226 protein-coding genes, 2 tRNA genes, 9 pseudogenes and 1 riboswitch (2 of these 238 running past the window's edge) are annotated in these 230,686 nt (G+C 48.5%); of the genes and pseudogenes, 36 read left to right on the top strand and 201 right to left on the bottom strand.

From position 1 onward, the window contains the following. The 13 genes from H9Q79_RS18050 to H9Q79_RS17990 form a co-directional block, all read right to left on the bottom strand. Positions 1–176 carry the beginning of a SpoIIIAG-related protein gene (locus H9Q79_RS18050; RefSeq protein WP_249328888.1) on the bottom strand. The gene continues 397 nt to the left of window position 1, outside the view, so only the first 176 of its 573 coding nucleotides appear in the window; the start codon lies at positions 174–176; its stop codon lies off the left edge, out of view. Positions 177–180: 4 nt separating this feature from the next. Next, positions 181–732: a stage III sporulation protein AF gene (locus H9Q79_RS18045; protein ID WP_118645809.1), complete on the bottom strand. Its 552-nt coding sequence runs from the start codon at positions 730–732 to the stop codon at positions 181–183. 53 nt (positions 733–785) lie between these two features. Beyond that, positions 786–1,967: a stage III sporulation protein AE gene (locus tag H9Q79_RS18040; protein ID WP_249328887.1), complete on the bottom strand. Its 1,182-nt coding sequence runs from the start codon at positions 1,965–1,967 to the stop codon at positions 786–788. After that, positions 1,964–2,350, bottom strand: a complete 387-nt coding sequence (locus H9Q79_RS18035) for a SpoIIIAC/SpoIIIAD family protein (protein ID WP_249328886.1) — start codon at positions 2,348–2,350, stop codon at positions 1,964–1,966. The genes H9Q79_RS18040 and H9Q79_RS18035 overlap by 4 nt, the downstream gene beginning before the upstream one ends. A gap of 11 nt (positions 2,351–2,361) precedes the next feature. Further along, positions 2,362–2,556, bottom strand: a complete 195-nt coding sequence (gene spoIIIAC, locus H9Q79_RS18030) for a stage III sporulation protein AC (RefSeq protein ID WP_118645815.1) — start codon at positions 2,554–2,556, stop codon at positions 2,362–2,364. A gap of 36 nt (positions 2,557–2,592) precedes the next feature. Beyond that, complete coding sequence (locus tag H9Q79_RS18025) at positions 2,593–3,111, bottom strand: stage III sporulation protein AB (protein ID WP_147371459.1); 519 nt, start codon at positions 3,109–3,111, stop codon at positions 2,593–2,595. Next, the gene (spoIIIAA, locus tag H9Q79_RS18020) at positions 3,081–4,067 is read right to left on the bottom strand and encodes a stage III sporulation protein AA (RefSeq protein ID WP_118645819.1); all 987 of its coding nucleotides are present in this window, start codon (positions 4,065–4,067) and stop codon (positions 3,081–3,083) included. Before spoIIIAA ends, H9Q79_RS18025 begins: the two co-directional genes overlap by 31 nt. Positions 4,068–4,111: 44 nt before the next feature. Beyond that, positions 4,112–4,375 (bottom strand): barstar family protein, encoded by a 264-nt coding sequence (locus H9Q79_RS18015; RefSeq protein ID WP_118645821.1) that lies wholly within the window; start codon positions 4,373–4,375, stop codon positions 4,112–4,114. A gap of 3 nt (positions 4,376–4,378) precedes the next feature. Continuing rightward, positions 4,379–4,918 carry a ribonuclease domain-containing protein gene (locus H9Q79_RS18010; protein WP_249328885.1) on the bottom strand — a complete coding sequence of 180 codons (540 nt, stop codon included), beginning with the start codon at positions 4,916–4,918 and terminating at the stop codon, positions 4,379–4,381. 47 nt (positions 4,919–4,965) lie between these two features. Further along, the gene (locus tag H9Q79_RS18005) at positions 4,966–5,817 is read right to left on the bottom strand and encodes an HNH endonuclease (protein ID WP_118645823.1); all 852 of its coding nucleotides are present in this window, start codon (positions 5,815–5,817) and stop codon (positions 4,966–4,968) included. A gap of 33 nt (positions 5,818–5,850) precedes the next feature. Then, the gene (locus tag H9Q79_RS18000; RefSeq protein WP_330597014.1) at positions 5,851–6,360 is read right to left on the bottom strand and encodes a uracil-DNA glycosylase; all 510 of its coding nucleotides are present in this window, start codon (positions 6,358–6,360) and stop codon (positions 5,851–5,853) included. Positions 6,361–6,436: 76 nt separating this feature from the next. After that, on the bottom strand, positions 6,437–7,483 hold the full coding sequence (locus H9Q79_RS17995) for an alcohol dehydrogenase (protein ID WP_249328883.1): 1,047 nt from the start codon (positions 7,481–7,483) through the stop codon (positions 6,437–6,439). A gap of 221 nt (positions 7,484–7,704) precedes the next feature. Then, positions 7,705–8,337: a YbjQ family protein gene (locus H9Q79_RS17990; RefSeq protein WP_118645829.1), complete on the bottom strand. Its 633-nt coding sequence runs from the start codon at positions 8,335–8,337 to the stop codon at positions 7,705–7,707. A 215-nt stretch (positions 8,338–8,552) separates the two neighbouring features. Then, a riboswitch (glycine riboswitch) is annotated at positions 8,553–8,645 on the top strand. Between the two features lie 106 nt (positions 8,646–8,751). On the opposite strand from H9Q79_RS17990, the gene H9Q79_RS17985 reads away from it, so the two are divergent. Further along, positions 8,752–10,149, top strand: a complete 1,398-nt coding sequence (locus H9Q79_RS17985; RefSeq protein WP_249328882.1) for an alanine/glycine:cation symporter family protein — start codon at positions 8,752–8,754, stop codon at positions 10,147–10,149. Between the two features lie 54 nt (positions 10,150–10,203). On the opposite strand, the gene H9Q79_RS17980 is transcribed toward H9Q79_RS17985, so the two are convergent. From H9Q79_RS17980 to H9Q79_RS17960, 5 genes and pseudogenes are all read right to left on the bottom strand, one after another. Beyond that, the gene (locus H9Q79_RS17980; RefSeq protein WP_118645831.1) at positions 10,204–10,686 is read right to left on the bottom strand and encodes a deoxycytidylate deaminase; all 483 of its coding nucleotides are present in this window, start codon (positions 10,684–10,686) and stop codon (positions 10,204–10,206) included. Between the two features lie 88 nt (positions 10,687–10,774). Then, a pseudogene (locus tag H9Q79_RS18605) lies at positions 10,775–11,113 on the bottom strand (N-acetyltransferase family protein); the annotation flags it as partial. Positions 11,114–11,269: 156 nt separating this feature from the next. Beyond that, positions 11,270–11,677: pseudogene (locus H9Q79_RS18600) on the bottom strand (DUF3795 domain-containing protein); the annotation flags it as partial. Next, positions 11,674–12,072, bottom strand: coding sequence for a CatA-like O-acetyltransferase (locus tag H9Q79_RS18595; protein ID WP_249329744.1), 399 nt, complete (start codon positions 12,070–12,072; stop codon positions 11,674–11,676). The pseudogene H9Q79_RS18600 and the gene H9Q79_RS18595, both read right to left, overlap by 4 nt. Positions 12,073–12,767: 695 nt before the next feature. Further along, entirely contained in the window at positions 12,768–13,415 is a 648-nt protein-coding gene (locus H9Q79_RS17960) for a Crp/Fnr family transcriptional regulator (protein ID WP_016439651.1), read from the bottom strand. Between the two features lie 91 nt (positions 13,416–13,506). Here H9Q79_RS17960 and H9Q79_RS17955 point away from each other — a divergent pair, with 91 nt between their 5' ends. From H9Q79_RS17955 to hcp, 4 genes are all read left to right on the top strand, one after another. After that, a complete protein-coding gene (locus H9Q79_RS17955; protein ID WP_004842261.1) occupies positions 13,507–14,217 on the top strand; it encodes an ATP-binding protein in 711 nt (236 codons plus the stop codon). Positions 14,218–14,230: 13 nt separating this feature from the next. Then, the gene (locus H9Q79_RS17950) at positions 14,231–14,563 is read left to right on the top strand and encodes a cupin domain-containing protein (protein ID WP_118645837.1); all 333 of its coding nucleotides are present in this window, start codon (positions 14,231–14,233) and stop codon (positions 14,561–14,563) included. A gap of 110 nt (positions 14,564–14,673) precedes the next feature. Next, positions 14,674–14,787, top strand: a complete 114-nt coding sequence (locus H9Q79_RS18715; RefSeq protein WP_004842264.1) for a 4Fe-4S domain-containing protein — start codon at positions 14,674–14,676, stop codon at positions 14,785–14,787. Positions 14,788–14,866: 79 nt separating this feature from the next. Then, entirely contained in the window at positions 14,867–16,507 is a 1,641-nt protein-coding gene (gene hcp / locus H9Q79_RS17940) for a hydroxylamine reductase (RefSeq protein ID WP_004842266.1), read from the top strand. A 153-nt stretch (positions 16,508–16,660) separates the two neighbouring features. Here the strand turns inward: hcp and H9Q79_RS17935 are convergent, their stop codons facing one another. The 8 genes from H9Q79_RS17935 to H9Q79_RS17900 all read right to left on the bottom strand — a co-directional run bounded on the left by H9Q79_RS17935 (position 16,661) and on the right by H9Q79_RS17900 (position 22,079). Continuing rightward, positions 16,661–17,038, bottom strand: a complete 378-nt coding sequence (locus H9Q79_RS17935; protein WP_118645841.1) for a TnpV protein — start codon at positions 17,036–17,038, stop codon at positions 16,661–16,663. A 17-nt stretch (positions 17,039–17,055) separates the two neighbouring features. Then, positions 17,056–18,486, bottom strand: coding sequence for a MobA/MobL family protein (locus H9Q79_RS17930; protein WP_118645843.1), 1,431 nt, complete (start codon positions 18,484–18,486; stop codon positions 17,056–17,058). Between the two features lie 208 nt (positions 18,487–18,694). After that, on the bottom strand, positions 18,695–18,934 hold the full coding sequence (locus H9Q79_RS17925) for a hypothetical protein (protein WP_118645845.1): 240 nt from the start codon (positions 18,932–18,934) through the stop codon (positions 18,695–18,697). Positions 18,935–19,011: 77 nt separating this feature from the next. Continuing rightward, positions 19,012–19,245 (bottom strand): hypothetical protein, encoded by a 234-nt coding sequence (locus H9Q79_RS17920; RefSeq protein ID WP_024739116.1) that lies wholly within the window; start codon positions 19,243–19,245, stop codon positions 19,012–19,014. Positions 19,246–19,342: 97 nt separating this feature from the next. Beyond that, positions 19,343–20,485 carry a helicase RepA family protein gene (locus H9Q79_RS17915; protein WP_118644594.1) on the bottom strand — a complete coding sequence of 381 codons (1,143 nt, stop codon included), beginning with the start codon at positions 20,483–20,485 and terminating at the stop codon, positions 19,343–19,345. After that, entirely contained in the window at positions 20,475–20,810 is a 336-nt protein-coding gene (locus H9Q79_RS17910; protein WP_118644596.1) for a plasmid mobilization protein, read from the bottom strand. Before H9Q79_RS17910 ends, H9Q79_RS17915 begins: the two co-directional genes overlap by 11 nt. Next, complete coding sequence (locus tag H9Q79_RS17905; RefSeq protein WP_118644598.1) at positions 20,800–21,891, bottom strand: site-specific integrase; 1,092 nt, start codon at positions 21,889–21,891, stop codon at positions 20,800–20,802. The genes H9Q79_RS17910 and H9Q79_RS17905 overlap by 11 nt, the downstream gene beginning before the upstream one ends. Next, entirely contained in the window at positions 21,891–22,079 is a 189-nt protein-coding gene (locus H9Q79_RS17900) for a transcriptional regulator (protein ID WP_024739120.1), read from the bottom strand. Before H9Q79_RS17900 ends, H9Q79_RS17905 begins: the two co-directional genes overlap by 1 nt. A 180-nt stretch (positions 22,080–22,259) precedes the next feature. Between H9Q79_RS17900 and H9Q79_RS17895 the strand changes: the two genes are divergently transcribed. Then, the gene (locus tag H9Q79_RS17895) at positions 22,260–22,793 is read left to right on the top strand and encodes a helix-turn-helix domain-containing protein (protein ID WP_024739121.1); all 534 of its coding nucleotides are present in this window, start codon (positions 22,260–22,262) and stop codon (positions 22,791–22,793) included. Positions 22,794–23,018: 225 nt separating this feature from the next. Here H9Q79_RS17895 and guaA (H9Q79_RS17890) read toward each other — a convergent pair whose 3' ends face one another. Both guaA (H9Q79_RS17890) and H9Q79_RS17885 read right to left on the bottom strand, forming a co-directional pair. Beyond that, positions 23,019–24,308, bottom strand: coding sequence for a glutamine-hydrolyzing GMP synthase (gene guaA, locus H9Q79_RS17890; protein ID WP_249328881.1), 1,290 nt, complete (start codon positions 24,306–24,308; stop codon positions 23,019–23,021). A 158-nt stretch (positions 24,309–24,466) separates the two neighbouring features. Beyond that, positions 24,467–24,715, bottom strand: a complete 249-nt coding sequence (locus tag H9Q79_RS17885) for a KilA-N domain-containing protein (RefSeq protein WP_249328880.1) — start codon at positions 24,713–24,715, stop codon at positions 24,467–24,469. A 178-nt stretch (positions 24,716–24,893) separates the two neighbouring features. Between H9Q79_RS17885 and H9Q79_RS17880 the strand changes: the two are divergent. After that, positions 24,894–25,709 (top strand): annotated as a pseudogene (locus H9Q79_RS17880) (IS256 family transposase); the annotation flags it as partial. 154 nt (positions 25,710–25,863) lie between these two features. Here the strand turns inward: H9Q79_RS17880 and H9Q79_RS17875 are convergent. From H9Q79_RS17875 to H9Q79_RS17855, 5 genes and pseudogenes are all read right to left on the bottom strand, one after another. Then, positions 25,864–26,187 (bottom strand): hypothetical protein, encoded by a 324-nt coding sequence (locus H9Q79_RS17875; protein WP_249328879.1) that lies wholly within the window; start codon positions 26,185–26,187, stop codon positions 25,864–25,866. A 292-nt stretch (positions 26,188–26,479) separates the two neighbouring features. Next, positions 26,480–27,895, bottom strand: coding sequence for a helix-turn-helix domain-containing protein (locus tag H9Q79_RS17870; RefSeq protein WP_249328878.1), 1,416 nt, complete (start codon positions 27,893–27,895; stop codon positions 26,480–26,482). A 131-nt stretch (positions 27,896–28,026) separates the two neighbouring features. Further along, positions 28,027–28,212 carry a hypothetical protein gene (locus H9Q79_RS17865; RefSeq protein ID WP_249328877.1) on the bottom strand — a complete coding sequence of 62 codons (186 nt, stop codon included), beginning with the start codon at positions 28,210–28,212 and terminating at the stop codon, positions 28,027–28,029. Beyond that, complete coding sequence (locus H9Q79_RS17860; RefSeq protein WP_249328876.1) at positions 28,203–28,550, bottom strand: hypothetical protein; 348 nt, start codon at positions 28,548–28,550, stop codon at positions 28,203–28,205. Before H9Q79_RS17860 ends, H9Q79_RS17865 begins: the two co-directional genes overlap by 10 nt. Before the next feature lie 872 nt (positions 28,551–29,422). After that, positions 29,423–29,746 (bottom strand): annotated as a pseudogene (locus tag H9Q79_RS17855) (AAA family ATPase); the annotation flags it as partial. A 159-nt stretch (positions 29,747–29,905) separates the two neighbouring features. Between H9Q79_RS17855 and H9Q79_RS18585 the strand changes: the two are divergent. Beyond that, positions 29,906–30,199 (top strand): annotated as a pseudogene (locus tag H9Q79_RS18585) (site-specific integrase); the annotation flags it as partial. Continuing rightward, positions 30,166–30,249, top strand: a pseudogene (locus tag H9Q79_RS18735) (AAA family ATPase); the annotation flags it as partial. The pseudogenes H9Q79_RS18585 and H9Q79_RS18735, both read left to right, overlap by 34 nt. On the opposite strand, the gene H9Q79_RS17845 reads toward H9Q79_RS18735, so the two are convergent. After that, positions 30,221–30,328, bottom strand: coding sequence for a type II toxin-antitoxin system PemK/MazF family toxin (locus H9Q79_RS17845; RefSeq protein WP_249329743.1), 108 nt, complete (start codon positions 30,326–30,328; stop codon positions 30,221–30,223). The pseudogene H9Q79_RS18735 and the gene H9Q79_RS17845 sit on opposite strands and share 29 nt — an antisense overlap. A 670-nt stretch (positions 30,329–30,998) precedes the next feature. On the opposite strand from H9Q79_RS17845, the gene H9Q79_RS17840 reads away from it, so the two are divergent. Further along, on the top strand, positions 30,999–31,979 hold the full coding sequence (locus H9Q79_RS17840; protein WP_249328875.1) for a relaxase family protein: 981 nt from the start codon (positions 30,999–31,001) through the stop codon (positions 31,977–31,979). 16 nt (positions 31,980–31,995) lie between these two features. Here the strand turns inward: H9Q79_RS17840 and H9Q79_RS17835 are convergent, their stop codons facing one another. Beyond that, a complete protein-coding gene (locus H9Q79_RS17835; RefSeq protein ID WP_118445428.1) occupies positions 31,996–32,514 on the bottom strand; it encodes a hypothetical protein in 519 nt (172 codons plus the stop codon). 10 nt (positions 32,515–32,524) lie between these two features. After that, on the bottom strand, positions 32,525–32,983 hold the full coding sequence (locus tag H9Q79_RS17830; protein ID WP_249328874.1) for a YaiI/YqxD family protein: 459 nt from the start codon (positions 32,981–32,983) through the stop codon (positions 32,525–32,527). On the opposite strand from H9Q79_RS17830, the pseudogene H9Q79_RS18580 reads away from it, so the two are divergent. Then, positions 32,973–33,128 (top strand): annotated as a pseudogene (locus tag H9Q79_RS18580) (ISNCY family transposase); the annotation flags it as partial. The gene H9Q79_RS17830 and the pseudogene H9Q79_RS18580 overlap by 11 nt on opposite strands. 151 nt (positions 33,129–33,279) lie before the next feature. Here H9Q79_RS18580 and H9Q79_RS17820 read toward each other — a convergent pair. The 21 genes and pseudogenes from H9Q79_RS17820 to H9Q79_RS17720 all read right to left on the bottom strand — a co-directional run. Beyond that, a pseudogene (locus tag H9Q79_RS17820) lies at positions 33,280–33,609 on the bottom strand (MobA/MobL family protein); the annotation flags it as partial. 238 nt (positions 33,610–33,847) lie between these two features. Beyond that, the gene (locus tag H9Q79_RS17815) at positions 33,848–35,326 is read right to left on the bottom strand and encodes an NHL repeat-containing protein (RefSeq protein WP_117891092.1); all 1,479 of its coding nucleotides are present in this window, start codon (positions 35,324–35,326) and stop codon (positions 33,848–33,850) included. Positions 35,327–35,366: 40 nt separating this feature from the next. Next, positions 35,367–36,107: a hypothetical protein gene (locus H9Q79_RS17810; protein ID WP_249328873.1), complete on the bottom strand. Its 741-nt coding sequence runs from the start codon at positions 36,105–36,107 to the stop codon at positions 35,367–35,369. A gap of 242 nt (positions 36,108–36,349) precedes the next feature. Beyond that, the gene (locus H9Q79_RS17805; protein ID WP_132093431.1) at positions 36,350–37,159 is read right to left on the bottom strand and encodes a TPM domain-containing protein; all 810 of its coding nucleotides are present in this window, start codon (positions 37,157–37,159) and stop codon (positions 36,350–36,352) included. Between the two features lie 12 nt (positions 37,160–37,171). After that, positions 37,172–38,266, bottom strand: a complete 1,095-nt coding sequence (locus tag H9Q79_RS17800) for a TFIIB-type zinc ribbon-containing protein (RefSeq protein WP_227162992.1) — start codon at positions 38,264–38,266, stop codon at positions 37,172–37,174. A gap of 21 nt (positions 38,267–38,287) precedes the next feature. Continuing rightward, positions 38,288–39,049, bottom strand: coding sequence for a hypothetical protein (locus H9Q79_RS17795; protein WP_132093425.1), 762 nt, complete (start codon positions 39,047–39,049; stop codon positions 38,288–38,290). Between the two features lie 58 nt (positions 39,050–39,107). Continuing rightward, positions 39,108–40,415 (bottom strand): hydrogenase maturation nickel metallochaperone HypA, encoded by a 1,308-nt coding sequence (locus tag H9Q79_RS17790; protein WP_249328872.1) that lies wholly within the window; start codon positions 40,413–40,415, stop codon positions 39,108–39,110. Between the two features lie 116 nt (positions 40,416–40,531). After that, positions 40,532–41,125, bottom strand: coding sequence for a hypothetical protein (locus tag H9Q79_RS17785; RefSeq protein WP_249328871.1), 594 nt, complete (start codon positions 41,123–41,125; stop codon positions 40,532–40,534). 22 nt (positions 41,126–41,147) lie between these two features. Beyond that, on the bottom strand, positions 41,148–41,630 hold the full coding sequence (locus H9Q79_RS17780; RefSeq protein WP_132093411.1) for a DUF3592 domain-containing protein: 483 nt from the start codon (positions 41,628–41,630) through the stop codon (positions 41,148–41,150). Between the two features lie 21 nt (positions 41,631–41,651). Then, a complete protein-coding gene (locus H9Q79_RS17775) occupies positions 41,652–43,097 on the bottom strand; it encodes an SPFH domain-containing protein (RefSeq protein WP_132093408.1) in 1,446 nt (481 codons plus the stop codon). Between the two features lie 90 nt (positions 43,098–43,187). Next, on the bottom strand, positions 43,188–43,538 hold the full coding sequence (locus H9Q79_RS17770; RefSeq protein WP_132093405.1) for a hypothetical protein: 351 nt from the start codon (positions 43,536–43,538) through the stop codon (positions 43,188–43,190). 234 nt (positions 43,539–43,772) lie between these two features. After that, positions 43,773–45,395: a helix-turn-helix transcriptional regulator gene (locus tag H9Q79_RS17765; protein ID WP_249328870.1), complete on the bottom strand. Its 1,623-nt coding sequence runs from the start codon at positions 45,393–45,395 to the stop codon at positions 43,773–43,775. Between the two features lie 17 nt (positions 45,396–45,412). Next, the gene (locus tag H9Q79_RS17760) at positions 45,413–46,783 is read right to left on the bottom strand and encodes an extracellular solute-binding protein (protein WP_249328869.1); all 1,371 of its coding nucleotides are present in this window, start codon (positions 46,781–46,783) and stop codon (positions 45,413–45,415) included. A gap of 15 nt (positions 46,784–46,798) precedes the next feature. Beyond that, positions 46,799–47,191 (bottom strand): hypothetical protein, encoded by a 393-nt coding sequence (locus tag H9Q79_RS17755; RefSeq protein WP_249328868.1) that lies wholly within the window; start codon positions 47,189–47,191, stop codon positions 46,799–46,801. 187 nt (positions 47,192–47,378) lie between these two features. After that, positions 47,379–48,044, bottom strand: coding sequence for a response regulator transcription factor (locus H9Q79_RS17750; RefSeq protein WP_249328867.1), 666 nt, complete (start codon positions 48,042–48,044; stop codon positions 47,379–47,381). Further along, entirely contained in the window at positions 48,041–49,048 is a 1,008-nt protein-coding gene (locus H9Q79_RS17745) for a sensor histidine kinase (RefSeq protein WP_249328866.1), read from the bottom strand. The genes H9Q79_RS17750 and H9Q79_RS17745 overlap by 4 nt, the downstream gene beginning before the upstream one ends. Further along, positions 49,045–50,700 carry a histidine kinase N-terminal 7TM domain-containing protein gene (locus H9Q79_RS17740; RefSeq protein ID WP_249328865.1) on the bottom strand — a complete coding sequence of 552 codons (1,656 nt, stop codon included), beginning with the start codon at positions 50,698–50,700 and terminating at the stop codon, positions 49,045–49,047. The genes H9Q79_RS17745 and H9Q79_RS17740 overlap by 4 nt, the downstream gene beginning before the upstream one ends. Before the next feature lie 16 nt (positions 50,701–50,716). After that, complete coding sequence (locus tag H9Q79_RS17735) at positions 50,717–50,917, bottom strand: helix-turn-helix domain-containing protein (protein ID WP_132093384.1); 201 nt, start codon at positions 50,915–50,917, stop codon at positions 50,717–50,719. Positions 50,918–51,187: 270 nt separating this feature from the next. Continuing rightward, a complete protein-coding gene (locus H9Q79_RS17730) occupies positions 51,188–53,587 on the bottom strand; it encodes a YodL domain-containing protein (RefSeq protein ID WP_334298984.1) in 2,400 nt (799 codons plus the stop codon). A gap of 10 nt (positions 53,588–53,597) precedes the next feature. Then, positions 53,598–54,059 (bottom strand): hypothetical protein, encoded by a 462-nt coding sequence (locus H9Q79_RS17725; protein ID WP_249328863.1) that lies wholly within the window; start codon positions 54,057–54,059, stop codon positions 53,598–53,600. Between the two features lie 68 nt (positions 54,060–54,127). Further along, positions 54,128–54,835 (bottom strand): DUF5688 family protein, encoded by a 708-nt coding sequence (locus H9Q79_RS17720; RefSeq protein WP_249328862.1) that lies wholly within the window; start codon positions 54,833–54,835, stop codon positions 54,128–54,130. On the opposite strand from H9Q79_RS17720, the pseudogene H9Q79_RS17715 reads away from it, so the two are divergent. Further along, positions 54,770–55,129 (top strand): annotated as a pseudogene (locus H9Q79_RS17715) (helix-turn-helix domain-containing protein); the annotation flags it as partial. The gene H9Q79_RS17720 and the pseudogene H9Q79_RS17715 sit on opposite strands and share 66 nt — an antisense overlap. A gap of 190 nt (positions 55,130–55,319) precedes the next feature. On the opposite strand, the gene guaA (H9Q79_RS17710) reads toward H9Q79_RS17715, so the two are convergent. The 4 genes from guaA (H9Q79_RS17710) to H9Q79_RS17695 all read right to left on the bottom strand — a co-directional run bounded on the left by guaA (H9Q79_RS17710) (position 55,320) and on the right by H9Q79_RS17695 (position 59,534). After that, positions 55,320–56,861, bottom strand: a complete 1,542-nt coding sequence (gene guaA / locus H9Q79_RS17710; protein ID WP_283245089.1) for a glutamine-hydrolyzing GMP synthase — start codon at positions 56,859–56,861, stop codon at positions 55,320–55,322. A gap of 96 nt (positions 56,862–56,957) precedes the next feature. Beyond that, positions 56,958–58,307 carry an MATE family efflux transporter gene (locus tag H9Q79_RS17705; RefSeq protein ID WP_118644604.1) on the bottom strand — a complete coding sequence of 450 codons (1,350 nt, stop codon included), beginning with the start codon at positions 58,305–58,307 and terminating at the stop codon, positions 56,958–56,960. Positions 58,308–58,434: 127 nt separating this feature from the next. Next, entirely contained in the window at positions 58,435–58,689 is a 255-nt protein-coding gene (spoIIID, locus tag H9Q79_RS17700; RefSeq protein ID WP_249328861.1) for a sporulation transcriptional regulator SpoIIID, read from the bottom strand. Between the two features lie 86 nt (positions 58,690–58,775). Further along, positions 58,776–59,534 carry an IclR family transcriptional regulator gene (locus H9Q79_RS17695; protein WP_118644608.1) on the bottom strand — a complete coding sequence of 253 codons (759 nt, stop codon included), beginning with the start codon at positions 59,532–59,534 and terminating at the stop codon, positions 58,776–58,778. A 201-nt stretch (positions 59,535–59,735) separates the two neighbouring features. Between H9Q79_RS17695 and H9Q79_RS17690 the strand changes: the two genes are divergently transcribed. The 3 genes from H9Q79_RS17690 (at position 59,736) to H9Q79_RS17680 (ending at position 62,584) form a co-directional block, all read left to right on the top strand. Beyond that, positions 59,736–60,377: a bifunctional 4-hydroxy-2-oxoglutarate aldolase/2-dehydro-3-deoxy-phosphogluconate aldolase gene (locus H9Q79_RS17690; protein WP_249328860.1), complete on the top strand. Its 642-nt coding sequence runs from the start codon at positions 59,736–59,738 to the stop codon at positions 60,375–60,377. 1 nt (position 60,378) lies between these two features. Continuing rightward, a complete protein-coding gene (locus H9Q79_RS17685) occupies positions 60,379–61,404 on the top strand; it encodes a sugar kinase (protein WP_249328859.1) in 1,026 nt (341 codons plus the stop codon). Positions 61,405–61,561: 157 nt separating this feature from the next. Continuing rightward, entirely contained in the window at positions 61,562–62,584 is a 1,023-nt protein-coding gene (locus H9Q79_RS17680; RefSeq protein WP_118644614.1) for a sugar kinase, read from the top strand. Positions 62,585–62,650: 66 nt separating this feature from the next. On the opposite strand, the gene H9Q79_RS17675 is transcribed toward H9Q79_RS17680, so the two are convergent. From H9Q79_RS17675 to H9Q79_RS17655, 5 genes are all read right to left on the bottom strand, one after another. Continuing rightward, positions 62,651–63,013 (bottom strand): DUF1667 domain-containing protein, encoded by a 363-nt coding sequence (locus H9Q79_RS17675; protein WP_118644616.1) that lies wholly within the window; start codon positions 63,011–63,013, stop codon positions 62,651–62,653. Continuing rightward, positions 63,010–64,242 carry an NAD(P)/FAD-dependent oxidoreductase gene (locus H9Q79_RS17670; protein WP_118644618.1) on the bottom strand — a complete coding sequence of 411 codons (1,233 nt, stop codon included), beginning with the start codon at positions 64,240–64,242 and terminating at the stop codon, positions 63,010–63,012. The genes H9Q79_RS17675 and H9Q79_RS17670 overlap by 4 nt, the downstream gene beginning before the upstream one ends. A gap of 14 nt (positions 64,243–64,256) precedes the next feature. Beyond that, the gene (locus H9Q79_RS17665) at positions 64,257–65,705 is read right to left on the bottom strand and encodes an NAD(P)/FAD-dependent oxidoreductase (RefSeq protein ID WP_249329741.1); all 1,449 of its coding nucleotides are present in this window, start codon (positions 65,703–65,705) and stop codon (positions 64,257–64,259) included. Positions 65,706–65,918: 213 nt separating this feature from the next. Further along, positions 65,919–66,602, bottom strand: coding sequence for a GntR family transcriptional regulator (locus H9Q79_RS17660; RefSeq protein WP_118644620.1), 684 nt, complete (start codon positions 66,600–66,602; stop codon positions 65,919–65,921). 132 nt (positions 66,603–66,734) lie between these two features. Beyond that, a complete protein-coding gene (locus H9Q79_RS17655; RefSeq protein ID WP_118644622.1) occupies positions 66,735–67,760 on the bottom strand; it encodes a zinc-binding alcohol dehydrogenase family protein in 1,026 nt (341 codons plus the stop codon). Positions 67,761–67,926: 166 nt separating this feature from the next. On the opposite strand from H9Q79_RS17655, the gene H9Q79_RS17650 reads away from it, so the two are divergent. Beyond that, positions 67,927–68,583 (top strand): GntR family transcriptional regulator, encoded by a 657-nt coding sequence (locus H9Q79_RS17650; protein ID WP_118644624.1) that lies wholly within the window; start codon positions 67,927–67,929, stop codon positions 68,581–68,583. 66 nt (positions 68,584–68,649) lie between these two features. On the opposite strand, the gene H9Q79_RS17645 is transcribed toward H9Q79_RS17650, so the two are convergent. The 11 genes from H9Q79_RS17645 to H9Q79_RS17595 all read right to left on the bottom strand — a co-directional run bounded on the left by H9Q79_RS17645 (position 68,650) and on the right by H9Q79_RS17595 (position 80,764). Beyond that, positions 68,650–69,909 (bottom strand): uroporphyrinogen decarboxylase family protein, encoded by a 1,260-nt coding sequence (locus H9Q79_RS17645; RefSeq protein WP_118644626.1) that lies wholly within the window; start codon positions 69,907–69,909, stop codon positions 68,650–68,652. Between the two features lie 125 nt (positions 69,910–70,034). Further along, complete coding sequence (locus tag H9Q79_RS17640) at positions 70,035–71,648, bottom strand: mannitol dehydrogenase family protein (RefSeq protein ID WP_118644628.1); 1,614 nt, start codon at positions 71,646–71,648, stop codon at positions 70,035–70,037. Continuing rightward, positions 71,645–72,730 carry a mannonate dehydratase gene (gene uxuA / locus H9Q79_RS17635; protein WP_249328858.1) on the bottom strand — a complete coding sequence of 362 codons (1,086 nt, stop codon included), beginning with the start codon at positions 72,728–72,730 and terminating at the stop codon, positions 71,645–71,647. The genes H9Q79_RS17640 and uxuA overlap by 4 nt, the downstream gene beginning before the upstream one ends. A 37-nt stretch (positions 72,731–72,767) precedes the next feature. Further along, positions 72,768–73,460, bottom strand: a complete 693-nt coding sequence (locus tag H9Q79_RS17630) for a GntR family transcriptional regulator (RefSeq protein WP_249328857.1) — start codon at positions 73,458–73,460, stop codon at positions 72,768–72,770. Positions 73,461–73,508: 48 nt separating this feature from the next. Then, the gene (locus H9Q79_RS17625; protein ID WP_249328856.1) at positions 73,509–74,798 is read right to left on the bottom strand and encodes a lactate racemase domain-containing protein; all 1,290 of its coding nucleotides are present in this window, start codon (positions 74,796–74,798) and stop codon (positions 73,509–73,511) included. Between the two features lie 21 nt (positions 74,799–74,819). Then, entirely contained in the window at positions 74,820–75,542 is a 723-nt protein-coding gene (locus H9Q79_RS17620; protein ID WP_249328855.1) for an ABC transporter ATP-binding protein, read from the bottom strand. 1 nt (position 75,543) lies between these two features. Beyond that, complete coding sequence (locus tag H9Q79_RS17615) at positions 75,544–76,296, bottom strand: ABC transporter ATP-binding protein (protein WP_118644636.1); 753 nt, start codon at positions 76,294–76,296, stop codon at positions 75,544–75,546. After that, on the bottom strand, positions 76,289–77,272 hold the full coding sequence (locus H9Q79_RS17610) for a branched-chain amino acid ABC transporter permease (RefSeq protein ID WP_118644638.1): 984 nt from the start codon (positions 77,270–77,272) through the stop codon (positions 76,289–76,291). Before H9Q79_RS17610 ends, H9Q79_RS17615 begins: the two co-directional genes overlap by 8 nt. 12 nt (positions 77,273–77,284) lie before the next feature. After that, a complete protein-coding gene (locus tag H9Q79_RS17605; RefSeq protein WP_118644640.1) occupies positions 77,285–78,157 on the bottom strand; it encodes a branched-chain amino acid ABC transporter permease in 873 nt (290 codons plus the stop codon). Between the two features lie 29 nt (positions 78,158–78,186). Then, positions 78,187–79,461 carry an ABC transporter substrate-binding protein gene (locus H9Q79_RS17600; protein WP_249328854.1) on the bottom strand — a complete coding sequence of 425 codons (1,275 nt, stop codon included), beginning with the start codon at positions 79,459–79,461 and terminating at the stop codon, positions 78,187–78,189. A 184-nt stretch (positions 79,462–79,645) separates the two neighbouring features. Beyond that, complete coding sequence (locus H9Q79_RS17595) at positions 79,646–80,764, bottom strand: uroporphyrinogen decarboxylase family protein (RefSeq protein WP_249328853.1); 1,119 nt, start codon at positions 80,762–80,764, stop codon at positions 79,646–79,648. A 219-nt stretch (positions 80,765–80,983) separates the two neighbouring features. Between H9Q79_RS17595 and H9Q79_RS17590 the strand changes: the two genes are divergently transcribed. The 3 genes from H9Q79_RS17590 (at position 80,984) to H9Q79_RS17580 (ending at position 85,289) form a co-directional block, all read left to right on the top strand. Then, positions 80,984–82,003: a zinc-binding alcohol dehydrogenase family protein gene (locus H9Q79_RS17590; protein ID WP_249328852.1), complete on the top strand. Its 1,020-nt coding sequence runs from the start codon at positions 80,984–80,986 to the stop codon at positions 82,001–82,003. Between the two features lie 291 nt (positions 82,004–82,294). Beyond that, positions 82,295–83,770: a tagaturonate reductase gene (locus tag H9Q79_RS17585; protein ID WP_249328851.1), complete on the top strand. Its 1,476-nt coding sequence runs from the start codon at positions 82,295–82,297 to the stop codon at positions 83,768–83,770. A gap of 22 nt (positions 83,771–83,792) precedes the next feature. Continuing rightward, positions 83,793–85,289 carry a UxaA family hydrolase gene (locus H9Q79_RS17580; protein WP_249329740.1) on the top strand — a complete coding sequence of 499 codons (1,497 nt, stop codon included), beginning with the start codon at positions 83,793–83,795 and terminating at the stop codon, positions 85,287–85,289. Positions 85,290–85,403: 114 nt separating this feature from the next. Here the strand turns inward: H9Q79_RS17580 and H9Q79_RS17575 are convergent, their stop codons facing one another. Beyond that, on the bottom strand, positions 85,404–86,945 hold the full coding sequence (locus tag H9Q79_RS17575) for a PucR family transcriptional regulator (RefSeq protein WP_249328850.1): 1,542 nt from the start codon (positions 86,943–86,945) through the stop codon (positions 85,404–85,406). Positions 86,946–87,362: 417 nt separating this feature from the next. Between H9Q79_RS17575 and H9Q79_RS17570 the strand changes: the two genes are divergently transcribed. Next, positions 87,363–88,373, top strand: coding sequence for a uroporphyrinogen decarboxylase family protein (locus H9Q79_RS17570; protein WP_249328849.1), 1,011 nt, complete (start codon positions 87,363–87,365; stop codon positions 88,371–88,373). 105 nt (positions 88,374–88,478) lie between these two features. Here the strand turns inward: H9Q79_RS17570 and H9Q79_RS17565 are convergent, their stop codons facing one another. From H9Q79_RS17565 to H9Q79_RS17475, 20 genes are all read right to left on the bottom strand, one after another. Continuing rightward, positions 88,479–89,063 carry a nucleotidyltransferase family protein gene (locus H9Q79_RS17565; RefSeq protein WP_249328848.1) on the bottom strand — a complete coding sequence of 195 codons (585 nt, stop codon included), beginning with the start codon at positions 89,061–89,063 and terminating at the stop codon, positions 88,479–88,481. Further along, positions 89,060–89,863 carry a selenium cofactor biosynthesis protein YqeC gene (gene yqeC, locus H9Q79_RS17560; RefSeq protein ID WP_249328847.1) on the bottom strand — a complete coding sequence of 268 codons (804 nt, stop codon included), beginning with the start codon at positions 89,861–89,863 and terminating at the stop codon, positions 89,060–89,062. The genes H9Q79_RS17565 and yqeC overlap by 4 nt, the downstream gene beginning before the upstream one ends. After that, positions 89,860–91,002, bottom strand: a complete 1,143-nt coding sequence (locus H9Q79_RS17555) for an aminotransferase class V-fold PLP-dependent enzyme (protein WP_249328846.1) — start codon at positions 91,000–91,002, stop codon at positions 89,860–89,862. Before H9Q79_RS17555 ends, yqeC begins: the two co-directional genes overlap by 4 nt. Beyond that, positions 90,989–91,828 carry a selenium-dependent molybdenum cofactor biosynthesis protein YqeB gene (gene yqeB / locus H9Q79_RS17550; protein WP_118644660.1) on the bottom strand — a complete coding sequence of 280 codons (840 nt, stop codon included), beginning with the start codon at positions 91,826–91,828 and terminating at the stop codon, positions 90,989–90,991. Before yqeB ends, H9Q79_RS17555 begins: the two co-directional genes overlap by 14 nt. A gap of 10 nt (positions 91,829–91,838) precedes the next feature. After that, positions 91,839–92,492, bottom strand: coding sequence for a sulfurtransferase-like selenium metabolism protein YedF (yedF, locus tag H9Q79_RS17545; RefSeq protein WP_249328844.1), 654 nt, complete (start codon positions 92,490–92,492; stop codon positions 91,839–91,841). An 88-nt stretch (positions 92,493–92,580) separates the two neighbouring features. After that, the gene (gene selD / locus H9Q79_RS17540) at positions 92,581–93,606 is read right to left on the bottom strand and encodes a selenide, water dikinase SelD (protein ID WP_249328842.1); all 1,026 of its coding nucleotides are present in this window, start codon (positions 93,604–93,606) and stop codon (positions 92,581–92,583) included. A gap of 111 nt (positions 93,607–93,717) precedes the next feature. Further along, positions 93,718–93,957 carry a putative Se/S carrier protein gene (locus tag H9Q79_RS17535; RefSeq protein WP_249328841.1) on the bottom strand — a complete coding sequence of 80 codons (240 nt, stop codon included), beginning with the start codon at positions 93,955–93,957 and terminating at the stop codon, positions 93,718–93,720. A 204-nt stretch (positions 93,958–94,161) separates the two neighbouring features. After that, complete coding sequence (locus H9Q79_RS17530; protein ID WP_249328840.1) at positions 94,162–94,791, bottom strand: streptococcal pilin isopeptide linkage domain-containing protein; 630 nt, start codon at positions 94,789–94,791, stop codon at positions 94,162–94,164. Between the two features lie 27 nt (positions 94,792–94,818). Further along, positions 94,819–95,604: a class B sortase gene (gene srtB / locus H9Q79_RS17525; protein WP_249328839.1), complete on the bottom strand. Its 786-nt coding sequence runs from the start codon at positions 95,602–95,604 to the stop codon at positions 94,819–94,821. After that, on the bottom strand, positions 95,597–96,652 hold the full coding sequence (locus tag H9Q79_RS17520; protein ID WP_249328838.1) for a DUF7601 domain-containing protein: 1,056 nt from the start codon (positions 96,650–96,652) through the stop codon (positions 95,597–95,599). The genes srtB and H9Q79_RS17520 overlap by 8 nt, the downstream gene beginning before the upstream one ends. Before the next feature lie 143 nt (positions 96,653–96,795). Next, positions 96,796–97,347: a signal peptidase I gene (lepB, locus tag H9Q79_RS17515; RefSeq protein WP_118644668.1), complete on the bottom strand. Its 552-nt coding sequence runs from the start codon at positions 97,345–97,347 to the stop codon at positions 96,796–96,798. Beyond that, complete coding sequence (locus H9Q79_RS17510) at positions 97,340–97,591, bottom strand: hypothetical protein (RefSeq protein ID WP_118644670.1); 252 nt, start codon at positions 97,589–97,591, stop codon at positions 97,340–97,342. Before H9Q79_RS17510 ends, lepB begins: the two co-directional genes overlap by 8 nt. A gap of 7 nt (positions 97,592–97,598) precedes the next feature. Further along, positions 97,599–100,466, bottom strand: a complete 2,868-nt coding sequence (locus H9Q79_RS17505; protein ID WP_249328837.1) for a vWA domain-containing protein — start codon at positions 100,464–100,466, stop codon at positions 97,599–97,601. Beyond that, positions 100,456–100,953, bottom strand: coding sequence for a hypothetical protein (locus tag H9Q79_RS17500; protein ID WP_118644676.1), 498 nt, complete (start codon positions 100,951–100,953; stop codon positions 100,456–100,458). The genes H9Q79_RS17505 and H9Q79_RS17500 overlap by 11 nt, the downstream gene beginning before the upstream one ends. A 470-nt stretch (positions 100,954–101,423) precedes the next feature. Next, the gene (locus H9Q79_RS17495) at positions 101,424–102,257 is read right to left on the bottom strand and encodes a tyrosine-type recombinase/integrase (RefSeq protein ID WP_249328836.1); all 834 of its coding nucleotides are present in this window, start codon (positions 102,255–102,257) and stop codon (positions 101,424–101,426) included. 159 nt (positions 102,258–102,416) lie between these two features. Then, positions 102,417–102,489, bottom strand: a tRNA-Ala gene (locus H9Q79_RS17490). Between the two features lie 73 nt (positions 102,490–102,562). Continuing rightward, positions 102,563–103,729 (bottom strand): trigger factor, encoded by a 1,167-nt coding sequence (tig, locus tag H9Q79_RS17485; RefSeq protein WP_249328835.1) that lies wholly within the window; start codon positions 103,727–103,729, stop codon positions 102,563–102,565. 53 nt (positions 103,730–103,782) lie between these two features. Then, positions 103,783–105,129: a polysaccharide deacetylase gene (locus H9Q79_RS17480; protein ID WP_118644682.1), complete on the bottom strand. Its 1,347-nt coding sequence runs from the start codon at positions 105,127–105,129 to the stop codon at positions 103,783–103,785. 1 nt (position 105,130) lies between these two features. Next, positions 105,131–105,265, bottom strand: a complete 135-nt coding sequence (locus tag H9Q79_RS18300; RefSeq protein ID WP_283245088.1) for a hypothetical protein — start codon at positions 105,263–105,265, stop codon at positions 105,131–105,133. Then, complete coding sequence (locus H9Q79_RS17475; RefSeq protein ID WP_118644684.1) at positions 105,258–105,605, bottom strand: PadR family transcriptional regulator; 348 nt, start codon at positions 105,603–105,605, stop codon at positions 105,258–105,260. The genes H9Q79_RS18300 and H9Q79_RS17475 overlap by 8 nt, the downstream gene beginning before the upstream one ends. Positions 105,606–105,886: 281 nt before the next feature. Between H9Q79_RS17475 and H9Q79_RS17470 the strand changes: the two genes are divergently transcribed. Beyond that, positions 105,887–106,048, top strand: coding sequence for a type II toxin-antitoxin system antitoxin (locus tag H9Q79_RS17470; protein ID WP_118644686.1), 162 nt, complete (start codon positions 105,887–105,889; stop codon positions 106,046–106,048). Between the two features lie 103 nt (positions 106,049–106,151). Continuing rightward, positions 106,152–106,607: a hypothetical protein gene (locus tag H9Q79_RS17465; RefSeq protein ID WP_118644688.1), complete on the top strand. Its 456-nt coding sequence runs from the start codon at positions 106,152–106,154 to the stop codon at positions 106,605–106,607. A 99-nt stretch (positions 106,608–106,706) separates the two neighbouring features. Here H9Q79_RS17465 and H9Q79_RS17460 read toward each other — a convergent pair whose 3' ends face one another. The 18 genes from H9Q79_RS17460 to H9Q79_RS17380 form a co-directional block, all read right to left on the bottom strand. Further along, positions 106,707–107,159, bottom strand: coding sequence for a YwiB family protein (locus H9Q79_RS17460; protein ID WP_118644690.1), 453 nt, complete (start codon positions 107,157–107,159; stop codon positions 106,707–106,709). 24 nt (positions 107,160–107,183) lie between these two features. After that, positions 107,184–108,005 carry a glutamate racemase gene (murI, locus tag H9Q79_RS17455; RefSeq protein WP_118644692.1) on the bottom strand — a complete coding sequence of 274 codons (822 nt, stop codon included), beginning with the start codon at positions 108,003–108,005 and terminating at the stop codon, positions 107,184–107,186. Between the two features lie 67 nt (positions 108,006–108,072). Beyond that, a complete protein-coding gene (gene spoIIR, locus H9Q79_RS17450; protein ID WP_249328834.1) occupies positions 108,073–108,690 on the bottom strand; it encodes a stage II sporulation protein R in 618 nt (205 codons plus the stop codon). Positions 108,691–108,732: 42 nt separating this feature from the next. Then, positions 108,733–109,389, bottom strand: a complete 657-nt coding sequence (locus H9Q79_RS17445) for a Ger(x)C family spore germination protein (protein WP_249328833.1) — start codon at positions 109,387–109,389, stop codon at positions 108,733–108,735. Beyond that, complete coding sequence (locus tag H9Q79_RS17440) at positions 109,346–110,488, bottom strand: GerAB/ArcD/ProY family transporter (RefSeq protein WP_249328832.1); 1,143 nt, start codon at positions 110,486–110,488, stop codon at positions 109,346–109,348. Before H9Q79_RS17440 ends, H9Q79_RS17445 begins: the two co-directional genes overlap by 44 nt. After that, positions 110,485–111,969, bottom strand: coding sequence for a spore germination protein (locus H9Q79_RS17435; RefSeq protein WP_249328831.1), 1,485 nt, complete (start codon positions 111,967–111,969; stop codon positions 110,485–110,487). Before H9Q79_RS17435 ends, H9Q79_RS17440 begins: the two co-directional genes overlap by 4 nt. Positions 111,970–112,211: 242 nt before the next feature. Further along, the gene (locus H9Q79_RS17430) at positions 112,212–112,904 is read right to left on the bottom strand and encodes a GntR family transcriptional regulator (RefSeq protein WP_249328830.1); all 693 of its coding nucleotides are present in this window, start codon (positions 112,902–112,904) and stop codon (positions 112,212–112,214) included. Further along, positions 112,894–113,769: a 4-(cytidine 5'-diphospho)-2-C-methyl-D-erythritol kinase gene (ispE, locus tag H9Q79_RS17425; RefSeq protein WP_249328829.1), complete on the bottom strand. Its 876-nt coding sequence runs from the start codon at positions 113,767–113,769 to the stop codon at positions 112,894–112,896. Before ispE ends, H9Q79_RS17430 begins: the two co-directional genes overlap by 11 nt. A gap of 117 nt (positions 113,770–113,886) precedes the next feature. Beyond that, positions 113,887–115,446 (bottom strand): DUF3794 and LysM peptidoglycan-binding domain-containing protein, encoded by a 1,560-nt coding sequence (locus H9Q79_RS17420; protein WP_118644704.1) that lies wholly within the window; start codon positions 115,444–115,446, stop codon positions 113,887–113,889. Positions 115,447–115,460: 14 nt separating this feature from the next. Next, complete coding sequence (locus H9Q79_RS17415) at positions 115,461–115,871, bottom strand: protease complex subunit PrcB family protein (protein WP_249328828.1); 411 nt, start codon at positions 115,869–115,871, stop codon at positions 115,461–115,463. A gap of 428 nt (positions 115,872–116,299) precedes the next feature. Continuing rightward, positions 116,300–116,848, bottom strand: coding sequence for a hypothetical protein (locus H9Q79_RS17410; RefSeq protein ID WP_118644706.1), 549 nt, complete (start codon positions 116,846–116,848; stop codon positions 116,300–116,302). A gap of 196 nt (positions 116,849–117,044) precedes the next feature. Then, positions 117,045–117,164, bottom strand: a complete 120-nt coding sequence (locus tag H9Q79_RS18710; RefSeq protein WP_408646484.1) for a DUF5071 domain-containing protein — start codon at positions 117,162–117,164, stop codon at positions 117,045–117,047. Positions 117,165–117,312: 148 nt separating this feature from the next. Then, positions 117,313–117,771, bottom strand: coding sequence for a DUF5071 domain-containing protein (locus H9Q79_RS17405; RefSeq protein WP_118644710.1), 459 nt, complete (start codon positions 117,769–117,771; stop codon positions 117,313–117,315). Between the two features lie 278 nt (positions 117,772–118,049). After that, complete coding sequence (locus H9Q79_RS17400) at positions 118,050–118,508, bottom strand: DUF5071 domain-containing protein (RefSeq protein WP_118644712.1); 459 nt, start codon at positions 118,506–118,508, stop codon at positions 118,050–118,052. A gap of 641 nt (positions 118,509–119,149) precedes the next feature. Further along, a complete protein-coding gene (locus H9Q79_RS17395; protein ID WP_118644714.1) occupies positions 119,150–119,605 on the bottom strand; it encodes a DUF2691 family protein in 456 nt (151 codons plus the stop codon). A gap of 48 nt (positions 119,606–119,653) precedes the next feature. Further along, positions 119,654–120,541 (bottom strand): RHS repeat-associated core domain-containing protein, encoded by an 888-nt coding sequence (locus H9Q79_RS17390; RefSeq protein ID WP_249328827.1) that lies wholly within the window; start codon positions 120,539–120,541, stop codon positions 119,654–119,656. 323 nt (positions 120,542–120,864) lie between these two features. Beyond that, complete coding sequence (locus tag H9Q79_RS17385; protein WP_249328826.1) at positions 120,865–121,728, bottom strand: hypothetical protein; 864 nt, start codon at positions 121,726–121,728, stop codon at positions 120,865–120,867. A gap of 77 nt (positions 121,729–121,805) precedes the next feature. Next, the gene (locus H9Q79_RS17380; protein WP_249328825.1) at positions 121,806–129,278 is read right to left on the bottom strand and encodes an RICIN domain-containing protein; all 7,473 of its coding nucleotides are present in this window, start codon (positions 129,276–129,278) and stop codon (positions 121,806–121,808) included. A gap of 483 nt (positions 129,279–129,761) precedes the next feature. Between H9Q79_RS17380 and H9Q79_RS17375 the strand changes: the two genes are divergently transcribed. Next, positions 129,762–130,502 carry a lysophospholipid acyltransferase family protein gene (locus H9Q79_RS17375; RefSeq protein ID WP_249328824.1) on the top strand — a complete coding sequence of 247 codons (741 nt, stop codon included), beginning with the start codon at positions 129,762–129,764 and terminating at the stop codon, positions 130,500–130,502. A gap of 105 nt (positions 130,503–130,607) precedes the next feature. On the opposite strand, the gene dhaL is transcribed toward H9Q79_RS17375, so the two are convergent. The 3 genes from dhaL to H9Q79_RS17360 form a co-directional block, all read right to left on the bottom strand. Then, the gene (gene dhaL / locus H9Q79_RS17370; RefSeq protein WP_249328823.1) at positions 130,608–131,255 is read right to left on the bottom strand and encodes a dihydroxyacetone kinase subunit DhaL; all 648 of its coding nucleotides are present in this window, start codon (positions 131,253–131,255) and stop codon (positions 130,608–130,610) included. A gap of 24 nt (positions 131,256–131,279) precedes the next feature. Then, on the bottom strand, positions 131,280–132,275 hold the full coding sequence (locus H9Q79_RS17365; protein ID WP_249328822.1) for a dihydroxyacetone kinase subunit DhaK: 996 nt from the start codon (positions 132,273–132,275) through the stop codon (positions 131,280–131,282). A gap of 113 nt (positions 132,276–132,388) precedes the next feature. Continuing rightward, entirely contained in the window at positions 132,389–133,156 is a 768-nt protein-coding gene (locus tag H9Q79_RS17360; protein WP_118644725.1) for a GolD/DthD family dehydrogenase, read from the bottom strand. Positions 133,157–133,495: 339 nt separating this feature from the next. Here H9Q79_RS17360 and H9Q79_RS17355 point away from each other — a divergent pair, with 339 nt between their 5' ends. Then, positions 133,496–134,713, top strand: a complete 1,218-nt coding sequence (locus H9Q79_RS17355; protein ID WP_118648864.1) for an IS110 family RNA-guided transposase — start codon at positions 133,496–133,498, stop codon at positions 134,711–134,713. A gap of 169 nt (positions 134,714–134,882) precedes the next feature. On the opposite strand, the gene H9Q79_RS17350 is transcribed toward H9Q79_RS17355, so the two are convergent. The 9 genes from H9Q79_RS17350 to H9Q79_RS17310 all read right to left on the bottom strand — a co-directional run bounded on the left by H9Q79_RS17350 (position 134,883) and on the right by H9Q79_RS17310 (position 146,390). Continuing rightward, complete coding sequence (locus H9Q79_RS17350) at positions 134,883–135,959, bottom strand: substrate-binding domain-containing protein (RefSeq protein ID WP_249328821.1); 1,077 nt, start codon at positions 135,957–135,959, stop codon at positions 134,883–134,885. Positions 135,960–136,025: 66 nt separating this feature from the next. Continuing rightward, positions 136,026–137,006, bottom strand: a complete 981-nt coding sequence (locus H9Q79_RS17345) for an ABC transporter permease (protein ID WP_249328820.1) — start codon at positions 137,004–137,006, stop codon at positions 136,026–136,028. 44 nt (positions 137,007–137,050) lie between these two features. Continuing rightward, positions 137,051–138,550, bottom strand: a complete 1,500-nt coding sequence (locus H9Q79_RS17340; protein WP_249328819.1) for a sugar ABC transporter ATP-binding protein — start codon at positions 138,548–138,550, stop codon at positions 137,051–137,053. A gap of 25 nt (positions 138,551–138,575) precedes the next feature. Next, positions 138,576–139,016: an RpiB/LacA/LacB family sugar-phosphate isomerase gene (locus tag H9Q79_RS17335; RefSeq protein WP_118644727.1), complete on the bottom strand. Its 441-nt coding sequence runs from the start codon at positions 139,014–139,016 to the stop codon at positions 138,576–138,578. A gap of 395 nt (positions 139,017–139,411) precedes the next feature. Then, the gene (locus H9Q79_RS17330) at positions 139,412–140,827 is read right to left on the bottom strand and encodes an ATP-binding cassette domain-containing protein (protein ID WP_249328818.1); all 1,416 of its coding nucleotides are present in this window, start codon (positions 140,825–140,827) and stop codon (positions 139,412–139,414) included. Next, positions 140,799–141,833, bottom strand: a complete 1,035-nt coding sequence (locus H9Q79_RS17325) for a sensor histidine kinase (protein ID WP_249328817.1) — start codon at positions 141,831–141,833, stop codon at positions 140,799–140,801. Before H9Q79_RS17325 ends, H9Q79_RS17330 begins: the two co-directional genes overlap by 29 nt. Before the next feature lie 40 nt (positions 141,834–141,873). Then, positions 141,874–143,472, bottom strand: a complete 1,599-nt coding sequence (locus H9Q79_RS17320) for a response regulator transcription factor (protein WP_118644733.1) — start codon at positions 143,470–143,472, stop codon at positions 141,874–141,876. Positions 143,473–143,702: 230 nt separating this feature from the next. Next, positions 143,703–144,533, bottom strand: coding sequence for a glycerophosphodiester phosphodiesterase family protein (locus H9Q79_RS17315; protein WP_249328816.1), 831 nt, complete (start codon positions 144,531–144,533; stop codon positions 143,703–143,705). Between the two features lie 72 nt (positions 144,534–144,605). Then, positions 144,606–146,390, bottom strand: a complete 1,785-nt coding sequence (locus tag H9Q79_RS17310; protein WP_249328815.1) for a cobaltochelatase CobT-related protein — start codon at positions 146,388–146,390, stop codon at positions 144,606–144,608. 117 nt (positions 146,391–146,507) lie between these two features. On the opposite strand from H9Q79_RS17310, the gene H9Q79_RS17305 reads away from it, so the two are divergent. Further along, positions 146,508–147,914, top strand: a complete 1,407-nt coding sequence (locus tag H9Q79_RS17305; RefSeq protein ID WP_118644741.1) for an MATE family efflux transporter — start codon at positions 146,508–146,510, stop codon at positions 147,912–147,914. Here the strand turns inward: H9Q79_RS17305 and H9Q79_RS17300 are convergent. Next, the gene (locus H9Q79_RS17300) at positions 147,904–148,827 is read right to left on the bottom strand and encodes an AAA family ATPase (RefSeq protein ID WP_118644743.1); all 924 of its coding nucleotides are present in this window, start codon (positions 148,825–148,827) and stop codon (positions 147,904–147,906) included. The two genes, H9Q79_RS17305 and H9Q79_RS17300, sit on opposite strands and share 11 nt — an antisense overlap. Positions 148,828–148,974: 147 nt before the next feature. Between H9Q79_RS17300 and H9Q79_RS17295 the strand changes: the two genes are divergently transcribed. Then, a tRNA-Arg gene (locus tag H9Q79_RS17295) sits at positions 148,975–149,048 on the top strand. A 104-nt stretch (positions 149,049–149,152) separates the two neighbouring features. On the opposite strand, the gene H9Q79_RS17290 is transcribed toward H9Q79_RS17295, so the two are convergent. The 9 genes from H9Q79_RS17290 to H9Q79_RS17250 all read right to left on the bottom strand — a co-directional run bounded on the left by H9Q79_RS17290 (position 149,153) and on the right by H9Q79_RS17250 (position 157,190). Then, positions 149,153–149,485 (bottom strand): DUF6054 family protein, encoded by a 333-nt coding sequence (locus H9Q79_RS17290; RefSeq protein WP_249328814.1) that lies wholly within the window; start codon positions 149,483–149,485, stop codon positions 149,153–149,155. Positions 149,486–149,504: 19 nt separating this feature from the next. Continuing rightward, positions 149,505–150,923 carry a nitroreductase family protein gene (locus H9Q79_RS17285; RefSeq protein ID WP_249328813.1) on the bottom strand — a complete coding sequence of 473 codons (1,419 nt, stop codon included), beginning with the start codon at positions 150,921–150,923 and terminating at the stop codon, positions 149,505–149,507. A gap of 64 nt (positions 150,924–150,987) precedes the next feature. Beyond that, positions 150,988–152,034, bottom strand: coding sequence for an AAA family ATPase (locus H9Q79_RS17280; protein ID WP_118644747.1), 1,047 nt, complete (start codon positions 152,032–152,034; stop codon positions 150,988–150,990). Positions 152,035–152,045: 11 nt separating this feature from the next. Next, positions 152,046–152,864: a DUF6382 and FHA domain-containing protein gene (locus tag H9Q79_RS17275; RefSeq protein WP_249328812.1), complete on the bottom strand. Its 819-nt coding sequence runs from the start codon at positions 152,862–152,864 to the stop codon at positions 152,046–152,048. A 79-nt stretch (positions 152,865–152,943) separates the two neighbouring features. After that, the gene (locus H9Q79_RS17270) at positions 152,944–153,081 is read right to left on the bottom strand and encodes a FeoB-associated Cys-rich membrane protein (protein ID WP_118644753.1); all 138 of its coding nucleotides are present in this window, start codon (positions 153,079–153,081) and stop codon (positions 152,944–152,946) included. Next, a complete protein-coding gene (gene feoB, locus H9Q79_RS17265) occupies positions 153,078–155,132 on the bottom strand; it encodes a ferrous iron transport protein B (RefSeq protein WP_118644755.1) in 2,055 nt (684 codons plus the stop codon). The genes H9Q79_RS17270 and feoB overlap by 4 nt, the downstream gene beginning before the upstream one ends. Beyond that, positions 155,125–155,358, bottom strand: coding sequence for a FeoA family protein (locus tag H9Q79_RS17260; RefSeq protein ID WP_118644757.1), 234 nt, complete (start codon positions 155,356–155,358; stop codon positions 155,125–155,127). The genes feoB and H9Q79_RS17260 overlap by 8 nt, the downstream gene beginning before the upstream one ends. Positions 155,359–155,491: 133 nt before the next feature. Beyond that, complete coding sequence (locus H9Q79_RS17255; protein ID WP_249328811.1) at positions 155,492–155,827, bottom strand: YoaK family protein; 336 nt, start codon at positions 155,825–155,827, stop codon at positions 155,492–155,494. Positions 155,828–155,852: 25 nt separating this feature from the next. After that, positions 155,853–157,190 carry an MATE family efflux transporter gene (locus H9Q79_RS17250; RefSeq protein ID WP_249328810.1) on the bottom strand — a complete coding sequence of 446 codons (1,338 nt, stop codon included), beginning with the start codon at positions 157,188–157,190 and terminating at the stop codon, positions 155,853–155,855. A gap of 126 nt (positions 157,191–157,316) precedes the next feature. Between H9Q79_RS17250 and H9Q79_RS17245 the strand changes: the two genes are divergently transcribed. Then, on the top strand, positions 157,317–158,201 hold the full coding sequence (locus H9Q79_RS17245) for a LysR family transcriptional regulator (protein WP_249328809.1): 885 nt from the start codon (positions 157,317–157,319) through the stop codon (positions 158,199–158,201). Between the two features lie 5 nt (positions 158,202–158,206). On the opposite strand, the gene H9Q79_RS17240 is transcribed toward H9Q79_RS17245, so the two are convergent. From H9Q79_RS17240 to H9Q79_RS17230, 3 genes are read right to left on the bottom strand one after another with little or no spacing between them, the layout of a single operon-like run. Continuing rightward, entirely contained in the window at positions 158,207–158,830 is a 624-nt protein-coding gene (locus tag H9Q79_RS17240) for an ABC-2 transporter permease (protein ID WP_249328808.1), read from the bottom strand. Next, on the bottom strand, positions 158,818–159,672 hold the full coding sequence (locus tag H9Q79_RS17235) for an ABC transporter ATP-binding protein (RefSeq protein WP_249328807.1): 855 nt from the start codon (positions 159,670–159,672) through the stop codon (positions 158,818–158,820). Before H9Q79_RS17235 ends, H9Q79_RS17240 begins: the two co-directional genes overlap by 13 nt. A 3-nt stretch (positions 159,673–159,675) precedes the next feature. Continuing rightward, on the bottom strand, positions 159,676–160,050 hold the full coding sequence (locus tag H9Q79_RS17230; RefSeq protein ID WP_118644767.1) for a GntR family transcriptional regulator: 375 nt from the start codon (positions 160,048–160,050) through the stop codon (positions 159,676–159,678). A gap of 374 nt (positions 160,051–160,424) precedes the next feature. On the opposite strand from H9Q79_RS17230, the gene H9Q79_RS17225 reads away from it, so the two are divergent. Further along, complete coding sequence (locus H9Q79_RS17225; protein ID WP_249328806.1) at positions 160,425–160,691, top strand: hypothetical protein; 267 nt, start codon at positions 160,425–160,427, stop codon at positions 160,689–160,691. Beyond that, the gene (locus H9Q79_RS17220) at positions 160,669–161,286 is read left to right on the top strand and encodes an HAD family hydrolase (protein WP_249328805.1); all 618 of its coding nucleotides are present in this window, start codon (positions 160,669–160,671) and stop codon (positions 161,284–161,286) included. Before H9Q79_RS17225 ends, H9Q79_RS17220 begins: the two co-directional genes overlap by 23 nt. Positions 161,287–161,368: 82 nt before the next feature. Here the strand turns inward: H9Q79_RS17220 and H9Q79_RS17215 are convergent, their stop codons facing one another. From H9Q79_RS17215 to H9Q79_RS17170, 10 genes are all read right to left on the bottom strand, one after another. Then, positions 161,369–162,013: a potassium channel family protein gene (locus H9Q79_RS17215; RefSeq protein WP_118648730.1), complete on the bottom strand. Its 645-nt coding sequence runs from the start codon at positions 162,011–162,013 to the stop codon at positions 161,369–161,371. Between the two features lie 11 nt (positions 162,014–162,024). Next, the gene (locus H9Q79_RS17210; protein ID WP_249328804.1) at positions 162,025–163,338 is read right to left on the bottom strand and encodes a TrkH family potassium uptake protein; all 1,314 of its coding nucleotides are present in this window, start codon (positions 163,336–163,338) and stop codon (positions 162,025–162,027) included. 65 nt (positions 163,339–163,403) lie between these two features. Continuing rightward, the gene (locus H9Q79_RS17205; RefSeq protein WP_249328803.1) at positions 163,404–164,192 is read right to left on the bottom strand and encodes a prolipoprotein diacylglyceryl transferase; all 789 of its coding nucleotides are present in this window, start codon (positions 164,190–164,192) and stop codon (positions 163,404–163,406) included. 85 nt (positions 164,193–164,277) lie between these two features. Continuing rightward, positions 164,278–164,544, bottom strand: a complete 267-nt coding sequence (locus H9Q79_RS17200; protein ID WP_118648726.1) for a hypothetical protein — start codon at positions 164,542–164,544, stop codon at positions 164,278–164,280. A 130-nt stretch (positions 164,545–164,674) separates the two neighbouring features. Further along, the gene (locus H9Q79_RS17195; RefSeq protein ID WP_249328802.1) at positions 164,675–165,691 is read right to left on the bottom strand and encodes an aldo/keto reductase; all 1,017 of its coding nucleotides are present in this window, start codon (positions 165,689–165,691) and stop codon (positions 164,675–164,677) included. 21 nt (positions 165,692–165,712) lie between these two features. Then, the gene (gene pfkB / locus H9Q79_RS17190; RefSeq protein WP_118648722.1) at positions 165,713–166,645 is read right to left on the bottom strand and encodes a 1-phosphofructokinase; all 933 of its coding nucleotides are present in this window, start codon (positions 166,643–166,645) and stop codon (positions 165,713–165,715) included. 14 nt (positions 166,646–166,659) lie between these two features. Beyond that, complete coding sequence (locus H9Q79_RS17185) at positions 166,660–167,709, bottom strand: galactitol-1-phosphate 5-dehydrogenase (protein WP_118648720.1); 1,050 nt, start codon at positions 167,707–167,709, stop codon at positions 166,660–166,662. 1 nt (position 167,710) lies between these two features. Beyond that, positions 167,711–169,231 carry a xylulokinase gene (xylB, locus tag H9Q79_RS17180; protein ID WP_249328801.1) on the bottom strand — a complete coding sequence of 507 codons (1,521 nt, stop codon included), beginning with the start codon at positions 169,229–169,231 and terminating at the stop codon, positions 167,711–167,713. 35 nt (positions 169,232–169,266) lie between these two features. After that, a complete protein-coding gene (locus H9Q79_RS17175; RefSeq protein WP_249328800.1) occupies positions 169,267–170,277 on the bottom strand; it encodes a LacI family DNA-binding transcriptional regulator in 1,011 nt (336 codons plus the stop codon). Between the two features lie 4 nt (positions 170,278–170,281). Continuing rightward, a complete protein-coding gene (locus tag H9Q79_RS17170; RefSeq protein WP_118648716.1) occupies positions 170,282–171,133 on the bottom strand; it encodes a class II fructose-bisphosphate aldolase in 852 nt (283 codons plus the stop codon). A 633-nt stretch (positions 171,134–171,766) separates the two neighbouring features. Here H9Q79_RS17170 and glnA point away from each other — a divergent pair. Further along, positions 171,767–173,191, top strand: coding sequence for a type I glutamate--ammonia ligase (gene glnA / locus H9Q79_RS17165; protein ID WP_249328799.1), 1,425 nt, complete (start codon positions 171,767–171,769; stop codon positions 173,189–173,191). A 361-nt stretch (positions 173,192–173,552) separates the two neighbouring features. On the opposite strand, the gene H9Q79_RS17160 is transcribed toward glnA, so the two are convergent. Continuing rightward, entirely contained in the window at positions 173,553–173,807 is a 255-nt protein-coding gene (locus H9Q79_RS17160; protein ID WP_249328798.1) for a hypothetical protein, read from the bottom strand. 810 nt (positions 173,808–174,617) lie between these two features. On the opposite strand from H9Q79_RS17160, the gene H9Q79_RS17155 reads away from it, so the two are divergent. Continuing rightward, entirely contained in the window at positions 174,618–175,058 is a 441-nt protein-coding gene (locus H9Q79_RS17155; RefSeq protein WP_118646763.1) for an RbsD/FucU family protein, read from the top strand. A gap of 418 nt (positions 175,059–175,476) precedes the next feature. On the opposite strand, the gene H9Q79_RS17150 is transcribed toward H9Q79_RS17155, so the two are convergent. Continuing rightward, complete coding sequence (locus H9Q79_RS17150; protein ID WP_249328797.1) at positions 175,477–177,279, bottom strand: L-fucose isomerase; 1,803 nt, start codon at positions 177,277–177,279, stop codon at positions 175,477–175,479. A gap of 214 nt (positions 177,280–177,493) precedes the next feature. Here H9Q79_RS17150 and H9Q79_RS17145 point away from each other — a divergent pair, with 214 nt between their 5' ends. Further along, on the top strand, positions 177,494–178,339 hold the full coding sequence (locus tag H9Q79_RS17145) for a helix-turn-helix transcriptional regulator (protein ID WP_118646761.1): 846 nt from the start codon (positions 177,494–177,496) through the stop codon (positions 178,337–178,339). A gap of 22 nt (positions 178,340–178,361) precedes the next feature. Here H9Q79_RS17145 and H9Q79_RS17140 read toward each other — a convergent pair whose 3' ends face one another. Together H9Q79_RS17140 and H9Q79_RS17135 are read right to left on the bottom strand one after the other, a co-directional pair. Further along, the gene (locus H9Q79_RS17140; RefSeq protein ID WP_249328796.1) at positions 178,362–179,426 is read right to left on the bottom strand and encodes an Rpn family recombination-promoting nuclease/putative transposase; all 1,065 of its coding nucleotides are present in this window, start codon (positions 179,424–179,426) and stop codon (positions 178,362–178,364) included. 258 nt (positions 179,427–179,684) lie between these two features. Continuing rightward, entirely contained in the window at positions 179,685–181,250 is a 1,566-nt protein-coding gene (locus tag H9Q79_RS17135) for a PucR family transcriptional regulator (protein WP_249328795.1), read from the bottom strand. A 273-nt stretch (positions 181,251–181,523) separates the two neighbouring features. Here H9Q79_RS17135 and H9Q79_RS17130 point away from each other — a divergent pair, with 273 nt between their 5' ends. Next, positions 181,524–182,693 carry a uroporphyrinogen decarboxylase family protein gene (locus tag H9Q79_RS17130; RefSeq protein WP_249328794.1) on the top strand — a complete coding sequence of 390 codons (1,170 nt, stop codon included), beginning with the start codon at positions 181,524–181,526 and terminating at the stop codon, positions 182,691–182,693. Positions 182,694–182,799: 106 nt separating this feature from the next. On the opposite strand, the gene H9Q79_RS17125 is transcribed toward H9Q79_RS17130, so the two are convergent. The 9 genes from H9Q79_RS17125 to H9Q79_RS17085 form a co-directional block, all read right to left on the bottom strand. Next, the gene (locus H9Q79_RS17125) at positions 182,800–183,681 is read right to left on the bottom strand and encodes an aldose 1-epimerase family protein (RefSeq protein WP_249328793.1); all 882 of its coding nucleotides are present in this window, start codon (positions 183,679–183,681) and stop codon (positions 182,800–182,802) included. A gap of 32 nt (positions 183,682–183,713) precedes the next feature. Next, entirely contained in the window at positions 183,714–184,640 is a 927-nt protein-coding gene (gene pfkB / locus H9Q79_RS17120) for a 1-phosphofructokinase (protein WP_249328792.1), read from the bottom strand. A gap of 17 nt (positions 184,641–184,657) precedes the next feature. Further along, positions 184,658–186,124, bottom strand: coding sequence for an FGGY-family carbohydrate kinase (locus tag H9Q79_RS17115; protein ID WP_249328791.1), 1,467 nt, complete (start codon positions 186,122–186,124; stop codon positions 184,658–184,660). A 9-nt stretch (positions 186,125–186,133) separates the two neighbouring features. Then, the gene (locus tag H9Q79_RS17110; protein ID WP_249328790.1) at positions 186,134–187,186 is read right to left on the bottom strand and encodes a uroporphyrinogen decarboxylase family protein; all 1,053 of its coding nucleotides are present in this window, start codon (positions 187,184–187,186) and stop codon (positions 186,134–186,136) included. A gap of 27 nt (positions 187,187–187,213) precedes the next feature. After that, positions 187,214–187,906, bottom strand: a complete 693-nt coding sequence (locus H9Q79_RS17105) for a D-lyxose/D-mannose family sugar isomerase (protein WP_118646745.1) — start codon at positions 187,904–187,906, stop codon at positions 187,214–187,216. Next, positions 187,903–189,144, bottom strand: coding sequence for a uroporphyrinogen decarboxylase family protein (locus tag H9Q79_RS17100; RefSeq protein WP_118646743.1), 1,242 nt, complete (start codon positions 189,142–189,144; stop codon positions 187,903–187,905). The genes H9Q79_RS17105 and H9Q79_RS17100 overlap by 4 nt, the downstream gene beginning before the upstream one ends. 12 nt (positions 189,145–189,156) lie before the next feature. Beyond that, on the bottom strand, positions 189,157–190,137 hold the full coding sequence (locus H9Q79_RS17095; protein WP_118646741.1) for an ABC transporter permease: 981 nt from the start codon (positions 190,135–190,137) through the stop codon (positions 189,157–189,159). Between the two features lie 15 nt (positions 190,138–190,152). Further along, on the bottom strand, positions 190,153–191,628 hold the full coding sequence (locus tag H9Q79_RS17090) for a sugar ABC transporter ATP-binding protein (protein ID WP_249328789.1): 1,476 nt from the start codon (positions 191,626–191,628) through the stop codon (positions 190,153–190,155). A gap of 132 nt (positions 191,629–191,760) precedes the next feature. Continuing rightward, complete coding sequence (locus tag H9Q79_RS17085) at positions 191,761–192,867, bottom strand: substrate-binding domain-containing protein (protein WP_118646739.1); 1,107 nt, start codon at positions 192,865–192,867, stop codon at positions 191,761–191,763. Positions 192,868–193,064: 197 nt separating this feature from the next. Here H9Q79_RS17085 and H9Q79_RS17080 point away from each other — a divergent pair, with 197 nt between their 5' ends. Beyond that, complete coding sequence (locus H9Q79_RS17080; protein WP_249328788.1) at positions 193,065–193,946, top strand: helix-turn-helix transcriptional regulator; 882 nt, start codon at positions 193,065–193,067, stop codon at positions 193,944–193,946. Between the two features lie 51 nt (positions 193,947–193,997). Here H9Q79_RS17080 and H9Q79_RS17075 read toward each other — a convergent pair whose 3' ends face one another. The 6 genes from H9Q79_RS17075 to H9Q79_RS17050 form a co-directional block, all read right to left on the bottom strand. Further along, complete coding sequence (locus H9Q79_RS17075) at positions 193,998–195,122, bottom strand: ROK family transcriptional regulator (protein ID WP_249328787.1); 1,125 nt, start codon at positions 195,120–195,122, stop codon at positions 193,998–194,000. A gap of 153 nt (positions 195,123–195,275) precedes the next feature. Further along, positions 195,276–196,094 (bottom strand): class II fructose-bisphosphate aldolase, encoded by an 819-nt coding sequence (locus H9Q79_RS17070; protein ID WP_118646731.1) that lies wholly within the window; start codon positions 196,092–196,094, stop codon positions 195,276–195,278. 116 nt (positions 196,095–196,210) lie between these two features. After that, positions 196,211–196,975 (bottom strand): SDR family oxidoreductase, encoded by a 765-nt coding sequence (locus tag H9Q79_RS17065; RefSeq protein WP_249328786.1) that lies wholly within the window; start codon positions 196,973–196,975, stop codon positions 196,211–196,213. Positions 196,976–197,097: 122 nt separating this feature from the next. Beyond that, positions 197,098–198,207: a sugar ABC transporter substrate-binding protein gene (locus tag H9Q79_RS17060; protein WP_118646729.1), complete on the bottom strand. Its 1,110-nt coding sequence runs from the start codon at positions 198,205–198,207 to the stop codon at positions 197,098–197,100. Positions 198,208–198,296: 89 nt separating this feature from the next. Next, complete coding sequence (locus tag H9Q79_RS17055) at positions 198,297–199,262, bottom strand: ABC transporter permease (protein ID WP_118646727.1); 966 nt, start codon at positions 199,260–199,262, stop codon at positions 198,297–198,299. A gap of 6 nt (positions 199,263–199,268) precedes the next feature. After that, positions 199,269–200,780 (bottom strand): sugar ABC transporter ATP-binding protein, encoded by a 1,512-nt coding sequence (locus H9Q79_RS17050; protein ID WP_118646725.1) that lies wholly within the window; start codon positions 200,778–200,780, stop codon positions 199,269–199,271. 333 nt (positions 200,781–201,113) lie between these two features. Between H9Q79_RS17050 and H9Q79_RS17045 the strand changes: the two genes are divergently transcribed. Continuing rightward, positions 201,114–202,163 (top strand): NAD(P)-dependent alcohol dehydrogenase, encoded by a 1,050-nt coding sequence (locus tag H9Q79_RS17045; protein WP_118646723.1) that lies wholly within the window; start codon positions 201,114–201,116, stop codon positions 202,161–202,163. Between the two features lie 63 nt (positions 202,164–202,226). On the opposite strand, the gene H9Q79_RS17040 is transcribed toward H9Q79_RS17045, so the two are convergent. The 23 genes from H9Q79_RS17040 to H9Q79_RS16930 all read right to left on the bottom strand — a co-directional run bounded on the left by H9Q79_RS17040 (position 202,227) and on the right by H9Q79_RS16930 (position 223,099). Then, positions 202,227–203,564, bottom strand: coding sequence for a sedoheptulokinase (locus H9Q79_RS17040; protein ID WP_118646721.1), 1,338 nt, complete (start codon positions 203,562–203,564; stop codon positions 202,227–202,229). A 256-nt stretch (positions 203,565–203,820) separates the two neighbouring features. Beyond that, positions 203,821–204,255, bottom strand: coding sequence for a D-ribose pyranase (rbsD, locus tag H9Q79_RS17035; RefSeq protein WP_249328785.1), 435 nt, complete (start codon positions 204,253–204,255; stop codon positions 203,821–203,823). 7 nt (positions 204,256–204,262) lie between these two features. Then, the gene (locus H9Q79_RS17030) at positions 204,263–205,321 is read right to left on the bottom strand and encodes a zinc-dependent alcohol dehydrogenase family protein (RefSeq protein WP_249328784.1); all 1,059 of its coding nucleotides are present in this window, start codon (positions 205,319–205,321) and stop codon (positions 204,263–204,265) included. A gap of 179 nt (positions 205,322–205,500) precedes the next feature. Next, complete coding sequence (locus tag H9Q79_RS17025; RefSeq protein ID WP_249328783.1) at positions 205,501–206,529, bottom strand: substrate-binding domain-containing protein; 1,029 nt, start codon at positions 206,527–206,529, stop codon at positions 205,501–205,503. Between the two features lie 60 nt (positions 206,530–206,589). After that, positions 206,590–207,555, bottom strand: coding sequence for an ABC transporter permease (locus tag H9Q79_RS17020; RefSeq protein ID WP_249328782.1), 966 nt, complete (start codon positions 207,553–207,555; stop codon positions 206,590–206,592). Further along, the gene (locus H9Q79_RS17015) at positions 207,548–209,074 is read right to left on the bottom strand and encodes a sugar ABC transporter ATP-binding protein (protein WP_249328781.1); all 1,527 of its coding nucleotides are present in this window, start codon (positions 209,072–209,074) and stop codon (positions 207,548–207,550) included. The genes H9Q79_RS17020 and H9Q79_RS17015 overlap by 8 nt, the downstream gene beginning before the upstream one ends. 566 nt (positions 209,075–209,640) lie before the next feature. Further along, positions 209,641–210,759, bottom strand: a complete 1,119-nt coding sequence (locus H9Q79_RS17010; RefSeq protein ID WP_249328780.1) for an ROK family transcriptional regulator — start codon at positions 210,757–210,759, stop codon at positions 209,641–209,643. Positions 210,760–211,327: 568 nt separating this feature from the next. Next, positions 211,328–212,479, bottom strand: a complete 1,152-nt coding sequence (locus H9Q79_RS17005; protein WP_118646703.1) for a 1-propanol dehydrogenase PduQ — start codon at positions 212,477–212,479, stop codon at positions 211,328–211,330. 99 nt (positions 212,480–212,578) lie between these two features. Continuing rightward, on the bottom strand, positions 212,579–213,364 hold the full coding sequence (locus H9Q79_RS17000) for a DeoR/GlpR family DNA-binding transcription regulator (RefSeq protein ID WP_249328779.1): 786 nt from the start codon (positions 213,362–213,364) through the stop codon (positions 212,579–212,581). Positions 213,365–213,398: 34 nt separating this feature from the next. Then, positions 213,399–213,947 (bottom strand): BMC domain-containing protein, encoded by a 549-nt coding sequence (locus H9Q79_RS16995; RefSeq protein ID WP_118646699.1) that lies wholly within the window; start codon positions 213,945–213,947, stop codon positions 213,399–213,401. A 17-nt stretch (positions 213,948–213,964) separates the two neighbouring features. Then, positions 213,965–215,290: a 4Fe-4S dicluster domain-containing protein gene (locus tag H9Q79_RS16990; RefSeq protein WP_118646765.1), complete on the bottom strand. Its 1,326-nt coding sequence runs from the start codon at positions 215,288–215,290 to the stop codon at positions 213,965–213,967. 4 nt (positions 215,291–215,294) lie between these two features. Further along, positions 215,295–215,582, bottom strand: a complete 288-nt coding sequence (locus tag H9Q79_RS16985; RefSeq protein WP_118646697.1) for a EutN/CcmL family microcompartment protein — start codon at positions 215,580–215,582, stop codon at positions 215,295–215,297. Between the two features lie 83 nt (positions 215,583–215,665). Further along, positions 215,666–216,310 (bottom strand): phosphate propanoyltransferase, encoded by a 645-nt coding sequence (pduL, locus tag H9Q79_RS16980; protein ID WP_118646695.1) that lies wholly within the window; start codon positions 216,308–216,310, stop codon positions 215,666–215,668. A 96-nt stretch (positions 216,311–216,406) separates the two neighbouring features. Then, positions 216,407–216,685, bottom strand: a complete 279-nt coding sequence (locus H9Q79_RS16975) for a BMC domain-containing protein (protein ID WP_249329739.1) — start codon at positions 216,683–216,685, stop codon at positions 216,407–216,409. Between the two features lie 275 nt (positions 216,686–216,960). Further along, positions 216,961–217,272 carry a BMC domain-containing protein gene (locus H9Q79_RS16970; RefSeq protein WP_118646693.1) on the bottom strand — a complete coding sequence of 104 codons (312 nt, stop codon included), beginning with the start codon at positions 217,270–217,272 and terminating at the stop codon, positions 216,961–216,963. A 19-nt stretch (positions 217,273–217,291) separates the two neighbouring features. After that, positions 217,292–217,573 (bottom strand): BMC domain-containing protein, encoded by a 282-nt coding sequence (locus H9Q79_RS16965; protein ID WP_118646691.1) that lies wholly within the window; start codon positions 217,571–217,573, stop codon positions 217,292–217,294. 30 nt (positions 217,574–217,603) lie between these two features. Next, a complete protein-coding gene (locus H9Q79_RS16960; protein ID WP_118646689.1) occupies positions 217,604–217,921 on the bottom strand; it encodes a BMC domain-containing protein in 318 nt (105 codons plus the stop codon). Positions 217,922–217,949: 28 nt separating this feature from the next. Further along, the gene (locus tag H9Q79_RS16955) at positions 217,950–219,158 is read right to left on the bottom strand and encodes a zinc-binding dehydrogenase (protein ID WP_118646687.1); all 1,209 of its coding nucleotides are present in this window, start codon (positions 219,156–219,158) and stop codon (positions 217,950–217,952) included. A 19-nt stretch (positions 219,159–219,177) separates the two neighbouring features. Further along, positions 219,178–220,548, bottom strand: coding sequence for an aldehyde dehydrogenase family protein (locus tag H9Q79_RS16950; RefSeq protein WP_408646483.1), 1,371 nt, complete (start codon positions 220,546–220,548; stop codon positions 219,178–219,180). Positions 220,549–220,594: 46 nt separating this feature from the next. Then, positions 220,595–221,404, bottom strand: a complete 810-nt coding sequence (locus tag H9Q79_RS16945) for a class II aldolase/adducin family protein (RefSeq protein ID WP_118646683.1) — start codon at positions 221,402–221,404, stop codon at positions 220,595–220,597. A 116-nt stretch (positions 221,405–221,520) separates the two neighbouring features. Then, the gene (locus tag H9Q79_RS16940; RefSeq protein ID WP_118646681.1) at positions 221,521–221,988 is read right to left on the bottom strand and encodes a EutP/PduV family microcompartment system protein; all 468 of its coding nucleotides are present in this window, start codon (positions 221,986–221,988) and stop codon (positions 221,521–221,523) included. Between the two features lie 4 nt (positions 221,989–221,992). Continuing rightward, entirely contained in the window at positions 221,993–222,370 is a 378-nt protein-coding gene (locus H9Q79_RS16935; RefSeq protein ID WP_118646679.1) for a BMC domain-containing protein, read from the bottom strand. A 312-nt stretch (positions 222,371–222,682) separates the two neighbouring features. Beyond that, the gene (locus tag H9Q79_RS16930; RefSeq protein ID WP_118646677.1) at positions 222,683–223,099 is read right to left on the bottom strand and encodes a hypothetical protein; all 417 of its coding nucleotides are present in this window, start codon (positions 223,097–223,099) and stop codon (positions 222,683–222,685) included. A 448-nt stretch (positions 223,100–223,547) separates the two neighbouring features. On the opposite strand from H9Q79_RS16930, the gene H9Q79_RS16925 reads away from it, so the two are divergent. Then, a complete protein-coding gene (locus H9Q79_RS16925) occupies positions 223,548–224,258 on the top strand; it encodes a phosphatase (RefSeq protein ID WP_118646675.1) in 711 nt (236 codons plus the stop codon). Position 224,259: 1 nt separating this feature from the next. On the opposite strand, the gene nth is transcribed toward H9Q79_RS16925, so the two are convergent. The 8 genes in view from nth to H9Q79_RS16885 are tightly spaced (at most 39 nt apart) and all read right to left on the bottom strand, a layout consistent with a single transcriptional unit that may run on beyond the window. Next, on the bottom strand, positions 224,260–224,904 hold the full coding sequence (gene nth, locus H9Q79_RS16920) for an endonuclease III (protein ID WP_249328778.1): 645 nt from the start codon (positions 224,902–224,904) through the stop codon (positions 224,260–224,262). 2 nt (positions 224,905–224,906) lie between these two features. Next, positions 224,907–225,617: a hypothetical protein gene (locus H9Q79_RS16915; protein WP_249328777.1), complete on the bottom strand. Its 711-nt coding sequence runs from the start codon at positions 225,615–225,617 to the stop codon at positions 224,907–224,909. 4 nt (positions 225,618–225,621) lie between these two features. Continuing rightward, entirely contained in the window at positions 225,622–226,194 is a 573-nt protein-coding gene (locus H9Q79_RS16910) for a cob(I)yrinic acid a,c-diamide adenosyltransferase (protein ID WP_118646264.1), read from the bottom strand. 39 nt (positions 226,195–226,233) lie between these two features. Continuing rightward, entirely contained in the window at positions 226,234–226,563 is a 330-nt protein-coding gene (locus H9Q79_RS16905) for a glycerol dehydratase reactivase beta/small subunit family protein (RefSeq protein WP_249328776.1), read from the bottom strand. A gap of 2 nt (positions 226,564–226,565) precedes the next feature. Further along, positions 226,566–228,377, bottom strand: a complete 1,812-nt coding sequence (locus H9Q79_RS16900; RefSeq protein ID WP_118646268.1) for a diol dehydratase reactivase subunit alpha — start codon at positions 228,375–228,377, stop codon at positions 226,566–226,568. After that, positions 228,374–228,766, bottom strand: coding sequence for a diol dehydratase small subunit (locus H9Q79_RS16895; protein WP_249328775.1), 393 nt, complete (start codon positions 228,764–228,766; stop codon positions 228,374–228,376). Before H9Q79_RS16895 ends, H9Q79_RS16900 begins: the two co-directional genes overlap by 4 nt. Further along, on the bottom strand, positions 228,767–229,447 hold the full coding sequence (locus H9Q79_RS16890) for a propanediol/glycerol family dehydratase medium subunit (protein ID WP_118646272.1): 681 nt from the start codon (positions 229,445–229,447) through the stop codon (positions 228,767–228,769). It abuts the gene before it with no gap. Between the two features lie 11 nt (positions 229,448–229,458). Then, positions 229,459–230,686: the 3' portion of a propanediol/glycerol family dehydratase large subunit gene (locus H9Q79_RS16885; protein WP_118646274.1), read on the bottom strand. 437 nt of this gene lie beyond the right edge of the window; 1,228 of the gene's 1,665 nt are visible here — the last part of the coding sequence; its start codon lies off the right edge, out of view — the gene reads right to left on this strand; its stop codon occupies positions 229,459–229,461.

Here is a 230,686-nt window from a genome sequence, read left to right as displayed (position 1 = left end):
GCGGTATCCGCCGCGGGCGTGACAGCTTCCGTATCTGTCTCTGAACCAGTGCTTTTTCCACTGTCCTTCTTCTTGACCGGGATGGCAATGACAACCAGCAATGCCCCCAGAAGCAGGTATACAATCCATTGCTCTTTCTTCAACCCCTTCAGATAGGTGACAACTTTTTCTTTCATCCGTTTACCCCTGTATTGCTACATCTATATGATCCAATTCCAACTGATAGACCTCTGAAAGCTCTTTTTTTATCTCTTCCATTTTTGATTTCAGCGCCTCCTTTTCTGTCTCCACTTCCGACTGATATAAGATATCATCCGTATTCAGTTCTACCGTAAGGCTGATTTTTTCCACACTCAAATCAGCTTCACGCAGTTCTACGGACGTATCCACAGGGGTAATTCCCCGTTCCCGCAGAAAGGAACGCAACTGGTTCGCAACTTCCGCTTCATATCCCTGAATCAGATATTTCTCCTGCTGCCCGTCCAGAGAAATCCGGTCTTCCATCCCTTCCACCTCTGTATCCAGCAGCCCCCGGCTTACGGACTCCTCCAGTATCTGATCCAGATTCAGAAGCTTTGTCAGCGGCTTACTTAAAATGATGATTAAAAGCAAGCCCAGAAAAAATCTGACATATTTCCTGTAACGGTTATCCGGCAGACAGTTAAGTACGGCTGTCATAAAAATAAAAAAATACGCCAGGTTTTTCATCCACCCATAAATCAGTTCCGTCATGTCACCCTCCCGACGATTACCGGCACACAGTGCAGCCTCCTCCGCTCTGTTGATTATCCTCCAGCCACACCTGCCAGAATCGCAATTGTCACTATAAAAAGCACCTCCGTGGTCAGAAGCAGCTTGAGCAGCAGCCCGCAGCCTACTCCCATGGTATTCAGACAGCCCACCATCCGCTTGTCCGAGACCGGCTGGGTAAATGCCGCCAACAATTTATAGGTAAAACTGGTCACTCCAATCTGAATGATGGGGATCAGCGCACACAGGAATAAAATCACCACCGCCACAGCCCCCACGCAATTCCGGATCAGAACCGCAGAACCGATGACCATCTCTGTCACTGAATCAATGGCGTCGCCCACCACTGGAATCGCGCTTGCTGTCTTCCCGATCACCGTCCTGCGCAGAGAGTCCAGTGCCGGAGATATCAGGTTTCTGGTCACCTGCATACCGATGACCAGACCCAGGGCAGTTTTCATGATCCAGGAAATACAGCTTTTCAGCAGCTCTGCCATGTGAGACAGAAAGTCTTCCTTAGACAGCTGGTTTACCAGAGAAATCAACACATAGATCTGAATGCCCGGAAGGATCAGATAGACCAAGAGATTTTCCACCAGGCTGATGGCTATCAGTACAATCTGATAGAACATGGCCGCAGAGGAAGCACCGGATGCCGTGGCGATCGCCAGATAATAGGCAGGGACCAGCGCCTTCATAAAACCCAAAATACCTTCCAGCGCAGACGCAATCTGGCTGCTCAGCACTTGAAAGTTTTTCAGCAGCAGCGCGAATACCAGCAGGTAAACCATATAAAATCCCATCTCTCCCATCTGGTTGCTTTCAAAAAGAGACGCAAAATTAGACAGCAGCGCGGCTGCCAGCACCAGAATCAAAATCCGGAGCCAAAGCTCCCGCTGGCCCGCGAAGGCCTGCTTGATCAGGGAAAATGCCTGCTCCTTCATGCCTGTTCCAGAAAAAACATCCTCCCCGTTGGCCAGCCGCCTGACCGAATCAGATACGGAAAAACCTGTTCCTCCCAACAGAGAATCCACCGCCTCCTGCACTTCCTGGAGGTCCATTTGGGAAAGCAGCGAATCATCGATCATCAGCGTCATGTCTTCTTCTTCCTGCCCGTCCCCTGTCTGCCCCGTATCGGCCAGGACAGGAACAAAAGACACGGCCATCAGAAAGAAAAAAAGCAGGATTCCCGCTCCTGCGCCTCTTTTTCTTCTCATGCAAGAAACTCCTGTATTGTCTTCATTAACCCTTCCAGTATCGGCATGCTGATGACCAGAATCGACAGTTTCGCAAAAATTTCTATCTGTCCTGCGATGGATGAGTATCCTGCATCCCGGCAGATGCCGGCTGAAAACTGCCCCACGTAAGTAATCCCGATCATTTTCAGAAGGGCATTCAGATACGTCGTGTCAATGGGGACGTAGGATTTCAGCCTGCTGATCATTTCCATCAGATACGAAAGCTTGCCTGTAGCCAACAGAAGAATGCAGATTCCCGTGGCCAGGCTCACATACAGGGCATATTCCGGCCGGGTCTCCTTCACGAAAATGCAGATCATAAGCCCCGCGATCCCCAGCACGGCAATTTTAAGCACATCCATAGGCCGCTCCTTTACAAGGTAAACAGCTTTTTAATAGTTTCAAACAGATCAGAAATATAAGGAAGCAGCCAGAACAGAACCACGATCAGCCCTGCCAGGCTGGTCAGGAACGCCTGCTCCTCCCTTCCGCTGTGCTTCAGGACCTGCCCCAGGACGGAAACCAGAATCCCGACAGCACCGATCTTAAATATTACCCCTATCTCCATGCCGGTTTCACCCTTCCTTCCCGCGAATTTCTGCCCTTATAGGAACAAAATGGCCAGAAAAAGACCACCCATAATTCCCAGGCTCTGATAGAGCTTTTTTCTTACAGGCAGTCCCTTCGTTAATTCTTCTATTGTCATATCCAGTTCCCGGCCATAGGCCTCCAGATTGTTGAGCTGCATGGCCTTGTCCAGATAACCGAGACTTTTCCCTAGCTCGCTGAAGCGTTCCCGGTCTTCCCTGGTGAGCTTCGTATCCTTCAGATGGCACTCCACATTCTGGGCAAAAACCTCGCCGAAGGAGTTGCCCCCATACCGGTTCAGGTCTTCAGAAACCTCTCTTAAGAATTCCCGGAAAGGCTCCTCCACCTTTCCGGAAATATTCCACAGCGCATCCGGAAGCGGCGTTCTCGCGCAGGAAATTTCCCCGTGGAGAAACATCTCGATCCGCTTCAGCGTCTTGAGCTGATTCAGCCGCCTGGTCAGCCCCAGGCTTTTCATAAAGCCAAGCCCGATGCAGGAGCAAGTCATGACACACAGCGCGACGATACGCAGCACGCTCCCACCCCCTTCTGATACAGGCTAGTCCCCCGCCCATCAAAGATAGCCTGTACCGTTCCAGGCTTTTCTTTTCCCGACAGAAGAATATACCGTTCGAACACATGGCGGTCTACCAGATCCCCCAGCAGCGGCTTTTTCCGTACATCCTCCATAGAGTTACCATGGACCGTGGCCAGCACCTTGCAGCCACAGTTCAGTACCGATTCCAGCGCGTACAGATCAGCCTGGGTTCCTATCTCATCCACCGCCACCACATCCGGCGACATGGAGCGGATCAGCATCATCATTCCCTCCGCCTTGGGACAGCCGTCCAGCACATCCGTCCGGATTCCCACATGATTTTGTGCGACCCCCAGATAGGAGCCGGCAATTTCTGACCGCTCATCCACCACTCCTACGGTAATTCCCGGATACCGTTCACTGCCGTCAGAAATCTGGCGGATTACATCCCGCAGCAGCGTCGTCTTGCCGCAGCGGGGAGCTGAAATGATCAGCGTATGGCAAAATTCTCTCCCCTCCCATAAGTAAGGCATGACCAGATTGGCACAGCCCTCCACACTGTGGGAAATTCTCAGGTTGATGCAGGAAATATGGCTGATGCCTTTCACCCGGCCGTCTTCAATGACAGTTTTTCCTGCTATTCCCACCCTGTGCCCCCCCTGAACCGTCAAAAACCCCTGCCGGATTTCATCTTCATACGCATAAAGTGAATAATTACCTATGTATTCCATAGTTTCTTTCAAGTCCCGCTCCGATACCTGTATCCCCTGACCCGGTTCCCGTCTGGCCCGTCCCTCCTCATCCGGAAAATATTCTCCCTTCTGACAGACAAGCTGCAGCGGGGCGCCTGTCCTCAGTCTGATCTCATGTACCCTTCCGAAATCCAGCTCCAGCTTCTCCAGAGCGCGGCGGACCCGGCCGGAAAATAAACGCGTAATCTCTTCTTTTTTCATCTCTCTGCACCTCTTTAAGACAAGTATATGTGCAGAACTCCGATTTATTCCCGTAAATTTTCACTGGAAATCTGTAAACCTTTATTTTCTTCGCATGCCGCTTTGAATACGCGCAATATTTTTTTAAAATATTCTCCTGCATTCTCGCTGTTGCTGAACACAATATCCACATCCGTTAATTCATTCAAGCAATCATATAGTGCATCCAGGTTCTTCCCATAATATTCCGGGAAATTCAGTGCCCCTTTTAGATATTCATGGGCATTTTCTGCGTTTTCTAATTTATGCACATCCAGAATTACTTTCATATTTTATTCCTCTCCACAAAGTAACTCGAAGGTTTTATAATGATCTTCTGTGTAATAGGTCAGGCCATCATTCGAATAGACAAGCCGTTTCGCGCCCCTGTATCCGCCGCTGCTGTCAATATCGCATTCAAAATATTCACGTCCATCTTTTTCCGGAAGTATTTCTTCATAATTTCCGAAATGATCCCCCCCTATACTCTTGCCTGGGGCAGCTTCCTGCAGATTCCCCTCAGAACTCACCCATCCCAGGGCCTTTGCTTCTTTTTTTGTAATATAATTCTCCGGCAGGTGACCATATTTGCTTAAATAAGCTGCTACGTCTTCTTTAGACGTGTATTCACCGGACTCCTCAATCTGCCCGGATGGTTTATTTTCTGCGTTCCTGCCCTCACCCGGCGTTCCCACCGACGGACTGACTGCCTCTGAAGCTGACAGAGAATTCCCCGCTTTCGCCCCTCCGGCTATTCCAGTGTCTGCGCATCCCATTAAAAGGCTTGTCAAAAGGAACAACAATCCGACTATATAAGTAAATTTTTTCTTCATATCTATAACCTTTTTAAACATTTTATCCCCATTATATTTGGCGCCGATCATTTTAAACGCGCAATTTTTTTCTCATAGGAGATCAGTCGGTCAAATTTTCTTCGATTAGCTTCAGCAACTCTTTCTAAAATCAACACATCTGTAGGCGCTTTTAATATATGTATCTTCCTATGACAATTAGGACAGAGCGCCACAACATTATCTATCGTATCCTCTCCACCATCTGCTAACCATTGAACGTGATGTTCTTCTAAATAAGGTTCATTGTTACGATCGATAAATGGAGCTGCCATGCCACATAGCTGACATTTTCCATCTGCAATACGCCTTACAATCTCTTTCAAATACGGGTCACGATAGTAAATCATCGATTCCGTGATTCTTGGCGCCCTTTTCCCATGGCTCCTCTTAGATCGTCTATCTAAATCTTGATTAGAAAGTCTTACAATATCTTTTTCCAATGGCTCAGTTTGTTCTTCTGGCCACGTATTTAGCGGTTTTAAAGGAAAGATCCACACTTTCCTCATATTACCTTGGTCGTCCTGTTGAAATGCTTCATATGGCTTGTCCACCAACCTCGCTATCCCTCGATAAGTATAAACTCCCTTATCGAACACTTCAAAAAGATGGATCTCAACACCGTTATCCTCTGAATAATATAAAGTTCTATTTTGGTTTCCTTCTAGTACCTGATCGCCAACCTTTCCCATACCTGTATAATGCAGTATTCCATCCCTCCACACATCACGGTATAAATCTTTTGTATCATCTGAAATAATTACTAATGTATTTGTCCGTTTTGAACGGCGCATACCACCCATATTTCCACAATGAAATAATTCACACAGTTCTGAATTCGTGAGTTCAGCGCCAATTTCTAGACCTGGATTGAAACTCATTAGTACTTCTCCTTTGTATTCGTCATATTTTTTTTATAATTCCTCTAATTTTTTCTGAATTGCTCTCAGATCTACAATCGTTTCAGGAATTTTTGTTTCATCTCTCAACAGGGCGGAAGGATGGTAAACGGCTGTCAGCCACGTATTCTTCCGATAAATGAAAGTTCCGTGTTCTCTCGTTATCCGGTAATCCGGACGAATGATCCGCTGAGCGGCAATCCGGCCGAGACAGACGATGATCCTTGGCCGCAGCAGCCACGTTTCATATTTTAAATATGGCATACACGCTTCCTGTTCTTCTGGTTTTGGATCTCTGTTCCGTTCCGGATGGCATTTTACTATATTTGTAAGGTAAATTTCTCCCCTTGACATCCCTGCTTCTGCCAGCAAACGGTCCAGCAGCTCACCTGATCTTCCCGTAAATGGTATTCCATCCCGGTCTTCATTTTGCCCTGGAGCCTCTGCGATAAAAAGTACCTGGGACTTTAAATTGCCCCTTCCCATTACGGCTTTATTTCTTGTCTGGGAAAGTGGACAGCGCATACAGCTTTCAACGTATTTTTTTAATTCTTCGTAAGTATACATGGTAACAAATATACGCACCTTTCATAAATGTTCTTTACAGTCCAACGGATGATCGGACAGCAACTTTCATAACCTGGTCCCTTTTGTTCTCAAACAAGTCATATGCCTCGTCTATCCGCGCAAGAGGATACGTGTGAGTGATCAACGGCAATGTATCTATACGCCCCTCTGCTATTAATTTTAAAATCACATCGCATTCACAGCCATCCACACCACCGGTCTTAAATGTAAGGTTCTTGCCGTACATGTCAGGCAAGGGCAAGCTTTGTGCTTCATCATAAAGTGCAACAATCGTCACCGTCGCATTTGGCCTCGCACACTGCCAGGCCAACCGAAATGTATCTTTCGTCCCCGCCACCTCTAAAACCACATCTGCTCCGCCGTGTTCACTGTGTTTTTTTATAACTTCCTGAACAGCCTCTGGCTTGGTAACCAGAACCTCCGGATAGTGTTTCTGCACAAATTCCAATCTGCTATTGTCTTTTTCGCAAACGATAATCCTCCTGGGTTTTTTTAACAACGCGCACAATAAGGTGCAGATTCCTGTAGGTCCTGCTCCTATGATGAGGACTGTGTCCTCCTGCTTTATATCAGATATGCGGGCGGCCCAAAAACCAGTTGCCAAAACATCGCCCACGAACAGAGCTTGCTCGTCGGTTACACTGGGCGGAATTTTATTGAGTCCCTGGTTCGCATGAGGTACGCGAACGTATTCTGCCTGGCCACCATCAATACGGCAGCCCAAAGCCCATCCCCCGTCTGGGTCTGTACAGTTATTCACAAAGCCATTTCTACAAAAAAAACAAGTTCCGCAAAATGTTTCCACATTGACGGTTACGCGATCGCCGGGTTTCACTTTCTTCACTGCACTGCCCACACGTTCAACAACCCCTACCATCTCATGGCCAACCGTAATACCTGGTACAGCCCTGGGAACAGACCCATGCTTGATGTGTAAATCACTGGTGCAAATACTGGAAAGCGTCACTTTCACAATGGCGTCGTATTCGCTTTGCAGCTTAGGTTTAGGCTTATCCAACAGCTCAAAACAGCCTTTTTCAATGTATGTATATGCCAGCATTCGTTTACCTCCCGTTATTAATTGATGAATTCTTTTCTATTTTTTGTATTGGCTATTTTTAGATGTACAATTTTCATATTAATCCTGTTGATTTTATTCTACTACATATTCATCAACATTGCCAATTTTAAAATAGCCTATGCGCCTGGCAGATGGTTTGCCCATAATAGAAAAATAGCTGTTTACCTCTTCGCGATGTAAACAACCATTTCAGATGGGGACTAAACCTGTTCAATCATTACGCTGGTTCCATTAGCGGCAACACCGATCATATTACTGGAAAACTTCACATAACTGAAATTAACACCGATTACCGCATTACCGCCGCTTAAAATAGATTGCCTGATCATCTTTTTCATTGCAGCTTCCTGCGCTATTTGCATCTTATTTGCAAAAGCATTCGATTCCTCTCCAAACATATCATTAAATGATGCAGCAAATTCACTCAGAAAACCCGTTTCTAAAACTACATACCCATTTACAATACGGCAATATTTTTTAATCACATACCCCTCAAAATTAAAACCAGAAGTGGACATATAATTATTTATATCTTCCTCTGTTATCTGACTATTACGTTCTTCTAATGACTTTTTTTCATTTTCCTCTTCTCTTTTTTTACGTATCTTTTTAATGACCGGCTCCTGACTGGCAATATAGCGTTCCAGATATGCCTGGCAGGATGGTCCGTTCAGCCGGCCATACTGCTCGATTAGCTGGCTCTTTATGTAAACAAGCTCTTCATCTGAGTCAGTCGCCTGTATTTTCGGATCAATTTCCTGTTCCAATAGTTTAACACAGCTGGAGCAGACAGCCTCAGAAGAATCAGGAATTCTATATGCACCTGCATCCATCTGCAATCTCACAAATTTTTTTACCTTCTGTTGTTACCAATGATAATCAGTCTTGTCATTACATAGTATAGCATAAAATGACAAGAACAGGAAGAAAGGATTAGGTTGCCCATTCCTCTGTTCCGCCTCTAATTGACAAATTTCCCTCTCTGTGCTATGCTATTTCAGAATTCGACGAACCCTCTTGAATCTTGCATTTGCAAGAAACTGGAGGTGGAGAATCCTCTGGAAAAACTCATAAATGAGTACCGAAGGTGTAAGGTCCTAAAGGGCTGAATCTCTCAGGTAAAAGAGACAGAGCTGATATTTCCTATCTAAATAGGATCTTTAGTATTGTCTTTTCTCAGTTTATATGTTTTTTCAGAGCAGCTATTGAACTAGCTGCTCTATTTTTTATTTGCAAGGAGAGAAAATATGGCTGATACATTATTATCAATTGTCCAGACTATCAACAGTTACCTGTCCGATTATATCCTGTTCTTTATGCTGATCGCCGTTGGATTGCTGTATTCGTTAAGGACAAGGTTCGTTCAATTGCGTTATTTCGGTGAAGGGATGCGCCGCGTTTTCGGAAATTTCACTCTGCGCGGCAAAAAACAGGCCAAAGGAATGAGTTCCTTCCAGGCTCTGGCCACGGCCATTGCCGCACAGGTTGGAACCGGCAATATAGTAGGAGCCTCGGGCGCTATTCTGACGGGCGGCCCGGGTGCTATTTTCTGGATGTGGGTGATCGCCTTTTTTGGCATGGCCACCATCTATGCAGAGGCAACGCTGGCTCAGAAAACCCGAAAAGTTGATAAAGACGGAAATATTAAGGGTGGCCCCGTCTATTATATAATTACTGCATTTAAAGGTACCTTCGGCAAGGTTCTCGCAGGATTTTTTGCCATAGCCATCACGCTGGCACTTGGCTTCTTTGGGTGCATGGTGCAATCCAATTCCATCGGCTCTACCTGCGAAACTGCCTTTGGAATACCTGCCTGGTTGGTGGGCATTCTCCTGGTTATTATCTGCGGGTTTATTTTTCTCGGGGGCATTCAGCGTCTGGCTTCAGTTACGGAAAAAATTGTTCCTGTCATGGCGTTTTTATTCCTGTTGGGCGGACTGATCGTATTGATTGCCCGGATTCAATACATACCTGCAACCTTCGCCATGATTTTTACATATGCATTTCAGCCACAGGCAATTATCGGCGGTGCATTCGGCGTCGCAATCAAAACTGCATTAACCCAGGGGGCAAAGCGAGGGCTCTTCTCCAATGAAGCCGGAATGGGTTCCACCCCTCACGCACACGCGCTCGCTAATGTAAAAAATCCCCATGAACAGGGATGTGTAGCCATGGTAGGCGTTTTTATCGACACCTTTGTGGTCCTCACTCTGAACGCATTGGTTGTCATATCCACGCTCTATACCAGCGATGGTATCTTAGCCGGCGGTTATACAGGAGCCGCCACAGAAATTGTTAACAAAACCAACCTGACTCAGACTGCCTTCGGAACTGTATTCGGCGCCCAGGCAGGTGCCATATTTGTGGCAATTGCTTTGTTTTTCTTTGCATTTTCCACAATTCTCAGTTGGAATCTGTTTGGGAAAATTAACGTCGCTTATCTGTTCGGCGAAAAAGCAACCAAAGTTTATACCGTTATTGCCCTGCTGTTTATTTTTCTTGGAACACTTGCATCCAACGATCTGGTATGGGAATTATCTGATATGTTTAACAACCTGATGGTCATTCCGAATGCGCTTGCTCTGTTCGCTCTGTCCGGAATCGTCGTCACAATTGTAAAGAGCACTGCCAAAAAGTCTTCCTGAAACCCATGCGGCATTGGGGCAAGCCAGCCGGTTGTACGGCTGCCGTCCATTTATCTATTGATGCCATACCAGTTTTTCTGCAGAGATGATCACAAATTCTTCTTCCCTTTCCCCAACCCGCATGACGACATTCCGTATCCCGGCCTGTATGATCAATCTGGAACATACAGGGCAGGGATTTGCCCTGTGAATAGTATTATCACCTGGATTTACCCCTGTCAGGTATAAGTCAGCCCCTATTGTCTGTTCTCTGGAACAGTTTAGCAAAGCATTTTGCTCCGCATGGACCGCCCGGCAGATTCCATAACCCTCCCCCTGGTGCATGCCCAATTCTATCCGGGGGCATCTGCCCAGGTCACAGCAGTTGTCAAACCCACGAGGAGATCCATTGTATCCGGTCGATATCACCACATCATCCTTCACAATTACCGCACCATACTTTCTTTTGATGCAGGTGCTTCTGTATGCAAAAACCTCGGCTACATTTAAATATGTATCTATTTTGGAAATCCGCTTTGTGGCGCTGGGCTTTATCATCGTGTTCTATCCTCCTATCAGTTATTTGCCTGTGGTTCTCCCACTATATTACCGTTACGTCCATACTGCCAGTTTTCAATACCAATTATTAAGCAAATAAGTATTGTAAAATATATTCTTCTTCCTTCTCATCAACAACTTCATACCCCAGATTTAAATACATCCTCACTGCGTAGTTCTCTTTTTGAACAGAAAGAGAGGTTTTTTGATAACCTTTATTCTTTAGCAGTTTCAGCATGTGTTTCATTAAATCTGTGCCAATTCCTTGCCCTCTGTAATCCTGATAAATGGAAATTGCCAGTTCCGGTGCTGACTTATCCACAGTTCCAAATCCCTCAATACACCTTGTCCACACAGCTCCAATCACAGTTCCTTTAACTTCCGCGCACAGGCAAAAATCATCCTTTTGTGTTCCGAACTCTCTAATATATTGTTGCAGAGCAGGATGTTTGATCATATCCTTCGATACCAGATTGTTTCCGTCCTTCTGAAAAATAGTTTCGTACAAAAAATCATTCAGCAACGGATACTCACTCTTTTTTATTTCTCTGATTATGTAATTCACAGATCCCTCCGATTCATTCATCATTTCCTGGCATTCGCTGCATCTACTGTCATGAATTGAAATAATGCCGCCGCATTTTGGACAGGTATATTTCTCTGTTTGCCAATCCATAAATTTCACTAAGCCATGCTCCTGAACAAATCTGCTGTTTTCTATAAGGCTTGCCTGATAACGAGTGTTATAACTTTTTTCAAGATTTTTAATCTGCTTACATGGGAAATCTACGCATTCAAAGCAGTAAGACACTCCTTTAGTTTTTAGACAATCCTTTATTTTGCAATTGCGGCAGTGTGCTGGCTTTCCGGTAACACTATTCAGACAGCCGCCGCAGGGCCTTTTGTGATTACAATGTCTATAACATACTTTACAATTCATTCCGCAAGGAGCAAACATCATTATTTCGATTCCTTCTTCAGGTATTTTCATACAGGCCTCCCCTTGTTAAGCTGAGATTGATGTAATATGGCTAGAATTCTGAGGTACCGCTGTTTCACAATGTATACCCACAGGGCACACCGTAACGCGTGCCCCTGACGGGGCGGGGAGCAGCTCACGTTGTTCCACAATGTATAGGATGGGAAAACGTACTCCCACTTTATTTGATTTCCGTTACTGTCCCAGCTATACTTAAATTCATCATGTGCATTGACGATTTTTGACACAATCCAAATCATTGAAGGATAAAATTTAAAATTATTGCTTTTTGAAAATTCAATCAGCTTCGTTACATCAATATCAACCGTCAGACTCATAACTATCCGCAGGTTATCAATGTAACTTTTAAACAGTTTTCCTCTGCTCCATTTTTTTATATCAATCATTGTATAATTAGGTTCCATGTCAATTCTCCTTTACATTTTAGATTAAAGAAAATGTAAAGCTTTTGGGAATAGAATATAGCTCCATATAAGTCTATTCTGTCAAGCCTTGCACGGAACTGAATCAATACAAAGTTTCATATAAATCCCTCCTCAAATTCCCCTTTGTTTGCGTTCACCAACTGTCTCGATTATATATCAATGCTCACTAAATGTAAATTTATACACCACACAACGAAAGTACCGCTATACGAAAAATGCTTTTTAAATGACAAAGGATTCAATCTCATGCGCTCCTTGAGATATCCACCTCTTTTTTATAGGAGATAAGCAAATCCTTCACTTTTATTATATCAACTAAAAAAGATAGAAGCATCAGGAATAACACTTCTATCTTTTTTCTCTTAAATTAATGGCACTAAATATGCAAACAATCGCTTAGCATTTCAGTTTATTCCCATTCGACAATTACTAATCAATTTTGTTTAGAGATTATTCTCTGTCGTGTTTACAGTTCTTTTGATTATTTGATTTATCCATATTATCCTGCCTATACAGGCTAATGTTATCATTTTGTTATCGGTGTTGATAACACTTGCTCTGTAACTGTGGATAATAGCACTATATTCTATTTCAGATCATAAGCGATTTTGCTTAAAAAATCAATCCCTATTCAAATTCATACCATTCCTTAAATCTCAGTCTTTGAGCAAAATACGATTTTTTTTGTATTCAATCATGCCATCTTTCTGCATTTTAGAAAGCTCGTTGCACATAGTACTGCGGTCAACATTCAAGTAATCTGCTAATTGCTGGCGGTTATATGGAATCAGAAAAGAATTGCTTCCGGCATGTTTTGCGCATTCTGAAAAATAAGACATCAATCGGCCTCGTATGGATTTGGAACTGGTGTGCAAAATCCTTTGTGAAAGTTGCAGACTTTTATGAGCACAGACAGTCAGTAGATTTCGTGCAAGGTTTGTATGAAAAGGGCAGGCGTTTGTGCAGGTAGTCAGAACACGTCCCACATTCATAAACAACACAGAGGTATCTTCCACGGCAGACACTGTAACCAGCATCGGCTGTCCCGGAATACAGGCATATACCTCAGCAAATACAGAACCAGGTGCAACACTTCCTAAAATGCTGGTATTCCCCCAAATATCGTTACAAGATATCATTGCCATGCCTGACAGTACAATGCCGATATTCTCTATAATACTCCCTTCTGAAAGAATTACTTCTCCTTTTTTATAATTGCGTTTTACACTATTCAAACAGCTTAAAAGCGAGGAAATGTCATCTTCTTCTAACCCACGGAATAGCTGCATATCGGATAATTTCATATTTTTTACCCTTTCGTTGTTATAACAACAGATTTTTATTTTTAATTATAATATACTATGCCCAGAAAGACAAGAGAAAGGATGGTATAAAATGATTCGAAGAATTATCCAAATAGATGAAGAAAAATGTAACGGATGTGGTGCGTGTGCCGAAGCTTGTCACGAGGGTGCAATCGGCATGGTAAACGGCAAAGCAACACTTCTGCGAGATGATTATTGTGATGGTTTGGGAGATTGTCTGCCAACCTGCCCGACAGGTGCAATTTCCTTTGTGGAGAGAGAAGCTGCCGCCTATGATGAAAAAGCTGTGCAGGAAAATATGAGGAAAAAAGCGAAAAGCAATCATGCCGCTGTTCCCCATACAGGCTGCCCCGGCAGTCGAATGCAGCGTATTCAACATTCACAAGAAACAACTCCTTCTGCCCGGGTACAGACAGAATCACAGTTGGGACAATGGCCATGCCAAATCAAACTGGTACCGACTAATGCACCATATTTTGACGGCGCAAAATTGTTAATTGCAGCGGATTGCAGTGCATACGCCTATGCCAGAATGCACGAGGATTTCATGCGTGGGAAAATTACGATTATCGGCTGTCCAAAGCTTGACAGCATAGACTACAGCGAAAAGCTGACGCAGATCATTCAAAACAACAACATTCAAAGTGTGACGGTTGTACGCATGGAAGTTCCCTGCTGCGGCGGACTGGAATTAGCTGCCAAAAAAGCGTTGCAGGCAAGCGGAAAATTCATTCCTTGGCAGATTGTTACGATTTCGTTGGGTGGTAAAATTTTGGAATAAAAGGAGAGATACTATGAGTAAAAAAATGAAAAACATTGCTCAATCAGAAGTACTGACGCTGAGAGAACAAATTTCTTATCAGGAGGGGCAGGTTGTCAGCAAAACTTTGACACAAAACCAGGCAGTAAGTATTACCCTGTTCTCATTCGCAAAGGACGAAGAGATCAGCACCCATGAATCGGGTGGAGACGCCTTCGTCACCTGCTTGGATGGTATCGGAAAAATCACGATTGATGGCGTTGAATATCTGCTGCACGAAGGAGAATCTATTGTCATGCCAGCAGGCCATCCCCATGCGGTATATGGGCAGGAAGCGTTCAAGATGCTTTTAGTAGTTGTATTTTAATCAAACGCAAAATTGACAAAGGAAGGTGATTTTATGAAAGCAACAAAAGTAGATAAGGATCTCTGCATTGGCTGTGGGCTTTGCTGTGGATCTGCGACGAGGTTTTCCGTATGAACGAGCAGGGAAAGGCGGAAGCGTATCAACCAGCAAACGCTGAAAATCAAGGTGCTGTACAGGAGGCCATCGACTCGTGTCCTGTGTCTGCAATCGCCTGGGAAGATTAATTCAAACGCGTCTATATGCTTTTTTGATTGAGAAGAAACCACATTATTTCAAATTTTAATAGTTTTTAGGAGGCATATTATGGAACAAAAAATGTTTTGCTATCAGTGTCAGGAAACCGCCGGGTGCAAGGGCTGCACCATGTCCGGCGTATGTGGAAAGAAACCTGATGTAGCGGCCATGCAGGATCTGTTGGTCTATGTCACAAAAGGAATTTCGGCTATTACGACTGCATTGCGTCAGGAAGGTAAGCAGGTATCTGCCAAAATCAATCACTTGATTACTCTGAATCTGTTCACTACCATTACCAACGCAAATTTTGATAAAGAGAGCATTGAATCAAGAATCCGTGCTACACTGACCGAAAAGGAAGTTCTGCTAAAGCAAGTTACCAATCTGACTGTTCTGCCTGAAGCCGCAAAATGGAACGGATCTGAAAACTGGGAAGAAAAAGCCAGAACTGTCGGTGTTCTTTCTACCGAAAACGAGGATATTCGCTCTCTGCGCGAGTTAATCACCTACGGTTTGAAGGGACTTTCCGCTTACTCGAAGCACGCAAATGTGCTGTTGAAGGACAACGATGAAGTTGACACATTTCTTCAGAAAGCACTGGCTGCCACGCTGAATGACAACCTTAGTGTAGAAGATCTGATTGCTCTAACAATGGAAACAGGAAAATACGGAGTATCCGGTATGGCAATGCTGGATAAGGCTAACACAGACAGCTATGGAAACCCCGAAATTACAAAGGTAAATATCGGTGTCAGAAAGAACCCCGGCATTCTGGTATCCGGCCACGACCTGCGCGATTTGGAAATGCTGTTAGAACAGACACAGGGAACTGGAGTGGATGTGTATACGCATTCCGAGATGTTGCCAGCTCATTATTATCCCGCTTTCAAAAAATATCCTAACTTTGTTGGTAATTATGGGAATGCTTGGTGGAAACAAAAAGAAGAATTTGAATCCTTTAACGGTCCTATTCTAATGACAACCAACTGCATTGTTCCTCCTAAGGATAGTTACAAAAACAGGCTTTACACTACCGGCGCTGCGGGATATCCGGGATGTACACATATTCCGGGAGAAATTGGCGAACAAAAAAATTTTTCTGCGATTATTGAGCATGCAAAAAAATGTGTCGCTCCGAGTGAAATCGAAACCGGTGAAATCATCGGCGGATTTGCCCATGCACAGGTTCTGGCTTTGGCAGATAAAGTTGTAGAAGCTGTAAAAAGCGGTGCTATCAAAAAGTTTGTGGTTATGGCGGGCTGTGATGGTCGAGCAAAGAGCCGCGACTACTATACAGAATTTGCTAAGGCTCTGCCGAAGGACACTGTCATCCTTACTGCCGGTTGTGCAAAATATAAATATAACAAGTTGCCTTTAGGCGATATCAATGGCATCCCACGTGTTCTGGATGCAGGTCAATGCAATGATTCCTATTCCCTTGCTGTAATCGCCTTGAAACTCAAAGAGGTCTTTGGGCTTGACGATATTAACGATCTGCCAATTATCTATAATATCGCATGGTACGAGCAAAAAGCAGTTATCGTTCTTCTGGCTCTTTTATATCTTGGTGTGAAGAATATCCACCTTGGCCCTACACTTCCGGCATTTCTCAGCCCGAATGTTGCAAAGGTCTTGATCGAGAACTTCGGCATTGCAGGAATTGGCACTGTGGAAGAGGATATGGAGAAGTTTTTCGGTATTAACGCATAAAAAATACTCCGTCAAAAGAAATAGATCCAACAGGCATAAAGAAACCTCGGAAACCCTTATAAAATGGGCATCCGAGGTTTTCTGTCTGTTATTCGAATCTGACAACGCCTAATCATTTTGTTTTCAGACTTGCTTTCCACCATACACCTTTTCTTATTGATAAATCATCCCTTTATCCACAATCTCCCTCGCACACGCTTGTATATTATTCATTCTCGCTACCCATTCCATCTGATTTTCTGCCTTTAACTGTTCTGTAATCCCCAGTGCCTGTTTCATCTGCTCTACAATCCTTTCAAAGCGTTCCTGCGCCTGTTCTTCTATATCTGCAAGATAACTATTCAGCCTATCACTTGTAAGCAGAGTAATATAAACCGCTCTCTTATGTTCTTTCAAATAGTATTTATGTCTTTGTCCCCATACGCCGATAAATCTTTGTTCTTCTTCCTCCGGCAAGGTAAGACAGGGGATAAGATAATCCCCGTGTCTGATATAAGTGCCGCCCATTTCTTCAAATATTGTTTTCTTCATAATCGTTTCCACCTTTCTTATCGTTCTCTATCCATTGATTTCTTCTTGACTGACCGTTTCGGCTGCTGTCTTCCTTCCTGCTGATAGCGGTGTAGCTTTTCCAGTACGCTTGCTTTTTTCGGTTGTTCTAACGGATTTTCTTTCTTCTGCTCCGTCTGATTTTTCCATGCTCTCAGTTCTTCATTGTATTCTATAATCAGTTCTTCTGCCTTGTTATAAATCTTCTGAAAGGCTTGCTCATTGGGATAGCCTTCCCGTTTTACTATCTGTTCCAAACTCTTGTGCAGACGCTTTTCCAAATCTTCTAACAGTTCAATTCGCCCTTCCAGAGATTTTCGCTCTTTGCCTTTAAATAGCCCCCGTAACTGTGACAGTTGCTTTTTCAAAGAAGAAATATCCTGCTGTGTGCGTTTTATCTCCATGGACTGTCTCTGCAATTCATACATGAGCTTCTGCATATCTTTCCATTCCTGCAAATCAATCTTTGGCACAGGTTTAGGCAGTAGTTTGAATTTGAAAATTACTTCCTGTAAAAAGTCTTTCGCACCTCGGATAATCTGACGGAACATCTCCGGCATCCAGCCGTATGTCCTGATAGATTGCAACATTTTATCTGTGATTTTTTCCTGCTTGATCTTCAAAATATCTTCTTCGGGAACACCCTCGACTAATGCCACATCAACTGTCCGATTCCATTCCTGCCTTGCCGCATTGTCCGCCTTTATCTCCTCTGCTTTCGGATTGTTCTTTCCGATTTTCTTGGTCGCCAGATATACGCCGCCCTGTTGGAATACGGATAGTTTTTCTGATTCTTCTTTTACATATCGGTTGATCGTATCGGTAAACAGTTCCTTGACTTCTTTGGTAAAGGCTTTGTTCTTAAACCATTCATCCTTTTTCGTGAAGATATGGCTTTCATAAACTTCCCCTTTGGGGATAATACTGCACCCCGCCCGAAGATTGCCCTGCTCGTCTAAAATTTCTTTTTTCGTGCGCCTATGCTTCCCCTGCTCATCGTAAAACATATTTCGGATAGCGATTTTCACTTCGGGTTGTTCCAGCATTTTCCGTTCACTGAATACAAGATGAATATGATAATTCGTCTTTGCCTTGTTGTGATGAAGGGCAGCACTGCACTCCACACCATATCTTTTATGAAAAGTTTCCGTAAAAAGTCTTACCACATCATCTGCCCTGTACTGAACAAAACTTTCGGGAAGTGCTATGATAAACTCACGCCCTTCAATACATTTCCCTACTGAACCACTCGCCTTAAAGTCCAATTGATTTTCTCTTGCAAGATTTTTCCAAAACTCCGGTGTTGCTCCTTCTGTCTGATAGGTCGCATAGAGATATTCCTGTCGTTTCGGATCGGAGATATAATCAATCCTTCCAGCTACATCGGACAGCTTGCTTTGTCTGATAAATGAATGTCTACCTATAAGCATCCTCCTTCCTCGACTCTCGCCGACTTTATTGTGAGTAGGTGCATAGGCACCTGTTTACGAACCTATCCGCCTGTCGGCGGTTTGCTCCCGGCAGGGCGAAATACAAAGAGCATAAAACTTTAGGTTTGTGCGATGGGTGTATTTCGCTCTCAATCGCCGAGGGCTATTTTTGTATTACATAATCTGATTACCACTCAGACTTGCGATTTCATTTATGGGCGTATCCACCCTTTTTATCTGCCCGTATCCGGGCTACTTTTTCTATGACTGACAGCAGGTGGTCTACGGTACTTTCTTCCCATCCGGCAAGCCATATCAGAGTTCTTTCCTCTGCTTTTGTCAGTTTCACACCTGCCAGTACCTTGTTCATTTTTTGTAGCTGTCTGCCCTCCATCTCATAAAAGAAATCATTCACGTTTCTGCTTTCTCTTTCCGGCTGCTTTAACATCTGCAACACTCCCTTCCTACCTTGTCTGTTATTCACAGGGGTGTGCCACACCCCTGTGAATAACAGACAAGGAAGAATTACCAACGGAAACTCTCCGGCACTCCTCGCCTGTCCAGATATTCTTTTCTTGCCTGTTCCCGTTCTTCCTCTGTCGGTGCAGTTTTTGATTTTCCAAACAGGTCACGCATAACCATCCTGTCCAACTTTTTCTCCAACTCCTTCTTGATTTCTTTTTCGCAACTCTCATCTTCCATCAAGTGAAAGCGGAGCAGCTGCATAAATAATTCCTGTGATATTTGCACGTTTCTCATCGTATCCCATCCTCTCCGTGACGGTATGTGACAGTTGTGACGGTTATTTCGATACCGCCCCCGCTGTCAAAAATACCGTCACAACCGTCACCAACTGTCACGCTGTTTCTGTATCGTCTTTCCAAAACCGTATTTTTCTTCCATCATGGGTGCGGTTGTTCTTATAATAAATGCCATGTTCCGCATACAACCTCCCTGAAAGAACATTCAGTTTTCGTGTGATGACATGGGGTTGAATTTCTACCTTTATCAGCGAAACCAGTTCCGTTGCCGAGCCTTCCCAAGAAGAAATATCCTTCATAACAAGTTCGGCAATCTCATCCAGTAAAGGCTCTGGCGGTTCCCTCCACAGTTCAGTTTCTGCCCTTTGCAGTTCCCACAATAACGTTTCTGTATTGCGGATAAGGTATAGCTTTTGGTCTTGCTGATCCCTGCCCGATACTTCCAAAGTTGCGGCATTGCCTGTCCGTTTTTCTTTCTGAAGGAGAAACGCCCCATCCGCCGCACCGAGCAGTCCGCTTGTTCCCGAAATCATATCAAACTTATCATCCGCCGTCTGTTTCCTTGTATGGTGTACGAGCAGGATACAAAGACCGTGGGCATCTGCAAAACTTTTCAGCCTTGCCATAATCTGATAATCGTTTGCATAGCTGTAATTATCTCCGCCAACTTCCCGCACCTTTTGAAGCGTATCAATGATAATCAGTTTCGTGTCCGTATGCTCCGCTACAAACCTTGCAAGCTGTTCATCCAGTCCTTTCCCAAGTTGGCTGGCAGAAACAGAGAAGAAAAGGTTGTCCGCACTCTCCGTTCCAAACATCCGGTACAGACGTTCCTGTAAGCGGCGGTAATCATCCTCAAGGGCAAGATACAGTACCGTTCCCTTTCGGGTGGTATAATTCCAAAGCGGTGTGCCTGTGCTGACGTGATAGGCAAGCTGTGCCATCAGGAAACTCTTTCCCAGTTTGGGAGAACCTGCAAAAATATATGTGCCGGGGTAGAGCAGACCGTCAATTAGCGGCGGCTTGCTCTGGTACTGGGTATCAAACAGTTCATTCATGGAAACTGCTTTGAGATAGGAGGGGTCTAAACTCAACTGCATTTCTCTCTGTATTTCCTCAAAGCTCTTGATATTTTCCTCATACTCGGATATACTATTTTCAGCGATTTTTTGAATTGGCTGCTCCGTATCTGCGCCAACAGATACATTCGGAGTAGCCTTTTCTTTTTTATTCTCCATTCTCATCCTCTCCTTTCAGATCGCCAAGAATAATGGCAATCAGTTCAATTACGTTCATCAATTCCTCATCCACGCTGTTCCCTGCTTCAATCCGCTTTAACTCTGTAAGGACAGCGGCAAGTTCCAGTTTGAGTGCCTTATACACTCTCGGATTGCCCTGTACCACCACATCCTGATTCAGACAGCGGCGGTAACAGTATTCCTGTTTGGGCAGCCCCGATAAGGCGACCGCCTTGTTGATGCGTTCATTTTCTTCGGGGGATACCCGAAATCCTACTGTGATGTTTCTCCATCGGTTTTTGTTATCCCTGTTCTTAGCTGACATTTGCAATCTCTCCTTTCCCTAAATCATCTAATCTATCTGCCATTTCCGTCTGTTTTGACGGGAACAGATGAGCGTACTGGTAAGTGATGTCAATGCTTTCATGTCCCACACGGTCTGCAATCGCCACCGCCGAAAATCCCATATCAATGAGCAAACTGATGTGGCTGTGCCTGAGATCATGAATGCGGATACGCTTTACGCCTGCGGCTTCTGCCCCTCTGTCCATCTCGTGATGGAGATAACTTTTTGTGACTGTAAAAATACGGTCTTTCTTCTTCAATCCGTGGAGCAGATTCAAATACTCCTGCATTTCTTCACAAAGGAACTTCGGCATTTTGATCATGCGGTTGCTTTTCTTTGTTTTCGGTGTGGTAATCACATCTTCTCCGTGTAGCCGCTGATAAGATTTGTTAATTCTGACCGTTTCTTTCTCAAAATCAAAATCCGCTGCGGTCAGTGCAAGCAGCTCCCCTTCTCGGATACCGCACCAGTAAAGCATTTCAAAAGCATAAAAGGAAACTGGCTTGTCCATCATCTCAAAAGAGAACTTCTTGTATTCTTCTTTTGTCCAAAACAGCATCTCCTTGTGTTCCTCACTTCCCATATTTCCCACCTTTGCGGCAGGATTGGAACGCAACTCATAATAACGTACCGCATGATTAAATATGGCTGACAGTTGATTGTGCAACGTTTTTAGATAGGTCTGTGAGTATGGCTTTTTCTTCTCATCCCGATAGGCAAGCAGTTCATTCTGCCATGTGATAATCTCCTTTGTGGAAATCTCGCTGATTCTTAACTTTCCAAAATACGGAAGTATCTTCGTGCGGATGATATGCTCCTTTGTCAGCCATGTGTTCTCCTTCAGACGGGTTTTCACATCCCGGATATACAGTTCGGTAAAGGCTTCAAAGCTCATATCAAGGTCAGACGCATTCTGTAACTGAAACATTCTCTCCCATTCCTGAGCTTCTTTCTTGGTGGCAAAACCACGTTTGCATTTCTGCTTACGCTCGCCTTTCCAGTTCACATACCTTGCCATCACATACCATGTTCCATTAGCTTCATTCTTAAATACCGGCATTACTTTTCCTCCTTTCCTGCTCCGTAGAGCCTTTCATAAAAATACTGGCGGTTTACACGCCCTGTAATCGTAATAAAACCTTTGGCTTTCAGTTCTTCATTCAACTGCCGGATTAACTTATAAGCATAAGGCTTTGATACGCTTAGTTCCTGTGCCACTTCTTCGGCACGAATAAATTTGTTCTCCATAGATTGTCCTCCTTTTGTTCTAAACTTTTTTGCTTAATTTTTAGCTTATTATACTAAGCATATTTGTTTGTGTCAAGTGGTTTTTGGAAAAATATTAAACTTTTTTGTTTTATATTATCTTGACTTCGCCTAAACATATCTGCTATACTAATTACACTACATATACAAGGAGCGATGATTATGGCGATTGGAGAGAGAATACATTTTTTCCGCATTCTGCGTGGAATGACACAAAAATATCTTGGTACGATTGTTGGCTTTCCTGAGCGAAGTGCCGATGTACGTTTAGCACAATATGAAACAGGAACAAGAAAACCGAAAGCGGAACTTACTGCTGCACTGGCACAGGCACTTGATGTTTCCCCTCATGCCCTCGATGTACCCGATATTGACAGCTATATCGGACTGATGCACACTTTGTTTACCCTTGAAGATTTATACGGTCTGACTGTCAGCGAAGCAGACGGAGAAGTCTGTCTGAAAGTCAACAAGAACAAAGGAAAAGACGCTCACGAACTACTGAAAATGCTCTATGCTTGGAAAGAACAGGCGGACAAGTTATCTTCCGAAGAAATCAGCAAAGAAGAATACGATAACTGGCGTTACCACTATCCAAAGTTCGATACCACACAGAGATGGGCGAAAGTGCCATCACAGGAACTTAGTGACGCTTTAGTGGAAATGTTCAAAGATCAACTCAAACCAGATAAATAAAGACGACAAAAAGCCCTTAGCCATGAGTTTCATACCCACAGCTAAGGGCTTAGTTTATAATATGGATTTATTTGTTACACAACCGCCTGTCAATCATTCTCTAACCATAAAACCACTGGATTACAAGAATAATGGCTCTTATGCAACTGTTATCAATTTGTTATCAAAAGACTTTTGAAAGTGCCGCAAGCCCGCATAAATACTGGTTTTTTACGATACTACAACTTATTCAAACTCAATTGTTCCTGTCGGCTTTGGTGTCAGGTCAAACAGCACCCGATTCACGCCTTTTACCTCGCTGGTAATTCGCCCCGTAATTTTCTGTAGCAGGGCAAAGGGCACATCTTCCACAGTCGCCGTCATCGCGTCAATCGTATTGACTGCCCGGATGATCACCGCCCATTCATCGGCCCGTTTTCCATCCCGTACGCCAACCGATTTCAGATCTGGGATTGCAGTGAAATACTGCCATACCTTTCCTTCTAACCCATTATCTGCGAACTCCTCCCGCAGGATTGCATCAGATTCCCGGACGGCTTCCAGACGATCCCGGGTAATCGCACCCAGGCAGCGGACACCCAAACCAGGGCCGGGGAAGGGCTGACGGTAAACCATAGAAGCCGGAAGGCCTAACGCAACGCCGCAGGCGCGAACCTCGTCCTTGAATAGCATACTCAGGGGCTCTACCAGCTGGAACTGAAGATCCTCCGGTAAACCACCCACATTGTGATGGCTCTTAACCGCTTTTACCGTTTTAGTGCCGGACTCAATAATATCAGGGTAGATCGTACCCTGAGCGAGAAATTCGATGCCCTCTAATTTCCGGGCTTCCTCTTCAAAAACACGGATAAATTCAGCGCCAATGATTTTCCGTTTGGCCTCTGGATCAGCTACGCCCGCCAGCTTGTCCAAAAAGCGGTCCACAGCATCAACATAAACCAGATTCGCACCCAGCTCATGGCGGAATACTTGAACAACCTGTTCCGGTTCGCCTTTGCGAAGCAGGCCATGATTCACGTGAACACAGGTAAGCTGATCACCGATTGCCTTGATGAGCAGCGCAGCCACAACGGAAGAGTCAACGCCGCCGGAAAGGGCCAAAAGAACTTTGCGGCCGCCCACCTGGTTACGAATCAGTTCAACCTGATCGGCAATGAAGTTTTCCATGTTCCAGTTGCTTTCGGCCCGGCAGGTGTCAAAAACGAACGAAGCAATCGCCTGTTCGCGCTCTGGGCCTTCGGCAGCCAGGGCAGGACTACCTTTGTGGTCGACAGACCAGATCGGAAGGCCGGATTCATATACGGCAGGGGCGGCGTCGATCGCCACGCCGTCGACGATCCGATTGACGCCGCCATTCAAAATAATACCTTTAACGTTCGGAAGAGCCGCCAGCTGCGGCTGGGAAATATCGTGAGGATGGATCTCTGTGTATACGCCTAAGGCCCGGATTTCCCGGGCCAGGCGGGTATTTTCATCACTGCCCAGATCGAGGATCAGGATCATATCTTGCTTCATATTTACCTCCTAAATAGTAGTAGAATGTATTCGTTATTTTATCACGGTCTATAGAGGAAATGCAAGAAATATATCAATTTTTGTAATAAGGCATACCTAAAAGAAAAAGAATCATTTTACTTGCAGTTTTGCTTAGAAAGTCAGGCCCAATAGCAAAATTATTTGCATGACTCTACTTTAAACCTATCGAATTCGATAGGTTTAAAATTGGGATTATGAATTTTCTCCCACAAACCCAAAAATGAAATCGTGGAATGGTTACGCATCCAGTTTGCCACCACGATAAAAGCGTTTTCAGGATTTTTATATTTAGCAATATCAGTCAACGAAATATAAGCGTCCTCATTAACAACATCTCCCATTACTCTGATTTCTGTTCCGTTGGCATCTATTTTCATATTCTTCATGGCCTAGCCTCCCTTCCTACTGGCCTTTTTCATTTTAACTCTTTCATTTATTTCAAAGTATACCATATCTTATAAAACAAGGGATAAGGTACAATAAGTTTCGCAAAAAGAGACATGGTTTGCAGATCTCTGGTAGAATGAAGTTGCAACACACCATTCTGAAAGGAGACAGCAGACCATGTCCGAGAAGATTGTACAACTAAACAAGGCCGTAATCAAGAGCGAACTCAAAGAGCTGGTTCGTGGCAGCGTAGAGGAAACCCTCAACGAACTGCTGGAGCAGGAGGCGGAGAAGTTAACCCAGGCGGCCCGGTATGAGCGCAACGAGCAGCGTCAGGGTTACCGCAGCGGCCACTACAGCCGGAACCTCACCACCACTTCTGGAGAAGTCACGCTCAAGGTGCCCAAGCTCAAGGGAATCTCCTTTAAGACCGCCATCATTGAGCGGTATCGCCGCCGGGAAAGCAGTGTGGAAGAAGCCCTCATCGAGATGTACCTGGCAGGTGTCTCCGTGCGGCGTGTGGAGGATATTACGGAGGCACTGTGGGGCAGCAAGGTGTCCCGGCTACCATCAGTGAACTAAACAAAAAGGCATATGTCCACATTGAGGATTGGCGAAATCGTCCTCTGCAAGGTAGGCGTTACCCATATGTCTATGTGGATGGGCTCTATCTGCGCCGAAATTGGGGCGGAGAGTTCGAAAATGTAGCCATTCTGGTAGCAATTGCGGTGAATGAAGATGGTTACCGAGAGGTTCTTGGCGCCGCTGAGGGTATGAAGGAGGACAAGGCCAGCTGGGTCAGTTTCTTCCAGTGGCTGCGTGGTCGTGGCTTGGACGGCGTGAAACTCATCGTCGGTGACAAGTGCCTTGGTATGTTGGAAGCCGTGGGAGAAGTGTTTCCTGAAGCTAAGTACCAGCGCTGCACCGTCCTTTTACCGCAATGTGTTCTCGGTTACGCCTCGCTCCAAGGTGAAGCTGGTGGCCAAAATGCTCCTAAATCATTGAAAAAACTGTCTGTTAGACAGGGATTAAAACACACGGAGCAACCGTGTGTCGCCTGTAGCTCTTTCCCGTTTAGCTTCAAAAGGGGAGCATAATTCATACAAAGGGGGGTATCCGTTTCCATCTGCATTTGCTGCCGTCGGGTTCATATCAATATCATAATAATCTTCTGTATACTTGATTTTGCTGTAATCAAATGAAGATTGCAGGGTTTGATATAGCTCCACGGCTGTTCCATCGGTTTCAGCTTTAGCTTCTCCACTATCTCCGACAATGTTTGCTGCTGCCCCTGCGTGATGGGATTTTCCTGCAAGAAAGCTTCAAACTGTATTTTATCCCACATCCATGCTTGCTCTACCGCCGCTACATCGCCGCACACCAATATGAGTCGCAAAAAATCCGAAAAATTCTTAGCAACTGGGTGAACATAGTCCGGCGCAGTGTTCATAGGACTGACCACAAAAACCATATCGCCAAATCCTCGTAAGAAGCAAAAGTGTATCCCATCTATTCCCGTCCACCCGAAAACAGATGCACCTTTTGGAGTACAAAAATACGGGGTGTTATCCTCTCTGCGCTCTATTCCTACAGCGGCCAAGCTAATCCGCTTCGCAAAAATCTTAAATATGTTTTATCCATTTAATGGTTTCTCACGCTCGAAATTCATCAATAAAAATTGCAAATATTATACCACGGCTTTGGGATTTTTCCGCTTCACCGCAGTATGTAAGAGCGGTATGGAACCCCCATACCGCAGGGGATTATCGCTCGTAAGACGGATCTTTGCGTTTTGTATTCGTTCGGGACGGTATCGAGAGCAGTTCTCTTGTGCGTTCTCCAAGCTGCTTTTCAATCGCCGTAAGCCTTTCTTCGGGCAGATTGAGCGAAGGGTGGCGGTGGAACCGGAAGCCAACCATCTTGTGAAGCTGCGCCTTCTGCTTTGCGCCCATTACCTCTTTGCAGACCTCCTCATAGGAAATCCGGTAGGGGTTGGAACGGGTTTTTGCGTATTCTTTCAGCTCTTTGAAATCATCGGGCATAGCGAAATTAAAAAGCGACAATCCGTTGTCGAAAATGGGTGCGGGGGAGATAATCTCCCCGGTGTGGTTATCCCGGAGAACGCCGAAGTTCCCGAAATGTCTGTCCTCATTATAGATGAGGGCGTCGAAAACAAGCATACCGCAAAGCTGCTCATAGAAATCATCGCCCAAAGTTTTGTAGTAATCCAAACAGCTTTTCAGCGTGATTTTTTTCAGGATACGGCCAATGGGAACAAAGGAAACATTGATGTCCGTAAAGAGCTTACACTTGGAGGCGAGGATACCTTTCCAATTCTCCAGATCATATTCGACGCAATTTAAGCCCATTGTTTTTGCAACCTGACAGGCATAGTATTCACTGTAAGGCTCGTTTCCGGTGTTTGCCGCACCCTCCGTTCCGCCTTTATACAAATAAATACTGTCGCCCTCAACAAACCGCCAAGCCTTCCTCAGCATACCGTTTGTAGTCAGCTCGGGAGAGGTCGAAAAAGCTTCGTTGCTTCCGCCGATTCCTGTATAGGCGACCAAAGACAGCGCTTCGGAAAAGCGGTTTTCATATAGGTTATACTCGGCAAATTTACCCGCAAAATCGGCGGGTACTACCCAATAGCTGTCATTGAGCGACAGCCCCATACATACGTCGATGATCCCTTTGGTATTGTTCACGCTGAGTCCCAATGTTTTCAGGATTTCATCGACGAACTGGCGGTTTTTGGGGATTACCCGTTTTTCCAGCCACTTCACAATCCCCTCATCGGTCAGCTCTAAATCAAGGGGAAACAAATGATTGTTTTCGGTATCCGCAGATAGAATATTCGCCTGTAAACCCTCCAATCCCCGTTCTTCGAGGGAGAAGGTAATCAAATCTTCGTCATAAAGGCGAAGGGAATAAATGTTGGTCATTGTCTGATTCCTTTCTTCCAATAGGATATTCAAATCCTTGTCGAGCGCTTCGGCAATCCGTATCATCATATTGAGGGAGAGATTCTGAGCGCCGCTTTCTATGCGGCAGATGTTGGATCTCTGCGTCCCAATCAGCCGTGCAAGCTGCGCCTGCGACAGCCCTTTTTCAAGCCGTGCCTGCGTCAATTTTTGAATTACACTCTGCCGGGAAACCAGTAAATCTTTCTCCGTCACAGAATCCCTCCCTTCGATTATTTTTCAGTATATATGTTATCATATATGATAACATATGTCAAGAGGGGGTTATCGCTCGTAGGCTTTCTCACTGCGTTCCGGCGCTTCGTCGCCCTCGTCAAGTTCGCCGTCTACAAGCTCATTCCCACGCTTTTCGCATATTCTTTCGCAAAGGAAACCCAATGCTCAATGTCAAAGGCAGGCTCGGTTTCAACGGGCTTTTCTTCTTCGGGTAGTTCTGTTTGGGGAGGGGGTGTGATCTCCGGTTCAGGTTCTTTGCTTTCAGGCAGTTCGAGTACGCTTGGTTTTACCAGCACAACGGGTTCCTGCACGGGCTTGTCCGCTTCATCAGGCAGATTGGCGGGGTGCGCTGTCTGCCCGATATCAGGAATAGCCTGTATCTGTTCGGCAATGCCGTGCTTTCCTCCGTTGGCGGAATTTTCTTCTCGGGTTCAGAATCCTGCGGTTGTTCAGGCGTTGTTTCAACCTCTTGTTTTTCTTCTGCGGCAGGCGCTTCGGATTCGGGAGAGCTTTGATTATGACTCTCCGAAAAAGAAAACGGCTGCGGCTTATCTTCTTTCGGCAAGGCATTGTTGCAGCCCGTCAGCACAAGCAGGATCAGAATCGTGAAAAAGGCGGTTGTCTTTGTTCTCATAATCGTTTCACTCCTTTGCTTTTCTGCCCTCATTTTAATCAAAAAGCAGGCCGCAGACAAAGGTGCGAAACAAGGGGTAATCTTAAATCATAACAAGTCCCTCCCAAATTCGTGAACTGTGCGTTTGCTTTGCAGAGATAGTTCTAATTCTACAAGATAGATTTAGATTAGAGAGATAGTTTTTCTTTCGGGTAGTCAGGTAGTATTTCAAGGGGTTTTCTGCAATGACCGTAAGAGTGCTAGATACAATTTCGCATCCCTTCCATAGAAACGGCTATGTATCTGACCGCAGTATTTGTTCTCAACCACCCCTGCGGAAAGCATTTCGCTTTTTACGGGAAGCACTAAAGTTACGGTTTGCGAAACCGTATCATAGGGATTTCATCTCTGCCGGGTTCTCCGCCAGCTCCGTAGGGAAGTATCATTATCATTCTGACTGTCCTTGCCGTCTCGGTAGCAATCCGAGTTTCAGATCGGGGGGTCTTGCTCGCTCGTTTTAGGGCTCCCGAAAAGTCGTAAGACTTTTTGGGAAGAGGAGAAGCAGTGTAGCGTATAAGTTTTCGTGTTTACACGGAAACGATAACAGCGAAACTTGCTTCGACGAGGTCTTGGCGTACCCACCTTCGGGCTATCATCAGAACTAACGTCCTTAGTGCCTGTATATTCAATTTTCAAGGTTCTCCGAAGGAAAGAAACTCCGGTTTGGAATTTAACCCCTTCACCTATTAGGAATGGGAGAGGCCGTTTGACAACCCCCATCTCAAAAAAATTTCAAAAAATTTTTTCAGCCGTCAAAACGCAAAAAAAGCCGCCTGCTTCTCCGCAGAGAAACAAGCGGCTTGAACTGCTTTCTATTTAGATGTATCGCACGGTGATCCGTTTCTTTCGTATGCTGCTTTATTACCAGATGCCTTATTCATATGACCAATAAGAAGAATTGCACACTGGTATTTCTCTGCTAATGCTCCCAGCTTCTTCGTCATATCTCTTGCCTCATTTGCCCGGTTCATATCCATGCCACCACCGAGATACGCCTGTATCGGGTCTAATATCAATACTTTTGCCCCAGTCTTAGCAAGTGCCTCTTCCAGCCTTTCATCTGCCATAGACAGGGATTTATCACTTTCATCAATAACCAGTATCTTTTCGCAGTCCGCCCCGGCAAGTTCAAACCTCGGCTTTACTGTATCTGCCAGGACGTATGGAGATAAACTGGAAAATGGATGACATTTTCTACAAAGAAGAAAAAGCATAAACTGAATAAGATTGTTCGCATGGAGCATCACTGGATGAAAACAGTGGTGCTTTTTGCGAATTAAAAGCAAATTTTTTTTAGACTTATATTGACAAAAGCAGAATTGCTGGCACTCACCTATGAAGATATTGATTTGGAAAAGCGAATTATAAGCATTTCTAAATCATATCAGAGATTGGATGGAAAAGATGTATTTACACCGCCTAAGCCCCCAAAGAGCAATCGTAAGATTACAATACCACCATTTCTGGCAGAAGAGTTAAAAGAATATTGCAGTCATTTATATGGAATTATGCCAAATGAAAGAATGTTCCGATTTACAAAATCTTATATGGAGCATGAGATTGTACGAGGAATAAGCTGTCAAGGGGAGAAAGTCTCGACAGAGATATGAATGTGCAGGAGCCGGTAAATGTCATTTATCAGACAGCAGAGGATGGACTGAACTGTATGTATTAGCTTTGTTGTTACTTACTACGATCACCGGTCTTACTCCTCCCTGAACCGAGGTTGTCGGGAACATACCGAGATCCGCCCATAAGATATCTCCTCTTCGAATCGTCACTTATCATCTCTCCAATCTTTTTAATTTGTAAAGCATTCATAGCGCTATATTGGCTCCACAGGGATACGGCAGAGTTCCTTTCCAAGACGGAAAGCTCTGCCGCATAACCTCTATAGCCAATTTGATTATTAAACAGTGCTCGCTCGATTCTATTTATCCTCGATACCCCGAATCGTTACTCCTGCATCTGCAGGAAGGGAATAATAACCTGTCCGAATGCTACACTCCGGACCACAACCCAAAAACTCTCGTTTCCAGGCTCTGGCAGTTCATAGGTTTACCAGTTACAGACTTCTCAGGGTCTGCAAGTGTATCGCATCTCACACATGTCATCGCATCACCAGCCTGCCGACTGGCTTTGGTCAGTGCTTTTTCGCAGTATTATTAGCTCAAAAAAGTTTCTTACGTCTTATAATCCTATAGCGGCATCTTCCTCGTGCTCACTGTATGAAATGTCACGTCAGTTATTATTGGATATTCAGTTTTCATGGTGCATTTTAGGGAGTCCTTAAAGCTCCTCTAATTACTAAAGTCAAATGACTTCGGCAGATGCAAAAAAATTTCCGAATTTTTTTAAAAAATTTTTTTCATATACATTTCACGCATTTTATTAAGGATCGTTTTCAGCTTGTACCATAAAATCTGCCGGATCAGTAATCGCATTTGCCATGAAAACGGACTTGCCACCAGTATGCCAACCGGAGAAAAAGGTAAAAGCTATAAAGAGAATATGGAATATCATCGTGGCACCAGTTGGAAAGCCAAGCTACGTGTTGCAGTTGATAAGGCAATCTGGACTTCCATCAACTATGAGGAATTTCTACAGAAAATGCAGTTAGCCGGATATGAAATCCGCCAAGGAAAGCACCTGTCATTCCGTGCACCGGAACAGCAGAACTTCACTTATATGAAATCTCTCGGAAGCTATTATTCCGAAGAAAATGTTCGCATCCGTCTGGCTAAAAATCGTAGCAAAGTAAAAACTCCAAGACATCTGTCCAGAGAAGCTCGCTTGTATATCAATATCTCCACTTATGTCACAACTGGAAATCGAGAGGGATTTGAACGATGGGCAAAGCTCAATAATCTAAAAGAGGCAACCCGCACCTTCAACTATCTTTCCGAAAATAACCTGCTGAATTATGAAGATTTCCAGCAGCATGTTTCTGACATTGAAGCTTCTGTTAAAGCGGCTGATCAGAGAATAACACAAGTCAACAATAATCTGAGCAGACAGAAAGTCATTCAGAAACACTGTGATTCTTACCGGCTCTGCCGTAAAGTGATTGAAGATTGCAAATCTGCAAAAAATCCAAAAGCATACCGCAGTAAGCATCAGGCAGAATACCAACTCCACGATTCACTAAAAAAAGAGCTTCAGGATCTCGGTGTCACCAAAATCCCAAGCTCTAATAAAATCCAGAAGCGAATTGAAAATCTTGAATGTGAACAGACTGCTACTGTCCGGGAAAAACAGGAATTACAGAAAAAGCAGAATACACTGGAGATCATTCAGCAGAATTTCACTGCACTCCTCGATGCTCCAGAGATCAGTTCTGACTTACTTCCGGCAAAACGGGAACCTGTTTCAGTCACAAGAGATAAATAAAAATTGCACTGACAACTCAATTATTCTCTTCCAAATCTTCCCAAGGTTTCAGACCCATTTCCTCCCAGGTGACACCATACGGTGCACCTCCGGAGGTATAACCAGCAATAAAGAAAAATCTGTCATCTTGCAAGATTTCTTTTTTAGCCAGATTATCTCTTGTTTCTTTTTTCCGTCTTGCTCGCCTCTGCTGCTTCTTTTGTTTCGCAACAGCTGCTTTTTCTTCCGGCGTTTTCTTATGTTTTTTTGCCATAAGTGTTTCCAGTGTAATCCCACTCTGAATGTCTCTCAGGATACGTTCTTCATAACTCTTTTCACGCTTTTCCATAATTTTATAAAATTCTTCATATTCCGTTTTAGGAGCAAGCGATTGAACTGCTGTAAACAACCTTTTGCATATATCATTCACTTCAGCATCAACCGGCATTCGCTGATTCTCAAGATAAAACTTCAAGTACATTTTGTATGTTTTATCTGCTATTGCACTCTTCTGTTTTTGTTTTAAGTCTTTATAGCTTCTGTTGTTCCTCTGCATCTATAATTCCTCATCTGACATCTTTCTCACGTGCCATCAAAAGCATTTTTTCAAAAGATTGAGCGAATCTTTCATCATCTTCCTCCGTCCGCTTCTTCGGTCCCTTGATATGACATTTACGGGAACTTCTTCTGGCTTTTTTATTCAGGTGACGTTCCATTAGCATCTGATCAATATTATCATTCGTGTACCATTTACCTGATTGATGAATAGCATAAGCACCTTTTCCCAATGCCATTGCAGCTACACCGTAGTCCTGTGATACGACAATATTTCCTTTATGGCAGATACTGATCAGTTTATAATCTACTGCATCTGCTCCTGCACCGACAACAACAACTTCGCTATAAGCTGATGACAGAACATGATTCGTATCACACAACAACGTTACCGGAACACTATTTTCTTTTGCGATTTTTTCAATGATTGCAACTACAGGGCAGGCATCTGCATCAACAAATATTTGCATCTTTGCCGGACGAAAAACACAAAACGAAAAAACGCTCCATGCAGATTTGATCCTTGCAGGTATCACACAACTTATTACCGTTGTTCTTGCAGACAAAATTCATCATCATGAATATATTCGCAGTTTGAAACCACTCATTGCTTAGGCTTACCAGCTTAATTAAATCAGAGGTTTATTTAAGTGCGCCCCAAAGTATAAATTAGTCACTCCCCATGTTTAAGTTATATCCCAAATGTAAAGCTCTTTCTTTTTGTGTTCTAAACACAAATAAATCTAACGAGTTTCGCAATTACCTAAATAATACTGCATCCTGCCCGAAGATTTCCCTGTTCATCTAAAATCTCTTTCTTCGTGCGTCTGTGCTTGCCCTGCTCATCATAAAACATATTTCTGGTAGCAATTTTCACTTCTGGATGTTCCAGCATTTTCCGTTCGCTGAATACGAGATGAATATGGTAATTGGTCATTTTCTTGTTATGGTGAAGTGCCGCACTGCATTCCACATCGTACCTTTTATGAAAGCTGTCCGTGAAAAGCCTTACCACATCATCTGCCTTGTACTCAACAAAACTTTCCGGAAGTGCAATGATAAACTCCCGTCCTTCAATACACTTCCCAGCTGTTCCGCTTGTATTCAGTGTTATCGTATGGATTATGGCATGGACCAAAAAAGCACTCGATAAAAAGGAGGGGATCCTGATGTTGATCCTCTATGCCATTTATGTTGTATATATCTGTATACGATAAATATGAAAATTGATTCACTGATGTGATAAAATTCTACCTTTATATTGGAAACAGGAAACAGAAAAATCACTTGCCGGCAGATAAATTTCTGCCGGCAAGCGATTTTTATTTTTTCAATTAAAATCCTGTCAATCTGAAAAACATCAATTCATTTGCTGATCCATCGTCTCGTTCCTGTGTCAGCATAATTAACAGAGAGCCGTCATCTAAAAGCTGCATATCTTCCAGCCATGGATAACTGACACCAAATATGTCCTCTGTAGAAATTGCACCTACGTGCGTTCCATCTTTTGCCCAAAATTGTATTTCGCGCATATTTCCATCTGCAGCCACAAAACCATTTTCTGTTTCCGCCATGCCTGTAATGGAACCGAGCTTGTCCGGAGAACTGATATCTTCTCCACCTAATTTCAAAAGCTGATTACCATCATAATCATAAACAACAATTTTTGTGCCTTCATCTTCCGCAGCCATGGATCCGGCAACCATAATATGACTATTCGTGATCTGTACGTCATCTATCATGGAAAACAGTCCCTTGCGTTCTTCATCGTTATTTAATCCGGTCAGTATCCACGGTTCTGCCGTCAGGTTACCGCCTTGATTCGCAATCTTCTGAGTATCACTGTTCACCCAGAAACTGATTCCCCATTCTCCGGATGGATGCATATTCAGATCTCCGTCTACTGTTGTCTGAAGTGCTTTTTTCCCATCTTTTACGCCAATTACATCTCCGATTCCCGGTGAAAGATATAACATTCCACTGCTGTCCCCAGACAAATATTCAAAATCATCGTCTAATTCCATCGAAGAAACGAATTCAAGTCCACTTTCTGAATATTCATAAGTATCCAGTTTATTCTCCAGCAGATGGAATACCTGATTGCCCTGTTTTACAAACTGATGATCCATAATCTGCATAACGCCCTGTGCTTCTTTAAATGGGATATATTCCGGAACGATTGTATAAGAACCTACCATCTGCTCTGCCAATACAGGTTCAAGAGGCTCTCCCTCCCATGGCCATGGTGCGTCTTTATTTCCTTCATCCTCTAATTTCAGCACAATTCCTTCCAGCAATTCTTTGTCAGAATCATCTATTTCCTGTCCTTTTACTCTGATATCATAGGATGTGCCAGACTGTTCATAACGATACATATACGTTTTTTCTATGGAATTACTTTCCGGCATTGCTGTATATTCTGCATTTCCTATTGTTACAGTGTCCATTTTCCCTTCAGCATATGCCTCTAAATCCACTCCAAAGGCAATTAAACTCTTTCGATATGTATATGAATCCTCCTTGGTCGCTTCTATAGAAATGACATTCTCGGATCCATCTGCTGTATCTCCATCAAAAAATCTAACGTAAGAATATTCTTCATCTTTCTTCATATTCTCTTTATCGTAGTTCCATGCCTTCGGATAATACACTGTAAATAAACTTAATTTAAGACTTTCTCTGTCTTTAAATTCTGTTTCTTCCTGCTCTGCTTTTTCCGATTTTTTCTTCTCCGGATTCTTTTTTTGTCCACATGCCGCTATCATCATCATGCATATCATGATACACAGCACACACCACAGTTTCTTTTTCATGGCGTCTTCCCTCCTTTCATGATTTCCACATCCTTTTCAGTTATTCACTGTCACTTTTTACACAGTGGAATGTGTAGTAGTCATCATCATCACTGTAGTCTACTTTCAAAGTACCATCGTCATTTATCATCACTGTAAGAGATGGATTTTCTGATTCAATCGAACAATATCCCAGTGCAACTGACCATGGGAAAGTCCCAATCTCCTCCCCTTTATAAATAACTGTTACATTACGGTCACTTTTGAAATCAAGACGCAGTGCATCATTGATGTTGTCTACTCCTTCCATAGAAGTCTGAGGTCCGTCTCCTAAAAGTTCTTCCACACTTTCTGCAGCCCACTCACCTATGACTGCATTTTCCTCCTCTGTCAGATAGAGTGCCGGATCCATTGCATCCGTTCCATCCTTTGCAAAAATCACCTTTACTCCCATCTCGAGCATATTATCAAAAGAAATAATATCTTTTCCGATGATTCCCACCATTTCTTCTCCTTCGATGCTCAAGATAAACTGATCATCTTCGACAGACCATTTTCCATTCCCTGTAGTGTCTCCAGCTGAAAAGGAAACTTTTCCGCCATTTTTCACTTCAAATTCAAAATCTCCTCCGAAAACTTCATCTATACTGACGGACATTCCCATCATCTGAGCGGACACCGCTACCCATTTCCCTTCATACGGGTTCTTTTCTCCTGTTTCTCCGGAGCCTCCACAACCAGTCAATACTATCATACTGATGATAAGCACTAGTCCAAATAACAAATTCAACTTTTTTCTCATAATCTTCTCTCCTTTCAATTACTTATTATCTAGGCGTTTGCGAAACGCCACAAGCCGCATAAATACGGCATTTTTTGTTACTAAAAATGAAATACCCCCTCACTGGATATGGTATAATAGAGTTGTCCAGAAACTATATACCCACACCCAAGAATAGAAAGCGGGTTTCCCAGAGCAAAATATATCATAGCAAACAAAAACAGATACTAGAAATCATACCAAAAGCATCTGTCACCCCCTTCCTAGAATTTCGTACCTCCACCACCATGCGTTCTACCAGAAGATGATGTGTGGGTGCTGCTGCCTGAAGAACTCTTTTCTTTTGCCGTCTTGGTTACTGTATGGTACAAGAACAAATCTCTGCTTTCTGTGATATTCATACTTCCATCTTTCACATAATTTCCTGCCGCAGCCTGGAACCGAACGGTCTTCAGCTGTGCCTTCATTCTTCCGACGATAACGAATGCCAGAATCACACCAACACCGATGGAAATAAAGATCCAATAGAATGGTAAGGCGTCTTTTGGAAGTGTGCGTGCTGTATATGGGCTTCCATTTCGTGCCTGTGTAATAAAATCATCACACAGCTCAGCAAATGTCATACATGCGGAAAAATAATCCTGCGATTTCAGATCATCCATCATCTGTTTCGGAATATACTTAATCCCCGCATCGGTAAAAGCAGTGATACCATAACCACAGGTTGATATGTAACAGTCATTATCTTCTGTACTGATCAATAAGAGCACACCATCTTTATCTGCTCCATATCCATATTCACAGTAGTCGTACATGTCATCTGCAAATTCCTCAACCGTTAATCCTTCGAGTGTATCTGTCGTCATAACGATTACGTCCATCTTCTGTCGGATACTGATTTCATCCAGCACATCAAGCAATTTGCTTTCCTCACTGTCAGTCATAAGATCGGCCAGATCATTCACCCGGTAATATTCATCCGCAAAGCCTTCGGAATCCTCTGCATATGCCGGAATTGTCATACCAAGACAAAGGATGAGGATAAGTAAAAACGATATCATTTTCTTTTTCATTCCGTCACCCCCCTAAAATAGTCCAATAAAGTGCAGAAGCGTCGCCGCACCATAGGTTACTGCTGTGAATGCTACTGCCAGAATCGCTGTCCAGCGAGTTGCTGCCGCCTTATCAACAGGCAAATCTCCGACGAATTTTCCGGTCTGTCCATTCATTGCAAATGTGTATTTGTTTCCATTCCATGTCGTGTTTAAAAGCCATACCGGATATAATGCATATTTCGCTTTACCGTTGTTAAACTGTACACTGCTGTTTTCCGCTGTAACCGTATTATATCCCTGAACAGTCGCAGCAAATGCTTCCTCAGTTGATTGTTTCACACGTGCATTTGCACGCTCGATACTTTCTTCTGCAGTCACATCATATTTATCTGCCAGATATCCGGCAAGGTATGCAGTCTGGAAATCTACCGCTTCTGCACAGTGATATGGTTCAATGGATTCCATCAGATCATCCGCCATTTTAGATGAACCATCTACCGGAACATTTTCAAATCCAACGCTACCGCCTCTGTGTACCATAAAGTAACTGGTTTCCGTATAATCGTAATCACTGTCACTCCATACACGTAATTTCGTAGCCCGGTAACGTACATTTGCATCCACATCGGTATCAAAGAGCCAGAACGGAACATAGATTCCCTTGATTTCATCAATATGGTTCTGATCCTTGAAGATCTTCGGCAAAAGACGTTTTCCGGTCAAATGCTTCATCAGTCCTTCTTTTGCCGCTTTTTTATCCAGCTTGAATGGTATTACCAAATCCGGCCTTAATGCTCCAGAGAACTGTCCCATCATAACAATCGGGTTGTCACAGAACGGACAAGAGGTCGCTGCCATATTGGCATCTCCCACAATTTCACCGCCACAGGACTTACATACGTAGGTACGTAATCCTTCGGTTTCGCCTTCCTGCCATTCTCCACCGGCATTGGTTTCCCATTCCATACTATCTGCCTGTTCTTCCTGCAGCTCATCGTCATAACCCTTTAATGCATCCATTTCGAACTCCGTATCACAGTATGGACACTTCATCTTCTGAATCGTACTGTCGAAGGCTATCGCACCGCCACAGCAAGGACATTTATATTCTTGCAAGTTTGCCATGAAAACCCTCCTTCCTTAATCTTAATGAGCCTGTCGGTCAAATTCTGCAAGCGCTTCATCCGCTCTCCGAATCCATTCTGTACGATCTCCGTAGATTGCAGCATCCAGAGAGTTCATTGCCTGCTCTGCCTTTTCTGCCATATCTGCATCTCCTCTTACCGCAGCATTGAATCCGACTGAAATATCCTTCACAGCATCCATCTGTTTCTTCCAGTTATTCATTGCATTACCCAATGTTTTCTGGATTCCAAACAGACTGTCAAAATACTTTTTCAGTTTTTCAAAATCCAAGACATTATTCATCGGAACAAATACCTCATAAAGTCCCGGAGTGTTGATAAATGCAAGATGCGCTACTTCTTTTTTCTCTGTCTTATCACCATTTCTTACTTCTTCTTTTTCGAATTCATAAGCTCGCAAATCGGCGATACGGTATACACAGGCACGTGTGCTCTTTCCAAATAGGAAGAATTTATAATCCACCTGGGTAAATGCCACCAGACCAATATCCTCTGCTACGTAAAGATGACCACCGAATCGTTTCAGTTTCTGCGCTTTATTCTTTGTTTTCAGACGAGGTACAAAGAAATATTCCCAAAGTTTTGTTCCTCGGTCCACCTGCTCCAAATGTGACTGAACACTTGGAAGATTGGCATGCACATAGTCAAATGCTTTCATACCCTTACTTCTACAATTCTTTCGGCAAATGCAATTACCATCCGCCAGTTTCTGAGTTTGTACTAAATTAATTTCTGCTCCACAGATTGCACATTTATTAGCCATAATTCCTTCTCCCTTCCTACTATGTTACCGGATTCCCGGCAAATTCATTTTCTTCTGATTATGATGTTTTCATTGCTTTCATTACCCATTTTGCATTGTTTGCCCGGAAGCTATAACCACAGAACGAACAGCAGTTATGTTCATCCGGTATGAAATTGGCACCACAGGATGGACAATCCTTTTCCTTAAAAAATACACCGTCCGTTTTCCTTCTTTCCGGATATCTTGCCCTTTGCAAAACGAGGGTTTTCTTTATTTTCTTCGTATATGGTTTTCCTCTTTCAGGAAGGTAGGTCTCCGTTCCATATACCTTCACTGTTATTTCCGTTGTCTGGTCCGTATGAACCACTTTTTCTAATACAATAGAACCGACTCCATAATCCATCAGCGCTTCATCACTTACTTCTTTATAAAGTGCTTCATTGATACACGATCTCAGATAATTTTCCGAATATCTGACGATTTTCTCCGACAGTTTTTCCTGTTTTTCTTCCCTTGTTCGAAAGAATCTCGCAATTCCCAGAAGTATAAGCAGTGTAACAATTACACCTACGGTAAGAGAAACATCTGCATCTTTGATCAGATAAAGACATAGGGTCAGACATAAGAACATGACACCTGAGTAAGCAAGCAATAACAGTCCGTATTGCATATTTGCACCCATCTTCTCATAGATTTCAAATACTTCTGTCTGCCAGTCATAGAATTCACTTTGTATCACACCGCCACAATATGGACAGATGACCTGCTGACTGCTCAGCTCCACCTCAGCTCCACAGGATGGACAGGTGATCTTCCCTTTATCGGAATAAAATTCCTTGTTCCTGCCCTGACGATCCGAATGACGAATGTGCCTTGACTGAAGAATCCGAAGGTAACTGTTTTTCCGATAGATCTGATGTACTATTTCATCATCTTGAGGAGAAATCAGACGTTCCAGAGAACTACACTGCAAGATAGACTCCCTCCACTCCCGTCCGTCATCATTCCATCTTTTGAAATTATTTTTCGGAAGCGGTACAACGTCCGTCACCCGGATATCCCGGCAAAGCTTACGCTTTCCCAGCAGTTCCACCTGATGAACCATCTTTCTGCGGAATGTAAGATCCATTCTCTTTGGAAGATAACTCTTATCTGCTTTTCCAAGTGGAAGTAACACATTTTCAAAGGAATCCTTGATGTCCTTCTGAAGCCTTGCCCCTTGCATCGGAGTTTCGCGCTTTGCAAGCATTCTTTTCATTTTTGCTTTTTTCAAATTCTCCGGCATAAACTGTTCAAAGTCTATGTCAATGATTTTTTCAGCAATGGCAAACGCACAGATTATGGTAGTTGCAAACGCAAGCAGCATCGCCTCTGATAAGCCCATATCCATCCCTCCTCATCTGTCAGACTATCTGGTCTCCCCATGTTCCTCTTGTGCCTTCTCCTTCTCCTTATTCTTACCGAATATTTCGTGGATTAGGAAGATGGAAATAAGAATGCCTACTTTGTTTCTTCCTCGGAATCCTCTAATGTCGCCTTAAAGGAACTCAGGAAATGCATATAGTCCTCGCTGTCAACAAATTCCTTCACATCTAAGTCTTCACACTGAAGACCTTTTCTAAAATTCACCTTCACTGCATAAACCATATTTTTATCAGATGGTTCCGTAAGCACTAATCGTATCTCACACTCATGAATCTCATCTGCTTTTCCCCAGTCTCTAAATACCTTAGATCCTTTGTAATCGCCAATCGTAATATGTTCAAAATCACTGAAACCTTCTCCGTAGTAATCAGCCTCACGCACTACAGTAGAACTTTTCGAATTCTCGTGGAAATATACAATTTCGATTAACGTATCGTTCTCTTGATTTTCAAGTTCTAACGTGTTTGTATCTGACGTTTTTTCCTGATAGCCTAACTCCTTGGCAATCCCAAAACTGATCGTTGCGTCATCTTTCTCATGTGTATAAGTATCTACCTCTTTTTTATATCCGTTACCTTTTGCATTTCCCTCTTTCGAGCCACATGCACAAAGTCCAACAAGCATAACCGCTATCAGAAATACCGATAAACTTCTATATGTTTTCATCATGTTCCTTCCTCCCATTCCATGCTTACAGTCTTCTACCTTCTTTTTCTTCTCGGCGATACTTAATAAGATCTTTACTTATTACGACGAAACCAATGATACCTAGCGGAATCATTACTGCAAATCCAAAGAAATAAATCGGAGTTGGTCCTGGTTCCAGTTTATATGTTCCCTTTGAATTCCTGTAAACCGTAATCTGTACGGTATCTCCTCTCCTCATTTCTTTATAGTAAATCTTAGAATCATCATATGTCGTTCCATCGATTTCATAAGTAAATCTTACCTTATATTCTTCTTTTCGCTCTCCATTATTATCTTTTTCTTTCGATTGTTCACAACTATAAACAGTTGCATGAAGTGTTCGAACATCCGTAGAATTCTTATACTCCAAGCTTTCGTGCTTTGTATAGATCATACCGCCAATTCCTGCGATAATAATGATAATACTCAAAATCAAAGCACCGATTGTTTCTTTATGCTGCTTTTCTTCAGATGGAAGTCTATACATAAGAATTCCTCCTCTCCTATGCTACTTTCTGTCGTTTGCGTCAAAGATGTCGCCACATTCTGGGCAGAATTTTGGTGGGTGTGCTGGATCTTCCGGTTCCCATCCACACTTATCGCAACGATAAAGAGGTACACCCGCCGGTTTCTTTGCTCCGCAATTATGACAGAACTTCCCTTTATTTACCGTTCCGCAGGAACAGGTCCATCCGTCCGCATCTGCAGGCTTCGGAGAGCCGCACTCCGGACAGAACTTCCCTGTCGCCGTGGCTCCACATTTGCACTTCCAGGCACCTGCCTGCACCGGCTCCGGTTTCTTTGCTCCGCATTCCGGGCAGAATTTTCCGGTTGCCGTAGCACCGCAGGTGCATTTCCAGCTGTTTTGCGATGGAACCGGTGTCGGCTCCGGAGCAGGCTGCTGGGTCGGCTGCATTTGCTGAGACTGCATCTGCTGCTGTCCCATGTTGTAAAGATTCTGTGCAGCACCGAAACCGCCCTGACCGCCCATTCCGACCATGCCCATGCCCATGAAGCCCGTCATGGCACCTGCCTGATTACCAGCTGCAGTCTTCATAGCATCGGCCGTTGCATTGGTCATAGTACCAGCCATCATAAACGGGTTGGAGCCGACATTTGCAGCATCCTCCAGCTCGTTGATTTTCTTCATATCCTCGGCTGTCAGCGTAATCGGGTTGAGTGCGATTTTACCAACGGAAATTCCTCTGTTATCAATCCACTCCTGTTTCAGTGCGTCATTCATTGCTGCTTTCAGCTCGTTTGCTTTCGCCGGTATCTGTGCAGGGCGAAGCTCCTGCTCGGCAAGAGCGCCGAGAGCGGGCTGTAATGCATCGATAAATTCCGATTTAAGCTGCTCGTCGATCTGATCTCTTGTAAACTCGGTTTCCACATTGCCGCAAAGCCGCGTGTAGAACAGCAGAGGATCGGAGATCACATAGGTGTATACGCCGTTGCATCGAACCTGTACAGTCCGGCTGATACCGATGCGCTTATTCACAACCTCAAAAATGATAGGATTGGGCGTACCGAATTTGTTGCCGATAATTTCCTTAGTATTAAAGTAGTACACCCGCTGATCCTTACCAGTATCGCCACCGTAGGTGAAACGCTTGCCGATCATCTTGAATGTATCCTTGATACTGTCTCCGAGACTTCCGGCGAAAATAGACGGCTCGGTGGAGCTGTCGTATGTAAATTCGCCGGGTTCGGCGCAGACCTCAACGATCTTGCCCTGCTCGACAATAATCATACACTGACCGTCCGCGACGGCGATGCCCGATCCGTTTGAAATGATATTATCATTTCCCTTAGTGTTTGAAGATCTGCCACTGACGCGCTTTTCACCCTTACGCATCAGCACATCGTTTGGAAGCGCATCACAGTAGAAAAATTCCTTCCACTGATCCGCCAGCGTTCCGCCAAGTGCTCCCATTCCTGCTTTAATAAGTCCCATAAGATTACCTCCTGTAATAGTTTGTTTTGCATTAAGATAACAAAGGTTTTTACGTTATCCTCTATACTCCTTAAATAATAAATTAGAAAGCTATCCGACAATACTGCCCTTTTCATTCAACCGTTCTGCGCACTGCTTGCACATATCCAGATCCTCGCAGACCATAAAGCAATCGTCACAAACCCATCTATGACAAATCGGACATCTGCTGAATAATTTTTCTCCAGCCTTCAAAGCCTTCAGATGCGCCTCTTTTTTCTCTCGTTGATAGAGGGCTGCATAGACCACTTTCTTTCCCTCTGTGACAGGATGGATACGGGCTTTTGAAAAAGCAATAGCCTTGCTTTTCCAGACCTTTCCGCATTCCTCGCAGACGATGGAAAACTCAAATTTATCCTCTGTCGAGCAATCTGTCAGTATATCCTGTAAAACCCTCTGCACCGTTTGACCAACCCCTTTCCAAGATTCTAAAATTTCCGAGAAACAACGCATGCATCGCTTGTAACACCATCATATTGGTTAGGAAATCAAAAATCTATGGTACCAGGTCTACTTTTTGGCCTCGAAAGAAAAAAGTAAACCGAGTCTACCATCGAAAAGGCTATGGTAGACTCGGTACACCATGCAAAAAGCACAAAAACCATACATGATTTTTGTGCTTTTTGCTTCATTTATTCACTTGGTTGTCCCTATTTCTGAAACGTCTGCTTTCTCATCCAGCTGAAGTTTCTCAATACAGTCACATCTCCGAAAGAGATCCAGATACATCATCAGTTCTTCATTGGATGAAATCTCCAACTTCCTGTAGATATTTCCGTTGTGCTTTTTTACGGTACTCATGCTGACACATGCTTCCGTTGGTATCTGCGCTACCTCATAACCGTTCATGTAGTATCGGAAAATATTGTATTCCGCATTGGTCAGTGTTTTTACATTCCGGGCAAAGTGTTCAAAGAGTTCTGCCATATTCGGCGGCAGGTCGTCCGCCTCCGGCGGTTTCCCCCTTTCCGACATCCATCTGCAAAACTCCTCCAACTCTGCAAATCTGTATTTGCCATCGCCTATCTGTTGGCCATCCCGAATATCCTGAAAACTCTGAAGGATCGGCCGGACAAATTTCTTCGACAACAACCATGCAAGAGCAATCATAATGAGGACAAATCCCAGTATGACACCCATAATACCCACCTTATTCCTCAAAATATACTGGTCACAGCTTTCCCGCGGTATCAGCACCGCAACTGCCCACTCCTGTCCACCGCTTCCTGGTATCTCTAAAGGCATCTGGATTCCATAATAATCACATTTTGAGGAGCGATACGTGCTGTAATAAACATTCTTTTCTATTATGGACAGACTTTCCGCAGTATCAAGCCATGTGCCCTCCGTACTCCCCGCCATGCCCTGATCCAGTCTCAGATTCCCGTTTTCCACTGGCGCGATAACTGTAACCATAGAACCATAGGAACTTGCTGTAGCCGGATATTCCAGACTGAAATGGACATCATTTAGTTCAATCCCACACACACCCAAAAATTCTCCTGAGTCTGCATACATCGGTACAAGGAGCAAGATTACATCCTCCCAGGTATTTTTCAGATTCATGCGACTGATCCAGTAATAACCAGATTCCGACTGCCTTAGTCCAGTTTCCAACTCCTGATACCCCAAAAGCCCCTCTGTATTTAATTCCATATTCCATCGGTTATGCAATTCCAGTCCATTTTCCCTTGCAATTTCCGTATTCCCGCGGAACAAAATAGTTTCCGGACTTAAAATCACGTTGCTGCTCACGTTGATCAGCCGCAGGTAAACTCCGCTCCGGGACTTATCAGCTTCCGAAATCTGTGTATTTACAGTCGCATTTACCAAAGCAAATACACCGCTGCTTCGTCCCAGTCTAATAGTTGTATTGAGTTCCGAATACATCATTTTCTGTATTTCCAAAAGTGCTTCTGGCTGATTATTCAGGTCGGAAACCGAAATTCCTTTTTCATCCAGAAAGTTCTTTATATCCTGCTCCAGTTCTCTGGAAAGCTGCAGGCTGTATCCGGTGTAAGTCTCCATTTCCTCTGAGACTTTATTATACGTGGTATGTAATTGATTCTCCATCACCTGCGCAATCTGCGATTCTGCCTTCAACAGCCCGCCGATGGCTGTCAAAAGTAGCAACAGAATGCCCAATGCTGCCATGATTAGACAAAGCAAATACATCATCAGCTTCCTGTGCAGCGTAACCTTTCGTTCTAAAACCAAATGCAGGAGCTTTTCAAACTCTTTCAGCATATTATTTGCCATGATACTCACTCTCTTATCTATTTGGGAAGCGACATCTTCACATTCTCCAGCGCCTCTTCTCCTAATTTTTCCACATTTTCTTCTCCATCCCGCCAATTGCTGCAAGCCGTGCGAAGCTTGCTGCGGACATTCTTTTCAAAGGTCTGCTCCAGCTCCAGATAACCGCCAAGCTGTGGCGCCGTATAAAATTCATAAGAAGACTGTGTTTCCAAAAATGCTTCATAAAGACTCCTGTACTTCGGGTCCTCCAAATCATCTATAAAATCCGGCAGTACATCAAAGGCAGCATCTGTCACTGGCATATACCCCACGCTGGTCACAAAACGCACGTTGGTTTCCGGCTCTGTCAGCCATTTCAGGAAAACTGCGGCTGCCTGTTCCCGCTCCGGTGTGGATTTTACCGTACAGAAACCTGCACCACGCTGCATAACCAGCTGTTCTCCATTCTCAAAGCATGGCACGGGCTTTGCGATAACTTCTATCGGTTCGGATTGATTGTCCGGATAGGTTACAATATCCTCATAGTAGAGAACACTTGCTGACGAAGCTACACTGACAATCGTCTCTCCGGTCCGAAGCGGCTCCGTTGCATAACCTTCCTGCAGCCACACGCCGCCCTGAACGGCAGCGTCTGCATAAGGCTCCCAGACTTTAGAAAAAGCTTTACCATAGGCAATCTTATTTCCCTGAAAGAAATCCTCTCCCAAGGATTCCACACCTACCTGAAAATAATTGAAATGATAATCATGGACAAAAAAGGCTTTTCCATCTCCCGGCATCTCCGGCGTCTGTGCATCTGTCCACTGATAATACTCTTTGGACAATTCAAATAATCCCTCCCAGGTATTAAGCTGCTCCAAAGTAGCACCGGTATCCGCTGCGAACCGATCAAACAGCGTCTTATCAACAAACATAATTTCTGTAGATTTCGCCACAGGAAAAACAACCAGTCGACCGTCAATCTCTCCCTCCTCCAGAAAGGCGGGAATATAAGCAGATAATTCCTCCTCGCTGAAGTAATCCCTGTAATCCACCAAAATCTCCGGATCCGGCATAGCCAAAACGGTTTTCGGATATGAGACAAACAAATCCGGAAGCCCTGTCGTTCCCGGTTCATTATTGGCTACCCTGAGCACTGCATCATGGATGTTGTTGGTGTTGGACACGACAGTAACCTGAAGCTTAATTCCTTCCTCAGCACCGACCGTTTCATTGAATTCTTCAATCAGGTCATTTAACGGCGAATCTGTCTGCCCGCCGTAGACATGCCAGATGGTGAGCGTTACAGGCTCTTTCTTTCCACCATTTCCTTGGCAAGCCGTCAGCATCATGAGCCCTGCCAGCACAAGAATTCCTACTATATAAATCCAAGGTTTTCGTTTCCTCATCGTCTCTCCCTCCCCTTACAATGCATCGATAACCGCCGACAGATAGCTGGAAGAAATCGACCCATAGATAAAATTATCTACCAGACCATCTTTCTTTGCCTGTCGAACCTGGTCTGCCAGCTTTTTCTCGGTATTCTCATCAACTACCAGCACAATTTTGCAATCCGGATTACGTTTTCTCAACTCATCACGAATTTTCATCCGTTTCTCCAGCTTCCATGGTGCATATGCTGTAACCTCCATAATCAGGATGTTTGCCAGTATGGCATTGCATAGTGCCAAGGTTTTGCCCGGACTTTCACTCATAACCGGCTCAAAATCAGAATCAAATCTACGCAATGCTTCCGCTATCGCATCTGCAAACAGGATATTCTGCATATCAATCACAACTCTCCGCAATATCCTCACCTCCAAAATTCCCGATTCACGTCCGGCTTTGTCTTCGGGACGTGAAATGACGTAACTATCCCATGTACTACTCCATTATACGGGAGTGCCATTTTCTTTTCCCTACCCATAAGGGTAAATTTTCGCCCTTTACAAAAAGAAAAAGCCCGGTTTCAAACCTGAAACCGGGAATATTTGCAAAATTATGTTATAAAACGATGGGATTTTCTTCTGACCGGTCCTGCTCATCAAAAAGCTTCGGGATAATATAGCGTTTACCCGTTACGGCAATGGCAAGCTGTGTCTTGTTGGCATAACCCGTTTTTTGAAGGATGTTACGGATATGATACTTTACATTATCCTTCGTATAATTTAGCTGTTCTGCAATCTCGCTGTATTCCAGTCCCTCACAAACCAAACGCAGAACCTTGATTTCTGTTTCTGTGAAATCATTGCTGGTAGTAATACCCAGCTTTACAGCCGGCGTTTCATAGGGCCACATCTGTCTGCCCTGCATGGTGGCATCCATGACGGTAAGCAGATCCTCCGGGCTGATTTCTTTGTACCAAAAACTGTCCACCCCGGTCTCTCTGGCCCGCTTGATATAACTCTCCTCCACCATAGAGGTAACAATAATCATTTTCAGCTCTGGAAACAGTCTGCGAAGCTCAGCAGCCGCGTCGATGCCGTCCTTTGCTCCATGGGTACAGACATCCATAAGAACCAGATCCACTTTACTCCTGCGGCAGACAGTCTCGGCAAGATCCGCCTTGGACAGACTTCCCACAAGCTCATAGTTCGTACCATTCTGTACGACATTCTCCATATACTCTCTGGCGATCCGCTGATCGTCGATGACAAGCACCTTTGTCATACCGACACCTCCTGTTTTGTTTTCTGCTCACAAACCGGCAGAGTCACTGTCAGCGTAAATACGGGCTGAGACCGGAACTCCAGCCTGCCGCCCGCTTCCGCAATCACTTTGCCGAGATCAACAAGACCGCCCCGGGGCGTGATTTCCTCCTGAGGCTGTTTGCCGTCATTGGTCATGCGCAGGGTAACGAAATCCGGACTCTGCACTACTGCCACATACAGCATTGTCGCATTGGCATGACGGGCAGCGTTGACACAAGCTTCCCGCATGACCGGCAGAAGCAAATGCAATGTTTCTGCCGTTTCCGGTAAATTGCCTTCGATTTTTACTTGAATGCCTGATACCGCCGCATCCCGGATAAACTCCGTCACATCATCCTGCGGATAGGCGTTTTCCTCCTGCAAGACCTGAATGGCGTGGCGAAATTGTGTGATAGCGGCAGCATTTTCCTCAGAAGTGGTGTTCTGGCGCAGTATCTGTCGTATAGCGGCAACGCCCATATTCATCTGATCGTGGAGCCTTGATTTCATGTTGAGAATTTCCTGTTCTCTGGCCGCTTCCTGCACATTCTCTGACAGGGATTTCAGTTCCTGGTACATTTTTTTCAGTTCTCTTGACTGTCGTTTTAGCTCCTGCCGCTTTTCGTACAGCTCGGTCACATCATTGAAAACTGCCTCCGTATAAACCTTACCGTCAGCGATTATCACTTCGTTTTCAAAATACTGCCATGCCTTCCCATCGGGAAAAAGAAATACGTTTTCCTCCCGTATAATTCCAGTGGTCCTATCACAGCCCTCCAGCGCTTCCTTCAGTTCTGCAAAACTTTGCAGATCACTCTGGGTGATTTTCCTGAAAAGTACATTAATCGCCGCATTGCACAGTTTGACGGTACCCGCAGGAGTAAAATAACAGACAGCGGTAGGGAGGGTATCCATTGCTTCTTTGACCGCAACGCGCAGCTTATGTTTCTCCTTGATCCGTCTGGTAATTTTTCCAACACTCATCTTTCCTCACCGCCTCCCTGCAGTTTGAACGTAAAGCGGTATGCTCCATCCTCAAAAGAAAACGCATTTGCCATCGGTGCCAGATGAGAAAGATCCGAATCACAGACAAATTCCATTTTCAGAAACAATCCTTCTTTGCTTTTCCGGACATTGATCCATACATATTGAAGGTCGCTGAGACTGGTTTCCACTGCTGCTTCAAAGCTGCGGTAAACCTGAAGCATATCCTTCGTTGCCAAAATAATATCCGATGGCAGCGTATGGAGGCAATTCACGCCAAGCAATTCCAGATTGATAAAAGACTCATCAAAACACCTTGCCAGATCACGTATATCCGCTGTTTCCGTGCGCTCGCCGATAAGCAGCAGATTTCCATATCGTTTTATATAGGCGCCCACAACTGCTGCCCCGCCAAGAAGCCTGCTGCGTTTTCTATCATCTGTCTCCGTATCATACTGTGCCAGCATCCGATCAATCAAGTCAATCTGCCCGGCTGTTTCCCTGTGAAGCAGGTCACTTACCCGGTTCTTTTCCTGAAGCGCAAGAATCTTTTTTCTCGTTTTCAGATTTTCCTGCCGAATACGGTTGTGCTCCGCAAGATCACGACAGTTTTCTTCAATCTGCTCGATTGCTTCGGTCAGTTCAGCAACATTCTCCTGCCATAGCACATGGCCAAATCCAATGGGCTGACTTTTGACAATCATACTTTTATCTGCCGAAACAGTCTGTGTTTTGGTGCTTATCCTCTGTTCTTCTGTCAATGCTCTTGCATTGGCGCTGGCAAGACAGACAGCATTCTCCTGATTTGTGATCTGTGCACCGAGCCTGCTGACCATGAACAGCTCTTCATAACCAGTATTACTCTGGATCAATCCACACTCAATGCAGCATTCCAGTATAGCGACAATAAGCAAACAGAATACAACAGTCATATCTCCCGTCAGAAATTTCAGCCACGGAACACGGAAATAATAAAGAACACCATAGATCAACGCTACTACAGCAGGGGCGAAAGGCAGCATCAAAACAGTCCGGCTGTGTGGAATACGGCATTTGATCAGCATGACAACAAGAGCTGTTATAGTACAAGATACCACCCATCCGACTGCCAGAAAATAGCCTAAGGCATAACTATAATCATTTACCCATACAATCGCATCTTCCGGAAAAACGAATACGAACTGATGCAGGTCATTGGTCAGCACAAGCAGTAACAGTGCAGCGGTAGGTATGTAAAGAAGCCCCGTCCACTTCGACAAACGAAAGTTATCCGGTTTTCCCAACGACAAAGCAACGAACACCGCCAGAAGCGGAATAAGCAACATGGGCAGATAGTACAAATACCAGAGATATCGCATCAACCATATACATTCATCCAACGAATACCGAATTGTCCTGACTGTCATCCAAAATACCACCAACACAGAAATCGAAGTGAGATAGCGGCGCACCTGTGGCTGAATGATCCGCCTGTGCAGGGAAACGCCCCAAGCGATAAACAGTTCAATGTATATGGCAGAGCGAATCATACCGCAAAACCAGTCCAGTGGGGCGTCTGCCCAACGGGCAATCTGCCGCAGCACCATCGCTGTAAAAATAGCAAGGGCTACATATAGAATGGTGCTGTATTTTTTTGAATTTGATTTCGTCATTGTGTATTCCCTCGCTTTATTCTTCTTTCGGGGTATGGGATCGGTCGTTATTCCCTTTACGTGGATCCGTCGGTTTTTCGGCATCCTCTGGAATCGCCCATGAACGCCCAAAACGCTCAGCGCCGGGAATACGCCCCTGGGTGCAATACTGATTGACACGGCGTTCCGATACACCCCATTTGTATGAAATTTCCCGTATGGAGAGATATCCTTTCATACGCTTCCCCTTTCCAGTTGATATAGTATTACAGAATACATTGTATACGAATATCCGTAGTTTTTCAAGCATGGGGTGTAAATCATTTCCTAAATTTGAGCCAGGACAAACCACACTGATATTTTACCTCTATATCAATACATTTTCGCTATATAAAAAACATTCTGATAGCAAAAGAAACATTGTACCATTTTTAATTATTCCGACAATACTCAAAAAAGCCGGAAGCCACATTGTTATCCGTGACCTCCGACTCCATTCTATCTTATACTACACCGTCCTTACACTCAAATCAGCTCCTCTCTCCGGTTTATCTTTTCCCTGTTTTTCCTGGATGATTCTCTTATTGATTTCCAGACGTTCATGAATCGACGGTTTCTTCTCTTTTCCTGTCATTGTCTTTTTCTCTGTTATTGCCTTTCTTTCAGCTTTCCCCGCATCCTTAACTGCTGTATTTGCTTCAACGCCAGTTCTTGGCACAGCTTCTCTGCTCTCATTTTTCTCTGCTACCTGCTGTTCTCGTCTCTCCTTCACACCTTTTTCTTCCTGGCTGCAAAAGCTCTGTAAATACGGCAGCACATGATTCTGCATGTCCGTCAGATCTTCCATATACTTCTGATACTCTTCATTGCCTTTTCCTTGCTGATAACTGATCCAGCTTTCATCTGCCAATTTCATTTCATTCTGCATCTTTAATTGACTGATGATACCGCCGTTTCCGGTACCAATATCTATCCTACCTTGAAAATGATGCAGCATCTTGTCGCCCTTCTCAGCATAATATACTGTAAAAAACATCTGTGCTGTCGTTTTTGGTTCGTTGGTGTTTGGATCACGATCAGCATACCAGGCTTTGTCCTGTTCTACGGTTTTTGTATCCAGTTCAGACAATTTCTGACATCTTGGATTCATGAGATTACTTTCTTCACAATAGTTTACATACACCATTGGTTGCATATCTTTTGGAAGTTCCGGTTCATAGGCTTTCAGCCTTTCCATCAATACACCTGCACGAACAGACAGGTCGCATTCTTCGTCTACAATATCTTTCAAGTATGAAATATAATAATGAATATTGCCACTTTGTAAATCCAGCATTGCTTCCTGTACCGTATTTTCTCCCATCTCCACATTATCCCGATACTCATATAGGTCAAACGCTTCTGCAATCTCATCCAATGCCTCAGCCAGTTGTTCTGTGGTCATCTTCTCTGGATACATTGCTTCTCGCACATCCCTCATCGGAACGAACTTATAATCAGGTAATGCTTCATGAATTTTCTCAATTCCTTCCCTTACCAGTGCAAGCTCCCCATAAAACCGAACATCATCCATTAGATTTCCAAATACGGTATTTCCTTTTACGATTGCAAATTCAGCTTCATCATAGTAACTGTCTTCCGGATCACGATAAATAATTCCCATTGAGCATCCAAGATATGCAGTTTCTGGATTCTCTCTATATTTTTCATAGACTGCAACGATCTGATTAACATCGGTACTTTTTTCATAAGCCCCCATATCGTGAAACTCATCGCATTCTGTGGCGAAATATTCCAGATAAGGCTCTTTCTTCGGTGACATATTGTTGAGTAGATTGTCAATCATGTTGTAATTTGCCTCTTCCAGTTCCTCTATCTTTGCTAGTGGTTTATATTCGCCTTGGCTTTTCTGAATCGCTGCCATTACAATCTCATCCATTTCTTCTACTTTTTCCATCAACTGATCATAATCTCCACGGATGCGTTCTCCAGTCCAGCCTTCGTCTTCCAAAAGTTCCTCCGCCGCTTCTTCAATAGAAATTTCATCATTCTCATAAACGCCACCATCCATCAAGCGGAAATCTTCATCGTAAAAGGAATAATCATATCCTTCTTCTGTTCTCTGAATAGCAAAATACCGTTCTCCTACCTCATATGCCAGTTCACTAAGAACCTGTTCTTCCAGATTCAGGAAAGAATCCAGCTGTTCAAAACTGATACTGTCTACAAAATGGGCAGTTACTATTTCCCCGTCATTCAGAACTACGATATCACTAACAGACAGGGAATGCCCACGGAAGTCTTTCGGTCTGTCAATGTTGAACCTTTCAAAAATATCTTCCAGTGACATATTTCCCGATAATTCACCAACATAGACCAGCTTATAATCTTCTTTTTTTATCTGCATACCATGACTTTCAATAAAGCGCATATTCATAAATGCATAGTTGTCGCCCGATGAATCATCCCGGATCTGATAAATTCCAAATGTCCGTCTTGTTCCTAATAACAGGTTTGCTTCTTTCAATGACTGAATCTGTGGATACTTCTGCATTTCCCATTCCAGGTTACGGAAACGCTCCAGTTCTGTTATAGACATCTGATATTGCTCTGGTCCTCGTTCAATTTCCATGCGTTCTGTGACATACATCGGTGATGAAAAATTAGTGATCAGATAGATATCTGCTCCTGCATCGTATAATTTCAGTGCTTCATCCTGCTCAATGACACTCATAGGCTCCTGAAATGCTCCTAAATTTTCTTCTGCATAATCTAGGTTGTTATCCTTTATCCGTTCCCACATCTGAGCTTCCATTCCAAACAAACCGTCGTGTGCCTGTATCATTTCTTTACTCGCATATTCACCTTTACTGCCATCACTTCCCAGGCAATAAATCTTAGAACCCATTCTGTGATAATCAAGAGCTGCTTCTTTTCGCTGCCTGATGCAGACTTTCAGCAAATCCTCCTTCTGTATCTTCCAGTGATAACTGCTCCTGCAGATAATCCGCAACCAGCTGTTCTCCTTCCATTGGAAGATTCCATAACTGAGGATCCTTTCCAAGATTCCGCACTTTATAAGTGTCCTGCACATCAAATACATATCGAAGTTTTGTTTTCGGTCCGGAAGTATTGTCAATCAAGGCAATCCCATTGGATCCCTTTTTGATCCAGCGGTACATCTTCTGATTCCAGATTTCCATGGATGCTACGGCAGTTGCTTCCGGTCGCTGTGCATAAATTAAAAGCTGTTCTGGAAAAGTGTATTTGTACAGTCTGGATGCCGTGTTTAGGAACCGCATCCATTCCTGCGGACTGGCAGCTACATCTTTTGCCACCTCTTCCGTCAGCTGTTCCATTACATATAATTTATTTGCCATGTGCTACTCCTTTTCATAAAATCAGGGACTGCTTAGCACAGTCCCCTTAAAATCATCGTTGTTACTCTTTATAATGCTGTGGCAAGATCTTTTGACTTATTCTTTGGCACTTTGTCTGCCTCTTTTGCCTTGATTTCTGCCTTAGCTTTCTCCAATCTTCCATGGATTCCACCTTTTACTTCTGCTTTTTCAGCTGCTTTTTCTTTTTCCAGACGTGCTTCCCTGCGCTCAGCATTTTCCATTACTGCGGTCTTTTTATCACAGAACTGAACCTTATCAGAAAGCTGTTCCTGTCTTTCCACCTGTGTCTCATTGACTTCTTGTACCATCGCATTTAATTCTGGAACCTGAAAAATTCCGTTATCAGGGAGAATCAACACTTCATGAACGGAAGATGGGATGACAAAGTAATCACTTCCCAGGCATTCCCCAATCTGTTTACGAATATCTTCCTGCAGTAACAGGGACGCTCCATTCATCTTAGCTTTGTTTGTCAGACAGAACATTGGGTTTTCCATGGCTTCCATATCCATTTTTTCATTCAGCAGGTTTTCTGGTTCTTCACCAAAAATCATAGATTTGATAATCTCATTCATATCCATAAGTGTGACACCACGTTTTCGGTCTGCCACCATCGCATCCGCTTGAATCTGTTCGACAGATACTCCCCACTCGTTCATCAGAGAGACAGTTACCGGAATACTGCTGATCTCCTCGATGTAAGTCCTCGTGCAATCACAGTGCCGGAAATAGACAGTTATATCGGACTTATGCACACGCTTTTTGCGTTGGAAGATATGTATGGCTTAAAAATCGGAGAGATTGACGGAGAAGTGTGTCTGCGGTTAGATAAATCTGCCGGAACAACCTACACCACTATGTTTGATATGTTCCATGCATGGCAGGAACAGGCTGCCCGTCTGGAACAAGGCGAGATAACCGAAGAAGAATACGACCAGTGGCGGTACAAATATCCCGAATTAGACACCTCAAAACAATGGAGAAAGGTCATTCCCTCACAAGAACTCAGCGGCCTTATCTTACAGGACTTGAAACCCGAATCCGACTAATTTTCAACCTCGAAACGCACAAAAACCTTACCGACTTTCAGCTTTATTTCTGAAAATCAGTAAGGTTTTCTGTTATTGAAGTATTCTATTATTCAGTGAGTGATACTCTAAATGTTGCCAAATCGTTGCCAACACTTAAGCAATTTTGCTTAAAACCCTCATAAACAAAGGTTTTTCCAAGTCCATTTCATCACTCAAACTCAATCGTTCCCGGCGGCTTACTAGTCAGATCATACATAACCCGGTTCACACCTTTAACTTCATTGATGATCCTGGTCATGCACCTGTTCAGCACCTCCCACGGTATCTGCGCCGCTTCCGCCGTCATGAAATCACTGGTATTCACCCCCCGAAGCGCGATGGCATAATCATAGGTTCTCTCATCCCCCATGACTCCCACCGACCGCATATTCGTCAACGCTGCGAAATACTGTCCCAGGCCTTTGTCACAGCCTGCCTTCACAATCTCTTCCCGGTATATGAAGTCTGCCTCCTGCACCATGCGCACTTTCTCTGCCGTCACCTCACCGATGATCCTGATTCCAAGTCCCGGCCCCGGGAAAGGCTGGCGGCTGACGAGATATTCCGGGATTCCCAGTTCACGTCCCGCTTTCCGCACTTCGTCCTTAAACAGAAGCCGCAAAGGCTCAACAATTTCTTTAAAATCTACATAGTCCGGCAATCCGCCCACGTTATGATGGGATTTAATCGTCGCTGATTTTCCGAGGCCGGACTCAATCACATCCGGATAAATGGTTCCCTGCACCAGGAAGTCCACCGCTCCGATCTTTTTCGCCTCTTCCTCAAAGACCCGGATGAATTCCTCACCGATAATCTTACGCTTTTTCTCCGGCTCCGTCACGCCTTTTAATTTAGAATAGAACCGTTCCTGAGCGTTCACCCGGATAAAATTCAAATCATACGGCCCTTCAGGGCCAAACACAGCTTCCACCTCATCGCCTTCATTTTTCCTCAGCAGCCCGTGATCTACGAACACGCAGGTCAGTTGCCTGCCGACCGCCTTCGACAGCAGCACCGCCGCCACCGATGAATCCACTCCGCCCGATAACGCGCACAGTACCTTCCCGCCGCCGATTTTCTCTTTCAGCTCCCGGACGGAGGTCTCCACAAAGGAAGCCATCTGCCATTCTCCCTTGCAGCCACAGACCTTGTACACGAAATTGGAAAGCATTTTCATACCTTCCTGTGTGTGCATTACCTCTGGATGGAACTGGGTCGCATAAAGCTTTTTCTCCGGAAGTTCCATGGCCGCTACCGGACAGACCGGAGTGACTGCAGATATCTGAAAGCCGTCCGGAGCTTTGGCGATATAATCCGTATGGCTCATCCAGCAGATAGTCTTCGGCGACACTCCTTCAAAGATCACAGATGAAGAATCCACCTCCACCTCTGTCTTCCCGTACTCGCTGACCGGGGCAGTCGAGACTGCCCCGCCCATCATATGGGCCATCAGCTGGGAACCATAGCAGATGCCCAGAATTGGTATCCCCATTTCAAAGATTTCCCTGCTGCATCTGGGCGATTCTTCCCCATACACACTATTGGGGCCGCCGGTGAATATGATGCCTCTGGGATTCATTTCCCTGATCTTGTCCAGCGAAAGGGTATATGGATGCACTTCTGCATAAACATTGCATTCCCGGACACGGCGGGCAATCAGCTGATTATACTGGCCACCGAAATCCAGAACGATGATCATTTCTCTGTTCACAAGTTTTCCTCCTGTTGTATAAACTGTATTTATTATAGAAGAAGCCAGACCACTTGACAAGAGAGAATTAGCAAATCTCCCCGCAGCCATAGCGGTTTATCTCTGAAGCTGCCATTTTCCGCGGATGTAACGGATCAGGAAGAAAACCGCCCGCACTACCCAGTCGAGAGTCATGGCCACCCACACGCCAAACACACCCCAACCAAGCTCTTTACCCAGAACCCAGCTAAAACCGATCCGGCAGATCCACATGGACAGAATAGATACCCACATGCAATATTTCACATCATTCGCCGCTCTCAGCGTATTCGGCAAGGTAAACGACAGCGGCCAGATCGTAAAAGTACAGATGCCGTGATAAATAATCATCTGAGTCGTCAGCTGCGTCGCCTCAGAGGACAATCCATAGATACCCAGGATCAGCGGCAGCAGTGCGATAATCGCCAGTGCCGTAATCATAATCATAAAATGAGTCAGCACCACAAGCTTCTTCGTATAATAACGCACCTGCTCGTAGCTGCCCGCACCGACACACTGGGCGGTCACAGTCAGAAGCGCCAGGCCCATCGCCATACCCGGAAGGATCTGAAAAGTGGCAAGGGAATTGGAAACCGCATTTGCCGCGATGGACGCCGTTCCAAAAGACGAAACCATCGACAGGACCAATATTTTCCCCAGCTGGAACATGCTGTTCTCCAAACCGTTTGGCACGCCGATATGTAAGATTTTCTTCAAAACCGGCCATTGGAACTTCACCACAATCGGCCGGGAAAGATGTAATACCTTTTTCTGATTGAACAGCAGCGCAATCATAACTACGCCGGCAATCATCCTGGACACCAGCGTGGGAATCGCCGCGCCCTCGACGCCCCATTTCAGCCCGTAAAGCAGGATCGCATTCCCGGTAATATTAATGCCGTTCATGAACAGTGACATGAACATGGCAGTCTTGGAATCACCCATCATCCGGAAAATAGCAGCGCCCGCATTATACAGGGAAATCATCGGAATAGACGCCGCAACAATCATCAGATATAGATTGGCGTTGTAAGACACATCTGCTTCAATCTTGCCAAATACTACGTTCAGGATAAACGGACGGCACACATAGACCAGAAGCATAATCCCCACGGAAAATACAGTTGTAAACAAAACTAGCTGATCTGCCGCTCCGCAGGCCTCCTTTTTTTTCTTCCTTCCCAGAAACTGCCCGCAGACTACCGCTCCGCCGGTCGCCAGCGCCGCGAACACATTAATCAGCAGTATAAATATCGTATCGACGAGCGACACGCCCGATACCGCCGCTTCGCCGACGCTGGCTACCATGATAGAATCGGCCAGACCCACCAGCACCGCCAGGAACTGCTCTACAATCAGGGGAATTATTAACTTAACCAGCGCTTTATTTGTGAAGAAATAGCCTTCACGGTCTTTTAGAAAATTCATAAGTTACCTCCACCTTCACCTCAGATTATAGAGCCTGTGTGAAAAAGATACAAGAAGTTTGTTAAGATTTACAGAAGAAAAAACGGCCGGAATTTGCGTGGTTCACAAATTCCGGCCGGGCAGTCCGTCAGTTGCCCTGATGACGGTATTTTTCTCTGGTGGCCAGTCCTCCCCGGATATGTCTCTCAGATTTATTAACATCCAGAACCTTCCTGGCCCGGGCGGCCAGATCAGGGTTAATCTGAATCAGGCGGTCCGTAACATCCTTATGTACCGTACTTTTGCTGATGCCAAATTTCTTTGCTGTCTGACGTACTGTGGCCTTCTTCTCAATAATATAAGACGCAATTTCAATTGCGCGCTCTTCAATATAATCCTTCAAGAAAACCCCCGAAGACGCTGTTTTTACAGTGTATGCAACGAGGGCCGCCCATATGATTATTACCTATGCCGCCTGCGGCGTATCAACTAGCGGAATTCCCGGCTCATCTGCTCCTTTGTATCCAGCACATATCCGGCCAGCTCCCGCACCCGGTCGTTATCCATCCGGTTCACCGGAGCAGAGATACTAAAGGCGTATTTTACTCCTCCTCCAGCCTGATCCAGCGCAGCCGCGACGCAGCGTACTCCCGGCTCATTCTCCTCGTTATCCAGCGCATAACCCCTCTGCCGGATTTCGCCAAGCTCATGCAGGAGCTCGTCGTAATTCGTAATCGTATAGGGAGTCACCCGCACGATTTCACTGTTGTTCCACAGCTCCTCTACCTCTTCTAAGTTCATGGCGGCGGCCATGGCTTTACCCACTCCGGAGCGGTAAAGAGGAATCCTGCTCCCGATCCTGGAAACCATCTGTACGGAATTCCGGTAACATTCCACCTTATCGATATAAACCGCATCCGTTCCGTCCCGCTCGACAAAATGCACCGTCTCACCTGACAGCTCCATGAGTCTTCTCAGGTAAGGCCGCACAATATTCACCACATCCACTTTCCTCATGACTTTGCTCGACAGGTCAACGATTTTAAAAGTCAGCTCATATTTAGCGTTATCACTGTTCTGCTTCACGTAACCCATGTATTGCAGGGAGCTGACTATCCGGTGCGCAGTGCTCTTATTCAGCTTCAGCGCCGTGCTCAGCTCCATCAGCCCAAGGGGGCCCTGGTCTGCCAGAAGTTCCAGGGCCTGAAACAACCGGTCCGCTACCTGTATTGGATTCTTTCCTTCCATATTCTCTACCACCGTTCCATATTATGGAACAGATTATAGCACACTTCACGAACATTAACAACCACTGGATTTATAGCTATAAATATGCTGATTTCTTTAGAATATACCACTTGACATCCTTCGCGTAACGTGTATAATTCAGATTAAGAAGTATCATATTACGAAATATAGTTCCGTATTATGGAACTAAGGAGGATCGCCATGAATCAAACTTTAGAAAAACTTCAGCAGATCGGAATTATACCAGTAGTCGTTCTGGAGGACGCGAAGGATGCCGCGCCGCTGGCACAGGCCCTGTGTGACGGAGGGCTGGCCTGCGCTGAGGTCACCTTCCGCACGGCGGCAGCCGAAGAATCTATCCGCATCATGTCTGAGCAGTTTCCAGATATGCTGATCGGAGCGGGAACAGTCCTGACCACAGAGCAGGTAGACCGCGCCGTGGCCGCCGGGGCGAAATTCATCGTCAGCCCCGGACTCAATCCGAAGGTTGTTAAATATTGTACGGAAAATGGCATTCTGATCACTCCCGGCTGCTCCAATCCCAGCGACATCGAGCTGGCCCTGGACAACGGACTGGACGTGGTGAAATTTTTCCCGGCGGAACCCAGCGGCGGCCTGAACATGATTAAGGCTCTCGCCGCTCCTTATACGTCCGTGAAGTTCATCCCCACCGGTGGCATCAATGCCACGAACGTCAGAGATTACCTGGCCTATGGCCGCATCCTGGCCTGCGGAGGCAGCTGGATGGTGAAAAACGACCTGATTAAGGCAGGCGACTACGCCCGAATTACAGCCCTTGCAAAGGAAGCAGCGGAAATTGTAAAAGAAAGCAGAGGTAAATAAAATGGCTAAGAAAGTGATAACATTTGGAGAAATCATGTTGAGGCTGGCCCCGGAAGGCTATTACCGCTTCGTGCAGGCCGATTCCTTCGGCGCAACCTATGGCGGCGGCGAGGCAAATGTGGCTGTTTCACTGGCCAATTACGGATTTGACGCAAAATTTGTAACCAAGCTGCCCACCCATGAGATCGGCCAGGCTGCTGTAAATTCTCTGAGAAAATATGGGGTCGACACCTCTTACATAGCGCGGGGCGGCAGCCGTGTCGGTATCTATTTCCTGGAAAAGGGTGCTTCCCAGCGGCCTTCCAAAGTAATCTACGACCGGGCCGGTTCCTCAATCGCGACCGCTTCACCGGAGGATTTTGACTGGAAGACTATTTTTGACGGCGCCGACTGGTTCCATTTCACAGGTATCACCCCCGCCCTGAACGATCAGGTAGCCGGTATCTGCCTGGATGCCTGTAAGGCGGCAAAAGAAGCAGGCCTGACCATTTCCTGCGACCTGAATTACCGGAACAAATTATGGTCCAAAGAAAAAGCCGGCCAGGTCATGGGCAAACTCTGTGAATACGTCGACGTATGTATCGCCAACGAGGAGGACGCCGCCGATGTATTCGGCATCAAAGCAGCCGGCACAGACGTGACCGCAGGCGCCGTCAACCACGAAGGCTACAAGGACGTCGCCCGCCAGTTGGCAGAACGTTTCGGCTTTTCCAGAGTAGCCATCACTCTCCGGGAATCCCTGTCGGCCAATGACAACAACTGGTCAGCTATGTTATACGATGGAACAGGTTATTATTTCAGCAAAAAATATAAAATGCATATCGTCGACCGCGTAGGCGGCGGCGACAGCTTCGGCGGCGGATTAATCTGCGCCTCACTGAACAATTACGAGCCCCAGGCAGCCATTGAATTCGCGGTTGCTGCATCCTGTCTGAAACACACCATCGAAGGGGACATGAACATGGTTTCCATGGACGAGGTATTGAGGCTGGCAGGCGGAGACGGTTCCGGCCGTGTCCAGAGATAACTGACGATCCCAACTGCGATGGGATAATTCCTACCTAAATATAGAAGGGCGGCCCAGACCCTGCCGCCCGGAAGTCGGAGACCACTCGGAACCACAGCTTTAACTGTCCCGGTGGCCTCCGTTCTCTTTTCCGACACAAAATGAATGGGAGGTCCTTATGAATAAACCATTTGATTTACTGGCCCTGGGTGAGGTGCTTCTTCGTCTGTCACCCTCCGGAAATGAACGCCTGATGCGGGGAGAAACCTTTCAGAAACAAGTCGGCGGCGCCGAACTGAACGTGGTATCAGGCGTGTCCCTCCTGGGGCTGCGCACCGGCATTATTTCCAAAATACCCGACAGCGATATCGGTACCTTTGTCAAAAACCGTATCCGCTTCTGTGGAGTCAGTGATGACTACCTCGTATACGACAGGGATCATAATGCGCGGCTCGGCATTTATTATTATGAAAACGGGGCTCATCCGAGAAAGCCCCGCATCGTATACGACCGGATGTACACTTCTGTCAATAAAATTGACTGTTCCGAATTCGACAGCCGTCTGTTCGATTCCGCCCGCTGCTTCCACACCAGCGGAATCACCCTGGCTCTGAGCCCGCAGGCGCGAAAAACTGCTGTAGAAATGATGAAGCGCTTCAAGGAGCAGGGCGCACTCATTTCCTTCGACGTAAATTTCCGCAGCAATCTCTGGAGCGGAGAAGAGGCCAGAGCCTGTATTGAAAAAATCCTTCCATATGTAGACGTCTTTTTCTGTTCAGAGGATACGGCAAGGCTTACCTTCCATAAAGAAGGAGATCTGAAGGACATCATGAAAAGCTTCACACTGGAATATCCCATCTCCGTAGTAGCCTCCACTCAGAGAATTGTTCACAGCCCCCGCAAGCATACTTTCGGCTCTGTACTCTACAGCGCAAAATCTAACTCATTCTATGTAGAAGAGCCATACCGCAACATCGAAGTCGTGGACCGGATCGGCAGCGGCGACGCCTACATTTCCGGAGTCCTGTACGGGCTGCTGTCCAGCCCGGGAGACTGTCGGGCCGCGCTGGAATACGGCAACGCCACAGGAGCCGTCAAAAATACCGTTCCCGGAGATCTCCCTTCTTCTGACCTGAAGGAAATCCAGTCGATCATTCAGGCTCACAAATCCACCGGACCACAGTTGGAAATGAGCAGATAAAGGCATGTACAGATCCAGGAATCCATGAATATGGCGGCCGTAAAATACGGCCGCCCCTATCCTGATCTATCGCTTTTCCACGCTTCTGGTAACCATCACATCGCTGTCCAGGCCGCAGACATTATGCAGCACAACACTGCCCGCCTCCACAGGCGCCTGTAACCGGAGCTTTTTGATTACATCCATCACCTCAAAAATTTTTTCCTTTGCAATAGCCCTTGTAAGCCTCACACTGGCCAGCGGACAGCTGCCGCCCTCCACAGCCACAGAGGTAGTGATCGTCCGCTTCGGGGCAATGATCTCCTGGCTGACATACTCTTCCCCTTTTGCGCATTTGTTCCCTTCAACAGAAAGAATCTGTCTGCCTTCAGCTTCTACCGTTATATCGCATCCATTCGGGCAAATAATGCATGTATACGTTTTTTTCATTCCGCCGTCACCTCCAATACGCCCTGGTCCTGAATCCCCGCCGCACTGACTTTAAATTGTATCATTTCAGCCGGAATTGCTTTTGGCAGCTTCTTCTCGGCAATCAGGCAGCCATTCTGACGGATGGTAATCCTACATTTTCTATAATGGTCTCTGACCCGCAGAGATAAATTAAAATCATTCTTTCCGCTGATAAACTGAGGAATGACATGGCCGATTCCCTGGCCCGGCCTGACCTCCAGACCGCACTGAGGTATCCCTTTTTCCGTCAGATAATCTGCAGCGCTCTGTGCCAGCTGCTCTGCTTCGAGAGAAACACAGTCCACCAGATCGTGAACATGCAGGACATTGCCCGCCGCAAAGATGCCGGGAATCCGCGTCTGGAGATGCTCGTCTACGACCGCCCCTTTGGTATGAGGGTCCATCTCAATTCCCGCTTCCAGAGCCAGGTCATTTTCAGGGATCAGACCAACCGAAAGAATCAGGGTATCGCATGAATATTCTTTTTCTGTCCCCGGTATGGGCTTCAGCTTTTCATCCACCTGAGCCACCGTCACGCCTGTCAGCCTCCGGTCTCCATGGATCGCTGTCACCGTATGGCTCAGATACAGCGGGATGTCATAGTCGTCCAGACACTGTACAATATTCCTGGGCAGGCCGCTGGGATGCGGCATGATCTCGAATACTGCCTGCACATGAGCGCCCTCCAGTGTCAGGCGGCGGGCCATGATCATCCCTATGTCGCCGGAACCCAAAATCACCACTTCCTTCGCCGGCATGCGGTTATAGAGATTCATATACGCCTGTGCCGTTCCTGCTGTGAATACGCCGGCCGGCCGTTCTCCCGGAATCCCCAGCGCGCCTCTGCTCCTCTCCCGACAGCCCATGGCCAGTATGACTGCTTTCGCCTGATAGACCAGTCTGCCCTCTCTGGTTACTGCCGTAACAGTCTTATCCTTCGTGAGCTGCATCACAGTCGCATTCGTTATAAAAGGGATATTTTTCTCCTTCACGTCCTCCACAAATCTGCGGGCGTATTCCGGCCCCGACAGATTCTCACCAAACCTTCCCAGCCCGAAACCATCATGGATACACTGTCTGAGAATCCCGCCCAGCTCTTCTTCGTTCTCCAGAATGACCATATCCCGGATTCCCCGGCGGTGCAGCTCCAGCGCGGCCGCAAGCCCGGCAGGGCCGCCGCCGATGATCACAACATCTTTCTTTTCCATATATCCAAGCCTCCTCACCTTAATTTACCCGCCAGCACCCAGGAACCCTGACGGCTGTAACGGATTTCCTCTTCCGTCTTTCCCGTCTCCTGCTCCAAAATTTTCTCAAGCTTCGTCTGACAGAAGCCCCCCTGGCATCTCCCCATCATCGCACGCGTGCGGTACTTGATCCCCGTCATCGTTGTAACGCCCAGCGGGTTATGGACTGCCTCCAGCAATTCGGCCTTTGTCACCTTCTCACAGCGGCAGATCATCTCTCCATAATCCGGGTTCTCCTCTATCAACCGCTGCTGTTCTTCCGGGGCGGCTTCAGAAAAACGCACAATTCCCTTTCTCCTGGGACAGAAATCAGGATCTTTCCTGAAAGTCTCCCGTTCACTCATGAGCTCTGTGACATACTGGGCGATAGGAACTGCGGCCGTGAGCCCCGGCGACTCAATTCCGACCAGATTCACCAGGTTGGGGGCGATATCATCTCTGATTTCTATCTTAAAATCCTGTATTACCCCGTGCTCATCCACCCATTTTGGAAGTATGCCGGAATAATTCCGGATCTGATCCTGCTTGTGGATATGCGGCCAGAGACGAGCCGCATCCTCGGCCAGATAGTCCATATTGCGCTGCTCCACCCCGTAATAGGTGAAATCTGTCACATTTTCCGCGTCAGGCCCTACGATCACATTGCCGTCTACCGTCGGGGTCACATGTATTCCCATATATGTATTGCTGGGCACCGGATAGACCGGCATCGGCAGCAGCGCGCCCGTCCGTTTATCCAGGATGATATAGTTTCCTTTGGAACCGATCACATGATAGCCTGTAATACCGAACATATCAGAGATCTTTTTGCAGCCCAGCCCAGCCGCATTGACCACCCATCTGGCAGAATACTCGCCGCTGCTTGTGACCAGCCGGTATCCTTTCTCTTCTCTGACAGCAGACAGCACCTCTGAATCAAAATGGTATTCCACACCGTTATCATGAGCGTTTTCTGCCAGCGCCACAGTAAATAAAAAGGGGTCCATGATCCCACTGGCCGGCGACCACATCGCAAATTCACCCACCACAGCGGGAACCAGCTCATGGAGCTTTTCCCCGTCAATCAGCGTCAGGCCCTCCACTCCGTTCTGCCTTCCCTGTTCCATCACGCGCTCCAGCTGCCGCATGTCCTCCTCTGTATTGCCGACAAGAACCTTCCCGCACCTCTTAAACGGAAAATCCAGTTCCCCAGACAGGCGGTCCATCATCCGGTTGCCCGCCACACAAAAGCGTGATTTCAGAGAACCCACATCATAGGCAAAGCCGCCGTGCACCACCGCAGAGTTCCTTCCGCTGGTCTCGTTGCACACATCTAAATTCTTCTCCAGCACTGCAATCCTCAGCTGGTATTTCGACAGTTCCCTGGCAATCGCGCTTCCGATCACGCCTGCGCCGATGACGGCCACGTCATATTTTTCATGCATGTTTCTGTCCTCTCTCATAAATATTTACTTCTTTGTTATATATTTCATTACATTAAATATATATCTTCACCTGCATTTTGTCAATACCGGGCGGCAAATTTACAGTGCAAAATGAGGGTGTCGCAAAATCATCAAAATAGATGATTGAGCGGCACCCTCGCTATGCATACGGAAAATTAACGGCTGCTGCCGCCTTTAAAGGCAGCCTGCATTTCAGCCGCTCTTAAAATAGTCCGGAAATGCCTCGCGTATGGTATCTATGTTTTCCGTATAGCGTTCCATATGTCTCAGAGATATCTTCCGGGCCAGCTCTGGCTTGTGAGCTTCAATCGCCCCGACCAGCTCTTCGTGATCCTGAAGTATATTCTTCACTGGTCTGCAGCGGAAGCTCAACACTGTGGTTCTGTCGAAATGCGGGGCGATCCCCTCGACCAGCTCGTACCAGTACATTCTTTCACACATCTGATACAACATTTCATGAAATTTTTTGTCCAGAAGAAAAATCTTATCCACCTGGCCTCTTTTAATATATAGCTGCCACACTGCTATATTCTCCCACAGCTGCTCGATCTGCCGTTCTCCCAGAAGGCTGCAGGCCATGGCGGCCAGCTCTGCTTCCAGCACACTTCTCAGATGCCTGACCTCTTCGACCAGTTTTGCGTCTATAAAGGAGACATAAGTGCCGATTTTCGGACGTATCTCAATCAGCCTGCGCTGAGCCAGTTCAAGGGCAGCTTCCCGGAAAGGGGTGCGGCTGACATGAAACTGCTCGCACAGCTCCTGATCCATCAGCTGCTGGCCCGGCTCCAGGCGGACATTGACGATATTATCCACCAGTTCCCGCATCACATATTCCTTAGCCGATTCTTTTTCTTTTTTTTCCGTAATTAGAAGCACGCCGGCAGCCCTCCCTGTTCTCCTGACCGCGGCATGCCTGTTTCACATGCCACAGGGAAATTATATCTGCCCGAATTGTACTTCTATCCCTGCCGGATGTCAAGCGTTAATCAAGTCCGGCCGGCAGTTCTTTTACGCGAACTTGATGACTACCTTCAACATTTTACCCGCATTTTCAGAGAAGTCCCGGAAAGCTTTTGCAGCATCCTCCATCGGATATTCATCAGTCACAATCTTTTCCAGATCGAAGCTTCCCTGGCTTACGAGGTCAATTAATTCAAGAAAATCCTTTTTCAGAGCATTGCGTGAACCGAATACATTCAACTCCTTTTTCTGAATCAATGTGAAATCAAAATCCAGATTCTTTTTTCCCACACCGATCAAGACAACTCTGCCGCCAAAAGCTGCCGCGTCGATACAATTCTGAAAAGTAGATGGCAATCCAACAGCTTCAACCGCCACGTCAAAACCATTTCCGTCTGTAATTTCGTTCAGCTCGCTCAGAAACTCTTCGCTGTCTCCGGTATTCAATACCGCGCCAGCCAGCCCGAAATTCTCCACGGCAAATTTTATTTTATCCGGTGCCACATCTGCAATATATACTTCTCCTCCCTTAGATTTCGCTGCCACTGCAGCCAGCACGCCGATTGTTCCCGCACCGATTACCAGCACTTTATCGCCGGGCCGGATAGCGGCTCTGGACACTCCGTGATAGCTGATGCAGAAAGGTTCGATCAACGCCAGCGTCCTGGGCGGCAGACCCTTTCCGTCATAAATCCTCTCTATTGGCATAGTGATATACTCAGAAAACGCTCCGTCCCGCTGTGCGCCCATCGTTTCATTTGACATACAGCAATTTACAAGGCCGCGCCGGCAGGAATAACACGTTTTACAATTAAAATAGGGATTGCAGGTTACTACCATGCCGGGTTTTAATCCCCTGTCATTCTCATCAATTTCCACAATCTCAGCCGAAAATTCATGGCCGGGAACTCGCGGATAGGAGGCGTAGGCAAAGGTCCCCCTATATGTTCCCAGATCGCTTCCGCAGATCCCTCCATACAGCAGCTTCAGAAGCGCCTCACCTTTCTTCCGGACCGGGGACTCCTGTTCAAGAATTTCTACTTCACCAGGCTGATTTATACGAATTGTTTTCATACTTTTTACCATTCCTTTCGTTTCACTCAAGGCATATTTTTGATGTATACTTTAATGAGTTTGTTTCTTGTTATTTTTTACTAAATATGCTATGATATATCTAAATTAAAGAATTATATATTCCGTTAATGTATACAACACATTTCATAATAGGGAGGATGTTTGCATGTCGCGTCCAAGTTTAAAGCAAATTGCCTATAATACCATTAAGGAAAAAATCCTGAGCTGCGAATATGAACCCAGTTCATTTTTCAACGAGGAGGCTCTGTGCGAAGAGCTACAGATGAGCCGCACTCCTGTCCGCGACGCGCTCAGCCGGATGGAACAGGAAAATCTGATTCAGATTGTCCCTAAAAAAGGGTTTTTTATCGCTCCAATGTCTATCACGGAAATCAATATGGTGTTTGAAGGCCGTCTCCTCTTAGAACCTTATATCATCATCAATTACTGCCAGCATCTATCCGATGAAACACTCCAGGAAATGCAGAGTCTCTTAAGTCTGGAAAAAGACAATATTCAAAAAAAAGATATGGCCATCTATCAGGCAGATCATTCTTTTCATATGTGTCTGATCAATCAGTGTACCAATCACTATTTCCTGCGCCTTTACGACAACCTGCATAATCAGAACAACCGGCTCCGCGTACTCAGCGGCCGCAGCTCCAATGACCGGCTGAAAATGACTCTGGACGAGCATATGCGCATTTTCACGGAACTCACAAAACGCAATCTGGAACAGGCGGCCAGCTATATGCGCGACCATCTGATTAATTCCAAAGAGGCTTCTTTCCAGTCCTTTATCACCAATCATCCCTACCTATAAAATCAATTCGAGGCTCTGCTTATCCGGCCTGCCGACCTTCAACCGGCAGGCCGCTTAGCCATACGGTTAACGGTATTCTCTGACCACATCCAGCACCCGCTGCACATTTTCCAGCTCATAATTATTTTGCAGATTATGTACAACTGAGCACACAAAACCGCCTCCATTCCGCAGAATTTCTATATTTTCCCTTAACTGATGTTCTACGTCGTCCGGAGTGCCGCCTGCCATCGTTGTCTGGCCGTCAACCGCCCCGCCCCAGAAAGTAAGGGAGTCACCATATTTTTCTTTCAGTCCGGCAGGTTCCATATGGTCTGCTGAAATCTGGATCGGATTCAGGCAGTCAATCCCGCAATCGATCATGTCGTCCAGAATATTCACGAGCGAACCGCAGCTGTGGTAAACAGTTTTCCAGGGCGTATGCTCATGAACCCATCCGTTTGTTCTCCTAAAATAAGGAACATACAACTCCTGGAACATGGATTTAGACATAATTTCACTGTGCTGCGTTCCAAAATCTGTGCCGCATAGGAACACAGCCTGCGCCTTATCGCCCACTGCCTGATACAAAAGCTCCAGATTGCGGATGCACAGCTTAGTCCAGGCCTCGAAAATTTCCTCAATATATTCCGGATACATGCTGTGCGCCACCAGAAATTCACTAAAATCCCGGATCCCCGGCGTTCTTTTCACATAGCCGCCGCTAATCATCGATGTGGCACCCATATTTCCATATTCCGCATTCAGCACGATTCCACAGTCTGTCGTATTGAAATAATGCTCTGCCTGTTTTCTGTAAAAATCCAGCGTCCGGTCATCGATGGTCATGACTTCCAGCTGATCTTTATAATCTTCATAGCCGTTCAGCGCATCTTCGTCGAATTCCTCCTGGCGGGTAACATAGTCAAAATAATGCCCGCCGTCCAGCGGCATACAGCCGCTTGGCGCGGCATCCGGATCTCCCTGCGGGTGCATATATAACCGCCTGTTCTGTTCGGTGATACAAGCACTCTTGCCGATCAGCGCCGGCGTACCATCCGGAGTCGTCCACGGCTTCCATTCATCATTCCGATACCCGAAAACCGTCATATCGCTCCAGATGCTGAGCACGTCAATCCCAAACATTTTTGCGTCAATTTCATCCACCAGCCCCAGCATCTGAAAGGTGTCGTAAATTTTCACCGGTTCATCTCGTCCGTAGGCTTTTCTGAGACGGTACAATAGAGAAGCGTTAATGCCCGTCGCTTTCGTACCGCCTAGGTCAAAGGTAATCTTTCCGCAGTCGCGGTGATGAAGTGTCTCAATGAATTTTTCTCTAGAATTCATAACTTCCTCCCATTATCAATGTATTATTTGTTGTATACATCATTGTTGAAAATATAATCCAGGGAGTGCCGTTCATCATTTGCGGCACTTCCTGGATACCTCTCTCACAGAAGCTTCCGAAACGTTTAGCCCAGCTCCTGCTCCAGGCACGCCTGAACCGCTCCAGGACCGTGAAGCATCTCTTTAAAATTGTCCAGAACTTTTGCTGCGAGACCCGCCTGATACAGATCAACGCCAAATATCCTATCATTTTTAAGGATCGGACGGACTGCGTCTTCAGCCCCTGAAATCTGGCCGAGCCGTATCTCTTTTAACTGCTCTGCCAGCTCCTCCTGCATGGGGTCCGGGCTGAGCGGGAACGGTTTTCCGCCGTCGTCAACTCCAAGCAGGTAGCGCAGCCACCCCGCAAATACTAGTGGAATGATCCGCAATTCAGAAACACTCAGAGATTCCGACGCGAGATATGTACGAATAGTTCCGCCAAACCTCGCGGCAAGCTTCTGTGATGTATCTGTGGCAATCCTCTGAGGCGTATCCGGCATAAACGGGTTGGGAATCCGGACCGTCAGTACTTCCTTCAGAAATTTCGCCGGTTCTATAATCCCGGGATTTACTGCCGCAGGCAGCCCTTCATCATATCCCAGCCGCGCAGCCAGTTTCTTTAAAAGAGGCTGTTTCATTTCATCAGAAATCTTCCGGTACCCCAGCAGGCAGCCAAAGACTGCCAACGCCGTGTGAATTGGATTCAGGCAGGCACCTACTTTCATCTTCTCCACTTTTTCCACGGTCGCCCTGTCCGTGAAGATAACGCCTCCCTTTTCCAGAGGCGGACGGCCGTTGGGAAAACGGTCCTCAATCACCAGATACTCGCATTCCTCAGCATTTACAAAAGGCGCGGTATAGGTGTGTTTAGCGGTGACTACAATGTCCAGATCTTCCAGGCCGTCCGCTTTCAGCATCCGAAGGACGGTTTCGTCCGGTCTCGGCGTGATCTTATCAATCATGGACCAGGGGAACGTGATCTTCCGGGGATCTTTCAGATAATCCAGGAAACCGTTTTGTACCAGCCCCCGTTCTTCCCACCCTTCCCCAAAGACAAGCACAGCCTCCGACAGGCGTTCCCCATTGCGTGAACAGTTGTCCATGCTCACCAGGGCCAGTGGAAACGAGCCGGCCAAAAATCTTGCGTAGATCAGAGAAACCACCTTTCCTATGTAGCTCTTGGGGTTTTCCGGGCCATGTTCCAGATCTGTCCGGATTCCAGGCAGCAGTTCTCCCTGTTTATCATATACATTATAACCTTTTTCCGTAATCGTAAAGCTGGCCATTTGAAGAGATGGATTGCATAAAACTTTTTTCAGCTGTCCAAACTCTTCTTTCCGTTCCGGATCTAATACGTATGACTGTAACACGCTTCCAATCACCGTCTTCTCAATTGAACCGTCCGCTTTCAGCGTCGCCAGAATACTGTAGTCGTCGCAAGGCTTATTTACGCGGTCAATGATCTCAGCATCATATCCCTCCGCCGCGATTAAGCCTGTATCACACACCTCCCGGTTCAACAGCCTCTGCATGATGTTGGCCTGAAATGCCCGAAAGATATTCCCGGCCCCAAAATGAATCCATCGGGGGTTTCCCATGGTATTCCTGTATATTGCTTCACGGTCATATTGTGGAAGCATGTAGCCTGCCGCTTTCCATTCTTCTGCGCTGCGCAGTCCCTCTCGATTCAGCTTCATCTCAATTCCCTCCGTTCAGCGCTTCCCTTCTCAATCGCCTCCCACAATCCATTTAAATAAGCAGCCCCTAACGCCCTGTCGTACAGCCCATAGCCAGGCATAGCGACTTCATCCCAGATCATCCTTCCGTGATCCGGACGGATCGGGCCGTCAAATCCCGTCTCATAAAGTGCCTTCATGATCTCATACATATCAAAATTACCGTCGGAAGAAAGATGTGACGCCTCTTCAAAATCCGTCTGAGAATTAAATTTCAGATTTCTTACATGCGCAAAATGGATCCTGCCTTTTAAAGAACGTATCATTAACGGAAGATCATTTTTCAGATTGGTCCCATAGGAACCCGAACAGAACGTAACGCCATTGTGCGGATTATCTACCATCTTCATCACCCTCTGGATATTCTCCAGATTTGTAATAATCCGGGGCAGCCCGAATACACTCCAGGCCGGGTCGTCCGGATGGATCGCCATTCGAATATCATATTCGTCACATACAGGCATAATCCGCTCCAGGAAATACTTCAGGTTCCGAAACAACGCTTCATTATCCGTATCTCTGTATAATTCAAACAGCTCCTTGATCCTTGCCATCCGTTCCGGTTCCCATCCGGGCATCACGCTGCCGTTCATATCCCCCGAAATACTCTCAAACATTGTCTCCGGGGTAACTGCATCAATCGCCTGCTGCGTATAGGCCAGCACGGTGGAACCATCCGGCCTCACACGGGCCAGCTCTGTCCGGGTCCAGTCGAACACCGGCATGAAATTGTAGCATACCAGATGGATATCCGCCCTGCCCAGATTCCTGAGCGAATCAATATACCGGTCTATATACAGATCCCGGTCGGGTCCTCCCACCTTAATCGCATCATGTACATTCACGCTCTCAATCCCTGAGAGACGAAGGCCCGCCGCCTCTATCTCCTGCTTCAGCCTCAATATTTCCTCATATTCCCAGACTTCTCCCGGAAGCTTCTCATACAGCATGCTGATCACCCCGGTAACTCCCGGAATCTGCCGGATCTGCTTCAATGTCACCGTATCATATTGCGAGCCATACCACCTCAATGTCATTTCCATAACTGTACTGTCTCTCTTTCTTTAATTATGGCCAGGCTCAGTAACGAAAGTATTCTTTATATTCCTTTTCAATATTGGGCAGATAGTTCTGGAATCCCTTGATATGATTGGCCACAAATGAAGCCACATCGAATTCCGCCGGTATTCCAAAGGTCAGCATGTGGACGATCTGCTCATGTTCCCGGTAACTGTCCGGTATGAATTCATAGCTGCGCAGAATCCGTATCAGATATCTCATCCGGGTCAGATGGGACCCCATCTGGTGAACCACCTCAAAGCTGAGGGGTTTATTGGCCGCGAGATAGATCAGCTGATGGAACCTGTCGTCACACTCTAGAAATTCATCCAGCCGGTTCTGCTCAATAATCTCCCTCTGTTCCTTCAGGTTGTCCAGCAGTTTTTTCCTGGTATCCGGACCGATCTGATGGATTGCTGCTTTCAGGACAGCAGTTTCCAAAGTACGCCGCAGAAAAAAACCTTCGTTAATCAAATCAACGTCAATATAAGATACTTTTGATTCCTTCCTGGCTCTAACATCAATTAAAAATTCATATTTTAGTTTCAAAACAGCCTCATGCACCGGTGTGCGGCTGATTTTCAGCTGTGCGGCAATTTCTTTTTCATTAATTACCATTCCCGGTTTCATATTCAGGGTCAGGATATTGGAACGCAATACCCGGTATGCGAATTCAGCATGGCTTTCACCCGGATTTCTCACTTCGATCTTCATGTCCGTACCTCCTACCATGTTTATTTTCGCATAAAACAAACAAGATGTCTACTGCATTCCCTCTTTCACCCGAACCAGTGTTTCTCCGCCGCAGGGGATGACTCCGATGGCAGCGTCTGATCCCATAATTTCCAGAGCCGTCTGTACCGCCGTATCAACCGTCTCAAATTTTTCGAAACGGAGCAGACGGCATTCTTCCTCTGTAAGCGAATTTGTTACGCAAAAAACCTGAACCTTTTGTAGCACCTGATAGTGGCACAGTGGATTGGTAACTCCAACTATATCACGCACCTCCCCTTCAGCCACTGCTTTCCGAACCGTCTGCTCGTCTCTCAGAAGGTATTTCTCAAGCATGGGCCGGTGAGCCGGGGAATTTCCGCACAGGCCTTCCGGCGGATCAAAGAGATAGATCACGATTCCGCCCTTCCGGACCCCCTTCAACGAAAAGCCTACCGGCTTAAAACCCTGCCAGTAGTCAATACAGCTTGGATACGCGGACACAATTACAATATCGGCCATCCTGGGTATCTCCGGACGGAGCATCCGGTCCGCAAAACGTACTCCCGCCCGGTGGGCTTTCAGATAATGGCCGCAGAACAGACCTAAAATTTTTCCTTCTGTATCCAGCACGGTATTCGCAATATAATCCAGCCCGACCTTACCGCCGATTGCGTCTATTTCTTTTCTGGCCTTACATTCTATATTTCCAAATACTTCTTCTACCGCTTCGTAGCTGCCTGCGTAATGGGTTGCCTCTGTCGTGATCCGGCCGCTCACTCCCGGCTGGATAATTTTAGCTCCACCGCTCCAGCCCACCACATTATGCGGGCCGATATTTCCCACTGCTATCCTGTAGTCGGCATCCAGCACAGCTTTATGGATATACAGAGGAGTCTTCATCTCCTCTGTTTCACCAATATAGCGGTAATCTTCTTCCCTCTGCGCGTCTGTATTAATCAGACGGTATTTCTCCATCCACTCTTTTCCAATCTTCCGGTCAAGTTCCTCTTCCGTCATCGGCCTGTGAGTGCCCGGAGCTGTGATAAACGTAATATTCCTGCTCCTTTTCTCCACTTGCTCCAGCAGATAGGGCAGAATCCGCTTAGCCGGAGTCGGTCTCGTGGCGTCGTCTACAATGATGATTACTTTCGCATCCCTGGGGATGCGGTCCAGAGAAACACCGCCGATGGGATTTGAGATCCCCCCGCGGATAATCTCTTCTTCTGTCTTATCCTGTTCGACTGCGGGATGTTCCGCATAATACAAGAGGTTTTCCTCAGGGATTTTAAATTTCTGAATCCGTGCTCCGGTAAATAATTGAAATTCCCGTTCGGCCATGCAATACTCCTTTTCAGCACTTTATTTCATACCTAGATATGCCTTTTTCACTTCTTCATTAGACTCCAGATTCTCACAGGTGTCTGCTAGCACTATTTTCCCTGTCTGCATCACATAGCCCCGGTGCGCTGTGGCTAGCGCGATCTTAGAATTCTGCTCTACAAACAATATCGTTGTCCCCTGGCGGTTTATCTCCACAATGGCTTCAAAAATAGCGTGCACCACGATCGGCGCAAGTCCCAAGGATGGCTCGTCCAGCAGAATCATCTTGGGTTTTCCCATCATGGCCCGCCCGATAGCAAGCATCTGCTGTTCCCCGCCGGAGAGAGTCCCCGCCATCTGTGTTTTTCTCTCCAGCAGACGCGGAAATAATTCATAGACCTTCGCAAAACTTTCTCTGATTCCCGCATTATCCTTTCTCAGATAAGCCCCCATTTTCAGGTTCTCTTCCACCGAAAGCTGGGAAAACACATGGCGCCCTTCCAATACGTGGCACAAGCCCATCGCGGTAATTTTATTTCCCTTCTTCTTATCGATCCGTTTCCCGTCAAACCATATCTCTCCTCTGACTCCGGAGGCCGGAGTCAGGCCTGAGATACTCTGCATGGTGGTTGTCTTACCCGCCCCGTTTGCGCCGATCAGCGTGACCATCTCTCCAGGCTCCACACGGATGTCGATTCCCTTAACTGCTTCAATATTTCCATAATAATAGTGAAAATTCTTCAATTCCAGTATCGGCGCCATCTCATTCACCTCCCAGATAAGCCCGGATTACTTCCGGATGCTTCTGAATCTCATCAGGTACGCCCTCTGCCAGCAGTTTCCCATATTCAAGCACATACAGATAATCGCAGATTCCCATGACCAGCTCCATATCATGTTCCACCATCAGGATCGTCACTCCTTTTTTCAGGATTTCCTGCAGCAGGCCGTCGAATTCAGCTTTTTCTTTCGTGTTCATACCGGCTACCGGTTCGTCCAGCAGCAGGATCTTGGCATCACTGGCAAGGCCTCGGACAATCTCCAGCAGCCTCTGCCCTCCGTAGGGCAGCGCTCCTGCCGGCTCATTCGCATATTTCTCCAGTCCGACAAACTTCAGCCATTCATATGCCTTTTCTCTGGCAGCCCTTTCCTCGGCACGTACGGCCGGCGTCTTGAACAGGTCAGTGAGAAATGTGCTTTTCAGCCTTGGGTGCATACCAACCATAACATTTTCAATGGCAGTCATATTCCAGAACAGGTTGATCACCTGATAGGTCCTGGATATTCCCGCGTCACAGATCTGATAGGGCTTTTTCCCTTCTATATGCTTACCGTCAAATATTACAGAGCCCTCGTTGGGCTTATACACGCCGCTGATACAATTAAAAAAAGTCGTTTTCCCGGCTCCGTTCGGCCCGATCAGCCCTGTGATCTTATGATCCCGGACAACCATATCCACATGGTCAACTGCAGTCAGCCCTCCAAACCGGATGGTAACTCCCTTTGCTTCAAGCATGACTATCACTTCCTTCCAGTTTTCGTCTCTTCACCTTCGCCACTGCGTTTTTAAGCATTCCATACAATCCTCCCGGAATTATAACAATAACGATCAGCATCATGATACCATATACAAGCATCTGATAATCCTGCAGCGCGCGGAGAGACTCATTCACCAACAGCACGGCCACCGATCCGATGATCGGTCCCAGGAGAGAGCCGGAGCCTCCGAAGAGCAGCATGGTCAAGAACATGACCGACTGTTTATACAAAAAGCTGTCCGGAGTTACATACTCAATCAAATGGGCATACATGGCTCCCGCAAAGGCTGTATAAAACGCGCTGGTCGTAAATGCTTTTACTTTGTAGGCGCGCACATTAATCCCCATTCCGTCCGCCGCATGCACATTTTCACGGATAGCGGTAAACGCCCGTCCAGTCTTTGAGTTTACCAAATACTGTTTCGCCAGCAGGAAGAGGATGACGCAGGCAAGGCCAAAGAAATAAAACTTAAATTCCGAGTCCAGCTTGAATCCAAACAGATTTACAGGATCGGTATACATTCCTATATAGTTCCCGGTGATATTTCCAGGTGAATGAGAAACCAAGATATACATAATCTCCCCTACCGCCTGGGTCGCCAGCGACAGGAAATGGAATACCAGCTTGGAGCAGGAATACGCGACAACCGCTCCGATTAACGCGCCCAGAGCCGCCCCGATCACCATGGTAATCAGGACCGGCCATCCGGTAAATTTGTGCAGGAGCACAGAACCATAAGCTCCCGCCGCATAAAAAGCGGCATGCCCCAGCGAAACCTGCCCGCAATATCCAAACACGATATCCAGCCCTGAGACCGCAATGATATAGATCTCAATGAAGCAGAATACCAGCAACAAGAACGGAGACCCGCTAAAGGCAAACGGAAGCACCATGGCTATCGCGAACAGTATCCATAAAAACAGGTGATTGTTTTTCTTTCTTAACAATTTCATCAGACGGCCTCCTTAACTCTGCACAGCTTTTTCGTTGAATATGCCTGTGGGCTTCACAAGCAGGAAGATCAGCAGCAGGCAATACGCAATCAGATTCTTATAGGTAGATGAAATCAGGCTGGCAGAGAATGTTTCTACCAAGCCAAGGATAATACCGCCTAAGATAGCACCGTACATATTTCCGTAACCGCCGATCACCGCGCTGGAAAAACCTTTTCTTCCGATTGTGGCCCCAAGCGTGGTATATACCCCGTAAATCGGTCCGATCAGGATGCCGGCGATTGCAGCCAGTCCTGCGGAAAGCCCCCAGGAAAGCCCTGTGGACAATGAAACATCAATCCCGCAGCTTTCCGCCGCCATGGCGTCCATGGAAGCAGCTCGCATGGAAGTCCCCAGCCTGGTCTTAGTCATGTAAAAATGCAGCAAAAGCATGCAGACAAAGCCTACCGCAATACACATGATCGCCTCTGGCTGCACGTTTATATTTCCTATCCGGATTGTGGACACGCCGAAAATAGACGGAAAATTCAGCGTGATAGAACCCCAGGCCACCATAGAACCATTCTGTACGATGTAGGAGATCGCAATCGTAGCCAGGACGATGTAAACAGCCATGACATTCTTATTTAACAGCGGCCGGATTACGCCCTTTTCCAGGGCGAATCCGAACGCTACCGCACACAGTACCGTCAAAAGCAGGGATACGACAAACGGTAATCCCAAATAAGAGTAGAAGGTCAGTCCCAGAAAAGCGCCAAGGGTCATAATATCTCCCTGAACAAAACTGAGAAGCCCTGAAGATTTATAAATCATTGAATATCCTAGGGCAATCAGACCATAAATGCTTCCGATCACAAGCCCCGATATCAGCAACGTCAAGTACATAGAAGCCGCTCCCTTCTTTTCACCAGTAATTACTTATCTCTTCCTGTTGCAGCTAAATAATCCTCATATCCTCCTTCATTCATCCACTTGGACCACAGCACATTTTTACCGTCTATCAGTATAAAGGAGTTAAATTCATTGTAACCTTCCCGGTTGCCCTTGGTAAAATCCAGTGTGCCGCCAAGACCCTGCAGATCTGAAATCTGGTTCGTCGCTTCTTTTAACGCTTCTGAATCATTGGATTTCGCAATTTTACTAGCTTCCCACATAACCATTACGCTGTCCCATCCTCTGTAGGAAGAATCAGTCTTATTGATCTCTCCGTATCTTTCAGCATATTTTTCGGCAAATTCTTTTACCTCTGGGATATCAATGTCATCAATACTTTCATAAGTAACATACGGATTCACAAATGCTATGTAATTGGAATTTTCTTCACCGGCAATCGCAATCTGGGAAGCCATAAAGGATTCTTTACTGATGATTACGCCGTCATATCCATACTGTCTCAGCTGTTTCGCAACAATCGGAGCCGTTTCTCCAATCGTGGACATGAACACAACCTCGGCGCCTGAATTAACAATATTGGTAATCTGCGCCGAAAAGTCCGTATCCCCCTGATCATAGGTTTCCGCAAGCAGGATTTCTATTCCTTCTGCGGTTACCGCCTCTTCAAACAATGAATATGCGGAAAGAGCCGCATCGTCCTGTCCATAGAATACGGCAGCCTTTGTGCAGTTCATATCCTGGATCATTTTAGCGATGGTTGGCGAACCCGCTCCATTATTCATGGACGCACGGAATACATAGGGCCAGTCTTCCTGCATCCAGCTGGCGCTCGTTCCAAGGCCAATGGTATATACGCCTGCTTCGTTCAGTGTATTGCCGGTAGCGAACATCTCTGAAGAAAGCAGTGAACCCAGAACCGCATCTACTCGTTCCTCATTCACCAGCTTAGAAGCAATTTTCACCGCTTCCTCCACTGAGCACTGAGTATCATAAGCGACCACTTCTCCCGGTACACCGTTGAATCCGCCGTTTTCATTCACATAGTCAACCGCCATCTCGATCGCGTTCCTTGCTTCTATTCCATAAGCCGCGCTGGCTCCAGATAATGGCTGGAATACTCCGATTTTAAACGTTTCGCCGTCTGTGGTCCCAGTGCTTGTTTCCGCCGAGCTTTCTGTGTTACTTTTCTGACTGGATGAATTACCGGAACCGCTTTCTCCTGTTCCTCCGCCGCAGGCGGTCAAAGACGCCCCCATTACTGCTGCCAGAATTAATGCGACAATTCTTTTTTTCATAAATCCTTCTCCTTTTCTTTTAGTCGGCTTCGCCGTTTGCATTAGTTGTTGTATACTTCTATGTATACATTATAATTCCTAACATATATTTGTCAATAGATTCTCTGAAAAAGGACGAAAATTGTATGTTTTTTCTATTTATCCCTGTTGCTTTTTATGCATGTTGTACACCTCTCGCCAATACTCAATAACCACAATTTTCATGGAATGTCTCATACATAGCCAGGATATTCTCCAGCGGCACCCCAGGCTGTATATTGTGAACCTGAGTGAATACATAGCCGCCTCCCGGCTTAAATATTTCAAGATTTCGCTTGACCTGAGCTCGAACATCCTCTACTGTTCCCAGGTTCAGGCAATGCTGAGTATCCACGCCGCCTCCCCAGAAGGTGATCCGGCTTCCGTATTGTTTCTTCAATTTTTCTGGTTCCATCCCCGCCGCAGAAATCTGAACCGGGTTCAGAGCGTCTACTCCGATCTCGATCAAATCTCCTATGATCGGTTCAATGGCGCCGCAGCTGTGCAGAAGTATTTTTTTACGGTATTTTTCCTTTACGTATCCATATAATTTTGCCTGATACGGCTTTATGCGTTCCCTGTAAGTCCCCGGAGACATCAGAAGAGCATTTTGGGTTCCCATGTCATCGGCAAACTTTACAATATCCACTTTATCTCCGATACGCTCCATAATGAAATCAATCAGCCTGTAATAGTATGTCAGTATTTTTTCATGGAGAGCGTCCGACAGCTCTTCATTGGCAACCAGATCCATATAGAAATTCTGATTTCTTCTGAGCCAGGAAGGCAGCCCGAACATAGGTTCTCTGAGTCCTTCCAGGATGCAGCATTTATCCGCGTGCGCGTCCGCGCGTTCCGCCAACCCCTCTACCATGTATTCCGTCGGCTCAGGAAAGTTGTAAGCTTCCAGGTCTTCCGGATCTTCCGCATTCTCCAGAGGATGGCTACACATATTATAGTAAAAACCGTCCGGATTCAGCTTTTGCCCAATCCCCCACATATCCGTAAATGTGCCGTCCCCATTATCAGTCCAGGGATATGCTTCATTAATATACAGAGAACAGGTATCACCTCCAAAATATTCCACAATACTGTCATCAGGGACAACAACTCCCTGCCAGATTGCTTTCACAATAGAACCATGATCCTCCAGCCCCAGTTTTTGTTTTAATGCTTGCTCAATCTGCTCATGCATGCAGGAATTATTAATCCCTCCTATATCCAGCGGCACTCGATCGGCCTCCTCATGGTTTAAAGCTTTCATCACTCGTTCCTTTGATGTCATATTTCTTCTCCCTTCTTATATGTGATATATCACAAAACATATTATAACATTCCTGATACATCCTGCATATTGGCATTTTCTCCATAGTTTATTCGTTTTTTTTATATAAAACAACTATTTTATTTCGTTTTTTTCTTACGCATTGACGTTCTTCTCCTCAAGTGATATACTCCACTCATTATTGTAATATATCAATATTATTTCAGGAGGACCCTGCGCATGAAAGCAATTATCGTAACAAAACCCTTTAATATCCAGATCAGCGATGTACCAGATCCCATGATTCAACAGCCGGACGACGTTATCATCCGCGTCACTTCCGGAGGCATCTGCGGTTCCGATATCGGCATATGGAACGGTACTAATTCCCTTGCCACTTATCCCCGGCTGATCGGCCATGAGTTTGGCGGCATTGTCGAAGAAACCGGTCCGGCAGTGACCGGCATTAAGCCCGGCGACAAAGTTGCCGTGGACCCGGTCATCAGCTGCGGCCACTGCTATGCCTGCCGCATTGGCCGTCATAACGTCTGTTCATCACTGGAAGTAATGGGCGTCCACAGGGATGGCGGCTTCGCCGAGTACGTAAAAGCCCCGGCTCAAAACATACACAAATTCCATACAGATTTCTCCGAATCCCTGCTGGGCCTGGCGGAGCCTTTCACAATCGGCATGCAGGTGAATAACCGTGCACAGATTTCCGCCGCCGACAATGTGCTCGTTATGGGCGCAGGTCCGATCGGCATAACAGTCATGGAGGTGGCCAAAAGCCGTGGTGCCCGGGTTATGATGACCGACCTGGTGCCGGAAAGGCTTGAAAAGGCCCGCTCCTTCGGTGCCGACGAGACTGTCCTGGTGTCGGAAGAGAATCTGGAAGCACGAGTCGGCCTGTTCACCGGCGGCGAAGGAGCGCCGGTAATCGTGGACACTGTCTGCCAGCCATTTTCTTTTGCCCAGGCAGTACATCTGGCCTGCCCCGCGGGCCGCATTGTGGTATTAAGCCTGAAGGACACTCCCGCGGAGCTTATACAGGCCGAGGTGACCAAAAAGGAGCTTTCTATTCTAGGTTCACGCCTCAACTGCAATTGTTTTGACGAAGTGATCGATAGCTTTGAAAACGGCTCCCTGCACCCGGAACATCTGATGACTCATACCCGCCATTTTACAGAAATCGAGGCGGCGCTGGATGAAATCTGCAATCACCCGCAGAATGTTTTAAAAACAGTTCTTCATTTTTCCTAAACCGGTGTGAACGGCGGCGACGGCAAACATCTGCTCACCGCCAGCCATCCGGGGTTTTTATGTTAAATGCTTCATTGTAAAAATACACAAAAATGCCTCTCTTAATTTATGCTTTACGTAGAAAAACTCTTTATGGATACATTGTTGTATACATCATTAAAAATTTTTGTTATAATAGCATCAGACAAATACCCTGCAACGGGCAGGGTACTTGACTCCCGCGGCAGCCGCCGAACAGACAAGCCCGCACGGCCCGCGGAAATAATATACATAAAGGAGTGAGCAACACTTATGAAAATGATTCAGGAAGCAGTTAAAAACACGAATGGCAGCCGTCCGGAGAAAGTGCTGCAGTTCGGTGAGGGCAATTTTCTCCGGGCCTTTGCAGACTGGATGATTGATAAGGCGAACAACGACGGTGTCTATGACGGCAGCGTCGTTCTCTGCCAGCCGATCGCCCAGGGATTAAAGGACCTCATTAATCAGCAGGACGGAATCTATACGCTTGCCATGCGCGGCTCCGAGCATGGTCAGTCTGTGGAAAAAATAGAGGTTCTTACTTCCGTCTCCCGGTGCATCAACCCTTACGAAGACTATGACGCCCTGATGGAACTGGCCAGAAGCAAGACGCTGGAGGTGGTTGTTTCCAACACGACAGAAGCCGGAATCGCTTACCATGCGGGCGATGCGCTTACCGACCGTCCGCCCGTCTCCTTCCCCGCCAAGGTAACCGCTTTCCTCTATGAACGTTTCCGGGCTTTTAACGGCGCCGCGGACAGGGGTCTGCTCTTCCTGCCGGTCGAACTAATTGACAATAACGGCAGTGAATTAAAGCGGATCATTCTCAAATATGCAAGAGAATGGAAGCTGGGAGAAGCTTTCATTCTCTGGATCGAGCAGGCCAACCATTTCACCAGCACCCTGGTTGACCGGATCGTTACCGGATATCCCCGGGATGAGGCGGCTGAATTCGAAAAAAAGCTGGGCTATAAGGACAACCTGATCGACACCTGCGAACTGTTCAACCTCTGGGTCATCGAAGGAAGGAAAGAATGGGCCGATATACTCCCCATACACAAAACTGACGCTAACGTCATCTGGACTGACGACGTCCGCCCTTACAAAAAACGGAAAGTACGAATTCTGAATGGCGCCCACACATCTACCGTTCTGGCCGCTTATTTGGCAGGTTATGACATTGTTATGGACTTCATGAAAGATGACATCATCCGGAATTTTATGAACCACGTCATCTATCACGAAGTAATTCCAACCCTCGATCTGCCCAGAGAAGATCTGGAAACTTTCGCAGCCGCGGTCAACGACCGTTTTGCCAACCCTTATATCAAGCATAAGCTGCTGGACATCGCGCTGAATTCCTGTTCAAAATTTGCCGCCCGATGTCTGCCCTCTCTGCTTGATTATTTTGATCTGAACAAACAGCTTCCGAAATGTCTTACCTTCTCTCTGGCAGCCTTCCTGAAATTTTACCAGGGCAGTTATCAGGATGGAGCATATACCGGAACAAGGTCCGACGGAACCCAGTATTTAGTCCGCGACAGTGAAGAAGTCCTTCGGTTCTTTGCAGACGCCTGGAGTAAAAACAGCGTTTCAGATACTGTCAGGATGATCCTATCCCATCAAGACTTCTGGAGCGGCAGAGACCTTACACTGATCCCCGGCCTGACCGAAGCAGTCGTCACCCATCTGGAAAACATGGAACGCCAGCCGGTCAAGGAAATCATGACGCAGCTGATCGGAGAATAAGGAGCACTATAGAATTATGAATATGCCAAAACTACTATTTAAGATTTCTCCTCTCGATAATGTGGCAGTCGCCCTGTCTGATTTACAAAAGGGCACCGTCTGCCAGGCGGGCGGCCAGACCGTCCGCCTGCTGAACGATATCCCGTTCGGGCACAAAGCAGCTCTTACGGATCTGGCCGCCGGAGATTATGTAATCAAATACGGGCACCCCATCGGCCACGCCAGGCAGCCCATTCCCGCAGGCAGTCATGTACATGTACAAAATCTAGCCACAAACCTGGATGGTTTTCTGGAGTATCAATACAAGCCATCAAAAATTTCCATGCCTTCCTTTCAGGATGCCGCCAACGCTTCCTTCCAGGGTTATATGCGAAAAAACGGAAAGGCCGGCATCCGCAACGAAGTGTGGATTATTCCCACCGTAGGATGCGTTAACGCAACAGCCGCTTTACTGGCGCAGAAGGCCAGAGCTGCGTTCGGAGGGCGGGTGGACGGCATCTGCGCCTATACGCATAATATGGGCTGCAGCCAGCTCTCTGACGATTTACTCCGTACACAACACATCCTGAGAGGGCTGATCAATAATCCCAACGCCGGAGCTGTCCTTATATTAAGTCTGGGTTGCGAGAATAATAATCTGGAAGTCTTCAAACCCATCCTAGGCGACTACGACCCTGACCGAGTAAAATTCCTCACAACGCAGGAAGTAGATGACGAGTACGAGGAAGGTATGAAGCTCTTAGACGAGCTCACAGATTTTGCCGCTTCCGCGAAACGGGAGCCCCTTTCTGCCAGGCATCTGGTAATCGGATTTAAATGCGGAGGTTCCGACGCCTTTTCCGGCATCACAGCCAATCCCCTTTGCGGCCGTATCAACGATATGGTCGTCCAATGCGGGGGCAGCACAATCCTTACCGAAGTTCCCGAAATGTTCGGTGCCGAGCTGCTGCTCATGGACCGCGCGGTGAATCAGCAGGTTTTCGATCGCACTGTCCGTCTGATTAATGATTTTAAGCAGTATTTTATCCGCCATAACCAGGCTATTTACGAAAATCCATCGCCTGGCAATAAAAAAGGCGGCATTACCACACTTGAAGAAAAATCCCTCGGATGCACGCAAAAAGGCGGACAGGCTCCGGTCGTCAGCGTTTTGGACTATGGAGAACCGGTAGAAAAAAACGGTCTCAACCTTCTGACGGGTCCGGGAAACGACCAGGTTTCCTGCACGAACCTGACTGCCAGCGGCGCACAGATGATACTGTTCACAACCGGACGGGGCAATCCCTTCGGCGCGCCTATACCCACTGTTAAAATCGCCACCAACAGCGGTCTCGCAAAAAGGAAAAGCCACTGGATCGATTACAACGCCGGCCAACTGCTGGAGGGCAGTACCTTCGACCAGGTTTCCTCTGACTTTTTCCGATACCTTCTGGATGTCGCTTCCGGCAGAATATTAACTAAAAACGAACAGAATGGCTACCGTGAAATTTCTATATTCCGGGATGGAGTTATCCTGTAAACTGAAGATTAATTAAAAGTGTATCTATGCCGGTTCATAACTTAATATACTCCTCCCCAGGCAAACAGCTAAAATAATAAAACCGCTTGCCTGGGGAAAAGCATATTAGCCCGCCTATCTCCTGTCTTTTTCTCTGTCCGCCATCAAATAAGACAAGCCCACATACAACAACCTCTCATACTTCTCAAAATCCAGTCTCGTCAGCTTCTGTATCCTGGCCAGGCGGTACAGCAGCGTGCCTCTCTGTATATATAAATCCTTAGCCGTCTTAACCGCGTTCTGGCGGTTTTCCAGATATACGCGCAGTGTCCGGTATAATTCAGTATGATTCCTCCTGTCGTATTCCAAAAGGACCTGCAGCTCAGAAGCACACATCTGCTCCGGCGGGATCTCTTCACTCCCTTTATCCAGAAAGTAGTCGAGAGCATGATGATCAAAGAAATGCTGCCAGATCATCTCATTATTTCTGCTCCCATACCTCAGGGCAATACCCGCCTGCCGGTAATAGACCTCCAATTGTTCCAATCCGTGGAACAGATTGCTGTAACCGGCTCTGAAGTTTCCCTCACGGATGAACAACGCAAAATCCTGGCGGAAGGACCCTGGAGCAGCCGAAGCCCTTGCCAGGTTCAGCACCATGACAATCCGCTCCTCCCGTTCGGCAGTCAGGCAGTATGGAAATTCTTTCATCAGCTCATACCGGAAATATTCCAGCGTCCGGTTGGCGATATCCTGGTCGCTGACCTGCAAAACTACCAGCTGATACTGATCCTCCGCCTTCCATCCTTCCAGGGCATATAGCTCCAGAAGCTCTGAACGTTTCAGGCTCTCACCGTCCAACAGGCGCTGCAGAAAATCTCCCGCCTTCCGAACCTCTCCCGGAAGTTCATCTCCTGCCATATAGACCAGCTCCAGATACTCCGTCAGCTTTTCCATCAGGTAAAAATCCCAGGGATGTATCTCTTCCCCATATTCAAACATCACCACCCGGGCACAATAGATATCCCCATAAAACAGATTGGTACACAAAACCTGCACCGGCAGAGCCACATTGCTGGGATACAAAAAAGGCTCCCGCCGCTCCGCAACCTGAAGATAGAGAGGGTCTGTCTTAAAAACGTTCACCACCTCCACGGGCAGCCGTTCCCCAACCGCACGCACCTCCAGCCCGGCCTTTTCCAGCTCATTCCACCCGCTGGACAATGCCACCAGCCGGTATTCCCGGTTCATGACAGAAAGCGGCTTCCCCGACAGCCTGGAGGCCGCTTCCAGATACTCTCCCAGAGGCGCCCTGCGGATGACCATCTGCTGTGTCTCACGCTCCCATTGTTCCCAGCGGTCAAACAGCTGATGCAGACAGTTACAGGCCCAGCCCATGGAATAACCTTCTTTCAGCAAAAATACACTGCCCCTGCCAGGGAGTCTCTCACCCGCGAAAGCGCCTACACTCCCCCAGCCGCACAGCCAGACACTCCGGGCGTCCGCCCTCTCCACCGGAACCCGCCCTGTTCCCTCGTACAAAATCAATCCTTCAGCCGGTGTCTCCTCCCGGTAAAAGGACGGCCTGCCGTAAAAAAAAGTTTTCTCTGCCTCTTCCGGCACTTCCGACAGTCCTTCCTTGACCGAATATAAAATCACAGATAATGGCAGACGCATACATTCACCTCTCTCATAGCCAAAGATCGCTTACAGAACGACAGCACATGCTGTTCTCACGCCCTTTAAAAAATGCGTTGGCAGATACCATGAGATATCTCTTGCATATTAGCAAGACTGTCACTCCATCGTCATATCTTATATTCCAAAACACCCCGTAATGCATGCCCTTGGCGGGCGGTGGAACAGCTTCCGCTGTTCCTCAAAGCATGGAATGCTTTTGCTTATACAATATGTACCATATAACATCTTCTCTTCTGCTGTCTTTGTAGAATAGTAAATTTTTTATATTACATTATAATTAAAGTATACATGAAACATACGGGATTATCAACCAGCCACGCGGTTATATAACTGTAGTGCGCCATTTTTATCACATTGAACAAACTGTGTAACGTAGTAAAGGAGGAAGAAATTATGCCAATGACGCCAAAGGAGAACATCATCGCCGTTCTGAACCATGAAACGAGAGAATGGATTCCCTCATCCCTTTCTGATACCGTCTCTGCCGGCTTCGGTTCCGGCCCCGGGCCGGCATTTGAAAAAGGCCCTCTGGGCGGCGGCCCGGACGGTTTCGGAATCAATTGGGTGACTCCCGCTTCCGGCGGCGGCGCGCCAATTCCGGAACCGGGACATTTTCTGATGAATGCAGAAACCATTGTTGACTGGAAAAAGCTTGTGAAATTTCCTGATCTCTCTTCCTTCGACTGGGAAACTCAGGCAAAGGCAGAGTTATCTTTTGGAAACCCGGATATACAGGCCGTCGATTTCGGCAGCGGAAATGGGCCCTTTGAAAGGATGGCCACGCTCATGGGTTTTGAAGAAGCGCTGATGGCCATGTATGAAGAGCCTGAGGCCTGCTTCGAATTGATGGACGCCATAGCGGATTATAAGATTCAAGTGGCTGAGTACGCGAAAAAATATTATCACGCCGACCTTTTCACCAACTATGACGACATTGCCACTGAGAGAGGGCTTTTCATGTCCCCTGAAAGCTACCGCGCCCTCATTAAACCAGCCCACACTAAGATCAATGACGCTGTCCGCGCACTGGGTATGATTCCCATCCAGCACACCTGCGGCAAAGCGGACGCACTCACCGAAGATTTTATCGACACCCACGCAGCCGCCTGGACCTCTGTCCAGCCAACCAACGACATCTCCGGAATCCTTGAAAAATACGGGGATCAATTCTGTATTATAGGGGGCTATGATTCCAACGGCCTGCCCGGCCAGGTCGCCGCTTCCGACGAAACAGTGATCGCAGAAGTAAAACGCTGCTTCGATACCTACGGCATTTACAGCAGCTATATTTTCTTCGGATTCCGTATCGTGAATTCCGTAGATCCCCAGGTGAACCTGAAAGCGATTATGCCCATTATCACCACCAGCGCCCAGTATGGAAGAGAACTAATTGAAAAGGCCTAAAAAAGATTACCTTCTATATAAACAACCGGAGGATTCTATCGAGGACATTCTGAACATGGATTAGTCAGTTTTAAAACCAGTGTCTTTTCATTGATATACTCCTTTCTAGGTACGGTCTATGTCCTGCAGTTCCCATTTCTCACTGGCCTCCATGCACCATAGATCCTCCGGGTGGCGGCGGATCACCTGTTTTCCCCCGCCGTCCCCCTCCAGCTCCATTAATTCCGGCACATAACTCGCGCGGAAAGCCGCCGGGTTTCCGCGCGCTGAGCCATAGCCCAGGCACCCGATGCCTTTTCCGCACAGGGGGAATTTTCTAAAAAAACGCCTGACGGTATCCCGCAGCAGATACGGCTGATCAGCTACGAAAAAGCAGCATCCCCACTCCTCCCCGTCCCCCTTATTCCGCTTCAGGACTTCCCGCAGACCGGCCTTGACAGAGGATGAAATCCCCTCACGGCTGTCAGAGTTCCACACAACAGACAGGGGCTTTCCCTCCAGCTCTGAGACAATCTCCCGATATTGGGTGACCACTACCGGAGCGGCTATCCCGCCGTCTTCACTGCAAATATCCAGCAAAACGTCCACAATATGCCTGTACATAGGCAGCCCCTCTACCGGGTGCAGTAACTTATTGCTCCCGAAACGGCTGGAAAATCCTGCCGCCAGCACAATTGGATACAATTTCATAAGCGTTCTCCCTTCAACGGCCCGGCCCAGGAGTTCAGCCAGATTTCCACAGGCGCTTCCCCACTGCCCAACAGGCTTTTCAACCTGCACCCGGCGTCCCTGCCTGCTTCCTGACGCTCTGGCCCGTCGGCCTGATTCAGAAGAACCGTCAGCGGAGCCCCGGGAAACTTCAGGCGCATAGGCCTGATGTAGCCATGGTACAGCACGCAGGCCATATCCCGTGTAGTCAAAACGGAGGTTTCCGGCCTTCCTGTGATCTCACACACCAGCTTCGGCCGGTGACAGGCCCGGCAGACCGGAAACCCCAGTGCCGATAGCCCGGCGATTATAAAAATTCTGTTGCTTTTCTCATGGGGTACAGGCTCCCTTTCGCCCGGAGCCTTGAAGGGCATCCGGCGGGAGCCGTCTGCTTCAACCAGAACCACGTCTGCTGCCTCTGCCGCGCTGCGAAACTCCTGTTCGGGCAACGGGCCGATCTTATCACTGGCTGCCACGTCACGGCCGGAGCACTCCTGTTTCCCGCCGCGTGCATCCATCCTGTCTCTTTCCGTCAGAAGGCATCCGGCAAGCACCGCCCTGCCCGGAGCCATGCGCTCTGCGATCAGCGCCCCCCTGCCGCTGACATCCGTCAGAAGCTCCAAAGCTGACTCCATCCGGCAAAGCCCCCGGTCCCCCGCTGCCATATGCGTGGTCGTGGTGATCAGAACCCGCAGCCCCTTTTCACACATCTGACGGGCAATTTGGAATATGCTGGTGGTTTTCCCGCCTGCCCCTACAAAAGACCAGATTTCTGCCGTCACATCATTTCCTCCTCATATTTACCGAGCGCCGCCAGGGCTTCCTGAACATCCTCCTCTGTATTGAAATGAGAAAAACTGAACCTGACCGCTCCCTGTATTTCAGTTCCCAGGGCTCTGTGCATCAGCGGCGCGCAATGTCCGCCGCTTCTGGTACAGATACCAAATCTTTCCGCCAGGTAACCACTCACCTTCCCCGAATCCTCTTCCGCCACATTCAAAGCCACAACAGGCGCCCTGTCCGGCCCTGTAAAATCTCCGTAAACTCTAATTCCAGGAAGCTGCACCGCCCCCCGGTAGAATTCCCAGGCCAGCTCCTGCTTCCTCTTCGTCAATTTTTCTATTCCCTGGTCCTCCAGATATTCCAGGGCCGCCTTCAGGCCGGCCAGACCATGGCCGTTCAGGGTTCCGGCCTCCAGCGATTCCGGCATATCCGGCGGCTGCCCCCGGTCAAAGGTCCTGATCCCGCTTCCCCCGCTGATCAGCGGACGGATCTCCACTCCTCTCCGCACACAGAGACCGCCCGTTCCCTGAGGGCCCATCAGGCTTTTATGCCCGGTAAAACACAGCACATCTATACAGTCCTTTTCCATATCAATAGGGAATTCTCCGGCCGTCTGGGCAGCGTCAACCACAAACAGCGTTCCCTGCTCCCGGCAGAGCTTCCCGATCCTTCGAATATCCACTACATTTCCGGTCAAATTAGAAGCGTGGGTGCAGACCACAGCCCTGGCCCCGGCCCGGATGCCTTTTTCTATCCCTTCGTAGTCTACCGTCCCCCGTGAATCACAGCCTGCAATCCTCAGACGGACGCCGAGCCGCTCCATCTCATACAGAGGGCGAAGGACGCTGTTATGATCCAGCACCGTGGTAACAGCCAGATCACCGGGCTTCAGAAGTCCTTTGATGGCAACATTCAGACTCTCTGTAACATTACCGGTAAATACGGTCTGTTCCGGGCCGCTGCCGTGGAACAGGCGGTTCACCATGCTGCGCACTCTGAAGATCATGCGTGCCGCCCTCATGGACGGCTCACAGCTCCCCCGGGCACTGTTTCCCATTGACTCCATCGCTTCTGCCACAGCCTGAGCCACCTGCGGGGGACGGTAATAGCTGGTGGCGGCATTATCAAGATAGATCACCTGCGCCGTTCCTCCTCTCCATGCAGAGTATTCCTTCCAGAACGCCCCCCGCGATGCAGCGGGCCTTATCCGATATGGTAAAGCAATTCTGGTATTCGTCTTTCCTCGGATCAATATCCGCCATCTTAAATCCCTTTGTGACCCTGTAAGCATCGCGGAGAATTCCCCTGAGAAGCCCTGTGAGAGTGGCTTTCACCTCAGTCCGGGTTCCGTCCTCTCCCAAAATCCAGGCCAGCGTCTCTCCCTCTTCCACCAGATCGCCGATCCTGCGGCAGGACTGTAGAATTCCGTTTGCAGGCGCATGAATGACCCGTTCCCGCCCGCAGCCCATAATCAGCCCCGGCGTACCCGTGTCCGGAAGAGCGCTGCCTTCATGGATCACCCGGCCAAGATCATGACCCCGCATGGTTTCTATGACTACATCCACGTCTTCCCCGGCCCTGAAGCCTGGCCCCAGGGCGATGGTAATCCCGGACATGCTCCTGTCCGTCCCCAGATTCCGTTTGGCAAGAATCGCGTCCACCAGCGCAAAAGGCCGTACCTGCTCCAGCACCCTGCAATCCGGATCCGTCAGCATGGCCGCCTCTCCCCGGGCAAGGATTGCTTTCGCCTCCTCATAGCCCGCAGCCAGGCGGCAGGTATGGCCCTCCACCTGGCTCACCCCTTCATAAGCTGCCTCCGAAAAGGCGGCAAGCCGCCGGATCGCCGACGGCCTCTCTGTCTCCAGCACCAGCACCGGGTACCCGCATTCCATTAATTTATAAATCGTTCCGGTAGCGATATCCCCGCCTCCCCGGACAATCACCAATTGTTCCTTGCGCGTCATCACAAGCTCCTCACGGCCGTACAATCAATGCGGCGTTCATCTGTTTTTCTGTAATTTCATACATATTCGTCACCTGCCCCACAGCCAGTTGATCCTTGATTCCATAAAAATCCAGACACGTTCCGCAGGTCAGGATCTCCACGCCGCTTTTCTCCAGCTTCCTTATATCTTCCAGAGAGTCCGAACCGCTGCAGGTCAGAAACGCCCCCCGGTTGTAAAATAATACAGCCGACGGCTTTCTCTCCTGGCTGGTCAGTGCAAAAAGGAAACCTTTCATCAAAAGCTTTCCAAGCCTTTCATCGCCGCTTCCCATACAGTCGGAACTGATAACTGCCACAGCGCCGCCAGAACAGCCGCATGCAGGGATATCCGAACTTCCTTCCGGTTCCGGGGCCGTCTCGTGATCCCTCTGCCCATCCTCTGCCCCGGTATGAATGGCCGCGCTGCCTTTACGGCTCAGACAGGCCTGATAACATCCGTTTCCTGTTTGTCCGGCGGAAAATCCCCAGCCTTTTTGCCCCGCCAGCTTCTTCAGGTTCTGTACCGCTATTTCATTGTCAACGATTACGCTCACCGCTTCGCCCGCCGGAGCCGCCTCCATTGCCCGTTTTGCTTCCACCACCGGAAGGGGACACGGTTTTCCTCTTTCATCCAGTTCTATCATTGTTCTTACCTCCTGTACAGCGTCATTCCGTTTCATCCTGCCCAGTCAATTTTATCCTGAAAATACTGTTCCACAAAATCCTGACGCCTCATCTTACAATTACTTCCTTTTCAGTCCGGCCGGTCACTTTCCCAACGATCCCGCAGGGAAGGCCAAGTGCCGACAGCTCCTTCAGCGCCCGTCCGGCATCCTCCGCCGCCATGCTCACCAGCAGGCCGCCTGAGGTCTGAGGATCAAAGAGCAGCTCCTCCATAGCAAACGTGCAGTCCTGAAACGAGACCCGTCCCTGCAGATGGTTCCTGTTCCTCTGAGCCGCCGCTGTCAGGTAGAACTCTTCCGCGTATGATTCACTCCCCGGTATCCGCGGGATCTTCTCCTGATCGATGACAGCGGTCAGGCGGCCGCCCATCATCTCACAGAGATGCCCCAGGAATCCAAAGCCTGTCACATCTGTGCAGGCATGGGTATGGTATTTCCGGATGACCTCTGAAGCCTTCCTGTTCAGAGTCCGCATGGATTCCAGCGCCAGCTCCAGATCCGGTCCGGAAACCGTCTCCATCCGGGCCGCCGTGCAGGTGAGGCCTACGCCCAAAGGCTTTGTAAGAAGCAGGGTGTCTCCTGCCTCACAATCATGATTCGTCAGAATCCTGTCCGGATGAACTCTGCCGCAGACTGACAGGCCGTATTTAATTCCTTCATCCATGATCGTATGGCCTCCGGCCAGCACGCCGCCGCCCTCCCGTACCTTTTCATTACCGCCTGCCAGAATCTGCCCCAGAATGTTCAAATCCATATTTTCCGGAAAACAGACAATGTTCAGCGCCGTCAGCACCTCCCCTCCCATGGCGTAAATATCACTGAGGGCATTGGCCGCCGCTATCTGCCCGAACAGATAAGGGTCCTCCACCATCGGAGGAAAAAAATCCAGCGTCTGTACCAGCGCCGTAGTGTCAGATATCCTGTAAACCGCGGCGTCATCGGAGTGATCATATCCCACCAGCAGATCCGGATCCTGTTTCCTCGGCAGCTTTTCCAGCACATGTGACAGTGCGCCCGGCCCCAGCTTGGCCGTACACCCCCCACTCTGACAGAACATCTGTCTATCTGATTTCATAATATACGCGCTCTCTCCTTTCATAGTCCCTCTTTTTCTTGGTTTTCCTCTGTTGATCTTGCATCACCATCAACGTATCCGGCCAGGAGCGCACTGCCAAAACCAATATGGTTATAAATACAGCTCTCTGATATCTTCCCAGCAGATCCCCCGCTCTCCCATAAATTTTTCAAATTCGCGGCGACGCTCCGGCCCGGCGATCCAGCCCATCCCGCAGCCGGCGCGCACCTGCCCCGGCACCGGTATCAGGCGGCCCGGCATTTTGCCTGTCCGACAGCAGTCTTCCATTTTCAGCGCCTGAGTCGTTGTTGGAAATAAGATCATCATCTGAAGCTTTTTTTCTGCTGACATCCCCTGCCACTCCCTGGTTTTTTTCATAAATTCTCTGGCTCTGATTATATCATCTGCAGAACAGCGGCGCAACCGGATCATCCCGCCTCCGCTGCGCCGGTTAGATTTAAACTGTTTCCCCGGACCGAACGTTAAAACGGCACAGCCACAGCGGGCTATGCCGTTTTCCTTAGAAAACCTTTACTTATGGTCATTAAAAAGAGATTACCTGTTGTGACGCGGCTTCAATTTTACCGCCAGCACCGTTCCCAGAGCACTCACAAGGAGTGCCGTAACCCATGGCAGAGCCGCCTGATCATCTCCTGTATCAACGTTTTCCGCCTTCGCCTGGGCGGCCGGCGCCGCTGTCGGTTTCGGCTCCGGCGTTACAGGTTTTTTATAGCTGTTGCTGAACACGATCTCCGTGCTCTTATCTTCCGACCCGTCCTTAACCGCCCAGATCTCAGCGCTGAGGCCGTCTTCCTCATTATTTACCACCCGGACAGTCACGGTATAAACTGATGTATCATAAGTAAAATTTTCAGCATTTCCCGCTGTCTGGCTGATCCGGTACCGGTAATCCCCAGGCGTACTATAAGTAATTGGCCCAAACTGCGCTTTTCCTCCGCCTTTCAGCGTAATTTCCGTCTCCCCGGGCATCGGAACGTTTTCTCCTCCTATGCGAATCCGATATTCTTCATCCGCCGGCACGCCATTCCCTGTCACCCTTATTTCCACGGGTATGGATACGGCGCAGGAACGCTCCGCGGCCGGCACCCTTCCCGGAAAAAACAGAACCGCAAGGATTGAGGTGAGCAATACGCCCATATACCTTATTCTGAATCTCTGAAACATGATAAACACCTCCCTCCTGTGCCTTCTTTATTCTTCCAGCCGTCCGAAAATGATCACGCGGCCGTTTGTCTCAGCTTCGGCACAAGTTGATAGTCCAATTATGGAATCAGACGCCGTGACGCCGATCTCGCGGTACTGCACCGCGTTATCCCGGACATATGCCAGAAAAATATCCATTTGATCTCCCTGTCCGCCAGGACTAAATATCACGCTGTCAAACGCATCCGTCTCCACGCAGGCAAACACCTGGAATGCATGTGTCCCGCCAGGCAGATAGAGTTCGCCCTTCTGATGGCTGTCAAAGTAATCCTGACCGGTAAACTCCGCTACGTCGCTGAACACCCCGCCGTTATCCATGTGATGGCCGTACAGCAAATTGTATCCGTCAGAAAAGTCCGGCTGGTTCCGGCAATCTAAAAATACCGAACCCGACAGAGAGAAATCCCCGAATACATCTTTATTGATATATTCCATATTTGTCTTTCCCTGCACAACCGGGTAATCTATATGTGTTCCTTCAACCGTCACCCATGCCCGTACATCCGGATTAATTCCCTGAAGCTCCTTCAGCGTGGGATTTTCCTGCCGCTCTCCCACAGGCTTGTATTGCAGCAATTCTTCTCCCGCGAAAGCGCCCCGGTAAATCATGACAGTATCCCAGAGGGAATAACCGCCATATAACAGCAGGAGCAGAATCAGCAGGGCTGCGGCTGCATTGAGAACGCGGCTGCCTGCCCCCGCGATCCTGGCCGCCGCCTGGAGGCAGGACAGCCTCCTAGTTCTGTGCCCTGCCCCGGTACGTTTTTTATGCACGGTTCCTTCTGCGCAGGAACAGGAACGCAGCCGCGGCTGCCAGCGCCACCATCAGTACAAACGGCACACAGTTCATAAAGATACCTGTTGGTGTCACAGCTTCCTTGTTATTGGTAAACGCTACTGTATGATCCGCTTTACCCATCGTCTGGCTGCCGGTTACAGTCCCATCGGCTGCCGCGCCGTTATTAATCTGATAACTGGTCGTATAGCCCTCTGTCGATGCAATATTTTCGGTAATTTTGTAAGTCACCGTAGAAGGAATACCTGTAATCTCAATGGAGTCTCCGTCTGACAGACTGATTCCTGTCACAGACGCCTTGCCCTGCCCATCCAGGCTGATTGTTTCATTGCCATAGGTGAAGACGGCATTGGCGGGGCCTGTGAATTCAACGGTGAAATCAAACTCCTGCCCTTTGTTTCCCATGGAACCGGTAACCTCTTTACTGAGAGTCAGGCTGTAAGTCTCATAAGCGTTTACATAGCCGCTGCTTTTTCCGGACGTCCCGTCTCCGTATTTACCGTCCAGACCAGGGGTGACTGCTTCTGTCAACAGGACTGAATGACTGATTACATAGGTATCCGGCTCTGTCCCATTTTCCACATAGATATCCAGATAGCGGACACGATTGCTGTCATTGGTAACATCGGCATTCTGCGAAGCTTCTTCTGTAACCACATAGCGGTAAATTCCCGGAGCAGGGAATATCACGTTTGAAAAGTCTACAGCCGCAGTTTTTGTCAGATCCTCCGCACTGTCCGTATGACTGTATGCCACATCGCTTACCACAGGCTGTCCGACGCCTGCCAGGATTTCCGGATTGCTACCGGTGGCTGCAACTCCCGTGCCAGGCACGATTGTCCATCCAAAAGTGACGTCCGGGACGCTTGCTCCCTCTGCTCCGGCCATATCCAGTGTTTTTTCAAAAGATACATTGCCTTTTGAATTTCCTGCGCCAGCTGCATACACATTGAATCCCAGAGCGGCCACTGTTAAAATTCCGGCGGCCACGGCCGCAGATAGTCTGCTTAAAAAACGTTTCTTCATTTTACATATCCTCTCTTTTCCTTGAAATATTGTTTACTATGTCTTTGCCGCGCCGCTGCGCAGGCTTTATCTCAAAGGCGTGAACCGGCATCCGCGATATCCCTGGCAACAGATCGCTTCTCCGTCTGTCTGCGGCCCGTCGTCTATAAGTTGTTGCGGCGGATCACGGTAATTACCTTGCCTTTAATCTCACTTCTGTCCACCGCACCGCAATATCGGCTGTCCTTCCCGCCTTCCCGGTAATCACACAGAATAAAATATTGGTCTTCACCCAATGTCAGGGGATATTCAACCCCGCTGTCATATCTGGGCGTTGAATAATAAATATTATTTTCAATGACAACGCTTCCGTTGATTTTCAGCCTGTAATCCTCCGTAATCTCCACAGCATCCCCGCCCTGCGCCACGATTCGGCCGACATACTGGGTACCTGCTTCTTCCCACACCACTATGTCCTGGGCACGCAGCTCATTTTCCAGGCGGAAATACAGCAGCAGATCTCCTGCGCCGATACCCGGCGACATGTCATTATTTTTCATAGGTGTAATTCCAAAGACGATTCCGAAAATCACACACAGCAGTAAAACCAGCAGAACGCCGCGAGCCGCGAAGGAAGTAATCTCCGCCTGGTTTGCGAGTCTCTTCCGTCTGGCAGCTATCACTTGCTCCGGCGCCTCCGGCCTCTTTTCAGTCATTTGTTTCACCCGCACTTCCTCTCTGGCTGGCAATCTGACGCTTTAATTTAGTGATCTCCAGATCCCTTTCACGGATCAGGACCCTGAACCGTTCCTGTTGAATTTCATAAGCAGAGCGGTAAGCATTCTGCAGATTCTCCATCTGGCGCCAGACGTCTTTTTCATCCACACCGCCGATCCATTTTTTCCGGAAACGCATTTTTTCCATCAGAACAGTTATATCTTCCATGGTTTTTACCGCCATAAATCCTTTAACCCTCTCTGCGTCTCATCCTGAAGGCCGTTGCGGAAGCCAGAGCCAGGAGTACCATTGCCAGATATGGGAGAACCGGCCAGCCGATTCCCGTAGGCGGCACCATCTCTTTAGTATTTGTAAAGACCGCTGCCGAATCTTCATTCAGCGTGCCGGTCAGCTTTCCTTCTGAATACACTCCGCCGCCCGGCTCCACCTGCAGCATATAGTCCGCATTTTCCTCCACCACTGTATACGCACAGCCATGGGGAATGGTCAGATGTATTTCGTCGCCGTCCGCCAGTGAGAATTGATACACTCCCTTGTCAGCCCGAAGGGTTTTCTCCCCGGAATTCTCATTTTCCGTATAGATCAGATCCTCTGTATATGCCTGACCGTCCCTGGCAAGTGCCAATGAAAAGGAAAACTCCCTGTTGTGGTCGCCCATGCTGCCGCTCACCCGTTTTTCAATGGTGAGAACATGGCTGCCCGGCTCATATGTATTCGCGAAGGAAGCCGTTTTCGTTTCCAGGCGTTCTACAGTTCCCTGACTGTTCTGAGAAGAAGCTGTTAACAGATAATTGTATACAGAAGAGATATCCGCATTCACTTCACCGGCCTGATAGACGGTATCCGGAGACAAGCCCTCTATCCGGTACTGATAGCTCCCGCTTTCCTGATTCCAGGTGAATTCACTGAATGGGACTTCCTGGAGGCTGCCATTGTTCAGCGTATAATTAAATTTCAGGTTTTGCCTCAGATAATCCAGGGCCTCACCCTCCAGCCCTTCAATCCTCTTCTCTATAACGAGAGTTCCCGGTTCCAGTTGTACGACGGGCCGGTTATAAGAATCGTTAATCTGTTCGCCATTGTAAGTATAGGTGAGTGAGCTGTCACTGTTGCTGAAAAAGCCCTGCTGCCCCTCAGACGCCGGCCCTGTCCCGGGTTCTCCAGTATCCGTATAGGCTGCCCCATTATTCCGGTAAGCTTCATATGCGGCTTCCGACGGCTCTATATTAACGGTCACCTGATAGGTATAGCCACCCTTCAGTTCATAATCATCCGGGAAATCCAGAATCACCTGTCTGGTGCTTTCGTCATATCGTGCCGTGATCGTCACACCTTCAAATTCCACACTGTTTTCTCCGGAGACAACCACATTCCCCTCTCCGTCTCTGACGGCTACCGTCATGGAAGCAGGGTTTCCTGCCGCGATACCTGTAAGCTGCACGTGACCGCTCAGGGTATCCGCTATAGTTACATCACTGCACAGCATTGTGGTAATTGCAGCCTGTATATCGTCAAAGGCCGCGTTCAGCGAAGCTTCATCCGTACCTTCGTAGAATGCTTTTGTCGTATTTTCCGGAGCGGCATCCTTCAGATCACGCAGCTTTGAATAATTATTTTTCGGACCTACTCCCACTGTATAGAAATAATTTGTTCCCAGGCCGGCCGCCTCATCTTTGGCCGCCTGCAGATTATATCCTAAAAGGTCACTGTTTCCGGTTCCGGTTGTATATCCGTTTTCATCATAACGAAATGTTGGATTTCCATCCGATATAAATATCACTGCTGTCAGCGCTCCGCTCCTTGCACTTGCCAGCAATTCTTTGGCGTTCCTCAGTCCCGCCTGATAATTGGTCCCTCCGTTGGCAGACGGGCCTGAGCTGCTGGTTATCCGTCTGGTATCTCCCGTCCAGTCCACAGCCACTTCCGAATCGTTCCAGGCGCGGTCCCATCTCTCGTCGGACCCGCTGAACGTCACAAGAGAAAACCGCACATCTATATTCTGATTGGAAGCCAGCGCGGCGGTGAGGCTGTCGATAGCGTCTTTGGCCGCCTCCCGCCTGGTTTTTTTCGAGCCGCCTCCCAGACCATCATTCATGCTTCCGGATTTGTCCAGCACATAGACCACATCCAGCTCCGCTTTTGAAGTCGCTGTCCCGGCCATGCCGGAAACGGTCAGTGTCAGATCATAAGTCCCGTCCTCTTTTTTCTCCACATACTTTTCATGCCCGGCACGCATCTGCGCAGTCGGTCTGGCTGCCCTGACGGAACCTAAAGCGCGGGCCGTGCCGCCCTCAGGATTGCAGGACCAGGTCAGCGCGAACACCGAAAGGCTTTCCGCCGTAAAGGCTGCATGCACCGTTTCGCCGTCTACCGCTATATTCCCAGACAAGCTTTCCGAAGTATCGGCCACTGACTGAACCGCTATGCCGCTTTCCGTTTCGGCCATCTGCCGCAGGGACAGCGAAGCTGTGTCCATCTCTGATATATTCAATCCGGAGCAAGCTATCTCCAGATGCACAGAACCCCCGGCCGGCTCCACTCTCTCACCTGCCGCATCATAAAAGCCAATATCCCAGAGCATAAATCCGTCCGCATCCGTCCCTGACGCACGCAAAGCTTCTGCATATCTGCTGTTTTGATCTTCTCCCGGAAGTTGTTCAACTTCCAGATATACGTCCTCCGGCAATACTCCCGCATCCGTCCAGGCTTTTACCGTAAGTCCTTCCGGAAGTGCCTGCGGAAGATATTCAACGATCCCTCCGTCCGTTCCGCCGCTATCCGCTTGTTCCTCATCCTGCACGTTCCCGCTGCTTCCAGCCTGCCGGTCATTCTCTTCTGTTTCCTCATCCGCCGCCTGGCCGCCCTCCGTTCCTCCCGGGGTACCGGCAGCTCCGTCCTGTGTCCCGGCTGTCTGATCCCGGACTTCCGCCGCGCTCTGTTCCGCCACTGCGCCACTGTGCGGCTCGGTCGAATTTCCCGACGACGCCAAAATCCGCGGAGCCTCTGTCAGAGACAGCAATACAAATACTGCCAGCGCCAAAGCCAGCGTTCTTTTCAACCCTTTATTCTTCTGGCGCTCTCTTTTTTTACCTCTCATTATTTTTTTCCTGCTCCTTCCGTATAAAGTGATCTATCATAAGCAGCAATTCCAAAGCACTGCGGAAATATTCCCATTGCCCGTCAATGCAACAGCTGCCCTGCCAGCTGTAATGCTGCCGGTACATGGTCTGCACAAATACATGAGGCCTGCGCCGGCCGTCCCAGGCTCCGCCGTTCTTCCAGGCCTGTACGTTCATATCCCAACCATCCGCCGTCTCCAGATCCGTTGCCGTCCATTGGAATCCGTTGCTCTTCCCTTTTATTTCCCGGCCAAATCCCGGTATCTCCAGCAGATCATAAATCCTTTCCATTTTCAGCAGCAGATCTCCATATCCCTGAAACCCGACGCTGGAAAGCATATGGGCATTGGCTATCTCTCCCTCTGAAAAACTGCCGTCATATTTATGAACAGTCAGCATCAGAAGGGCATCCCTGGTTGTAACCGGTGCTCTGGCAGCCGGCGCTGGCAAAATCCTTTCCGGCATGGCTGTTTTCCTCCTCTTCTGTATACCCCGTCAGAAATCATGCCCCCTTCAGCATGTCGGTTTGCCGTTCATGAGGTTGCCGGCCGGCTTGCCTTTAAGCCGGCAATTTTCTCGAGATCTGACGTTTTTTGCCACATAATTCTTATTATGTGGCAAAAAAAGAAAAGCCTTAACCATAAGAATGGCCTGGCTCCTCAAAAAATGCTGGTTGATTAACTTTTTTTCAACAGTTCTGTCCGTCAAACCGGCTTTTTTAATAAAATAAGCACATATAATAAGCCTTGCCGCCGCACATGACAGAAAGGCCTGTTCCCCATGCTTTATAGTTTAAAACCCAAATTTTACCACAGTAATATTGACATTCCCGAACTGTTAGGCTATAATTTTAAAATAACCTGAGAAAAAATTATGTACATATTTTTAAATGCACTTACCACGTAATAAGAATTACGTGGTGTTTTTTTATCTTACTAAACTACCAGATCCAGCGTATCCAGCCTCCGCAGGTGTTCCTTGCCTGTGGATATGATATAGATCCTGGTTGTGTTGATATCGCTGTGCCCTAAAATGTCTGCCAGCTTCGCAAGGTCTTTATCGATAGAATAGAAGCAGCGGGCGAACAGATGGCGGAGATTATGCGGGAATACCTTTTCAGGGTCAACATGGGCGTCCGTACACAGTGATTTCATCATCTTCCAGATATTGCTGCGGTCCAGCGGCCTGCCTCCCCGGGTTAGGAATACCGGTCCTGACTGGATCTCCTGCTTCTTTATATAGAGAGACAGCTTTCTCTTCATTTTTCCCGGGATCAGGACAATCCGTGTCTTTCCTTTTAGCCTGACGACTGCCTCTCCTGTTTTTACCGCCTCTGCGGTAATGAACGCTAGCTCTGACACGCGTATCCCTGTCGAACAGAGGGTCTGGAGCAGCAATGACAGCCTCTCATTTTTACGGCTCTCGGATGCCTTCACCAGCCGCAGGTATTCCGCTTTCGTGAGCATCCTGTCCCCGGGACAATATGGCCGGTGCTGTATTTTCAGCAGACGGACCTTCAGTTCCGGCCTGCCCGCAAATTCCAGGAACCCGTTAATCGCCGCGAGTTTTGTATTCACACTGGCCGGCCGATAGCTGAGCTGAAGGATTTCTTTATAGTTTATCACCAGGTCCTTAGAGGCCGGGGTTGTGCCAAAATAGTCCAGAAAGTTCAGTATATCTTTATGATACTGCCTCCTGGTAGAAGCTGATTTTTCCTGTTCTTTCAGATATTTCAGATAATCTGTAATTTTCATGCTCAATGACTTCATAATGGCCTCCCTTGTTTTTTTCTATACATAGCATATCCGATCAGCTTCTCAATTACTCAGTGAACCAGCAAAAAAACGACAGGGACTTCTTCATGCACCAGGCGGCCAGGACGATATTGGGCAAGCAAAAAGCACCTTCTTCCGAAAGTGCTTCCTGTATGGAGCATATGGGATTCGAACCCACGGCCTCCACAATGCGAATGTGGCGCGCTCCCAGCTGCGCTAATGCCCCGTCCTCACCTAATATACCGCAAATGAGGCCAGATGTCAAATTCAACCTGCATTTTTTTGCAAAAAAATGAGGATTACTCCGTTTCATCTGTAATATCAGCATAGCTCAGCAGCCTGTCCAGCACACGGCTGGTCATGATATACTGTTCCACAGTGTTCTGCCCATAGGAGGCTACCAGCGTATCCGCATCCACACCATAGGACTCTGCAAGCTTCTCAAGGCCTTCCTGGTACTCTTCATCTTCTGTGCTCAGGCCCTCCGCCTCCTGCAGAGCATCCAGCATCAGGCGGCTCTTGGCGGCCGCTCTCCCATACTGCTCCTTACGGTTCTCGTACTGCTCCTGGCTCAGGCCGTTGGCCTCTATATAGGCATCCAGCTCCATGCCGCTGTAAGCCGCTTCCTGCTTTACTCCAGATTCAAATTCTGTCTCTCCCTCTTCCACATAGGCCCTGGGAAGCTGCAAGAATTCCGTGCCCTCTTCAACCTGTCTCCAGGCGTCCTGGCGCATGGCCTGCAGCGCTGAATTTTGTTTGTTCGTCTCAAGATTGTCTCTGGCAAATTGCCGGAACTCCTCCGCCGTTGTATATTCCCCGTCCGTATTCTCCAGCACCCATTCATCCGTCAGTTCAGGGGCACGGCTAATCTTATTGACCGTCACATGAAAAACTACCGCAGCCCCCCTCAGATCCTCCGTCTTATAATTCTCCGGAAATGTGAGGTCCAGATCTCTGCTTTCGCCTGCCTTCATACCGATGATGCCATCCTCAAAGCCCTCAATAAACCTGCCCGAACCAATCACCAGGTCATAACTGCTGCTGGTCCCGCCTTCAAAAGCCACCCCGTCTCTTGTCCCCTCATACGCGATATTCACCGTATCGCCCTGCTGTACAGTAGCCTTTGCATCCGTTACCTCTTCAACATTCATCTGAGAAGCGACATAGCTGTCCACATCTTCCTCGCTGACAGCCTCCACACTCCGGGTCAGCTTCAGTCCTTTATATTCTCCCAGCTTCACACAATCTGCCAGTGCAAAATCACCCTCTGTAATCGGAGTGGTATCCGGCTCAACGGAGGAAATATCGCTGCTTTTGCCGTCAGAAGCTCCTTCTTCCGCTGTGTCGTTTGATTTCCCGCTCTCCGACGTAGTTCCCTGGTCTTTATCCACAGTATCATTGCTGCAGCCTGTTGCAGCCAGCGCTGTGGCAAGGCATAAAATAGCTAAAATCCTTTTTTTTCTCATAAACATCCCTTCTGTCTCAATATTCTGGTATCTGCGCTCACCGGCGCCGTTGATTATTCCAGAGCCAGCACGCTCTGAAATTCTTCATACGAATCTATCTCATGAATGCCCTGGCGCACATAACCGGCTCTCACCTGCAGCCAGCTCAGATTATCGCCCTCTTCTATGCAGAAGAAGCGAAACCCCTGATCCTTCAGATACGTGTATTTCGTATTTTCATCCGTGTAGTCGCTCCAACTGCCAATGTCCGTCTCACAGGGGAAAATCAGGATATCCGTCCCTCCGGCCACAGGCGCAACGTTGGCCTGCCACTGGTCGGCATCGGACTGCATCTGAGAGAACTCACTGCCATAGCTGGTATAGCTGTTCCCATAGCTGGCAAAATTCCAGCCCCCGTTCTTCAAAGCCTGTACCACAGTCTTACAGCTCTCTGCCTCTGCTTCGGTATCAAAGGTACCGTAACCGTCGGCGTATGGATTGCCCTCGGCCGCCGACACAGCCAGATACGGACTGGTCCGGTAGCCCAGAACACCGTTGTAACCGGTGAGTCCCAGGGTTCCCTTGGCTCCCCGGTAGGAAAAGTCCGGATGCTCGCTGATAAATGTCTCCAGACAGGGCACAATATCATAATCTCCCGTCACCGTATTGCCGTCTGGCTGCTTATATTCATTAACCACCCTGCCTTCATCGTCTACGATCAGCCGCGAGGCATAACCGTTCCCCGCTTTTTCAAAGGGATAGCTCACATCCCGCTGAGACAGCACAAACGGCTTTTTCCCTTCCGGCAGATAGAGCACGCCTGCTTCATAGCTAACGTTTCCTTCTTCATCTTTTACTGCAGAAGCCAGATCATAGAGATCCACCAGCACGTAGCCGCCGTCATACAGTTCCTGAAGGATCTGACGGAACTGTTCCACTGTCAGGGGAGATGTCCCCTCAGCCGCAGCCGCCTCATTCACCAATAATGTTGGAAAAGAAAAATGGCGCACTGAACTTGCATCCACTGCGGCCAGTTTTTCTTTTTCTGCTTTATATTCCCCGATTGCAGCCTGTATCGCTTCATCCTTCTTCGCGTTTTCCATGGATTCCAGAACCGCGATCGCACTGTCATAGTCATATTGCGCGGCCAGAAGTTCCGCATACTTGCCTGGTTCAGACATACCTGCCGCCTGGACGACTGCCTCCTTCTGCCCGTCATCCGCCGTACTTGTCAGTTTTTTCCCCTCACGGATAGCGGAAGAAATCCCCCAGACTGCCAGAAAGACTGCAAATACGCCTATTAAGGCGATGATCAGACGCATGATCATCACTTTCCGCCGTCTCTTTCTCCGAAGCTCCTGCCTGCGGCGCATGCCCGCCCGGCGCCGGCGCTCTTCATCCGATAGCCTTTTGTCTGTCATTTTATTCTCCTTCGTCTGCAGCAATTACCAGAAGCAAACCAGCAGCCGAAAGTCTGGTGATGCCGCCGGTCGTTTTATTATAACACAGCAGGGCGATACTAAGCAAGTAGACAGAAAACTGATACTCCTCACTCATCCATATCTGATATGGAATAATTTAAGATCGCCTCCACGCCGTTTTTTACTTTGGAATATGCTTCTGTCAGCAAATCCAACTGCTCCCGGCCGGCTGGCTCGATGTGATAATAGACCCGTTCCCTGTGCTTCGGATCATCCAGGAAATAAGAGCTTACAAAACCCTGACGCTGCAGGCGGTTCAGGAGAGGGTACATCGACGGAACAGCAAAGGTAACAGCATTTTGTGAAACGTTCTCAAGTGTCTGGGCTATTTGGTAAGCGTAAGAATCTTTTCTGGATAAGACTTTTAAAACAAGCATATCCATCAATCCCTTTCTAAATTTGTCTTTCAGTTCCATAAATCAAATTCCCCTTTCCTTTACTCATTCACTCTGGTTTAATTATTGTTAATATCCCACAATCATTTGTCAATATTCACAATGGAGTCGCCTTATCTATCACTATTGTTTAATATTAAGAATAATCCTCAAAAGCATTTCCGGTTTTTAGAAATTTCATCTGGTCAAAATATTATGTACTTAAAACAAGTACATCCCAGCCACCGCTCATCTGTGCGTACTTAAAATGTACTTATATATTACATGGACACGATGCTCAAATCAATCAGAAAGGAAATTTTATGGATAAAGATAAACATTTGGGATTACGCATTAACTCTGAAACTCATCAAAAACTAAAAAGCCTTGCGGAATTCAACGGACGCTCTATTAACGGCGAAATATTATATCTGATTCGCCAGGCCATTTCTCAGCATGAACAGAAGCACGGGACACTGGAATAAAAATAATCCTGCGATTCTTAAACCGGAAGTTTTGAAAAATTCAGCATTGCCTTTTAAATGAATAAATGATAGAATATGGAAGAATAATAGAGGAGGTATGCATATGAATTGGTGGCAGATTTTACTGATCGTGCTGGCTGCCGTCGCAGCGGTCATCATCGTATTGGTAATACTTGGGAAGAGAGCACAGAAGAAGCAGGAAGCACAACAAGAACAGATTGAAGCAGCTAAACAGGTAATGAGCATGCTGATTATCGATAAAAAGAAACTGAGGCTGAAGGATTCCGGGCTTCCCCAAATGGTCATTGACCAGACCCCCAAGCTCATGAGAAGGACAAAGCTTCCCATCGTGAAAGCCAAAGTCGGCCCTAAGATCATGACATTTATTGCCGACGCTGCTGTCTATGAACTGATCCCTGTCAAGAAGGAGATCAAAGCGACAGTAAGCGGGCTGTACATCATCGGCGCCAAGGGCATCCGCGGTTCTCTGGAACCGCCCAAGAAAAAGAAAGAAAGCGCCTTCAACAGGCTTCTCCGAAAGGGACGCGGAGAGATCTGATAGCCTTAATAGCCAGACATACAGCCAGGATTTCACTAATGAAAACTCCTGGCTGTTTTTTATTCTGATCTGTCCAGCATCTTTCTGATGAATTCCTTCTTATGATTCCAGGCGGAAATTGCCCTCTTCTTTGGATTTGACATTCATCTGTATCGTGCAGTCCGCGACATAGCTCTCGTTCAGATCCAGCGCGTAATTGACCAACAGGTCTATATTATTTTTCCCTTCGTGAACCTGGATATTCGTCGCCGCAATTCCCATATTCATAACGCCAAAAGGCGTCTGATAATAGGACAGCGTCTTTTTGTTCTCCTCAAATACCATATGTACATTGACAAGACCCTTTTTTCTGACTTCCAGCTGGTCTTCTTTAAATTTCATCACATTATGTGTCGTTCCCTCAAAGCCTTCCACTGCTTCCTCAAACAACAGATAGTGCTGGCCGTTCTTCTTGTAATATTCTCCAGGCGTTACCACCTCTACAGGCTCCATATCCTCTTCGCTCTGGATAAACTGCAGTCCCCGTATGGTGATGATCACTTCTTTTGTCATATCGTTCCCCTTAAACTTCTTCCCTCAGTACTCTTCTATTGGTATCTGCTTCGTCGTCTTGATATCGTAGGGCAATATGGAATTCGCGAATGCGTTGAATTTTTCCACAGTGTCGCTGGCATAAAATTGGTATTTCTCTCCCGCCGGGCAATGAGTGTCGTTCTCCAGGCCCAGCTCTTCGAGCATCCGCTTCAGCGCCTGGGAAGTCTCATAGGCCGGATTGACCAGAGTCACCTGTTCGCCGAGTATCCTCCTGAGCAGCGTCCTCAGCAGCGGATAATGGGTGCAGCCCATAATCAGCGTATCGATATCCTTCTCCAGCAGCTCTGCCAGATAACGTTTGGCGACCTCTACGGTTATGGAGTCTTTCGTCCAGCCCTCTTCTACCAGAGGCACAAACAGCGGGCACGCCTTTCCATATACTGTGATCTCGGGGTCTTCCCGCTGGATCAGGGTCTGGTACAGATTACTGTGAATGGTGCTCTCTGTGGCTATAACGCCGATTTTCTTGTTGTGAGTGGCCTGAACGGCCACGCTGGCCCCGGGTCTTACCACACCCAGGATCGGCAGGTCGATCTCTTCTTCTATGGTGTCCAGCGCCAGGGCGCTGGCTGTATTGCAGGCTACTACGATAGCCTTTACCTTCTGTGTCTTCAGGAACCGGACGATCTGCCTGGAATATCGCAGGACCGTGGCCTTTGATTTGCTTCCGTAAGGAACACGGGCGGTATCGCCGAAATATACGATTCGTTCATCCGGCAGGTTTCTCATGATCTCCCGTGCTACAGTCAAGCCGCCGACGCCCGAATCGAACACCCCAATGGGCGCATTCTTTTCTGAGTTCATCTTTTCCTCTCCCTATCCTCTTACTAATAGGTTCGCAACCTCACTATAGCTTATCATATTTTCTGTCCTAAAACCAGAGAAAACCAATTGAAAGTTCACCTTTTTGCAAAATGCTGTCGTATGCCTCGTCACTGAGGACCCCTTTCAGTTTTTTGCCGCCCTTTTCCGTCATTGCCGGGTGCAGGGCGTCCTCAAAACAGAGAGACGGATAGATCATACACCACCAGTTGTGGCCCTTTGCGTTTCCCAATTCCACCTGCAGCGTCTCATACCGGCCTGCCGGAAATGTGTAATCCCCATATGTTTTTACCGGAAAATCGGCAGTCGTCAGACGGACTGTGACGGCCTGGCTGCTTCCGGCAAGACGGACTGTCTCCTCCGCCTTTTCCTGCAGAAGGGGCAGGTTCTCCTGCAGGCATTCACGGGTTTCATCCAGCGTATCCGCACCCTCCAGCAGAACTCCCATCTCCTTCAGCAGCCTGTCCTTCACCTGCAGCTTGATTTCCTGGTCTGCCGTCCTGTCGCTGTTAGCCAGAACGTGGAACCGGATCACCTGCTTCGCGATTTCCATCTGTGTCTCCTGCACGTGGTCCCAGGTGATTCCTGTCCACAGAGCGCCGGCGCTTCCTATAATAACAGCCATAATAACGGCCAGATTTCTTTTACAAAACTTAAAAACTTTCATAGCTATTCCTCCTGTCTGAAGGATCGCCAGATGCATGAAGGTTTATACAGTTTTTTCCAAAATTATCTGCCCGTCCCTGACGAGAATTTCCGGAATTACGGGCAGCTCATCATAATTGTTCCAGGTATAGAAGAAATTCTCCAGCGTGAGGGGCCGCTCGGTCTGTATCCCGGTCCTGTTTTCATAAAGCCCTGTGAGATAATCCCCCAGGGAATCCACTGTAGTCCCGTTCAGCTTCATGAGGGCGTCCGGATCTTCTGTCTGGAACAGATAAGCGCTCTTCCCCAGAACCGTGTTATCTTCCATGTACTGAAAGATATAGGAAGAAGCATCTTCAGAAGACAGCAGCCTTTTTCCCAGCACCACAGCCTGCACATGACCGAGATCCAGATCATATTCCTGGCTGGCGTCGTAGAGCTTCTGTATTTCTTTCAGATCTTTTCCTCTGAAAACAGTCCCCGCATTCTGCTCCGCGCCGCCCGCCTGAGGGTCCTTGCCCTGCCCCGTATCTGCCGGCAAATTAGCCATTCCATATACAACTTCGTATTCGCCGTTGATGTAATCCACCGAAACAGCCAGCGGATATGCTCTTTTTTCCGGTTCTACGCCTGCGCAGCCCCACAGGAAAAGGGCTGCCGCACAGAGTGCCGCGCATTCACTCAGCCGCCTTCTCAGGCTCTTCTTCCCTTTGTTCCTCATGCTTAGCATCTCCTCTCTCCTTTTCATTCCGTATCCGCTTCTGCGCCCAGAGAGCCAATATGGTGATCAGCAGAAACAGCGGCGCATAGATATCCTGCAGGATCGTCGCATAGATATCTGAAATAGTCTTTCCCGACCATCCGATCAGGCTTCCCAGCCAGATCAGCGCCACCATGATGATCCGGGTCCAGTCCCGCCGGACTCCGTTCCTCCCTGTCAGCCAGCAGCCATAGAACAGGACGCTGCCCAATGTGAACAGCAGGCTGAAAATCAGTACGGTTAACCATACGATGTCAAACCGTTTCAGGAAATTCCCCGGCAGGCTGGTCCCGGCCATAAGATCCAAAATGGGAAATTCCATTTTCTGAATGCCCTTAAATCCATAAACTCCCAACAGTACCGCAACGGTAGCCAGCAGTATGAGAGTCACAATCAGAAGGCCGATTGCCAGGCTCCGGAAGGTTCCGCCCTTTTTCACCTTGCTGCCCTTGTCCACCCTGACCAGGATAAATGCCACCAGGCTGACTGAAGTGCCCATGGTAAAATACTGGTAAGCGCCTTCTGTGATGGTCTCCGCCGACCACGGCTCCATCAGTGAAAAATCCGGCTGGTGAAGGTGAAATGCCGCGAATACCAGCAGCAGCACCAACAGCACCAGCACCCAGGGAAACGCCAGCTCTGCCAGCCGCCCTCTCCTCTGCACTTCATTGCCCATGCCGAGACATGCGGCCAGGATAAATACCGCGCTGATCACAGGGAGAGGGACGCCTGAGAGCAGATACCGTTCAGTCACGAAGCTGACCTTTTCCAGCAGGAAGCTTCCGCTCAGCACCAAGAACGACAAGTAAACCAGGGTGATCAGCCATTTGCCGATACAGCCGAAGTAACGTTCCAGGTTGCTGTAGGCGGCGGACGCCCGCACCAGGAAGAACAGGTACAGGATCAAAAGAGCCAGCCCGATCAGCATCCCCGCCAGGGAGTTGCCGCCGCCCGCCGCCATTTCCCCCGCCTGGAAGAGCAGCAGGATCCCAACGAGGCTCAGGATCATCTGACGTTTCAGCTGCCGTCTGGAGATTCGTTGATTATCTGAAAACATCATTTTCCTCCCTTCTCTTTTAACCGGATTCTCTGATCCCGCCTTGCGAATACCGGGCGGCTTTTCAGCGTGCGGAACGGACCCCGCAGCAGGTTATCCTTCTCATCCTGATATCCCTGCAGCTCCCGGCTGACAAAGGGCATCATATAGGGGATGTGGAAACTCACAAGCCCCGACAGGTGCCCGGCAAGCAGGAACAGCCCCACTGTCAGCCCGAAGCAGCCCAGGAATCCCCCCAGCAGTATAAATCCATACTTTAACAGCCGGAAGGGCGCCGAGAATTCTTCATTGGGAATTCCCAGCGAGCTCAGGGCGCTGACCGCCACGACGACGACCGTCATGGGGCTGACCAGGTTGGCCCCCACGGCCGCATCGCCGATGATCAGCCCTCCCACGATACCTATGGTTCCGCTTAAAGGCCCCGGCATCCGCACCCCGGCTTCCCGGATCAGCTCAAAGGCCAGCTCCATCAGGAGAATTTCCACCATGCTGGGAAAGGGCACTCCTTTTCTGGCCTCCGCGAAGGAGAGAATCAGATTGGCCGGCAGAATCTGTGTATGGAAATTGATTACCGCAAGGTAGAAACCAGAAATCAGCAAAGCCGCAAATATGGCCCCGTAGCGGAGCAGCCTCTGAAAACTTACCATTTCAAACCGGTTATACCGGTCCTCACTGACTTTCACAAAGCTGTTAAACACTGTGGGAAGCAGCAGCGCTACCGGAGAATTGTCGCACAGGAGTACAATCCGGCCGTTCAGCGCTTCCATGGCGGCCCGGTCCGGCCTCTCCGTCGTCTCAAACTGAGGAAAAGGGGAAAGCCAGTCCTCTTCCGTTAGCTGTTCAATCATACCGGAATCCAGCACCCCGTCAATTTCAAACTGTCCCATCCGCTCCTTAATTTCTTCCAGCAGCTTGGGATAAACCAACTCTTCCATATACACCAGAGCCACCACAGTGTCCGACCGGACGCCTACCCGCAGTTCTTCCACCTTCAGGCCGGTGCTGCGGACACGCTTGCGGATCAGGGCCGTATTCACCTTCACGGAATCGGCAAACCCTTCCTTGGACCCGCGGAGCACCTTTTCGGACTCCGCCTTGGTCACTCCCATGCTGGGATAGCCCTTGCTGGAAATCTTCACCGCCTTGCCGTATCCGTCCATGAAAAATATGGCATTTCCCGCCAGCATGGATTCCAGAGCTTCCTCCAGCGTCTCAAAGGTTCCCGTATCGGAAATCCCGGCTCCGTTTTTTTCCACGAAGCTTCTCATTTGTTCTTCCGGCAGCGTCCAGAGCTGGTTGATAAATTTCCCCACAACCGAGTCTTCCAGCATCATATTGCTGACCGCCACCTCTATAAATGCCACGAGGCAGTCTGTTTTCTGCCCCTCCCCCAGCTTCATGGGGCGTATGATCACGTCGTCACAATTTTCGCATGTACTGCGGATGTATTCTTCGTTCTCACTGATATGTTCCGAAACCTTCATCCGGCAACCTCCATCTATTACAGAATGCCGCCGGCAGCTGCGCTTCCAGCGGTGTCTTACAGAAGCCGCCAGCATACGCGATCGGCCTGTCGGCCTGCCTGTGCATGCTGGCTTGCCCATCCGGTGTTCAGGCTTTGGCACATGCAGGCATGCCAGGCGCCTGGCCGCCGTCCGGGGCTTTCATAACAAAAAGAGACATCTGATGATGTCTCTTTTAGCTTCTGCAAACCTGATGGTTTTATTCACTTTTTTTCATTCTGACCATAAATCGTCTCTAATATATAGGCCTGCTGCCTCTCGATGTGGCTCTGGGTCACCTGTTTGGCTCCCTCCAGATCCCGCTGACTCAGCTTCTCCAGCAGAGTGTCATGCTCCTGGACCAGGGAGCCGCGGATTTCCTCATCCTTCAGATATTCCACCCGGTACCGGTACATCTGTTCCCGGATATTATTCAGAAGCTGCACCAGCCGCTCATTCCCGGTCGCTTTGTAGATCAGGTCATGAAAATCCACATCAGCCTGGGCTAACTCTGTCAGATCTTCCCGCTTCACCGCCTCTTCAAATTTCCTGGAGGCATGGTACAGGTTGTCCAGCTGCTCCTCGGTGATCCTCTGACAGGCGAATTTAACGGCCAGCTCTTCCAGCCCCATCCGCACTTCAAGCACGTCCTTCAGGTCTTTTTCTGTAATCTCAGCCACCTGGGCGCCTTTGCGCGGGATCATCACCACCAGCCCTTCCAGCTCCAGCATCCGGATCGCTTCCCGGATCGGCGTCCTGCTGACGCCAAGACGGTTGGCCAGCTTGATTTCCATCAGCCGCTCGCCAGGCTTCAGGTCCCCCTGCATGATCCCTCTGCGAAGGGTGTGAAATACCACGTCCCGCAGGGGCATATACTGATATTCTGTCATAATACTTGTTAAATCATCATTTTTCATGCGTATTTCCCCCTTGAAAAGGTCTTGTCAGAAATACCTGCCGGGCCAGCCCACTCCTTTTGAGGGCGCGGCTGGCCGCCTCCGCCGTCCGCCGGTTATCAAATATCCCGAATACCGTGGGACCACTCCCGCTCATCAGAGCGTTGCAGGCACCGTGTGCGATCATATTTCTCTTGATTTCTTCTATTACAGGATGAGCCGGTATGGTCACCCGTTCCAGTACATTTGCCATGCGGGCAGTCACGCCGGGCAGTGAACCCTCTTCTATCGCGCGGATCATTCCACTGATATCCGGATGGTCCTTGATTTCCCCTGCCCGCAGGTTACTATAGACAAATTTAGTTGAAACACTGATACCTGGTTTGCCGATTAGGATATGGCAGGGAGGCATGGGCGCAAGAGGCGTCAGCTTCTCCCCGATCCCTTCCGCGAGTGCCGTTCCCCGCATCAGACAATAGGGCACATCCGCTCCAACCTTCACGGCACGCTGCATTAGCTCATCCATTGACAGTCCGAGCCTGAAAATGCGGTTGACTCCAATAAATGCCGCTGCTGCGTCAGAGCTTCCGCCGGCCATACCCGCGGCCACCGGTATCATTTTCCTGAGACGGATATCCAGCCCCTTCTTTATGTGAAATTCCTCCATCAGCATGTTTGCCGCCCGATAGACCAGGTTGTTCTCGTTATTCGGCAGATACGCCAGGTTCGTAGCAAGCCGTATCCCAGGCCTGCTGCTCTCGGCCATATCCAGTTGGTCATACATCTGGATGGTCTGCATGATCATGCGGACCTCATGATATCCGTCATCCCGCTTCCGGACCACATCAAGGCCCAGATTTATTTTTGCCATCGCCTGTAATTTCATAACTTTTTCCTATGCACGAATACTCTCTGATGCCCGGCTGTCGTCCGGGTCTTTCTTATTATATGTCCATTGTATACAATTATTATACTATCTGCTTCCACAACCTTTGTCAAGGCATTACTCTACCTTTTTGACCAGCAAAAGTGAATCCATGGGATTGATGGTCTCTCCCTTTAAATCGTTTATTTTCTGGATTTCTTCCACGGTTGTATAGAACCGTTTGGCAATATCCCACAGGGTGTCGCCGGGTTGCACGAGATAGCACACGATTCCGGGCATGCTCTGCAGTTTTTCCATATCCAGGTCTTCTTCACGGATTTCATCAATAATTTCCTCTTCCTGCCGTGCCAGGACCACAGCGTTCAGATTGATGACTGCTTTGACCTCGATTTCATTGCTGTCGATCATCGTGGTGGACAGCTGCTCCAGATCCGTCCTCAGATAGTATCTGCAGTCTCCGCTGATTCCGGGCGCCTCGATGACGTGGGTGAATGGGATGGCCGATTCCATGGAATAGAAGGGCATTTCGTCGTCAGTGATGATGTAGAGGATTCTCAGCTCTACCACACCGTCCACCTGTATGCCGTTTTCCACGATTTTAACCTCGTCTACCTTGATCGTGCCTTCCCCATGGCAGATCTGCAGAACCTTATTCTGCACTCCGTCCATCTGCAGGCGGTCGCTGACCCGGCATTTGGAAAAGTTCCGCACCAGAAGGCTTTCCAGGATCTTCGGGCTGGAAACCAGTACGGCCTGTTTTTTCGGTGTATAGACGTCCTGCAGCAGTTCGCTGACAGTCTCCTGATACAGCTTCAGATCCAGCTCCAGAACCACGTCCATCTGCAGCATCCGTTCCTCGCCGTCGGCGTCGGGAGCGATTTCCATGGTATTCTGAATCATCGTCACTTCAATATTCGGTATCATATCAGAGGTACAGCCGGCGCATTCCACCTCGCCGCTGAAGGGAATTGCCTGCTCCAGCCACTGCAGCGGATTGTCTTCATCCGCGCCCGCATACAGCACGAATACGAAAAGCTCGCCTTTTACCGACATCTTATCTTCTTCGGCCCGGAGGTCCATTCCCCGGATTTCTATATCCTTCCAGAGGATTCCATGAATATTCGGCTTGTTGGACGCGATTGTCATTTCTTTCTTCACGCGGAGCGTATCTTTTTTATGTACCCCCAGCTCCAGCACCCGGATATTCTTCTTTTTCACAGATACGTCCTCAGGCTCCTTCAGATCCGTCGGAAGCTCAATGTCCGCCAGCTCTTCCACTGAGGCGTTAAAGGTCACGATTGCCTTCACGTTCAGCTTCCGGGAATTGATCAGATGGATGCTGAGATCTTCGATCTCCCATTTCAGACAGATTTTATCCCCGCTGGAAAGACCGTCCAGGTTCAGGCTTTCGTCAATGGGCAATTCCCCCTCCAGGCTGTAGACCTTCTTCTCCTCTCCGTCAGACACGTACAGCAGCGAAAAGCAGAGGCTGCCTGCGATTTTGGCCCTTCCCTCGTTCACCTGGACCTCGGCCACCGTCACCTCGCCTTTTTTCTGGATCATCCGTCCAACGTCCGGCTTCACATCCGGCACATTGTAGTCCTCATCAAAGGTCACCTGGCTCACAGCCTCAGATTTCATATTCAGCTGATGCAGATGATTTTTTATCAATTCCATACCGCTTCCTCCTCTCACTCAAATACTACCGGCAGTTCCAAATCCTCCGTCTTGATTACCAGATAGGGAACCGATCCGTCCCCCTTCTGTTCCTCCTTCGTCTCCGGCCCCAGCAGCCGGGTCTTCACATGCAGCGCCCCGTCTGTGGCCGTCACTTCCTCTACCTGAATGCTGTAGCCCCCGGACTTCTGCTTTCCATAGCCTCTGAGGATGTAAAGAAATCCGTCGCTCTTATACGTCATCTGGAATTCCGCATCACCCTGAGCTTTAATGACCTCCGCGACTTCCGGAGGGATGGCATCCGTCTTCAACACCGTATATTCCACTGCCTTCCGCTCTCCCTCCTCCACGTTCGTGATTCCACAGCCGCAGCAGAGACAGGCCATCAGCAGGATCAGCGGGGCCAATAAAAAACATTTTTTCATAACAGGTCCCTCTTTTTCGCTTTATAGTATTTTATGCCGGGGATCAGGAAATATGAGATGAGAATGAAGAAATGCCGGCAGATTCAGGGCTAAACCCGAATCTGCCGGCATCGCAGCGGTAACAATTTTTTATCCGCAGAATGGTTGAGTAACACAATATATGCTTTTGAGCGATCATACCCGCAGGGCACCCCATAATGCATGCCCTGACGGGCGGATGTAAGATTTACGGTATACTTTTCATTCTATACGGGTAAATCGAATGGTTTGTCTTTCTTCCATAGTTATCGCTTTCCATTATATCTGCTAAAAATTCATCCTCACTCATCCAGCTGTACGAAATTCTGCAGAGCCCAATACGATTTTCCGGTTTAATTTCATCATCTCTCCCAGCAACTACATCTAAAGGATATATTTTAGCCGCTGTACTATCCCCTTGCCACATACAAAATAGAAATTGAATCATCGCCCACCTGAATACTGCCTGTGATTGGAGTCCCCTGTTCTCCAGCCGTCAATAAAATAGTTCCGTCATCAGAAGCCCATTTTGTATTTGGTTGCTCTTCCATAGGGCGCTCATTCTTTTCCAATTGATGCAACTTTATTTTTTGACCTTGTTCAAAATATACGGTTTCTATAACTGTAGCTATAAATTCACGTTCATTTTGAAAATCTCCGAGCCAATGCTCAAGTTTTTTCAGACTTTGCTGCCCATCTTTTTCTTCGATTTTTTCATATATATCAATACCATTGGTTAAACCCATCTTAAAATATACATTTTTAACCCCTTCTTTCGTCCGAATGCTTCCAATTGCTGTTCCATATGCTCCCATATTGAGATAAACAGTTTCATCCTCTGACTGCCACTGCGAATATGGTTGGTCACACGGTCGTTTATTGTACCATGATTTGTAGTTTGTATAGGCATTACAGCTCAGGAAAACTATGATAAGCAAACTTATGTATTTGATTTTCACTGTTCTATCCTTCCTATGTATTATTCGCTCTCCAACAATCATTGTAACTGGCTTTTAATTCTTTATAAAATCCTGCATCCAACATTTTACTTAGCCCGTCATTTTTAAGCAATAGTGATAAATTATCGAGCCACGCTTCGTCTGCCTGATCCTGGCAAATTTTAATAGCCTTCATAAAATGAGATAACAATAATTTTCAAGTAAAGTTTTCAAGTCTTTCAGAAATCCAAAAAGCACCGGGCCAATTTATGTCTTGTAGCCATTCTAATATTTTATCCAAATAGGTTTCTAACTGTTTATCACTTCTGTCACATATGATTACTGCTCAATTATACCAGATATTCTTATTAAACTGAGGCTCTTCAGGCTGTAAAAAAGGAGTTATATTATTTATGTTCTCGGCCATTTTAATCCCCTTTTGCTGAATTGTTCTATCGCAATCCTCATCTAACATAAAAAATATATTATTCCGCGCAATCAACTCTGAAGCTCTTTAACATTTTTATTGTGGATAATTGTAAGTTTTTTATGATACGATCATAAGATAACAACTCAGACATGTGCATGAGCCACATTTTATCCTTAGTAACATACGCCCGCATTACACATTCATTTAACGCAAACCCTAATTTTTCTATATCTCCGTATTTGCCTAAACGTTCTAAAATAATTATTGCACCTGGCCAGGTTAAATCCTGCAGCCATTCCAATAGAGGAATCAGGTATGGGGATAATGTTTCATCAGGCTTTTCGTATAATACTTTTGCGCAATTCTCCCATACGTTTTTGTTATGCTCAGAATCCATTGGCTGCAAAAACACATTGACACTTCTTACTTTACCTGCTAAACGTAAACCCTTCCTTTGAATTTTCCTACTTTTATCCCATTTAAGCATATCCATGATTGAGTTAATACTATACATTTACTTTCTCCATCTAATCTTTAACCGCAGCGTTAAAACTATCTTCTCTGTCAGAATCTTCCACCAGTGTCCAATTTTATCTCACTCTGCCCGAATTCTGCATAAACGTACGGTTCCGGCAAAACCGTACATTTCATTTACATGTCAAATTTTGTAACCTCTTTTTGCAATAAAAACCATGCCCGTTTGGATGCAGCCTTTATTTATCTGCTTTTACAACAGCTCCTGTTGAGTAATTAAAATCGTCAGATACGTTTAATTTTTATGATTTTGCTTCATTAAATTTTAGGTGTCCAACAATCATTATAACGAACCTTTAGTTCTTTATAAAGTGTCTCATCCAACATTAAACTAAGTTCTTTGTTTTTAATTAATAGAGATAAGTTATCTAACCAGGCTTCATCTGCTTGATCTAGACAAATTTTGATGGCCTTTAAAAAATGAGGTAATAATAGTTCCCCAGAAAAATTTTCCAGCCTTTCAGAAACTAAAAAAGCACCTGGCCAATTCATGTCTTGTAGCCATTCTAAAATTCGGTCTAAGTATGCTTCTAATTGTTTATCACTTCTATTACATATAATTACTGCGCAATTGTGCCAAATGTTTTTATTAAACTGAGGTTCTACAGGTTGTAGAAAGGGGGATATATCTTGAATGATCTTTGCCATCTCAATTCCTTTATTTTGAGTTTTTTTATCGTTGTCTTCATCTAACATACAAAAGATGTCTTTTAGCATGGCGGTCTCCTTTGGTATTATATTTAACAATGTCACTTAGTAAACAAATCATTTAGGGTTATTTGTTATACACATATTTTGAAGGCATTAATTACTTATGTGAATCTAATACTCACCATCCCATTTAACTACAACTCCTTTTACGGCTTGCGTACAAATATGGCTTGAGCCAGTATCAATCCATTCTTGCAAAGTACCTACAGCTGGCGCAGGAATAACGCTTACATGGTTAGGCTTATCACGAATTGCAATTACTACGCCAGTTGCATTTAACGCTTCAACGGTGGTTACAACAGCCTTAATTCGTTCTGGTACTACACTGAATACCGGCAACGTCAGGTAGGAACCCAACTCTTTCAGACAGGAACGAATGAAGAAACCGGGCATTATGAAACTGTTGTAGTAGGTGACGCATATGTAGAAACGGTTCTTATTGGATACGAATGTTCTATCTGTGGTGCGGAAAAATTAAATATATGGTATAAATTTTATGCAAGAGCCAGCCTGTTTTGGAGGCTGGTCTTGCTAAATAATCAGGATTAGCATAATTCGCTTAAGTGACACAATTTAGAAATTTTTTAATAATAGACTAAAGTTTCGATAAATCAAACAGCAGAGGTGGATAATATCATTATATTTTTTTAAAGAATATCTAATACTTTTCGACCATCATTATTATCCATTATATATTCAATTTCCTTATAGCCATTAGCAGCAGCCCTTTGGTAAATTAAATTTATGGTATACTGATCTTTAGAATAAAGTTCAACATACTCGCAATCATGAACCAAAAGAATTAGCTGACAATCACTTTTAATATAATCATTGTATTCACACATATTCCTCATATTAGTGAATGTGCTATAGGCTTGTAATTTTAAGAAAACAATATAATGGTTGGATTGAATACATGTCGAAAATTCCTCACCAGGATAGCATTCTTGTTTGAAAAAATCATTTTCTAACAAATTATCCCATACTTCTGTTTGGCTTTGTATTATATACCAATAGTATTTATTAATGTCAATCGCACTAAAAATTTTCCATAATGTATTAGATTTTAGCTGTGGGATGTTAAACGAAACTCCTCTAATCATAATATATTACACTCCCTTTTATTTGAATTTTGCTACTTTACAAATCCTTTATCCGAAAATCATAATCAATCCTTTACTTACCCCTGCCCCCAATGGCCCTAAAAGGAAGTTATCAGCTATGCCTATTACAGTAATGTCATCAGCGGCCACTAAGAAAAATCCAATGGCACATACTGTTATTAAAGCTGCGCCTGCAAGGGGATCGTTATTTACACTATAAGCTGGTCCTCTGACTCCGTTTTCCCAATCATGATTATGTCCTCCATTTTCATCATGTGGATGTTTATCTGGATAGCCATGATCGCTATGATCGTAATCATGTTTGGGTTTTCCGTCAGGGCCATATGTTCTTGTGTCGCCGTTTGGTGCTTTATAAGTACTCCCAGGTTTACCCGTATACGGGCGTTTGTTTGTAGTTTGGCTTACTTTAGGCTTTGATGATAGTGCCGCTTTTACATTATTAATAGCCTTATTAATAGCCTTTTTTACTAAATTTTCAACAGCATTAGCTACTCCTTGAATCCATTTTGGCCACTGGCCGTTTGGATCACTCATATTTATAGGGTTATTCATACAATAAGAAAACAAATTATAGCCACGTATATCACCGCCTACGCCTGGAATAGCCTTATCAGCGTTTAAATATCTTCCTATTTCTGGATTATAATATCTGCTGTTCAAATAGTACAATCCCGTCTCTGTGTCGTAATAATACCCCCGATACCGGAAAGGATTCTTTTCCCCGATCGTATCCGCAGCACTTCCCGCCACAGAGAGCAGCTTCCCCCAGGCATCATAGGCATAGCTGACGATCTGTTCCCCCGCGCTGTTCAATATACCAGTGATGTCACTCTGCAGATTCCGTATGTAATAATAGCTATTTCCGTCATATTTGAATCCCAGCAGATCTCCGGCTTCATCATACAGGAAATCCATCCGCTCATTTCCTGTCATCTGGGTTAAGATCACGGTTCCATTTAAATAAAACTTTGTCTCTGTTCCGTTAACTGTTTTCTGAATCCGGATTCCACTGTCATCATAGGCATAGTTTACGGTCAGATCTGTGTCATTTAAGGAGGCCAGCTGCCTGCCGTTCTGCCAGGTCAGGGTCTTCCCAAGATAGGACAGCGGGTTCCCGATCGCGTCATAGGTGATTACCGCGCCGTCACAGGAAGTCAGCTAAAGGTATCTCTAAAGTTTTCCTATCCTGAGTTTACTAAATTTTTTTATTTCTTTCAGTTATAGTTATTACAGTTCAATTATAAATAGGAAACCTCTTTATATTCTAATAAAGAAGCAGTAACAAGAAGTACATCACCAGATGCCAGGTCAAATCCTAAAGTAAAAGAAGAAAATTGGTCGCAAGAAAAGTATACTTTATTCATTTTATAAGCTTGAGCGGCCTGAAACATGTTTGAATTCGCAAGTGTTCCAACGATCATTTCTTTAGTGGCTTCTTCTGCATACAATGCCCATATCCGTGTCTCTTCACCTAAAAATTCACAGCTCTGCATACTATAGCATGCAACATCAGAAAAGACAAAAATATCTTTTTTCTTATAATATGGGTTTAAGCATCCAAAGTATAATTCTCTTTTTTTATCATCATATGAAAAACCAATAAATAAGCTGTCATGTACTTCAATATTGTTGATTCGATTAATATCACCGTGCCTAATTTTCATGTAATCCTTTTTGGGGTCAGGCCATACAGGCATCATTCGTCCTAATTCATATGATTTATAATAAATAGTATCACATATAATTTGTATAACTGTTCCTGAATGCATCTGCATTTTTACCGGAAGATAAGAGACCCCCCAATCAAACCAAGAACTTCTATAGTCTGTCCCTGCCCGTTGAATATTTAATAACTGTCCTAGTTGTTGCGAATTTTCTTCTACAACAATACCTTTAGCTAAGTCTTCCTCAGAATCTGTTTTTTTATATCCCGCATGGAACAATACATTGGAAAAAATAAAGCAAAAACAAATGTTGAATTTATTGCTTTTACAAGTTAAATATATTTGTCTTTTTTCGTAGCGGTAATCAAATTGTATAATATCAGAATCATATATATTGATTTGTTCTATTTCATATCGATTTTTCCAATCTATTTTCATTTTTCTGCCTTTCTATCAACGAGTTAATGGTTTTGAAATAATATTTTTGCATTTAATAGACAAGTTTATCTTATGCTTCATGTAGCATCACTAAAATATAATGTATCCCAAGGTTCAGGTATTGGTTGGCCAGATATATAATGTGGAATGGGATTTCCATCACTATCTTGATGTTGATTATTCCATTGTGGAAGCAAGGCATGATAATGCGGCCCCTTTAAGTAATCTTCATTCCACTCGAAAATTACTATATCCTTATCTGTAGCATTTACTTTTGGCACTACCCAATGGATAATTCCTCCATTTTTTCCTTCACCAATATTTTTCCTAACAACCATTGTTAAACATCTGGGTTTAAAGTCATAAGGATTTTCCGGAAAATAGGTTTTCTTTTTATCCTTTTGCTTGGGTACAGCAACGGCTTTTTCCTTTTCTTTTGTTTTTGTTGCAGCCTTTGGTGCAGGACGACTACTTGCCCACGAATTTGCTTTCTGACCAAGATTATAGAGAGCTTTACCCAATAACCCAGCTCCTGTCACTGCAAGTGCAGCACCTACCCAAAACCCTACGCCTGCCCCAGCAATCAGGCCCCAAATAGTTGCAGCTACGGCCGCAATTCCCCCATTGCCGCTCGGATCTAACTGGTTTACAGGATTATTCCCACAATACGCAAACATGTTTGCGTCGATGAGTCCCATGCCAGTTGTCACATATCCGTCTGCATTCAGAAATCTTTTAGTATCTGGATCGTAATATCTGCTGTTCAAATAGTACAATCCCGTCTCTGTGTCGTAATAATACCCCCGATACCGGAAAGGATTCTTTTCCCCGATCGTATCCGCAGCACTTCCCGCCACAGAGAGCAGCTTCCCCCAGGCATCATAGGCATAGCTGACGATCTGTTCCCCCGCGCTGTTCAATATACCAGTGATGTCACTCTGCAGATTCCGTATGTAATAATAGCTATTTCCGTCATATTTGAATCCCAGCAGATCTCCGGCTTCATCATACAGGAAATCCATCCGCTCATTTCCTGTCATCTGGGTTAAGATCACGGTTCCATTTAAATAAAACTTTGTCTCTGTTCCGTTAACTGTTTTCTGAATCCGGATTCCACTGTCATCATAGGCATAGTTTACGGTCAGATCTGTGTCATTTAAGGAGGCCAGCTGCCTGCCGTTCTGCCAGGTCAGGGTCTTCCCAAGATAGGACAGCGGGTTCCCAATGGCGTCATAGGTGATTTCTGTGCCGTCATAGGAAGTCAGCTTGTCTTTCCAGTTCATATCCCCATACCCATAGGCGACAGTCTGTACCGGATCTCCCAACTCCCCGGTACTGTACGTATATTCCTTCCGCTCTGTAAGGTTCCCGCCCCCGTCATAACGATACGTAATGGTTTTATCCTGGGATTTACTGTTTTCCCGGATTATTTGGCCCAGCCCGTCATAAACGTACTGTTCCTGCAAAATGGCTGCTTCCTTCGTCTCTCCTTTGGAAATAGATGTGATATTTCCGACAGCGTCATAGGCGTACCACCATGTTTCCGGGCCGCTCTGCAGACGCTCAACCAGCGCGGTAGTGGTGCCGGCTTCATTTCCAGCCAGATACCCATAACTGGTCACATAATCGGTATCCAGATCCAGCGTCCTGCCGGTACGCCGTGCCATGTTATCATAAGCATAACTTACCGCCGGCGTATCGTCAATCTCAACTCCATAAATCAGCCCGGCTTTTTGATTGGCGCCGGTATTTCCGTAGAGATACCTGGTTTTTGTGGAGGAATCGCCGACTTTGCTGACCACGTAATCCGTCCGGTTTTTGCTGTCGTAGGCAATCCTCAGGGTCTGTCCGTCTGTGCTGTCCATCCCTACGATCCGGCCGATCATATCATATTGATAATCAGTTACAGTCTGATCCAGGAGGCTTTCTTTCCGGGCCAGACTTCCGTAGGCGTCATAGACATACCGGTAGGCCGCCTGGTCGTTGTATTTTTTTTCAATGGTCCGTCCCCATTTATCATAGGCGTAGCCGACCCGTCCGCCGTTTCCATAGTCAGAATAGGACAAAAGGCCGTTATGGGGCAGATACGTATTGGAAGAAAGCATCTGGCTTCCCACATAGGTAGAGGTCTGGTTCCCGTATCCGTCATAATTTACCGTATAAGTAAAACCGTTGTGGGTGATGGAGGTCAGCTGGTCTCCCGTATAGCCATAGGAGGATGTGACTGTTTCTGTGCCATTGACGGCGGATACCTGAGTCAGCCGGTCGTTATTGGGATCATACGTGTAATTGACCGTGTTTCCCAACGCGTCGGTTTCCGCTGTCAGCAGACGGTTTCCCGCGTCATAGGTGTTGGAAGCAGTTCCGCCGCGGGCGTCTGTGACGGAGCTGATATTTCGGCCATCTGCAGTGTAGGTTGCGGAGGAAGTCATGGTTCCGGATACTTCTTCCAGAATCCACTGCTGATTTTCTGTGCCGGTATAGGTCTCTGACCATACTTCCGCTCCTGCGCTCAAAGAGGCGTCTTTGACGGTCAGGCCGCCCGCCGGGTTAGCCGTTGATGTAATCCTGTAAGTCCCATTACTTTGCTTTTCAAACCTGAAGACCTGTCTTGGGCTCTCCGGTATTTTGTTCTGTTGTGTCACCAGACCATTACCCACAGGTTCCTCCAAAGCCATCTCAGGCGCATGATGAGGTGCCAGATAATAGGTGTCTTCTCCGGCAGTTTCCAGGATAAACTGCTGGTTGAGACCTCCGTTTGGATGACACTGCATCAGCATTGCAGAAGGCTCGGTGCTTATACCATTGATATCAAGAAGTTGGCCACTGAAACGTGAGCGGATGGAGTAAATCTTTCCAACTTCTGGTGCGGCAGAAATTTCCCCCGATACTGGCTCAAAATACCAGATTTGATTGATTGGTTCATCTACCGTCCATAGATGTACATTGGATTGATAGTAATCTACGGCTTTTGTATCGTCCGCACATTTAGGAAGAATCTGATACCCACTTTCCACCGCTTTGAATTTGAACTTTGTGGCGTCTGTAAAATAATTATTATAAATGGCCACATTCGCCCGCAATTCATTTTTTCCTCCATCTACTCCCAAAACCTGTCCGGAATTTGGTATCTGGGTTACCAATTGATAATAGCCATCGGAGGCCTTACGTACCATCCACTGCTGATTTGTTCCCCCATGAAAAGAATTAAGCCTTACATTTCTAACATCTTCATTGGACGCGCCTTCTACATCGAGGTATTTACCAGCAGTTTTGCTTCTTATATAATAAGTTCTTCCGTCAGTAATAGACGCACGGTTTGCTCCCCCCTGAACCTTAGCCTGAGTTGGATTCCCGTTAGCATCATAGCTGTAATAATATCCCACGCCTTCGGAGCTTTTTGCAGAGGTTAAGTTTTTCTTCTGGTCATAAACATAATCGAATGAAGTACCATCAGGATTGGAAATCCTGCTGAGGTTCTGGTTACCGTCATAGACAAATCCGGAGCTTTCTGCAGCATTAGATGCGGAAGTTAGATTACCGTTACTGTCGTAGACATAACTCTGCCCATTATCTTTTGTGAGTTGTATCCCATCATAATAAGCGGGATTTAACTGATCTTCATGAAAAATATAAAAATGAATTGCTTGGTATTCCCGGTTCGTGGTTGGATTTTCATCATCAGTAGGGACAATGCCGTGTAGATACTGCCAACCGGAAACATAAGGATTCACATTAAAAACCACCCATTTCGGATCTCCTGTGGTATAGATAATTGCCGCTGCAAACGCTGCATAGTGCCCCGGTATGGCATCCGTTTTTACCCATCCGCTTAACGAGAAAATATCTCCTTCCTTCCCTTTTACTCTGATTCCATGAGCTATATTTTTGCTTATTCCAGCTTCACCCGCTATGGTTCCGCAGCGATCTCCAAACCTCCCTGGTGATGTGTGCCCGGTAGTTTGCGTTCCTCCATTGAGTCCCCAGTTTTGGAGCGTTTGATCCCCCTTTAGATATTCGAACCCGGCATTTCTGGCCATATTTACCCGGTTTGCCACATTGCCTTCTTCTAATTGCAGGCAGTCAAACCATGCATGACCAGTTGCGGAGAAGATTCCGCACCAGACAGTTACCGTTTCAGCTTGATTCAATTGAAAAGTTACCGAGAGCCGCTCCCATCCGCGGTCAACAGACGCGTCCGTTGTCCCCGTCACAAAACGTTCAGCAAATTGCCCGCCGGAAGAGGTAATAACTTGGAGTGAAGCGCCGCTGTTGTCACTGGTAGCGGCAATCTCTGAAGTCTTTACATAAGAAGAAAATGTGTATTCTCCTGCAGGAAGGCTCACCTGCTGCGCCGCTCCCCCAGAACCTTCTGATACGGATTTTCCCACACGGATGGAGGTATCCGCTACATAGCCAGTATTATCAACCCGATCTACTCCAATTCCAGTATCCATGTTTTCAACCTTAGCGTACCAGGTATCGGCTGTATCCGGCGCAAAGTTAGGATTAATCAGGTAATTATACACGGTCCTCTGGGTGCTTCCTGACTGCTTTAATTTGTTGTTTGTCAGATTCTCTTTATAATACTCATAGCTGTTAGCGTTTCCATCCGCATCATAAATGTCGGTCACCCGCCCCATGTTGTCAAAGTTGTAGGTGGTAATCAGATTATCTGAGGCAGCAGCTAAATCCCCATCCAGCCCACAGTCCTCAAATACTGTGGTACTTCCGTTCTGGTAGGAAATCTTCAGGGACTGTCCAGTATCCGCTCCACATCGTTCAGAGATCTTCGATACCCTGGGCACCCGGAAGTCATTCGCATACTCATAGCACACTGAGTAGCCGTCCGGCGAACACGCTTCCTTTAGTAAATTCCCCTCATAAGAATAGGTACTTGAAGCCCCATCCGGATCATTGATCTTTATCAGATTCCCGGCAGCATCATATTCAAAGCTGGTCGTGCGCCCGGCACTGTCCGTAATCCCCGCAAGCCGTTCATAATTTTCCGTATAAGAAAAGTCAATCCGGGCTCCTGTGGGATCGACAATATACCCTATAAAATTCCCGTTCGCGTGCGGCCCGTACTGGTACAGAATCGTGTTACCGTTGGTATCTATTTCCCTCCTGAGATACCCATCCGCTCCGAATACCATTTGGTAGCCGTCCTTATTTTCCATTTTCCGGTGGATATCATAATCGGAGGCGCTTTCCTGAGTGATGGTCCAGCCCAGGCCGTCTTCATCCTTCAGCTTATTCCCGTCCTTGGCATCCCGGTAAAAATAGTGCTCCGTCCCATCCGCATCAATATATTTATAAGGGAACTCATTGTTTCCTGTGCCAACCAGCTCTTGCATGCAGCTCAGCCGCCATCCATTCCCGAAGCGGGAGCTCTGGTCACTGCTGCTCATATTATAGACATGAGACACACTGGCCGGCAGGCGCGTTCCGGTCGTTTCCGCATCTCCATGAATAAATACCTGATTACCTGTAAAATCGTTGGTATAACCCATTCCTGCACGCCCGGCCGACTGCTCATGGTAACTCCAATAGTCTTCCACGCCCGCCGCATTCTTGTAATAAATATACGCCCCGGGATGCTGCTCTGCACTGATACCGGAAGCGTATCCGTCCGGATAATTAGACGCAAAGAATCGGGCGACTTCTTTATAAGCCGGCGCCTCGTTCACGGATTTTAAAATAATCCCATAATTGCTCCCCGCATACCAGCTCCGAACCGCCTTCGTGATGTCCACGCCCCTTGGAGTCACATAGATGGTGTTACCGCTGGCTACCTCCTCCGCCCGGAAATAGTCCAGAGCCGCCCCGTCAAAGGAAGGCTGGTTGTTCCAATTCACCGTATAGGGGTCCCAGTCAGATGTCACCATATGGGCGGCTATATTGAAATAGGTCTGGCCTTCTGTGGAAAACTCCCTCTGCCACACATACATTTTGGCATAATACACCATATCCCCTTTGGAGAGGGTGGGAAGGTTTGGAAAACGGATCAAAGCCCGGCTCACGCCATAGGGATAGGAATCTCCCACATAGAAAGAGCCATTCTGGGAAACGCCGCTCTGATTGGGATATTTACTCTGAACGAAGGTATCCTGGATGCTGCTGGTTCGTTTGTCAGTTTCTGTACTGGGATCAATCACAACCGGATAAACCCGCTCCGGGTCCGCCAGCCATGCCTGGTCCGGCACAAGCGTCAAAATGCTGCTTCCGTCACCGGCTGCCAGAGAATAAGCTACTTCATAGGATTCAGCTTCCGCCGCATCGTACATATAGGGAACGGAAAACTCAAAGGCTATGTCCTCGGGTTTTTCCAGCGGATGCGCTAAAATCCGGCCGTCTTCTGTCAGTTCCAGCCCCAGCCCCGGATGGGCAAGCCGGAAAGAAAGCGGCGTGCCTGCCGCGGATACGGATTTAATCGTTACAAATTCCTTGACGGTATTCGAGGTCACCAGGTAGGAAAGGTCTATATCCGGCAGAATCTCCGGATAATATCCCACGGAAGTGAGAGCCGGAAGCTGCGTACAGGTTTCATTATAGACCTGGATTTCCTCCTCCGTTTCCAGCATCGCCGGTTCTTCAGCGGCAAGGGGCATTACGGCCTGCGGCGGCTGAATGACCTGAAAGGTACTGACTGAAGGGGGCGCTTTGGCTGGAGGAACTGCCGCATCAGAAGGAGATTCTTCGGCAGCGGCCATATCCGGGGAAACCTCTTCGCCGGTTGCCTCAGGAGAAGACACCTTTGCGCCTTCTGCCGCTTCAGAAGCCGGATTTTCATCGGCTGCCTCCTGGGAAGCAGCGTTTTCCTCTGCGCCCAAAACAGCGTACGAATCCGTTTCGTCTGCTTCCTTCCGGGTTTTTTCAGAACCGGTATTAACTTCCAGGGCCTCGGCTGCGGAGCCGTTGGAAGAAGCTTCAGGATCGGGTACACTCTCTGAAACTGCATTTTCATCGGCAGACACTTCCTCCTCTGTAGTTTCTGCAGCTTCCTCCTGAGCCGGTGATCCGGCAAGCCCCCAGGAGAGCGTCAGGCCGCCGCGTTCTATGGAGGCTAGCGTATCCTCCGTGCCATATTTTGAAAAGCGGACATGGGTATCCGAAGCAGTGTTTCCATAATATTCACTGCCTGTTTCGTCGCTTTGAAGCTGCAGGGTATTGTCAATCTCCTTCCATACGCCGTCCTCCTCATAGTGGACGGCTGACGGATAAACGGCCGCCAGATAGGTATGGTCCGCAGTCAGAAAATGCTTTGTATTTACTTCCCGCCGGTCTTCCACCTCTTCCAGAATCGGTGATTCATTGGGCTCTGATTCCACAGGCGGCGGCTCCAGAGCTAGTTCATCCTCCGAAATGCCGCTTCCTCCTGAAGGTTTCTCCAGGGAGGGCGGTTCCGTAGGCAGCGGAATCCCCTCCGGCATCTGGAAGCCATCACTTTCTTCCGTGGTTTGGGGCAGCGCATAGGCTGGTATTGTGTTTGCCATCAGGCTGACGGATAAAATCAGTGCAATCGCTCGAAAAATATGCTTTCTTTTCATTTGTAAAATCCCCCTCAATTTTAAAATTCTATTTTACATAGCCGCCTTCTTCTGCCTCATAAAACGAGTCTATATATTCATTTGTGCATGGGCATTTCCTCCTCTTCATCATTATAGAATTGATTGGCTTTGTATCCTCCCACTGGGACGCTTTGAGCTCTGCATCATTCGCACATCTCATATATTTTTTAATTGTTTACATATAATTATAATATCAAATCATATTTATATTTACTATTTGCTTATTATATCAATTATAATCAGTTATTTTATATGAACAAACGAAATTGGTTTATTTTGTAATATTTTGTAATTTTGATACGTATTCTTATAGGAAGGGTTAGTTTTACTTTTTTGCGAAAAATTCATAATGTATAAATGCCGCTAAAAAAGCCACTCATGCAGAATAAAATCACAGTTGAAACTTGGTCTGCTTTTACGTATAATGATAGCAGTGCATTTTGTTTAAGAAAGGATTTGTCCATGTTCCGACTTATTTTATTATTAATGATTGCTGCCCTCTACCTGATCCTGACTCTTCCGGTCCTGCTGGTGATCTGGATCATCGGCCAGAAGAATCCGGGACTCCGGGACCGGGTTGCGCGGGCTATGATCCGGTGGATTTTTAAAGTGATACTGGCCGCGGCCGGGGTGAAGGTTACGGTGATCGGGGAAGAGAAGATCCCGAAGGACACCGCGGTTCTCTATACCGGCAACCACCGGAGTATTTTTGATATTCTGATTACCTATGTCCGCACCCCCCGCGCCACCGGATATGTGGCCAAGAAGGAGCTGGGAGGCATCCCCCTGTTTTCCCTGTGGGCCAGGTATATCAACTGCCTTTTCTTCAACAGGGATGACCTGAAAGAAGGCATGAAGATGATCCTCGACGGGATTGCGATGCTGAAGGACGGGAAATCGGTGTTCATTTTCCCTGAGGGCACAAGGAATAAGAACGATTCCGACCTGCCGCTGCTGCCTTTCCACGAGGGCAGCTTCAAGATGGCTTCCAAGAGCGGCTGCCCCATCGTGCCGACAGCGCTCTGCAATACCATCAGCATCTGGGAGGGGCATTTTCCCTGGGTGCGTTCAGCCCATGTTGTGCTGGAATACGGAGATCCCATCTATGTATCAGAGCTTCCGCCGGAGCATAAGAAGAAGGTGGGGGCCTATGTGCAGGGAATTATGGAAGAGATGATGGAAAAGAACCAGAAGCTTTTATGAGCCGGCTTCTGTTCTGACGAAAGCGGGAGGCCGCGCAGACAGGTGAATGTCTGCGCGGCCTCCCGCTTTGGATGGATGAACTTATGGAGCGATTCACTTATGAATTCACGCTTCTGAAACAGCCTCCAGAATTCCGTCAGCCATGGATGTGAGGATAATACAGCAGGAGGTGGCCCCAGCATCCAGAACGCCTCTGGAGCGCTCGCCCAGGCGGCTGGAGCGGCCAAATTTCGCTACCATATCTTTGGTGGAATCCCGTCCTTCCTCAGCTGCTTTTTTCATGGCCGGAAGGGCTTCCTCATAGCTTTTCCCTGATGCTGCCGCTTCTTTCATCACATCGACTGCGGGGGAGAGGGTGTCCACCAGCGTCTTATCCCCTACCTTGGCATCTACGATTCCGCACAGGCCTTCCAGCCCAGCTTCCAGCATCCCGGCGAAGTCCTCCACACGGATTTCTTCCAGCCCCTCGCCCGCTTCCGCCATGTCCATCAAAATCGTTCCGTAAATGGGCCCCATGGAGCCTCCGATTTCATTCAACAGAATCATTCCCAGCTCCTCCAGGCCTTCCGTGAAGGTAAACTCCTGATCCGCAAACCTGGTTTCAAAGACTGTAAAGCCCTTGTTCATATTCATTCCGTGATCGCCGTCCCCGATCAGGCCGTCCACCTCGCCGAGATACGCCTTGTTTTCCTGTATTCCTTTTACCATCTTCATCAGAACCGGTTTACCGGCATCATTTCTAAATATTTTCATATTGCTTCTACCCGCCCTTCTGGTTTAATTCTGTTTCAGACCCATGCTGTACGCAGGCATATCTATCAGCTCCTTCAGTTCCTCATCCAGCCTCATAACTGTGAGTGTGGCTCCGCTCATCTCCAGAGAAGTAAAATAATTCCCCACATAGGCCCGGTGCGTCTTTATGCCTTTTTCCTGCAGGATCTTATCTATCTCGTTATACAGCACATAAAGCTCCATGACCGGCGTGGCGCCAAGGCCGGATACCAGTACCACCACCTCATCGCCTGCTTCAAATGGATAGTCCGGAAGGACGACGTCTGTCATCCGTTTCGCCATTTGAGCCGCTGTTTCAATGGGGACCACCTCGATGCCCGGCTCGCCGTGATGGCCGATTCCCACTTCCATCGTGCCGTCCTTAATTTCAAAATTCGGGTGCCCTACGGCCGGCAGGGTGCAGGGCGTCAGGCCAATACCGACGGATCGGGTGTTGTCGATGGCCTTCTGAGCAGCGGCGATCACCTCGTCCAGATCGCCGCCCCTGGCCGCTTTGGCGCCGCCCACCTTCCACATGAGCACCTCTCCGGCGACGCCGCGCCGCTTTTCCCTCTGATCCCTGGGAGCGGAAGCCACGTCGTCATTGGCTACCACTGTTTTGACGGTTACTCCGGCTTTTTTAGCCATTTTAACCGCCATCTTTACATTCATGTTGTCCCCCGAATAATTGCCGTACAGACAGGCAACCCCCTGCCCCTGATCCGCCGCTTTCGCCGCGTCCAGAAATGCCAGGGCCGTCGGGGATGAGCAGATCTCGCCCACCGCTGCCGCGTCGCAGAGATTCTTCCCCACATATCCGATGAACGCCGGCTTATGTCCGGAGCCGCCTCCGGTGATGACTCCTACTTTTCCTTCCGGGATATTTTTTGCCTTTATCACCCGGGAGTTTTCTGTGGCCTCAACAATGTCAGAATGTGCCTTCAGAAAGCCTTTCAGCATCTCATCCACAATATCGTCCGGGTTATTCATGATTCGTTGCATAATATCTGTATCCTCCTGATCAAATGTACGTTATGGCCGGATTGCGTTCCCGGCGGGCGCCAGCGGCTCTTTGCCCGCCCAGCCGCCGGAACGCAGCCTTGCCCGGCCGTCAGTTACTGAATGGTGAAGCCGCCGTCCACCAAGAGATTGTGCCCGGTAATCATTCCGGCGCCCTTGCTGCACAGGAAGGCGATAACAGAAGCGATCTCCTCCGGCTCCGCGAATCTCTCAGCCGGTATGGTCTTCTTGAACGCATCCCCCACCGGGCCGTCCCAGGCCTTATGCCCGAGGGCGGTGAGAACTACCGTGGGCGCCACAGAGTTCACGCGGATTCCGTGAGCCCCCCATTCCTTAGCCATTACCTTAGTCATCGCAATAATACCGCCCTTCGCCGCGCAGTAAGCCACATGCTTGTCAAGAGCTATGACGCCTGCCTGAGAAGCCATGTTGACGATGCTTCCGTTCACGTGATTGTCGATCATATATTTGCCGACTGCCTGGGCCATGAAAAAGCAGGCGGAAAGATTGATGCTGATGGTACGGTTCCATTCGTCCGCGCTGATCGTTTCCGCGTTGTCAAGCGCTACGATGCCTGCACAGTTAATCAGGATATCCACCTGCCCGAACGCTTTCACCGCAGCCTCAATCACTTTTGCCGGATAGTCCGTATCACACACATTCCCAACCACTCCGATGGTGTTCGCCCCGATTTCCGCGGCCACCTGGTCCAGCTTCGGGTTCAGGTCCGCAAGAACTACATTTACGCCCTTATCATGAAAGAACTGAGCGGTGGTATAGCCAATTCCCGCTGCCCCTCCGGTAATAACCGCCGTCTTGCCTTCCAGAGAAAAATCTAAGTCAACGCCTTCATAAGGTAACATAACCATATCCTCCTTTTATTTAAAATTTGAAAAGGCAGACGAAATCATGCTTTCCTCCGCCTACTACAATATATTTATGGTTAATACCCCTTACAGCCAGTAAGGAATTATCCATCTTGTTGCTTAAGCTGTTAGAATGAGTATGGCAATAGGTCTGGCCTCCTTCCTTTCAGGACTTTACGTCCGTAGAAAAGTCAGCCAACCAGCCCCCTCATTCGCAGCATTCGTTTTACGCAGGTTGAACCATGAGACGTTCGTGTGAAACACCCAGTAGATTGAATAGGCAATGGGAAAACTGGTATTGACCATTGCTAATCCATTTACAAAGGAGTATCCATTATGAACGCTGTTGGTATTGATGTTTCCAAAGGCAAAAGCACCGTTACGATCCGCAGACCAGGCGATGTGGTCCTCATGCCGCCCCGCGACATCCCACACACCAAGTCCGCCATCAATGAATTAATCAAACAAATCCAAAGCCTTGACGGCGAGACAAAAGCCTGCATGGAACACACGGGCAGATACTACGAGCCGCTTGCCGCCTGGCTTTCCGACGCCGGCATCTTTGTCAGTGCCGTAAATCCTGTCCTCATCAGGGATTTCGCTGATGATTCCCTCCGCTCTCCCAAGACGGACAAGGCGGATTCCAAAAAAATCGCACGATATACTCTTGACCGATGGGCAAAACTGAAGCAATATGGAAGCATGGATAAAACACGCAACCAACTCAAAACAATGAACCGGCAGTTCAGCTTCTTTATGGCACAGAAAACTGCCATGAAGAACAACCTCATTGCACTGCTCGACCAGTCTTACCCGGGCGCGAACGACCTCTTTGACAGTCCCGCCCGCAGCGACGGCAGCCAGAAATGGGTGGATTTTGTTTACACCTACTGGCATGTGGACTGTGTCCGGGGAAAATCCCTTTCCGCCTTTACGGAGCACTATCGGAAATGGTGCAAGCACAAGGGTTACAATTTCAGTGCGGAGAAAGCGGAGAAAGTCTACGAGGCTTCCTGCGACCTCATTGCCGTGTTCCCGAAAGATGACAACACGAAAATGCTCATCCGGCAGGCTGTCGCCATGCTAAACACCGCTTCCGAAACCGTGGAAAACCTTCGGATAAAGATGGACGAAACCGCTTCTGCTCTACCGGAATATCCCGTTGTCATGGCAATGAACGGCGTCGGCTCTACCCTTGGTCCGCAGCTTATGGCTGAGATCGGGGACGTGACGCGTTTCACGCACCGGGAAGCCCTAACAGCCTTTGCGGGCGTCGATCCCGGAAAGAACGATTCCGGCAAACACGTCCAGAAGAGCGTGCGTACCTCAAAGAAAGGTTCTCCCCATTTGCGAAGGACGCTCTTTCAGATCATGGACGGGCTAATCAAGCGTTCGCCCATTGACGACCCCGTTTACGTCTTTATGGATAAAAAACGTGCTCAGGGCAAGCCTTACTACGTCTACATGACTGCCGGCGCAAACAAGTTTCTCCGTATTTATTACGGACGGGTACGGGAATACTTCGCATCACTGCCCGAAACGGGAGAAAACTAAGCCCAGCTTTCATATCTTTGTCAGACCAACGTCCTGCGGTGGTCTGGTTTTTGTACTTTTAATTCAACCTGTATAAATTTTTCAAAGTTCTCAAATTTCTGCTTGACTTTTTATTTGCAGACTTTTCTTATTTAATCTCTCACTTTACAGAAGCACATCTACCGCACCATTAATATTTATTCTGATAATCGGCATAGTTATCCGGGGTAATCATCTCAAATGGAATCCATACTTCTTTCTCAAAGTCTTCACCGTTGACACATTTCACCGCTGTCTCAAGCGCGCCTGTGATCTGTCCTTCCGCGTTCTGGAAATCACTGGCGATCATTTTGCCGTTGCTGACTGCCGTCACAGCATCCGTAATCCCATCGATTCCGATACAGGGGATATCCATGCCCGCCGCTTCAATCGCTTCTCTGGCGCCCAGAGCCATTTCATCATTTTCAGATACAACTGCGTCAATTTCATCGCCATAGGTGGTGATCCAGGTCTCCATCAGGGTCATCGCCTCTGAACGTGACCAGTTCGCTGTATTCTGGGCGATGATCTTGATATTCGGATAATCCTTCAGCACATTGGTGATGCCTTCGATACGCTGCAGCTGGGCGGACTGTCCCATGGGGCCTTCAATGACAACAATATTGAACTCTTCGCTGTCCATGTAGTCGATCATGTAATTCATGATTTCCTCTCCGGCGCTGACGTCCTGAGATCCCACATACGCCGTCAGGTTCTCATTATTTACCATCGTGTTGACGCCCACAATCGGAATGCCGGCTTCAACGGCGGCGTCCACACAGGCGGAGCAGGCATCTGCATCCTGGGGATTCAGGATGATGGCGTCCACACCGTCGGCGATCATCGTCTCCACCTGCTCCAGCTGGGAAGCAGCATCGTTATTGCCGTCGTAAGATGTGTAGTTCACGCCATTTTCTTTTGCCCATTTCTTTGCCGCGTCATCCATTCTCATACAGAATTCTGTCTGCAGGGTATAATATGTAGCGCCGATTGATAAACCTTCCGCGCTGCCGCTCTTGCTGCTGCCGGATGTGCCGGACACTGAACTTGAGGCTGCGGAAGAACCGGATGCGCCGGATGAAGCCGATGAAGCAGCAGCGCTGGATGCGGAAGAGGTTCCCGCCGCCGTCGAGGTGCTCGAATTGCCGTTACCGCATGCGGTAAGTCCGGCCGCTACTGCGGAAGTCATCACAACTGCCAGCACTTTTCTTAAAGTTTCCTTTTTCATCTTTCTTACCTCCTTGAATTTAGAATAAATTATCATAATGTCCCTCCGGGACTTAATGAACTGTTATCAGTCTGAGCTGAGGCCGTCCAGCATTACCGCGCCGATCACGACGAAGCCCTTTACCAGCATCTGGTAATAGGCGTTGACTCCCAGCATATCCAGGCCGGTTGACAGGAACTGCATGATCAGAATACCCACGATGGTGCCCCACAGTCGCCCTTTCCCGCCGGCCAGGCTGGTGCCGCCGATGACTACGGCTGCGATGGCGTCTGTCTCATACCCGTCTCCTGTGGATGTGACGCCAGAGGTCACGCGGGCAGTCATGATAATTCCGGCCAGCGCTGAGAGAACTCCTGTCAATATGTAAACGGAACAGATGATCTTTTTCGTATTGATTCCTGAGACGTGTGCCGCATTCCGGTTGCCCCCCACGGCAAACACGTACCGCCCGTACCGGGTCTTGTACAGAAGGATAAAGCAAACCACCAGCACGATGATCATGATCAGGCACGGGGTCGGCAGAAAGCCGATGCTGCCGCCCCCAATGGCTTTAAAGGAATCCGACAGGTTCGGGATTGGCTTAGCGTCTGTCAGAAGAAACTTCAGCCCGTCGGCAATGCTCATGGCGCCCAGCGTTCCCACGAAAGCCGGTACCTTTAAATAGGCGATACAGATTCCGTTGAAGATTCCGAAGGCCACGCCCACCAGCAGGCCGATGAGGACTGCCACGAGAGCCGGGTATCCCAGGACGGACTGAGCAAAATAGGCCGAATACATGCCGGCGCAGCCCATGACCGCGCCCACAGACAGGTCGATGCCGCCAGTCAGGACGACAAACGTCATGCCGATCGCCAGAAGGCCGTTGATGGACGCATTCCGGAACACGTTTCTCAGGTTGGCCGGGCTGAGGAACCTGGGTCTGATGACGGTGATGATAATCACCAGCAGAATCAGGCCGATCAGAGAACCGTAGGTTGCAATAAATTGCTTTTTGGTCATTTTATGCTGCTTATCAAAACCACTTTTTTTATTTACTTCAGCGTTCATGGTTTTCACTCCTACTCTTGTTTATGACTTTTATGATGTCCGCATCAGCAGACATGTTCGTTTTGCATATACTTGAACTGCATCTGCGCAATCGCTTCCTGATCGAATTCGCTGCGTTTCAGCTCGCCGCTGCACTTGTGATTGCTCAGGATGATGATCCGGTCCGACATCCCCATAGCCTCCGGCATCTCCGATGAAACCATGATGATCGCGTTGCCCTTTTTCACGTAATCACACATGATCTTATAGATTTCAGCCTTCGCGCCCACGTCAATCCCTCTCGTGGGCTCATCAAAAATGAGGACGTGGGGATTGGAGATCATCCACTTGGCGAGAACCACTTTCTGCTGGTTTCCTCCGGAGAGAGATTTCACGGAAACAGACGGCCTTGCTACCTTAATCCCCAGCGCCTGTATCTGCGCCTTTACTGTCTCGGCCTCCTGCTTTTTCTGCAAAAATCCCTTTTTCGCGAAATTACCCAAAGCTGCTATCGTGATGTTTTTTTCCACACTCATGGGCAGGACCAGGCCCTCGCCCTTCCGGTCCTCTGTCACGTATGCGATTCCATGCCCGATCGCCTCTTTCGGACTTTTGAAACGGACTTCTTTGCCATCCAAAATAATGCGCCCGGATTCCGGCCTGGTCATGCCAAAAATTGAATGCATCAGCTCTGTCCGCCCCGCTCCGACCAGTCCCACAAACCCCAGGATCTCGCCCTTATGGAGCTTGAAGCTGATATCCTCATACTGGTTGCTCAGCGTCAGATGCTCTACCTCCAGCACCGGCTCCCCGATCGGAACGTTGACCTTCGGGAACTGTACGCCCAGGTCACGTCCCACCATACTGCGGATCAGTATGTTCTCATCCACCTCTTCCGCTTTAAAGGTATTGATATATGTACCGTCACGCAAAACCGTCATTTCATCACAGATCTGGAAAATCTCATCCATCTTGTGGGAGATATAGATGATGCCCACACCCGATTTCTTCAGCCCCCGGATCATCTCAAAAAGGCTGATGACCTCCTTATCGGTGATGGATGAGGTCGGCTCGTCCATGATGACTACCCGCGCTTTCTGTGAAATTGCCTTAGCAATCTCCACCATCTGCTGGTCGGCCACCCGGAGCCGCTTCATTTTGGTCCTGGGATTTAATTGGATTCCCAGCTCTTTTAGCAGTTCATCCGTCTGTCTGTAGAGCTGACGGTAATCCACCATTCCGAACCGTCCCGGCTCCCTTCCCAGAAAAATATTTTCCGCCACGGACATTTCCAGCTCCGAAGAAAGCTCCTGATGTATCATCGCGATTCCCAGTTCTCTTGCCTTCGCCGGTGAAGTAATCTCTACTTCCCTGTCATCCATGAACACCTTGCCGGAATCGGCAGCGTGGACGCCTGCAATCACCTTCATCAATGTGGATTTTCCCGCTCCGTTCTCTCCCATCAATGCGTGAACAGTGCCGGGCTGCAGAACCAGGTTCACACCGTGCAGGACTTCCACTCCATAAAAGCTTTTATGAATATCCCTCAGTTCAATCAGACTCACTGTTTTGCCACCTTTCTTCTATGTACTAGCGATTCCTGTCATATTCAACAAATGCGTCCACCTTCGGCTGTGAGGAACATCCCGGAACAAACTCGTTCGTCAGGAATGCATCTACCAGCTCCTCCCGTAATTTGTTCCCGATTGTAAACGCCCCCAGACAGGCGATATTCGCATTATTGCTGAGGCGCGCCCGCTTTGCCGAATAGATGTCGGATATCAGCGCGGGATATGCGCCTTTTACCTTGCCCGCCGCCAGGCAGACCCCAATACCGGTTCCGCAGATGAGAATGCCACGGTCATATTCCCCTCTGGCCACAGCCTCCGCAACCGCCGCCGCCACATGGGCATAGATGACGTCTTCACTCCCGAAATCTGTGATTTCACCATAACCCTTGCTCTCCATGAACCTGATCAGCTCTTCTTTTGCCTCCTGGGCGTTTGGATCGCAGCCGATAGCAATTTTCATTTCTCATTCCTCCTTTTGCTATCGTCAGTATATACTGACTGCACTAAAATTCCAATCCGAACCGATTTAGAATTGGTGGAATATCTTAAGATTGGGGGGATTTTTTTTCGACACATGCGGCACTTCTGCCAGAATATTGTCTGATTATGTCGAAAAATCAGACAGTGTTGACAATCTGACGCTCTGCGCACGGCAGCGGCAGCTTTCTCTTACCGCCATATTCCCTGGTTCACCACCCAGAAGGTTCGATGGCGCAAAATCACTGCGCTGTAAAATAATGCATAAAAAATCGCGCCTTTCGGAGGGAATTCAGCCCCTCTAAGACGCAATTTTTGATGTTTCCAACTATTTATTTGTGCCAGTAGCTATTGTGAATCGATTGTGCAGCAGCATGATCAGCCCAGATCGAATATACGGTCTGAAACCTCCTCCATATATTCCAGATTGGACTTTACAACAATCACCGCCGTCCCACGGTTCGTGAATTTTTTTATGTATGACATGATAATCGAGACTCCATACGCATCACAGCTGGTAAAGGGCTCGTACAGCACGATCACATTCGGATGGAAGACATACCACCTGTCCAGGGCAATGCTGATATGATGATTGAAGTCCAGCTCTTTCACAATATCCTTGCTGCGCAGAGACTCACTTTCTATCTCATCGCTCAGCACCTGGGTGATCCGGCTCCCGGACGTCAGGTAGTCCAGGTTCGGAATCTTCCGGAGAGACGGCAGCAGCAGGTTATCCCCCACGGTCATCTTCTCAAAGATCTCATAATCACTGCCTGTCTTCATGACAGAAACGATCTTATGTTTGATAAATGACTGGAATTTCGGAGCGAACAGCGTTTCGCAGCCGAACAGATAGGCCACCCCGTCCCGCACCGTCCGGCCGCACAGCTCCAGGAATACTTTCATCCGCTCTGCGTTGTTAGATATCACAAAGGTTGTGATCTCACCTTTTCTGAAGTCAAAATCCTCCTGCTCCCCGTATATCTCCAGATTCCGGATGCCGTAGATCACGCCCTCTCCCGCATGTACCTTCCGGGCATAGCTGTCCAGGGTCTTTTTCTTAAGGGTCATTGTGTTGCCTAACAGGTAGTCGCTGATCCGCCCGTTATTATGGGGGAATTCCTTCCTCCATTTCTTCACCACCCGGCCCTTGCGGAATATGACGTAGTTATCCGACAGGATGGAAGCTGCCAGATTGGAGTGGCAGAGCAGGATGGCCGCCATCCTTCCCTGGATGGCATTCCTCAGAAACCGGGCATACTGTCGTATGGTTTCAGAGTTCATGCCCTCGCACTCGTCTTCGATAACCAGTATTCTGACTCCGTTTTTTCTGGCCCGGACGATTTCTACTATTCTTCTCTCCAGCTCATTCAGTTCCTTCATCTTCTTGTTAATGTCCAGGCAAATTCCCATCTGCGCAAACTGCTCCGCTGTCTCCGCCCGGAGCTTATCCTTCACCTTTTTCGTCAGGAACCAGCACACATCCCGTATTCCCACGTACTCGGCCACGGTCCAGCTCTCTATCACGGGGCTGCCTGCCGTGATATGACAGACCAGCTTTTTGATATCCGCGGGCTTCTGCATCTTCCGGTCATCAACAAAAATCTGGTTCTCCTGCCAGTCCAGATCAGTCTCGCCCAGCAGGATCTGCACTGCCAGCTCTTTTCCGGAGTAATTCAGGCCCAGCAGCCCTGTGATCTCTCCCTCCATGACATGGAAGGACGCATGCTCCAGCTTTCCGAAACGTTCATTGTGAGCATTCAGATCATTGATTTTCAATATTATTTTTTTCAACTGCCAGTTCCTCTATGTGATTATTTGCGGGGATCACTATTTCAACGTCCGTTCCGCAGCCGATGGAGCTGTAGACATTCAGCCCATATTTTTTGCCGTACAAAAGCTCGATTCTCTTGTTGATATTGGGCAGCGCAATCCCGGTGCTCTGGCTGTGCCTCATATCTTCTTCCTCCAGGCTGGTTTTCTTGGAATGGATTCTCTGGTTCAGGTCATCCAGCTCCTTCAGAGACATTCCTCTTCCGTTATCTGAGACTGTGATAATCAAGTCCTCTGTCACCGTGACCTCAATTACGATCTGCCCGCCCTTCGTCTTCTCCTCCAGCCCGTGTACAATGGCATTTTCCACGATTGGCTGCAGGATCAGCCTGGGCACATAATAGTCATAGGCCACCCGATCCTCGTCGTCCACCACGATTTCCAGAGTAAACCGGTTCTTAAACCGGTATTGCTGGATTCTCATATAATTGTTGATATTATTCAATTCATCCCGCAGTGTAACCATGTTCCCTTTGCGGCTGATGCTGTACCTGAAAAATGACGCCAGCGTCTCGATCATCTTTGCCACCTCCAGGTTATCGTCACACATGGCCTGGCCGCGGATCGTATCCAGCGTGTTGTACAGAAAATGGGGATTGATCTGGCTCTGCAGGGCGGTCAGCTCCGTCTGCTTGTTAAAAATCTCCGCGTTATTTCTGCGTATCTTCAACTCCACATATTTTTCCACTACCGGCTCAATCTGCCCCAGGCAGGAGCCTCTGGGCACCCCTCTCGAAAACAGCGTCTCAAGGGATTCTTCCTTCTCACTGCCATCCAGCCTGGCCCCCGCCTCGCGCAAAGGCCTGTACAGCAGGAGCTCCATACCTGCCAGATAAACCGTCATTAAAATGGCCAGCAGCAGGAGCACCGCCTTCACCCCGGCGCTTCCGGAGCGGAACACCGCCAGGACAAGCCCCAGCACCGTTACCAACCACAACATATATCCAAAGATTCTGATCCACTTCATAATTGATATCCCTCTGGCTCCGGCTCTTCCGCCCGTTTACTCAGGAATGCAGCCTTCTGTAGATCGCCGGCTTCACGCCGACCACTTTTTTAAACAGCTGGCTGAAATATTTCTGATCGCTGTATCCGACGGCGTCCCCTACTGCCGCTATCGTCTCATTCGTCGAGGTGAGCATCTTCTTGGCCCTTTCCATGCGGACATTGATCAGATAGGTGCTGAAATTCATGTCCGTTTCTTTCTTAAACAGCGCGCTGAAATATACAGGATTCAGATCCACAACAGCCGCTATATCCTCTAGCAGTATCTTCTCCCGGTAGTGCTCCTCCACATATTGCTTCGCCTGCCGGATCGGCTTAGTGGACTTAGTCTCCGCGGTCATCCGGATCATCTCCACACAGTCTCCCAGGCTCTGCTTCAGCAGCTTTGCCAGCCGGGCCAGCTTGCAGCAGTGCTGGCACTTGCTCTGCAGATCCTTCTTCTGATTCGACAGCTCCTCCTGATTAAGAGCGCTGAAAAACAGATCAATCAGCTTCTCAGCCGCCATATAGTAAACCGTCATATCAATGCCCTCTCCCGCGGGAACCTCAGCAAATATCTCAGAGATACAGGCCGACAGATTCTCTCTGGAACAGCTGTCAATGCTGGCATGAAGGCTGTCCCGGCATTCTTCAAACCGCTCCCGGATCTCAGCCTCACCCGCGCCCGGAATTGTATCAAAATAGATCAGGCGGCCCGTTCCCAATCTCATCCTGTTACACACCGCCCGGTATGCCTCCAGTATGGAGAACCGGATCTCGCCAAACTCTGTCCTCTCACTCCCAATACCGATCGTTACTTCATACTGGTCAAATCCCATCAGATATTCCTTGATCCGCAGCAGGATATCGCTGATCAGCTCCCGGACCATCCTGGATCTGACAAAATCGTAGTTAAACAGACAGTAAATGTGCAGGTAATCCTTTTCACAGATCAGAATCTCTTCCAGCTCCGCTTTGAGAACCGACTCCACAATGGAACGCACCCTGTCCACAGTCAGCTTATCCTGCTTGTGGTCTATCCGGTTAAAATCCACATAGTCCAGCTTAATATCAATCCCTCTGTATACCTCGCCTTCCATACTGATCGGCACATCATTCACCGGAGCCTCGTCTCCCTGATCGATGATGTTTTTCAAAAAATCCCTTTTAATGATTTTGCTGCTCTCAACAACCGTCTTCTGCAGCTCCTCCTGCATGGTATCCTGCTTTTCTTTGTCATCCAGCTTCCGCCTGATCTTCTGCAGGGCGTCATTCAGCTCCTTCTCGTTCACAGGCTTCAGGATATAATCCTCCACGCCATAAGCCAGCGCCCGGTGCGCGTATTCAAATTCCTTATATCCGCTGACCACGATAAAATGTGTCTGAATCTTACTGTCCCTCGCCATCTTAATCAGATCCAGCCCGTTAATTTTCGGCATGCGGACATCTGTGATCACTATATCCGGACGGCTGTCTTTCATTACCCGGAGGGCGGACTCGCCGTTATCAAGGACATCCTGGCATTCCATATCCAATTCTGACCAGCGAATCAGTTTTTTTATCAGAATACCGATGCGGAATTCATCGTCAACAATCAGAACACTTCGTTTTTTCTCCGACATAAAATCCCCCTTGATCCAGAATTTGTTAATTATCTTATACCATTATAACACCTCTGTCTACCAAAAGTTAATCATATCCTTGTGATGAAACAGACAAATGCCCGGAAGGGCGGGTAAGGCCCACGGCCGCAGATGTCCCTGCAGGCCATACGTCTTATCCGCCCTTCCGGGCATTTTGTTCACCGCTGAATGATCTGCTTCTGAGTATACACAGGTACACCAGGCTGCGGTTAAGGTTCTATATCTTCAAAGATCACTATGGATTCGTCCGTCTTCACCAGCTCATAATCATCCATGCTGTCCACGGTCCAGTCCATCATCTGCACTCTGTACAGCAGGCGGCAGAACAGAAGGCTGACCGTTCTCCGGTCTGCGATATTGCAGGAGATGAAATCCGGGGACGTCAGGAAGTTGGTCAGCAGGTTGTAGCGTACAAAATCCTGCACCGGGTTCATATCAGTACCGCCGTGCTTGATATGGCGTTCCATCATCTGGCCGCGTATGATCTCCGGCCGGTTGTCCTTCAGCCATTTCACCACCCGGTAATCAAAGGATTCTATGGCGAAAACGCCCTCATACGCATCCAGCACCTCGCAGACTCTTGCACAGAGCACCCCGTAATTGTCCAGATCCACGTTCAGGTTCAGGATCACCGGCACCTGACCGTCTACCAGCTCCAGGCCGGCGGCCAGGCAGGGGATGGTCTCCTGGGTCCTGGACAGGCGGCATTCCTTCAGCTTCTCCCAGGTGCTCTCTTCCACGGTGCCGTCCGCTCCGCACACCCTCCACAGCTTGTGATCCCGGAAGATCACCGGCACGCCGTCGCGGCTCAGCCGGACATCCATGACAATCCCGTATCCGTGCTCAACCGCCGCGGTAAACGCCGTCAGGGAGTTCTCCGGAATCTTCTTCCTGATATTGTAATAACCGCGGCTGGCAAAGTCATATCGTTTGATCTCGCTCATATCCGGCTTGCTGCTGGTCCTGGGCTTGATCGCCAGTGCCCAGGCGGCCGTGGTGCCTGCCGCAACGGCAAGCAGTTTTTTTATTTTTTTACCCATTTGGCATTCCTCCTGTCGCTCGTTCAATGATGGTTATCGTTTCCTGTTACAGTTTTCTATCTTCAGTATAGTTTATTCTTCGATCTGTTTCAAGAGATATCTCCCTACCATATTGGAAAAACTGCCGATGGACCGGATATAGGCAAAATCCTTGCCGAATATCCGCCTCTCAGCATCCAGTTCAGATTCCTCGCCCACAAACACGCCCAGGACAGCCACCCCGTTCTGGCGGAGCCTTCTCACCTCCATGCCCGTGTCCAGGATGGCCGGACGGCCTCTGTAAGGTTCCGGATTCCTGGCCCCCGGCCTGTTGACCAGCACGTCATAGGGTTTTCCGTCGCTCAGGACTATCAGGACCTTATTGGCCTCGTCTCTCTGGAGCAGATCGAACCCAACAGCCTTGACTGCCAGGCCGTCCCGGTTATTAGAGGAGGTGATGTATTCAAAAATATTGCCGTTGGCGCTCCGGACATCCTCATATTTCCGGAAACGGTGCAGGATCGTATAGTCCCAGAAGGTACAGAAGCTCATGACGCGGAAGGGGATCTCCAGATTGCTCAGGGCTTCGCTGATGATATAAGCCTGCAGAGCTACCTGGGATTGACGGCTCCTCTGAGAACCGCTGGCATCTATCAGAACATCCACGACAAAATCCATGGCGTCATTCCTGATCCTCTTGCGGAACAGCCGCGCGTCGTCCGACCTTCCCACCTTCCACAGCTCCGCAGGGATGACCGTACCATGGTCGGCTCTTATCTCCTGCTCTTCATCCCTCAGGACAAAGGCTTTTTTCAGCATCCCTGTCAACACCTGTATGCTCCTCTTCACCACCCGGTGCTGGTCATAGTAGGCCATGATATTTTTGTCCTTCTGCTTCCTGGCATATTCATACTGATAATTCCGCAGCACAGGATTCTTCAGAATGCCTTCCGTATAATACAGGCTGCAGTCTCCGTGAAGCCCCCTGCACATCTGATAGTTTCTGCTTTTTTCCTCAGCGGGAGTCAGATAAGTTTTTCCATAATTCCTCTCCACATAGGAATACATTTTCTCAAGGGCCGCCTCGTCCACCACTATAATTTTTTTGGCTGTCCGGCCGTCCTCCGGCTCTTTCTCCTCCTCCTTGCAGACCGGGTCGTTCATATCCAGGCTGGTCATGGATTCCGTCACCTTTTCCAGATACGTTTCCAAGGTCTCCTCATACAAATCTTCTGAGAGAAAGTCCTTCCAGGAATATTCGGTCAGCTCTTCCAGGGTTACCGCCAGCACCTCCTTCAGCGTCTTCTTTTTCCGTTCAAAATCAGGCTCGACAATCTGATTATAGAGGCTGTCTATGGTCTTGATCACTTCCATGGTATCCGATGCAGAACGGAGCCTGTGGATCTCCTCCATCCAGTCCCCGATCTGCTTCGTTCCCCGGTAGCTTCCGTCCAGCTCCTCCCGCAGAAGAGCCGCCTCCAGATGCCCCAGGGGAGTGGCGGACAGCTCCCTGAAATCCTGCTCAAGAATCTCCTCATAGGCCTTTCTCCGGAGAGAATGAATCCCTTCCCGTTCCTGGTCCAGCTTTGTTCCCACCGCCTCCTCCATACAGAGAGACGCTACCCGCATGAGCGGGCCTTCCATGGCCTTGCAGTAGATCTTTTTCACCAGATACAGGCCCAGGGCATCCCGGTCGTAAAAGCGCGCAAGCCCTCCCTGCTTAATCCCGTCGTACAGCGCGGTATTCCTGGATCTGAGAAAAGCCTCCACATCCGGCTTCATCTCCAGGGTATAATCGCCGCTGACTGTCCACATTAAGTTCTTGATCCGGTTTTCCAGTTCCATCTGGTGTTCTTCCGGCAGAAAATTCGTGCTCATTACCGCCTCCTCACCGGCTGTGTCTCTCCGGCTCAATAAAAACGTTTGACAAAAATTTGCAACTTCTTTAAACTGATAGAATACGAAACTGATTATAACTGAAAGACAGGTAAAATTATGGCACCCTCCAAAGAAAACAAAATGGCAGAAACGCCCATGGGGAAACTGGTTCTCACCATGTCGCTTCCGCTGATGATTTCCATGCTCGTACAGGCATTTTATAACGTGGTAGACAGCCTGTTCGTATCCCATATCCCCAGCACGGTCCTGATTCAGAATGCCGGCGACAAAGCCGTCCAGGCCCTGACTCTGGCCTTCCCGATCCAGATGCTGATGATCGCCTGTAATACTGGCACCGGCGTCGGCATCAATGCCGTATTATCCCGCTATCTGGGCAGGCGCGACCGGGAAAAAGCCAGCTTCGTGGCCGGAAACGCGCTGTTTTTGGCTGCCTGCATTTATCTGATTTTCATGCTCTTCGGGCTTTTCGGCACGAAAGCATTCTTTCTCACCCAGACCTCCGACCCGGTGACCCTGGATTACGGGATCTCTTATCTTCGGATCTGCACCACCTGTGCCTTCGGGAATATGGGCTTTTTCGCTTTTGAAAAAATCCTGCAGGCCACAGGGAATACCACTCTCTCGATGGCAGCCCAGCTCTCAGGGGCGGTTACGAACATCCTCCTGGACCCGGTCTTTATCTTCGGTTATTTCGGCCTCCCGGCCATGGGCGTAGCCGGCGCGGCAGTCGCCACAGTCATCGGGCAGTGCGTGTCTATGACGGTGGGATGCATCGTCCATTACCGCCTGAATCACGAGGTAGACAACGGGCTGCGTTACGTCAGGCCCAACCGGAAAATCATCGGTGAGATCTATAAAGTAGGCGTCCCGGCCATCGCCATGCAGTCGCTGACTTCCGTCATGGCCTATGGCATGAACCTGATTCTGGGTTCTGTCTCAGAAATCTACGTGACCGCCTTCGGCATTTATTACAAACTACAGAATTTCATATTCATGCCCGCCTACGGGCTGAACAACGCCCTGGTGCCCATCACCGGGTTCAGCTACGGCGCGCGGCGGAAAGACCGCATCGCCCAATCCCTCCGCTTCGGCCTGCTGGACGTTTCGGTTATCATGGCGGCCGGCATACTGGCCATCCTGCTCTTCGCCCCAGCCATCGTGTCCATATTTGCCGTATCGCCGGAAATTCAGGACATCTGTGTCTATGCCCTGCGCATCATCTGCCTGGGTTACCTGTTCTCCGGAGCCAACATCGTCCTTCAGGGATTTTACCAGGCCCTAGGCAATGGGATCTATTCACTCATCGTGTCCCTGCTCCGCATGACGGTGGTGCTCATGCCCCTCGCATGGATTCTGGCAGCCGTCCTGCATTTGCCGGATCTGGTATGGATCGCCTTTCCCATAGCAGAACTCGCCGCGTTCCTGGCGGCCCTTGTGATGCTGAAAGTGATCTACCGGAAAAGGGTCCGGCCGCTGGAAGAGATACGCCGCCCTATTCCGTGAAAACGTCACCCTTTGTCCACTCCTCAGGAATCCGGGTCATCACCACATCCCGGACGATTTCTTTTTCAAAGATATCAAAACATTTATTTATAATACCCATCTGCACGGCCAGGGCCGGCTTTAAGCCCTGGCGGACCGTGCGGGCCGCCGCGATCAGCCCCCGCAGATCCAGAGACTTCGTGGAAATCTCCGCATTTTCAGCCTTCAGCTGCAGGTCCAGAAACAGCCCGATCCACTGTTCCTTCGCCTTTTCCTTCATATCCGGAAACATCTCGCCCATGATATAAGTCAGAGTTTCCTCTGACTGGGCAGGCATGTCGATGACCAGGAATCGGGAAACAAGCGCTTCATTCAGCTCCTTGGTGCCCGCATATCCATAATTCATGGTCCCGATAAAGCGCGCCGCCGGATGAAGGTCGATTTTATCATACCCAGGCACGTCGATGCTTCTCCTGTAGTCCAGAGTCGCATGGAGAACGGAAACCGCGTCGTTTTTTGCCATGTTGATCTCATCCAGTATCCCGAAGCCGCCGTACTGGGCGCACTGGTAAATGCTTCCCTTGCGCAGCTCTACCTCGTTATTCCGGAAAGTGTCCGTCCCGATCAGCTCCGCGCTGCTGGTGTTCACATGAAAAGATACATTATATGTGGGCCTTCCGAATATATACGCCAGATTCTCCGCCAAAACATTCTTGCCTGTCGCCTTGGCGCCTGTCAGCAAAAGATTCTCCCCCTGCAGCAGGCCTGAGACGGCCATCTCCAGCACCTCTCTTCCATAAAACGGGATGGACGGCTTAACCACCCTGCCCCAAACCTCTTCCGCCACCGGATAGGACTCCGAATAACGCTCCACTTCCTGAATCAGGTGTTCATTCACCTGCTGGTCTCTCAAAAACTGTAATTCTGGTCTCATTTCCTACCTCTTATCTAAACGAACTTTGCCCCCAGTATAACATAGAAAAAATCAAGAAGAAAGGGACAATATTTTTGATCATAAAGGCTTGACAAATATTGCAAAATAAGATAATATATATGTTGCTGACAAAATCAGTTTGAACGTGTGCGTTTAGCTCAGCTGGATAGAGCGTTTGGCTACGGACCAAAAGGCCGGGGGTTCGAATCCTCTAACGCACGGACGAAACACTTTTTTTAAAGGTATCTGTATGATAGCAGATACCTTTTTTATTTGCCTGACTTTATATGCTATGCCCTGTTTTATGATTTCTCCGCCCTGTATCTCAGAAGTCCTCCAACACTTCTTCAATTGTCTCCAGAAACGCTTCCTCCCCCCAGGTGTTTATCTTGAAAAACAGTCCCTGGCTCCCTCCGGACGTGATGACTGACAGATAATATCTACCATTCCCTCCCACCAGCGTCAGTGACATGCTGACACGGTTATTTCCTGTATAGCTATAGCGCTCATAGACTCTGACCGCACAGCGGAAATCCCCCTGGGCATAATCGCTCCCGTCCTCAAAGGAAGCTGAAATACTCCCTCCCAGGACAGCGCTGTCCAGCCGGTTCAGAATCTCATCGAAATCTCCCTGTACGATTCGTTCGTATTTCGCCATATGCCCCTCCCCCATCTATCTATCGGTATTCAGTGACCTCTTCAATTCTCAGCTTCGGGACCACATAATCCCTGTCCCGATCGAGATAATAAGCCAGATCCTCCCCCTGGCTTACTTCCCTGATCCTGCTGGCGCAGGCCGGATATCCAAATGCGGCCATCAGATAAATCTCCATGTGATCCGGCACGCCCAGCAGCTCCTTCAGAGGCTTTCTCTGAATGTTCCCCATGATACAGCTGCCCACGCCGTAATTCCAGGCGGCAAGCGTCATATTAGACAGCGCCAGACCTGCGTCTGTAGCCGTTGTACGGCTTTCCGCCGCCTTTTCCTCCAATACCGCGATGAACATCACCGGATGCTCACCCGGCCGGGGCGTGCCTTCCCCCTCTGGCAGGGACGCCGCCCACCGTGTCAGCGGAAATACCTGCTCCACCAGCTCCGGCGTCCGGATCACAAGATATCTGAGCCGCTGGCGGTTATTGCCGCTGGACGCCACCTGCTGGGCTCTCAGTATCTCCCGGACCACCTGGTCCGGCACGGGCTTCGACTGGTCAAAACGTCTGTAAGTCCTTCGTCCGGTCAAAAGCTCCTGCAGCTGCTCCTGCTTCCCGGCCAGAGGAGCTACCTCACGGGAAATCCATCCGCCCGCCATGTCAATCCAATTCTGGCATTCACGCTGTACTCCCAGTCCCAGCCGGTTCTTTGTCTCCTCATTGGCCAGCCCCAGCCCATGAATGCCTCTTGGATAAATGTGCAGCTCCAGGGATACTCCCGCTTTTCGCAAAGCGGAAGCAAACAGGAAGGAATTCTCCACCGGAACCGTGTCGTCCGTATACGTATGCCACAGGAAGGTGGGAGGCGTCTGCCCTGTCACATGGCGTTCCAGGCTGACAGCCTCCAGTAGCTCCGATGCCGGACAGGGGCCCAGCAGATGATCGGTCGTCTCCTGATTCGCCCAGGGTTCACTGGAAATAACAGGATAGCCCAGTATCTGGCCGTTGGGTTTTCTCTGCTCCCGGACGGTGTCCGTCAGCCCGTCCAGAAAGCTTTCCTGCCAGGCCACGCCCAGGTTGGCCGCCAGATGTCCGCCTGCCGAAAATCCCGCCGTCACAATCCGGTCAGGATCCAAATGATACAGCTTACAATTCTCCCGCAGCCAGGCCACCGCCAGCGACAACTGGCACAACGCCACCGGATAGCGCGCCCCCTCCGGGCTGCAGCTGTATCGGAGCACGGCGGCGTGGTATCCTCTGGCGCAGAATTGTACGGCGACGGCTTCTGCTTCCCGGTCGGAAGTCATCTCATAACCGCCGCCGGGACAGACCACCACCACCGGCCGTATCCGGCCGCTGTCTATCTCCGGCGAATTGTCCAGAAAGTAGGTGGCAAGCCTGGCCACATGCCCCCTGAAGGAAATCTCATGAATTTCGTGTATCATATTGCACCTCCCAAAAACTTTAAAAAAAGCTCTCTGAATTGTCAAGTCCAGAAAGCTCTTCTGATTATATTTCCTTGCAAAGTTCCAGCGCCATCCGGTAAAATACCGGGTCCTCCATGGCCTTCTCCCCATCCTCGTACCTGGCGATCACGCCGAACAGATTCTGTCTCGGCACCCGAAGTCCGTCCATATGGTACTGGTTAGAGATCATGAAGCACTCCTTCTTGGGAAGAAGCTCAATATTTTTCTGCAGGCGCCACATTTTCCTGTTAGAAACCCTGTTGGCCTCCATGATCAGCACATAGGCATCTGATTCTTCCATCAGCGCCAGCGTCTGCCCGTTCAATTCACTGCCCAGATCCAGAATCACATAGGCGAAATCTCTCTTCTCCCTCAGCATGGCTATGAGTGTCTTCATCTCCTCCGTTCCGATCCCAAGGGCGGGCATGGTTTTCTCAAAAGGAAGGAGGCAGGAAATCTCTTCCTGTCCGATATTCTGAAGAATCGTCCAGTACGTATCTTCACCCGGATTCTTCAGCTTCTCCGCCAGCTTCTCATCGGCACACTGCTCGGTGCGAAGATAAGCCGAATAACTCTGCAGGCTGTCACAGCCGACCAGCAGGACCGTCTGATCCAGCTTCTTCAGCTTTTTCCCGAGAGCCATCGCTGTCAGGCTCTTCCCGCAGCCTCCGATCGGAGAATAGACGGCAACTACCTTCGTCTCCGGCTTCTCCACGGAAGCCGTCTCTTCTTTTTCCTCTTCCTCCTCCGGCGTCATGAAATCATCGATCGCCTGAAGTATCTCTTCATAAGGTAAATACTTCATCATGGCCTTTACTTTGTCCGGAAATGTCTTCTCGATGTCCACCTCCGGAACCAGCAGCAAAATATGATGGATTGTGTGTTCTTCCAGGTGCTCCGCGTAAAAGCTCTGGTCCGCCACCAGAATATCAATCGTCCGCGGCGTGCGAAAATAAACATCCAGATATGCCGGATCTGTAATAATCTGAATCTGCGCCCTGGACCTGAACCGGCGGATCAGTGCTTCTTCCATCTGCTTGATATATCCGTAGTCGCTGTCAATAATTACAAGCCTCAGCTCTCGCTCCATACTGACCCTCCCTATTCCACGTTAAATGTACAATCCGCAAACCGCAGCACACTTCCCTTCCCGATGGGAACCTGTGACATGGGAGCTATCTTCTGATCGTTGACAAAGGTGCCGTTGGCGCTGTCCAGATCCATCACATAGAAACTAATATCATTCCAGCCCACGACAGCGTGCACCGGGCTGACCGTATTAACCCCGGAAATCACTCCGTCAGCCTGTTCGCCGTCCGTCCCGATCCGGTATTTCTCATGGCCGATCCGAAAGCTCTGAGGCTCGGGCGTATTGACCCCCTTCAGGAGGATCATCTCATCTTCCTCAGGCATCCGCTTCTCCAGCGCGCCCTGAAGGCTGTCCCAGTCTCCGAACTCTCTCTCCTTCTGGAACTCTATCTGACGGCACACCTCCCTGCCGCCCTCCGTATGTTCCAGCATCTCTTCCAAAATCGCATACACTCTCTTCATATAGATCTGGCTGTTCAGGGATTCCTCCGGGAGCACTGCCGGAAGGCACAGCCCATACACCCGTCCCTTCCCATCCAGGTATATGCTGTCCACATCCCACACCAGGTTCTCCAGAGAGATCGAATGGTTCCCTTCCAGGCCCTTAATCCTGTCCAGGAGTGCTTTACCGACTCCGCAGATCTCATCCAGAGACATCTGCGGCAACCGTTCCCCCAGGTTCTCATAGGAATCCGTGAAATATACCAGCTTAATCCTGTCATTAAACCGAATCCAGTCACAGGGAATCAAGCCTTTCTCTTCTCCGTTTTCCAAAAAATGAAACGCATCTTTGTCAAGCAGTCTTTCCGAATTCAACAAAAATTCTCTCATGGCGCAACCCCCCGCTTCGGTTATCTTTCTCATTTATTGTACCGCACCGAAGCGGAATTGACAAGGAAAAGACTTCCGATTACTTTTTACATTTTTTGCAGCTCCCGCAGCCGCAGTCACAATATTGCCCCTTCCGGATTCTCCTGATTTTCCGGATGATGACCAGGGCCGCGCAGCCTCCGATCGCAACCAGTATTAAAAATGTTTCCGCATTCACAGGAACACACCTCCTATCTGATAGACCAGGAACGTGACAAACCAGGCCAGCAGCAGCTGGAACGCCACGCAGACCCCTGTAAACTTCCAGCTTCCAGACTCCCTCTTAATCGTAGCCAGCGTGGCGATACAGGGGATATAGAGCAGGCAGAAAATCATCATACAATAAGCGTTCAGAGTTCCGAATCCCATGCCCCCCAGAGCGGTTGAAAGATTCATCATCCCCGCCTGCGAGGTCACATTTCCGATTCCAAAGAGAACAGAACAGCTGGAAACCACCACCTCTTTCGCGGATACCCCGGCGATCAGCGCAACGACAATCTGCCAGTATCCCAGCCCCAGCGGCTGGAACAGCGGGACGATCACCCTCCCCACGGCCGATCCGAAACTCTGAGTGATGTCGGATGTATATCCTCCGGCCCCAAAGTTCAGAAGGAACCACATAACAATTGAGGCGATGAATATCGTTGTGCCCGCCTTTGTCAAGTAATCCTTCACCTTCTCCCACACATAGATGGCGATTGTCCTGGCGCTGGGCGCCTTATACTCCGGCAGCTCAATCAAAAGGTTAAATTCTGCCTTCCTTTTGTCAAAAAGATGGATGATAAAAGCGACCAGGATCGCCATGAGAAGACCGATCACATACATAGAATAAGCGGCTATCATCGCGTGCTCCCCGAAAAACATCTGTGAAAACAGTACATAGATGGGGAGCCTTGCGGAACAGGACATTAATGGCGTCACCAGCATGGTTTTCAACCGGTCCCTTCTGTTCTCCAGCGCCCGTGAGGCCATGATTGCGGGCACGCTGCAGCCGAATCCAAGGATCATCGGGATAAATGCACGACCCGAAAGCCCCACTTTCCCCATAATCCCATCCATGACATATGCGGCTCTGGACATATACCCGCTGTCCTCCAGAAAGGCCAGCGCCAGAAACAGTATAAAGATATTAGGCAGGAAAGTCAGAATACCTCCCACGCCGGATATGATTCCATCCACCACCAGCGAGACCACAGCCGCATTCACCCCCGCGCCTGTCATTCCCGCCTGCACGGATTCAGATACCCAGGAGATAAACAGCGACATGTAATCCTTCAGCCAGTCTCCAAGAGTAAAGGTCAGCAGAAACACCAGCGCCATAATTCCCAGGAAAACCGGGAAGCCCAGCCACCGGTTGGTGAGAATCCGGTCCACTCTGTCCGTGGAGGCTTCCTTTTTATCCTTATTTACAAGTACCTCAGATATGATTTCGTCAATAAAATTATATTTCTCATTGATGATTTCTTTTTCATAATCACATTTAAAATCCTCCGGAAGCTCAACCGGATACTGGTCTGTCACCGCCCTGTCACCTTCCAGAATCTTAATGGCATGCCAGCGGTGATTGTACATTTCAGGATACTTCACCTTTAGCTTTTCTTTGATAATATCTATTTTATCTTCAATCTCATCGCTGTACACCATGGCAAACTCTTTGTGATGGTCATGGGCATGGCGGCTTTCCAGTTCTCTTTCTACATGATGATGGATCACAGGCGTGATTTCTTCACGGTCCTTGTGGTGGACCACCGCGTGCATCAGGATATCCAGCCCTTTCTTTTTGCGGGCGCTGACCGGAATAACAGGAATCCCCAGCATTTCAGGAAGCCTGTGGAGATCGATTTCCATGCCTCGTTTTTCCACAATGTCCATCATATTCAGGGCGAGGACCACCGGCCGGCCCAGCTCGATCAGCTGCAGGGTCAGATAGAGGTTCCGTTCCAGAGCCGAAGCGTCAGCCACGTCAATAATCACATCTACCCCGCCGCTCATGACATATTCCCTGGACACCTGCTCCTCCATCGTATAGGAGGTCAGGCTGTAGGTGCCGGGGAGATCAACCAGCTTCATATTATAGTCCTTGTATTTGAAAGATCCTTCCACCTTTTCAACCGTGACGCCCGGCCAGTTGGCCACTTTCAGATTGGCCCCCGTATAGGCATTAAATAAAGTGGTCTTTCCGCAGTTGGGATTGCCCATGAATCCAACCTGTACCTGCTTATTATTCATGATCCGGTTCCTCCTTCACCTGAATATTTTCCGCGATATTTCTCCCGATGGCGAATCTGGTGCCCCGGACTTTGATAATCACCGCTCCGCGGCGTTTCTTATTCATGACCGTGACTACCGTCCCGCATGTCATTCCCAGCGCTTCCATCCTTCGCTCAATCTCCAGTGCAAGACTCATGTCCTGTACTTTATACCTCTTGCCGGTTTCTCCTGCGTTCAGCTGCATATGTATCTTCCTCGTTTCTTGTTAGCTCAACCTAACTTCAAGAAAATTTTAACATACTTATACCATAAATGCAACCCCACAATCCTCACTGCTCTTTCAGAAACATCATGCAGAAACTTCCCCCCCCCCAGCATCACGCAAGAGAACCAGATAGCCTTTTCTCCGCACAGGCCCCCGCGCCGAACAGGAGGACGATGCCAAGGTATGAGAAAAATTTTCTCAGATCATTTTTGTTTCTCGTGACACAGCATCTGCAGAATGCCTCGGCTCCGCTCCGTATATCACCGATGCACATGATACTCGCGTAAATACTTCCTTTTATTTTTCGGAACGCCTGAACCTGCAGCGCACATACAAACGATACGGTCACATTGGCCGTTATATTTAAAAACTGCGGCAAAAATCCTACTCCGAAGAGCAGGATTATTTCTGCGCCCAGCACAAGCTGGCGCCAATGTATTTTTTGCATCTGTCTGAAGAAACCGCGCATGGCCTCAACGCAGATAATCCCGGCTGTTCCAGGGGCCTTTCCGGTAAAACAGGACCGACAGGGCGGTAGCCACAGACCAGCCGATCGGCCATGCGAGCCAGATTCCCAGTGTTTCAAAAATTTTTGACAGAGTGACCGCTAAAACTACCCGCAGCACAAGATCTGTAAATGTAGCAGCCATAAACTGCTTCATCATACCGGCCCCGCGCAATATTCCATCGGATACCAGCTTCGCAGAGACTACAAAATAGAAGGGGGCAACGATCCGCAGGAACAGAAGCGCCGTATCCATGGCAATACCGGTGGGATGTTCCAGGAACAGATAGATCAGATAACGCCCCGCAATCAGATAGGCCGCCACCAGCGGGATACTCAGCATCCATACCAGCTTCAGCCCCGCCCGGAACCCCTCTTTCACCCGCGGCAGCTTATTGGCTCCGATATTCTGTGCTGTATAATTAGAGATACCGTTGCCCAGGGTTGTGAATGATGTCACCACCAGGTTATTCAGCTTAACCGCTGCGGAATATCCAGCCATGACGCTGGAGCCAAACGTGTTGATTACGCCTTGTATAATAATATTTCCCACTGAGATAAAGCTCTGCTGCAGGATGCTGGGAACAGCGATCGCAGTAATCTTGCCGAACAGCTGCCAGGAAAATGCCTTCGCTTTCTCCTCTGTCTCTATCTTTGCCAGGCGCCGGAGAACGAAAGCGACAGCCAGCACACAGCTGATGCCCTGACAGAGGAAGGTCGCCCATGCCACGCCTGCAACCCCCATCCGGAAAGCGGTGACAAACAGGATATCCATGCCTATGTTGACGCTCGATGAACAGGCCAGAAAAATAAAGGGCGTCTTAGAATCACCCAGCGCTGAAAAAATCCCGGTCGCCACATTGTAATAGAACATGAAAGGAAGCCCCAGGATATAGATATCCAGATACAGCTTTGAATCAGCCATGACATTCAGCGGGGTATTAATCAAGCGCAGGAGCGTGCTTCCCAAAAGCCAGCCTCCTGCCATCAGCACAGCGCACAGAACACCGCTGGCGATGATGGTCGTATAGACCGCTGTCTTCATATCCCGGAATTTCTTCGCGCCGAAAAGCTGTGACACTATCACGGAGCAGCCGATATTACATCCGAATGCAAAAGCAATAAAAATCAGAGTGATTTCATAGCTGTTTCCCACAGCGGCCAGTGCGTTTTCTCCGACAAACTTACCCGCCACAAGGCTGTCTGCTATGTTATACAGCTGTTGAAAAATTATGCTTCCAAACAGTGGAAGACAGAACCTCCAGAGAACTGTCCCCGGCTTACCGACCGTCAAATCCTTATTCATGTATCTTCCCTCTCCCGAAATTATTGTTGCTTCATTTAACCAAATAGATTATAATACAGGAACAGAAATATGTATAATATATGATTGATATTATTACTATATAAAATTTATATAGAAAGAGACACTATGATCATCAGCTACGATTATTACCGAATCTTTTATTACGTTGCAAAATACAAAAACTTTACACAGGCTGCCAACATTCTCCTGAACAACCAGCCCAACATCACGCGCTCCATCAAGAACCTGGAAGCCGCCCTGGGCTGTACACTGTTCATACGAACCAACAGGGGCGTAAGCCTCACTCCGGAAGGCGAAAAGCTGTACGCTCACATATCGGTGGCTTTTGAACAGATTAAAGCCGGGGAAGAGGAGCTCTCGATGGACCGGAGTCTCCAGCGGGGTATTGTCTCCATCGGCACCAGTGAAACGGCCCTTCACGGCCTGTTATTCAGGGTTTTGAACCGGTTTCACCGGGCGCATCCGGGCATCCGGCTGCGAATCTCCAACTACTCTACCCCTCAGGCGATCTCCGCTCTGAAAAACGGCTCCGTTGACCTGGCAGTCGTCACCGGGCCCACGGGCGTCAAACGCCCTTTCCAGGAAATACAACTGAAACCCTTCCGGGAAATTCCGGTCTGCGGTCCTTCATTCATCCATCTGAAGGACAAACCGCTTCATCTCCGCGACCTGATTCAGTTCCCACTGATATGCCTGGGAAAAGATACAAAAACCTATGAGTTTTACAACCGCCTGTTTCTGGAACACGGTCTGACACTGTCCCCGGACATGGAGGCAGCAACCGCAGATCAGATCCTTCCGATGGTAAAAAATGATCTCGGCATCGGTTTTCTGCCTGAAACCTTTGCAGAAGAAGCTCTGCAAAAAGAAGAGATTATTCAATTACAGCTGGAAGAAAAAATACCGGAGCGCTTCATCTGTCTCGTGAAGCACTCCGATCACTCTCTTAATATCGCCGCCCGCGAGCTGGAAAAAATGCTGCTGGCCTGAATGATTTAATACTCTTTTTTCCTGTAGACTGCAATTGATATCAGATAAGAAGGCGCCAGACAGATCACAGCCGCCCCTATAATCAGATACGGAAGCCTGCCTGCCAGTTCTCCCACCGGCAACGGCCCCGTCACCTTCCCGCACAGGTATACGATTGCCGCTACCGCGCCTATAATGAGCACCAGCATCAGCCGGCTGTTGGCACTTCCGAACCTGTAAATTACCGGAATCATCACTGTCTCCACTAAAACCACCGCCGCGCAGACCATCAGATGAAACAGCATGGTATCCCCGGCAGGCGGCTGCCCTTTCACCATATAAACCACATTCATAATCAGCACCGCACTCCCCATGGAGGCCAGGCTCATCAAAAAAGCAGACAGATATCTCGCCAGGACGACCTTGCCGCTGGAAACAGGCAGAATCCTCTCCATCATCTGCCAATTACAGGATTCATCCCATCCGAAAATCTGGACCGGGAACATGATACTGAGCACGCAGGCCATCGTGACCACCAACGAAGGCTGATCCCAGTAAAAGCAGAGGACACAGTAAATTCCGATCACCAGCAGATAAAACTTTATCTGTTTTTTCATGAAAATAAAATCCTTTAAAATCATTCCGCCCATATCTGTTCCCCCTTAATCAAATGCAGCATGATTTCGTCAATCGACGGCCGTTCTGCCTCAAAATTCCGTCCCAGTTTTTCCCTGTTCACCAGAGCCGACACCCCGAATCCGGAACGGCTGACCGCCAGCACCGCATTCTTCGGAAGCTTCGCAAGGCTGCTGTCATTTCCCTTCCAGATCCCATACTGGTACAGGAGCGTATCCTTTTGCTCACTGAATATCACTCTTCCCTCGTGAATCATCACTACATAGTCCGCAATCTTCTCCAGATCACTGGTGATATGCGTAGAAAACAGTATGCTGTGCTCTTCATCCATAATAAAATCCTGAAATATCTCCAGCATTTCATCACGCACTACAGGGTCCAGCCCGCTTGTAGGCTCATCCAGCAGCAGCAGCCGGGCTCTGTGGGACAGCGCCACCGCCAGCTGCAGCTTCAGCTGCATCCCGCGGGAGGCAGTCTTATAAGCTTTCTTCCGGTCAATGCCAAACCGGTCCAGATATCCAAAAAATGTATCCTCCTGCCAATTCCGGTATATGTTCCTGTACATGGTATTGATATTGTTCCCCGTAATATCCTGCTGATAATTCATCTCGACAAACACAACGCCGATGTCTTCCATGTCCGCCTTCCGGCTGTCCTGCCCAAAGATATCCACGGACCCGCTGTCTCTGTGGGCAATATCCAGTATACATTTCAGCGTCGTAGTCTTACCGGCTCCGTTTTCTCCCACAAAACCCATAATACATCCCTTGGGCAGCACCAGGTCAACCTGTTCAAGAGCAAACTTTTTATACTTCTTACACAGGCCATGCACTTCCAAAATATTCTGATTTTCCATCTGCTAATCCTCTTCATATAATGTTTTCAGAAGCTCTGTCATCTCATTCAGCGTAATCTCCGTCTTCTTCGCCACCTCTACCGCCTGGGCGAGCTTCTCCTCCACCAGCCGAAGCTTCTCCTCCTGCAAAAGCTGCCGGCTCTTACCTGCCACAAAACACCCCTTGCCAGGAACGCTCATCACATAGCCTTCCCGTTCCAGCTCTTCGTAAGCCCTTTTCGTAGTAATAACACTGATCCGCAGATTCTTGGCCAAAAGCCTGAGAGAAGGCAGCGCTTCCCCGCTCTCAAGCTCCCCGGCCAGAATGAGATGTTTGATCTGTGAGGTGATCTGTTCATAGATCGGGACCTCACTGCTGTTGTGAATTATAATATCCATAGGTATACCTCGCAGTTAACTGTATATACACACTATACACAGTCATACACAGTTTGTCAATAGAAAATTGCTTCCAAATAGTCGGGAGGGGAAGCGGTTTGGATACCCGGACGAAAGGGTGGGAGGAGGCGGGGCGGAACAGGGGCGGCGCCAGTATTTCTTTATTGAATACCGAAATCTACCGTCTGTGACCATCGGGGTTCCCACCTCTAGCGAGAGCCATTGTACCGTCTGGAACAGCCAGAAAAGCGGCGGGAGCTCTCCCGCTGCTTTTCATCCGGGTATCCATCCCCCCCTCGCCACAAAACCAAAACTTGTATTTCGCTGGTTTTTTGATTATAATGAGTTTAATCTTAGGATAAGGAGTTACCAAAATGAAAAAAGCGAAACGTGTTCTTGCCCTTCTGGGCGTTATTCTTCTCGTTGCCATGTATGGCTCTACTCTGGTTTTTGCCGTGATAGACAGCCCGATGGCCAGGGGGCTTTTAATGGGGTCTGTCTATTGTACGATTGCTGTTCCGGTCTTGCTGTATGCAATGACTTTGGTCACCAAGCATCTGAAGGATAAGAATCAAAAGCTCCATGAGGAAGAAGAGAAAAGAAAGGATGATTTTGCCGATGATGACAACGCCGGGGATTGATACGGTTATCTTTGATATTGGGCGGGTTTTGGTGGATTTTGATCCGGCGCGTTATGTGGAACAGGAAGTTCCGGATGTTGAGCTGCAAAGGCGGATCTATCCAATTATGTTTAAGAATCCGGACTGGGAGGCTGATGACCTGGGGATCTATTCTGAAGAAGAAATTCTCGGCCGGTTTATCCGGAAGGCTCCGGATCTTGAGGAGGAGATACGCAAGCTATATGACCGTTCGGGAAGAACTATTACGCTGTTCCCCTATGCGGTTCCCTGGGTACGGGGGCTTAAGGATGCCGGGTTCCGGGTTTATGCCCTTTCTAACTATTCCAGGCACCTGTATGAACGGACAGTGGAAAAGATGAAATTTCTACCTCTTCTGGACGGTGTGGTGTTTTCCTGGCAGTGCCACAGCATCAAGCCGGACGGGGAAATCTACCGCTGCCTCTTCCGTCAGTACCAGATCAACCCCAGCCGGGCCGTGTTTCTGGACGATAACCTGCCCAATATTGAGAAAGCCAGAGAGCTGGGTATGTATGCCATACATTTCACCGGCTTTGAGGAGGCCAAAACTCAGCTGGACAGTCTGCTGGGCATATAAAAGGACTGCCCGTAAAACGTTATTTCAGAATATCTCTAAATAACGTTTTACGGGCAGCCCTTTTCATTCCCGCAGGCAGCGGTTATCTTGTCAGCTTGTGCACGGCCTCCGCGCTTCCCATCACGAGCAGGCTTTCGTCCGGTACAAATACGTGTTCCGGTTCCATCAGAGGATAGATGCGTTCTTCCTTTTTGGTGGCCAGGATTGTCACATTGTAATTGGAACGGACGGATTTTTCCAGAATCGTTTTACCGTACCAGTTCTCCGGTGTGGCAATTTCATATATCCCGATCTCCTTGTTCAGTTCGATATAATCAAAAATATTCTTAGCTCCGAATTTCATCGCCAGACGTTCCGCCATATCCCGTTCTGCATACACCACATAATCTGCTCCGTTCCGAAGAAGAAGCTTCCTGTGAACATCCCGGCTGGCCCTGGCAATGATGAACTTGCCTCCAAAGTCCTTCAGCAGAACCGTGATTTCCAAAGCGGCCTGGAAGTTATCTCCGATGGCAACTACGCAAATGTCAAAGTTATTGATTCCCAGAGATTCTATTACTGTATCATCTGTCGCATCTGCGATCTCGATGTTGGGCACCAGCGATACGGCGGCATTCGCACGTTCCTCAGACGCTTCCACCGCCAGCACGCTGTTCCCCTCCTCAATAAATTTCTGTGCCATATGACGGCCAAAACGGCCGAGGCCTATAATCAATATGGATTTCATCTCTTCTCCTTTCAGCCCACTGTCACTTTTTCAACGGGATAGCGGGCGGCTATCTTTTTCTTATCAGAAGTGAACGCCAGTAAAATCGTCAGCGAACCGGCTCTTCCGAAGATCATCAGCAGAGCTAGCAATATTTTAGAGACAAACCCCAGTTGAGCGGTGATTCCCAGCGTCAGGCCAACCGTCGCTATCGCAGAAACACTCTCATACAGAGACGTCAGGAACGGAATCGCTTCCAAGTGAGAAATTACCAGTCCCACCCCGACAGACAGCAGCAGATACAGGCATGTGATGCAGGAAGCAGTCCGGACTACCGCATCCTCAATGGAGCGGTGATACGCTTCCACGGATTTCCGCCCCCGGAAGATCGTCCGGATACTCAATAGCTGTACCGCGGCAGTCGTGGTCTTAATTCCCCCCGCCGTGGAGCCGGTGGAGCCGCCGATCAGCATCAGAATAATCATCACAAACTGGCTCGCCTGAGTCATAGTTGACAGGTTTACGGAATTAAAACCGGCCGTCCTGGAGGTCACCGACTGAAACAGGCTGGTCAGCACTTTCTCACTTCCCCCCATCGCTTCGAAAGACGGGTTCCCCGACTCCAGCCAGAACAGGCAGGCCGCGCCGCCCAGGATCAACACTCCCGTGGTGATCAGCACAATTTTACTGTGAAGCCTCAGCTTGCTGAAGGAAAATCTGTGATCCAACAAGTCCTTCCATACCAGGAAGCCCAGACCGCCCACCACAATCAGAACCATAATAATCATATTCACATACCAGTTGCCGCCAACCGTGGTCAGCGATGAACCCGGCGAAAACTGGCCAAACAGGTCAAATCCGGCATTGCAGAAGGCGGATATCGCATGAAAGACAGAATACCACAGCCCTTCTCCGAAACCCAGACGGGGAATAAAATAAAATCCCAGCAGGATCACTCCTATCCCTTCCACGAGAAGGGTGCCCAGCAGTATAAATCTGGTGATTCGTACAATGCCCCCCAGATGAGGGGCGGAAATGGAATTCTGCATCAGCATCCGGGACTGCAGCCCAATCTTCCTTCCCGCCGCAGCCATGGCCGTGATGGCCAGCGTCATAAATCCAACGCCTCCGATCTGTATCAGACACAGGATAATCACTTGTCCGAAACCAGACCAGCAGGTATACGTATCAAATCGCACCAGTCCCGTCACACAGGTAGCAGAGGTGGCTGTGAAAAATGCATCTGAAAACGGAACCGATTCTCCTGCCCTTGTAGCTACAGGCAGCCACAGCAGCAACGACCCCAGCAAAATAATCAGGCAATATCCTGCCAGTATGATCTTCATGGGCGATGCTCGATGCAGCCCGGAAAATATTTTAGAAAAAAACTCTTTTATTTTCTCCATTTCTATTACTGACCTTTCTCCTTCTGCTTCACCATGCTCCTGGTCATCAGAAACGCAGACACCAGAATCATGATCATACTAATCCACTGAGAGGTTGAAAACCAGAGCAGCCCGCCCCTCTCCGCGTCATCGTACCTCAGAAACTCCAGCAGAAAACGGCTGATGCCGTATAGCATCAGATAGATATACACATTCAGCAGATCCAAACCCTTTTTCCAGGTCCGTCTGATCAACACAGCAGCGATTCCAAAATTAATCAACGCCTCCAGCATCTGAACCGGAAACAGCGGCGTTTCCAGGGGCGCATACGTGGGAACGTAGGGCGACTGGTGATAGATCACATGAAACGGCCCGTTATAGGGAAACCCATAGCAGCAGCTGGCAAAATGACAGCCAATCCTCCCAAACGCATGGGCGATAGGAAGGCAAGGGATCGCTGCTTCCAGATATGGAAGCACGTGGATCTTATGCAGCCTGCCGGCAAGAAATACCGCTCCCAGCCCGCCAATCAGGCCTCCATAGAACACAAAGCCACCTGACATCAACAGCTTCAGGTACTCCGGATCCAGGATGCTGCTCCATTCAATCTGATTCCAGCTGATCAGAAGGAACAGCAGCTTTGCTCCCACCATCCCTCCCAAAAATCCATATGCGATCAGCAGCAGGAGGTGATTCGGATCATATTTAAAATGCTTTACAAGCATCCAGGCAACGCCCGCCGCCGCAAAAATGCCGATCAGTATCATAACGCCATACATGGGGATAAACCTCCCCATCCAGACAAATCCTCGCATAGTGTTCTCCTAAAAAAACGGGCATCATAATTATGCCGTCAGGCAAATTACAATACCCGTCTGTCGTCTTATTGTCCACCCTCTGTTAAAACATTGAATTCAACGAATTAATCGCTGCTGCCTGGCCACAGGCAAGACATCCATAGCAGGCTACATAGAACAAAATAGACAGAGCCGCTCCGATGATGGAACAGACCATACCCGCCGTAGCCATCCCCGCCTTCGCGGGATCCGCTTTGCCAAGAACACCCATAATTATTCCTACAATACCACAGATCAGGCCAATCCAGATTACTCCAAATGCCCCAAAGACTATAGCGATAATACCTAAAACTAACGATGCGACAGCCATAACCACTCTTCCTCCTTTGTATTTATTAATATTGCCAATTCTTTTTTATTATACATGCTGAAGTAATAAATCGCAATAGCAATTTCAGTTGGGAATTTACAAAATATCTCATAAACCGACAAAAAAACCGTCATCCTGCTCCAGCAATCGTTCCCTTCAGATCCCAGAGGTCTCTCCAATCCCCGGCTCCAGGCCACAGGAATACCTGCCCCTTCACCAGCCGGTTGTCTCTTTCCAGCCCCCCGATCACTTCCATCTCTTCTGAAGTAAGAGGATCTTCAGTCACACATTTCAAATTAGCGGTATAATTCCTTTCTTTTACAGAAAAAGGTATTGGCGTCTGACCTCTCTGGACTGCCCATTTGATGCAGACAAGAGCCGGATGGATACCATGGCTTTCTGCAATTCTCCGAATCTCCGGAAGTTCAATATCCGCAATATCCTCCGGGGTCCTGTCCCGTTCCGGCCTGTCCGGTGATCCCAGCGGGCAGAAGCCAACCACCTGAATCTCCCTCTCCCTGCAATAGTCAAACAGCTCCTGCTGCTGAAAGCAGGGGTGCAGCTCCATTTCAATGGCCGCCGGTTTAATCCGGCACAGGGGAAGAACTGCCTCCAGTTTCGGGATCGTCATGTTGGACATCCCGATATGCCTGGTCAGCCCCATATCCACCAGACGTTCCATTTGCCGCCAGGTCGTCATGAAGCGCTCCGTGCTAAAGGGCCTGGAATCCGGATTCCGTTCTGACACATCACATTTCGGCGGATGATAATTAGGAAAAGGCCAATGGACATAATACATATCCAAAGCTTCCAGCTGCAGATCCTTCAGCGTCTTTGCACAGGCCAGAAGTACATCTCCCTGTCCATGCATGTCATTCCACACTTTGGAAACAATAAACAGCTCCTCACGTCGGACCTCCCCTTCTGAAAAAGCCTCTGCAAATACCTCTCCGATCTGAGCTTCGTTGCCATAGCACGCCGCACAGTCAAAGTGACGATAGCCAACTCTGATAGCTCCGGCGACGGCAGCAGATACTTCCTCCGGCGCGGCATGGTCTGAACCAAAGGTGCCCATTCCAACGGCCGGCATTTTCGCCCCTGTATACAATGTCCTGGCGGGAATTAAATTAGGATCAATAAACTCCATAGATGATGCCTCCTTGTTCTTCTAAGCGATCTGATGAACTTCTATTCGCGGAAGCAGAGCTTCCATATCCTGTTTCAGAAAATAACCTGTCTCCATTCTCATGGCGCTGGCCGCCGAAATAGCGCTGGCCAGCCTGATACATTCCGCAACCGCCAGCCCTCTGGAAAATCCTGCCGCAAAGCCCGCAGTCATGGAATCTCCGCATCCCACCGTGTTCACTGCCTCAATCCGCGGGACGCGTGCTTCAAAAGCCCCCTCTTCACTGGAAATCACGGCGCCTTCCGCGCCTCTGGATATCACTACCACACGGATTCCCCTTCTGTGCAGGCCCGATGCCGCCTGAAGCAGGTCCTCCCGGCTCACAATCTCACGGCCGGTCAGCATTTGAATCTCATCCATATTTGGCTTTATCATGAAAGGCTGATAAGTGATGCACTCCTCCAGAAGTTTCCCGCTGGTATCCAGAATCACCCTTTTTCCACATCTCCGGGCACTCTCCATCAGACGGCGGTAGAGATCTCCGCTCCCGCCTGTCGGGATGCTGCCCGAAATTGTCACAATGCTGCAGCCGCCCACCAAATGATTAAATCTTTCCTCCAGCCGGTCCATATCCTGGCCGTTAATCGAAAATCCCGGTTCCAGAAATTCTGTCTGAGTCTTATTCGCTTCATCCCATATGTTGATACAGGAACGGCTTTCCCCTGAGCACCAGACAAACTCGCTCTCAATCCCCTCAGACTGGATATATTCTTCTATGAAAGAACCAGAATGGCCTCCCAGGAATCCGGTAGCCGTCACAGCCTCTCCTGCGATCTTTGCCGCCCTGGACACATTCAACCCTTTGCCTCCGGCAGTAGCCGCACAGGATTTCACACGGTTTACACTGCCCACACTAAAATTTTCTGCCACATACCGTTTATCAATGGCCGCATTGGCGGTTACTGTTAAAATCATCCTGTATCCGCCTCCTACTGCTCACTGTCAATCAGTATCTTGCCTTTGACCGCCCCCGGAGTCTTAAACATTTCAAAAGCCGACGCGATCTGAGAGAGCGGTATTTTCTTATAAATAAAAGAGTCGTCAAACTTCAGTTCACCTGTGGCGAAGTAATGGGCCACCAATTCCCATTCATGTCCCGGAAACGGCGCGGAATAAGACATCCAGGACCCCGTCAGCCGGAATTCCTTCCGGTTAATGTTTTCCCATTCATCCACAGTAAAAGTCAGCTCCTTCGTGGGCGTACCAATAAAGCAGACCCCCGCCTTATTCGCCGCCAGCTGGAAGGCCAGCCTCATGGTAACGGTGTTGCCAGCCGTCTCATAGACATAGTCAAAACCACGGCCACCCGTCAGTGCAGACACCTTTTCCATAAAATCTTCTTCCCCGGTGTTCACACCAGTGTCAGCTCCCAGGCGTACAGCCAGCTCCAGGCGTTCATTCACAATATCAAAAACCACCACCTGACTGGCTCCGAAAATCCGGGCCCACTGCATGGTCATCAAACCAATCGTCCCGCCTCCCAGAATGGCTACCGTATGCCCTCCTTTATATCCGGTCCGTTCCAGCCCATGGAGAGCTACAGTGGCCGGTTCAAAAAAAGCGCCCTTCTCAAAACTGACGTCTTCACTGAATTTGACGGCATTTTTTTCCGGAACCACCACGTACTCTGCAAAGCTGCCGAACTGCCGGGAGCCGATAAAGCTGTAATGCTTACAGAGGGAATAATCCCCTCTCTGGCAGTCCTCACAGGCCATACAGGGAACCAGCGGGACACCTGCCACTCTGTCCCCCGGCTGCACACTCGTCACACCTTCTCCGATTTCCTCCACAACGCCCGAAAATTCGTGACCCAGCACATTCGGAAAAAAATGGCACGCATCTCCGTTTACCCGGGGCACGTCTGAACCGCAAATTCCCGTATACTTCACCTTAATGAGTACAGTTCCCGGCCTCACTGCCGGCTTCTCTATTTCATCATATCTTATATCATTTTTTGCGTATACTACGCCTGCTTTCATTTCACTTTCCTCCTGTCTTTTTCATCAGATCCTTTAATGCCTGGTAGAGTTCCAGATACGTATTATAGGGTTTCCGGTACAGAGCGCCCGCCGCCGGATCAGGTTCATGCCGCCGTGTTTCATGTACTGTCAGCCCCACAGCTTCCTCATAAGACTGATAGTAACCCGTGCCCACGCCGGCCAGCAAAGCTGCTCCCAGTGTCGTGGCCGTATCAGAAGAGGGAACCACAATCGGCTTCCCGGTCACGTCGGACTTGATCTGCGTCCAGAGCAGAGAATTTGCTGAACCGCCCATGGCTCTCAATACTTCTGCATTGGCTCCTGCTTCCTCTGCCACATCCAGGTTATGCTTCAGCGAATATGCAACACCTTCCATACAGGCTCTGACCATATGGCCTTTTGTCTTAGAAAAATCCAGCCCGAAGAATACCCCCTTCGCTTCCGGATCCCAGATGGGAGAACGCTCTCCGGACATATACGGAAGAAATACAAGCCCTTCGCTTCCGGGAGCGATGCTCTCTGCCAGCTCATTTAACTGTACCAGGGAAGCCTTGCCCGTTCGATCCTGCTGTGACCGCTCATATTCAGCAAATTCCTTCTCAAACCACCGCATAACTCCGCCGCCGCCAGTAGTTCCTCCCTGCAGCAGCCATTTTCCCGGTACCACATGATAGCTCAGGATCAGGCGGGGATCTGCTTTATATGTATCTGTACAGATGCTCATTCCGCCTGCCTGACCGCCCTGCTCCTGGGTCTCTCCCCCATGGATGACGCCGGCGCCCAGAGTTCCGCAGGCGGCATCCAAACCTCCTGCCACCACCGGAGTACCCGCTGCCAGCCCGGATTCTGCCGCCGCTTTCTCCGTCACACTGCCAACCACTGCATCGCAAGCCACCACCGGCGGCAAAAACTTCACAGGTATTCCAAGCTTCTCACACATTTCTTCGTTCCAGATCCCGTTCCTCATATCAAAGCAGTGCCAGCCGTACCCCTGGCAGATATCCTGTGTCACCGCTCCCGTCAGGCGGTAAACCAGATAACCATTGGACTGCAGGATTTTGTCGGTCTTTCCATACACCTCCGGCAGGCTTTCCCGATACCACAGCACCTTTGCCGTCGTATAAGACGGCTGAAGAGAATTTCCAGCCAGCTGGAATATCGTTTCTGCGCCAATTTCCTCATTCAGCCTGTCACAGATCTCCTGTGCCCTGGTATCCATCCAGATCGGTGTATTCGTCAGCACCTGACCACCTTTGTCCAATGCAACCGCCGACCAGCTCTGGCCGTCGATGCCGATTCCCGCTATTTCCCGGGGACAGATCCCGGTCAGCTTCAGTACCTCTTTTACCGCCCGGCAGACGCCGTCCCACCATTCCTCCGGATTCTGTTCCGCCCATCCTGGCTTCTGGTAATAAACTGGATACTCGCCCGACGCCGCTCCCAACACCCTGCCAGCCCTGTTAAAAAGAGCCACCTTACAGGCACTGGTACCAAGATCAATCCCCAATAAATACTTTCCCATAAGCGTTTACCTCCACTTAATCTTTCCGGTATGTTTCACAATTTTTTCACCGAACTTCCCGGTATGAGCGCTGTTTTCAGACGTACCTTGTATGGCTGAGCATTCACTGCACAATCTGTTTTCCCCAACCTCTCCAGCATGATTCTCGCAGCATGATCAGCGATCTCTCCTGTGGGCTGATCCAGGATTGTGAGCCTGGGCCGGCAGGCCCTGGCAAATTGCAGATTATCAAAACCGATGACCGACAGCTCCTCCGGCACTGACAGACCCAGTTCATTCATACCGATCATAACGCCAACGCTCATATTATAGTTTCCCACCACAACTGCTGTCATCTCCGGATTATTTCTTACCAGAGTTTCAAGCCCCAGAACCCCGCTCTCAATCGTACAGTCTCCGGAATAAATATATGACTCCCGCAGCGGAATGCCATTTTCACTGCAGGCTTCTTCATAGCCCATGAGCCGTTCCTGGGCAGTCAGCACATCCTGGGTACCCGCTACCATTCCGATCCCACGGTGCCCGTTTTCTACCAGAAGCTTCACCGCTTCCTTCATCGCTTCCCGGTTATCCGCGCATACGCTGTCACAGCCCAGGCCATTGATTTCCCGGTCAATCAGCACCACTGGCTTTCCTGTTCTCCGAAATTTCTCCAGATGTCGTCCTTTCCCGTCTACCGGCATATTAATCAGGCCGTCCACCCGCTTCCGCATCAAGAACTCCACTGCTTCCCGCTCCCGTACTTTATCTGTCCGGCAGTCGCAGATCATGAGCGCATAGCCATGCTTACGCAGGGTATCTTCGATTCTCCCGATTACCTTAGCGCAGAAAACGCTGTTCAGCTCCGGTATGACTACACCGATCGTCCTCGTGGTATTCGTTTTCAGACCTCTTGCGGTTTCATTAATTTCAAAATGTAACTCCCGTATGGCCTCTTCTATTTTGACCCGGTTTTTTTCCCTCACATTTCCCCCATTTAAATAAGAAGAAATGGTCGCCAGCCCCAGTCCGGTCTTCTGGGCAATGTCTTTGATTGTAGCTGCCATAGTATTACTCCATTTTTCCGTCACAACCGCAGACCTTCATCCGCGCCTTAACCAGCTCCGTTACAGCAGCCATAGCTGCTTTGCTGTAAGCCTTCGGATCAATCGTATTCGGATTGTCCAGCAGATATCTTTCCACCGCCCTAGTGTAGGCATTTCGAAGCTCCGTAGCAAAATTTACCTTACAGATCCCCCGTTTCACACATCCCTGCACCTGCTCATCCGTCAGTCCCGAAGCGCCGTGCAAAACCAGCGGCACATCCACCGCCTTACGTATCTCAGAAAGGCGCTCCACGTCAAGAACCGGCGTTCCCACATAGAATCCATGGGCAGTTCCAATCGCCACAGCCAAAGAGCTGATTCCCGTCCGCTCAACAAATTCCTTAGCCTCCGCCGGATCTGTATTGGTGTCCGCTACCGCCTCCACCTCATCCTCTTTGCCCCCTACCTTGCCAAGCTCTGCTTCACATGGAATCCCCACAGCGGCAGCCATCTCAGCCACCTGCCTGCTAACCGCTATATTTTCTTCAAATGGAAGCTTCGATCCATCCATCATCACAGACGTATAGCCAGCCATCACACATCGAACCGCCAGCCCAAAGCTGCTTCCATGATCCAGATGCAGACACACAGGCACCGATGCCTTCATCGCTTCAGCCGATACAATAGCCGCATAAGTCTCCACCGACCCATATTTAATCGTAGAAGAAGTAGTCTGAATCATCACCGGCGCACGAAGTTCTTCGGCCGCAGCGATAATCGCCTTAACCATCTCCATATTTTCCGCATTAAAAGCCCCTACAGCATAGCCGCCTCTCCGGGCGTCCAACAACATTTTTTCTGAGGTTACAAATGGCATAATAGCTCCTCCTTATATGTAAGGTATAAATAAAAGTTTCCAAACCGAAACGTTTCGGTTTATTATATTATAAATGCCCAACCCAAAAAAGTCAATTAAATTTCGATTTTGCTTCCAATTGGTCGGGGATGGGGGGAGGGTTTTGGATACCCGGACGAAAGGCTGGGAGGAGGCGAAGCCTTCCATTGCGCCGTCCCTGTTCCGCCCCGCCTCCCCCCACTCTCTCTGGTGATCTAAAACGCTTCACCCAGGTTCCCCGAAAGTGCCATCAGGATCATTTCAGACAGTAATTACTGGCTAATCGCGGCCGACGGGCGCCAGTATTGTTTTATTGAATATTGAAATCTACCGCCTGAGACCATCGGGGTTCCCAGCCCTGGCGAGAGCCATTGTACCGTCTGGAACAGCCAGAAAAGCGGCGGGAGACCTCCGGCGGCTGCGGCCTGCCGGAGGTCTCCCGCTGCTTTTCGTCCGGTCATCCACACCCCTCGCCACAAAACTATAATTTATATTGCAGCACGAAATTACTGTTTTTTTTGGTTGCAATCCTCCTGTTTTTTCGTTATGATAGTGATACATATACTTCGTGGGGAAGACAAAATCATTTATTTTTTATATTTGGAGGGAAATTTTATGGCAATTACTGTGCAAGATTTTATGAACATGATCGAAGCCAACGATATTAAAATGATCGATTTCAAAATCGTTGACATTAATGGGCAATACCGCCATGTCACCATACCGGTACAGCAATTTTCTGCTGATACTTTGACAAGCGGTATCGGGTTCGATGCTTCTAATTATGGATACGCCGTGGTTGAAAAAAGCGACATGGTATTTATTCCGGATCTGGATACTGCCATTGTAGACCCATTCTGCGAGATTCCAACTTTGTCGGTGACCGGAAATGCAATGGTTATTGACTATCCTGAGAACCGTCCTCTCGACCAATATCCCCGAAACATCGTACAAGCCGCTGAGCGCTATATGAAAGAAACCGGTGTGGCAGATACTATGCTGATTTTGCCAGAATTTGAATTCCATTTGTTTGACAGTGTGGGCTGGGCTGTTCAGCCGAACTCCATCAGTATGTCCCTGGACGTTTCACAGGCTCCCTGGAACAGTGCTGTTGAAGGAAAAGGCTGTGTAATTCCTCATCAGAAAGCATACCATGTGGCCAAGCCCTTTGACCGTACCTATGAATGCCGTTCGGAAATGTGTCTGGAGATGGAAAAGGCGGGAATTCCCATCAAATATCATCATCCTGAGGTCGGCGCTTCCGGTCAATTCGAGATCGAACCAATGCTGGGTGAGATGTCAAAAATGGCGGATGCTACCATGATGATTAAATACATCATTCACAATACAGCTCTTAAATACGGAAAAACCGCTACCCTCATGCCCAAACCAGTTTACGGAGAGGCAGGGAACGGTATGCACGTACATATGCTCCTGCTTAAGAACGGAGAGCCGGTATTCTCGGATGATAACGGTTATTCCCACCTGAGCCGGACCGCGCATTATTTTATCGGAGGCCTGTTAAAGCATATTTCCTCTTTATGCGCAATCACAAATCCCAGCACAAACTCATTTAAACGTCTGGTACCAGGCTTTGAAGCTCCCGTCACAGTGGGATATGCAACTTCTAACCGCAGCGCCGTAATTCGCATTCCTGCATATGCAAAGAAGCCCACCATGCGCCGCTTTGAACTGCGGAATCCAGACGCCACCTGCAACCCATATTTGTGCTATGCGGCAATTTTAATGGCAGGTTTAGACGGAATTAAGAACCAGATAGACCCCCACGAGAACGGCTGGGGCCCTTATGATGTGAATCTCTATTCCCTCTCAGATGAAGAAAAATCCAAACTCCAGGCTCTGCCCACATCTCTTGACGCCGCACTGGATGCGCTGGAAGCAGACCACGATTATTTAACCGCAGGCGGAGTATTCCCCGAGCAGCTGCTCCAGAATTTTATCTCCATCAAAAGGCAAGAATGCCTGGAACTGTCGGCAATCCCTCATCCGGCAGAATTTGCACGATACTATAACCTGTAAATATTTAGTTTATCTATTTAATCCTCTATAAACCCTATATTTTCAGGGCATATCGCCTATTCAATATTCAAACCTTATATATTTTCCCTTGTTATTACTCTTATGAGACGAAACAAGGGAAATTTTTTATGCTTCGCTGACCGCGTATTTGTAAGCGCCATCCAAGCAGACAAGAAAGCGGCTGTTTCCGTATAGTCCACTTCCACGACAGTCAAATGCTTCTCTCAGAACATCGCTGTAAACTCTTCTTTATTCAAATTGCGCAAAGTCTATATTCCAAAGTCCTGTAAGTTCTGTTCCGTTACTGCAGAGTGTGATACCGCCCAAAGGTGAGTAGTAATGATATGTATAGTTCATAGGTTTATATCTCCAAATATTTATTATAGTTCGCAAGTGCTTCTGTTCTGTCAGTCATTGTATAGGTGTAGACAGGCGTTACAACTGTCATCCCAAAAGACTGTAAGCGGTCAATGCCGACGGAGAATATAGTAACTGAAGAAAACCAAACACCGTTAACTTCACGTTTAATCTTTCTGATTTTGTCAATCACTTCTGCAAGACATTGGTCTTTTTGTTTTAAATAATCGATTGCACTTTCATCGTATTGAAAATACACTCTTGTTTCACCCCTCGACTTGATTCTGGTTTTGGCTTACAGTATAACATTATCATAGTTTCAAACAATATAATATTGAAATATCGCCTAATATTATCATAATATATTCAATTAAGGATAATTACTCATGAAAAACATACAAAACGATTACATAAACTCCGTCAATTTAAATTCAGGCCCAGGCTTTCCGTATCTCGTACTTGACGTTATCAATGACCAAAGCTATCAGAGAAATTCGAGCTTTCAGGTTATGCATTAGCACGAAGATTTGCAGTTTATCTATATACTTGACGGAGAAATCAAAGTAAAAACATTAGATACATCGGTACGGATAAATAGGGGCAGTGGCATCTTTAGCAATAAATTTTTCAGAGAATTTTATTGACAACCTATGGAAAGCAACAATCGCTCACACTTTTATTGTTTTCAAATATTCAGTTTTGCTTCCAATTGGTCGGGGAGGGGTTTTGGATACCCGGACGAAAGGGTCATTGGTATGGTTTCAGTCAGTAATCGGCGGCTAATTGTGGCCTACTGGCGACAGTATTTCTTTATTGAATACAGAAATCTACCGCCTGAGACCATCGGGGTTCCACCCCTGGCGAGAGCCATTGTACCGTCTTCCGCTGCTTTTCGTCCGGGTCTCCACACCCCTCGCCACAAAACTATAATTTAAACGTTTCGTTTCACTTGTGCATTTTTAAAAAATTCTATTGCCTGAAACCCGACTTTTTTGTACAATATAATTAAATACCGATTTGGAAGGCGGATGTGATCCGTCCTCCCTCAAACGAAAGGAGTATACATATTATGTTAAAGGGAATTCCTCAAATTTTATCTCCTGAACTTCTGAAAGTTCTCTGTGAGATGGGACACAGTGACCGTCTTGTTATTGCAGACGGTAATTTCCCGGTGGAATCTATGGGGAAGAACGCTATTACAATACGCTGTGACGGCCACGGGGTTCCGGAGATCCTGGATGCCATTCTGACTGTATTTCCTCTGGATACCTATGTGGAGCATCCGGTGAACCTGATGGAAGTTATGAAAGGCGATCATGTGGAAACTCCCATCTGGGACACCTATAAGGAAATCATAGCAAAGCATGACAGCCGTGGAGGAGACGCCGTGGGTAATATTGAGCGTTTTGCTTTCTATGAGGAAGCCAAGACCTGTTACTGCATTATTTCTACCAGCGAAAAAGCTCTTTATGCAAATATCATGCTGCAAAAGGGTGTTGTGACCGATTAACATACCGCGCTCCACAACTGAACATGGGCAGGCTTAAAATAGACATGCAAAAAAATAAATATTTAGCGGGATGAACCATATTTTTATGATTTATCCTGCTATTTTTTTAAAACTTTTATAATTTATTTAATCCTTTATCACAGTTTTTTCACAATGTACGTGTATATTCATAATCAAACAAAAGGAGCTTTCCTTTTTACATAAATCTTCTCACTTTCTGCCGGATCGACGTATCCGGCTTTTTTATGGACAAGTATCCGGCTTCTGGGAGCCTGCAGGAATAAAATGGGCAAGGCGGCTTCAGTTCTTCCTCCGCACCATATGAATGACTTTCCTTCTATAAATAAATTCCCCTCCGGGCTAGAGGCATGTTGCTGCAACTGCCGGCCCGGAGGGGAGTTATGACTGATTCAGCTATTTACTTATACAGAGGACCATAGTTCTGGCAGGCCCTGAAATCTGCGCCTTCTCTGTCTTTTGTTCCGAATGCACCCCAGGCGGCCGGACGGAAGATGTCCTTATCAGCCACGTTGTGCATAGCAACCGGAATGCGCAGCATGGAACACATGGTGATCAGATCTGCTCCGATATGTCCATAGGAAATTGCGCCATGGTTGGCTCCCCAGTTACGCATCACTTCATATGCGGTGTTGAAAGCACTTCCCTCTGCTCCGTCACATCTCGGTGCAAACCAGGTGCAGGGCCATGTATAGTCCGTTCTCTTCCAGAGAGTATCAGATACTTCTTCCGGAAGGCTGATGGTCCAGCCTTCTGCAATCTGCAGAACCGGTCCAAGGCCTTTTACAAGATTCAGACGGATCATTGTTGCAGGCATCTCGGCTCTGGTCACGAATCTGGAAGAATATCCGCCGCCACGGAAATATCCGTTGTCAGCCGGGTTCCAGGTTGTAGCTTCCAGAATAGCTTTCTGGTCCGCTTCAGTCACATTCCACCATTCCTTTATCACTCCATTGCCGTTCTCATCCTTCGCTTCTCCGCAGGCATCCAGACAAGCCGCACCGGAATTAATCAGATGAATAAATCCGTTGGCTTCCTTCGCATGTCCTTCCAGCTCATATCCGGTCACACGTTTTACCGCTTCGCCGCTCCAATATGTACGGACATCAGCAAAAATCTGAGGCCTGTTGGTTAAAAGCTTCATGAACAGCATTCCAAGAGAGTTCAGCACGTCATTCTCTGTAGCCAGCACGAACGGCTCACGCGCGCCTTCCCAATCGAAGGAGGTGTTCAGCATCGCTTCTGCGAAATCACAGTTGGGATAGAAGTCTGTCCACTGTCTCTGTCCCTGGAAACCTGCCGCGATTGCGTTATGTCCAAGAGCCTCTTCGGCGAACTTGCTTTCCAGCTTCTTGTTGCCGCGCATCAGGTCTTTGATGATAACCATCATCTTAACAACGAACTCCCACTGCTTGTCTTTCTCTTCTCTGGACTTCTGAATCCAATCCGGATTCTTGTCAAAGCCTTCTTTGCAGTTAGCCTTTGTCCATGCCAGAGCCTTCTGGAATTCTTCTTCATCATAGATGCCTTCTGTCATCCGGCGGATGATTTCCACTTCATCTACAGACTCGACTCTCATTCCCAGATAGGACTCGATGAAATCAGAATCAATGATGGAGCCGCCGATACCCATGCAGATAGAACCGATCTGAAGATAGGATTTACCCCTCATGGATGCGACTGCAACGGCCGCACGTCCAAATCTCAGCAGCATGTCTTTTACATCTGCCGGGATCTCACCGTCGTCCGCTTCCTGAACGTCATGACCATAAATGCCGAAGGCCGGAAGACCCTTCTGCGCATGAGTGGCCAAAACAGATGCCAGATATACGGCGCCAGGTCTCTCAGTAGCGTTCAGGCCCCACACGCCCTTGATGGTCTGCGGGTCCATATCCATGGTCTCAGATCCATAGCACCAGCAGGGAGTAACCGTCAGAGTAATGTCCACTCCCTCTTTTCTGAACTTCTCTGCACACGCTGCGCTCTCTCTCACCCGTCCGATAGTAGAGTCAGCAATAACAACCTTTACAGGCTCGCCGTTGGAATATTTCAAGTTCTCTCTGAATAAGTCTGCTGCCGCTTTGGCCATTCCCATGGTCTGCTCTTCCAGTGATCCTCTTACATCCAGAGGGCCTTTACGGCCGTCAATTGTGGGTCTGATACCGATTACCGGATATCCGCCGACTAATCTTTCTTCTGCCATAATACACATACCTCCATCTTTCATAGAAAATAGTAGTAGTATTCCGGGCGTCATTTCCTCTGAACCGCCCGTTCCGCGGACTCTCTGCCGCAGCTATAATGTTATTATACTATTGAAACGATTAAAATACTTGTGATATAATGGCAATAAATATAACAATATTCACATTTTCAACAGGTTTGGCAAAGAACCTTTCCCATATGGAGGCCTCACTATGCAATATTTAAACTTCAATGAGACAAAACAGCACGGCACATCCAACTTTCCCTTTGAATTCTACCATGTAGACAGCGTCCACCCCAGGTATATTATGAATTATCACTGGCATGTGGAATATGAAATTATCCGCGTCCTGGAGGGCGAGCTGTATATGACTCTGGATGAAAAGGGCTTTTCCGCCGCTGCGGGGGACATCATTTTCATTCACAGCGGCACTCTCCACTCCGGCACACCTTCAGACTGCGTTTATGAATGCCTGGTGTTCGACCTGAATATATTCATGAAACACAATCCCGGCTGCACTCCCTACATCCAGCGGATCATCGACAGATCCGCACTGATCTACCACCACTTCAGTCCCAAGTATGAAGAAATTCACCGGATCATCTGGAATGTATTTGATGCCATGTCTAATAAGCTGTCCGGCTATGAACTCATCACCTTCGGCGAGCTGTACCATTTCTTCGGAACCGTGTTTTCCAGACACTTGTACCTGGAAGACGTCCCGCAGACACGCCGGGACTACAAGCGGATCATGCAGCTGAAAAATGTTCTTGATTTTATAGATAACAACTACGCACTGCCAATCACTCTGGAACAGCTGTCGGCTGCCGCCTCCATGTCCCCCAAATATTTCTGCCGTTTTTTTTATCAGATGACTCACCGAACGCCGATTGATTATCTGAATTATCAACGGATTGAACACGCCTGTTACGAGCTGGCGACTTCCGAAAATTCTGTAACAGACGTAGCTTTTAACTGCGGTTTCAACGATTTAAGTTATTTCATCAAAACCTTTAAACGTTATAAAGGAAAAACTCCGGGAAAATATCACGCCTGATTTGATGAGCCCGCTTCTGTCGCTAAATCTGCTCATGACAACTCATACTATCGCCGGCAGAAGTGAGGCTGTCTCCGCCGCCGGGATGCCATTGCGCGAAGAGAATCTGCACCTCCCGCAGCTCCAGACACGTGACCGCTGCCCCCTCTTCCGCTGAAAATCCTCTGTTAAACAATTCTTTCAGCACATTTTCGGCCATCTTACGTTTTCCCTTCCGTTCACCCTTTTCTTCACCCTCACGGATTAATTCCTGAATTGCAGTGCACATATCAACCTTCTCCTTTCCCTTTGCTTTGCCTGTCTGTGTCCCACGTCCCATAGCTGGCAGCTTAATATCCAAAAAGCACGCAATTAATTCCCCCCTCTCCAAGTCCAGTCTACTGTAATGTTCTCTCTGTTCTTCCAGCAGCCGCTGAAGGCCTTCCTTGTCTCCCATGACCTTCAGAAGTTCAAATACTTCCCGCAGCCCCGTATGGAAGCTGCCGCTGTTCACGGTTCGGCTGCTGACCAGATTGATCCGGTAGTCTGAAAAATACTTCTGATATGCTTTTAATTCCTCTGGAAATTCCAGCATATCGTGAAGACTCAAAGCCCCATCCCAGTCCTGATCCTCTCCGTAATAAAAAACCAGCGAAAGCACAGGAATGAGCCTGTCCTCTTTTTTTATCCCGGAAAGGAACTCCGCACCGCGCCGGAGCCGTTTTTCTCTCCGATTTCTCTTTGACAAGGCCTTCACCTGACGGGCGTAGGCGATAGCGTCATACATCAGCATACGGACAGGCATCCCGTAATCTGCCATCCTCTGTCCCTCAACCCCCAGCATCACCTGCAATAGCCCCTCTGAAAAACCGCAGCTTCTGGAACTGTCGCGTATCCGGTAGGTAATAAGACGTCTCTTATCCAGCCCTTCCTCTCCTGCCAGTGCCTTTTCATTGATCTGCGACAGCATTTCCGGCCGGATTACCTGAGTTCCCGCAAAAAGGGAACCATTGAACAAATCAGCGAACACCTCAGGGGCCGCTAACGCTTCATACACTTCCGCATCATGCGCTTTCAGGACTGCATGTGCGTTTGGACGCTCTGTCATTCACCCTCCTTTCGGGTGGATTCTCTCTCATCGTTCAGAATCCTCCCTGACTGTAATTGTGGAATATCAGCATAGAATTCTAAGAACTGCGAACAGCAGAATTGAGAAAGAATGGACCTGCCCGAAAGGGTCTTGCATCCATAAAGAGTAATAGAAATATATGCTAATTTAATTATATTTTCTCGCCTGTGAAATGTCAAGCAAAATGAGTAGGAAGTCCATCTTATTTTTCACCCGTTATTAAAGTTTATAAACTTTTCACTTCAGGCCGGCAACTGAGGAAATGTTTTCACCGTTATAATTAAAATGCTCCATAATTTCATAAGACAAGGCAAGATATACCCTGTCCCGGTAATTGTCCAAACGGATTCCTGTCAGCTTTTCTATTCTGCTCATCCGTTTCAGGAAAGAGCTCCTGGCGATATACAGCTCCTTAGAAGCCGCAGCCGCATTATATTGAAGCCGGATAAAGGTCTTCAGCGTCAGATTCAGCTGTGTATGATTCTCTTCATCATAAGCCATCAGTACGCCAATAGCCCGGTGACAGATCTGATCCGGCATAAAATTCTGATACCCGCGCCGCAGCAGATGCTCATAGGCGTAATCATCAAATTTGAAATACCAGTACGTGGTATCAGTCAGTGGGCCTTCCTCCAACGCAATCTCTGTCTGCCGGTAAGCCGTTTTCATCAGAAACAGATCCTGGAACTTCCTGCTGACTCCTGCCTGTAACAGGCTTTCCCTCAGAAAATATGCCAAATCCTGGTGAAAATAATTATCCGCCGTACTTTCATATTTCGTCAGATTTACAAGAGCGATAAATTTCGACCGGTACAACAGGCAGCAGGTTCCCGGCCATATCCCCTCCAGACGGGCCGCCAGAGCCGCTGTCGTATCCTTTCCGTTATCGGTAAATCCGGAGGTAAACTGAATAAGACAATATGTATCCTTCAGCCCGAACTCTCTGCTGTTCAGCAAACGGTTCAAATGATCCTGGTCCAGGCTTTCTCCGTCCAGCAGCCGCATCAGAGCTTTCTTAAAACGTGTGTCACTTTTTTTCACTCGCCAAAACGTGCCAAACATATCATACAGTTCTTCCACATACTGTGCCAGGACCAGCAGCAGCTGAGCATGATACCTGTTAACCGCCGGATCTTTCGACCAGGGAATTCCCAGGCGTCCCACATATTCACCCGAATGGAAAATATTCTTATGGATCATATTTTCCACGCATACATATTGAAACACCTCTTGTATATTCTGTAAGCCGTTGAAATCCGGCATGGCATTGAGCTGATTAATTTCTTCCAGAGGTAAATAATTATTATCTCCCACATATTTATCCTCAAAACCACACTCAAAAGCCAGCCTCTTTGAATACCCCACATAACGGAACTGAGTATCCAGCAGTGCTACCGGAGCATCAATCAGTGTATCACAGCTGTGCAAAATGGCATTATAGCTGAAATACGTATGAACCGCGTCTTCCAGATTATTCTCCAGTTCTTGAAACATTTCAAAGATCTCCAACACCTGGTTGAACACTTCGGTCAGCTGCCTTTCTTCCGGTATCGCTATATACTCGTTAGGATTCCCCTTCAGTTCCTGTTCCGAAAACCCCAAAAAAAGAAAAATTGCCCCTTCGCATACGGCTACACTTTGTATACCGTAGCTTTTATCCATGACTATAAAATGATTTCGTATTTTATCCATCTTATCCGGAAACATAGGACGGGTCACTTGATAGTTTTTGGACAGATGGGCGAATGCAGCAGGATATTTCTTGTGAATCCAATAAAAAAGCAAATCTCCATGAATCTTCATTCTTCTTTTCCCCTTTTTATCTATACTACAGATTATATCCCATACATTCTTCAGAAGCAAGACATTTGTGGTATTTACGCAGGCTATACCTGCGAAATACAATAAGTATATAAACCAAACTTAGGCAGGAGGCATTCGCCCTATTTCTCTGACGAGAAGCCGGCATCCTGACAAACTGGCAAACCACCAGGCAATCGACGGCGGCAGAAGCTGCTTTTATGAAGCCAGCCGTCTTGCCTATCAAAATTTATAAAATCAGGAGGTATCGTAATTATGACAAGAGAACCCTATAACAGAGAAAAAGAACACGAAATCATCGGCACCTATCCGCCCATCAAGGGAATGGAGATCGGCATGAATCCAGGCAGCGGAATTGCCTATGTTCCGGAAACTCCCCGATTCTACCGCCCGATTCCACGTTATCAAAACTTTCATATGCTGTTCGAAGGGAAGACTCCCTACTGGATTCCTAATAACGGTTGGATGTTCTGTGATATTAACGAATTCCGGCCGAGACAAGTACCTGACTGCCCGGCCCACCACCAATGCCTGGACGGAGGCGGCGTGGTAGATTATGAGGCGCAGGGAAAAACAGCCATCGGCTGGTTTAATATTCCATTGGAATGGGAACCGCTGTCAATGGGGGCCACCACACGTCCGGGCCATCCCGCTTTAACTGATATGAGTAACTGGGAAGATGTGATCTCTATTCCCGATCTGGATGAAATCGACTTCGTAGAAATGAAAGCCATGAATACAAATTATTTGGGAACCGACAAAGCGAATCAGCTGGGTATCCAGCTGGGCCTGTGGGAACGAATGATGCAGCTCATGGATGTCAGCAACGCAGCCATGGCTCTGCTGGATGAGGATCAGGAAGATGGCATTCACCGTTTTCTCGACAAACTATCTGATTTTTATATTGACTATATCCGCAGAGTATCAAAAATCGGACGGATTGACAGCGTCATGCTCCATGAGGATTGGGGAACCCAGAAGGGTCCTTTCTTTTCACTGGCCACATGCCGGCAGTTCTTTGTACCGCCGATGAAAAAAATAGTGGATGCCTGCCATGAACTTGGCATTGTATTTGAACACCACTGCTGCGGAAAAGCCGAAACACTCGTGCCCGCCATGGTAGAATGCGGCACAGATTTCTGGTTCCCCCAGGCATCTATTAATGATGTGGATAAACTGATAGAAACCTATAAAGACGAGCATATTACCTTCTCGGTCAGCAGCCCCCTGCTTCCCAAAGGTTCCTCTGAAGCGCAGATCCGTGAAATGGGGCGTGAATTCGTGGATAAATATAAAGATAAGGGTATCCTGTTCTGTCAGGATGTATCTATCTCTGATCCAAACCATGATCCTTCTCTGTATCCTATTTTTGAAGATGCAGTCTATGAATACAGCAGGCTGGCTTACCAGGACGCTGATAGTTAACCTATTAAATACAAATAAAATTTTAAAGAGTGCCTCATAGCCGCCTGCCGGCAAGCGAAATGAGGCACTTCTTTCATGAGGACGGTATCAACGGGCTGAAAATCATTTACCTATATCCAAATTCAATACACCAATTATTTTTGTAGACCGCCCCCGCTTCCAATGTCACCAGGTTATCCTGTGTCTCCAGCTCTTCAATGATTCCTTTTCTGGAAGGCAGGGAACTCCACGGCTCTATGCACACATAAGGCGCATCCGTATGCGGCGCATGCCAGATACCCAGATATTTCATCTGCGGATAGCATACCTTTACAAAACGTCCTTCACAGCGGCTGGCCAGCTCCAGTGAATCAGACATATCCCTCAGCACGATCGCATCGTCGTCAAACAACTCATGCTTCAGCGGAAGCCGGTTATCCGGCAGAGGAAAATCTTCTTCTTCGCCGGTTATAAAATGATCCTCTGAAAAACCAATCCGGCGGCAGGAACCGCCGCCTCCGAATTCCAGATAATAATCTTCAAATCGCAGGCCGTCATCCAGCGGAACCTGAAAGCCCGGATGCCCTCCGATGCCGAAATACATCTTGTTCTCCTGTAAACCAGCCGTATTATGCACCTCGTAGCAGATATCCAGCCGCCTTCCTTCCAGTCTGTATTCCACAAAAAATTCAAACTCAAAGGGATACTGTCTCTTCGTCTCCTCTGTAGCCGCCAGCGTCAGCCGGAGGGCGGTCTCCCGCTTCCATACGGTCCTTAACTCGGAAGTATGCAGAAATCCATGCGCCTCCATGGAATATTCTCTACCCTTAAAACGGTATTTTCCGTTTGTCAGACGGGCGATATAAGGAAAAAGGTTAGGAGCCCTGTCTTCCCAATACAGGCTGTTTCCCTGCCATAAATATTCCCTTCCCCCGCTGTCCTGTGCGGAGCGCAGCTCCCCGCCACGGGAAGCAATTTCTATTTTCAGAAAAGAATTCTTAATCTCCATGACCATTCCTGCCCCCATATATTCTACAGTCTCTACGCTAACTGGTTCTCACTGATTTCACGATAGAGCTGTTCTGTTCTCCCGCGTTCCGGCAGCAATTCTGAAAACGCACCCGCGCTTCCGGCCGCCACCGCATAGCAGGCGCATTCCCTGAGACTTTTTCCGCATTCCCGGCTGCTGATAAAGCCTGCGACCATAGAATCTCCGGATCCTACCGTGTTAATGACCGTCCCCTTCGGCGCATTGATCCACAGCTCTTCTCCATTTTCGCTAAGGAAAAAAGCACCGTCCCTGCCCAGGGAAACCAGGATGTTCCTGGCCCCTTTTTCCTGTAGTTCCCTGCTCCCCTCCGCCAGCTCTTCCCGGGTTTTCAACCTCTTGCCCAGCATACCCGACAGCTCGCTCAGATTGGGCTTGATCAGAAACGGCCTGTAGGGCAGAGCCGGAAACAGCAGAGATTTCTCAGCATCGACCACAAGCGTTACCCGCTTTCCCTGAGCCGCCGCCGCCAGCCTTCCATAGACATCTGCCGCCACTCCCTGGGGCACGTTTCCGGATAAAATCAAGGTATCCTGGTCCTGAAGCGCCGAAACTTTCTCCTCCAGCCTCTTGAGTCCCCTTTCATCAATCTCCGGCCCGTTGCCGTTCAGCTCAGATTCCCGCCCGCACACCTCTTTCACCTTCACATTAATCCGTGTGCAGCCGCTCTCCAGCTCAATAAAATCTGTATGGCACCCCCGCTGCCTCAGCTCCCGCTCAATTTCCCGGCCCACATACCCTGCCAGAAACCCCAGGCAGGTACTCCGTATCCCCAGATTATTCAGCACAATGGATACATTAATTCCCTTGCCGCCGGAGAGGTGCATCTCCCTGGAAGAACGGTTTAATTCCCCCAGCCTCGCCTCCTTCAGCACCATCACATAATCCAGAGAAGGATTCATTGTCACCGTATAGATCATCCAGCCCTCACCTCCTTCTAGAACATCCAATTTTGTACTGCCCTGTAAGCCTCATATTTCCTTTTATATTTGTCTGCCGCCCCCTTCCGGGGCTCTATGCAGGTTTCTTCCAATTTAATAAATCCGGGTATTTCTGAATAATCGTGAAGCCACCCCAGGGCCTTTGCCGCTATGAAAAACACTCCCCGTGCGCCTGCCTGCACGTCTTTTGGGATATACAGCCTCTGCCCCAAAACGTCTGCGCGAACCTGCATAGCCTCCGGTGATTTCGCCCCACCCCCGGCAGCACGGATCTGCCGGACGGGGATACCTGCCCGTTCCATATTCTCAATATTGATCCTCATATCGAAGGCCAGCCCCTCAATCACAGCCTGCAGAATCTCCTCAGGCGCCGTGTCCGGGCGTATCCCCAGAACGCATGCCCCTTCCTCCTGATTCATTCCAGGCGTACCGGAACCAAACAGATGAGGAATGACCAGCAGACGGTTCTCCACCCGGTCTATCCCGTGAAACATTTCCTGATAGATATCCGTTCCGCTTTTTTCCAGGCGGGGGCGGAAAAGCCTGTCTCTCAGCTCTCTGATCACATTCCCGCCGGAGTACAGGACTCCATAAGTAAGGAATTTTCCGGGAATCACATGGGGCGCACAGACGAGATGGCTCTCCTCCATTGAACCTGACTTCTGGTACCGGTCCAGAACAACGCTGAGACATTCCACAGTTCCCAGACCATAGACTGCGTCGCCGCCTTTTACCGCACCCATTCCCAGCGCAACACAGGGCTGGTCCTGGCCGCCTGCAATAATCAGAGGTTTTCCATTAAATCCCAGCTCTTCAGCCAGCCCGCCGGGAACCCGGCCGATCACTTCCCCTGCCGCGGCGACCGGGGGCAGCAGATCTATGGAAATCCCTGCCGCATCCAGAATCTCCCGGCTCCAGCAGCCATGCTCCACATCATAAGCCATGGATCTGGCTGCGTGTGTATCTTCTGCCACGCAGTCTGCTCCCATACGCATGGCAATATAAGATGAGAAAAACAGGAATCGGGCTGTTTTTCCATAGAGTTCAGGATCATGGACCCTATACCAGAGCAGGCGGCTGACGGTATACATAGGATGAGAAATATGGCCTGTAATCTGATAGATTTTTTCACGGCCTATTTTTCTCTCCAGTTCCCGCCATTCCTCATCCACTCCTCCGGCGCTGTACAATACACTTTCTCCCAGAGGACGTCCCTCCCGGTCCACCAGGATTACCGATTCCCCAAAGGAGGTGATACAGACTCCCTGTACTTCCGGGCGCCGGCTATTGCATTCCCGTATGACCTCTTTCGTTTTCTCCCATACCAGCTCACAGTCTATGAAACCTGTATAGTTTTCTGAAGAATATTCCCGGTATGCCTGTTCTGCCAGCCGTCCTGACTGTTCAAAGAGCGAGGCCTTGCACCCGGTGGTCCCCAGGTCAATCCCCATGATATATTTCATGCGCCCCTCCTATGCCCAGTCCAGCTCGCCGTTTGGCAAATATCTGCCATATTTATGTACAGCCCGCTGCATCGCCGCAAAATTCTCCGGTTTCGCAGAGGAATGGACGCTGTTGCTGGTAGCGCAGATGTACCTGCCGCCCGGAGCATGTGTCTGAAGGACCCCCTTCACATATTCTTCCATCTGCTCCTCCGTATAATCTGTCAGAGGGGCGTCACAGTCAACGCCGCCCATGATGGTCAGCGACGGGTATTTACTCTTTACCTCGATCTGGTTGATGCCGGACTTTTCATCCAGCGGATGCAGCCCGCGGATGCCGAAGCCTGCCAGGTCCCCGATCAGCGGATTAATATTACCGCAGCAATGCTTCAGCATATAAGCTCCTCTGTCCTGAACCATCTGACAGATTTTATTCAGGCCAGGTAGGAAAAACTCGTCAAAATGTTCCTTTGATACCAGAAGGCTGGTCTTTGAACCGTAATCATCTCCGGACAGGATGAAATCCGCCCCAATGTCCAGAGCTTTTTCAGCCAGCTTCATATTATGCTCAATCGAGATATCCACCAGACGGTGAACCAGCTCAGGCTCTTCTATCAGATCCATCATCATATCCTGCATACTGGTCAGATAATAGCTGTAATTAAACCCGTCGTGGAGATGAAAGCCGATGAAACGTTTTCCTTTAAATCTTCTGACAAGCTCCCGGAGATAATCAAAGCGGAAATCCTCCAAAGGGTCCGGCGCCTGATACGCCATGGCATCCTCCAGCGTCTCTATGGGGCCGTGCAGTGGATGAGGCACGATTTCATCGTTATATTGACGCAGGATTCCCCACTCATTCCTGATAATTTTCTTCTGCTCATCCACCAATTCTTCCCTGTACATCTTGGAAGGAGTCTGGGACATGGCGATATCAATATCCAGCTCATCGCACAGATCCATATAGTTGCCGCTTCCGACGATCCCCCGGATCACCTTCGGGTCGATCATCAGCTCGAAGGTCGGTACACGGTCCGGAATGTCCCCGTTCAATACCCGTTCTACTCTTTCATATGAATTCATTTTCTATCCTCCATTCTGCCCTTTCACTCACCGGACTGCCCCGGCAGCGGCCGGGTATTCATTGCATAGCAGCCGGTAGGGCGGCTCATCCTCTTCTATTTCCGGAAAACGGCCCATCGGTTCATAGAACCGGTTATCATTTTCATCGTCATTACACATGGATACTTCCCCCAGCAAAACGGCTCCCGTTCCCGCTTCCACGGTAAAATCATGATACATATACGGATAAACGGTAATACTCTCTCCCGGCCGCAGGCGGACCTGGGTTCCGGCAGGAACCGCATATTCCCGGCCGTCCTGGTGTACCGTCACGTCTGTATCGTCGAACCTCCCGTCAGCTGTGGAGTTATATACACGGATCAGCACATTGCCGCCGCCGCGGTTAATGATATCCTCCATCTTATTCCAGTGAAAATGCATCGTAGCCATCTGTTTTTCATTGAGATATAAAAGCTTTTCGGCATACGTTTTTGTATATTTATCCATTTTCAGATTACCGTTGCGCAGCGTAATCAGTGAAAATCCGACCTTTTTAAAATCTCCCAGTCCATAGTCTGTGATGTCCCAGCCCAGCATATTATCGCGGATTTCATCATATTCATGCCCTTTTGTCTTCCACTCTTCCGGAGTAAAGGAGCAGAATGGCGGAAGCTCGAAACGGTGCTCCCGGATACAACCTTCCATTTCCTTCAGCGCAGCGTTAATCTCCGATCTTTTCATACCGACTCCCTCTCTTCCTGTTCCTTCCGGTAATCCAGCGCCGCCTGGTAGATCGTGACCACTTTTTCCGGAGACACATTATCCAAAATATTGTGTACCGGCGCAAAAATGTAATTTCCCTCCGGCGCAAAAATGTCCAGCAGCTCACGCACATGTCTGTAAATTTCCTGCAGATCCTCCGTGCGGTTCACAAATCCCTGCATATCCGCGCCGCCTCCCCAGAAGACCAGATCCTTTCCAAAACGCTCTTTCAGCTCTTTCGGGTCCATCCCTTTCGCTGAGATCTGGATGGGATTCAACACCTGGACGCCGGCATCAATCAGATCCGGAAGCAGCTTCTTGATTGCTCCGCAGCAATGAAGCCCCACCTTGACCGTGGGATCTTTCTTCCGGACAAACTGATAGATTTTCTTATGATAGGGCTTAATCATTTCGCGGTACATTTCCTCGGAGATCTGAGCCGCCTGCTGGGTCCCCAGATCATCTCCGCCGAACATTGCCACGTCAATATACTTTCCAACCCGGTCAAGAATCCTGTCCAGCATCACGCAATATGCGTCTGTCATGTGATCCGCCCAATAGTGGATCATCTCTTTTTCAGCCGCCAGATTATAATAGAAATTCTCAAATCCAAACTCTTGCTGCCCTTCCTCAAATACGGCGCAGCCCACATGCAGCAGCAGGGCCTTGTCTGTATTGTAATACAGTTCCTTCGCCTGCACCTCAAGAAAATCCAGCTCTTCCTCGGTGATCACCGGAAGAACCATCTTTTCTTTTAATTCTTCGAGGGTGTCTACATCCTTCAGGAAGTAATTCATATTGTCATAGTATATACCATCCTTAGGCCGCTTCGCGATGCAGACACCCGCTTCATTCCTGAGCTCATAATCGCCGTCTTGATTTACTACCGGATGAAATTCATAGGGAACCATAGACAGGTCTCCGCAGGGAAGTTCGCCGCATTTCCAGCGGTCGCAGCGCACGCCGAAGGATGGCTTCAGCTGCATCACCTGCACAATATCTCCTCCAAAACGGTCAATCATGAACGCCTCCGGATAAGCCAGCTGCTGCATGATATCATACAGCTTAGTGGTCTCTGTGGAATGTCCCAGATACTTTTTCAGACGGTTGTAGCCTGCCGCCCCCATCCCGCTGGAACGGTGCGCCCCGAAGTCGATGGGCAGCCGGTCGGGCATTTCGTGGTTTAATACTGCCTGTATTCTCTCTCTTGAAGTCATTGTTTTCTCCTCCTATTTCTCGCCTGTCCGGCCGGCCACCTGTATGGTATTGATCAGGACGGCGCCAAGGATCAATCCGCCGCGGACGATATACTGGGCATATTCATTTACATTCATCAGAGTCATGCCGTTCAGCAGCACGCCCAGGAATATAATACCGATAAAAGTTCCTTTTACATTGCCGATTCCGCCGTTCAGGCTTGCGCCGCCGATGATGACGGAAGCGATTACATCCATTTCCCACCCTTTACCGAAATTGTGGGCCGCAGACATTACCTGTGAGGAACACATAATTCCTCCAAGCGCTGCCAGCACCTGCACGGCCACCATGACCAGGATCTTTACCTTTGTAACATTCACTCCCGAGAGGCGCGCCGCCTCCGGATTTCCGCCTGCCGCGTATACGGAGCGGCCGAAAGTGGTATAAGACATGATAATATGTACGATCACAAACACAATAATCAGTATGATCGCCGGCACCGGTATGCCGAGAACATTCCCTGCACCGAATACATTGTACCAGGACGGCAGATTGGTCAGCGGAAACCCTTTGGACAGCAGCGCCGCCGCTCCATATACCACATTCATCATGGCCAGCGTGATGATAAAGGTGGGGATGTTGAACTTTGTCCTGATAAATCCCACGAAAAAGCCCAGCCCGCCGGATACCACAAGGGCCACCGCCATGCCCACAACAATACCGGCTGAAAGAGACATGATGCCCGCCGCCGAAAGCGAATCCGCCACCAAGGCCGCAATAATTCCGGAGATGGCTACTGTAGAGGAAATTGAAAGGTCAATTTCTCCGCAGATGATAACCATCGTCATACCAAATGCAATAACACCTTTAAACGCCGCGCTCCTTAAGATCCCCAGAATATTGGGAACGGTAAAAAAACCGGGAGCCATAAATGCGATTACAATGCAGATCACCAGCAAGATGATTTCCATCATATGCGTGTGAAATATTTTACTCAGTTTTGCTTTATTCATTTCCTATGTTCCTCCTTATCCCATGCACAGGGTATATAATTCATCCACTGTCACATCTTCGGGAAATATTTCTTTCACAATTCTTCCTTCATGCATGATTAAAATCCTGTGGCAAACCTCCAGAAGCTCTTCAAGCTCTGAGGATACCATGATGCTGGAAATCCCCTTTCTGGACTGCTCCCAGATCACCTGGAAGATCTGCTGCTTTGCATTGACATCTATTCCTCTGGAAGGTTCATCGAAGAACATGATTTTCGGATCGGTATTCAGCCAGTTTCCGACTACTACCTTCTGCTGGTTGCCTCCTGACAGGGAGGACACCGGCAGGTCCGCGTCCGGCACCTTGATCTGCAGCTCTTCAATCTGCCTGCCGACAAACGCCTTCTCTTTCTTTCTCTGTATAAATTTATGTTTCGCCAGATAGGGGATGCTGGCGACGCACAGGTTATTATATACGGACATCATCTGTATGAGTCCTTCATTTTTGCGGTCTTCCGGCGTCAGGGCAAACCCTTTTTCCTTCATGCGCACCGGGTTCGGATTCCGTATTTCCTGTCCGTCAAAAAATATTCTTCCGCTGTCAAAGCGGTCCACGCCGAAGATCGCACGCAGCAGCTCTGTACGGCCTGCCCCCAGCATCCCGGCAATTCCCAAAATCTCCTTCTCCCTTACCTCAAAAGACACATCCTCAAAACACCCTTTACGTGTCAGGCCTTCCACTTTCAGCATGACCTTGCCGCCTGCCTTCAGATCCTCCGGCCTTGTCTTCACCTCAACCTCGCCAAACATCATCTTGACAAGCTCCTGGCGCGAGGTTTCCTGCATCACTGTCTTCCCGATAAATCTCCCGTCCCGGAGTACGGTGCAGGTATCTGCTATCTGCCACAGCTCCTGAAGCTTGTGCGAGATATAAATGATGATTACATCCTTTTTCTTAAGCTCACGAATCATGCCAAACAACAGCTCTATCTCATTCTTGGCCAACGAAGAGGTTGGCTCATCCAGCATGATTACCTTAGGGTTCGTACTCATCGCCTTCACGATCTCCACCATCTGGCACTGCCAGAGGCTTAAGGACGCCACTACCTCTTTGGCGGATATGTCCACCCGGTACTCCCGGAGCAATTGGTCCGCCATCTGGTAGGTCCTTTTCCAGTCTATGAGCTTCCCCCTCATGGGCAGCCTGCCCATCAGTATGTTCTCTGCTACAGTCAGCCCGGGCACGAGGCTCAGCTCCTGATATACGGTGGCAATCCCTCTCTCTATGGCATCCTGTGGAGAATGAAGCACTATTTTTTCATCGTCAAGGTAGAAGCTTCCCTCCGTCGGCTGAATCGCGCCTGCAAAAATCTTAACCAGCGTGGATTTCCCGGACCCGTTTTTTCCAATAAAAGCATGGACTTTTCCGCTGTCAAACGCAACGGTTATCTGGTCAAGAGCTTTTGTCCCCGGATAGATTTTTGTAATTTTTTCCGTCTTTAAAATGCTCACTTTATCACCATTCCTTGCTGAAAGCCAATAGCTTCCGAACTTTTATTCCCGCAAGCCACGAGCCTGATGCCCCGTGGCTTGCTGATGGTATCTGACTCAGGCTGTTCCGCGGCAGAACAGCCTTACTTTTACTTATTTTCCCATTCTCTCAGTCAGGTCTTTTTCAAACTGGTCAATTCCATCCGGATCTGTCCTGCTCAGAACGATGCCGGGAACAACTACTTCCTGGCCAAAGGAACCTTCCTCCCCCTGGATCGTCTGAATCAGGATTTCCATAGTCTTATATCCGATTTCATACGGATTCTGTCCGGTTACGCACTGCAGGATATTGTCCTCGGATCTCAGAAGCTCCACCTGCTGCTCCGCGGCATCTGTCCCAAATACAAAGGTCTTTCCCGCTTTTCCGGCATTCTTAACGGCCATGGTTGATCCGATGGTCCCGCCGTCATTGGCTGCCCAGATAATGTCAACTCCTCCGCTGGCTTCATTGGCTGTCAAGATATCGCTGGCCGTCTGTACCGCGGTATCCTGCATCCAGGCATCCTGATCCGCCACTATTTCAATGTCCAGCCCTTCCAGCTGATCCAGAAAACCGTTCTTCCTGTCTGTGGATTGCTCCGGAAGCAGTGACTGGTACTCAACAATCGCAATCCTGGCTTTCCCGTCCAGATTTTCCTCTATGAATTTACGCGCTTCCTTGCCTGTCAGTTCTCCGATGTTGTAGTTATCAGAAGTAAAGCCGCCGCAAACGAAAGGCGCATCCTTTAGCTTCGTATTTCCCACCGCAATCTCCAGCCCGCTCTCATTCGCAACTTTAAGCGTTTGAATAGACGTCTGTTCATTCAGCGGTGAAATCGCGATACCGTCCAGCTTCTGAGATGTATATGTAGAAATCAGCTCTGCTTCCTTTGCCTGGTCGTTATTTGTGTTGGCCAGCATGCACTCTACCCCGTAATCATCAGCAGCCGCCTGATATCCTTTCTGCATCAGCATCATAAACTGATCCTCCTGGAATACTACGCCAGCCACTTTGATATCCTTGGCTTCCTTACCTTTTTTCTCGGAAGAGGACGCTGCTGCTTCCCCGCCCGACGATGCGGATGACGCCCCGCTCTCAGAGGCCGCCTTGCTGCCGGAGCCTGACGCTGCTGTTGACTCTTCCTTTGGCGTACCACACCCTGCTACAGCTAATGACAACATCATCATTGACAATACAGTTGCTAATACCTTTCTTTTCATCTTCTTTCCTCCACTTTGTTTTTTAATTCATAGCATTTATGCATCTTGCATAATTTTTTCCGCTTTTTTTTGTAAATGTTATGAATTTTTATATTTGTATTGTAAATGATATTGAATTATATTACAATCTAATTTGTACCCCGTACAAATTTAAAGGTTTTCAGGAAACCGGTTCTTTAACCGGATGGAGTTCCGTCATGCCAACTGCGATTAACTGGAAAGATGAATATTTTGTATCAAAGGAAAGAATCGTACTGACCAACCACGAAATCAGCATTCCGGGAATCAGGCTCCTCGCCACCCATAAGATCCAGAACGCTATCCTCCCGCTGATTCCTCATTACCACGAGAACGCATTTGAATTCACTCTGGTCGTGAAGGGAAGTATGTCCTTCTATACCGATCACAAGGAATACAGCGTGCCGGGCGGGAGCGTATTTGTCTCCTTTCCTGACGAGATTCACAGCACCAATGACATACCGATTTCCTTGAACCATCAGTACTGGATCCAGGTGGATATCAGCAATCCCCGGAATTTTCTTTATTTAAACGAGGATACCGCCCTGGAGCTGATCCATGACCTGTCGTCGATCAGCCGCCATGTCGTCGCCACCGACAATAAGGAGATCCGCAGAGCCATCGAAAAAGCCTTTCAGCTCTGCCAGATATCCGGCCATCACCGCCAAGCGGCGGCATATTTGCTTATTTTTCTGGAGCTGCTGATCGCTTCTTCCCAGGAATCCCGATACCACAGATCGCCTGATATCGAAAAAGCGGTCACCTATATCAGGGAACACATCACTGAAGAATTGTCACTGGACGATCTGGCCAGGCTCAGCAACCTGTCCACCTCTCAGTTTAAACAGAAATTCCGGCATGTTGTGGGAATATCCCCCCGGAATTATATCAACGAGAAAAAAATCTCTCATTCAAAGAAATTGCTGATGGAGGGCCATTCCGTCACGGACGTGGCCATGAACCTATCTTTTAACAGTAGTAGTTATTTTTCTACCGTTTTTAAGAAATACACGATGAAGACCCCCTACCAGTACATTTCTGAACACAGAGTAAACAAATAACGGGAAGAACGCTGTTCTAAGCATTCTTCCCGTTATTTTTTAAATCTATTTTTACACCTGATTTACAAATTCATTGACATAACAAAGAGCCGCTCCCAGCGCGGATGCTTCGGCATTCAGATGGCTCACATGCAGATAAGAACCATCCGTCTCAAAATTGCACCTCTCGACCACCCGTTTCCGAATTTCATCCAGATAGGGTTCCAGATGCCAGCCCACATATCCGCCCAGCACCACATCACAATCGAAGCTCACCTGCAGATTATTGATCACTATGACCAGATAATGGAGATATTCTTCCCAGATCTCCGTACACTTGACGTCTCCGGCCTCCAGCTTCTCGAAAAAGGTCTCCAAACTTCCGCCCGCGGCATTCGACAGAATCAGGGCAGAGCAGTACGCGTCCACACAGCCGATCTTCCCGCAATAGCAGGGCCGCCCGTCCGGCACCAGGGTCATATGGCCGAACTCACCCCCGCGGCGTCCTTCCCCGTAATACAGCTTCCCGTCCATGATAATCGCCCCGCCCACGGAGTTGCTCAGCAGGAGATACAGCGTATTCTTACCCGTAGTACCGCTGTACAGCTCGGCAAAGCCGCCTGCGTTTGCATCATTGATAAATCTGTAGGGATAATCAATATACGGGCTCAGATCCTGATACAGATCCAGAGAAGTATTCAGAAGAGGGGCATATTTCAGGGTTTTATCATCGTCGCCTACGATGGCCGGCAGGGAAACGCCCACTCCCAGGATGTGATTGGGGGGTACGTTCACACTCTTGACCATGTCGTGAATCATTCGCTTCAGAGTCTGGAAATATTTTTCATCCGCCTGGAAAGAAATGCGCTTGCGTACAGACCTCAGCACGCTGGCCTCCAGATCCACCATCACCAGATTCACATGGTTCCTGGTGATGTCCAGGCCCAGAGCCACCCTTGCCCTGGGGTTGCTGGAAATTATCTTCGCCTTTCTCCCGCCTGTGGATTGGAAAGTCCCCTTCTCCTCCACCAGGCCGATCTCCATCAACTCATTCAAATTCTGCGTAACTGTAGGAAGGCTGAGGTTCAGCTGATAAGCGATTTCCTGTTTTGATGTCTTTTTCTGAGCGATGACAGTTCGGTAGATATTATTTCTGTTGATTCGTTTCAGTTCAATATTCGTCGCCTTATCGAACAATTTATCCTCTCCTTCCAGTCATTTTCCGCATGTTACCTTCAATTTATAACATATTGAAACTTTTTTCAAGTATAATCGGGCCGGATTTTCTCTTTTTTGCCGGATTTTCAGTTATTGCGCTCTGCACCGTCTGGAGCTGCATAAATAAATCGCTTATTTCAGAAGAAGCATCTTCGCTTTAGCCGCCTCTTTCACAGCATCCACAACCGCCTTGCTGAGCTCGTAATAGTGCTTATCCGCGTTTTGCCGGATGCAATCGGAGGCAGCAATACATAAATCCGTATAATAATTGACTTTTGTAATCCCGCACCTCACCATGCGCCGGGTATCCTCATCCGAAATCCCCGATGCGCCGTGAAGGACCAGCGGAACCGGAACCTCCTGCTCCAGCCGTTCCAGAAGCTCAAATTGTATATCCGGTTCCTTCCGGTAGACTCCATGCACATTGCCAATAGACACGGCCAGGGCGTCCACCTCCGTGGCTTCGGCAAATTTTCTGGCCGTTTCAGGATCGGTAAATACGTTATGGTCATTTTCAAACAAAGCTTCCAGACCTGCCACATGCCCGATTTCCGATTCTACAGAGGCATGGAAAGGCCGCGCCATTTCCACTGCCTTCCTGGTAATTCTGACATTTTCCTCAAAGGTTTTATCAGAAGCATCAATCATCACCGATGTAAAACCACTTTCCAGAACTCTCTGTATCTCTTCCAGGGTTACCGCATGGTCGCAGTGTATCACTACCGGTACCGATGCTGCCTCCGCATAAGAGCGCAGCAATTTCCCGTAATGGCGGATGTCCGCCAGCGTTTCAAAGGACTCCGCATACGCCAGGATCACCGGAGATTCTGTCTCCTCTGCGGCTTCAATGACCCCTCTCAGCATTTCCAGGTTAAATACATCAAAATTCCCCACTCCATATTTTTTCTGTCTCGCATCATCCAGCACTTCCTTTAGTGTCGCCAGGCTCATCTGTCTATTCTCCTTATCTGTATTCCGAAGCGGCTCAGTCGCTGCTGCCGCAGCAGTCCACTCTGCGGCCGGCAATCACGCCCCTTCCGGGGCCGCTCCGGGTTATGCCCCGTTCATCAGAAGGATACGTATCCTCCGTCAACAATCACATCCGAACCGGTCGTATATCCGGCCGCATCGCAGGCCAGATAGAGGATCGCCGGCAGCAGCTCTTCCGGTTTGCCCATGCGGTGCTGGGGGATCAGAGGCATCCAGGCATCTTTCAGCTCCTGAGGCGTATCGGCAGACATGGGCGTCCCTATATATCCCGGGCTCAGGCTGTTTACGCGGATTCCGTACTCCGCCCATTCAATGGCCAGTGATTTCGTCATATGGATTACCCCCGCCTTGGATGCGTTATAAGAGGCCTGCCACTGGGGAATATTCACTATGGTTCCCGACATGGAGCCCATATTAATGATGCTTCCATGAATCTTGTTTTCAATCATCGCTCTTCCGACTGCACGGGCAACGATATATTCACCGGTCAGGTTCACATCGATCACCTGTCTCCAGTCCTCGATCGAGGCTTCCAGAGTATCCTCATGAATACAGATACCGGCATTATTAAACACCACATCAATATGTCCGGACCGTTTCATAACCTCTGCCACTGCTTCATCCACGCCCTTTTCATCCGTAACGTCTACCGCGATATCATAAGCTTTGCCGCCCTCGTCTGTAATCATTTTAACAGTTTCCGGCGACAGGGTTCTGCTGAAAATCACAACTTCAGCCCCGGCCTTTGCCAGTCCGCAGGCTACTACCTGTCCGATTCCTCTTCTTCCCCCTGTAACAATGGCAACCTTGCCGTTTAACCCAAACATCTCCTCTAAATACATGGTGTTGTCCTCCTTAACCATTCCCTATTCTGCCATGTGATATGATAAAATCCAGAAATGGCGCATTGAAAAACCTCTTTTTTCCAATGCGCCATACCAGTAACTATGTGATACCCTGATTCTTATGCTTCCTCAAGAATTGATTTGACGCTGCCTTCCGTGTAGCCGTGCTCTGCCGCTTCTTCTTTGGTGATCTGTCCCTGCTCAATGTACATCTGGATAAACTGATCTACATTGTCTGCAGTACAGAGCAGAGAATCAACAGAAGTCTCAACAACCGTTTCAGCGCCTGTCAGAAGCTTGTAGGCTGCATCCAGGTTAGCGGCAGCCAGTGCCGGAGGATTCTGGTATACGGCTGCGGTATAAACGCCGTCTTTGATTTCAAGAACGGTCTTAGCCAGACAGTCAACAGAGTAAACCTGCATTCCCTCGTATGTAGCGTCGTCCTTGACCGCTTCATAAGATCCATTGCCCAGCAGGTCGGCGGTGGTCAGCATGCAGTCGATGCGTCCATAAGAGGTTGCCCAGTCTTCCATTACCGACATAGCTGCTGCTTCTGTGGCTTCTTCTACCATGAAATCGCCGATGATCTTGCAATCTGTTCTCTTGTCCATGAACTCCGCCTTGATCGCTTCATAACGGGATGTGGTGTGGAAGTTTCCGGGCATGCAGTTCAGAATTCCTACGACTCCGTTTTCCGGAACGTTCTCTGCCGCCAGTTTTGCAATCGCTTCGCCCTGTGCGTACGGATCGCCGTCAACCCAGGAGCCGCCTTCCAGGTCACGGATCGCTGCGTTAGTTGTGATACAGAAAAGGCCTGCGTCCAGAATCTTCTGGCAGTACGGCTTCTGCAGCTCGCCGTCGTTGGGCTGGATGATGATACAGTCATATTTCTTCGTGATACAGTCCTCGATGATGGAGTTTTCCTTCTCGCTGTCTGCCTGTGAATCAAAGGTATCCAGTGTAAAGGTATCCTTGTACTGCTCTGCCTGCAGGGTGAACTGATTCACCAGCTCTGCCGCAAAGGGATCGGACTGGTTACGGGCGATATAAGCCACTTTGAAGCCGCCGGTCTTTTCTTCACCGGATGCTGATGAGCTTGCCGCGCTGCTCTCTGCTTTGGAACCGCTGGAAGCTGTGGATTTTGCGTCTGTTCCGCCTGAAGAACCGCAGGCTGCCAGTGAACCGCCCAATACAACTGCACACATTAACGCTAAAATTCTTTTCTTCATAAAATGCTACCTCCCTTTTTTGTGCATTTTCTTTTTATAATTTGCCCCGCGGTTCTGCGGGGCGAATTAGCAGAATCATTAAACAACCGTTATTTGCCCTTTTTATAGGTCTGACGTGATTTTGAATAAATATCCCAGATTACGGCGAACGCGATGATTGCTCCGCGGACAATCTGCTGAATGTAGGAATCAATAGACATCAGGTTCATGATATTTCCCAGGAAGCCAACCACAAACGCACCGACTACGGTTCCCCATGGGGTGCCGATACCGCCCGTGAAGCTGGTGCCGCCGACGATGGTAGCTGTCAGCCCATCCATCTCATATCCGGAAGCTCCCGCGGGAAGTCCGCCGTTTACACGGGACATGAAGAGGACTGCCGCGATACCTACCAGAATACCGTTGAGGATATAGGCCTTCATGATGACAAGCTGCGTATTGATGCCGGAAGCGTTAGCCGCTTCGCTGTTGCCTCCTACCGCATATGTAGAACGTCCCCAGCGCGTATGGCGCATCAGATAGGACATCAGGATGAATATGCATACCATGAAAATAACGGGAATCGGGATAATTCCCAGTGATCCCTGGCCTACTACCGTATAATCGCCAATTTCATATATATTCTGACCGTTCGTAATATACAGGGCGGCGCCGCGTGCCATGGTCTGCGTCGCAAGTGTTGCGATAAAAGCCGGAGCCATAAATTTCGTAACCATGATGCCGTTGAGCAGGTTCACGCCTACTGCGATAACGACTGCCACGAGGAATGCGAGAAGCATATTGCCGGTGATCTTATAGGATGAAACCGACAGGCAGCCAGCAAGCGCGATTACGGCGCCGCAGGACAAATCCAGCTGTCCGCAGATAATCAGGGCCATTTCACCAAAGGCTATGATAATGGTAACTGACTGCTGCCGGCAGACATTGATCAGGTTGCTGGCACTTAAGAAGCTGCTGTTGGCAAATGTACAGATAACCATGATGATAATCAGGATCAGTATAATGCTGTATTTTGACAAAAGCTTTTTGAAATCTACTTTGTTCGTTGCGTTCATGTTGATTTACGCCTCCCTTTCTTTCTGAACATTTGAAACGGCCAGCTGCATAATCGCTTCCTGTGAAAATTCTGATCTTGAAAGCATTCCGGCAATATGGCCTTCACTTACGACATAGATCCGGTCGCAGATTCCAATCAGCTCCGGTAATTCTGAAGAGATCATGATAATCCCCTTCCCGTTCGAGGCAAACTTATTCATAAGTTCATAGATCTCACGCTTGGCGCCCACATCAATTCCTCTGGTCGGTTCATCTGCAATCAGTATCTGTGGATTACAGATCAGCCATTTAGCAAGGACGACCTTCTGTTGGTTTCCTCCGCTCAGATTCGCGATCGGCGTCTCATAGGAAGGCGTCTTCACCTTCATGCTGTCGCAGGAATCCTTCACAACTCTGTTCTCCTCGCCGCTGTGCAGCAGTCCCTTGTAGATGATCTTGTCCAGAGAAGCCAGCGTGGTATTGTATTTCACACTGAGGATTGGAACGATTCCCGTCCGGCGCCTGTCTTCCGTCAGCATCGCCAGCCCATTCCTGATACTCTGTCTGACATTTTTAATATGTACGTCCTTCCCCTTGATCCGGATCTTACCGGAGGAGTAGGGGTCCAGACCGAAGATCGCGCGCATGATCTCTGTCCGCCCCGCGCCCATCAGCCCGGCAAAGCCTACGATTTCACCGGCTTTGACATGGAAATTGACATTTTCAAAAATTCCCGGCTGAGTCAGGCCTTCCACGCTCAGGATTTCGTCTCCAATCGGAATCTGTTCTTTGGGATACTGGTTCTCAATCTTCCTTCCAACCATATACTCAACAACCTGATCGACGGTCAGATCCGCGGCATCCTTCGTGATGATGGATTTGCCGTCACGAAATACCGTAATTTCATCGGCAATCTGGAAAATCTCGTCCATCTTATGTGAAATATAGATGATGCTGGCACCTCTTGCCTTCAGGTCCGCGATCTTCTGAAAGAGAACCTTTACTTCCTTATCAGTAATTGCAGATGTGGGCTCGTCCATGATGATGATCCGTGCATCATAGGAAACCGCTTTCAGGATCTCAATCATCTGGATGTCGGATACGCTGAGGCTGCGCAGCTTCACATCCGGAGCATAAGGCAAGCCTTCCTGCTTCAACAGGTCAAGTGTGCGGCGGCGCACCGTCTTCCAGTCAATTCTCGCACCCTTCTTCGGCCAGCTTCCCAGGCAGAGATTTTCCTCCAAAGTCATATCAGGAACATAGGACAGCTCCTGAAAGATCATCGCGATTCCGTTCGCCTTCGCATGAAGCGGATCTCTGATGACTGTTTTCTTGCCATTGATAAAAACATCTCCCTTATCTGCCTGATAAACCCCGTCAATGATTTTCATCAACGTAGATTTTCCAGCCCCGTTTTCTCCGCACAGAACGTGAACCGTGCCCTTTTTCAGCTTGAAATTCACATCGTCCAGAGCTTTCACACCAGGAAAATACTTGGATATATGCTGCAACTCAAGTATCGTTTGATTTTCAGCCATCCATTACACCTCCCATTAAATAATCAGAACTCTTTTTCATCTTCTCCTTATCATGGCCGGAGAGTGTGCTCTCCTTTCACTCTTTTGAAGCGAATTTAAAAAAGTATTTTCTTAAGTGGCTCTATAATAACTCTATTTTTTGTACTTGTCAACAATAACTTTTTAAAAATTTTATTTCCTTTGTGCATTTTTTATCAATTAAAAGAGATTTTTTATTTTTTAATTAACCATTGACAGATTTTGAAAGAGAACTTATAATAGGCTCATACTTTTATAAATACTTTTATAAAGTCATTCAATTATTAGTTTAAACGACCTGGGAGGTGTATCGTTATGGAAGGTACAATGAAAGTAGCCGTGATGAACGGCATCGGAAAGATGGGCTTTGAACAGCGCCCGATCCCGGTACCGAAGGATGATGAGGTGCTTGTGAAGCTGGAGTATGTGGGAATCTGTGGTTCCGATCTCCATTATTATGAACACGGACGGATCGGTGATTACATAGTAGAGCCACCTTTTGTTCTCGGACATGAGCCGGGCGGCACAATTGTTGAAGTAGGTAAAAATGTGAAAGGCCTGAAGGCCGGCGACCGGGTAGCCCTGGAGCCGGGCAAAACCTGCGGACACTGTGAATTCTGCAAGACCGGGCGCTACAACCTCTGCCCGGACGTGGTGTTCTTCGCCACTCCGCCGGTAGACGGTGTGTTCCAGGAATACGTTGCCCATGAAGCGGGCCTTTGCTTCAAGCTTCCGGATAATGTCAGTACCATGGAGGGCGCTCTGATTGAACCTCTGGCTGTAGGTTTCCATGCAGCACAGCAGGGCGGAGCCCATATGGGACAGGTAGCCGTAGTCACCGGATCTGGCTGTATCGGTCTGGTATCCATGATGGCGCTGAAGGCGCTGGGCGTGACCGACGTATACGTAGTTGACATCATGCAGAAACGTCTGGACAAAGCCCTCGAGCTGGGAGCCACCGGCGTGATCAATGGTAAAGAAAAAGACGCGGTAAAGGAAATCGAAGAGCTGACCAACGGCCGCGGCTGTGATCTGGTGATCGAGACCTCCGGTTCTGAGATCTGTGCAAACCAGGGCCTGGAAATGCTGGTAAAGGACGGTACGCTCGTACAGGTTGGCTACAGCGCCTCCGGTACCATGAACCTGAACACCAGCATGATCTGTGACAAAGAGCTGACCATCCGCTCCGTATTCCGCTACCGCCACATCTATCCGCTGGCAATTAAAGCAGTGGCTGAAGGCAAGGTAGACCTGAAGGGCATTGTGACAGATATTTTCGATCTGGATGACGTCCAGAACGCGATGGACAGCAGCGTGAACAATAAGGCGGATATAGTAAAAGCCGTTATAAAGATTGCAGATTAAACCATATTTCCCGGAAAAGGGCCGGATGCCGCAGGTCACACCCTGCGGCATCCGGCTTTTCCGTCAATGCTCTGTTTCATATTCAATATACCTTCCTGCCTCTTCTGCCGTCAGACCTCTGCAGCATTTCAATGAAAACAGCGCCGCTCCGAACGCCGCCTCTTCCCGATGTACCGGTATTCTCAAATCCATCTGAAATCGCTCCGCTATCATGTTCCGCAGCGCCCGGTTATTCCTCAGGCCGTTGCCCGCCCCAACCAGAATCCTCGGTTTTATCCGCAGTATCTCCTGAGCACTTCTGTACATCCCATACAATTCTTCCACACATCCCATCAGAAATCCTACTGTCAGATGGGCAGGAGTAAAATTATCAATTCCAATCCCTTCAATGGCTCCCCTCAGCTCCGGCCGCTCCCTGGTTCCACAAAAGGTTGTCCGCACCTCCAAGGGCTCAGCCAGTTCCTTATAATTCTCCGCCAGCCTGTTCATGATCCCGTACATGGACTCCGCCGGACGGCCGCTCAGCTCCACTGCCTCACGAAAGAAACGCTCCAGAACTGCATACGCCCTCCCGCCGCACAGGGAAGATCCGGCAGCGAGATAATCCTGTTCCAGATAAGGCCTGAATTCCAGTCCTGTGCCATGTACCGGCTTCCGGCTCCAGACTGATACCTGGCTGCCTGTGCCCATATTCACCAGTACACTTTCAGCCGGTTCCCGCACTGCACCGCAAAAACTGGCCTGGTTATCCCCGATCCCCACAGCCACTGGAATTCCGTCATCCGTCACGCCCTGGAAATCTCCGGAAACATTTGGAAACATTCCCGCATCCATGCCGCCCTTCTCTATCGCTGCCCGGTCAAAGTCCCCTGTCCTCCTGTCATACAACCCGATCCCAGCCGCATCCGAAGGATGGATCACTGCCCGTTCCAGCCTGCAGAGCTTCATCAGAAGATATCCATGAATCGTACAAAATCCGGCAGCATCCGCAGGCGTCATCCGATGCTGTACATTATAGCAATGAGTCGCACTGCCATACCCGGCCGGACAGTCATACCCCGTCATTTCCTTCAGCCACCTTACACATTCCTCCCCCCTTACGTCCTGCCAGGTATAGAGGGGGGATACCGCCGCCCCTTCACTGTTCACGTACAGAATCCCATGCATCTGTCCCGTCAGCCCGATGCCGGCAATTCCTGCATATTTCCTCTTAACATCCTCCAGAATCCAGAAAACATCCGTCAAAATTTCCTCCGGGCTCTGGAGCTTTTCCCATTCCATACTGCCCTGTATAGAACCGTGCTCTCTGGTCCATGTCTCCAGCACCTTCCCTGAATCCGCGTCGACCGCGCAGGCACAGATCGTTGTAGTTCCGATATCAATTCCAACAGCAATTCCCATAAAGACTCCCACTTCATCAAAGCAAATGCAATGCTGATTTTATTTAATTATAACACACATTTCCGATTTCTGATGGATGATTGAAATATTTTAAATTGTCATTTGTAATTAACGGAATGCGACATACAGGACATTCATTTTTCAAGCCGCCGTGTAACAACACATACGAATTTTCTGAAGAAGCCATCCCCATGAGGGACGGCTTCTTCAGAAAACCCGTATACGCTGGCTGACACAGCATGAAATTATTGGAAAGTTACCGTTGAAAATCAATGATAAGCTCTTTTTTAAATTGTTCTACCCCCGATGCCGCTTCCATCAATAGATTGGAATAACAGCCCAGTTCTCCGCTTCTCACAACAAACTTCACATTCTGCGCGAGCCGCACCAGCTCTTCCTGAGAAATCTCATTTAATTCCTGCTTTTGAAAGGTATTCTTAACGAAGGCGTATCCTTCCTCGTTCATCCCTTTCATCTCCTCTGCTATCACCACTTTCTGGATCACCGTTTCCTCCAAAATAGCCTTCAGGCACTGCTTCATGTCGGGCACGCCGAAGCTCAGGGCCAGGTCAATCCGTTCTGCGCCTTTTGGTATGGGAAAACCCACGTCGCACAGCAGGAAAGAATCCCCATGCCCCAGGCCTGCCAGCGCGCCGCTCAGGGGCTGATTGATGACACCTCTTCTTTTCATATCTGTTTCACTCCTCCGTATTGGGATGTATGATTACCTTGATGGAGTTCCTGTCATTTACGTTTTCATCCAGGCCTGCATAAAAATCTTCCAGGGGGAATTCACCCGTCACCAGGCTGTCTCCGTCTACGATTCCGGAACCCAGGGCTTCGACTGCCCGTCCAAAATTATGAGACTGACAGAAGGATGCCGTATAGGTCAGTTCATTATTGAACATCAGCACCGGGTCCATGGCTACCTTTTCCCCGCTGTGGACAATCGCGTACTGCAGGAGCGTGCCTCCCTTTTTCAATAGCTTCATGGATTCTGAAATGACCTTTGTGCTTCCTGTAGCGTCTATAATCAGGTCCACTCCCAGGGGATTTTCGTCCAGGATCGCCTTTTCATGTACCGTATAATCATTTCTGTCCATGACGATGGGCCTGATTCCATATTTTGCGGCCAGATCCAGCTTACTGCTCTTCCCGGCAACCATATAAACAGCTCTCGCATTTGACGCTTTAAACAGCTGTGCCAGTATCAGCCCCATAGAACCCGCCCCGAATATCACTACCGTATCCCCGTATTTTATATCCGCGCGGTCTACCGCGTGCAGGCAGCATGCGACAGGCTCAGATAATGCCGCCGCGTTAAAGGACAGATGATCTGGTATATGGAATACCTTTTCTTTCTTCAGCCGTACAAATTCGGCGAAACCGCCGTTTATATTATGTCCCAGCGAACCGAAGGTCGGGCAGTAGTTTGATTCTTCTTTCCGACAGTAATAGCAGTCTCCGCAATATTCTGTATTATCCGCCGTCACCCGGTCCCCGATCCTGAAATCTGTAACATTTTTTCCTGTCTCATGTACATAGCCGGCAAATTCATGTCCCGGCACAACCGGATACCTTGCCAGATCTGTCCCTTTTCCATTATCATGGTCATGCTCCGCCCCTTTGCAAATAGAGCAGGACATCACCCGAATAATAATTTCGTCATCTCCGCACTCCGGATAAGGTATCTGACGGATGCTGGAATTTTCGCGTCCCGCTTTATCATAGACCAGAGCTTTCATTGTTTTGCCCATCTTTTCTGTGCCCCTTTCATTCTGGATTATATGGGCCGGCAGGCACCCGCCCGCCGGCCATACATAACGTTCAAGCATTTTCTAAAAAGTCCCGGACGACAGCCGTGAGAGCACCCAGGGTGCGGAACAGCTGACTTTTATGATCCGTGATGTCCGCATCAACGGACGTGTCTGTTTGATTAATAGTCTCCCACATTATCTTTTGTCAGCAGGATCGGATCAATGTTATACACATCATCCACCTTTTCACCCTTGCACATTGCGATTGCCACCTCTACAGTTTTCTGTCCGATGGTCTCCACATCCTGGAGAACCGTGGCGTCCAGTTCACCGTCCGCTACAGATTTCTTCGCCGCATCGATGGCGTCAATGCCGATCACATAGATCTGTCCGGCCAGTCCGGCGTCTGCTATGGCATCGTATGCGCCCAGCGCCATTTCATCATTATGGGCAACCACCGCGTCAATCTGCTCTCCGGTCTGCAGCCAGGTCTCCATCAGAGCCATTCCCTCGTCGCGGTTCCAGTCAGCAGGCTGTGTATGTAATACGTTGATATCCGGATAATTCTTCAGCACATTCTCAATTCCATCGTTCCTGTTGATAGCCGCCGATATACCAGTTGGCCCTTCAATAATAACGATATTGCCTTTTCCGCCGAGCTTTTCAGCAATCCATTCCATCTCCATCTCTCCGGCCACCACATCATCCTGGCCGACGAACGGACAGATGCTGTTATCTTCAATGGTCGTCTTTGTAACCAGCACGTTCACCCCGGCGTCAATGCAGGCCTGGACTCCTACCTGGCAGGCGGCTGCGTCGTAAGGCTGTACAATCACACAGTCGACTCCCTGGGCGATCAGTGTTTCACACTGCGATACCTGGGTTTCACCGGAACCCTGACCGTCCAGGAGAAGGAATTCCATCCCTTGAGATTCCGCATATGCTTTTGCCGCATCAGCGCAGACTGCATTGGATTCATTGGCCAGGTTGCCGTCCACCCATGCGATGGTAAATTTCTCATCCCCTCCGGACGATGATGTGCCGGACGCAGAGGATGCTGCAGGTGCGGACGATGACGCCCCGGCACTCTCTGACTTCGCCGATGAGGCAGATTCTGATTTCGCTGTGGACTCCGCAGATCCACAGGAAGTCAGGCTCAGACCCAGTGCTGCTGCAACAAGAATTGCCATAATGCTTCTTTTTCTCATTTTTAAACCCTCCATAAAATCATTTTTATAATATCTGCTTCTGCAGCTATTACCATCCCGTCACTCTTTCTTCCTGTCAGCCAGAACTGCCAGAAGGATGATCGCACCTTTGATAATCTGCTGGTAATACGAGGATACATTCATCAGATCCAGGCCATTGGTCAGAATCCCGACTACCAGAATACCTATGAACGATCCAAAGACACTTCCCTTACCTCCAGAAAGGCTGGCGCCGCCAATGACCGCTGCCGTGATGGCATCCAGCTCATAGCCTTCACCTCCGGCCGGCTGTCCCGTTTGGATACGTGAGGACAGCAAGAGGCCTGCGAACGCGGCGCAGAATCCACAGATCACATAAACCATGAACTCCGTCAGCTTAACATTTACGCCGGATACTACAGCCGCCTTTTTGTTGCCGCCGACTGCAAACACATGCCTGCCATATTTCGTATACTTCAGCAGGAACGTTCCTACAATCAGAAAGCCCGCGTAGATCACTACCGCCACGGGTACTACACCCCAGGAAGCGCGCCCAATGTACTGATATGCTTTGGTCACTCCCGTGATCGGACGCCCGTCAGTGAATACATAAACAATTCCTCTCACCATGGTACAGGTGGCCAACGTGGCTATAAAAGCCGGTATGTTCGCATAGGATATGAAAAATCCGCTGAACGCACCGCAGGCAACTCCCGCCAGGATTCCCACAAACATCGCTGCCACAACGGGCGTTGTTGTGCCTTCCTGAGCCAGCTTCGTGGCAAAACATGCTGCCATAGCTACGATTGCCCCTACCGACAGGTCAATTCCTCCGGTCACAATGACGAAGGTCATGCCGACTGCCAGAACACCGTATACCGCGTTTTGTTTCAGAATGTTAAAGATATTGGTTACGGTGAGAAAAGAACTGGAAGCCACTGACATCGCGATAAATAGAACCAGCAGCGCTATGTAAACACCGTATTTCCCCAGGATCGCCCCCACATTTATTTTCTTTGCAGAATCCCCACTTCTGTTCTTATTCATGTCTGTATTCTCCTTTATCTCCTTCACCGATTGCGTAAGCCATCAGCTTATCCTGATCCAGCTCGCCACATTCAAATTCACCGGTTTTATGTCCCTCATGCATGACCACTACCCGGTCACTCATGCCCAAAAGCTCCGGCGTCTCTGATGAAATCATGATGATGCTCTTTCCGGATTTCACCAGAAGGTCCATCAGCTTATAGATCTCAGCCTTGGCACCGATGTCTATTCCCCGGGTAGGTTCATCCATAATTAACAGGTCTGGGTCCCCCATAAACCATTTTGCTATGACGATTTTCTGCTGATTGCCTCCGGACAATGTTCCCGCCAGAGTGTCCCTGTTGGTGCATTTAATTCTCAGCTTTTCAATCAGGGAGTCACTGATTTTTTTCTCCTTCTTGAAATCAATCAGGCATTTTGCCCTGGTTATCATATCCATATAGGCAAGAGAAATATTGTCCTTAACCGAAGCGATCAGATTCAGCCCTGATATTTTTCTGTCCTCCGTAATGTACGCCATGCCGCTCGTGATCGCTTTTTTCACTGTACCAAGCTTCTGGCCTTTCATCGTAACCGAACCCTTGTCCGCTTTTCTTAGTCCGAAAAGCGTATCCATGACCTCAGTCCTCCCGGCGCCCATCAGCCCAAAAAAGCCAAGTATTTCCCCTCGTCTTACTTCAAAATCCACGTTATAAAATTCGTTTTCGCGGGTCAGATGCTCAACTCTCAGAAGAACCTCGCTTTCGTCGAAGTCCGCCGTCTTTTCAGCACTTTTCACATATACGTTATTCAGCTCCCGGCCGACCATCATGTTAATCAGCTTATCCGGAGTGACATCTGCAGTTGCTATGGAGCCGATCAGCTTACCGTCGCGCAGTACCGTGATCTGATCTGTCAGGGAATAAATCTCATCCATCTTATGGGATATGTAAACAATCGATTTGTTCTGGGCTTTCAGCTTCCGGATGATCTCGAACAGCTTCTCCACTTCCCTGTCTGTGATGGCCGAGGTCGGTTCGTCCATGATGATCACTTCCGCATCAAAAGCAATCGCCCGTGTGATCGCTACCATTTGCTGCTGCGCAGTGCTCAGCTCCTTGATCTTAGTCCTGGGATTGATATCTATGCCCAGGCTATCCATCAGCTCTTTTGTACGGCTCAGCATTCCCCTTTTATCGACGACTGCCCCCTTCGTCTTCTCACGGCCGGCAAAAACATTTTCCTCTACTGTCATTTCAGGAATCAGATCCAGCTCCTGGTGAACCATCGCAATTCCCTTTTCCAGCGCATCCACCGGACGCTTTGCCCGGAACGGCTTGCCGTCAAAGAGGATCTCCCCCTGATCCAGGCTGTAGATACCTGCCAGAATCTTCATGAGCGTCGACTTACCAGCGCCGTTTTCACCCACAAGAGCGTGTATCTCACCGCGTTTCAGCAGCAGGGAAACGCCATCCAGTGCCACAACTCCCGGAAACTCTTTTCTGATGTTCTTTATCTCCAATACATACTCACTCATCATCTTTGCCTCCTAATGAGTTATGCGGACAAGTTTTCCAGGTGATGCCTGCATCGCCTCTCACAGGCTTCTTCATCTTCCCTTTCATTTTCATCCCTCCAATGCTGCATTTGCAAAGTTCTTTGCTTTAACTCTTTTCCTTATAACTTTTATAAATTAGTTTTTATAAAGTAGTTGTATTATAACTCTACTCACAAAATATATCAAGATAATTCTTGAGGATTTTACAAATTTTGTGCAATCTATACAAATTTCCTTATCATATTTTGGCTTTGCTTCCAATTGGTCGGGGAGGGGGGAGCGTTTTAGATCACCCAGGTTCTCCGAAAGTGTCATCGGTATGGTTACAGACAGTAAGCACTGGCTGATTGTGGCCTGGTGGAGCCAGTATTTCTTTATTAAATTCCGAAATTTACCGTCCGAGACCATCGGGGTTCCTCCCCTGGCGAGAGCACTGTACCGACTGGAACAGCCAGAAAACCGTAGTTATTTGATTACCTGAACATTAAAAAAGCACCATAATCCCATTAATTACGATGCCTTTCATTTTCCATTTTATTTTCACTTTGTCAGATACATTTTATATATTCATCAATATAATAGAGTCCTGCTCCTACGGCGGAGGATTCGAATTTAAATGCGCAGCTCTGCACAAATTTCCCGTCTGTAGTGAAGGTGCTCCTCTTTATCACCATTTGTCTCAGCTCGTCTATGTGGCTGTCCATATAGCTTCCCACATAGCCTCCCAGTATTACTTCACAATCCAGGCAGTTTCTCAGATTATTGATGGCTACAGATAAATATTTTAAATAGGTTTCCCATTCCTGCCGGCAGTCTTTGTCCCCTTTATCTAAGAGTTCAAAGAACTTCTTCAGGTCGCCGCCTGTCCTCCGCGATAATACCTGTGCATTACAGTATGGATCCATGCACCCCTTTTTGCCGCAGTAACAAGGCTTTCCGTCAATTTCCAGCGTCATGTGCCCTATTTCACCACTCAGGCGCTGGTCCCCGTAGTAAAGCTCATTATTCATCAGAACGGCGCCGCCAACGCTGTTGCTGAGAGACAGGTACACCATGTTTTCCGCATGAGGAGAATGCCAAAGCTCCGCAAAGCCTCCGGCCTTTGCGTCGTTGATAATGGCATAGGGATATGGGAGATAGCCCTTCAGATCTTCAAACAGCGTCGTCGTCTCCACGACGGGCGCATAGGTAATCGTCTTATGATCGGCGCCGATAATACCGGGCATACTAATACCGATTCCCAGAATCGTATATGGATCGGCCCTGCCCTCTTCTATTATGCGGTCTACCAGACTCCGAAGCTCCTCATAATACTTACGGTTATCCTCAAAATGCAGCCGGGTTCTAATGGAATAGAGTACCTCACCCAACAGGTTGACCAATACCCCACTGATGTGATTTCTTGTTATGTCAAGCCCAATGGCTGTCTTAGCATCCATATTGCAGGAAATCCCCTTGGCCTTTCGTCCACCGGTAGAATCAAAACTCCCATTTTCATAAATCAGGCCTTTCTCGAACAGTTCCGTCAGATTTTGTGCCACAGTAGGCAGACTCAGATTTAATTTGTTCGCAATCTCCTGTTTTGATATCTTTCCTTTCTGATAAATAATCCTGTAAACGTTATTTCTGTTCTGACGTTTAACCTCCATCGTGCTTGCCCGCTTCATTTTCTCTCCTTTATTCATCCATCCGTAAAAATTTGTTATAATTATCTTACTGCCTTTGATAGCAAAGAAACAGTATTCACCCGTCAATTATACTCCCGAATATCCTCTGGCTCATGCCTCGGGCGTGGAAACAGCTTATGCTGTACAACAATGTAATACCTACAGGGCACACCGTAACTCATGCCCTTAACGGGGCCGGGGAACAGCTTTTCTGTTCCACAATGTATACTCCAGAGTATACCGCAACTCATGCCCCTGACGGGGCCGGGGAACAGCTTTTCTGTTCCACAATGTATACCCACAGGGCACACCGTAATGCATGCCCTAACGGGCGGAGGAACAGCTTTGCTGTTCCACAATGTATACTCCAGAGTATACCACAACTCATGCCCCTGACGGGGCCGGGGAACAGCTTTTCTGTTCCACAATGTAAGCTTATTATAACATAAGGGTTTTGTTTTTCAAATGACTTTTTATAAAATATTTTATAAAACTTATACGAACATGAAAAAACCTCCCCGGATCGTAATAAAACCAGGGAGGTTCTCCATTTTATTAGGGATTAAAATTAAAATGACCAAAGTTTAGCATAGATCATCATGATCTCGTTCTTCGTCGGCACTCTGGGATTGGTGGTGGTACAGGCATCCTTCAACGCCGCATCCGCCATTTTTTCAATAGAGGCAAAATACAGGTCCTTCTGCACTGTCCCAATCTCCTCCACGGAAAGAGGTATATTCATCTCTTTCTGCATGAATTGTACCCAGTTTACCAGCGAACGAACACTCATGACTTTATTATAATTGCTCAATCCCAATATATGGGCGATATTTGCATATCGTTTTACAACCGGCGGATATTCCTTTTTACTCCGGCTGCGGATATTAATGTCAGAATTAAATTCAATAATATGTGGCAACAGCATCGCATTGGCTCTCCCGTGAGGGATATGGAATACCGCTCCCAGCTGATGTGCCATACTGTGTGTGATGCCCAGTCCCGCTGAATTGAACGCCAGCCCGGCCATGCAGGAGGCCACGTGCATCTTCTGACGGGCATGCTTATCATTCCCATCCAGATAAGCCCGCATAAGGAATACGCCGCAGATCTCAACAGCCTTTTCTGCCAGAGCCGCTGAAAACTCATTATGAGCTGTGCTGACATACGCTTCCAGCGCATGTGTAAAAGCATCCATCCCCGTGTCGGCAGTAACTGCAGGCGGCACGCTCATCACCAGTTCTGCATCCAGAATCGCTTCCTCAGCAGTCAGCCGTTCAGATACAAGCGGATATTTTATCTGTGCTTCCGCATCATTCACGACTGCGAAGGAGGTTACCTCTGAACCCGTTCCGCTTGTGGTCGGTATGGCGATCAAAGCCACCTCTCCGATGTTTTCCAGCTTTGACGCAAATTCCCGGATTGCCTTGGAAGAATCAATGGCCGATCCTCCGCCTACCGCTAACACAGCTTCAGGCCTGTATGCCAAGAATTTCCTGACACCGTCTGCAATCTTATCGATCGGAGCATCCGGCACTACATTGGAATAGACTTCATATTGGGCATTGCCGCTTTCCAAAGGGCCTGTAATTAACTGAAGCATGCCGCTTTCCACTACAAAAGGATCTGTGATAATCAAAACTCTCTTATATGGCATATCAGCAAGGCGTTTCAGCGAACCTTCCCCAAAATGTATTTGTGTCTTAATTCCAAATGTCTCCATATATGACCTCATCTCCTGCAAAACATGTAACAAACAGTCCCTTTTTCCGCTATCACTGTTGCAAAAGCATATTCGCAGAGTATCCCCGCCGGGCATGCCTCACACTGTGTTCTGCGGACACGCCTTCGGATAATGGCACTCGATGCCTTTCTTTTTAAAAAGCTCCAGCCATCTTTCATCCGGCTTCATATCTGTAATGACCGCGGCTATCTGGTCGATATTTCCGGCCCTGGTAAATGCGGTCTTGTCAAATTTCGTGCTGTCTATAATCAGATAACATTTAGCCGCCGACGCCATGATTACCTTTTTCACGGATGTGAACAATTCCAGCGAGTCCATAATACCATGCTCATAATTCAGGCCCTTGCAGGAAACAAATGCTTTATCCGCATAGTAGGAACTGATCGCTTCTTCCGTCTGGGGTCCCAACAGCGCCAGGTATCCTTCCTTCAGGCTTCCCCCCGTAGAAATAATGTTAAAACCCGGCACTTCCGAAAGCTCTAATACTATCTCTATAGAATTCGTGATTACAGTCAGCCTTTGCTTATTTTTAATCGCTTTCGCGATGAACAGATCCGTTGAACTGGCGTCCAGCATGATATGATCGCCGTCGTGAATCAGTGAAGCGGCAATCTCCGCCATTTTCTGTTTTGCGGCCACATTCTTTTTGCTCCTGATATTCAGGGGCATATCAATACCCACATTTTCATTCAAAACAGCTCCGCCATAGCTTTTCGTGGCAAAACCGTCCTGTTCCAGTTTCTCAAGATCTCTTCGGATTGTCTCTTCGGATACACTGTAGAGCTGGCTCAACTCACTCACAACGACTCTTTTCTCATCCTGAAGCTTCTCTAATATTAAATTACGCCGTTCCAGTGCCAGCATTCGACAACCTCCCTGCTGAATGTTCAATAAGTATTTACAAAATTGCGCGTATCATTTTATCGTCCGGATGGGCAATTACGGAAGAATCCAGGAACATTCCTTTCCGTCCTGTCAGATTCTTCGCCTTCTCAATGGCAGCTTCCACAGCAGAAACCTCTCCGGTTAACAGCATATAGGATTTGCCGCACATGCCCTTTGCGATACGCAGCTCTATCAGATCTACAATCGCAGTTTTGGCGGCGATATCTGCCGCCTCGATAATAGCTGCGGCATCATACGTCTCCAGAATACCCAGCGCACTCACAGCCTCTACCTGGGTCGAACCGTAGATTGCCGGAAAAATGGACTCATGGGGATTGCCCAGTACAAAATTATCGATCAACTGATGCTCGTATTTTGTGCTGGCAGCCTCGACCGCCGCCTTTACCGCGCTCAGGTCTCCTGATATTATGGCAATATATTTTCCAGGACAGACTGTCTGTGCCTCTACTATTTCAACTTCCGAAGTTTTTACCATGGTGTCCGCTGCTGTAATGCCAGTCGCCACAGTTTTAAATTCAATCATTCCGATTGCTTTACTCATAACAGTACACGTCCTTTCTACTTGCACACGATTCCGATGTACTTATCGGTGACTTCATTGACCCGTCCGGAGATCGAGGCATGTATGCCGACGCTCAGGCCTTTGGCAGGCTGCGCAATCAGCTGCCCCTCTGCCACAGTATCGCCCGCCTTCACAACAGGTACTGCCGGCGCGCCGATATGCTGACTTAACAGCACTTTCACAGCTTTCATCTTCACTACCTGATCGTCGAGAGGGGCATCTTTATCATATTTCGTCAGACCCAGCCGCGCCATCAGGCGCTCCTCCGGAACCTTCCGGTATTCCCTGGCCGCTTCAACCGGTTTGGCCTCCGCCTGAGGCGGCTTGATGCCATTTTTCCTCAGTCCCCCTTTATAATCCGCCATCAGGGAGCGGGGAGCCAGATCCTGGGGACATGCGTACATCTCACACACTCCGCAGGAGGAACAGAACATCGTATGTAAAAACGGGTTCAGATCCTGGAAATCCTTATTGGATGCAGAACGCATGAACAGGTGGGGCGTAATCGGATGCCCCAGCGCATGGCGCGGGCACAGATCCGTACAAGTCTCACACTGGCAGCAGATAGACGCCGCCCGTTTCAAATCTATCGAAGCTTTTCTCTGCTTCTTCATCACAATATTGTGATCCTTTGGCAGGACCAATACTGCATTTGTCGTCTTTGTAATCTGCTGAGAGCCGCTTCCGATAAATCCCATCATGGGCCCGCCCACAAAATAGACAGGATCTTTTACCGTCGTGCCGCCGGCCAGGTTCACCACATCTTCAATGGTACAGCCCAGAGGCACCCTCACCGTTACCGGCTTCTCCACTTCAGCAACTACTGATACCAGCTTGCTGGTCACCGGCTTCTGATTCTCTACAGCATTGTATATATTATACATGGTCTCTACATTGAATACCGCGACACCCTCCTCTATGGGAAGCCCTCCCGGTCTCACAACCCTTCCGGTTGCCTCGTAGATCAATACCACTTCATCGCCCATCGGATATACTTCCTGCAGCAGTGCTATACGCATCTCGGGAAATTCCCCGATGTACTGCTCCAGAGCTTTGACTGCTTTCGTATATGAGCGTTTAATTCCAATAATCGCTTCCTTTGCACCTACGGTCTCCGCGACCATATGAAAGGTTTTCATGATCTCATAGGCATGCTTCTCCATCAGCTGCCTGTGAAGCTTCAACAGAGGTTCACACTCCGCACAGTTTAACAGAATAGTGTTGGCACGCTCGTCAATTTTTACATAAGTCGGGAATCCGGCGCCGCCGGCACCGACTACACCACTCTCCTGCACAATTTTCTGCAACTCTTTGATATCCATGCCTTTACTCCATTCCCGCATCATCTTTTTCCAGAATGCCGCCGTCATCTATAATTCCGACGATAGCCGCATCCACCGGCGCCTCCTCCATGTCACAGCCGATCCGGGCAGCGCTGCCCTGGGCGACAATCACATATTCTCCGATGCCTGCGCCGATATTATCAATGGCAATAATCTGGCGTGTATCCGCCTGCATATGACGCAAGGGCTCTACAATCATAAACTTGTTACCGATTAACTTCTCGCTTTTTCTCGTAGAAACCAGGCTTCCTACAACCTTTCCTGCTATCATATTCTCCTCCATATCAGTCATACAGGCGGAACGGCTGCCCAGACATATCCATCCCGGCAGCGCCTTCCTCCTTCTGACAATTATCATTTCAAAATCGTTACCGTGTCGCCCTGTGCTATCTTAGCCGCATTCGCTTCATCCGTATCGATATGCATCTCCAGCGTAAAGCTGTCGTCCACGCGGATCTTTACGTGATTAAACACAGTCCCCCGCTCGTTGTCCGCCTTTACAGAAACCACATCTCCGTTATTCACTCCTGCAGCCATCGCATCCTGAGGAGACATGTGTATATGGCGCATTGCTATAATACATCCTTCTTTCAGATAAAGCGCACCTTTAGGACCTACCAGCGCAATCGGGGCGCTTCCCGCAATATCTCCCGATTCACGGACCGGGGCTTTGATTCCCAGCTTCAGGGCATCTGTTGCAGATACTTCTACCTGAGAAGCTTTTCTGACCGGCCCTAAAATGCGGACATTCTCAATCGCGCGCAGCTTCAGTCCCACCAGAGTCACCTGCTCATTAGAAGCAAACTGGCCTCCCATCAGGTCTTTCTTCTTCGTCAGCTGATAGCCTGGTCCGAACAGCACTTCCACATGCTCCTGTGTCAGATGGACGTGCCTTGCAGATACGCCGACCGGAACGAGAAACCCATGTTTGGAAGTCTCACTCTTATTGATCGCTTCGACTACCAGTTTGGTAATCAGTTCAATATTATTTGTATCCAAATCGACACCTCTTTCTGCAGAAATAATTAATTAACCGGACAGCAGCCTGCAGGACCGGAGGTCATGCAGGCTTTTGCCCGGTATCAAATCCGGTTATTATTTCAGCTTCGGAAGAATCATTTCTACATCAGAGTGCGGTCTCGGAATTACATGAGTTGCTACCAGCTCACCCAGTCTGGATGCGTTGTTGGCGCCTGCTTCAACGGAAGATTTAACCGCGCCCACATCGCCGCGTACCATAACTGTTACCAGTCCGGAACCGATCTTCTCGGTGCCGATCAGCACTACATTGGCAGCCTTGCACATAGCATCTGCCGCTTCAATCGCTGCTACTAAACCTCTGGTTTCTACCATTCCTAATGCTTCCTGTGTCATTCTTCTTTCCTCCTTATGAGTGGTTGTCTTTTCAGCCTCAGCCGTCTTCTCGGCTGTTCTGGCCGGACTTGTTTTTGCTGCTTTTTCTGCCGTTCCTGCATTCTTCCCGGCAGCTTCCGGTTCCATCTGAGCCGCCGGCGCTGCCGGAGCCTCTTCCTGAACTTTTACTGCTGCTTTTACAGTTTCCGCAGGTTTTTCTGCAGGTTCTATTGCAGATGCCTTTGCAGGTTCTTTGATTTCTTCATTTTTTCCGGTATTACCGACTTTGGTCTTTTTTATTTCCGCCATGCGTAATCCCCCACTGTTCTCCATCTGCTCGCGCTTAATTGAACCATTTTAACTATTTCCTCATGAGGATTTGCAATGACCGCATGACATACAGGTTTTTTAATTGCCCTGGCCACTGCCGCATCCACAGCCGTCTTTACGGAAGATACATCCCCCTCAATAATCAGGGTCACAAGTCTCCCGCCCAGCTTCCTCTCCCAGGACGCCAGATGGACGTCTGCTGCTTTTCCCATGATATCCACGGCATCCATTGCAGCTACTACACCTGTAATTTCAACAAAGCCATACGCGTTTCCCATGGATCATTAGCTCCTCTGATTAATCTAAATTGTGGGGCAGAATCTTCTCAACATCATTGTGAGGTCTCGGGATTACATGAGTCGCTACCAGCTCGCCCAGTCTGGAGGCTGCAGCGCTTCCGCTCTCTACTGCCGCTTTCACTGCACCTACATCGCCGCGTACCATTACAGTTACCAGTCCGGAACCGATCTTCTCAGTGCCGATCAGAGATACCTCTGCTGCCTTGGTCATAGCATCTGCCGCCTCGATTGCTGCAGTCAGACCTCTTGTTTCTACCATTCCTAATGCTTCCTGTGCCATTTTAATTTTCCTCCTAATAAAATAGATATACTAAAATTTATCCAGTGCGCTGATCTTCAGCATTTTTTCCACACCGGGATCATCCGGGTTCGGAATCACATAATAGGTTACCACGCCGCTGATTGTATTTGCCGCTTCGATACCGGCTTCGACCGCAGCCGTAACGTCTGCCACGCTTCCGCGGTATTTGATGGTAACCAGCAGCGGTACCGGCAGCTCATCTGCATGTGCAGGTTTGTTTTTATCGAAGACTTCCAGCGTAACATTTGCCGCTTTACAGCCCGCGTCTGCGGCTACAAAAGCTGCTGTCAGGCCGAAAACCTCCAGAATTCCTACGGCTTGTGCCATTATCTCTCGCTCCTTACCGAATCAGCATTTATTTATTGATGATCGCAATCTTCAGACCCTTCTGTGCCAGGTTGGTCTGATGTGCTTCATTGATTTCTTCCAGCGGATAAGTATGAGTGATCAGCTCATCCATAGGAAGTCCAATTGCTTTCGCCCGCTTCAGGAAATCAAAGGTAGTCGCATAATCTCTCAGAGTGTATACCCAGCTTCCTACCAGATTGATCTCTTTGGAGCAGAGGTCAAAGTGCGGATTGATGGTCGCATCTCCACCGTTGATGAAGAAGCCCAGCTCGCACAGGCCGCCGCCATTGCGGATGAAATGATAGATGTTGGCATGTGCAACCGGAGAACCGGTGCACTGGAACGCAAAATCTGCCAGATGTCCGTCAAAGGTGTCTTTTACAGCCGCTGCAAGAGCGTCGATTCCTTTGTGCTCCATGAAGTTCACGGATTTATCTGCGCCCATCTTCTTAGCAAATTCCAGGCGCTGTGCATTTCCGTCAACCGCTACAATATTTTCAATGCCCATGGTCCGGAGAACCGCTATGCAGATCAGTCCGATCGGTCCGCAGCCCTGTACTACTACGCGGCTGTTGAACCGGAGGATTCCTGTGGTTTTGGCACGCTCTACTGCGTGGATCAGCACTGCACAGGGCTCAATCAGGATTCTGGATTTCAGATCCAGATCGCTTACATTGAAGAACGTGGAGCCTTTGCGGATGAAAATGTAATCAGAGAACCATCCGTTCAGATGAACGTCATCATCAGGAAGCAGCCCGTATACATCCGCGGCGCCAACATTCTGTTTGTTCATATCGAACATTGTGATGTCCGGATCATCTCTGAAAATCATACAGGTTACAACCTTATCACCGACCTTCACATCTTTTCCGGCGCTGTCTTTCTTAACATTCTTTCCCATCTTTACGATCTCTCCCGTGCCTTCATGTCCGAGGGCTACCGGGATCAGTCCGAAGGGATCTCTCTTGAACTCGTGAGCGTCAGTGCCGCAGACTCCGCAGCCTTCTACTTTCACGAGAATATCATCATCGCCAACCTCCGGAATCGGGAATTCTTTGATATCATAGTGTTCCAGTGCGGTCAGCATGGCGACGTGTGCGGTCTTGGGAATGGAACCGGAAGCCGCGGGAGCAGAAGCTGCTGCTGATGCGTTACCTGACATTCCGGCCAGAACCTGTTTTACAATTTCTTCAATATTTGCTGAATTCATATCCATTTTTCTGTTTACCTCCTGCCTATCGGATACACAGGCTGTCAACCATTACGCAGCGTCTTCTCTTTGTAAATGACTGCGCGCTGGTCAGGCCCTCACCCGTTCTGCTGGCAATCGTAAAGGTGCAGAAGCCTTCGCCGCCAAAACCGAGGGCAGAATAGGAAGGTCCGTTCTTTACCAGGATTGCTGTGTCAATTTCTCTCGCATATTTTGTGATGCGGTCCACATTCTTAGAGTGAATGTGAGCGGAGTGGCGGTTGCCATGCTCCAGCCAAACGGCCTGCTCTACCGCATCGTCAAAATCCTTCGCGCGTACAATACCCAGGATCGGCATCATCAGCTCTGTTGTGATCAGCGGATGCTCCTTCGGTCCTTCAAAAATAATACAGCGGATATTGTCAGGAACTGTTACGCCGATCATTCCGAGAAGCGTCTTGGCATCACGGCCTACGCATTTTCTGTTCAGCTTGCCGCCCTTCATGACAACAGCGGTCAGCTTGTCCTGCTCCTCCGGAGAAGCCAGGTAGCAGCCCTGCTCTGTCACCATGTAGTGCATCAGCTCGTCTACGACCGGGCTGACTGCAACAACCTCTTTCTCCGCGATGCAGGGAAGGTTATTGTCAAAAGTACATCCGTTCACGATGTCCTCAGCCGCCTTGCGGATATCTGCTGTCTCGTCAACCAATGCCGGCGGATTGCCGGCTCCCGCACCGATTCCGCGCTTTCCTGAAGAAAGGACAGCCGTAACAACTCCCGGGCCTCCGGTCGCGGCGATCAGGTGGATATCCTTGTGTTTCATCATAATCGCGCTTGTATCCAGAGTCGGGTTCTCTACGGTAACCGCAATATTCGCCGGACCGCCGGCTTCCAGCGAAGCCTCGTTCAGCATATTGATTGCGAAAATAGAGGTCTTAATCGCCTGGGGATGAGGATTGAATACCACTGTATTCCCTCCCGCCAGCATACCGATCGTGTTGCAGATGACAGTTTCCTGGGGATTCGTGCAGGGAGTGATCGCTCCGATCACGCCAAACGGCCCCATCTCGATCAGTGTCAGTCCGCGGTCACCTGACCATGCGGTTGTATGTAAGTCTTCGGTTCCCGGAGTCTTATCTGCAACCAGATGATTCTTCAGAATCTTATGCCCCACATTCCCCATACCGGTCTCATCCACAGCGAGGCGGGCTAACAGCTCCGCGTTCTCGCGGGTTTTCCGGCGGATAACGGAAATGATTTTTTCTCTCTGATCCAGAGACATGTTGCGTACAACTTTCTGTGCCTTCTTTGCAGCTTCAATTGCTTCATTCATGTCTTTGAAGATTCCCAGTTTTCCGCTGGGAGCATCGGCTAACTGCATTTTGGCCATTACTTCCTGTACGATGTCTTTTACCATGCTCTCACTAATTGGCACGATAATTACCTCCCTTTATGATTTGCTTCTATTTCAGTCCCAGCTGTTCCATAACCTGTTTGGTAACAGATGCTACCAGATCCGCATCTGCACTGGTGTTTGCCTTCGGCGCATCGCAGGTACAGCTTCCGCCGCAGTTATGGCAGTTCATTTCGCCCTTGTTCTGGCACAGGTTCGCCGGATGTTTACCCGGAAGTCCCATTTTTCTTCTGATCTCATACAGCTTGGCAACCTGTTCTTTGTCGAATTCCTTCGGGCCTCCGAGAAGCTTTGACTGATACAGCAGCTGTGCGTAGAATTCAACGGATTCCATCTTCATATATGCAGAAAGCAGATCTGTGGAGTATGTAAGAGCGCCATGGCTTTCCAGAAGAACCGCGTCAAAATACGGAAGATATTTTTCCACCGCATCCGGAATCTCCATGGTAGACGGAGTGCCGTACTCAGCAATCGGAACACAGCCCAGTGCGATAACAGCTTCCGGCATGATCGGCTGAGTCAGAGGAATACCAGCGATTGCGAAGCTGGTCGCATATACCGGATGGGCATGTACAACAGATCCTACGTCCGGTCTCTTCTCATAGACTCTCATATGCATCTTAATCTCAGATGAAGGTTTAAATCCTGCGTTAGCCTGGATTACATTTCCTTTAGCGTCAACCTTGCAGATATATTCCGGGGTCATGAAGCCCTTGGAAACACCTGTGGGGGTACAAAGAAACTCGTTGTCATTCAGCTTAACGGAAATGTTGCCGTCGTTTGCCGCAACCATGTTACGGTCGTAGATCCTCTTGCCGATGTCGCAAATTTGTTTCTTAATTTCAAATTCGTTTACCATGTTCTCATTTCCTCCTTGAAATGCTTTGGTTTTTGTTTTTATTCTGTTGACATTATACCTGTACTAGGGCATAAAGTCAATAGTACCATGTTGTTTTGTGTTGTTTTTTGGCTTTTTCATGTTGGATTTGTTGTTTTTTCCCAAGGCAGGATATCTCCAGGCTCTCTGAGATGTTCCAGGATCTCGGCGACGCCTTCTCCCGTCTTTGAATCCACATAAAAAACTGTCTTGCAGCCGGCCAGCCGCAGCCAGCCTTCAGCCCTTGCCACATCCGCCTCCGGGTGATGGATCTTAGTCACGATCCCGATCACTTCCCGGTTGCACATGTTGGTAATGCAGGGCGGATACAGACAATACGGCTCGATGGCCGATACCAGAAGCCCAACAACATCTGCCTCATACGTATAGAGAGCGAGGGCATGTCCCAGATTCTTGGTCTGGGCATATTCGCCGGGGGTATCTATGATCACGTCGAAATTATTCACATACTGGGTCTTGTGATACTGGATCTTCTCCCCCTTCAGGGCCTGGGTCAGTGTTGTCTTGCCCGCCTCGCTGCGGCCCATCAGTACAATTTTCTTCATGCCGTTATGTACGGGTGATCGGGCAGACGGCAAACCCCAGCGTTCCGCCTACGTAATCTAAAATCGCCCTGGTGGAAGCTTCCACCTCCGACACCGTACCGGTCACGATCAGGCTTCCTGAAAACCGGTCCACAAATCCAATGTCAACTCCGGAAGATTTAATTGCCAGATCTCCCATGATAATTGCCGTCTCTGCCGGGCTTACCGTCATAATCCCGATCGCCGACTTGGCATAATCAATAGATGGGTCCAGTCCCAGCTTCGTGTACATAATCTTATCCGGATTCGCTATAATATGAGCCAGAGAAATCTGTTTGCCAGGAACCAGTTCCTGTACAATTCTCTGTTTAGTCTCCGGGAGAGTGTTATCTGAAAATGCCATTTTTCTGGCCTCCCTTTCGTATATTCCAGAGTATCCTGTAATACATGGCCTGACAGGCAGAGAAACAGCCTGCACTGTTCTGCAATCCAACCAGCCCACTATTAGCATCACTTACATTATACTCTGTCACGCCTTCCATGTCAACAAGAAACAACAGTTATGATCTTTGTTTTTTGTTGTTTTATCCGGATTTAGGCCTTGTTTTTCTGTGGCTTTTAGAAAAAAAATCAAAACCCCGTCCCCGAATACATGTACCTGGGGGACGGGGGTATAGTTACAGCTGTTATTTCAACACAAATTCTTCAATATTTTTTATCCTTGCCGCCTTCCGCAGCCAACAACCCAGCACCTCTGTGTCTCTCTCCGCCAGTATTCGGCTGCGCAGTTCCGCGGGAATGGTGCCCATACCTTCCAGGAATTCAAGTGAAGCTTCCGCTTTCCCTTCTGCCTTTCCAGCTTCTCTCTGTCCCCCATGACCCCAAGCAGCTCAAACACCTCCCTGAGGCCCGTCTGAAAATTCTCCTTGTCCACCGTCCTGCTACTGACCAGATTGATTTTATAATCTGGAATACACGGTATCCACGGTTCTATTTCTTCTGGAAAATCCAGCATTTCATGTATCCTGACCGGCCCATCCCAATCCTGCTCTTCTCCGTAGTAAAAAACCACCGGATCACTTAATGCCTGGTACACCTCGGCGTCAAAAGCAGCTACCTTAAACTTCTTCATTCTGTGCCCTCCATATTCAGTTAAACTCGCCGGAGGACCCTCACTTCACACTCAGAATCCTCTTGCCTGTCATTGGAAAATCGCATAGAGATTTCTTAGCCTGCGATCTGCAGATGAAAGTAAGAGCAGTTGCGCAATACAACCGTAAAGAATATTAGAAATATATGCTAATTGAATGATACCACATATCAATCATAAAAGCAATTGTGATTTGACTCAAATGGGCCGGTGTAGGTAAATAGTTAAAATTCCCGCTGTTTTTCGTCCGGGAACCCACACACTTGACAAATACCCCTTCCTGTTCCATACTGTTATACAGAATTTAGGTCCTTAAATATTAAAAACGGTATTTCCCATCTGCACAATGTTTGTTTCACTGCCGGTTTCCAAGAGCCGCCGTATTCTGTGAAAATACCGATATATAACCTGATGAGAAAGGAGCATCCACATGTATCTGTGTGACATGCATACCCATACGATTGCCAGCGGCCATGGTACTTCCTGCACCATCGCTGATATGGCTAAAAAAGCTCACGAAAAGGGATTGACACTGCTTGGAATTACAGATCACGGTCCGGGCACTCTCGGGGCGGGCACTCCGTCGTATTTCCGGAGTCTTGCCCACGCGCCCAGGAAACGCTGCGGCATACGGGTCTGCTATGGAGTGGAGCTGAATATCACAGATTTCTCCGGGAACCTGGATCTGGAAGATGAGATTCTTGAGGGCCTGGACTACGCCATTGCCAGCATGCATCGGCCAAATCTCCGGCCCGGAGGGCAGACCGCCAATACGCTGGCTTACATCCAGGCCATGAAACACCCTGCCGTGCGGATGATCGGCCATTGCGACGATGTAAAATATCCTGTCGATTATGACGAGCTGACAGCCGCAGCACGGGAATATGGAATCGTTATGGAAATCAACAATTCCTCCCTGTCACCGGAAGGCTATCGGGGCGATACCCGGGCAAACAACCGGATGCTGCTGGAGGGCTGCCTCCGCAACCGGGTGCCTGTACTCTTGTCCAGTGACAGCCACGGAACCGCCCACATCGGAGACTTCACCTATGCCAGAGCTATGGTGCAGGAAATGAATTATCCCGAAGAGCTGATTCTGAACGATAAACCAGAACAGGTGCTTAAGCTGTTAGGAACATGAGTTACGGGGTGCCCTGTGGGTCTATTTTCGGGCACCATTCGGCAAGCGGGCAGAGTTCGCATTTCGCTTTCCTTGAGGTGCATATCTCCCGTCCCAGGTAAATCAGCTGAAAATTAATTCGGTTCCAATGGTCTGTCGGCAGAACCTTCTGCAGCTCCAGTTCTACTTCTGCAGGATTCTTACCCTTCGCCCAGCCCAGCCGCCTGGATATTCGGAACACGTGGGTATCCACAGTCACTCCCGGTATCCCGTAGGCATCGGCCAGGTACAGTGTAGCGGTCTTCCGCCCCACCCCGGCCAGCTTCAGAAGCTCACCGATACTGTCAGGAACCTGTCCGCCGAATTCATGCACAATCTGGCTGCAGCACTTTTTCAGATTCTTAGCCTTATTCTTATATAATCCCACTGAGCGTATGTAGCCTTCAATCTCCTCCTGAGAAGCCTCCGCCACATCCTCCGCTTTTTTAAAACGGCTGAACAATCCAGGCAGCGCCTCGTCAACCTGTTTATCCGTGCTCTGTGCGCTGAGCATGATAGCCGCCAGAAGCTGCCATTCTTCTTCATGCAGAAAACCTTCTTTTTCCGTCCCATATCTCTGATCCAGCGTTTTCAGGATCGAATCCAGTTTCTTCTTTTGTACGTCCATAATTATTTCTCCATTCCCCAATAGGCAGTCCATGCCGCCTGCGTGGATATGTTACATTTCAGCCGGTACACGGACAGACGGTTCAGCAATAGACTGACCATCTGTTTCACAGCCTGCTTGTGTTCCCAGCAGCAGGCATGAAAAGACTGTTCCAGAATAACATCATGGGCCTCACTGAAGCTGACTTTCTCTATCTCATTCTCTGCAGCCTGTTCCAGGATACATATTGCTTTAACTTTTAGGCGGATATCTGTATTCAGGTGGTGTTTCCCGTCCCAGGGCGTTCCATACGCATAGACCCCGTCCGGCCAGAAACGCAGCAGAGGCTTGTCATCATTAATCATGACAGCTTCTTTTCCAAAAGCCTCCCTCCACATTCTCGCATGGGTGGATTTCCCAATGCCTGAAGGCCCGGTGAACAGATAGGCTTCTCCATCCAGAGCCACAGCGGACGCATGAAAAAAGAGCACATCACAGCACAGAGCCTTCTCGCAGAACGCCCTGTATACCGCCATGCACTCCAGATAATTATCGTCAAAAAACCCGCCCTCTATCTGACGTTCTCTTTCCACCATATCCCGGGTTACAGAAACAAAAATATCAGGCCTGCGGCATGGAGCCGCTTCAACCTGATATCCGCTCAGCATACGGCTCGTATATTTACCTGCGCCTTCCACACGGACCAATAGGTCCGCCAGACGATATACTGCCATTTCTTTAATCCTGTCCCTTCATGTTCTTCATAACATCTTTTATGACTTCCTGCCGCACGCCCTCCGCCCGGTTATTCTCCGCCTGATAGTCCGCATATCTCGCCGAAACATACAGGTAATCAGACAGACGATTTACATACTGCATCGCTTTTTTATCCGCCACAAACTTCTGAGCCACAAGCCGGAACCGCCGTTCTGCTCTCCTGGCCACAGCCCGCGCCACATCCAGCCTTGCCGACTGTTCGCAGCCGCCATAGAGCACGAAATCCTTAATCCTTGGAAACGAATCTTCGGTCCGGTCGATCCACTGTTCCAGAGTCTCCGTTTCCTTTTCATTGAAACGATAATCTTTTTTCATCGGATCGGCAACGCCGGACATAATATGCATCAGATTCTTCTGGATATGAGTCAGCTCCGTCCGAAGCTGCTCACCCGCAAGCACCTTAGCAAGACCGATCTGGCTGCTCAGCTCGTCAATCGTGCCCAGCAGTTCAATCCGGTCATCTGTCTTCAGCACCCCCTGGCCGTTCAGCAGGGAGGTTCTTCCGTTGTCACCTTTTTTTGTATAAATCTTCATTCCGAAAACCTCTTTTATCGTTTTCTCTGTCAAAATCTGTCATTTAAAGCTTTGCTTTTTAATTGCTCTGGCGCTGTTGGCTCCCAGCCTTCTGCACTGTTCATAAGTCGGCATGTGATAAACCTCCACATTCCTGCCTTTCGCGATTCCCCTCATCTGCATGGCAATATCTGTCCCGGAAATCCCGACGCCGGAACCCAGCATGGAATCATTGGCCGCGTCATAAGCCAGTTCATCCAGATCTGCGGCCTCTCCGGGGATGATCTCATAAAAGACACCCTCTTCCTCGATGCCCGCACAGACTTCTCTCAGGAAATCCCGGTCTGGTTCATTGGTATAAATAAATATCGAAGGTCTTTTGATGATCATTCTCAATCTCCCATATAAGAAAGCACCAGCCCGGTAGCCACCGCATTTCTGGGCCCTTCTGATCCACGGATATTGCCGCGCCCGCATACAATCCGGTACTTGGCGAATTCTTCCATCAGCATCTCAGGGATTTCAAAATCCTCTGCAGAACCGCCGACCAGAACCACGTTGGAAATATTCTTCAAGTCATGCTCCGGTGCTACTTTCTTCAGCGCCCGGAACGCATTAGTGGCAAACACCTTTTTCTTGGCGTCCCTGCGGACCTGAGCGATTTTCTCCATGGGAATATCCTTTTCGATCCGGATCAGCCCATTCTCTGCCAACAGCACCACCCGGCCGTAAAACCTGGGATCAATGGAATCCTCCACAAAGGTCATCTGGCCATTTTCCATCCGCATGTGGAACAAGCTCTCCACCTTGGCAAGAGGGTACCTTTTGATCTGTTCTGCCATATGTCTGTCATTCAGGCCCAGCTCTGTCTCAATCAGCATGGAAACCAGCTCCCCTGCTCCCGCCTGATGGGTCATCACCACATGGCCATCCTCATAGACCACTGCAGCGTCCGTGGAACCGCCGCCCATATCCAGAATGGCGAGAGGCAGCCTCGTACCCGGTGTTGTCAGCGCGCCGAGGCTGGCCATAACAGCCTCTACTCCGGCTACTACAACTTCAGTGCCCAGTTCTTCCTTTAATTTACCGGCAATCTCTCTCATGGGAAGCTGCTGTGTCTTCACCATCGCGGCGATTCCCACAGCTTTTTCCAGGCAGGTCTCTCCCGCCAGGGCCCCGGATATCAGAACCGGCGCCAGCGTATCGACCGCCAATAGATCAGTAATGCGGATATCCGCATGTTGTTCTCCGCTGATTTCTCCCATACCTTTTTTGATGCGGGCCAGCATGTTGCCCACATTTGTGTTAGCCTGTCCGGAAATGTCCCGGATGGTTCCGGCATCGGCCACGGCTTTCATGATCCTCTCCGCGCCCTCGTCCAGATTCACCTTCGTGCTGTTCGACGCATCCAGGTAAATCTCACCCGCCGGAAGAACATGTTCCTTCACGTCACCGCCTGGCGTCTTAATCACAACAGCGCTGCGTTTTCCGATCAGGCTTTTCGCTATGGGCGTTACAGTCCGGGTTTCTTCTGCATCTAATTCCAAAAGAGTGGCAATCCCATAGGGATTGGACAGCATCCGGATCGTCTGTCCGGCCAGTGCCACTTCAATCGCCGCCCTTTCACCATCTGGGACCCGGTCAATCCGGGATACCTCATCAATGATAGGAATCTTCCTGTTCAGGCGGTTCTCCACCAGCACGGCCTCATCAGCCTGCAGGATCAGCCCTTTAATATCAAACTTTTCAGCCGCCCGGTTAATCTGCTCCGCCGCCTCTTCATAGGAATGGTTACGTGAAATTACTACAATATAAGGCTTTCCCGGAACCGCACGGTACAGATTCTCCAGAACCAGCAGTTCTCCCACCGCCTGTCCGGCGCCTGCCGGCGTCGAAGGGTTGTGCCCGATCATGGAAGAATCTGTGATAATTGTCTCAGTAAGAGTCTCCATAGCGGTATCGCCAATGACCGGCGCCGCCTCATTCAGCCGCACCAGGGAAATATCTTCTACATTTCTTCCGATCTTTCCCATCGCCTGTTTCAGCGCTGCTTTGATGCCATGGACATTCGCAACCGTACCTTTGGTTCCGGTTGTGGAAATGGATGCGCTCGCAAGAAAGTTCAGGCGTCCGCCTTCCTCCCTCTCTCCCACGCATACCTCCGTTGTGGAATTCCCAATGTCAACACCAGCAATGAATTTCAAAGTAAGATTCCCCTTTTTTCGTATACTTCTGCGGCTTCCATCACAAGACGGGCACAGTTTTTAGCGTCATATTTCTCCAGAAGTTCTTTGGCCATCATGACCAGCTCCAGCTTGGTGGAACGGTTCGGCCGCAATTTATCATACATTTTCAGGATCACATCGTCCGGCACGTCCACCAGCTCGGCCGCCCGCTCAAAATTTTTCTCCATGGGAGCATTATCCGCTTCCCTGGCCACCTGCCCCTGAGCTTTTAACATCTCTTTGGAAATCTTGATGTCATCTGGTCCCACGTGTCCCTTCATCACCTCATCCAGCGTAATGTCTGTAAGCTTTTTGCCAGTCTTGGATGTAATCCTCTCTTTTTCATGTTCACCTAATGGGTACTGCATTTATTTTTCCTCCCATTCGATAATTCCCATCTCCGGATCCAGCTGCTCTGTCTCGGCGATGTGCATCAACGCCGCTTTTACCTGATATTTCGGCCTGGACATAGGATCATTGGTACAGGGAACCGGAACTACCTGCTCACCTTTCACATATTTGGCGGCATTCTGTCCAATCTTCCGGTACGTCTCCAGGTCCATCAGCGGCGCCTGGGGGAACAGTTCCAGGTTGGAAAGGGGATACAGGTCTTTCTGATGAATGACCGTAGTTCCCTTGGACTGAATGCCCACACCAATCCCCGAACCTGACAGCTTGGCCGCTTCCAGAGCCATAAAGCACACATCTGAGGTGTCCAGGATCTTCACGACTCTGGGAATCATACCCTCTTCTTCAATACCCGCCTTAACATTCTTCAGGACATCTTCCAGCGGTATCCCACAGATGGTCTTCTTAATTTCCCTCTGAAATGCTGCCCCCACACCGATCACGACCTCTTTCGGATCAGTTCCTTTCTTCGCCCTGGGATATCCGGCATAGGAGGTCTTCTTCTCATTGATTCGGTCATGGCCGGCCATGGAAGGCACCTCCGATGAAGGCACCGCGGAGACTGAGTCTCCTTGCCGGTTCTGCATCTGCGCAATCACCGCTTCAGTTATCTGTTTTACTAACGTTTCACTGATCTGCATTGTCTCTCCTCCTAAATATCCTTAGGATTTATAATGTGAGGAATTTTCTTAATCTCTTCCCATCGGCTTCCTTCCACACGGTAACCGGTTCCGGGGCCCATATAATCATTGGGTGTATTAACTCCGGACAGCACGCGGAAATTCCTGTCCAGGATCGCAGCCGTCTGCATATAGTCACCGACAACCCTCTGTTTCAGCATGTTCAGCACACTTTCCGCCACATCCTGATAACCGGACTCAGACAGGGCGCGCACCACATCGACGCCCGTAATCCCCCGCTTCAGCACATCCTCCGCTGCCATCAGATCCGCCGTAACATCTCTGGGCAGAGTGTCCCTGCTTCCGTGAGCATAAGTAACCGCCTCAACCTGTTCATCTGAAACAGGTGTCAGTCCCAGCTGCCTGAATACAGCCTGAACAGCCTTTGCAGCTTTATTCCGCACGCGGATGACTTCTTCTTCCGTCACCGGCCTCAGGCCGCCGTCCACCTGCATGTCCCTCTGAAGGACATTATAATCATCAAAATCCTCGGCATCGAAGTTAGATCCCGCGAACATATTATCATAATTCGGTTCTGCAGCATATCCGGAGAAAATGAAATCCGTACCCGGAAGAAACTGCAGCATAGTTCTGGCCGTACGGCGCATATCAGAATTTGAAAAGCTCTGGTCATTGGAGGAAGCACATTCCAGCCCCAGCAGAGCCGCTACCAGGTTCTCGCTCATAACCTCACGGATACCTCCGGGCACCGAACCCGGAACGCCGATGCAGCTTACGGAACCGTTCTGAATGCCTTGGCTTCCCGCACCCTTCGTGGCGTAGAGGCAGCGGCACTCCAGGTACAGCATCGACTTCTTCTCGCTGTTGCCCATCAGCACCTCGGAACCTGATCCGGAAGTAAAACGCACCTTCAGACCCCTGGATGCATAGGCGGAATTCAAAAATGCCTTTGAATACGGCGTATCATCGCCATCTATAAACACCTTTTCCGTACCATAGACGGAGAGTGTCTCTGCATATGTAGTCAGGCCGCGGATTCCCAGCTCCAGCTCTGTCGCTTCCTCGGCGGAACACTGTGTCAGCACGCCGGGACGCCCTACCTGTGAGCCGATCAGCAGCGCCATGGCACTCAGTGGAGCATAACGGGCCACGCCCATGGTCGTCTCCTCTTCTGCAAAACCGCGCAGTGCGCCTTCTGCCGCATCCGCCGCTATCTGCACCGGATCATCCTTCAGGTTC

Origin of the sequence: Wansuia hejianensis, assembly GCF_014337215.1 — a bacterium.
Lineage (GTDB): Bacteria > Bacillota > Clostridia > Lachnospirales > Lachnospiraceae > Scatomonas > Scatomonas hejianensis.
This window is presented reverse-complemented; position numbering and strand designations above follow the sequence as displayed.

Bases quoted from the DNA above. Each gene is read 5' to 3' on its own strand.
- H9Q79_RS17860 (WP_249328876.1), bottom strand. From the start codon at position 28,550: ATGAGAACAAAGACAACCGCCTTTTTCACGATTCTGATCCTGCTTGTG.
- H9Q79_RS17595 (WP_249328853.1), bottom strand. From the start codon at position 80,764: ATGACATCAAAGGAACGAGTGATGAAAGCTTTAAACCATGAGGAGGCC.
- H9Q79_RS17195 (WP_249328802.1), bottom strand. From the start codon at position 165,691: ATGGAGTTTATTGATCCTAATTTAATTCCCGCCAGGACATTGTATACA.
- feoB (WP_118644755.1), bottom strand. From the start codon at position 155,132: ATGAATAATAAGCAGGTACAGGTTGGATTCATGGGCAATCCCAACTGC.
- H9Q79_RS17245 (WP_249328809.1), top strand. From the start codon at position 157,317: ATGATCATCAGCTACGATTATTACCGAATCTTTTATTACGTTGCAAAA.
- uxuA (WP_249328858.1), bottom strand. From the start codon at position 72,730: ATGGAAATGACATTGAGGTGGTATGGCTCGCAATATGATACGGTGACA.
- H9Q79_RS17625 (WP_249328856.1), bottom strand. From the start codon at position 74,798: ATGGCCGAACGGGAATTTCAATTATTTACCGGAGCACGGATTCAGAAA.
- H9Q79_RS16950 (WP_408646483.1), bottom strand. From the start codon at position 220,548: ATGGTAAAAGACATCGTACAGGAAGTAATGGCCAAAATGCAGTTAGCC.
- H9Q79_RS17135 (WP_249328795.1), bottom strand. From the start codon at position 181,250: ATGAAGATTCATGGAGATTTGCTTTTTTATTGGATTCACAAGAAATAT.
- H9Q79_RS17080 (WP_249328788.1), top strand. From the start codon at position 193,065: ATGCCAACTGCGATTAACTGGAAAGATGAATATTTTGTATCAAAGGAA.
- H9Q79_RS18005 (WP_118645823.1), bottom strand. From the start codon at position 5,817: ATGAGTTTCAATCCAGGTCTAGAAATTGGCGCTGAACTCACGAATTCA.
- H9Q79_RS17895 (WP_024739121.1), top strand. From the start codon at position 22,260: ATGGCGATTGGAGAGAGAATACATTTTTTCCGCATTCTGCGTGGAATG.
- H9Q79_RS17010 (WP_249328780.1), bottom strand. From the start codon at position 210,759: ATGAAGCGGGCAAGCACGATGGAGGTTAAACGTCAGAACAGAAATAAC.
- H9Q79_RS17745 (WP_249328866.1), bottom strand. From the start codon at position 49,048: ATGAGTGTTGGAAAAATTACCAGACGGATCAAGGAGAAACATAAGCTG.
- H9Q79_RS16935 (WP_118646679.1), bottom strand. From the start codon at position 222,370: ATGGCATTTTCAGATAACACTCTCCCGGAGACTAAACAGAGAATTGTA.
- H9Q79_RS17925 (WP_118645845.1), bottom strand. From the start codon at position 18,934: ATGTTAAAGCAGCCGGAAAGAGAAAGCAGAAACGTGAATGATTTCTTT.
- H9Q79_RS16990 (WP_118646765.1), bottom strand. From the start codon at position 215,290: ATGGATATCAAAGAGTTGCAGAAAATTGTGCAGGAGAGTGGTGTAGTC.
- H9Q79_RS17060 (WP_118646729.1), bottom strand. From the start codon at position 198,207: ATGAAGAAAAGAATTTTAGCGTTAATGTGTGCAGTTGTATTGGGCGGT.
- H9Q79_RS17640 (WP_118644628.1), bottom strand. From the start codon at position 71,648: ATGAAGCTGAATCGAGAGGGACTGCGCAGCGCAGAAGAATGGAAAGCG.
- H9Q79_RS17605 (WP_118644640.1), bottom strand. From the start codon at position 78,157: ATGTACTTGACGTTGCTGATATCGGGGCTTGTGATCGGAAGCATTTAT.
- H9Q79_RS17175 (WP_249328800.1), bottom strand. From the start codon at position 170,277: ATGGCAGCTACAATCAAAGACATTGCCCAGAAGACCGGACTGGGGCTG.
- H9Q79_RS17695 (WP_118644608.1), bottom strand. From the start codon at position 59,534: ATGGAAGGAAAGAATCCAATACAGGTAGCGGACCGGTTGTTTCAGGCC.
- H9Q79_RS17990 (WP_118645829.1), bottom strand. From the start codon at position 8,337: ATGGATGCAGGTGCATATAGAATTCCTGATTCTTCTGAGGCTGTCTGC.
- H9Q79_RS18715 (WP_004842264.1), top strand. From the start codon at position 14,674: ATGAACGAGCAGGGAAAGGCGGAAGCGTATCAACCAGCAAACGCTGAA.
- H9Q79_RS17765 (WP_249328870.1), bottom strand. From the start codon at position 45,395: ATGGCAAATAATATGCTGAAAGAGTTTGAAAAGCTCCTGCATTTGGTT.
- H9Q79_RS17250 (WP_249328810.1), bottom strand. From the start codon at position 157,190: ATGAATAAGGATTTGACGGTCGGTAAGCCGGGGACAGTTCTCTGGAGG.
- H9Q79_RS17510 (WP_118644670.1), bottom strand. From the start codon at position 97,591: ATGGCGGTAAAAACCATGGAAGATATAACTGTTCTGATGGAAAAAATG.
- H9Q79_RS17815 (WP_117891092.1), bottom strand. From the start codon at position 35,326: ATGAAAAAGAAACTGTGGTGTGTGCTGTGTATCATGATATGCATGATG.
- H9Q79_RS17015 (WP_249328781.1), bottom strand. From the start codon at position 209,074: ATGATGAGTGAGTATGTATTGGAGATAAAGAACATCAGAAAAGAGTTT.
- H9Q79_RS17810 (WP_249328873.1), bottom strand. From the start codon at position 36,107: ATGAGAAAAAAGTTGAATTTGTTATTTGGACTAGTGCTTATCATCAGT.
- H9Q79_RS17985 (WP_249328882.1), top strand. From the start codon at position 8,752: ATGGCTGATACATTATTATCAATTGTCCAGACTATCAACAGTTACCTG.
- H9Q79_RS17620 (WP_249328855.1), bottom strand. From the start codon at position 75,542: ATGGCGCCGATACTGGAATTGAAGAATTTTCACTATTATTATGGAAAT.
- H9Q79_RS17400 (WP_118644712.1), bottom strand. From the start codon at position 118,508: ATGCTAAAAGACATCTTTTGTATGTTAGATGAAGACAACGATAAAAAA.
- H9Q79_RS17095 (WP_118646741.1), bottom strand. From the start codon at position 190,137: ATGAATAAAGCAAAACTGAGTAAAATATTTCACACGCATATGATGGAA.
- H9Q79_RS17705 (WP_118644604.1), bottom strand. From the start codon at position 58,307: ATGAATTTTCTAAAAGACCGTGAAGGCTATTTCTTCACAAATAAAGCG.
- H9Q79_RS17110 (WP_249328790.1), bottom strand. From the start codon at position 187,186: ATGAATTCATATGAAAGAGTAGAACGGGTATTGAACGGGGACATTCCG.
- spoIIIAC (WP_118645815.1), bottom strand. From the start codon at position 2,556: ATGGAGATAGGGGTAATATTTAAGATCGGTGCTGTCGGGATTCTGGTT.
- H9Q79_RS17000 (WP_249328779.1), bottom strand. From the start codon at position 213,364: ATGCTGGCACTGGAACGGCGTAATTTAATATTAGAGAAGCTTCAGGAT.
- H9Q79_RS18035 (WP_249328886.1), bottom strand. From the start codon at position 2,350: ATGGATGTGCTTAAAATTGCCGTGCTGGGGATCGCGGGGCTTATGATC.
- H9Q79_RS17230 (WP_118644767.1), bottom strand. From the start codon at position 160,050: ATGGATATTATAATTCACAACAGCAGTGAGGTCCCGATCTATGAACAG.
- H9Q79_RS17355 (WP_118648864.1), top strand. From the start codon at position 133,496: ATGAACGCTGTTGGTATTGATGTTTCCAAAGGCAAAAGCACCGTTACG.
- H9Q79_RS17670 (WP_118644618.1), bottom strand. From the start codon at position 64,242: ATGGAAAAGAAAGATGTTGTGATCATCGGCGGCGGCCCTGCCGGGCTT.
- H9Q79_RS16930 (WP_118646677.1), bottom strand. From the start codon at position 223,099: ATGAAGAAGTTTAAGGTAGCTGCTTTTGACGCCGAGGTGTACCAGGCA.
- H9Q79_RS17750 (WP_249328867.1), bottom strand. From the start codon at position 48,044: ATGACAAAGGTGCTTGTCATCGACGATCAGCGGATCGCCAGAGAGTAT.
- H9Q79_RS17760 (WP_249328869.1), bottom strand. From the start codon at position 46,783: ATGAGGAAACGAAAACCTTGGATTTATATAGTAGGAATTCTTGTGCTG.
- H9Q79_RS16955 (WP_118646687.1), bottom strand. From the start codon at position 219,158: ATGGATATGAATTCAGCAAATATTGAAGAAATTGTAAAACAGGTTCTG.
- nth (WP_249328778.1), bottom strand. From the start codon at position 224,904: ATGGACGTACAAAAGAAGAAACTGGATTCGATCCTGAAAACGCTGGAT.
- H9Q79_RS17325 (WP_249328817.1), bottom strand. From the start codon at position 141,833: ATGAAGTGGATCAGAATCTTTGGATATATGTTGTGGTTGGTAACGGTG.
- H9Q79_RS17435 (WP_249328831.1), bottom strand. From the start codon at position 111,969: ATGAAGGTTTCGGAACATATCAGTGAGAACGAAGAATACATCCGCAGT.
- glnA (WP_249328799.1), top strand. From the start codon at position 171,767: ATGGCAATTACTGTGCAAGATTTTATGAACATGATCGAAGCCAACGAT.
- H9Q79_RS17675 (WP_118644616.1), bottom strand. From the start codon at position 63,013: ATGAAAAAAACGTATACATGCATTATTTGCCCGAATGGATGCGATATA.
- H9Q79_RS17220 (WP_249328805.1), top strand. From the start codon at position 160,669: ATGATGACAACGCCGGGGATTGATACGGTTATCTTTGATATTGGGCGG.
- H9Q79_RS18595 (WP_249329744.1), bottom strand. From the start codon at position 12,072: ATGATTGATATAAAAAAATGGAGCAGAGGAAAACTGTTTAAAAGTTAC.
- H9Q79_RS17795 (WP_132093425.1), bottom strand. From the start codon at position 39,049: ATGGCTAATAAATGTGCAATCTGTGGAGCAGAAATTAATTTAGTACAA.
- H9Q79_RS17785 (WP_249328871.1), bottom strand. From the start codon at position 41,125: ATGATGAAAACATATAGAAGTTTATCGGTATTTCTGATAGCGGTTATG.
- H9Q79_RS16945 (WP_118646683.1), bottom strand. From the start codon at position 221,404: ATGGTAAACGAATTTGAAATTAAGAAACAAATTTGCGACATCGGCAAG.
- H9Q79_RS17050 (WP_118646725.1), bottom strand. From the start codon at position 200,780: ATGGCTGAAAATCAAACGATACTTGAGTTGCAGCATATATCCAAGTAT.
- H9Q79_RS17910 (WP_118644596.1), bottom strand. From the start codon at position 20,810: ATGTCAGCTAAGAACAGGGATAACAAAAACCGATGGAGAAACATCACA.
- H9Q79_RS17585 (WP_249328851.1), top strand. From the start codon at position 82,295: ATGAAAATGATTCAGGAAGCAGTTAAAAACACGAATGGCAGCCGTCCG.
- H9Q79_RS17140 (WP_249328796.1), bottom strand. From the start codon at position 179,426: ATGACAGAGCGTCCAAACGCACATGCAGTCCTGAAAGCGCATGATGCG.
- H9Q79_RS17235 (WP_249328807.1), bottom strand. From the start codon at position 159,672: ATGGAAAATCAGAATATTTTGGAAGTGCATGGCCTGTGTAAGAAGTAT.
- H9Q79_RS17475 (WP_118644684.1), bottom strand. From the start codon at position 105,605: ATGGAACTGAAAGACAAATTTAGAAAGGGATTGATGGATATGCTTGTT.
- H9Q79_RS17690 (WP_249328860.1), top strand. From the start codon at position 59,736: ATGAATCAAACTTTAGAAAAACTTCAGCAGATCGGAATTATACCAGTA.
- H9Q79_RS17055 (WP_118646727.1), bottom strand. From the start codon at position 199,262: ATGAACGCAACGAACAAAGTAGATTTCAAAAAGCTTTTGTCAAAATAC.
- H9Q79_RS17385 (WP_249328826.1), bottom strand. From the start codon at position 121,728: ATGAAAATAGATTGGAAAAATCGATATGAAATAGAACAAATCAATATA.
- H9Q79_RS17740 (WP_249328865.1), bottom strand. From the start codon at position 50,700: ATGACGAAATCAAATTCAAAAAAATACAGCACCATTCTATATGTAGCC.
- H9Q79_RS17650 (WP_118644624.1), top strand. From the start codon at position 67,927: ATGTCGCGTCCAAGTTTAAAGCAAATTGCCTATAATACCATTAAGGAA.
- H9Q79_RS17045 (WP_118646723.1), top strand. From the start codon at position 201,114: ATGGAAGGTACAATGAAAGTAGCCGTGATGAACGGCATCGGAAAGATG.
- H9Q79_RS16965 (WP_118646691.1), bottom strand. From the start codon at position 217,573: ATGGCACAGGAAGCATTAGGAATGGTAGAAACAAGAGGTCTGACTGCA.
- H9Q79_RS17255 (WP_249328811.1), bottom strand. From the start codon at position 155,827: ATGCAAAAAATACATTGGCGCCAGCTTGTGCTGGGCGCAGAAATAATC.
- H9Q79_RS17505 (WP_249328837.1), bottom strand. From the start codon at position 100,466: ATGAGAGGTAAAAAAAGAGAGCGCCAGAAGAATAAAGGGTTGAAAAGA.
- H9Q79_RS17915 (WP_118644594.1), bottom strand. From the start codon at position 20,485: ATGGAGAATAAAAAAGAAAAGGCTACTCCGAATGTATCTGTTGGCGCA.
- H9Q79_RS17800 (WP_227162992.1), bottom strand. From the start codon at position 38,266: ATGGCAAACTTGCAAGAATATAAATGTCCTTGCTGTGGCGGTGCGATA.
- H9Q79_RS17430 (WP_249328830.1), bottom strand. From the start codon at position 112,904: ATGAAAAATGATGATTTAACAAGTATTATGACAGAATATCAGTATATG.
- xylB (WP_249328801.1), bottom strand. From the start codon at position 169,231: ATGGGAAAGTATTTATTGGGGATTGATCTTGGTACCAGTGCCTGTAAG.
- H9Q79_RS17350 (WP_249328821.1), bottom strand. From the start codon at position 135,959: ATGAAAAAGGAAACTTTAAGAAAAGTGCTGGCAGTTGTGATGACTTCC.
- H9Q79_RS17440 (WP_249328832.1), bottom strand. From the start codon at position 110,488: ATGATGTTTTCAGATAATCAACGAATCTCCAGACGGCAGCTGAAACGT.
- H9Q79_RS17280 (WP_118644747.1), bottom strand. From the start codon at position 152,034: ATGGAGCGAGAGCTGAGGCTTGTAATTATTGACAGCGACTACGGATAT.
- H9Q79_RS17375 (WP_249328824.1), top strand. From the start codon at position 129,762: ATGTTCCGACTTATTTTATTATTAATGATTGCTGCCCTCTACCTGATC.
- H9Q79_RS17680 (WP_118644614.1), top strand. From the start codon at position 61,562: ATGAATAAACCATTTGATTTACTGGCCCTGGGTGAGGTGCTTCTTCGT.
- H9Q79_RS17405 (WP_118644710.1), bottom strand. From the start codon at position 117,771: ATGTATAGTATTAACTCAATCATGGATATGCTTAAATGGGATAAAAGT.
- H9Q79_RS16985 (WP_118646697.1), bottom strand. From the start codon at position 215,582: ATGATAGCAGGAAAGGTTGTAGGAAGCCTGGTTTCTACGAGAAAAAGC.
- H9Q79_RS16895 (WP_249328775.1), bottom strand. From the start codon at position 228,766: ATGCAGTACCCATTAGGTGAACATGAAAAAGAGAGGATTACATCCAAG.
- H9Q79_RS17020 (WP_249328782.1), bottom strand. From the start codon at position 207,555: ATGAATAAGAACAGAAGTGGGGATTCTGCAAAGAAAATAAATGTGGGG.
- hcp (WP_004842266.1), top strand. From the start codon at position 14,867: ATGGAACAAAAAATGTTTTGCTATCAGTGTCAGGAAACCGCCGGGTGC.
- H9Q79_RS17960 (WP_016439651.1), bottom strand. From the start codon at position 13,415: ATGAAATTATCCGATATGCAGCTATTCCGTGGGTTAGAAGAAGATGAC.
- H9Q79_RS17420 (WP_118644704.1), bottom strand. From the start codon at position 115,446: ATGGAATTGATAAAAAATCATCTGCATCAGCTGAATATGAAATCTGAG.
- H9Q79_RS17260 (WP_118644757.1), bottom strand. From the start codon at position 155,358: ATGCAGCTGAACGCAGGAGAAACCGGCAAGAGGTATAAAGTACAGGAC.
- H9Q79_RS17950 (WP_118645837.1), top strand. From the start codon at position 14,231: ATGAGTAAAAAAATGAAAAACATTGCTCAATCAGAAGTACTGACGCTG.
- H9Q79_RS17535 (WP_249328841.1), bottom strand. From the start codon at position 93,957: ATGTCAGCAGAAAAAAAGCTTCAGATGATGATCTTATTTCCAACAACG.
- H9Q79_RS16960 (WP_118646689.1), bottom strand. From the start codon at position 217,921: ATGGCACAAGCCGTAGGAATTCTGGAGGTTTTCGGCCTGACAGCAGCT.
- tig (WP_249328835.1), bottom strand. From the start codon at position 103,729: ATGAGAAAAAAAAGGATTTTAGCTATTTTATGCCTTGCCACAGCGCTG.
- H9Q79_RS17730 (WP_334298984.1), bottom strand. From the start codon at position 53,587: ATGGGTTCTAAGATTTATTGCCTGGGAAGTGATGGCAGTAAAGGTGAA.
- H9Q79_RS17155 (WP_118646763.1), top strand. From the start codon at position 174,618: ATGTTAAAGGGAATTCCTCAAATTTTATCTCCTGAACTTCTGAAAGTT.
- H9Q79_RS17655 (WP_118644622.1), bottom strand. From the start codon at position 67,760: ATGAAAACAATTCGTATAAATCAGCCTGGTGAAGTAGAAATTCTTGAA.
- H9Q79_RS17115 (WP_249328791.1), bottom strand. From the start codon at position 186,124: ATGAAATATATCATGGGGATTGACCTGGGGACCACCGGGTGCAAGGCC.
- pfkB (WP_249328792.1), bottom strand. From the start codon at position 184,640: ATGATCTATACGGTGACAATGAATCCTTCTCTGGATTATGTGATGGTG.
- selD (WP_249328842.1), bottom strand. From the start codon at position 93,606: ATGAAATCAGATAGACAGATGTTCTGTCAGAGTGGGGGGTGTACGGCC.
- H9Q79_RS17320 (WP_118644733.1), bottom strand. From the start codon at position 143,472: ATGTCGGAGAAAAAACGAAGTGTTCTGATTGTTGACGATGAATTCCGC.
- H9Q79_RS17360 (WP_118644725.1), bottom strand. From the start codon at position 133,156: ATGTTACCTTATGAAGGCGTTGACTTAGATTTTTCTCTGGAAGGCAAG.
- H9Q79_RS16925 (WP_118646675.1), top strand. From the start codon at position 223,548: ATGTATCTGTGTGACATGCATACCCATACGATTGCCAGCGGCCATGGT.
- H9Q79_RS17500 (WP_118644676.1), bottom strand. From the start codon at position 100,953: ATGCCGGAAAGGATTTTGCCAGCGCCGGCTGCCAGAGCACCGGTTACA.
- H9Q79_RS17905 (WP_118644598.1), bottom strand. From the start codon at position 21,891: ATGCCGGTATTTAAGAATGAAGCTAATGGAACATGGTATGTGATGGCA.
- H9Q79_RS17995 (WP_249328883.1), bottom strand. From the start codon at position 7,483: ATGCTGGCATATACATACATTGAAAAAGGCTGTTTTGAGCTGTTGGAT.
- H9Q79_RS17275 (WP_249328812.1), bottom strand. From the start codon at position 152,864: ATGAGAGAATTTTTGTTGAATTCGGAAAGACTGCTTGACAAAGATGCG.
- H9Q79_RS17955 (WP_004842261.1), top strand. From the start codon at position 13,507: ATGATTCGAAGAATTATCCAAATAGATGAAGAAAAATGTAACGGATGT.
- H9Q79_RS17170 (WP_118648716.1), bottom strand. From the start codon at position 171,133: ATGCCATTTGTAACCTCAGAAAAAATGTTGTTGGACGCCCGGAGAGGC.
- H9Q79_RS17315 (WP_249328816.1), bottom strand. From the start codon at position 144,533: ATGGGTAAAAAAATAAAAAAACTGCTTGCCGTTGCGGCAGGCACCACG.
- H9Q79_RS17210 (WP_249328804.1), bottom strand. From the start codon at position 163,338: ATGAAGATCATACTGGCAGGATATTGCCTGATTATTTTGCTGGGGTCG.
- H9Q79_RS18300 (WP_283245088.1), bottom strand. From the start codon at position 105,265: ATGAGTGAGGAGTATCAGTTTTCTGTCTACTTGCTTAGTATCGCCCTG.
- H9Q79_RS17215 (WP_118648730.1), bottom strand. From the start codon at position 162,013: ATGAAATCCATATTGATTATAGGCCTCGGCCGTTTTGGCCGTCATATG.
- lepB (WP_118644668.1), bottom strand. From the start codon at position 97,347: ATGACTGAAAAGAGGCCGGAGGCGCCGGAGCAAGTGATAGCTGCCAGA.
- H9Q79_RS16910 (WP_118646264.1), bottom strand. From the start codon at position 226,194: ATGAAGATTTATACAAAAAAAGGTGACAACGGAAGAACCTCCCTGCTG.
- H9Q79_RS17835 (WP_118445428.1), bottom strand. From the start codon at position 32,514: ATGCAGAGGAACAACAGAAGCTATAAAGACTTAAAACAAAAACAGAAG.
- H9Q79_RS17775 (WP_132093408.1), bottom strand. From the start codon at position 43,097: ATGGGACTTATTAAAGCAGGAATGGGAGCACTTGGCGGAACGCTGGCG.
- H9Q79_RS17465 (WP_118644688.1), top strand. From the start codon at position 106,152: ATGAATTGGTGGCAGATTTTACTGATCGTGCTGGCTGCCGTCGCAGCG.
- H9Q79_RS17520 (WP_249328838.1), bottom strand. From the start codon at position 96,652: ATGAAGAAACGTTTTTTAAGCAGACTATCTGCGGCCGTGGCCGCCGGA.
- H9Q79_RS17570 (WP_249328849.1), top strand. From the start codon at position 87,363: ATGCCAATGACGCCAAAGGAGAACATCATCGCCGTTCTGAACCATGAA.
- H9Q79_RS17205 (WP_249328803.1), bottom strand. From the start codon at position 164,192: ATGCGAGGATTTGTCTGGATGGGGAGGTTTATCCCCATGTATGGCGTT.
- H9Q79_RS17305 (WP_118644741.1), top strand. From the start codon at position 146,508: ATGGCACCCTCCAAAGAAAACAAAATGGCAGAAACGCCCATGGGGAAA.
- H9Q79_RS17085 (WP_118646739.1), bottom strand. From the start codon at position 192,867: ATGAAAAGAAAGGTATTAGCAACTGTATTGTCAATGATGATGTTGTCA.
- H9Q79_RS17900 (WP_024739120.1), bottom strand. From the start codon at position 22,079: ATGGAGAACAAATTTATTCGTGCCGAAGAAGTGGCACAGGAACTAAGC.
- H9Q79_RS17380 (WP_249328825.1), bottom strand. From the start codon at position 129,278: ATGAAAAGAAAGCATATTTTTCGAGCGATTGCACTGATTTTATCCGTC.
- ispE (WP_249328829.1), bottom strand. From the start codon at position 113,769: ATGAAATTACAGGCGATGGCAAAAATAAATCTGGGCCTTGATGTGGTC.
- H9Q79_RS17200 (WP_118648726.1), bottom strand. From the start codon at position 164,544: ATGGCTGTCGCATCGTTAGTTTTAGGTATTATCGCTATAGTCTTTGGG.
- H9Q79_RS17565 (WP_249328848.1), bottom strand. From the start codon at position 89,063: ATGAAATTGTATCCAATTGTGCTGGCGGCAGGATTTTCCAGCCGTTTC.
- H9Q79_RS17805 (WP_132093431.1), bottom strand. From the start codon at position 37,159: ATGAAAAAGAAAATGATATCGTTTTTACTTATCCTCATCCTTTGTCTT.
- H9Q79_RS17495 (WP_249328836.1), bottom strand. From the start codon at position 102,257: ATGAAGTCATTGAGCATGAAAATTACAGATTATCTGAAATATCTGAAA.
- H9Q79_RS17365 (WP_249328822.1), bottom strand. From the start codon at position 132,275: ATGCAACGAATCATGAATAACCCGGACGATATTGTGGATGAGATGCTG.
- H9Q79_RS17335 (WP_118644727.1), bottom strand. From the start codon at position 139,016: ATGAAAATTGCTATCGGCTGCGATCCAAACGCCCAGGAGGCAAAAGAA.
- H9Q79_RS16940 (WP_118646681.1), bottom strand. From the start codon at position 221,988: ATGAAGAAAATTGTACTGATGGGCCGCAGCGAGGCGGGCAAGACAACA.
- H9Q79_RS17790 (WP_249328872.1), bottom strand. From the start codon at position 40,415: ATGGGCTTATCAGAGGCGATGCTGCTTGCGTTTGCAACTACCATAATC.
- H9Q79_RS17130 (WP_249328794.1), top strand. From the start codon at position 181,524: ATGACAAGAGAACCCTATAACAGAGAAAAAGAACACGAAATCATCGGC.
- H9Q79_RS17725 (WP_249328863.1), bottom strand. From the start codon at position 54,059: ATGGCAAATAAATTATATGTAATGGAACAGCTGACGGAAGAGGTGGCA.
- H9Q79_RS17930 (WP_118645843.1), bottom strand. From the start codon at position 18,486: ATGCTTATAGGTAGACATTCATTTATCAGACAAAGCAAGCTGTCCGAT.
- H9Q79_RS17780 (WP_132093411.1), bottom strand. From the start codon at position 41,630: ATGTATAGACTTCCATCTGAAGAAAAGCAGCATAAAGAAACAATCGGT.
- H9Q79_RS17150 (WP_249328797.1), bottom strand. From the start codon at position 177,279: ATGGCAGAAGAAAGATTAGTCGGCGGATATCCGGTAATCGGTATCAGA.
- H9Q79_RS17580 (WP_249329740.1), top strand. From the start codon at position 83,793: ATGCCAAAACTACTATTTAAGATTTCTCCTCTCGATAATGTGGCAGTC.
- H9Q79_RS17665 (WP_249329741.1), bottom strand. From the start codon at position 65,705: ATGCATGAAAAATATGACGTGGCCGTCATCGGCGCAGGCGTGATCGGA.
- H9Q79_RS17845 (WP_249329743.1), bottom strand. From the start codon at position 30,328: ATGTTCCCGACAACCTCGGTTCAGGGAGGAGTAAGACCGGTGATCGTA.
- H9Q79_RS17390 (WP_249328827.1), bottom strand. From the start codon at position 120,541: ATGGATTTCCTGTATGATGAAGCCGGAGATCTGCTGGGATTCAAATAT.
- H9Q79_RS17225 (WP_249328806.1), top strand. From the start codon at position 160,425: ATGAAAAAAGCGAAACGTGTTCTTGCCCTTCTGGGCGTTATTCTTCTC.
- H9Q79_RS16975 (WP_249329739.1), bottom strand. From the start codon at position 216,685: ATGACACAGGAAGCATTAGGAATGGTAGAAACCAGAGGTTTAGTAGCA.
- H9Q79_RS17290 (WP_249328814.1), bottom strand. From the start codon at position 149,485: ATGGCGAAATACGAACGAATCGTACAGGGAGATTTCGATGAGATTCTG.
- H9Q79_RS17610 (WP_118644638.1), bottom strand. From the start codon at position 77,272: ATGAAATTGTTAAGAAAGAAAAACAATCACCTGTTTTTATGGATACTG.
- H9Q79_RS18000 (WP_330597014.1), bottom strand. From the start codon at position 6,360: ATGCGCTGTCCACTTTCCCAGACAAGAAATAAAGCCGTAATGGGAAGG.
- H9Q79_RS17590 (WP_249328852.1), top strand. From the start codon at position 80,984: ATGAAAGCAATTATCGTAACAAAACCCTTTAATATCCAGATCAGCGAT.
- H9Q79_RS17630 (WP_249328857.1), bottom strand. From the start codon at position 73,460: ATGAAGATCGAAGTGAGAAATCCGGGTGAAAGCCATGCTGAATTCGCA.
- H9Q79_RS18040 (WP_249328887.1), bottom strand. From the start codon at position 1,967: ATGAGAAGAAAAAGAGGCGCAGGAGCGGGAATCCTGCTTTTTTTCTTT.
- H9Q79_RS17480 (WP_118644682.1), bottom strand. From the start codon at position 105,129: ATGACAGACAAAAGGCTATCGGATGAAGAGCGCCGGCGCCGGGCGGGC.
- H9Q79_RS16890 (WP_118646272.1), bottom strand. From the start codon at position 229,447: ATGCAGATCAGTGAAACGTTAGTAAAACAGATAACTGAAGCGGTGATT.
- H9Q79_RS17065 (WP_249328786.1), bottom strand. From the start codon at position 196,975: ATGTATTTAGAGGAGATGTTTGGGTTAAACGGCAAGGTTGCCATTGTT.
- yedF (WP_249328844.1), bottom strand. From the start codon at position 92,492: ATGATAGAACTGGATGAAAGAGGAAAACCGTGTCCCCTTCCGGTGGTG.
- guaA (WP_249328881.1), bottom strand. From the start codon at position 24,308: ATGAAGCAAGATATGATCCTGATCCTCGATCTGGGCAGTGATGAAAAT.
- H9Q79_RS17615 (WP_118644636.1), bottom strand. From the start codon at position 76,296: ATGCTTGAAGCAAAGGGAGTTACCATCCGGTTTGGAGGGCTGACTGCA.
- H9Q79_RS17980 (WP_118645831.1), bottom strand. From the start codon at position 10,686: ATGATAAAGCCCAGCGCCACAAAGCGGATTTCCAAAATAGATACATAT.
- H9Q79_RS17600 (WP_249328854.1), bottom strand. From the start codon at position 79,461: ATGAAAAAAAGAATTGTCGCATTAATTCTGGCAGCAGTAATGGGGGCG.
- H9Q79_RS17345 (WP_249328820.1), bottom strand. From the start codon at position 137,006: ATGAACGCTGAAGTAAATAAAAAAAGTGGTTTTGATAAGCAGCATAAA.
- rbsD (WP_249328785.1), bottom strand. From the start codon at position 204,255: ATGAAAAGAAGAGGTGTCATCAATCAGCCCCTGAGCGGCGCGCTGGCA.
- H9Q79_RS17645 (WP_118644626.1), bottom strand. From the start codon at position 69,909: ATGAATTCTAGAGAAAAATTCATTGAGACACTTCATCACCGCGACTGC.
- H9Q79_RS16915 (WP_249328777.1), bottom strand. From the start codon at position 225,617: ATGGCAGTATATCGTCTGGCGGACCTATTGGTCCGTGTGGAAGGCGCA.
- dhaL (WP_249328823.1), bottom strand. From the start codon at position 131,255: ATGAAAATATTTAGAAATGATGCCGGTAAACCGGTTCTGATGAAGATG.
- H9Q79_RS17685 (WP_249328859.1), top strand. From the start codon at position 60,379: ATGGCTAAGAAAGTGATAACATTTGGAGAAATCATGTTGAGGCTGGCC.
- H9Q79_RS17285 (WP_249328813.1), bottom strand. From the start codon at position 150,923: ATGATACACGAAATTCATGAGATTTCCTTCAGGGGGCATGTGGCCAGG.
- H9Q79_RS17030 (WP_249328784.1), bottom strand. From the start codon at position 205,321: ATGGGCAAAACAATGAAAGCTCTGGTCTATGATAAAGCGGGACGCGAA.
- H9Q79_RS17105 (WP_118646745.1), bottom strand. From the start codon at position 187,906: ATGAAAAGATCGGAGATTAACGCTGCGCTGAAGGAAATGGAAGGTTGT.
- H9Q79_RS17145 (WP_118646761.1), top strand. From the start codon at position 177,494: ATGCAATATTTAAACTTCAATGAGACAAAACAGCACGGCACATCCAAC.
- H9Q79_RS17240 (WP_249328808.1), bottom strand. From the start codon at position 158,830: ATGGGCGGAATGATTTTAAAGGATTTTATTTTCATGAAAAAACAGATA.
- murI (WP_118644692.1), bottom strand. From the start codon at position 108,005: ATGAACTCAGAAAAGAATGCGCCCATTGGGGTGTTCGATTCGGGCGTC.
- H9Q79_RS17575 (WP_249328850.1), bottom strand. From the start codon at position 86,945: ATGCGTCTGCCATTATCTGTGATTTTATATTCGGTCAAGGAAGGACTG.
- H9Q79_RS17310 (WP_249328815.1), bottom strand. From the start codon at position 146,390: ATGAGCACGAATTTTCTGCCGGAAGAACACCAGATGGAACTGGAAAAC.
- H9Q79_RS17185 (WP_118648720.1), bottom strand. From the start codon at position 167,709: ATGAAAGCAGGCGTAGTATACGCAAAAAATGATATAAGATATGATGAA.
- H9Q79_RS17125 (WP_249328793.1), bottom strand. From the start codon at position 183,681: ATGGAGATTAAGAATTCTTTTCTGAAAATAGAAATTGCTTCCCGTGGC.
- H9Q79_RS17875 (WP_249328879.1), bottom strand. From the start codon at position 26,187: ATGGTTTTTGTGGTCAGTCCTATGAACACTGCGCCGGACTATGTTCAC.
- spoIIR (WP_249328834.1), bottom strand. From the start codon at position 108,690: ATGAAAGTTTTTAAGTTTTGTAAAAGAAATCTGGCCGTTATTATGGCT.
- H9Q79_RS17830 (WP_249328874.1), bottom strand. From the start codon at position 32,983: ATGCAAATATTTGTTGATGCAGATGCCTGCCCTGTAGTTGCAATCATT.
- H9Q79_RS17735 (WP_132093384.1), bottom strand. From the start codon at position 50,917: ATGAAAGGATATCTCTCCATACGGGAAATTTCATACAAATGGGGTGTA.
- H9Q79_RS17415 (WP_249328828.1), bottom strand. From the start codon at position 115,871: ATGAAAAAATGTTTTTTATTGGCCCCGCTGATCCTGCTGATGGCCTGT.
- H9Q79_RS17460 (WP_118644690.1), bottom strand. From the start codon at position 107,159: ATGACAAAAGAAGTGATCATCACCATACGGGGACTGCAGTTTATCCAG.
- H9Q79_RS17005 (WP_118646703.1), bottom strand. From the start codon at position 212,479: ATGGAGACATTTGGAATTAAGACACAAATACATTTTGGGGAAGGTTCG.
- H9Q79_RS17920 (WP_024739116.1), bottom strand. From the start codon at position 19,245: ATGAGAAACGTGCAAATATCACAGGAATTATTTATGCAGCTGCTCCGC.
- H9Q79_RS17470 (WP_118644686.1), top strand. From the start codon at position 105,887: ATGGATAAAGATAAACATTTGGGATTACGCATTAACTCTGAAACTCAT.
- H9Q79_RS17040 (WP_118646721.1), bottom strand. From the start codon at position 203,564: ATGGGAATTGCTGTTGGAATTGATATCGGAACTACAACGATCTGTGCC.
- yqeB (WP_118644660.1), bottom strand. From the start codon at position 91,828: ATGACGCGCAAGGAACAATTGGTGATTGTCCGGGGAGGCGGGGATATC.
- H9Q79_RS18010 (WP_249328885.1), bottom strand. From the start codon at position 4,918: ATGAAGAAAAAATTTACTTATATAGTCGGATTGTTGTTCCTTTTGACA.
- H9Q79_RS17885 (WP_249328880.1), bottom strand. From the start codon at position 24,715: ATGAAGAATATGAAAATAGATGCCAACGGAACAGAAATCAGAGTAATG.
- H9Q79_RS16905 (WP_249328776.1), bottom strand. From the start codon at position 226,563: ATGATCATCAAAAGACCTTCGATATTTATTTATACCAATGAACCAGAC.
- H9Q79_RS17300 (WP_118644743.1), bottom strand. From the start codon at position 148,827: ATGAGACCAGAATTACAGTTTTTGAGAGACCAGCAGGTGAATGAACAC.
- H9Q79_RS16970 (WP_118646693.1), bottom strand. From the start codon at position 217,272: ATGGGAAACGCGTATGGCTTTGTTGAAATTACAGGTGTAGTAGCTGCA.
- H9Q79_RS17100 (WP_118646743.1), bottom strand. From the start codon at position 189,144: ATGACTTCAAGAGAGAGAATACAGGCAGTATTAAACCACGAAATGCCC.
- H9Q79_RS17530 (WP_249328840.1), bottom strand. From the start codon at position 94,791: ATGTTTCAGAGATTCAGAATAAGGTATATGGGCGTATTGCTCACCTCA.
- H9Q79_RS17935 (WP_118645841.1), bottom strand. From the start codon at position 17,038: ATGAAGAAAACAATATTTGAAGAAATGGGCGGCACTTATATCAGACAC.
- H9Q79_RS18045 (WP_118645809.1), bottom strand. From the start codon at position 732: ATGACGGAACTGATTTATGGGTGGATGAAAAACCTGGCGTATTTTTTT.
- H9Q79_RS17395 (WP_118644714.1), bottom strand. From the start codon at position 119,605: ATGATTAGAGGAGTTTCGTTTAACATCCCACAGCTAAAATCTAATACA.
- H9Q79_RS16995 (WP_118646699.1), bottom strand. From the start codon at position 213,947: ATGAGTAAAGCAATCGGAATGATTGAATTTAAAACTGTGGCGACTGGC.
- H9Q79_RS17445 (WP_249328833.1), bottom strand. From the start codon at position 109,389: ATGAGGAACAAAGGGAAGAAGAGCCTGAGAAGGCGGCTGAGTGAATGC.
- H9Q79_RS17025 (WP_249328783.1), bottom strand. From the start codon at position 206,529: ATGAGAAAAAGAAGCATTATGGCAATTCTTGTTGCAGCAGCACTGGGT.
- H9Q79_RS17070 (WP_118646731.1), bottom strand. From the start codon at position 196,094: ATGAGCCTGGCGACACTAAAGGAAGTGCTGGATGATGCGAGACAGAAA.
- H9Q79_RS18015 (WP_118645821.1), bottom strand. From the start codon at position 4,375: ATGAAAGTAATTCTGGATGTGCATAAATTAGAAAACGCAGAAAATGCC.
- spoIIIAA (WP_118645819.1), bottom strand. From the start codon at position 4,067: ATGAAAAAAGAAGAGATTACGCGTTTATTTTCCGGCCGGGTCCGCCGC.
- pfkB (WP_118648722.1), bottom strand. From the start codon at position 166,645: ATGATTTTAACAGTAACCGCCAATGCGGCCATTGATAAACGGTATGTG.